213 protein-coding genes and 5 pseudogenes (2 of these 218 cut by a window edge) are annotated in these 225,962 nt (G+C 66.4%); 135 read left to right on the forward strand and 83 right to left on the reverse strand.

Annotation, left to right across the window (positions count from 1 at the left end):
* On the reverse strand, positions 1-2,364 hold the 5' portion of the coding sequence (locus ASC78_RS00215; RefSeq protein WP_055794984.1) for an autotransporter outer membrane beta-barrel domain-containing protein. Its footprint begins 858 nt before the window's first position; 2,364 of the gene's 3,222 nt are visible here — the first part of the coding sequence; its start codon is at positions 2,362-2,364; the stop codon falls past the left edge of the window.
* A 28-nt stretch (positions 2,365-2,392) separates the two neighbouring features.
* Positions 2,393-2,539 carry a hypothetical protein gene (locus ASC78_RS27665; RefSeq protein ID WP_200934231.1) on the reverse strand — a complete coding sequence of 49 codons (147 nt, stop codon included), beginning with the start codon at positions 2,537-2,539 and terminating at the stop codon, positions 2,393-2,395.
* Between the two features lie 218 nt (positions 2,540-2,757).
* Between ASC78_RS27665 and ASC78_RS00220 the strand changes: the two genes are divergently transcribed.
* Entirely contained in the window at positions 2,758-3,102 is a 345-nt protein-coding gene (locus tag ASC78_RS00220) for a hypothetical protein (protein ID WP_055794986.1), read from the forward strand.
* On the opposite strand, the gene ASC78_RS00225 is transcribed toward ASC78_RS00220, so the two are convergent.
* Positions 3,092-3,883: an IclR family transcriptional regulator gene (locus tag ASC78_RS00225; RefSeq protein ID WP_055794988.1), complete on the reverse strand. Its 792-nt coding sequence runs from the start codon at positions 3,881-3,883 to the stop codon at positions 3,092-3,094. The genes ASC78_RS00220 and ASC78_RS00225 overlap by 11 nt on opposite strands.
* Before the next feature lie 117 nt (positions 3,884-4,000).
* Between ASC78_RS00225 and ASC78_RS00230 the strand changes: the two genes are divergently transcribed.
* Together ASC78_RS00230 and ASC78_RS00235 are read left to right on the forward strand one after the other, a co-directional pair.
* A complete protein-coding gene (locus ASC78_RS00230) occupies positions 4,001-5,008 on the forward strand; it encodes a TRAP transporter substrate-binding protein (protein WP_055794992.1) in 1,008 nt (335 codons plus the stop codon).
* 23 nt (positions 5,009-5,031) lie between these two features.
* Positions 5,032-5,478 (forward strand): type II 3-dehydroquinate dehydratase, encoded by a 447-nt coding sequence (locus ASC78_RS00235; RefSeq protein WP_055794994.1) that lies wholly within the window; start codon positions 5,032-5,034, stop codon positions 5,476-5,478.
* 27 nt (positions 5,479-5,505) lie between these two features.
* Here the strand turns inward: ASC78_RS00235 and ASC78_RS00240 are convergent, their stop codons facing one another.
* Together ASC78_RS00240 and mhpA are read right to left on the reverse strand one after the other, a co-directional pair.
* Entirely contained in the window at positions 5,506-5,922 is a 417-nt protein-coding gene (locus ASC78_RS00240) for a nuclear transport factor 2 family protein (RefSeq protein WP_055794997.1), read from the reverse strand.
* A complete protein-coding gene (gene mhpA / locus ASC78_RS00245) occupies positions 5,919-7,535 on the reverse strand; it encodes a bifunctional 3-(3-hydroxy-phenyl)propionate/3-hydroxycinnamic acid hydroxylase MhpA (RefSeq protein WP_162246069.1) in 1,617 nt (538 codons plus the stop codon). Before mhpA ends, ASC78_RS00240 begins: the two co-directional genes overlap by 4 nt.
* Positions 7,536-7,693: 158 nt before the next feature.
* Here mhpA and ASC78_RS00250 point away from each other — a divergent pair, with 158 nt between their 5' ends.
* The 11 genes from ASC78_RS00250 to ASC78_RS00300 all read left to right on the forward strand — a co-directional run bounded on the left by ASC78_RS00250 (position 7,694) and on the right by ASC78_RS00300 (position 18,332).
* Positions 7,694-8,803: an alcohol dehydrogenase catalytic domain-containing protein gene (locus ASC78_RS00250; protein WP_055795003.1), complete on the forward strand. Its 1,110-nt coding sequence runs from the start codon at positions 7,694-7,696 to the stop codon at positions 8,801-8,803.
* 8 nt (positions 8,804-8,811) lie between these two features.
* Complete coding sequence (locus tag ASC78_RS00255; RefSeq protein WP_055795005.1) at positions 8,812-9,363, forward strand: cupin domain-containing protein; 552 nt, start codon at positions 8,812-8,814, stop codon at positions 9,361-9,363.
* A 25-nt stretch (positions 9,364-9,388) separates the two neighbouring features.
* Positions 9,389-10,090 (forward strand): FCD domain-containing protein, encoded by a 702-nt coding sequence (locus ASC78_RS00260; protein ID WP_443082700.1) that lies wholly within the window; start codon positions 9,389-9,391, stop codon positions 10,088-10,090.
* A 35-nt stretch (positions 10,091-10,125) separates the two neighbouring features.
* Positions 10,126-10,692 (forward strand): VOC family protein, encoded by a 567-nt coding sequence (locus ASC78_RS00265; RefSeq protein ID WP_055795011.1) that lies wholly within the window; start codon positions 10,126-10,128, stop codon positions 10,690-10,692.
* A 46-nt stretch (positions 10,693-10,738) separates the two neighbouring features.
* Positions 10,739-11,602 carry a fumarylacetoacetate hydrolase family protein gene (locus ASC78_RS00270; protein ID WP_055795015.1) on the forward strand — a complete coding sequence of 288 codons (864 nt, stop codon included), beginning with the start codon at positions 10,739-10,741 and terminating at the stop codon, positions 11,600-11,602.
* 69 nt (positions 11,603-11,671) lie between these two features.
* A complete protein-coding gene (locus ASC78_RS00275; RefSeq protein ID WP_055795018.1) occupies positions 11,672-12,643 on the forward strand; it encodes a tripartite tricarboxylate transporter substrate binding protein in 972 nt (323 codons plus the stop codon).
* A gap of 10 nt (positions 12,644-12,653) precedes the next feature.
* Entirely contained in the window at positions 12,654-13,232 is a 579-nt protein-coding gene (locus ASC78_RS00280) for an amino acid synthesis family protein (RefSeq protein ID WP_055795021.1), read from the forward strand.
* Positions 13,232-14,254, forward strand: coding sequence for a zinc-dependent alcohol dehydrogenase family protein (locus ASC78_RS00285; protein WP_055795023.1), 1,023 nt, complete (start codon positions 13,232-13,234; stop codon positions 14,252-14,254). The genes ASC78_RS00280 and ASC78_RS00285 overlap by 1 nt, the downstream gene beginning before the upstream one ends.
* Positions 14,255-14,387: 133 nt before the next feature.
* Entirely contained in the window at positions 14,388-15,623 is a 1,236-nt protein-coding gene (locus tag ASC78_RS00290) for an acyl-CoA dehydrogenase family protein (RefSeq protein ID WP_055795026.1), read from the forward strand.
* Positions 15,624-15,831: 208 nt separating this feature from the next.
* The gene (locus ASC78_RS00295) at positions 15,832-16,872 is read left to right on the forward strand and encodes a MerR family transcriptional regulator (RefSeq protein ID WP_055795029.1); all 1,041 of its coding nucleotides are present in this window, start codon (positions 15,832-15,834) and stop codon (positions 16,870-16,872) included.
* Between the two features lie 20 nt (positions 16,873-16,892).
* Complete coding sequence (locus ASC78_RS00300) at positions 16,893-18,332, forward strand: carotenoid oxygenase family protein (RefSeq protein ID WP_055795031.1); 1,440 nt, start codon at positions 16,893-16,895, stop codon at positions 18,330-18,332.
* Positions 18,333-18,339: 7 nt separating this feature from the next.
* On the opposite strand, the gene ASC78_RS00305 is transcribed toward ASC78_RS00300, so the two are convergent.
* Together ASC78_RS00305 and ASC78_RS00310 are read right to left on the reverse strand one after the other, a co-directional pair.
* Positions 18,340-20,781 carry a PepSY domain-containing protein gene (locus tag ASC78_RS00305; RefSeq protein WP_055795033.1) on the reverse strand — a complete coding sequence of 814 codons (2,442 nt, stop codon included), beginning with the start codon at positions 20,779-20,781 and terminating at the stop codon, positions 18,340-18,342.
* Between the two features lie 13 nt (positions 20,782-20,794).
* On the reverse strand, positions 20,795-22,909 hold the full coding sequence (locus tag ASC78_RS00310) for a TonB-dependent siderophore receptor (RefSeq protein ID WP_055795036.1): 2,115 nt from the start codon (positions 22,907-22,909) through the stop codon (positions 20,795-20,797).
* A 535-nt stretch (positions 22,910-23,444) separates the two neighbouring features.
* Between ASC78_RS00310 and ASC78_RS00315 the strand changes: the two genes are divergently transcribed.
* Positions 23,445-24,005 carry a dihydrofolate reductase family protein gene (locus ASC78_RS00315; RefSeq protein ID WP_055795039.1) on the forward strand — a complete coding sequence of 187 codons (561 nt, stop codon included), beginning with the start codon at positions 23,445-23,447 and terminating at the stop codon, positions 24,003-24,005.
* A gap of 184 nt (positions 24,006-24,189) precedes the next feature.
* Here ASC78_RS00315 and ASC78_RS00320 read toward each other — a convergent pair whose 3' ends face one another.
* The 9 genes and pseudogenes from ASC78_RS00320 to ASC78_RS26725 all read right to left on the reverse strand — a co-directional run.
* On the reverse strand, positions 24,190-24,453 hold the full coding sequence (locus tag ASC78_RS00320) for a PAAR domain-containing protein (RefSeq protein WP_055795042.1): 264 nt from the start codon (positions 24,451-24,453) through the stop codon (positions 24,190-24,192).
* Positions 24,450-24,776 (reverse strand): hypothetical protein, encoded by a 327-nt coding sequence (locus ASC78_RS00325; protein WP_055795045.1) that lies wholly within the window; start codon positions 24,774-24,776, stop codon positions 24,450-24,452. Before ASC78_RS00325 ends, ASC78_RS00320 begins: the two co-directional genes overlap by 4 nt.
* A 32-nt stretch (positions 24,777-24,808) precedes the next feature.
* The gene (locus ASC78_RS00330) at positions 24,809-25,525 is read right to left on the reverse strand and encodes a hypothetical protein (protein WP_055795048.1); all 717 of its coding nucleotides are present in this window, start codon (positions 25,523-25,525) and stop codon (positions 24,809-24,811) included.
* Between the two features lies 1 nt (position 25,526).
* Positions 25,527-26,168, reverse strand: a complete 642-nt coding sequence (locus ASC78_RS00335; protein ID WP_157634332.1) for a hypothetical protein — start codon at positions 26,166-26,168, stop codon at positions 25,527-25,529.
* Positions 26,169-26,224: 56 nt separating this feature from the next.
* Positions 26,225-26,746 carry a hypothetical protein gene (locus ASC78_RS00340; protein ID WP_055795052.1) on the reverse strand — a complete coding sequence of 174 codons (522 nt, stop codon included), beginning with the start codon at positions 26,744-26,746 and terminating at the stop codon, positions 26,225-26,227.
* 6 nt (positions 26,747-26,752) lie between these two features.
* Entirely contained in the window at positions 26,753-27,298 is a 546-nt protein-coding gene (locus ASC78_RS00345) for a DUF4123 domain-containing protein (protein WP_157634333.1), read from the reverse strand.
* A complete protein-coding gene (locus ASC78_RS00350) occupies positions 27,256-29,379 on the reverse strand; it encodes a type VI secretion system Vgr family protein (protein WP_235504929.1) in 2,124 nt (707 codons plus the stop codon). The genes ASC78_RS00345 and ASC78_RS00350 overlap by 43 nt, the downstream gene beginning before the upstream one ends.
* Positions 29,380-29,477: 98 nt before the next feature.
* On the reverse strand, positions 29,478-29,934 hold a 457-nt coding region (locus tag ASC78_RS00355; protein WP_157634358.1), incomplete at its 5' end, for an Hcp family type VI secretion system effector.
* Position 29,935: 1 nt separating this feature from the next.
* Positions 29,936-30,060: pseudogene (locus tag ASC78_RS26725) on the reverse strand (type VI secretion system tube protein Hcp); the annotation flags it as partial.
* Between the two features lie 824 nt (positions 30,061-30,884).
* Here ASC78_RS26725 and ASC78_RS00360 point away from each other — a divergent pair.
* Complete coding sequence (locus tag ASC78_RS00360; protein WP_235504930.1) at positions 30,885-32,318, forward strand: GGDEF domain-containing protein; 1,434 nt, start codon at positions 30,885-30,887, stop codon at positions 32,316-32,318.
* Between the two features lie 316 nt (positions 32,319-32,634).
* On the opposite strand, the gene ASC78_RS00365 is transcribed toward ASC78_RS00360, so the two are convergent.
* Positions 32,635-33,810, reverse strand: a complete 1,176-nt coding sequence (locus ASC78_RS00365) for a helix-turn-helix transcriptional regulator (protein WP_055795061.1) — start codon at positions 33,808-33,810, stop codon at positions 32,635-32,637.
* Between the two features lie 275 nt (positions 33,811-34,085).
* On the opposite strand from ASC78_RS00365, the gene ASC78_RS00370 reads away from it, so the two are divergent.
* Positions 34,086-34,334 (forward strand): hypothetical protein, encoded by a 249-nt coding sequence (locus ASC78_RS00370; protein ID WP_235504931.1) that lies wholly within the window; start codon positions 34,086-34,088, stop codon positions 34,332-34,334.
* Between the two features lie 47 nt (positions 34,335-34,381).
* Here ASC78_RS00370 and ASC78_RS00375 read toward each other — a convergent pair whose 3' ends face one another.
* The 4 genes and pseudogenes from ASC78_RS00375 to ASC78_RS00390 form a co-directional block, all read right to left on the reverse strand.
* A complete protein-coding gene (locus ASC78_RS00375) occupies positions 34,382-35,839 on the reverse strand; it encodes a sensor domain-containing diguanylate cyclase (RefSeq protein WP_082517348.1) in 1,458 nt (485 codons plus the stop codon).
* A gap of 129 nt (positions 35,840-35,968) precedes the next feature.
* Positions 35,969-36,223 (reverse strand): annotated as a pseudogene (locus tag ASC78_RS27670) (methyltransferase, TIGR04325 family); the annotation flags it as partial.
* A 1-nt stretch (position 36,224) separates the two neighbouring features.
* Positions 36,225-36,611: pseudogene (locus ASC78_RS28305) on the reverse strand (methyltransferase, TIGR04325 family); the annotation flags it as partial.
* Positions 36,612-37,165: 554 nt separating this feature from the next.
* Positions 37,166-37,861 (reverse strand): GntR family transcriptional regulator, encoded by a 696-nt coding sequence (locus ASC78_RS00390; RefSeq protein ID WP_055795069.1) that lies wholly within the window; start codon positions 37,859-37,861, stop codon positions 37,166-37,168.
* An 83-nt stretch (positions 37,862-37,944) separates the two neighbouring features.
* On the opposite strand from ASC78_RS00390, the gene araD reads away from it, so the two are divergent.
* Genes araD through ASC78_RS00405 form a run of 3 tightly spaced genes read left to right on the forward strand, consistent with a single transcriptional unit; the run spans position 37,945 to position 41,441 of the window.
* Positions 37,945-39,672 carry an L-arabinonate dehydratase gene (gene araD / locus ASC78_RS00395; RefSeq protein ID WP_055795071.1) on the forward strand — a complete coding sequence of 576 codons (1,728 nt, stop codon included), beginning with the start codon at positions 37,945-37,947 and terminating at the stop codon, positions 39,670-39,672.
* Positions 39,673-39,692: 20 nt separating this feature from the next.
* Positions 39,693-40,403: a ribonuclease activity regulator RraA gene (locus ASC78_RS00400; RefSeq protein WP_055795073.1), complete on the forward strand. Its 711-nt coding sequence runs from the start codon at positions 39,693-39,695 to the stop codon at positions 40,401-40,403.
* A gap of 42 nt (positions 40,404-40,445) precedes the next feature.
* Entirely contained in the window at positions 40,446-41,441 is a 996-nt protein-coding gene (locus tag ASC78_RS00405; RefSeq protein ID WP_055795075.1) for a Bug family tripartite tricarboxylate transporter substrate binding protein, read from the forward strand.
* 18 nt (positions 41,442-41,459) lie between these two features.
* Here the strand turns inward: ASC78_RS00405 and ASC78_RS00410 are convergent, their stop codons facing one another.
* Positions 41,460-42,341 (reverse strand): LysR family transcriptional regulator, encoded by an 882-nt coding sequence (locus ASC78_RS00410; RefSeq protein ID WP_055795077.1) that lies wholly within the window; start codon positions 42,339-42,341, stop codon positions 41,460-41,462.
* A 102-nt stretch (positions 42,342-42,443) separates the two neighbouring features.
* Here ASC78_RS00410 and ASC78_RS00415 point away from each other — a divergent pair, with 102 nt between their 5' ends.
* Positions 42,444-43,379, forward strand: a complete 936-nt coding sequence (locus tag ASC78_RS00415; RefSeq protein ID WP_157634334.1) for an NADP-dependent oxidoreductase — start codon at positions 42,444-42,446, stop codon at positions 43,377-43,379.
* Positions 43,380-43,429: 50 nt separating this feature from the next.
* Entirely contained in the window at positions 43,430-44,299 is an 870-nt protein-coding gene (locus ASC78_RS00420) for an SDR family oxidoreductase (RefSeq protein ID WP_055795081.1), read from the forward strand.
* Positions 44,300-44,339: 40 nt separating this feature from the next.
* Here the strand turns inward: ASC78_RS00420 and lspA are convergent, their stop codons facing one another.
* Positions 44,340-44,570 carry a signal peptidase II gene (gene lspA / locus ASC78_RS00425; protein ID WP_235504932.1) on the reverse strand — a complete coding sequence of 77 codons (231 nt, stop codon included), beginning with the start codon at positions 44,568-44,570 and terminating at the stop codon, positions 44,340-44,342.
* A 176-nt stretch (positions 44,571-44,746) separates the two neighbouring features.
* On the opposite strand from lspA, the gene ASC78_RS00430 reads away from it, so the two are divergent.
* From ASC78_RS00430 to ASC78_RS00445, 4 genes are all read left to right on the forward strand, one after another.
* Entirely contained in the window at positions 44,747-45,673 is a 927-nt protein-coding gene (locus tag ASC78_RS00430; protein ID WP_055795867.1) for a LysR substrate-binding domain-containing protein, read from the forward strand.
* Between the two features lie 77 nt (positions 45,674-45,750).
* Positions 45,751-47,175 carry an FAD-dependent tricarballylate dehydrogenase TcuA gene (gene tcuA / locus ASC78_RS00435; RefSeq protein ID WP_055795083.1) on the forward strand — a complete coding sequence of 475 codons (1,425 nt, stop codon included), beginning with the start codon at positions 45,751-45,753 and terminating at the stop codon, positions 47,173-47,175.
* Positions 47,162-48,346, forward strand: a complete 1,185-nt coding sequence (gene tcuB / locus ASC78_RS00440) for a tricarballylate utilization 4Fe-4S protein TcuB (RefSeq protein WP_055795084.1) — start codon at positions 47,162-47,164, stop codon at positions 48,344-48,346. The genes tcuA and tcuB overlap by 14 nt, the downstream gene beginning before the upstream one ends.
* A gap of 44 nt (positions 48,347-48,390) precedes the next feature.
* Positions 48,391-49,365 (forward strand): Bug family tripartite tricarboxylate transporter substrate binding protein, encoded by a 975-nt coding sequence (locus ASC78_RS00445; protein WP_055795085.1) that lies wholly within the window; start codon positions 48,391-48,393, stop codon positions 49,363-49,365.
* Positions 49,366-49,395: 30 nt separating this feature from the next.
* Here the strand turns inward: ASC78_RS00445 and ASC78_RS28210 are convergent, their stop codons facing one another.
* Together ASC78_RS28210 and ASC78_RS00450 are read right to left on the reverse strand one after the other, a co-directional pair.
* A complete protein-coding gene (locus ASC78_RS28210) occupies positions 49,396-49,530 on the reverse strand; it encodes a hypothetical protein (protein WP_268810377.1) in 135 nt (44 codons plus the stop codon).
* 180 nt (positions 49,531-49,710) lie between these two features.
* On the reverse strand, positions 49,711-50,259 hold the full coding sequence (locus ASC78_RS00450; RefSeq protein ID WP_055795087.1) for a MarR family winged helix-turn-helix transcriptional regulator: 549 nt from the start codon (positions 50,257-50,259) through the stop codon (positions 49,711-49,713).
* A gap of 110 nt (positions 50,260-50,369) precedes the next feature.
* Between ASC78_RS00450 and ASC78_RS00455 the strand changes: the two genes are divergently transcribed.
* Together ASC78_RS00455 and ASC78_RS00460 are read left to right on the forward strand one after the other, a co-directional pair.
* Positions 50,370-51,170: an SDR family NAD(P)-dependent oxidoreductase gene (locus tag ASC78_RS00455; protein ID WP_055795089.1), complete on the forward strand. Its 801-nt coding sequence runs from the start codon at positions 50,370-50,372 to the stop codon at positions 51,168-51,170.
* Between the two features lie 65 nt (positions 51,171-51,235).
* Complete coding sequence (locus tag ASC78_RS00460; protein ID WP_055795091.1) at positions 51,236-52,312, forward strand: alkene reductase; 1,077 nt, start codon at positions 51,236-51,238, stop codon at positions 52,310-52,312.
* Positions 52,313-52,336: 24 nt separating this feature from the next.
* On the opposite strand, the gene ASC78_RS00465 is transcribed toward ASC78_RS00460, so the two are convergent.
* The 8 genes from ASC78_RS00465 to ASC78_RS00500 all read right to left on the reverse strand — a co-directional run bounded on the left by ASC78_RS00465 (position 52,337) and on the right by ASC78_RS00500 (position 62,293).
* Complete coding sequence (locus ASC78_RS00465) at positions 52,337-53,815, reverse strand: NAD-dependent succinate-semialdehyde dehydrogenase (RefSeq protein WP_055795093.1); 1,479 nt, start codon at positions 53,813-53,815, stop codon at positions 52,337-52,339.
* 139 nt (positions 53,816-53,954) lie between these two features.
* Positions 53,955-55,040, reverse strand: a complete 1,086-nt coding sequence (locus ASC78_RS00470) for a tartrate dehydrogenase (RefSeq protein ID WP_055795095.1) — start codon at positions 55,038-55,040, stop codon at positions 53,955-53,957.
* Positions 55,037-56,686 (reverse strand): ABC transporter ATP-binding protein, encoded by a 1,650-nt coding sequence (locus ASC78_RS00475; protein WP_055795098.1) that lies wholly within the window; start codon positions 56,684-56,686, stop codon positions 55,037-55,039. Before ASC78_RS00475 ends, ASC78_RS00470 begins: the two co-directional genes overlap by 4 nt.
* On the reverse strand, positions 56,686-57,591 hold the full coding sequence (locus tag ASC78_RS00480) for an ABC transporter permease (RefSeq protein WP_055795100.1): 906 nt from the start codon (positions 57,589-57,591) through the stop codon (positions 56,686-56,688). Before ASC78_RS00480 ends, ASC78_RS00475 begins: the two co-directional genes overlap by 1 nt.
* A 10-nt stretch (positions 57,592-57,601) precedes the next feature.
* Entirely contained in the window at positions 57,602-58,558 is a 957-nt protein-coding gene (locus tag ASC78_RS00485; protein ID WP_055795868.1) for an ABC transporter permease, read from the reverse strand.
* Between the two features lie 40 nt (positions 58,559-58,598).
* Entirely contained in the window at positions 58,599-60,221 is a 1,623-nt protein-coding gene (locus tag ASC78_RS00490; protein ID WP_055795102.1) for an ABC transporter substrate-binding protein, read from the reverse strand.
* Between the two features lie 82 nt (positions 60,222-60,303).
* Complete coding sequence (locus ASC78_RS00495; RefSeq protein WP_055795104.1) at positions 60,304-61,596, reverse strand: NAD(P)/FAD-dependent oxidoreductase; 1,293 nt, start codon at positions 61,594-61,596, stop codon at positions 60,304-60,306.
* A 31-nt stretch (positions 61,597-61,627) separates the two neighbouring features.
* Positions 61,628-62,293, reverse strand: coding sequence for a haloacid dehalogenase type II (locus ASC78_RS00500; protein WP_055795106.1), 666 nt, complete (start codon positions 62,291-62,293; stop codon positions 61,628-61,630).
* Between the two features lie 503 nt (positions 62,294-62,796).
* Between ASC78_RS00500 and ASC78_RS00505 the strand changes: the two genes are divergently transcribed.
* The 11 genes and pseudogenes from ASC78_RS00505 to ASC78_RS00555 all read left to right on the forward strand — a co-directional run bounded on the left by ASC78_RS00505 (position 62,797) and on the right by ASC78_RS00555 (position 73,985).
* Entirely contained in the window at positions 62,797-63,675 is an 879-nt protein-coding gene (locus ASC78_RS00505) for a GNAT family N-acetyltransferase (protein ID WP_055795108.1), read from the forward strand.
* Positions 63,676-63,685: 10 nt separating this feature from the next.
* Positions 63,686-64,624, forward strand: coding sequence for a 2-hydroxyacid dehydrogenase (locus ASC78_RS00510; protein ID WP_055795110.1), 939 nt, complete (start codon positions 63,686-63,688; stop codon positions 64,622-64,624).
* 150 nt (positions 64,625-64,774) lie between these two features.
* A complete protein-coding gene (locus ASC78_RS00515) occupies positions 64,775-66,178 on the forward strand; it encodes an aspartate aminotransferase family protein (protein WP_055795111.1) in 1,404 nt (467 codons plus the stop codon).
* A gap of 70 nt (positions 66,179-66,248) precedes the next feature.
* Positions 66,249-66,743, forward strand: a complete 495-nt coding sequence (locus tag ASC78_RS00520) for an Lrp/AsnC family transcriptional regulator (RefSeq protein WP_055795113.1) — start codon at positions 66,249-66,251, stop codon at positions 66,741-66,743.
* Between the two features lie 187 nt (positions 66,744-66,930).
* Entirely contained in the window at positions 66,931-67,314 is a 384-nt protein-coding gene (locus ASC78_RS00525; RefSeq protein ID WP_055795115.1) for a VOC family protein, read from the forward strand.
* Between the two features lie 225 nt (positions 67,315-67,539).
* Positions 67,540-67,986 (forward strand): SRPBCC family protein, encoded by a 447-nt coding sequence (locus ASC78_RS00530; RefSeq protein WP_055795871.1) that lies wholly within the window; start codon positions 67,540-67,542, stop codon positions 67,984-67,986.
* A 179-nt stretch (positions 67,987-68,165) separates the two neighbouring features.
* Positions 68,166-69,098, forward strand: coding sequence for an ABC transporter substrate-binding protein (locus tag ASC78_RS00535; RefSeq protein ID WP_082517349.1), 933 nt, complete (start codon positions 68,166-68,168; stop codon positions 69,096-69,098).
* 80 nt (positions 69,099-69,178) lie between these two features.
* A complete protein-coding gene (locus ASC78_RS00540; RefSeq protein WP_055795118.1) occupies positions 69,179-70,825 on the forward strand; it encodes an amino acid ABC transporter permease/ATP-binding protein in 1,647 nt (548 codons plus the stop codon).
* Positions 70,803-72,089: pseudogene (locus tag ASC78_RS00545) on the forward strand (acetamidase/formamidase family protein); the annotation flags it as partial. The gene ASC78_RS00540 and the pseudogene ASC78_RS00545, both read left to right, overlap by 23 nt.
* Before the next feature lie 289 nt (positions 72,090-72,378).
* Positions 72,379-72,657: a DUF3303 domain-containing protein gene (locus tag ASC78_RS00550; RefSeq protein WP_055795874.1), complete on the forward strand. Its 279-nt coding sequence runs from the start codon at positions 72,379-72,381 to the stop codon at positions 72,655-72,657.
* A gap of 281 nt (positions 72,658-72,938) precedes the next feature.
* Positions 72,939-73,985: a hypothetical protein gene (locus ASC78_RS00555; protein WP_157634335.1), complete on the forward strand. Its 1,047-nt coding sequence runs from the start codon at positions 72,939-72,941 to the stop codon at positions 73,983-73,985.
* Positions 73,986-74,163: 178 nt separating this feature from the next.
* Here ASC78_RS00555 and ASC78_RS00560 read toward each other — a convergent pair whose 3' ends face one another.
* Positions 74,164-75,231, reverse strand: a complete 1,068-nt coding sequence (locus tag ASC78_RS00560; RefSeq protein WP_235504933.1) for an AraC family transcriptional regulator — start codon at positions 75,229-75,231, stop codon at positions 74,164-74,166.
* Between ASC78_RS00560 and ASC78_RS00565 the strand changes: the two genes are divergently transcribed.
* The 3 genes from ASC78_RS00565 (at position 75,230) to ASC78_RS00570 (ending at position 77,321) form a co-directional block, all read left to right on the forward strand.
* On the forward strand, positions 75,230-75,622 hold the full coding sequence (locus ASC78_RS00565) for an ester cyclase (RefSeq protein ID WP_235504934.1): 393 nt from the start codon (positions 75,230-75,232) through the stop codon (positions 75,620-75,622). The genes ASC78_RS00560 and ASC78_RS00565 overlap by 2 nt on opposite strands.
* A 10-nt stretch (positions 75,623-75,632) precedes the next feature.
* The gene (locus ASC78_RS27295; RefSeq protein ID WP_157634336.1) at positions 75,633-75,956 is read left to right on the forward strand and encodes a hypothetical protein; all 324 of its coding nucleotides are present in this window, start codon (positions 75,633-75,635) and stop codon (positions 75,954-75,956) included.
* 72 nt (positions 75,957-76,028) lie between these two features.
* Entirely contained in the window at positions 76,029-77,321 is a 1,293-nt protein-coding gene (locus tag ASC78_RS00570) for a hypothetical protein (protein WP_055795130.1), read from the forward strand.
* Between the two features lie 97 nt (positions 77,322-77,418).
* Here the strand turns inward: ASC78_RS00570 and ASC78_RS00575 are convergent, their stop codons facing one another.
* Positions 77,419-79,833, reverse strand: coding sequence for an acetamidase/formamidase family protein (locus tag ASC78_RS00575; protein ID WP_055795132.1), 2,415 nt, complete (start codon positions 79,831-79,833; stop codon positions 77,419-77,421).
* Positions 79,834-79,997: 164 nt separating this feature from the next.
* Between ASC78_RS00575 and ASC78_RS00580 the strand changes: the two genes are divergently transcribed.
* Positions 79,998-80,420, forward strand: a complete 423-nt coding sequence (locus ASC78_RS00580) for a RidA family protein (protein WP_235504935.1) — start codon at positions 79,998-80,000, stop codon at positions 80,418-80,420.
* An 82-nt stretch (positions 80,421-80,502) separates the two neighbouring features.
* Here the strand turns inward: ASC78_RS00580 and ASC78_RS00585 are convergent, their stop codons facing one another.
* Positions 80,503-81,414 carry a LysR family transcriptional regulator gene (locus ASC78_RS00585; RefSeq protein ID WP_055795136.1) on the reverse strand — a complete coding sequence of 304 codons (912 nt, stop codon included), beginning with the start codon at positions 81,412-81,414 and terminating at the stop codon, positions 80,503-80,505.
* A gap of 75 nt (positions 81,415-81,489) precedes the next feature.
* On the opposite strand from ASC78_RS00585, the gene ASC78_RS00590 reads away from it, so the two are divergent.
* Genes ASC78_RS00590 through ASC78_RS00600 form a run of 3 tightly spaced genes read left to right on the forward strand, consistent with a single transcriptional unit; the run spans position 81,490 to position 84,613 of the window.
* A complete protein-coding gene (locus tag ASC78_RS00590) occupies positions 81,490-82,557 on the forward strand; it encodes a four-carbon acid sugar kinase family protein (protein ID WP_055795138.1) in 1,068 nt (355 codons plus the stop codon).
* A 29-nt stretch (positions 82,558-82,586) separates the two neighbouring features.
* Positions 82,587-83,549: a 4-hydroxythreonine-4-phosphate dehydrogenase PdxA gene (gene pdxA, locus ASC78_RS00595; RefSeq protein ID WP_055795876.1), complete on the forward strand. Its 963-nt coding sequence runs from the start codon at positions 82,587-82,589 to the stop codon at positions 83,547-83,549.
* Positions 83,550-83,569: 20 nt separating this feature from the next.
* Entirely contained in the window at positions 83,570-84,613 is a 1,044-nt protein-coding gene (locus ASC78_RS00600; protein ID WP_055795140.1) for a cupin domain-containing protein, read from the forward strand.
* Between the two features lie 195 nt (positions 84,614-84,808).
* Here ASC78_RS00600 and ASC78_RS00605 read toward each other — a convergent pair whose 3' ends face one another.
* Genes ASC78_RS00605 through ASC78_RS00615 form a run of 3 tightly spaced genes read right to left on the reverse strand, consistent with a single transcriptional unit; the run spans position 84,809 to position 87,656 of the window.
* Complete coding sequence (locus tag ASC78_RS00605; RefSeq protein ID WP_055795142.1) at positions 84,809-85,978, reverse strand: NAD(P)/FAD-dependent oxidoreductase; 1,170 nt, start codon at positions 85,976-85,978, stop codon at positions 84,809-84,811.
* Positions 85,975-87,357: an FAD/NAD(P)-dependent oxidoreductase gene (locus tag ASC78_RS00610; protein WP_055795144.1), complete on the reverse strand. Its 1,383-nt coding sequence runs from the start codon at positions 87,355-87,357 to the stop codon at positions 85,975-85,977. The genes ASC78_RS00605 and ASC78_RS00610 overlap by 4 nt, the downstream gene beginning before the upstream one ends.
* Positions 87,339-87,656, reverse strand: a complete 318-nt coding sequence (locus tag ASC78_RS00615) for a (2Fe-2S)-binding protein (RefSeq protein ID WP_055795146.1) — start codon at positions 87,654-87,656, stop codon at positions 87,339-87,341. Before ASC78_RS00615 ends, ASC78_RS00610 begins: the two co-directional genes overlap by 19 nt.
* A gap of 98 nt (positions 87,657-87,754) precedes the next feature.
* On the opposite strand from ASC78_RS00615, the gene ASC78_RS00620 reads away from it, so the two are divergent.
* Positions 87,755-88,672, forward strand: coding sequence for a LysR substrate-binding domain-containing protein (locus ASC78_RS00620; protein WP_055795148.1), 918 nt, complete (start codon positions 87,755-87,757; stop codon positions 88,670-88,672).
* Here ASC78_RS00620 and ASC78_RS00625 read toward each other — a convergent pair.
* Together ASC78_RS00625 and ASC78_RS00630 are read right to left on the reverse strand one after the other, a co-directional pair.
* Positions 88,653-89,540 carry a GNAT family N-acetyltransferase gene (locus tag ASC78_RS00625; protein ID WP_055795150.1) on the reverse strand — a complete coding sequence of 296 codons (888 nt, stop codon included), beginning with the start codon at positions 89,538-89,540 and terminating at the stop codon, positions 88,653-88,655. The two genes, ASC78_RS00620 and ASC78_RS00625, sit on opposite strands and share 20 nt — an antisense overlap.
* Positions 89,541-89,573: 33 nt before the next feature.
* The gene (locus ASC78_RS00630) at positions 89,574-89,879 is read right to left on the reverse strand and encodes a RidA family protein (RefSeq protein ID WP_200934233.1); all 306 of its coding nucleotides are present in this window, start codon (positions 89,877-89,879) and stop codon (positions 89,574-89,576) included.
* Positions 89,880-90,016: 137 nt separating this feature from the next.
* Here ASC78_RS00630 and ASC78_RS00635 point away from each other — a divergent pair, with 137 nt between their 5' ends.
* The 18 genes from ASC78_RS00635 (at position 90,017) to ASC78_RS00720 (ending at position 110,959) form a co-directional block, all read left to right on the forward strand.
* Positions 90,017-91,531 (forward strand): aldehyde dehydrogenase family protein, encoded by a 1,515-nt coding sequence (locus ASC78_RS00635; protein ID WP_055795154.1) that lies wholly within the window; start codon positions 90,017-90,019, stop codon positions 91,529-91,531.
* Positions 91,528-92,247 (forward strand): cupin domain-containing protein, encoded by a 720-nt coding sequence (locus tag ASC78_RS00640; protein ID WP_055795156.1) that lies wholly within the window; start codon positions 91,528-91,530, stop codon positions 92,245-92,247. Before ASC78_RS00635 ends, ASC78_RS00640 begins: the two co-directional genes overlap by 4 nt.
* 19 nt (positions 92,248-92,266) lie before the next feature.
* The gene (locus tag ASC78_RS00645) at positions 92,267-93,592 is read left to right on the forward strand and encodes an NAD(P)/FAD-dependent oxidoreductase (protein WP_055795158.1); all 1,326 of its coding nucleotides are present in this window, start codon (positions 92,267-92,269) and stop codon (positions 93,590-93,592) included.
* Between the two features lie 50 nt (positions 93,593-93,642).
* A complete protein-coding gene (locus ASC78_RS00650) occupies positions 93,643-95,352 on the forward strand; it encodes a peptide ABC transporter substrate-binding protein (protein ID WP_055795160.1) in 1,710 nt (569 codons plus the stop codon).
* A gap of 16 nt (positions 95,353-95,368) precedes the next feature.
* Positions 95,369-97,042, forward strand: coding sequence for a peptide ABC transporter substrate-binding protein (locus tag ASC78_RS00655; RefSeq protein WP_055795162.1), 1,674 nt, complete (start codon positions 95,369-95,371; stop codon positions 97,040-97,042).
* A gap of 1 nt (position 97,043) precedes the next feature.
* The gene (locus ASC78_RS00660; protein WP_055795163.1) at positions 97,044-98,000 is read left to right on the forward strand and encodes an ABC transporter permease; all 957 of its coding nucleotides are present in this window, start codon (positions 97,044-97,046) and stop codon (positions 97,998-98,000) included.
* On the forward strand, positions 97,997-98,884 hold the full coding sequence (locus tag ASC78_RS00665; RefSeq protein ID WP_055795165.1) for an ABC transporter permease: 888 nt from the start codon (positions 97,997-97,999) through the stop codon (positions 98,882-98,884). Before ASC78_RS00660 ends, ASC78_RS00665 begins: the two co-directional genes overlap by 4 nt.
* 11 nt (positions 98,885-98,895) lie before the next feature.
* Positions 98,896-99,957, forward strand: a complete 1,062-nt coding sequence (locus ASC78_RS00670) for an ABC transporter ATP-binding protein (protein ID WP_055795166.1) — start codon at positions 98,896-98,898, stop codon at positions 99,955-99,957.
* Positions 99,957-100,946, forward strand: coding sequence for an ABC transporter ATP-binding protein (locus ASC78_RS00675; protein ID WP_055795878.1), 990 nt, complete (start codon positions 99,957-99,959; stop codon positions 100,944-100,946). Before ASC78_RS00670 ends, ASC78_RS00675 begins: the two co-directional genes overlap by 1 nt.
* A 9-nt stretch (positions 100,947-100,955) precedes the next feature.
* Positions 100,956-102,284, forward strand: coding sequence for an NAD(P)/FAD-dependent oxidoreductase (locus ASC78_RS00680; RefSeq protein ID WP_055795167.1), 1,329 nt, complete (start codon positions 100,956-100,958; stop codon positions 102,282-102,284).
* A 30-nt stretch (positions 102,285-102,314) separates the two neighbouring features.
* The gene (locus tag ASC78_RS00685; protein ID WP_055795169.1) at positions 102,315-102,668 is read left to right on the forward strand and encodes a cupin domain-containing protein; all 354 of its coding nucleotides are present in this window, start codon (positions 102,315-102,317) and stop codon (positions 102,666-102,668) included.
* Between the two features lie 5 nt (positions 102,669-102,673).
* The gene (locus tag ASC78_RS00690; RefSeq protein ID WP_055795171.1) at positions 102,674-103,600 is read left to right on the forward strand and encodes a 2-hydroxyacid dehydrogenase; all 927 of its coding nucleotides are present in this window, start codon (positions 102,674-102,676) and stop codon (positions 103,598-103,600) included.
* Positions 103,601-103,629: 29 nt separating this feature from the next.
* A complete protein-coding gene (gene thrC / locus ASC78_RS00695; RefSeq protein ID WP_055795879.1) occupies positions 103,630-105,045 on the forward strand; it encodes a threonine synthase in 1,416 nt (471 codons plus the stop codon).
* 7 nt (positions 105,046-105,052) lie between these two features.
* A complete protein-coding gene (locus tag ASC78_RS00700) occupies positions 105,053-106,012 on the forward strand; it encodes a homoserine kinase (RefSeq protein ID WP_055795173.1) in 960 nt (319 codons plus the stop codon).
* A 38-nt stretch (positions 106,013-106,050) separates the two neighbouring features.
* Positions 106,051-107,253 carry a glycine C-acetyltransferase gene (gene kbl, locus ASC78_RS00705; RefSeq protein WP_055795175.1) on the forward strand — a complete coding sequence of 401 codons (1,203 nt, stop codon included), beginning with the start codon at positions 106,051-106,053 and terminating at the stop codon, positions 107,251-107,253.
* Positions 107,250-108,248, forward strand: a complete 999-nt coding sequence (locus tag ASC78_RS00710; RefSeq protein WP_055795177.1) for an NAD-dependent epimerase/dehydratase family protein — start codon at positions 107,250-107,252, stop codon at positions 108,246-108,248. The genes kbl and ASC78_RS00710 overlap by 4 nt, the downstream gene beginning before the upstream one ends.
* Positions 108,249-108,270: 22 nt before the next feature.
* Positions 108,271-109,740: an NAD-dependent succinate-semialdehyde dehydrogenase gene (locus ASC78_RS00715; protein WP_055795179.1), complete on the forward strand. Its 1,470-nt coding sequence runs from the start codon at positions 108,271-108,273 to the stop codon at positions 109,738-109,740.
* Positions 109,741-110,023: 283 nt separating this feature from the next.
* The gene (locus ASC78_RS00720; RefSeq protein ID WP_200934234.1) at positions 110,024-110,959 is read left to right on the forward strand and encodes a methyltransferase domain-containing protein; all 936 of its coding nucleotides are present in this window, start codon (positions 110,024-110,026) and stop codon (positions 110,957-110,959) included.
* On the opposite strand, the gene ASC78_RS00725 is transcribed toward ASC78_RS00720, so the two are convergent.
* Complete coding sequence (locus ASC78_RS00725; RefSeq protein WP_055795180.1) at positions 110,944-112,569, reverse strand: class I SAM-dependent methyltransferase; 1,626 nt, start codon at positions 112,567-112,569, stop codon at positions 110,944-110,946. The genes ASC78_RS00720 and ASC78_RS00725 overlap by 16 nt on opposite strands.
* A 98-nt stretch (positions 112,570-112,667) precedes the next feature.
* Between ASC78_RS00725 and ASC78_RS00730 the strand changes: the two genes are divergently transcribed.
* Positions 112,668-114,002 carry a rhamnan synthesis F family protein gene (locus tag ASC78_RS00730; protein ID WP_235504936.1) on the forward strand — a complete coding sequence of 445 codons (1,335 nt, stop codon included), beginning with the start codon at positions 112,668-112,670 and terminating at the stop codon, positions 114,000-114,002.
* 53 nt (positions 114,003-114,055) lie between these two features.
* Here ASC78_RS00730 and ASC78_RS00735 read toward each other — a convergent pair whose 3' ends face one another.
* Both ASC78_RS00735 and ASC78_RS00740 read right to left on the reverse strand, forming a co-directional pair.
* Positions 114,056-114,412 (reverse strand): cupin domain-containing protein, encoded by a 357-nt coding sequence (locus ASC78_RS00735; protein WP_055795184.1) that lies wholly within the window; start codon positions 114,410-114,412, stop codon positions 114,056-114,058.
* A gap of 2 nt (positions 114,413-114,414) precedes the next feature.
* Positions 114,415-115,113, reverse strand: coding sequence for an HAD-IA family hydrolase (locus ASC78_RS00740; RefSeq protein WP_055795186.1), 699 nt, complete (start codon positions 115,111-115,113; stop codon positions 114,415-114,417).
* Positions 115,114-115,524: 411 nt separating this feature from the next.
* On the opposite strand from ASC78_RS00740, the gene adh reads away from it, so the two are divergent.
* Positions 115,525-117,045: an aldehyde dehydrogenase gene (gene adh, locus ASC78_RS00745; RefSeq protein ID WP_055795188.1), complete on the forward strand. Its 1,521-nt coding sequence runs from the start codon at positions 115,525-115,527 to the stop codon at positions 117,043-117,045.
* Between the two features lie 58 nt (positions 117,046-117,103).
* On the opposite strand, the gene ASC78_RS00750 is transcribed toward adh, so the two are convergent.
* Positions 117,104-117,592: a DUF2231 domain-containing protein gene (locus ASC78_RS00750; protein ID WP_055795190.1), complete on the reverse strand. Its 489-nt coding sequence runs from the start codon at positions 117,590-117,592 to the stop codon at positions 117,104-117,106.
* A 209-nt stretch (positions 117,593-117,801) separates the two neighbouring features.
* On the opposite strand from ASC78_RS00750, the gene ASC78_RS00755 reads away from it, so the two are divergent.
* The 7 genes from ASC78_RS00755 to ASC78_RS00785 all read left to right on the forward strand — a co-directional run bounded on the left by ASC78_RS00755 (position 117,802) and on the right by ASC78_RS00785 (position 122,963).
* Complete coding sequence (locus tag ASC78_RS00755; RefSeq protein ID WP_235504937.1) at positions 117,802-118,185, forward strand: hypothetical protein; 384 nt, start codon at positions 117,802-117,804, stop codon at positions 118,183-118,185.
* Positions 118,186-118,303: 118 nt separating this feature from the next.
* Entirely contained in the window at positions 118,304-118,627 is a 324-nt protein-coding gene (locus ASC78_RS00760; protein ID WP_055795194.1) for a hypothetical protein, read from the forward strand.
* Positions 118,624-120,048 (forward strand): TolC family protein, encoded by a 1,425-nt coding sequence (locus ASC78_RS00765; protein WP_055795196.1) that lies wholly within the window; start codon positions 118,624-118,626, stop codon positions 120,046-120,048. The genes ASC78_RS00760 and ASC78_RS00765 overlap by 4 nt, the downstream gene beginning before the upstream one ends.
* Positions 120,049-120,086: 38 nt before the next feature.
* Entirely contained in the window at positions 120,087-121,502 is a 1,416-nt protein-coding gene (locus ASC78_RS00770; RefSeq protein WP_055795198.1) for a multicopper oxidase family protein, read from the forward strand.
* A 46-nt stretch (positions 121,503-121,548) separates the two neighbouring features.
* Positions 121,549-122,028, forward strand: a complete 480-nt coding sequence (locus tag ASC78_RS00775; RefSeq protein WP_055795200.1) for a cupredoxin domain-containing protein — start codon at positions 121,549-121,551, stop codon at positions 122,026-122,028.
* 30 nt (positions 122,029-122,058) lie between these two features.
* Entirely contained in the window at positions 122,059-122,397 is a 339-nt protein-coding gene (locus ASC78_RS00780) for a copper-binding protein (protein ID WP_055795202.1), read from the forward strand.
* 140 nt (positions 122,398-122,537) lie between these two features.
* Positions 122,538-122,963, forward strand: a complete 426-nt coding sequence (locus ASC78_RS00785) for a hypothetical protein (RefSeq protein WP_055795205.1) — start codon at positions 122,538-122,540, stop codon at positions 122,961-122,963.
* Here the strand turns inward: ASC78_RS00785 and ASC78_RS00790 are convergent.
* From ASC78_RS00790 to ASC78_RS00805, 4 genes are all read right to left on the reverse strand, one after another.
* On the reverse strand, positions 122,932-124,098 hold the full coding sequence (locus tag ASC78_RS00790) for a mandelate racemase/muconate lactonizing enzyme family protein (protein ID WP_055795206.1): 1,167 nt from the start codon (positions 124,096-124,098) through the stop codon (positions 122,932-122,934). The two genes, ASC78_RS00785 and ASC78_RS00790, sit on opposite strands and share 32 nt — an antisense overlap.
* Before the next feature lie 32 nt (positions 124,099-124,130).
* Positions 124,131-124,832: an SDR family NAD(P)-dependent oxidoreductase gene (locus ASC78_RS00795; protein ID WP_055795209.1), complete on the reverse strand. Its 702-nt coding sequence runs from the start codon at positions 124,830-124,832 to the stop codon at positions 124,131-124,133.
* Positions 124,822-125,793, reverse strand: a complete 972-nt coding sequence (locus ASC78_RS00800) for a Bug family tripartite tricarboxylate transporter substrate binding protein (RefSeq protein WP_055795211.1) — start codon at positions 125,791-125,793, stop codon at positions 124,822-124,824. The genes ASC78_RS00795 and ASC78_RS00800 overlap by 11 nt, the downstream gene beginning before the upstream one ends.
* A 65-nt stretch (positions 125,794-125,858) precedes the next feature.
* Complete coding sequence (locus tag ASC78_RS00805; RefSeq protein WP_055795212.1) at positions 125,859-126,797, reverse strand: dihydrodipicolinate synthase family protein; 939 nt, start codon at positions 126,795-126,797, stop codon at positions 125,859-125,861.
* Positions 126,798-126,909: 112 nt separating this feature from the next.
* Between ASC78_RS00805 and ASC78_RS00810 the strand changes: the two genes are divergently transcribed.
* Complete coding sequence (locus ASC78_RS00810; RefSeq protein WP_055795213.1) at positions 126,910-127,872, forward strand: LysR family transcriptional regulator; 963 nt, start codon at positions 126,910-126,912, stop codon at positions 127,870-127,872.
* Positions 127,873-127,914: 42 nt separating this feature from the next.
* Here the strand turns inward: ASC78_RS00810 and ASC78_RS00815 are convergent, their stop codons facing one another.
* The 3 genes from ASC78_RS00815 to ASC78_RS00825 form a co-directional block, all read right to left on the reverse strand.
* Positions 127,915-128,388: an Lrp/AsnC family transcriptional regulator gene (locus ASC78_RS00815; protein ID WP_055795214.1), complete on the reverse strand. Its 474-nt coding sequence runs from the start codon at positions 128,386-128,388 to the stop codon at positions 127,915-127,917.
* Positions 128,389-128,517: 129 nt separating this feature from the next.
* Complete coding sequence (locus ASC78_RS00820) at positions 128,518-129,651, reverse strand: saccharopine dehydrogenase family protein (protein ID WP_055795216.1); 1,134 nt, start codon at positions 129,649-129,651, stop codon at positions 128,518-128,520.
* Positions 129,652-129,816: 165 nt separating this feature from the next.
* The gene (locus ASC78_RS00825; RefSeq protein WP_055795218.1) at positions 129,817-130,599 is read right to left on the reverse strand and encodes a DUF899 domain-containing protein; all 783 of its coding nucleotides are present in this window, start codon (positions 130,597-130,599) and stop codon (positions 129,817-129,819) included.
* 453 nt (positions 130,600-131,052) lie between these two features.
* Between ASC78_RS00825 and ASC78_RS00830 the strand changes: the two genes are divergently transcribed.
* The 3 genes from ASC78_RS00830 (at position 131,053) to ASC78_RS00840 (ending at position 133,437) form a co-directional block, all read left to right on the forward strand.
* The gene (locus ASC78_RS00830; RefSeq protein ID WP_055795220.1) at positions 131,053-132,315 is read left to right on the forward strand and encodes an MFS transporter; all 1,263 of its coding nucleotides are present in this window, start codon (positions 131,053-131,055) and stop codon (positions 132,313-132,315) included.
* Between the two features lie 128 nt (positions 132,316-132,443).
* Positions 132,444-132,740 carry a YciI family protein gene (locus ASC78_RS00835; RefSeq protein ID WP_055795222.1) on the forward strand — a complete coding sequence of 99 codons (297 nt, stop codon included), beginning with the start codon at positions 132,444-132,446 and terminating at the stop codon, positions 132,738-132,740.
* Between the two features lie 139 nt (positions 132,741-132,879).
* Entirely contained in the window at positions 132,880-133,437 is a 558-nt protein-coding gene (locus ASC78_RS00840; RefSeq protein WP_055795225.1) for a hemerythrin domain-containing protein, read from the forward strand.
* A gap of 47 nt (positions 133,438-133,484) precedes the next feature.
* Here the strand turns inward: ASC78_RS00840 and ASC78_RS00845 are convergent, their stop codons facing one another.
* On the reverse strand, positions 133,485-133,742 hold the full coding sequence (locus ASC78_RS00845; RefSeq protein ID WP_055795227.1) for a hypothetical protein: 258 nt from the start codon (positions 133,740-133,742) through the stop codon (positions 133,485-133,487).
* 173 nt (positions 133,743-133,915) lie between these two features.
* Between ASC78_RS00845 and ASC78_RS00850 the strand changes: the two genes are divergently transcribed.
* The 3 genes from ASC78_RS00850 (at position 133,916) to ASC78_RS00860 (ending at position 135,278) form a co-directional block, all read left to right on the forward strand.
* Positions 133,916-134,272 (forward strand): TA system antitoxin ParD family protein, encoded by a 357-nt coding sequence (locus ASC78_RS00850; protein ID WP_055795229.1) that lies wholly within the window; start codon positions 133,916-133,918, stop codon positions 134,270-134,272.
* A gap of 7 nt (positions 134,273-134,279) precedes the next feature.
* A complete protein-coding gene (locus ASC78_RS00855; RefSeq protein ID WP_268810378.1) occupies positions 134,280-134,873 on the forward strand; it encodes a zeta toxin family protein in 594 nt (197 codons plus the stop codon).
* 120 nt (positions 134,874-134,993) lie between these two features.
* Positions 134,994-135,278 carry a hypothetical protein gene (locus ASC78_RS00860; protein WP_055795233.1) on the forward strand — a complete coding sequence of 95 codons (285 nt, stop codon included), beginning with the start codon at positions 134,994-134,996 and terminating at the stop codon, positions 135,276-135,278.
* Positions 135,279-135,332: 54 nt separating this feature from the next.
* Here the strand turns inward: ASC78_RS00860 and ASC78_RS00865 are convergent, their stop codons facing one another.
* Entirely contained in the window at positions 135,333-135,707 is a 375-nt protein-coding gene (locus ASC78_RS00865) for a hypothetical protein (RefSeq protein ID WP_055795234.1), read from the reverse strand.
* A 161-nt stretch (positions 135,708-135,868) separates the two neighbouring features.
* Here ASC78_RS00865 and ASC78_RS00870 point away from each other — a divergent pair, with 161 nt between their 5' ends.
* Positions 135,869-136,246, forward strand: a complete 378-nt coding sequence (locus ASC78_RS00870; protein ID WP_055795236.1) for an iron chaperone — start codon at positions 135,869-135,871, stop codon at positions 136,244-136,246.
* A 24-nt stretch (positions 136,247-136,270) separates the two neighbouring features.
* Here the strand turns inward: ASC78_RS00870 and ASC78_RS00875 are convergent, their stop codons facing one another.
* Complete coding sequence (locus ASC78_RS00875; RefSeq protein WP_055795239.1) at positions 136,271-136,696, reverse strand: DUF1801 domain-containing protein; 426 nt, start codon at positions 136,694-136,696, stop codon at positions 136,271-136,273.
* 85 nt (positions 136,697-136,781) lie between these two features.
* Here ASC78_RS00875 and ASC78_RS00880 point away from each other — a divergent pair, with 85 nt between their 5' ends.
* The 5 genes from ASC78_RS00880 to ku (ASC78_RS00900) all read left to right on the forward strand — a co-directional run bounded on the left by ASC78_RS00880 (position 136,782) and on the right by ku (ASC78_RS00900) (position 143,520).
* Positions 136,782-137,930, forward strand: a complete 1,149-nt coding sequence (locus ASC78_RS00880; RefSeq protein WP_055795241.1) for a metallophosphoesterase family protein — start codon at positions 136,782-136,784, stop codon at positions 137,928-137,930.
* A complete protein-coding gene (locus ASC78_RS00885; protein ID WP_055795246.1) occupies positions 137,927-140,587 on the forward strand; it encodes an AAA family ATPase in 2,661 nt (886 codons plus the stop codon). Before ASC78_RS00880 ends, ASC78_RS00885 begins: the two co-directional genes overlap by 4 nt.
* Positions 140,588-140,709: 122 nt before the next feature.
* The gene (ku, locus tag ASC78_RS00890) at positions 140,710-141,651 is read left to right on the forward strand and encodes a non-homologous end joining protein Ku (protein ID WP_055795248.1); all 942 of its coding nucleotides are present in this window, start codon (positions 140,710-140,712) and stop codon (positions 141,649-141,651) included.
* Complete coding sequence (locus tag ASC78_RS00895) at positions 141,648-142,490, forward strand: tetratricopeptide repeat protein (protein WP_055795250.1); 843 nt, start codon at positions 141,648-141,650, stop codon at positions 142,488-142,490. Before ku (ASC78_RS00890) ends, ASC78_RS00895 begins: the two co-directional genes overlap by 4 nt.
* A 91-nt stretch (positions 142,491-142,581) precedes the next feature.
* Positions 142,582-143,520 carry a non-homologous end joining protein Ku gene (gene ku, locus ASC78_RS00900; RefSeq protein ID WP_055795251.1) on the forward strand — a complete coding sequence of 313 codons (939 nt, stop codon included), beginning with the start codon at positions 142,582-142,584 and terminating at the stop codon, positions 143,518-143,520.
* A gap of 15 nt (positions 143,521-143,535) precedes the next feature.
* Here the strand turns inward: ku (ASC78_RS00900) and ASC78_RS00905 are convergent, their stop codons facing one another.
* Positions 143,536-144,708: a pyridoxal phosphate-dependent aminotransferase gene (locus tag ASC78_RS00905; RefSeq protein WP_235504938.1), complete on the reverse strand. Its 1,173-nt coding sequence runs from the start codon at positions 144,706-144,708 to the stop codon at positions 143,536-143,538.
* Between the two features lie 97 nt (positions 144,709-144,805).
* On the opposite strand from ASC78_RS00905, the gene ASC78_RS00910 reads away from it, so the two are divergent.
* Positions 144,806-146,251: an aminotransferase-like domain-containing protein gene (locus ASC78_RS00910; RefSeq protein ID WP_055795253.1), complete on the forward strand. Its 1,446-nt coding sequence runs from the start codon at positions 144,806-144,808 to the stop codon at positions 146,249-146,251.
* Complete coding sequence (locus ASC78_RS00915) at positions 146,248-146,724, forward strand: NUDIX hydrolase (RefSeq protein ID WP_055795255.1); 477 nt, start codon at positions 146,248-146,250, stop codon at positions 146,722-146,724. Before ASC78_RS00910 ends, ASC78_RS00915 begins: the two co-directional genes overlap by 4 nt.
* A 10-nt stretch (positions 146,725-146,734) precedes the next feature.
* Here the strand turns inward: ASC78_RS00915 and ASC78_RS00920 are convergent, their stop codons facing one another.
* Genes ASC78_RS00920 through ASC78_RS00945 form a run of 6 tightly spaced genes read right to left on the reverse strand, consistent with a single transcriptional unit; the run spans position 146,735 to position 151,694 of the window.
* Positions 146,735-147,523 (reverse strand): SDR family oxidoreductase, encoded by a 789-nt coding sequence (locus ASC78_RS00920; RefSeq protein WP_055795257.1) that lies wholly within the window; start codon positions 147,521-147,523, stop codon positions 146,735-146,737.
* Between the two features lie 51 nt (positions 147,524-147,574).
* Positions 147,575-148,543: a Bug family tripartite tricarboxylate transporter substrate binding protein gene (locus ASC78_RS00925; RefSeq protein ID WP_055795259.1), complete on the reverse strand. Its 969-nt coding sequence runs from the start codon at positions 148,541-148,543 to the stop codon at positions 147,575-147,577.
* A 44-nt stretch (positions 148,544-148,587) separates the two neighbouring features.
* Positions 148,588-149,568 carry a D-2-hydroxyacid dehydrogenase family protein gene (locus ASC78_RS00930; RefSeq protein ID WP_055795261.1) on the reverse strand — a complete coding sequence of 327 codons (981 nt, stop codon included), beginning with the start codon at positions 149,566-149,568 and terminating at the stop codon, positions 148,588-148,590.
* A gap of 12 nt (positions 149,569-149,580) precedes the next feature.
* Positions 149,581-150,306 carry an RraA family protein gene (locus tag ASC78_RS00935; protein WP_055795263.1) on the reverse strand — a complete coding sequence of 242 codons (726 nt, stop codon included), beginning with the start codon at positions 150,304-150,306 and terminating at the stop codon, positions 149,581-149,583.
* An 8-nt stretch (positions 150,307-150,314) separates the two neighbouring features.
* Positions 150,315-150,890, reverse strand: coding sequence for a GlcG/HbpS family heme-binding protein (locus ASC78_RS00940; protein WP_235504939.1), 576 nt, complete (start codon positions 150,888-150,890; stop codon positions 150,315-150,317).
* 42 nt (positions 150,891-150,932) lie between these two features.
* Positions 150,933-151,694, reverse strand: coding sequence for a transporter substrate-binding domain-containing protein (locus ASC78_RS00945; protein ID WP_055795265.1), 762 nt, complete (start codon positions 151,692-151,694; stop codon positions 150,933-150,935).
* 143 nt (positions 151,695-151,837) lie between these two features.
* On the opposite strand from ASC78_RS00945, the gene ASC78_RS00950 reads away from it, so the two are divergent.
* Both ASC78_RS00950 and ASC78_RS00955 read left to right on the forward strand, forming a co-directional pair.
* On the forward strand, positions 151,838-152,752 hold the full coding sequence (locus ASC78_RS00950) for a LysR family transcriptional regulator (RefSeq protein WP_082517356.1): 915 nt from the start codon (positions 151,838-151,840) through the stop codon (positions 152,750-152,752).
* Positions 152,753-152,881: 129 nt separating this feature from the next.
* On the forward strand, positions 152,882-153,946 hold the full coding sequence (locus ASC78_RS00955) for a lysophospholipase (RefSeq protein ID WP_055795268.1): 1,065 nt from the start codon (positions 152,882-152,884) through the stop codon (positions 153,944-153,946).
* An 82-nt stretch (positions 153,947-154,028) separates the two neighbouring features.
* On the opposite strand, the gene ASC78_RS00960 is transcribed toward ASC78_RS00955, so the two are convergent.
* Positions 154,029-154,823, reverse strand: coding sequence for a fumarylacetoacetate hydrolase family protein (locus ASC78_RS00960; RefSeq protein WP_055795270.1), 795 nt, complete (start codon positions 154,821-154,823; stop codon positions 154,029-154,031).
* A gap of 219 nt (positions 154,824-155,042) precedes the next feature.
* Between ASC78_RS00960 and ASC78_RS00965 the strand changes: the two genes are divergently transcribed.
* The 11 genes from ASC78_RS00965 (at position 155,043) to ASC78_RS01015 (ending at position 165,920) form a co-directional block, all read left to right on the forward strand.
* Positions 155,043-155,891 carry a branched-chain amino acid ABC transporter permease gene (locus tag ASC78_RS00965; RefSeq protein ID WP_157634339.1) on the forward strand — a complete coding sequence of 283 codons (849 nt, stop codon included), beginning with the start codon at positions 155,043-155,045 and terminating at the stop codon, positions 155,889-155,891.
* Entirely contained in the window at positions 155,882-157,669 is a 1,788-nt protein-coding gene (locus tag ASC78_RS00970) for a branched-chain amino acid ABC transporter ATP-binding protein/permease (protein ID WP_055795893.1), read from the forward strand. The genes ASC78_RS00965 and ASC78_RS00970 overlap by 10 nt, the downstream gene beginning before the upstream one ends.
* The gene (locus ASC78_RS00975; RefSeq protein WP_055795274.1) at positions 157,659-158,366 is read left to right on the forward strand and encodes an ABC transporter ATP-binding protein; all 708 of its coding nucleotides are present in this window, start codon (positions 157,659-157,661) and stop codon (positions 158,364-158,366) included. Before ASC78_RS00970 ends, ASC78_RS00975 begins: the two co-directional genes overlap by 11 nt.
* The gene (locus ASC78_RS00980) at positions 158,356-158,967 is read left to right on the forward strand and encodes a cupin domain-containing protein (RefSeq protein WP_055795276.1); all 612 of its coding nucleotides are present in this window, start codon (positions 158,356-158,358) and stop codon (positions 158,965-158,967) included. Before ASC78_RS00975 ends, ASC78_RS00980 begins: the two co-directional genes overlap by 11 nt.
* Complete coding sequence (gene eno, locus ASC78_RS00985) at positions 158,960-160,252, forward strand: phosphopyruvate hydratase (RefSeq protein WP_055795278.1); 1,293 nt, start codon at positions 158,960-158,962, stop codon at positions 160,250-160,252. Before ASC78_RS00980 ends, eno begins: the two co-directional genes overlap by 8 nt.
* Positions 160,253-160,292: 40 nt before the next feature.
* The gene (locus tag ASC78_RS00990) at positions 160,293-160,880 is read left to right on the forward strand and encodes an NADPH-dependent FMN reductase (protein ID WP_055795280.1); all 588 of its coding nucleotides are present in this window, start codon (positions 160,293-160,295) and stop codon (positions 160,878-160,880) included.
* Between the two features lie 46 nt (positions 160,881-160,926).
* Complete coding sequence (locus ASC78_RS00995; RefSeq protein ID WP_055795281.1) at positions 160,927-161,934, forward strand: VOC family protein; 1,008 nt, start codon at positions 160,927-160,929, stop codon at positions 161,932-161,934.
* A 20-nt stretch (positions 161,935-161,954) separates the two neighbouring features.
* Positions 161,955-162,485 (forward strand): carboxymuconolactone decarboxylase family protein, encoded by a 531-nt coding sequence (locus ASC78_RS01000; protein ID WP_055795283.1) that lies wholly within the window; start codon positions 161,955-161,957, stop codon positions 162,483-162,485.
* 61 nt (positions 162,486-162,546) lie between these two features.
* The gene (locus tag ASC78_RS01005; RefSeq protein ID WP_200934235.1) at positions 162,547-163,770 is read left to right on the forward strand and encodes an amino acid ABC transporter substrate-binding protein; all 1,224 of its coding nucleotides are present in this window, start codon (positions 162,547-162,549) and stop codon (positions 163,768-163,770) included.
* A gap of 21 nt (positions 163,771-163,791) precedes the next feature.
* Entirely contained in the window at positions 163,792-164,919 is a 1,128-nt protein-coding gene (locus tag ASC78_RS01010) for an alcohol dehydrogenase catalytic domain-containing protein (protein ID WP_055795285.1), read from the forward strand.
* Positions 164,916-165,920: a phosphotransferase family protein gene (locus tag ASC78_RS01015; RefSeq protein WP_235504941.1), complete on the forward strand. Its 1,005-nt coding sequence runs from the start codon at positions 164,916-164,918 to the stop codon at positions 165,918-165,920. Before ASC78_RS01010 ends, ASC78_RS01015 begins: the two co-directional genes overlap by 4 nt.
* Positions 165,921-165,945: 25 nt before the next feature.
* On the opposite strand, the gene ASC78_RS01020 is transcribed toward ASC78_RS01015, so the two are convergent.
* Together ASC78_RS01020 and ASC78_RS01025 are read right to left on the reverse strand one after the other, a co-directional pair.
* A complete protein-coding gene (locus tag ASC78_RS01020) occupies positions 165,946-166,911 on the reverse strand; it encodes a C-terminal binding protein (protein WP_055795287.1) in 966 nt (321 codons plus the stop codon).
* 21 nt (positions 166,912-166,932) lie between these two features.
* A complete protein-coding gene (locus ASC78_RS01025) occupies positions 166,933-167,979 on the reverse strand; it encodes a LacI family DNA-binding transcriptional regulator (RefSeq protein ID WP_055795289.1) in 1,047 nt (348 codons plus the stop codon).
* Positions 167,980-168,231: 252 nt separating this feature from the next.
* Between ASC78_RS01025 and ASC78_RS01030 the strand changes: the two genes are divergently transcribed.
* A complete protein-coding gene (locus tag ASC78_RS01030; RefSeq protein ID WP_055795902.1) occupies positions 168,232-169,485 on the forward strand; it encodes a porin in 1,254 nt (417 codons plus the stop codon).
* Here the strand turns inward: ASC78_RS01030 and ASC78_RS01035 are convergent.
* Positions 169,482-170,414 (reverse strand): LysR family transcriptional regulator, encoded by a 933-nt coding sequence (locus ASC78_RS01035; protein WP_055795291.1) that lies wholly within the window; start codon positions 170,412-170,414, stop codon positions 169,482-169,484. The genes ASC78_RS01030 and ASC78_RS01035 overlap by 4 nt on opposite strands.
* Before the next feature lie 89 nt (positions 170,415-170,503).
* Between ASC78_RS01035 and ASC78_RS01040 the strand changes: the two genes are divergently transcribed.
* The 7 genes from ASC78_RS01040 (at position 170,504) to dmpG (ending at position 175,993) form a co-directional block, all read left to right on the forward strand.
* Positions 170,504-171,481 carry a tripartite tricarboxylate transporter substrate binding protein gene (locus ASC78_RS01040; RefSeq protein WP_055795293.1) on the forward strand — a complete coding sequence of 326 codons (978 nt, stop codon included), beginning with the start codon at positions 170,504-170,506 and terminating at the stop codon, positions 171,479-171,481.
* Between the two features lie 29 nt (positions 171,482-171,510).
* A complete protein-coding gene (locus ASC78_RS01045; RefSeq protein WP_055795295.1) occupies positions 171,511-172,035 on the forward strand; it encodes a GlcG/HbpS family heme-binding protein in 525 nt (174 codons plus the stop codon).
* A gap of 89 nt (positions 172,036-172,124) precedes the next feature.
* A complete protein-coding gene (mhpD, locus tag ASC78_RS01050) occupies positions 172,125-172,940 on the forward strand; it encodes a 2-keto-4-pentenoate hydratase (RefSeq protein ID WP_055795296.1) in 816 nt (271 codons plus the stop codon).
* The gene (locus ASC78_RS01055; RefSeq protein WP_055795299.1) at positions 172,937-173,704 is read left to right on the forward strand and encodes a 2-keto-4-pentenoate hydratase; all 768 of its coding nucleotides are present in this window, start codon (positions 172,937-172,939) and stop codon (positions 173,702-173,704) included. The genes mhpD and ASC78_RS01055 overlap by 4 nt, the downstream gene beginning before the upstream one ends.
* Positions 173,705-173,707: 3 nt before the next feature.
* Positions 173,708-173,962 (forward strand): 2-hydroxymuconate tautomerase family protein, encoded by a 255-nt coding sequence (locus ASC78_RS01060; protein ID WP_055795301.1) that lies wholly within the window; start codon positions 173,708-173,710, stop codon positions 173,960-173,962.
* Positions 173,934-174,935, forward strand: coding sequence for an acetaldehyde dehydrogenase (acetylating) (locus tag ASC78_RS01065; protein WP_200934236.1), 1,002 nt, complete (start codon positions 173,934-173,936; stop codon positions 174,933-174,935). The genes ASC78_RS01060 and ASC78_RS01065 overlap by 29 nt, the downstream gene beginning before the upstream one ends.
* The gene (dmpG, locus tag ASC78_RS01070) at positions 174,932-175,993 is read left to right on the forward strand and encodes a 4-hydroxy-2-oxovalerate aldolase (RefSeq protein ID WP_055795305.1); all 1,062 of its coding nucleotides are present in this window, start codon (positions 174,932-174,934) and stop codon (positions 175,991-175,993) included. The genes ASC78_RS01065 and dmpG overlap by 4 nt, the downstream gene beginning before the upstream one ends.
* Positions 175,994-175,995: 2 nt before the next feature.
* Here dmpG and ASC78_RS01075 read toward each other — a convergent pair whose 3' ends face one another.
* The 3 genes from ASC78_RS01075 to ASC78_RS01085 are packed head-to-tail and all read right to left on the reverse strand — an operon-like array spanning position 175,996 to position 179,001.
* Positions 175,996-176,973: a Bug family tripartite tricarboxylate transporter substrate binding protein gene (locus tag ASC78_RS01075; RefSeq protein ID WP_055795307.1), complete on the reverse strand. Its 978-nt coding sequence runs from the start codon at positions 176,971-176,973 to the stop codon at positions 175,996-175,998.
* A gap of 49 nt (positions 176,974-177,022) precedes the next feature.
* A complete protein-coding gene (locus ASC78_RS01080; RefSeq protein WP_055795309.1) occupies positions 177,023-177,994 on the reverse strand; it encodes a Bug family tripartite tricarboxylate transporter substrate binding protein in 972 nt (323 codons plus the stop codon).
* A gap of 53 nt (positions 177,995-178,047) precedes the next feature.
* Complete coding sequence (locus ASC78_RS01085; RefSeq protein ID WP_055795903.1) at positions 178,048-179,001, reverse strand: 2-hydroxyacid dehydrogenase; 954 nt, start codon at positions 178,999-179,001, stop codon at positions 178,048-178,050.
* Between the two features lie 132 nt (positions 179,002-179,133).
* On the opposite strand from ASC78_RS01085, the gene ASC78_RS01090 reads away from it, so the two are divergent.
* A complete protein-coding gene (locus ASC78_RS01090) occupies positions 179,134-180,294 on the forward strand; it encodes a citrate/2-methylcitrate synthase (RefSeq protein WP_055795312.1) in 1,161 nt (386 codons plus the stop codon).
* A gap of 25 nt (positions 180,295-180,319) precedes the next feature.
* Here the strand turns inward: ASC78_RS01090 and ASC78_RS01095 are convergent, their stop codons facing one another.
* Positions 180,320-180,700 (reverse strand): cupin domain-containing protein, encoded by a 381-nt coding sequence (locus tag ASC78_RS01095; RefSeq protein ID WP_055795313.1) that lies wholly within the window; start codon positions 180,698-180,700, stop codon positions 180,320-180,322.
* 349 nt (positions 180,701-181,049) lie between these two features.
* On the opposite strand from ASC78_RS01095, the gene ASC78_RS01100 reads away from it, so the two are divergent.
* On the forward strand, positions 181,050-181,949 hold the full coding sequence (locus tag ASC78_RS01100) for a DUF72 domain-containing protein (protein WP_055795315.1): 900 nt from the start codon (positions 181,050-181,052) through the stop codon (positions 181,947-181,949).
* 116 nt (positions 181,950-182,065) lie between these two features.
* Here the strand turns inward: ASC78_RS01100 and ASC78_RS01105 are convergent, their stop codons facing one another.
* The 5 genes from ASC78_RS01105 to ASC78_RS01125 form a co-directional block, all read right to left on the reverse strand.
* Positions 182,066-182,266: a hypothetical protein gene (locus ASC78_RS01105; protein WP_055795318.1), complete on the reverse strand. Its 201-nt coding sequence runs from the start codon at positions 182,264-182,266 to the stop codon at positions 182,066-182,068.
* Between the two features lie 13 nt (positions 182,267-182,279).
* Positions 182,280-182,462, reverse strand: a complete 183-nt coding sequence (locus tag ASC78_RS01110; protein WP_055795319.1) for a DUF3606 domain-containing protein — start codon at positions 182,460-182,462, stop codon at positions 182,280-182,282.
* A 171-nt stretch (positions 182,463-182,633) separates the two neighbouring features.
* Entirely contained in the window at positions 182,634-183,614 is a 981-nt protein-coding gene (locus tag ASC78_RS01115) for an alpha/beta hydrolase (protein WP_055795322.1), read from the reverse strand.
* Between the two features lie 7 nt (positions 183,615-183,621).
* Complete coding sequence (locus ASC78_RS01120; RefSeq protein WP_055795323.1) at positions 183,622-184,389, reverse strand: coniferyl-alcohol dehydrogenase; 768 nt, start codon at positions 184,387-184,389, stop codon at positions 183,622-183,624.
* A gap of 37 nt (positions 184,390-184,426) precedes the next feature.
* Positions 184,427-185,902, reverse strand: coding sequence for a benzaldehyde dehydrogenase (locus ASC78_RS01125; protein WP_055795325.1), 1,476 nt, complete (start codon positions 185,900-185,902; stop codon positions 184,427-184,429).
* Positions 185,903-186,147: 245 nt separating this feature from the next.
* Here ASC78_RS01125 and ASC78_RS01130 point away from each other — a divergent pair, with 245 nt between their 5' ends.
* From ASC78_RS01130 to ASC78_RS01200, 15 genes and pseudogenes are all read left to right on the forward strand, one after another.
* A complete protein-coding gene (locus ASC78_RS01130; RefSeq protein ID WP_055795326.1) occupies positions 186,148-187,998 on the forward strand; it encodes a sigma-54-dependent Fis family transcriptional regulator in 1,851 nt (616 codons plus the stop codon).
* A 272-nt stretch (positions 187,999-188,270) separates the two neighbouring features.
* Positions 188,271-190,943: a pyruvate dehydrogenase (acetyl-transferring), homodimeric type gene (gene aceE, locus ASC78_RS01135; RefSeq protein WP_055795328.1), complete on the forward strand. Its 2,673-nt coding sequence runs from the start codon at positions 188,271-188,273 to the stop codon at positions 190,941-190,943.
* A 14-nt stretch (positions 190,944-190,957) separates the two neighbouring features.
* Positions 190,958-192,553, forward strand: a complete 1,596-nt coding sequence (aceF, locus tag ASC78_RS01140; RefSeq protein ID WP_055795330.1) for a dihydrolipoyllysine-residue acetyltransferase — start codon at positions 190,958-190,960, stop codon at positions 192,551-192,553.
* A 12-nt stretch (positions 192,554-192,565) separates the two neighbouring features.
* Positions 192,566-194,350: a dihydrolipoyl dehydrogenase gene (gene lpdA, locus ASC78_RS01145; RefSeq protein WP_055795331.1), complete on the forward strand. Its 1,785-nt coding sequence runs from the start codon at positions 192,566-192,568 to the stop codon at positions 194,348-194,350.
* Between the two features lie 9 nt (positions 194,351-194,359).
* Positions 194,360-195,154 (forward strand): alpha/beta fold hydrolase, encoded by a 795-nt coding sequence (locus ASC78_RS01150; RefSeq protein WP_055795333.1) that lies wholly within the window; start codon positions 194,360-194,362, stop codon positions 195,152-195,154.
* 18 nt (positions 195,155-195,172) lie between these two features.
* Complete coding sequence (locus ASC78_RS01155) at positions 195,173-197,458, forward strand: NADP-dependent malic enzyme (RefSeq protein ID WP_055795335.1); 2,286 nt, start codon at positions 195,173-195,175, stop codon at positions 197,456-197,458.
* Between the two features lie 76 nt (positions 197,459-197,534).
* Positions 197,535-198,923, forward strand: a complete 1,389-nt coding sequence (locus ASC78_RS01160; RefSeq protein WP_055795337.1) for a dicarboxylate/amino acid:cation symporter — start codon at positions 197,535-197,537, stop codon at positions 198,921-198,923.
* A gap of 31 nt (positions 198,924-198,954) precedes the next feature.
* Complete coding sequence (locus ASC78_RS01165; RefSeq protein ID WP_055795339.1) at positions 198,955-200,289, forward strand: NAD(P)/FAD-dependent oxidoreductase; 1,335 nt, start codon at positions 198,955-198,957, stop codon at positions 200,287-200,289.
* A gap of 65 nt (positions 200,290-200,354) precedes the next feature.
* Positions 200,355-201,496, forward strand: a pseudogene (locus ASC78_RS01170) (acetyl-CoA C-acetyltransferase).
* A gap of 54 nt (positions 201,497-201,550) precedes the next feature.
* Complete coding sequence (phbB, locus tag ASC78_RS01175) at positions 201,551-202,303, forward strand: acetoacetyl-CoA reductase (protein WP_055795341.1); 753 nt, start codon at positions 201,551-201,553, stop codon at positions 202,301-202,303.
* A gap of 10 nt (positions 202,304-202,313) precedes the next feature.
* Positions 202,314-202,967: a DUF6781 family protein gene (locus ASC78_RS01180; RefSeq protein ID WP_055795906.1), complete on the forward strand. Its 654-nt coding sequence runs from the start codon at positions 202,314-202,316 to the stop codon at positions 202,965-202,967.
* Between the two features lie 43 nt (positions 202,968-203,010).
* Positions 203,011-204,420 (forward strand): cytochrome ubiquinol oxidase subunit I, encoded by a 1,410-nt coding sequence (locus ASC78_RS01185; RefSeq protein WP_055795342.1) that lies wholly within the window; start codon positions 203,011-203,013, stop codon positions 204,418-204,420.
* Positions 204,421-204,478: 58 nt separating this feature from the next.
* Positions 204,479-205,486: a cytochrome d ubiquinol oxidase subunit II gene (locus ASC78_RS01190; RefSeq protein ID WP_235504942.1), complete on the forward strand. Its 1,008-nt coding sequence runs from the start codon at positions 204,479-204,481 to the stop codon at positions 205,484-205,486.
* Positions 205,487-205,577: 91 nt separating this feature from the next.
* A complete protein-coding gene (locus tag ASC78_RS01195; protein WP_055795912.1) occupies positions 205,578-207,419 on the forward strand; it encodes a sensor histidine kinase in 1,842 nt (613 codons plus the stop codon).
* A complete protein-coding gene (locus tag ASC78_RS01200; RefSeq protein ID WP_055795344.1) occupies positions 207,416-208,780 on the forward strand; it encodes a sigma-54-dependent transcriptional regulator in 1,365 nt (454 codons plus the stop codon). Before ASC78_RS01195 ends, ASC78_RS01200 begins: the two co-directional genes overlap by 4 nt.
* A 30-nt stretch (positions 208,781-208,810) precedes the next feature.
* Here the strand turns inward: ASC78_RS01200 and ASC78_RS01205 are convergent, their stop codons facing one another.
* Together ASC78_RS01205 and ASC78_RS01210 are read right to left on the reverse strand one after the other, a co-directional pair.
* Complete coding sequence (locus ASC78_RS01205; protein ID WP_055795346.1) at positions 208,811-209,095, reverse strand: type II toxin-antitoxin system RelE/ParE family toxin; 285 nt, start codon at positions 209,093-209,095, stop codon at positions 208,811-208,813.
* Positions 209,085-209,315 (reverse strand): CopG family ribbon-helix-helix protein, encoded by a 231-nt coding sequence (locus ASC78_RS01210; protein WP_235504944.1) that lies wholly within the window; start codon positions 209,313-209,315, stop codon positions 209,085-209,087. The genes ASC78_RS01205 and ASC78_RS01210 overlap by 11 nt, the downstream gene beginning before the upstream one ends.
* A 227-nt stretch (positions 209,316-209,542) precedes the next feature.
* Here ASC78_RS01210 and fusA point away from each other — a divergent pair, with 227 nt between their 5' ends.
* Positions 209,543-211,603 (forward strand): elongation factor G, encoded by a 2,061-nt coding sequence (gene fusA, locus ASC78_RS01215; RefSeq protein ID WP_055795350.1) that lies wholly within the window; start codon positions 209,543-209,545, stop codon positions 211,601-211,603.
* 1 nt (position 211,604) lies between these two features.
* Here the strand turns inward: fusA and ASC78_RS01220 are convergent, their stop codons facing one another.
* Complete coding sequence (locus tag ASC78_RS01220; RefSeq protein ID WP_055795352.1) at positions 211,605-212,801, reverse strand: aromatic ring-hydroxylating oxygenase subunit alpha; 1,197 nt, start codon at positions 212,799-212,801, stop codon at positions 211,605-211,607.
* Between the two features lie 233 nt (positions 212,802-213,034).
* On the opposite strand from ASC78_RS01220, the gene ASC78_RS01225 reads away from it, so the two are divergent.
* The 5 genes from ASC78_RS01225 (at position 213,035) to ASC78_RS01245 (ending at position 219,050) form a co-directional block, all read left to right on the forward strand.
* Complete coding sequence (locus tag ASC78_RS01225; RefSeq protein WP_055795354.1) at positions 213,035-213,688, forward strand: TetR/AcrR family transcriptional regulator; 654 nt, start codon at positions 213,035-213,037, stop codon at positions 213,686-213,688.
* Between the two features lie 115 nt (positions 213,689-213,803).
* Complete coding sequence (locus ASC78_RS01230; protein WP_055795356.1) at positions 213,804-215,606, forward strand: FAD-dependent oxidoreductase; 1,803 nt, start codon at positions 213,804-213,806, stop codon at positions 215,604-215,606.
* Positions 215,607-215,668: 62 nt separating this feature from the next.
* Positions 215,669-217,510, forward strand: a complete 1,842-nt coding sequence (locus ASC78_RS01235; protein WP_055795916.1) for a 2-oxoacid:acceptor oxidoreductase subunit alpha — start codon at positions 215,669-215,671, stop codon at positions 217,508-217,510.
* Positions 217,507-218,565 (forward strand): 2-oxoacid:ferredoxin oxidoreductase subunit beta, encoded by a 1,059-nt coding sequence (locus tag ASC78_RS01240; RefSeq protein ID WP_055795358.1) that lies wholly within the window; start codon positions 217,507-217,509, stop codon positions 218,563-218,565. Before ASC78_RS01235 ends, ASC78_RS01240 begins: the two co-directional genes overlap by 4 nt.
* A 47-nt stretch (positions 218,566-218,612) precedes the next feature.
* The gene (locus ASC78_RS01245) at positions 218,613-219,050 is read left to right on the forward strand and encodes a CBS domain-containing protein (protein WP_055795360.1); all 438 of its coding nucleotides are present in this window, start codon (positions 218,613-218,615) and stop codon (positions 219,048-219,050) included.
* Between the two features lie 12 nt (positions 219,051-219,062).
* On the opposite strand, the gene ASC78_RS01250 is transcribed toward ASC78_RS01245, so the two are convergent.
* Both ASC78_RS01250 and ASC78_RS01255 read right to left on the reverse strand, forming a co-directional pair.
* Positions 219,063-219,386 (reverse strand): antibiotic biosynthesis monooxygenase family protein, encoded by a 324-nt coding sequence (locus tag ASC78_RS01250; RefSeq protein ID WP_055795364.1) that lies wholly within the window; start codon positions 219,384-219,386, stop codon positions 219,063-219,065.
* A 17-nt stretch (positions 219,387-219,403) separates the two neighbouring features.
* Entirely contained in the window at positions 219,404-220,036 is a 633-nt protein-coding gene (locus tag ASC78_RS01255) for an FMN-binding negative transcriptional regulator (protein WP_055795366.1), read from the reverse strand.
* Between the two features lie 84 nt (positions 220,037-220,120).
* On the opposite strand from ASC78_RS01255, the gene pdxR reads away from it, so the two are divergent.
* Both pdxR and ASC78_RS01265 read left to right on the forward strand, forming a co-directional pair.
* Positions 220,121-221,644, forward strand: coding sequence for a MocR-like pyridoxine biosynthesis transcription factor PdxR (gene pdxR / locus ASC78_RS01260; RefSeq protein ID WP_055795368.1), 1,524 nt, complete (start codon positions 220,121-220,123; stop codon positions 221,642-221,644).
* Between the two features lie 44 nt (positions 221,645-221,688).
* Positions 221,689-222,192: a nuclear transport factor 2 family protein gene (locus ASC78_RS01265; RefSeq protein WP_055795370.1), complete on the forward strand. Its 504-nt coding sequence runs from the start codon at positions 221,689-221,691 to the stop codon at positions 222,190-222,192.
* Between the two features lie 54 nt (positions 222,193-222,246).
* Here the strand turns inward: ASC78_RS01265 and acs are convergent, their stop codons facing one another.
* From acs to mdcB, 3 genes are all read right to left on the reverse strand, one after another.
* Positions 222,247-224,196 (reverse strand): acetate--CoA ligase, encoded by a 1,950-nt coding sequence (gene acs / locus ASC78_RS01270; protein WP_157634362.1) that lies wholly within the window; start codon positions 224,194-224,196, stop codon positions 222,247-222,249.
* Positions 224,197-224,264: 68 nt separating this feature from the next.
* Positions 224,265-225,173: an ACP S-malonyltransferase gene (locus ASC78_RS01275; RefSeq protein WP_055795374.1), complete on the reverse strand. Its 909-nt coding sequence runs from the start codon at positions 225,171-225,173 to the stop codon at positions 224,265-224,267.
* Positions 225,170-225,962, reverse strand: partial view of a triphosphoribosyl-dephospho-CoA synthase MdcB gene (gene mdcB, locus ASC78_RS01280; protein WP_055795376.1) — the 3' portion only. It continues 71 nt past the right edge of the window; 793 of the gene's 864 nt are visible here — the last part of the coding sequence; its start codon lies beyond the right edge, outside the window — the gene reads right to left on this strand; the stop codon is at positions 225,170-225,172. Before mdcB ends, ASC78_RS01275 begins: the two co-directional genes overlap by 4 nt.

Genomic DNA, 225,962 nt, shown 5'->3' on the forward strand with positions numbered 1-225,962 from the left:
GGCCGTATCGTCGCCGACGCGCTGATGCAGGTTGCCCACCATGGCCAGGTTGGCCTGGCGGAACTGCTCAGGCAGTGCGGCATACAGCGGCACTTCGACGCGATAGGTGGGCACCGTCAAGCCGCCTGGGGACGACGGCGTACCGCCGTCTTCGCTCAGCGGGTTGCCCTCGTTCGGCGGGGGCGCGGGAGGCGCGGGCGGTGCCGGCGGTGCTGGGGGCGCTGGCGGTGCAGGTGGCGCCGGTGGCGCCGGTGGCGCCGGTGGTGCTGGGGGCGCCGGCGGTGCAGGTGGCGGCGGTGGCGGTGGTGGCGGTGGGGGGGGCGGTGGCGGTGGCGCGACGATGATGCCGGAGCGCAGGTACCAGTTCTCGCCCGCGCCGGCCGCGTCGGCCGCATGCAGGCGGTACTCGTAGGCGCCGGCGTCGACGTGGCCGCCCGCGAGGACGAAGGCGCTGCGGGTGGTCTGTGCGGTCGTGGTGGCCCCGTCCATCGCGGTCACCACCTCGATGCCGCTGCCGGTGGTCAGCGCGCCCAGGCCGCCCAGGTTGGTGATCTGTATGAATGTGGTGCCGCTCGCGACGGCCGAGCACCCGCACAGGATCAACCGGTCGCTCAGGCTGCTGCTCGTGCCGAGGGCCGTGCCCAGGCGCAGCGTGCCGCCGTTGCCTACCCAGGGGCCCTGCACCGTGAGCGTGGCGCCCGGCACGCTGCTCAGCAGCGAGACGGTGCCGCCGATGGCCATCGATGCGATGGTCTGGCTGTGGCCGGCCAGGTCGAGCGTGGCGCCCGGCGCCACCGTGAAGTTGCTGGCGTGGCTGAAGGTATTGGCCGCGCCCGCGCGCAGGGTGCCCGCGGCGACGTTGGTGGCGCCCGTGTACGTGCTGGCTGCGCCGAGCGTCAGCGTGCCCGCGCCATCCTTCACGAGCCCGCCGACGCCCGAGATGGGGCCCGACCACGTCATGCCGTAGCCGTGAGTGTCGATGGTGCCCGTGCCGTCGATCCGCAAGGCATTGGCCATGTTCAGGCCATCGGCGCCGGGGCTCACGCTGGCGGCAGCCCCGCTATCGATGCCGATGGCGCCCACCAGCGATGAGCCCGCGTTCACGGTCAGGCTGTTGACGCCGCCCGTGAACCGGACAGCCGATGCACGCGTGACGCCGTCGCCACCGAGCCCGCCGGCAATGGTGCCGTTGTTGGTGATGAAGAGGTTGGCGCCCACCACGCCTTCGCCGCCGGCGCCGTTGGCACCGCTTGCGCCACCGTTGCTGTTGGCCCCGCCGATGCCGCCCGTTCCACCGGCAATGGTGCCGCTGTTGATGAGCGTCGCGCCGGTGCCGGTGGACCACAGCCCGATGCCGCCGTCGCCGCCACCACCGGGCGCACCGGTGCCGCCCGCGCCGCCGCCGCCGGCTCCGCCAGTGCCACCGGCGCCGCCGGTGATCTGCCCGGAGTTGTTGACCGTCACGGTGCTGCCTGCCAGCGTGACGCCGTGCCCGCCGGCGCCCCCGCCGCCGCCCGCGGCGTTGACGCGGGCCGGCAGCAGTTCGGAGCCGCCGGCTCCGCCCACACCGCCCGTGATGTTGGCGCTGGTGCCGAAGTTGAATCCTGGAGACGCCGCGCGAAAGAAGAATCCGCCGCCGCCGCTGCCGCCGCCACCGCCTTGCGAATAGGCATCGCCACCTTTGCCGCCTGCGCCGCCCGTGGAGTTGCCGGAGGCGAAGTAGTCGCCGAGCGGGCCGATCAGCGTGGACCCATAGCCTCCCGCGCCGCCGCCGCCGGCCGCCCAGAAGCCGTTGCCGCCTGCACCTCCGCGGCCTCCGGTGAAGTTTCCGAAGGACGCGAGGGCGCTGGAACTCAGCACCAGGCCGTAGTAGCCGCCGCCTCCTCCGCCGCCATAGCCGTTGCCGGCGCCGAACCCGCCGGTATGCGATTCGCCCGCGGCGCCGTCGGCGCCGGGCGAGGCTCCCGCCGCACCGCCCGCGCCAGCGGTTGCGCCGGCGAAAGAGCCGACGTCGGCGGCGGAACCTGCCGTCACGCCGGCTTCGGTCGACGATCCGCCGTTACCCCCGTGCGCGCCCAGAGTGACATCGTTGAGGCCGCCGGCGCCGCCGCTGCCATTGCTGCCGCCCGCGCCGCCATGCAGTGCGGTGCTGATGGGCTGGCCGCCCGCGCCGCCGGCTGCCAGCGCGGTGGAGGCACTCAGGTACAGCACCGCGATGGCAATGGCATGCAGACTGAGCAACGCGGCCGCGCGCGGGGCGCCGCTGCCCGTGCTGGCCGAGCGCGCGTGGCCGCGCGAGATCTCGGGTGCGGCCACCCAGGTGCCGCGGGCGGGATTCCAGAGCGTTCGAAATATTCTGTTCATGATTTACCTTTGCAGATGTGTTGCGCCTTCAGGCGGCGCGCCGCGCTGCAAGCAGCAGGAGCAGGCACACGACCACTACCAGTGAAGCAAGCAGGGCGAATTCCATGAACGACATGCCCGCGTCCTCATGCAGCAGGTTGGTCAGGTTTCTTGGCTGCAGGTTGAGCGGTTCCATGCGTGTCCCCTGGTGATGTGGCCGACCGGCGCTGCCTGGTCCCGGCATTGGGAGCAGGCACTTCGCCGTGGAATCACTTTAGGAATTGCGCCGCCCGCGCACATGAGCGGTGCGCCCCTTCCAGAACGAGACAAGCGCCCCGGCGCCATTGCAACGAGGCGTGACAAATCGCCTGTGTCCTACTGGCTCCGGCGCGCGCAGGCCCTAGGATTGGGGGGATGAGCAAACTGATCCTTGCCTGCCTCGGCGCGGCCGCGTGGTGGGCCGCCGCCGCTGCCATGGCAGAACCCGTGAAAGTGCCCCTCGACAGCGACGACAAGGGCACCCTGTACGTGGCGCCCAACGTCAATTCCACCGAGACCTCGGCCTACACCAAGGGCGCCACCTTCGGCGTGCAGCGGCCCGACGGCAGCGGTACCTACATCGGCACCGACACCTCCACGCCCCGGCCCACCTATTCGCTGGGCGCGAGCACGGGCGGCAACGTCTCGCTCACGGGTGGCGTGCTGTCGGACGGCAAGACCAACAACGGCGTGAAGGCCGGGATCACCATCAAATATTGAGGGCCTTGCGCCTGAACAGCGCCGATGCGCCGCTGGCGTGCGCAACTTCTTGCGCCGTCGCGAGCAGGGCCGGTCCGAGTTCGCGCATGCGTTCTTCCGTCAGACGCACCAGCGGCCCCGCGATGGTGATGACGCCGATCGCCGCCCCGTTGCCGGTGCGCACGGGCGCGGCCATGGCGCTCATGCCCGGCGCAAACACCTCGTTGATCATCGCGAAGCCCTGCTTGCGCGCCGTACGCAGGTAGGCGAGCAGTGCCTTGACGCTGGTAGGTGCCTTCGGGCCGTAGTCTTCCGGCTTGCCGAACCCCTGCTTCGCGACGAGCTGCAGCGCCTGCTCGTCGGTCATGGTCGAGAGCCACGCATGGCCTGCGGAGCTGCACGACAGATTTACCGACAGGCCCATGTCCGGGTCGTAGCGCAGGCCGCGCATGGCGCCCTGCGCCTTGGCAACGAAGGTGAGCGCATCGCCGTCGACCACGGCGAGCCGCACCAGCTCGCCCGCTTCGGACGCGAGTCGGTCGAGCAGCGGCTGCGCCACGTCCACGATGCCGCTGTTGCTCAGGAAGCTCAAGCCCAGGGACACGAGCTTGATCGTCAGCATGTAGTCGCCGTGGCTCTGGTCCTGGCGCACGTAGCCGCAGCGGATCAGCTCGCTCAGCAGGCGATGGGTGGCGCTCAGCGGCATGTCGAGCTCGGCCGAGAGCGCGGAGAGGGCCCGGCCCTCGGGGTGGCCGGCGAGGTGTTCAAGCACCTTGAAGCTGCGTTCGAGTATGGCGGTCATGTGGTTCGAAGGATGGGCAGGCGCCACTCTAGCGCTTTTGCCAAGTGTTTTCACTAGTGGAAAAGGTTTCCAGTTTTCTCGTAAGATCGCGCCGCATCACTTCTGCTGGAGATCACCGTGAGAAAGCTTCATCGCTCGCTGGCCGCCGCCGGCCTGGCCTTTGCACTGGCCGTTCCCGCATTTGCCCAAGACGTGCAGGAGCGCGTCATCCGCTTCGGCCACCTCAACAATGCCGACCATCCGGTGAGCTTCGGCGTGAAGCGCTTCGCCGAACTGCTCGCGGCCAAGAGCGGCGGCAAGATGAAGGTGCAGGAGTACCCGGCCTCGCAGCTGGGCAACGAGATGCAGCAGCAGTCCGCATTGCAGGGCGGCGTGCAGCAGATGTCGGCGCCCGCCACCACCTCGCTCGCAGGCATCGTGAAGGAGTTCGGCCTGGTTGACTTTCCGTTCGCGGTCGGCAACTTTGCACAGGCCGATGCGCTGCTAGACGGCCCGCTCGGCCAGGCGCTGATCGCCAAGCTGCCGGAGAAAGGCCTGGTCGCGCTCGGCTACTGGGACCTGGGTTTTCGCAACGTGACGAACAGCAAGCGCCCGATCACGAAGCCCGAGGACCTCGAAGGATTGAAGATCCGCGTGATTCCAAACCCGGTGTTCCTGGAGACCTTCAAGGCCTTCAAGGCGAACCCGGTGCCGATGCCGTTTGCCGAGCTGTACGGCGCGCTCGAGTCGAAGGCGGTGGATGGGCAGGAGAACCCCTACTCGGTGATCCTTTCGAACAAGTTCTTCGAAGTGCAGAAGTTCGTGAGCGCCACCAACCACGTGTATGCGGCCAACATCGTGCTGGTCAGCAAGAAATTCTGGGACTCGCTGAGCCCCACCGAGCAGAAGATGATGCGCGAGGCCGCGGACGAATCGCGCGGCTACCAGCGCCAGGTGAGCCGAGCCGCCGCGCAACGGGCCGTGGGCGAGCTGCAGGCCAAGGGCGCGCAGTTCAACGAGCTCGCGCCGGCCGAGCAGGCGCGCATGCGGCAGATCGCAAAACCGGTAGTCGAGCGCTTTGCCGCCAGCTACGACCCCGCCATGGTCAAGCTCTACGGCGACGAGATCGCGCGCATCCGCAAATGAGCAGCAGCCACGCGAGCCCTCCCATGAAGATCCTCGTCCTGCACGGTCCGAACCTCAACCTGTTCGGCCGCCGCGAACCCCACATCTACGGCACGACCACGCTGGCCGAGATCGATGCGCGGCTGCAAAAGCTCGCGGCCGAACTCGGCGTGACGCTCGACACGATCCAGTCGAACCACGAAGGCGAGCTGATCGACTTCCTGCATGCGCACATCGACGACGCGCAGGGCGCGCTCGTCAACCCGGCCGGCCTCACGCAGCACGGCGTTCCGCTGCACGACGCGATCAAGGCGATGCCGTTTCCGGTCATCGAGGTCCACATGTCGAACATCGCGGCGCGCGAGGCCTGGCGGGCGCACTCGATCATCTCGCCGGCCGTCAGGGGCACGGTCCAGGGGCTGGGTCCGCAGTCTTATCTGGCCGCATTGCGCGCGCTGGTCGAGATGCAGCGGCAGCCGACAGGCACCTGAAGAAGACGGGCGCTTCTTCCGAGACGTTCAGGTCACGCTCATCGCAAGCGGCGTGGTCTGGAACGCCAGCTGTCGCCAACGGCCCTCGTGCTCGGTCCAGACCTGCATCACGCGCGAGTCGATGCGCACGGTGCCGCTGCCGTCCTTGCGCACGGCCACCAGCAGCTGCCGGCCAGTCATGAGCGCGGTGTTGCCGAGCACCTGCACCTTCAGTTCGGAGCGGTCGATCTGCCGGTAGTCGACATGCGTGCCGCCCGAGCGGAAGTAGCTCTCGTAGTCGTCGATCTGGCCCTTGGCGTGGACATGCGTGAGCGACGGATGAAGGATCTCGCGCAGCCGCGCGAAGTCGGCTCGCTTCATGGCATCGCATCGCTCTGCCTCCAGGTCGAGCAGCAGCGCCTCGGTGCCGGAAAGGGAAGGGGAGGTGAAAGCAGTCGCGGTCATGCCGGTTCCTGGAGAGTGGTGGTGGGGCGGTTCAGCGTGGCGCCGAGAGTCCTGCAGGCGCGCTGCATCAGAGCCTCGACTTCCCCAGCGCCGCGCGCCACGCCGTAGACCAGGTGGTCCGGCCGCACGAGCGCGGCTGCGCACTGGTGGCGCTCGAACCACGCGGCAAGGATGCCGTCCGCTTCGGCCAGTGTCGCGATGCCGGACGCTGCCGCGGCGGCGTCGATGCACAGCAGCTGCGCCCCGAGGGCGGCAGCCGGCTCGCGCAAGACACGCAGCGCCGCCGCATCGGGCGCATGGCGCAGCACGAGCAGGAAGCCGTGCGGCAGCAGGTCGTCCATCATCTGCGGCGCCGCGCCGGCTTCGATCGATCCGATGGCCTGTGGAAACGGCGTGCCCGCGGGAAGCTCGTCGCGGTCGATCAGTCCATGGTGCACGCCGGGCAGCAGGCTTTGGCGCAGCTGCATGCGCACCTGTCCGCCTTGCTCGTCGCGCAGGCGGCGGTCGCGCTCGGCGGCGCGCACCGGATCGCGCTCGCAGATGATCTGGCCCAGGCGCTTGACGGTTGCCGTCACCTCCTCGACCTGCGGCCCGCGCTCGTCGCCGTAGCTGTCCAGCAGGCTTTCGGGCGCGCGTTGCTCGAGCACCCACTGAAGCTTCCACGCCAGGTTGACGGCATCGCGCAGGCCCTGGCACATGCCCTGGGCCAGGAAGGGGGGCATCTGGTGCGCGCTGTCGCCCGCGAGCAGCACTCGCCCGTTGCGCCACTGCTCGAGCACCACCGCGTGGAAACGGTAGGTCGCCGCGCGCCAGATGCGCGCATCCGCGGGCGTGAGCCAGGGAGCGAGCAGCTTCCAGATCGACTCGTGCGGCATCTCGCGCTGCTCGGCCTCATGGGGCAGCAGCAGGAACTCCCATCGCCGGTGATTGCCGGGCCCCACCACGTAGGTGCAGGGCCGCGACGGATGGCAGTACTGGACGTTGGTGGCGGGCAGGCGGTCGAGCTTGTCTTCATCGACGTGCATGTCGACCACGATCCAGGGCTCGTCGAAGTCCAGGCTCTTGAGCTTCAGGCCCATCTGCTTGCGCGTGGGGCTTGTGCCGCCGTCGCAGCCGACGACGTAGCGCGCGCGCAGCTGCGCCTCGGTGCCGTCGGGCCCGCGGACGGCAAGCAGTGCGTGGTCCGGTGACTGGCTCAGCTGCAGCACTTCGTGGCCGAGATGGATCGACACGCTCGGGAGCTTGCCGACCGCTTCACGCAGCGAGGCTTCGAGCGCCGGCTGGTTGAAGGTGTACGACGGCGCCCACGCGAGCGGGTAGGGCGAGGGCCCCATGTCGAAATGCTGGATGGGTTCGCGGTCGCTGCCCTGGTAGATCGTCGGGCGGTAGGGCGTCATGTGCGGCGCCAGCGTGCCGGCGATGCCGATTTCCTGGAACACGCGCAGCGCCTCGTGGTCGAGCGCAAAGGCGCGCGGCAGCGGATAGATCTGATCCGATTTGTCGAAGACCGCGACGCGCAGGCCGCGCCCGCCGAGCAATGCGGCGAGCGTGGCGCCGACGGGGCCGAAGCCGATGACGGCCACGTCGACGGTTTCGGGATCTTGTTGGGGCATGGTATCTTTCAAATGCATGAACATAGAATTGTGCATAAAACATACTTCCGTGCACCAAGGGTTGTCCCCGATGGCATCGTGCCACTTGGTCGAAAAGAATGCATAAAACGCAATTTGTGCATCAAGTGTTCGGACAACCCAGCAAGGAGACACACACCATGACGACGATGAAAGCCGCCCGACTGCACAAGGTCGGCGCCCCGATGGAAGTCGAGCAGCTGCCGATTCCGCAGCCTGCCGCCAACGACGTGCAGGTGCGGGTGCGTGCCTGCGGCATCGTGCCCAACCTGGGCAACATCCTGGCCAACTGGACGACCTGGTTTCCCGAGCTGCCGCTGCCGCCGCTGCCCGCGGTCTTTGGGCTGGACCCGGCCGGCGAGGTGACGGCGGTCGGCTCGCACGTGCACACCTGGAAGCCGGGCGACCGCGTCTACGTGAACCCCAGCCTCTACTGCGGCGGCTGCCGCGCCTGCCGCAACGGCGATCTCATCAACTGCACGCACTACGCGTTCAGCGGCTACTTCGGCTTCTCGCAGAACTCGCTCAAGCTGTACAAGAACTATCCGTTCGGCGGCCTGTGCGAATACATGATCGCGCCGCAGTACGCGCTGGTGAAGCTGCCGGACAACGTGAGCTTCAACCAGGCAGCGCGCTTCGGCTACCTGGGCACCATGTACTCCGCAATGCGCAAGGCGAAGGTCGGCCCCGGCCGCAGCGTGCTGATCAACGGTATCAGCGGCACGCTGGGCATCGGCGGCGCGCTCTTCGGGCTGGCCATGGGCGCCACGCGCATCCTCGGCACCGGGCGCAACCGCGAGCTGCTGGAGCGCGTCAAGGCGCTGGCACCCGATCGCATCGAGATCTTTTCCAATGCCGACGGCGAGGCGATCGACGCATGGGCCAAGGCCCGCACGGACGGCCTGGGCGTGGACACCTTCATCGACGCGCTGGGCCCCGGCGCGCCGCATGAAACCTTCCAGCAGGGCGTGCGCGCACTCAAGCGCGGCGGCCGCGCCTTCAACATCGGCGCCATCGCCGGCATGGTGGGCATGGACCTGCACACCATGATGGACGAGCAACAGAGCATCGAAGGCTCGGCCTGGTTCACCGCCGGCGAAGGCCAGGACATGGCCGACATGGCCGAGGCCGGCACGCTCGACCTCTCGGTGTTCGAGCACGTGTGCTATCCGCTCGACCGCATCAACGAAGCGATCTCGGGCATCGCGAGCCGCAACGGCGGCTTCAGCAACTTCGTCATCAACCCCTGAGGCATGCCATGAAAATCAGACGCGTGGTGGCAGGTACGGGCGCCGACGGCAAGGCCCGGGTGCTCTCGGATGGCGTTGCGCCGCGCAGCGTCGAGTTCACGACCTTGCCCGGCCATGGCGCAGCGCTGCTGTGGGCGACGGAGGCCGCCGACACCGTGGGCGCGGGCACTGCAAGCGACCGCACGGGCGAGGCAGGGTTCGCGCCGGCTGCGGGCGGCACCCGCGTCATGATGGTCACCTTCCCGCCCGACGCGGTCATGATGCGCGCCGACTTCGATGCCGCCGCGTTCAGCGCCGAGGCCGGCCGCCTCGTGCCGGGCCTGGCCGAGACCTTCGAGCCCGATCACCCCGGCATGCACACCACCGACAGCATCGACTACGACATCGTGCTCGAAGGCGAGATCACGCTCGAACTCGACGACGGCGCGCAGGTGCTGCTGCGCCGGCATGACGTGGCCGTGCAGCACGGCAACCGGCACGCATGGCGCAACCTCGGCGACAAGCCCGCGACCATGCTGTTCGTGCTCGTGGGCGCCAGGCGAACGGGCGGCGGCGCATGAAGAGGCGGTGCATAAAATGATTTCCATGCATAAACAAGAAATCTCCCCCGCCTACGAACCGCCGCTGGTCGAGCAGGCCTTCACCCGCTTGCGGCAGGACGTGCTGGCCGGCACCTTCGAGGCCGGCGCCAAGCTCAAGCTCGACGAGCTCCAGACCGCCTACGGCTACTCGAGCAGCCCGCTGCGCGAGGCGCTCAGCCGGCTGGCGCAGGAAGGCCTCGTGCGCGCCGACGAACGCCGCGGCTTTCGCGTGGCGCCCATTTCGGAAGACGACCTCGCCGACATCACGCGCATGCGCGTGATGCTCGACGTCCCCGCGCTGCGCGAAGCCATTGCCAACGGCGACGACGCCTGGGAGGCCGCGATCCTGGCCGCCTTCCACCGGCTCGAGAAGGTGGAGTCGCGCCTGAGCGATGGCCCCGTCATTCTGGACAACGACTGGTCGCAGCTGCACCGCGCCTTTCACCTGTCGCTCTTGGCCGCCTGTCCTTCGCTGCGCCAGCGCGTGTGGGGCGCGAGCCTGTTCGACCAGGCCGAACGCTACCGGCGGTTCTCGGCGCGCCACAGGAAGACCGCACGCCGCAAGTCGAACGAGCACCGCAAGATCATGGACGCCACTTTGCGACGCGACACGGACACCGCCTGCGCGCTGCTCGAGGAACACATCCTCAGCACGCAGCGCAACGTGCTGGCCGCGCTCAGGGCCGCCGAAGCCGCACAAACCTAGAAGCGCGCAGCCCCACCCCTCACCCTGGAGACAGCATGCTCAAGGTCGCCCGACCCACGCCTTCGCATTTCGGAATCTTCGTCACCGACCTGGAACGGATGGTGGCCTTCTACACCGAGACCTTCGACCTCACGATCACCGATCGCGGCGAAGGCCGCACCTTCAAGAACCAGCTGGTGTTCACCAGCGCGAGCCCGGACCAGCACCACCAGCTGGTGCTGGCCTCGGGCCGGCCGCCGGAGGCGAAGTTCAGCACCGTGATGCAGATCTCCTTCGTGGTGCCGAGCATCCAGCACCTGCGCGACATCTCCGCGCGGGCCGAGGCCCGCGGCGCCACCAATATCCGCGGCCTGAACCACGGCAATGCGCTGTCGGTCTACATGCTCGACCCGGAAGGCAACACGGTCGAGATCTACATCGACACGCCGTTCTACATCGCGCAGCCGCACGGCGATCCGCTCGATCTTTCGAAGGACGACGAGACGCTGATGCGAGAGACCGAGGAGGCCTGCCGCAAGGACCCGACCTTCATGCCGCTCGCGCAGTGGCAGGCGCAGTTCGAATCGCACGCGCCGGTGACACCAGTGACACCTGCCGCCTGACCCGGCCACCATTTCTTCCACCCCTCACATCCCAACCGGAGTTCCCATGAAGCTTTTGTCATATGTCCATCAAGGCCGCGAAACCTGGGGCGCTGTCGTCGGCGACGGCGTGGTCGATCTCGGCAAGGCGCGTCCGCAGCACGCGGGCCTGGTCGACTACATCGCCTCGGGCGAGTACCTGCAGGCGGCGCAGCATGTGGAGGGACTGCCCATCGCGGCCAAGCTGGCCGACATCACTTTTCTCCCGCCGATCCCGAAGTCCGAGAAGATCGTGTGCGCGGTGCGCAACTACATGGACCACCACCAGGAGGTGCTGGCCGCCGGCATGCACCGCGAACTGTCGGAGCAGCCGCCGATCTTCCTGCGCGTGTGGCGCTCGCAGTGCGCGCACAACGCGCCGATCGTGCGGCCGCACGTGTCGGAATCGCTCGACTGGGAAGGGGAGCTCGCCGTGATCATCGGCAAGGGCGGCCGCAACATCGCCGAAGCGGATGCCTTCGACCACGTGGCGGGCTACTCTTGCTACAACGACGGCAGCGTGCGCGAATGGCAGTTCCATGCCAAGCAGATCGCCTCGGGCAAGAACTTCGAATCGACCGGCGGCTTCGGTCCCTGGATGGTCACGGCCGACGAGATCGCGCCCGGCCGCGAACTCAAGCTCGAGACCCGCCTCAACGGCGAAGTGGTGCAGAGCAGCCACACGGGCCACATGATCTTCAGCATCCCGAAGCTCATCAGCTACTCGTCGACCATCTTCACGCTCGCCCCGGGCGACGTCATCGCCACCGGCACGCCCGCCGGCGTGGGCTGGAGCAAGAAGCCGCCGCGCTTCATGAAGCCGGGCGACGTGTGCGAGGTCGAGATCGAAGGCATCGGCGTGCTGCGCAACCCGATCGTCCAGCAGGACTGAAGAAGCGCGGAACCGGACCGCGGCGGCACAAGCCGCGGCCTTCATCCACAACCATCGGAGACAAAAACCATGTGGCACAGACGATTGCTCGTCGCCGCAGGCCTGACCCTGGCCTGCGCGGCACCCTTACAAGGCTTGGCCCAGGGCTTCCCGGACAAGCCGATCAAGATCTATCAGGGCTTTGCGGCCGGCGGCAACGCCGACACCATTGCGCGCGTGGTCAGCACCGAAATGGCCAAGGGACTTGGACAGCCCTTCGTGGTCGAGGCGCAGACGGGCGCCGGCGGCACCATCGCCTCCGGCACGGTGGCGCGCGCCAAACCCGATGGCTACACGCTGCTGCTGGCCACGGGCGGCCATGCGGTGGCCGGCGCGCTCTACAACAAGCTCAGCTACCAGACGGTGACGGATTTCCAGATGGTCTCGACGATCACCTACTTTCCGTTCCTGCTGGTGGTGCGCGCCGATTCGCCCTATCGCAGTCTGGCCGAAATGCTCGCCGCGGCGCGCGCCGATGCGCGCGGCGTGTCGTACGGATCGGCCGGCATCGGCTCCACGCACCACCTGGCCGGCGAGCTTCTGGTGAAGAGCGCCAACGTCGAACTGCTGCACGTTCCCTACCGCGGCGATGCGGCCTCGGTGGCGGCGCTGCTCGGCGGCGAGGTACCGATGATCATCGCGCCACCGACGGCCGTGCTGGCCAATATCAAGGCCGGCAAGCTCCGCGCGCTGGCCACCACCGGCGCGCAGCGCTGGAGCCAGATGCCCGAGCTCCCGACTGTTGCCGAGCAGGGCGTGCCTGGCTACGACGTGCGCTCTTGGGCCGGCTTCATGGCGCCCGCGGGCACGCCGCGCCCCATCGTCGACCGCTTGCATGCCGAGACGCTCAAGGCCCTGCAGGTGCCGGCCGTGCGCGCGCGGCTCGAAGAAATGGGCGGCGAAGCGCGTGGCAGCACACCCGAAGAAATGACCACCATGGTGGCCACCGAGCTCAAGCGGTGGACCACCGTGGTGAACGATGCACGCATACCCAAACAGTGAGGACCCCTCCATGCCGCTGATCGAGATCCGCAAGCGCAGCCTTTCCATCGAGACCGTCTACCACGAGGGCGGGCCGCCGGCCGCCACGCCGCTCAGGCTGGCGGCCGCCTGCGCGGTCATCCACAACCCGTATGCCGGGCGCTACGAACCCGACCTGTTGCCCTTCATGGCCGAGCTGCGCTCGCTTGGCACGCTGCTGGCGACAGAGCTGGTCGAGGTGCTCGGGCGCGACAAGGTCGAGGTCTACAGCAAGGCCGCGATCGTCGGTGTGAATGGAGAGCTGGAACACGGCGCGGTCTGGCACGAAGCCGGAGGCTGGGCCATGCGCGAGGTGCTCGGCGAGCCGAAGGCGATCGTGCCATCGGCCAAGGCGGTGGCCGCCACGGGCTACCGGCTCATGGTGCCGCTGCACTACATCCATGCGGCGTACGTGCGCAGCCACTACAACTCGATGGAGATCGGCATCCAGGATGCGCCGCGGCCGGACGAGATTTTGTTCGCGCTGGTCATGGGCACCGGAGGGCGGGTGCATGCGCGCCTGGGTGGGCTCACCAAGGACAAGGTGTCCGTGCACGACGGGCAGCGCTGATGACGCACACCACGATGAAGGCGATCCAGCTCCAGGCGCCCGGCGGCCCCGAGGTTCTGCAATTGGTGGAACTCCCGCTGCCACAGCCGCAGGCGGGCGAGGTGCGGGTCAAGGCAATGGCCATCGGTGCCGGCGGCCCGGACGTGCTGATCCGCAATGGCACCTACAAGTGGATGCCGCCGATGCCGGCGATTCCCGGCAACGAGATGGCCGGCATCGTCGATGCGGTCGGTGCCGGCGTCACGGCCCTGCAGGTCGGCCAGCGCGTGCTGGTGAGCGCGCGCGAGCTGAAGCAGCGCGGAGGCTGCTATGCCGAAGCCATCTGCGTACCCGAGGCCGCGCCCTTCGTGCTGCCCGATGCGATCCGCTTCGAGGATGCGGTCAGCCTCGGCAACTTTCAGCTCGCGCTCGCCATGCTCTCGAGCAACGGCAACCTGCCTGCGCAATCGATCCTGGTGCCCGGTGCGGCAGGCGGCGTGGCCACGGCGCTCGCGCAGGTGGCGCAGGGCCGCGGCCTGCGCGTATTCGGCATCGCCTCCACGCCGCAGAAGCGCGACTTCGCGCTGGCCAACGGCGCGCACGAGATCATCGAGAGCGACGTGTCCGGCTTGGCCGAGAAGGTCATGCAGCTGACCAACGGGCGCGGCGTCGACCTGGCCTTCGACCATCTCGGCGGCGAACTCTTCATTGCCTGCCTGCGCGCGCTGGCGCCGTTCGGCATGGTGGTCTCCTACAACATCGTGAACGGACCGCCGGCCGGCGACGTGTTCGCGGAGCTGCGCAAGCTCCTGAGCCGAAGCCTGGCCGTGCGCACCTTCTCGATCCATTCGGTGGACGACGACGTGCCGCAGCGGCGCGGGCTCATGCAGGCCGCCATCGCGCTCATGGCCGAAGGCCGCGTGCATGCGCCGCCGGCCACCTGCTTTGCGCTCGCGGATGCGCGGCGGGTGCACGAACTGCTCGACAGCGGGAGCACGCTGGGAAAAATCGTGCTGCTGCCGCCGGAAGCGCCTAGGCGTTGAAAAAAAGCGTACCGCGTCGCATGCACGAGGCATGCAGCGGTGCCCACGCCGCGCTCTTTCTCGCGTCACGTTCGAGACGGCTCGCAACAGTCCGCGGTGTTTGAATTGCCCAAACCCCGCAAAAGGACGTCCCATGTTTGCCGAACCCTCCGCCAAGACCCGCGACCTGCTCGAACGACTGAACAAGTTCTTCGAGCAGCACATCTATCCGAACGAAGCGCGCTACCACCACGAGATGGATGCGTTCCGCCGCCAGGGCAACGCCTGGCAGGTGCCGGCGCTGATCGAGGAACTGAAGCCCATTGCGCGCGCGGCGGGCTTGTGGAACATGTTCCTTCCGCACCCGCACCGCGACGTGCCGGCCATCTCCAACCTCGACTACGCGCCACTGTGCGAAGTGATGGGCCGTGTCTCGTGGTCGGGCGAGGTGTTCAATTGCTCGGCGCCCGACACCGGCAACATGGAAACCATCGAGCGCTACGGCACCGAGGCGCAGAAAGACGAATGGCTGGCGCCGCTGCTCGCAGGCGAAATCCGCTCGGGCTTCCTGATGACCGAGCCTGCCGTCGCGTCGTCGGACGCCACCAACATCCAGTGCACCATCCGCCGCGAAGGCGACGAGTACGTGATCAACGGCCGCAAGTGGTTCTCTTCCGGCGCGGGCAGCCCGCGCTGCAAGATCTTCATCGTGATGGGCAAGACCGACCTTGATGCGCCGCGCCATGCGCAGCAGTCGATGGTGCTGGTGCCTCGCGATACGAAGGGCGTCACGGTGCTGCGCCATCTCTCGGTGTTCGGCTACGACGACGCACCGCACGGCCACATGGAAGTGCTGCTGGAAGACGTGCGCGTGCCCGTGTCCAACATCCTGCTGGGCGAGGGGCGCGGTTTCGAGATTGCGCAAGGCCGTCTCGGCCCGGGTCGCATCCATCACTGCATGCGCTCCATCGGCGCCGCCGAGCGTGCGCTCGAACTCATGTGCGAGCGGCTGCGCAACCGCGTGGCCTTCGGCCGTCCGCTGGCAGAGCAATCGGTCTGGCACGAGCGCATCGCGGAGTCGCGCTGCCTGATCGACCAGGCCCGACTGCTCACGCTCAACGCGGCCTACAAGATGGACACCGTGGGCAACAAGGAAGCGCGTGCAGAGATCGCGATGATCAAGGTGGTGGCGCCCAACATGTCGTGCAAGGTGGTCGACTGGGCGATCCAGGCGCACGGCGCCGCCGGTGTCAGCCAGGACTTCTGGCTGGCCGAGGCGTATGCGCACCAGCGCACCGTGCGCATCGTCGACGGGCCCGACGAAGTGCACCGCAACGCCATTGCCAAGCTCGAACTGGCCAAGCGCGCGCCGGTCTCTGCAGCGCGCTGAGCCGCGAACGCCAGAGGCGCACCGCCACGGCTCCCGCTTCGACGCGCGCGGCCGTGTGATCAACGGGCCCGTGATTTCCAATCTGAATGCGATGGAGTTACCCAGCGAGAGCCTCAGCCACATGGAGTGACAGGGGGGCGGTTCTGCAAAACCGCTTGACCCTCTCGTAACGGCAGCGTCTAGGATGCCTTCACTTGAGAGGGAAGGCATGTTTTTGAAGATTGGTGAACTCGCCCGGCGCGCCGGCCTGACTGTGCGCGCATTGCGTCACTATGACGACATCGCACTGCTGGTGCCGTCCGAAAGATCGGGCGGCGGCTACCGGCTGTACGGCCGAAAAGACGTGGCGCGGCTTTACCGCATCCAGGCGCTGCGGCGGCTCGATCTGCCGCTCGCGGACATCCAGCGCCTTCTCGACAACACCGCCGGCGGCATCTCGGAAGTCGTGGCCCGCCAGATCGAGCAACTCGACCGCGAGATCATGCAGGCGTCGGCGCTGCGGACCCACCTCATCGCAGTGAAGGACCAGTTGCAGGCCCGCGAAGAGCCCGACACCGATGCCTGGCTCCTGGCGCTCGAGAGCATGGTCGCGGGCGAAAAGTACTTCAGCGACGACGAACAGCGCGCGCTCAACACCAGACCCGCTGGGTCCGGCGACCCAATGGCGCCCGAGCGCACCGAATTGTCGAAGTCGTTGCACAGCCTGCTGGCGGCCGGCGCATCGCCGGAGAGCCCGCAGGCACAGGTCCTCGCGCGGCGCTGGATTGCACTGCTGCTCGAAGAAGCCGGTGGCGACGAAAGCCTTTTGATGAAGCTCTACACCATGCACTGGAACGAGCCGTCGCTCCACGCGTTGACGGGTGTGGACCGCACCGGCATCCGGTACATCTCGCACGCGATGGCGTTCGCACGTCTCCAGCTCTACGCACCCTATTGCAGCGCCGCCGACATGGCGACGCTGCGCCAACACTACGTCGCCCAGACCGACGCGTGGCCGCCACTCATCGCCGAGGTTCGCCAGCAGATGCTGGCGAGGGCACCCGCCAGCGGTGCGGCAATGCGCGCACTGGCACTGCGTTGGCAGGCGCTGTCGCTGGCCAAGGCCGGCGGCGACGCCGCGCTGAATGTGAAGCTGCAGCGAGCATTCCACCGGGACGCGGCGCTGCGGGCCGGCTCGGGCATCGACGAGGCGCTGGCCGCCTATGTGGAGCAGGCCATCGCGCACCTGGATGGCCCGCCGTCCACCTGAATGAACCACCAAGGACAACCGTGAACGCAGCAACACAGGCGAACCCTCATTTCTTCACCGGCAACTACGCGCCGCTCGCCGAGGAGCACGACATCGCGGCACTCGACATCGAAGGCGCGCTGCCGCCAGGGCTGTCGGGTAGCCTGTACCGTGTGGGGCCCAGTCCGCAATACGCACCGCGCGACGACAGCTACCACTGGTTCTCCGGCGACGGCATGGTGCATGCCTTCCACATCGGCATGGGCACGGTGTCCTACAGCAACCGCTGGGCGCGCACGCCGAAATGGCAGCTCGAGCATGAAGCCGGCCGCGCGCTCTTCGGCACCTTCGGCAACCCTGCCACCAGCGACCCACTCGCACATGGCCGAAACGGTGGCACGGCCAACACCAGCATGCTGTGGCATGGCGGCCGACTCTTCGCGCTTGAAGAATCGCATCAGCCCTTCGAACTCGACGCCCTTACGCTGGCTTCCAAGGGGCATCAGAGCTTCGAGGACCGCGTGAGTTCGCGCTGCACTGCGCACCCCAAGCGCGATCCGGAGACCGGAGAGCTGCACTTCTTCGCGTACTCGCCCGACGGCCCGGGTTCGCCGACCATGCTCTACGGTGTGATGGACAAGCACTGCGAAGTCACGCAGCTCCAGTCGTTCACGGCGCCGCATGCCTGCATGGCGCACGACTTCATGGTGACGCGCGGACACGTTCTTTTTCCCGTCACGCCGCTCACGCTCAGCGTGGAGCGTGCCATGCGCGGCAAGCCGCTCGTGGCATGGGATGCCGCCAAGCGCACGCATGTCGGCGTGATGCGCCGAGGCAGTCCGGCCAAAGCGATGCGCTGGTTCGACACCGATGCCTGCCATGTGTTTCACGTGATGAATGCCTGGGAAGACGGCGACGCCATCGTGGCCTATGTGATGCAGTCGGAGACGGCGCCCGGCCTACCCGACGCCGAAGGCCGCCCCGGCGATCCCCACGCCATGGCTGCGCGCCTGTGCCGTTGGACCTTCGACACTGCCGGCACGGGCAGCGGCTTCCGGCGTGAGTACCTCGACGATCTGGCATCCGAGTTTCCACGCATCGATGAGCGCTACACCGGACGGCGCAATCGGTATGGGTTCTACACCTGCCATGCGACGCCGCGCGCGCGGGATGATTCTGAAAGCGTGCTCTACGACAGCCTGGCCCGCTTCGACTTCGATACCGGGGAGCGCAGCCTGCACACGCTGCCGCACGGTGACGTCGTCTCCGAACCGGTTTTCGTGCCGCGCGAAACGGATGCGGCCGAGGGCGAGGGCTGGTTGCTCGCCGTGGCGTGGCGCGAACACGAAAAGCGCAGCGACCTGCTGGTGTTCGACGCTATGGACCTGCCCGCGGGGCCTGTTGCAATCGCCCGCTTGCCCCACCGCGTGCCCTTCGGCTTTCACGGGACCTGGCGCCCCGGCTTGCAGGCCCGAAAGTGACGTCTGTTCAGTACACGTCGCGGCGGTAGCGTCCTTGCGCGATCAGCGCATCGAGCCCGGCCGCGCCGAGCACTTCGCTCAACGCCGCGTCCACGCCGGGCGCCAAGCCTTCGCGGCTGCCACAGACATAGACGAATGCGCCATCGGCGATCCAGCGGCGGAGTTCGTCGGCTGATTCACGCAGGCAGTGCTGCACGTACCTGCGCTCGCGCTGGTCGCGCGAGTAGACGAGGTCGGCGCGCGCCAGCATGCCGAGCGCTTGCCACTGCGCGGCGTCCGCGGCGCAAAAGGCATCGTGCCCGGCCTGGCGCTCGCCGAACAGCAGCCAGTTGCGCGCATGGCCTCGCCGCACCCGCTCTCTCAGGTGCGAGCGCAGTCCCGCGTAACCAGAGCCGTTGCCGATGAAGATGCAGGGCGCGTCGTCGTCCACGAGCGCGAAGGCCGGATTCGGGACGAGCCGCATCTGGACCGCGTCGCCGATCTGCGCGCCCGCGGTCAGCCATCCGGAGGCAAGGCCCAGCCCGCCTTCGTGCTGCACCTGGCGCACCAGCAGCTGTATGCAGCCGCCGGCCTGGATCGAGGCCACCGAATAGCTGCGCGGCGCCGGCTTCGCACCGGCATCGGCTTGCGTCTCTGGCGGCAGCAGTACCTCGACCAGCGCACCCGGCTGCCACGCCGGCGCACCGTCGCGCTGCAGCTCGATCTCGAACAGCGGATGGCCCAGGCTGCCCGGATTGAGCAGCTCACGGCGCGCCAGTTGCCAGGCTTCGAAGGGGCGCCGCTCGGCTGCAGAAGAAGCATGCGAAGAGGGCCACGCGGCGCGCACACCGAAGGCCTCGGCGATCGAGCGCTGCCAGCGTCCGATGGCTTCGGGATTGCCGTTGTCGACCTCCACCATCGGGAACAGCGCGCGTGCGCCCTGGTTGCGCAGGTCCCGATCGAGCGTGCGGCCGAAGCCGCAGAAGGTGGCGTAGTGCCAGTCGCCCAGTGCGAGCACGCCGTAGTGCACGTGCTGCAGCCGCGAGCCCGCCTGCTGCGCGAACTTGCGCGCGAAGGCGCGTGCGCTGTCGGGCGGATCACCATCGCCGGACGTGCTGACGACCCACAGCACCTTGCGGAAACTCAACAGCGCGTCGACGCTGAGTTCGGCCATGGTCTTGACCACGATGCCGAGGCCCGCCGATTGCAATGCGGCCGCGGTCTGCAGCGCGACGCGTTCGGCATGGCCGGTCTGCGTGGCGAAGGCGATCAGCACTTGCTCCGGGCCTGGTGCGGTGCCGCCGCGGGCGAGCGCCAGCTGCGCGCGCTCGCCCCGCAGTGCCTTGCGGGTTCGGCGGCGGCCGAGGTACAGCATCCAGCCCGTGACGGTGAACAGCGCCAGGCCCAGGCTGGCGAGCATCATCACGATGCGTCCCGGCAGGCCCCAGTAAGTGCCCATGTGCAGCGGATAGATGCTGTTCACCAGCCGGCCGGCCATCGGTTTGTCGGCATAGCGCTCGTGCTGCGCCGCCTCGCCGGTGGCAGCGTTCAGATAGAGACGGTTGCGCGCGCGCTCGTGCTCGGGCTCGGCGCGCAGGTAGGTGGCTTCGACTTGCGCGGCATTGCGCGTGGGCAGGCGCAGCGTGACCTGGCTCCAGTCGCCGGAGGTTGTCTGCTCGAAGGAGCGCCACACGCGCTGCAGGTCGAGCCTGGCCGGCGCGCCACCTTCGGCCTTGTCGGCCGGCCCTGGTGCGCCCTGCATGCGCTGCATGCGAACGGCGGGGCCTTCACCGGCCGCGTCGTCGATCACGGTGCGCACCGCATCGAAGCCCCAGTAGAGCCCCGTGAAGCCGGAGACCAGATAGGCAAGCAGCGCGATGGTCCCCGCCACTGCGTGCAGGTTCCACAGGAAGGCGCGGCCGCTGAGCGCAAAATCCAGCCGCAGCCAGCTGCGCCACGCGAGCGGCCGCCGTGGCCAGCGCAGGTACAGGCCCGAGAGCGCGAGCACCAGAAGTCCTGCGGCCAGCGTGCCGGTCACCGGCTTGCCGGCGTCGCGCGGCAGCAGCAGCCAGCGGTGCAGGCTTTCGACGAACTCGAAGAAGGCTTCGACGCGCGGCTCCGGCAGCAGGACGCCGGTGTACGGGTCGAGCAAGCGCGTCTCGCCGCGCCGCTCGCCGGGCGGCGGCGTGAAGTTCACGCGCGCCGGCCGGCCTGGCTCCGCGAACAGCGTCAGTGTTGCCACGCGGCGCCCTGGTTGCGCGGCCTGCAGCCGGTCTAGCACCTCGGCCGGTGTCAGCGGCCGTGCGTCGGCTGCATGTGGCAGGCGGTGCAGGGCCGGATCGATCAGGTCGGTGATCTCGGCGCGAAAGGACAGCACCGCGCCGCTCAGCCCGATGACCAGCAGCACCGATCCGGCCGTGATGCCGATGAACCAGTGGATCTGGAACCAGGCGCGTCGCAAGAAAGCCATGGCTCGCCCGTCTTCAGAGATCGATCTTGACCGTGGCCTTGACGGTGCGCGGAACGCCCACCGCCAGCCGCGTGCCCGCCGCCGACCAGTAGCGCTTGTCGCCGAGGTTGTCGACGTTGAGCTGCCACAGCGTTCGCTTGCCGAAGAGCTGCGTCACATAGCGCGCACCGGCCGCGAAGATCGTGTAGCCGCCGATGAAGCCCTGGTTCAGGTCGTCGATCGGCCGCTTGCCGGTGTAGTAGGCGCCGCCGTTAATGGACAGGCCCGGCACCGCTGCGATGTCGTAGGAGAAGAAGGCGCTGGCCGTGTATTTGGCGGTGTTCTCCGGCGTCTTGCCGTTGTACTGGGCGTTGATGCCGCGGAACTCGGCGTCCAGCGTCTGCGCCGAGAGCTGCCAGGCGAGCTGGCGCGTCAGCTTGCCTTGCGCCGAGAGTTCCAGGCCGCGGTAGCGCTGCCGGCCATCGGCCACGAAGGTGTTGGCGCTGTTGGTGTAGGCGCCGGGCCGTTCGATGTCGAACAGCGCGCCCGACACCAGCGTGCCCGAGCCGGTGAGCCAGCGCAGCCCGGCTTCCTTCTGCTTGCTCACGCCGGGCGGCATGCGGTTGTTCTGGTTCGCGGTGCCGGCGGGCGCCACTTCGCCTTCTTCCACGCCTTCGGCATAGGAGACATAGGCCATGAGGTCGGGCGTGAACTTGTAGCTCAATGCGGCCAGCGGCGTGGTCTTCTTCACGTCGTAGCCGATCCTCGGCAGTGTCGCGCTGGCGAACTGCGTGCTTTCGAAGTGCGTATGCCGCAGGCCCGCCACAAGCTGCCATTCCGGCGAGAAGCTGATGCGGTCGAGCGCGTACAGGCCCAGCTCCCGGCTGTCCTGCGCGCCGGTGGTGGGTTGCGTGGGCAGCGCGGTGAGCGGCAAAGCGCCAATGGCGCGCGGAAAGTACAGGTTCTGCGCCGTGGTGGCGCCGCCGTAGTTGCGCTGGAAGATCGGGTCCTGGCTCTTGTCACTCTGCGCAGCGCCCAGCGTGAGCTCGTGCTGCACGCTGCCGGTCGCAAAGGTGCCGAACAGTTCGGTGCGCAGCAGGTCGGAGTTCTGCTCCAGGTGCTGCACGTTGCCGGTGATGCGGCCCGCGCCGGTGCGCACGTTGTAGTTGCTGAAGGTCGCCAGGCGACGGTCGCGCTGGGCCTCCGAATGGCCGGCTTCCACCATCAGTGCCCAGTTGTCGCTGAGGGAGTAGTCGGCCCGCAACTGCGCGGTCTTGACCTCGGCCTCGAACACGGCCGACGGCGGGCCGATGAGCTTGCGCGGATCGGGCAGGGCCGGCAGCGCGATCAGTCCGTTGACGGCCGCCAGGCGCGCAATGCCGGCCTGCTCGGTGATGCTCTTGCGGTAGTACTCCAGGTCGGCCTTGAGCGTGAGCCTGCTGGTGACGCGCCAGTCGAAGGCGGCGGACAGGAACTTGCGATTGCCGTCCACACCGTCGATGGTCGAGCCGAGCTGCCCGCCCGCGGCGTTGATGCGCAGGCCATATTGGCTCTGCTCGCCAAACTGGCGCCCGAAGTCGACGAAGCCCTGCATCGTGCCCTGGTCGTCGAAGCTGGTGCCGATCGACGTCACAGGCGTGCTGCCCGCGCGCTTGGTCACGAGGTTGATCACGCCGGCGGGCGAGGTAAAGCCGTAGTAGAGCGCCGAGGCGCCCTTGAGCACCTCGACGCGCTCCTTGTTCTCCATCGGAATCTCGGACACGTTGGGAATCGCAAGCGAACCGTTGAGCCGGTAGTTGGTGCGGTTCTCCACGGCAATCCCGCGGATCACGAGCTGGTCGAAGGTATCGCCGCCGTTCTGCTGGCGCGTGACGCCGGCCGTGTTGCGCAGCACGTCGTAGATGCCGGTCGCGCCCTGCAGCTCGAGGACCTCGCGCGTCACCGTGTTGACGGTGGCCGGCACGTCCATGATGCTGGCGCCGCGGAAGGTACCGGCCTCGACCGTGTTGGCAACGAAGCCGTTGTTGCGGTCGGAGCGGACGGTGACCGCGTCGAGCTCGCCGGTCGCGGCGATGGTGGAGGGGGCGGCCTGCGCGCAGGCCAGCTGGGCCGCCAACGCGAGCGGCAAAAAGACAAAGAGATTGCGCATGGAATCGCCGGGCCGACGGGCCTGGATCCCGGCGACGACATGAAAAGAGAGCTGGAGAGCGACCGATTGTAAGTCAAACGAATGAGAATTATTCGCACGACCCGACGTCGGCCTGTCTTCGGTCGCAAGCGCGATGCAACATGTGCCGCCCGCATCGGTGATGCCTCTGTCATGACTAGACTCCTGGACACCATGAACCTCCCCCGGAACACGATCTCGACCAAAGCGCACGCTGTGCCCATGCCCAGCAACAGCGTGCTAGCACCGCTTTACGCGAACGCGGACCTGTTGGACGCCTTTGCAATTCAACTGCCGGTCGAGGCGAGCGATGATCTGGAGGTGCTGGCACGCACGGCGTTCGAGAGCCAGGCGGGCTGGATTCGGGGGCGTCGGTGTGGCAGCCTCGGTCGGCCGCACTCGGGCCACGAACGGTCATTCACGGTGCCGCCCCGCGCTCCGAAAGCAGTCGTAGACCGAGCAGGTATTCGTCGACAAGCGACAGTCCAGCGGACCGCCCAACTCGGAGGAGACTCGCATGGGACTTCTAACCTTCAGCCTCAACGTCACCCTGGACGGCTGCGTCGACCACCAGGAGGGAATCGCCGACGACGAGACGCACGCCTTCTTCACCCGCCTCATGGACGAGGGTGGGGCGATGCTGTGGGGCCGCACCACCTACGAGATGATGGAGAGCTACTGGCCGGCGGTCGCCCGCGGCGATGTGGAGGCACCGCCGACGGTGCGCGAATGGGCGGTCAAGCTGGAGATCAAGCCGAAGTACGTCGTGTCGTCGACGCGAACGGACTACCCGTGGACCAACAGCCACCACATCGCCGGCGACTTGCGCTCGGGGGTGCAAAAGCTCAAGGACGCGACCCCGGCCGGCGTGCTCCTCGGTAGCGGCAAGCTCGCGACCGAGCTGGACCGGCTGGGTCTGATCGACGAGTACAAGTTCCTCGTTCACCCCAGGATCGCCGGCCACGGCCCGACCCTGTACCAGAGCGGGCTGCCCAACACGCGACGGCTTGAGCTGGTCTCGGCGAAGCCGCTCCGCAACGGCGCGGTCGCAATGCATTACCGGCGCGCGCGCGGCTAACAATCGGTTGCAGCGAACGGTCAGCTGCGCGGCCCGCCGCTGAACAGGAGCGCGTTGAACGGGGAGCGCCCAGCGCCCGCTGGCTACCGATGTCTGGTTCAAAGTAAACAGTTCACTGATAGAGCCAAACGCCATCGTGGAACTGGAGAGATCAGTTTGCAAGCTCAAGGGCGGCAGGGTTGCCCTAGGCAACACCAGCCAATTTCTGGGATGCGATCAGCGCTGCGCCACAACTGGTCACCATGCCGTCCACCGCGACTTCGATACCGTTGACCTTGGCGCGGACGCCTCGGCTGGAGATCGGGAACACGCCTTTACACCTAGGACAGGCGACCATGTGGCCCACGCCGGCAGGAATCCTTCCATCGATCGAAAACCCGGAAAACCCCTCCAGCACGGTGCCGCCGTGCGTTGTCCGGTCACCCACGCAGACGATCAGATCGTTCATTGCAAGTTCTGAATGAACGAGAGGATCGCGGTGCTCTTCCCCTCGGGGGACGAATTGCTCGCGATGATCGACATGAGATATGAGATGTCGTCGGCGGCGAATCGCGAAGGATGCGGCGAGTAGAGGGCCTGAACCACCTTTTCAAGCCAATCGATATCGTCGAGTCCAAATTCCTCGCACGCCTTGACGAGCGTTCGCACCTCCGTGAGAAGCAGGTAGAACGGATAATCACGGTCCCGCAAATACTCACCATAGACCAATTCGGACAGGCGAAAGATATGCCGTTCGAAGAAGTTGCGGGTTGCAATATCTTCTGGACTCATGGCTGATTCGAGAGCGGGGATGACGGAAGGGATCAGGGGCGAATATGGCTGCGCTCGACGATAGCCCGGATGTCGCACACCTCGGCACGCGGTGGCATCCATATCCCATCCTCTTCGATCAGCTTCTGCCCCGCCGCACGCAACGCATCGAACGGAAAGTCGGGCGTCGAGAAAACGCCCGACGTACTGACGAACCGAAGCAGGTGGATGCCCGCTCGAACAGCCTTGATCGTCAGAAAGGGGTCGTTGCCAGCAAAGTCGTCGAAATAATTGAAGTTGTATGTCTCGAAGATCTTTCTGTCCAAGGAGGACATGATCGGCGCCTGCTTGATTTGAGAGACGTCCCTTGCATATCCATCCTCCTGAATCCGCTTGTACTGCTCGAGCATGTCCAACACCAGTGCCTTCCCCGCTGGATCCGCACCCTCGACCTCGATCCCCCGGAAAAGCAGGGCATGGAGTATCTTCAACCAGCAGGAGATGTCGATGTCCTCGGCATGAATGCCGAAGTAGAGCTTCCGACTCCAAGCGTCCAGCGTCTCCCGGTCCTTTGTCGGCAGAGGCAGTTGATCGAACGATTCATTGATCTTTTCGTAGTCCCGTGAATACTCTGCACCGAGCAACGCATCTCGGAAGACCTGGTTGATCGAGTCGGCATCACCATCCAGGTCCACGTACTTGTAGATCTCCTTCATGTCCGTGATGGACAGGATGGCGATCAATTCGCCCAAACGTGCTTGTCTGCTCATGTCAGTGCGTCTCGATTATTTGATTGAAGATTGACCAGAGCTTGCTGCGCGTGTCCGGCTTCAGCTTGGCGACGAACTTCTTCACAGCCTCGTTTTTCAGTTGGCAGACTCCGAGCTGGATGACCGTCCCCAGCGGATCGACCATGCCCAATGCGCCTTGGTGCTTCTCCAGCAATTCACGGTCCCAGGTAGACAAGCTTCCCGATTCGATGGCACGATCGACTTCCAGGGCCCGCCGGCTCAGCATCATCGCCCGACTCTCGTCGAACGACTTGTTGGCCAAGTTCACGTCGAAGTCCTCGCCGAATTCTGCCTTCAGGCGATCCCTCAGCGATTGCTTGAAATTCAGGCAGTCGAAGAGTAGCGGATTGAAAAAGTACTCATTGCGAACATAGCCTCGAAAGCCCGAAAACTTCTCTTCCACGAATGCTAAATAGGAAAGGGCGCCGCGTTGGATAGAGGCCGTGTATTTTGGGGCGATCTCTGATATTCCTGACCGGGGCGTCCGAGCCGCCGGGCGTGATTTTTTGAAGCCTTGCCGGCTCTCAAGTATGGCCTTCCTGTTGGCCTGCATGATCTCTTGGTAGTCCAGACCAGCGTCTAGAAATTCCCAGATGCCCGAGGACAAATCGAGGCTGAGCAAGACGGCCGCTTCCCCCCAGACGCGGTCTGCGTGAAGGCCGGGTACCGTCGGCATAGTCATGGGACCGCAAGACTCGCGCCGCCTGCGAAGGGTGTCGCGACAATCGAAACGGCAATGGCCCGGATCACCTTGTAGGCTATGTATCCACCAACTACCCAATATGCGGGGGTGGGGTCGATGCCTTGCATGGGGACATTGTTCGCGTCCCAGTCGGCCTGGGTTGGCAATGGACGGGATGCCAGCTGTCGAACACCCGCCGGCAACTGCCCATTCGGGCATCCCGACTGATCGTACTCGTCGATGTGGTCCTGCAGATTCTTCTGCTGGCGCGTTATCTCGTCCTGGTGAGTGGCCCAGGCGGTCGTGCCTGGGCCTTGCGCGCCCTTCTGAACCTGCTCCGCAAACCTTGTCGCCAATCCCTTCGGGCTGCCCGGTCCCTTGGTGGAGTTGGCTATTTCGTCGATCTTTTCCTTCAGGCAGGTGCAGACGTCGCTGTCGCACTCCCTGAGTGTCTTGCGAAGAGAAGTGCTGTTCGGGTGGGTCTTGGGAATGGCGTTGGTGAAAGTTCCGGTGGCCATGACTCGTTACCCCGCCTCATAGACAATGAAATCATGCCGTTCCCGAAAGTTTCGACAATAGACTTTCGATGCGTGGTCGAGCAGTTCGGAAAAGCGTTCCTCAGACTCAATGAAAAAACTGAAGCTGATCGCCGTGTAGTACTTGTTGAGTTGGGCGTAGTTTCCCTTGGGATGCAGGAACACCTTCAGCCGGCGCTTGAGATGATCGGGTGGCATGCTGGAGACAATGACCAAGCCATGTCCGGCGGCTAGATAGGCAACAATTGCCTTCTGGTTGGACGGCCTGATCGCATCCCAATCCAGCAGGTATGGCGCAGAGAGGCCCGCGGCTTCTTTTTCGTCGCCATCGAAAAGGCAGCGACTGTGGGGGCTGCCCACCTCCTTGATGACTTCGTACCCGGTCGCGTCCGACGGATCCAGGAGGATGTATTTGAGTTCCCGGTGCGCGCCGATGATCGCCGCGAATTGCTCGTGATCCTCGATATGGATCAGGCTGGTTTTCGGGCGGGTCAATTTGCGCCCTTGATCTTCGGCTTCTTGCTCGATAGGCATTCCTTGTTCGACTGCCTGCCGGTGAAATCGATCTGGTCCGATTTCAGCCAGATGTGCTTCGCATTGATGACGATTCCCTTGTCATCGATCTGGATGAACCCGCCGGGGCCGCTCAGCAGGATCTTCTCTGTCCCATAGGTGCTGTTGTTCTTCGAGTAATGGAGGATGTCGGAGCCCGCGCTGATGTTGTATTCGTCTCCGACCTTTAGATCGTACTGTTTGCCGACGACGTCGATCCGTTCAATGCCGACCAGGGAGTTTTGGGCAACGCCGACCACGGTGTTCTTAATCAAACCGACTTTTTCGCTAGAACTCAGCAGGACGTTGCGGATCATGTTCTGCTTGACCGTGAGAGTCTTGTTCTCGCCGATCTCTTCGTCGTGATTGGCGCCGACTACGATGGATTTGTTGCTCCCGACACGCTCGGACTGGTCGTGTTCCACAACCTTCGCGCGGTCGTGGCCTACCCAGTGCGTCTCATCGTTCTCCACCTCGATGTCCTGGTTGCGCTCGGCATGCAGCCACACCTGTTCCTCTCCCTTCTTGTCCTCGAAGCGCAGCGCGTTGGCGTTGCTGTCGCTGCCGCCTTCGGAACTGCGCGTGAGCAGCCCGCTCTGCGTGGCGTTGTCGGGCAGGCTCCATGGCGGCATGTTGTCGGCGTTGTAGACGCGCCCGGTCACGATGGGACGGTCGGGATCGCCGTTCTCGAAATCGACGATCACCTCCTGGCCGATGCGCGGGATCTGGATGCCGCCGAAGTTGGTGCCGGCCCAGGGCGAGGACACGCGCACCCAGCACGAGCTGTTCTCGTCCCTGGTGCAGTAGCGGTTCCAGTGAAAGCTGAGCTTCACGCGGCCGTATTCATCGGTCCATATTTCACGGCCCGCGGGTCCCGTGACGATCGCCGTCTGCGGGCCCGTGGTGCGCGGCCTTGGCACCCGGGGCGCCGGCGCCCGGAACACCTTGCTTGTCGGAATGACCTCGAAATCGACGCGGCACTCGAACTCCTGCTGCGCACTGGCATCGCCCACGTCCTGCAGCCGCAGGTGGGCCTCCGTCACCAGGTACTGCCGGTTCGATTCGTTGTGGGGATGGCGCTCCAGCGTGAGGAGGCAGCCCGGCACCACCGCCCGCAGGTTGCCCGAGCCGCTGGCGCGTTCGCCGCGGCTGCCGGTTTCTTCCATGCGCGTGCGTACCAGCTGTTCGCCTTCGGACTCCACCACGTAGTCGCCCGGCCAGCCATAGCGCTCCCAGGTGTTCTGCGCCGTCTTGCGCGGCATGGCACTGACCTGCTGCAACTCGGCCTTCGGGCGCTTGAAGTCGAAGTCGCTGGTCACCCAGCGGCCGCTTTGCAGTTCCTCGCAGGCATTGAAGCCGTCGCAGTGCTCCTCGCGCACGGTGGCCTCCGCCGCATGGAAAGGAATGTTCTGGTAGCCCGCATGAGCGAAGGGCTGGTGCGACGCCATGTCGTCGACGATGACCAGCTTGTGGCTCTTCTCTTCGTGCTCGAAGTAGAAATACAGGCCCCACTCGTGCAGCAGCCGCGCGACGAAGTCGTAGTCGCTCTCGCCGTACTGCACCTGGAACTCGCGCGGCGGATAGCTGCGCGTGGCCCGCACGTCGAAGGGCAGCCCGTATTTGCCCAGCACCTCTCGGACAATGTCCAGCACGTTCTGGTTCTGGAAGATGCGGTAGTCGCTGGTGCGCGTGCCCAGCGTGAGCCAGGGCTCGATCACCGCCTCGTACAGCGCGCGCCGGTTCTCCAGGCGCAAAAAGCGCACGCGCGTCACGAGGCCCGAGAGATGGCGGTGCTGCGGGCCCGATCCCGGGCGTCCGTCGAGCACGATGTGCGCCGTGAGCGCTTCGCCCACCAGCTGCTTGATGGCCACGTTGGCGGCTTGGCGTTCGTTGTAGCCGGGCTGCTCGGGGGTGGCCAGGGTCAGGGTGTAGCGGAACAGGCTGCTCAGCCCTTCATCGCCTTCGATGGCGATGGGCTCCAATGCCGGCTCGCCGCCCAGCGCGGGCATGGCAGACGAAGAGACACTGAGAACACGCGCAAGCTGCGCGGCGCCTGGTGGCATGAGATCCCCCCTGAATTGGCCCTAAGGAAAGAGGCGTGGCCGGAATGCCCCTGACCTCATGCGCGATGAGGCCCTGGAGGCATCGGACGACAAGAGGCTCAGACCTCCTTGTTTTCCTTGATGTTCCAGGCCAGCACGGTTTCAGCGCCCTTGCCGCCCTTGTCCGTCTGCTCCCAGTACTGCTGCTTCACCTTGGCGGCCTGGAACGCGAACTGCACCAGAACCGCATCGCCACTCTGCTCAGCCGTGTACTGCACCGAGGTCACCAGCACTTCTTCCAGCGTGACGCGCGTGTATTCGATCTGCGAGCCACCGGCCTTGCACAACGACACCTCGACCTTGCTCAGGTGCTTGCCGCTGGCGCAGTTCTTCATGACGGACGGAGCCGCCTTGTCGATGCGCGCAATGACCTGCAGGTCATTGAAGCTCGCCTTGCCCACACCGCCGCCACCGCCGCTGACCATGTTTCCAGGCTGCGTCGCTCCCCATGCAAACGACTTGATATCCGTCCAGTCCTTGTGGTTCGAGTCCTTGGATTCGCCGTTTGCGCCCTCANCTGACCATGTTTCCAGGCTGCGTCGCTCCCCATGCAAACGACTTGATATCCGTCCAGTCCTTGTGGTTCGAGTCCTTGGATTCGCCGTTTGCGCCCTCAACGCGCATGAACATGTCTACTGCCATGATTAACCCCCAAAGTTATATATGCCCGATTGCGGGACATCGTTGATATCAGCTGCCCCTGCTGGACAACCCCTGCCTCTTATCAATACCGAAATTAGCGAATTCCAAACCGATCTGCCAGTGTCCAAAGTCACCTGCCAAGAAGCCCAAGATGGCTCAAATTACGAATTAAATACTCATCCAACTGCCGCCTACGCGCTTTGCAAGTGAATCTCCACTGGCCTCGGCCGTTACTCTAGTAAAAGATCGTTGCTGGTGTCCGAATAATTTTGAGGTCTACTCTTTTTTCTTCATGCCTGTGATTTATTTCCATAAGAAATTGGTGTTGATTTCAACTTTATTAATCTTTCCGGCTTAATTGACGTGGAGATATTCAATGTTGTCAGCGCCGGGTCCGTGAGGATTTCCATTCGCGCAAGGCGTGCAGGGCTGTCTCAGAACATCGAACCGCGATCAGCTCACAGAACTCACGGCGAATCGGATCTAGATGGAGCCGGCGACCCACGCGACTTTCGGCTGGTCGGATTGCTGTCGGTGGTGCAAAACGAAGCACGCCGAGGCTGATGCCCAAGCGCTGGTTCGATGATCAGATTCGCACGTGGATTTTGGGTCGAGCCTGACGCTCGATGTTCTTTGTGGAGTCAGTCCCTTCGATGACAAAAGCTTCCTCGTCCCTCTCGCCCGAGACCGCTCCAGATTCGTCCATTGCCACGTTGTCAGCGATCGACTCGAGCTCCCTCGTCCGAAAAACAGATGCGCAAAGAAGTCGCGTCATTTACGGTACGACTTTGTTTGTAGTCTTTGTGTGCGTGGCATTGCTGGTCATGAACGCATGGCTGGTCATTCGCGCGCGCACGGCAGAGAACGAGCAGATCGCGCGGGCGAATACCAACCTGGCACGCGCGGTCGGCCAGCAGATCGACAGTACCGTCGCCCTGGCCGAGCACATCATCTCGGGCCTCGTCTTCGAACTCGAGCGCGCGGACATCACGCCTGACACGCTGCAGCGTCTGCAGCCGGTCCTCGTGAACCATACCTCCCAAGTCCAAGCCATCAAGGGGCTCTTCATCTACGACGAGCAAGGCCGCTGGCTTGTCCATTCCGAGGCCTCCGCGGCCGGGTCACGAAACAATTCGGACCGCGAGTATTTCATTCACCACCGAACCAACCCGAGCGCACGCACGCTGATCAGCGGCCCCATCGTGAGCCGCTCCTCGGGCGAGTGGGTGATCCCGGTCTCGCGAAGGATCAATGACCCGGACGGCAACTTTGCCGGTGTGGTGCTGGTCACGCTCAGCGTCAAGCACCTGCTGAGCGTCCTGGACCGCTTTCAGATCGGCGAGCAGGGAGCGATTGCGCTGTTCGGGACGGACCAGCTCCTGGTTCGCCGCCCCTTCAGGGAAGCCGACATGAACAGGCGCAATACGGACTCGCCGTTCCAGAAGCGATTCCAGGCCTCGCGTTCGGGCACCGTCGAAGGAAGATCGGCGATTGACGGCGTGACGCGGATCATCAGCTTCGAACACCTGCTGGACTATCCGCTCTTCGTGACCGTTGCAGTCGGCAAGGACGAGGCGCTGCAGGAGTGGAAATCCGCATCGATCTATCAAACGACCTGGGTGGTCCTTCTGAGCATGATCATCGGCATGTCAGGCCGCTACCTGATCCGGTCGATGCGCAGGCGCCTGGTGGCGGAACTGCATTTGCAAAGTGCGCGGGACGCACTGACGGAGGCCAATGAACGCCTGGAACATCTTGCGCAGGAAGACGGGCTGACAGGCCTGGCCAATCGTCGCTACTTCGACGCCCGACTGGTCCTCGCATTTCTACAGGCGCAGGAGGGCCAAATGCCGTTGGCGGTCGTCATGGTCGATGTCGACGAGTTCAAGAAATACAACGACCTGTACGGCCATCTCGAAGGCGATGAGTGCTTGCGGCGGATCGCCCATGCTCTTCGCTCCGCAGTGTGGCGCTCAGGCGATCTTGTCGCGCGCTATGGCGGCGAGGAAATGGTTCTGCTGTTGCCCGCGACGGACGCCCAAGGCGCGCTCGAGGTCGCGCAAAGGGCACGGCTGGCGGTGGCCGATCTGCAAATTCCACATGCAGCGACGGACCGAGGCATTGTCTCCGTCAGCCTTGGCGCGTCGGCCTGGGTTCCACAGCCCGGCAGCACGCCTTTTGAACTGTTGAAAGCCGCGGACGAGGCGCTCTATCTTGCCAAAGAAGCGGGGCGGAATACAGTCAGGGCGCACGGTTGATGAGTGGCTTGGGGTCGGACTCTGGCCAAAACCACTCCCATTTGGCCCATTTCGACTTGGTGGTGCTGACTAGGTCCGCAAGTGGCAGCAAGTACGCAGCATTGCCTGCGCGCTCTCTTGCGCCATTGTTTCGAGGTAGGGGCGCGAGGCTCAATGGGGAGCTGATAGAAACCACCGCTGTAAACCTCGGCCATGAGACGTGAGACAGCGTAGTAAGTCTTCCCGGAAGTTCTTGTGGCAAGCAGCTGCAGTAGTTCCAAGCTCGGTGAAAAAATTCCATTCCCAGTGAAACACGACACTTCGGCCTGACTTCGGCCTAGTGCACGCCCAGCGGCGGCGCCGAATTGCTCAACACGCGCAGCAGGTCGCTCTGCCTGGACGTGCCAGTCTTGGAGTACATGTGCTGCAGGTGGGTGCGAACGGTGGCTTCGCTGATGCCGAGCATGTCGGCAACCTCCATGCCGCCCAGCCCTTGCGCAAGCGACAGCAGCACGCGCAGTTCGCCGCCCGTGAGCTTGTGCAGGCGCGCGAAGGCTTCGCCCGGCATGGGTGGTGCCTGGATCGGGTCCTGCATGAACACGGCCACGGAGGCGGCGAACGGCGCCAGGACGCCGCGGCGCTGGCCGCTCTCGATCGGCAGAAGCGTGGCGATGTAACCCCCGCCGACGCCGTCCGGTACCGCGACGGAATGTTCGCTCGCACGCACGTCGGCGTCGTCATCGCGCGTCGATTGGTCGATCGCCTTCGACAGTGCGGCGCGGGCAGCGGAATCCGTCGGGGCCAGCCGGTTGTTTGCAAGCCGCACCGACTTTCCGGACTTGACCTGCTGCTCGGCGGCGCGATTCATGTAGACGACGCGGCCGTCGCGCGCCGTGAGAAAAACACCGGCGGCCAGGCCGTCCAATGTCTTCTCGAGCACCTCCGAATGCAGCGCGCGAATGTCGAGCGCATCGGAGATGGCGAGCGCGCGGCACACATGGGGCGCGAGCAGGCTGAACAGGCCCACGTCGTGCGCTTGATAGCGCGGCGACGCATCGCTGCGCGAAGCGTGCAGCGATGCCATGCGCCCTCCGGTGCGCAGCGCGGGAAACCACATCATGTCCTGCAGCCCGAAAGGCTCCAGCACTTCCCTGAAGAAGCGGCCTTCGCGCAAATGGAACTGCGCCATCGAGAGGGCGCTGACGTCGCCGATGTTCGCGACCACGTCCGAAACCGCCATGGGGCTTTCCGCGTACTGCGATCCCAGCTTCTCGAGGAACTCCGGCTGGTAGCCGAAGACAAACAGCTGGTCGTTCTGCACTTGCCGCAGGTCATGGACGCAGATGCCGCCGCCGGTGCTTTCGCAAAGATCGGAAATCCTTCGGCAGGCGCCCGGCCAAAGCAGCGGATCGAGCGCGCAGTCGTAGACGGCCCCGATCACCTCGGACAGCTCGCGAGGCGAGATTCCAATCGATTCGAAATGCGCCGGGGCGGCGGAAGCAAGCACGCTCATATGCGCCTTTCGACTTCAAGCTTGAAGTGAATGCGAAGACGATATAGAGAAAAGTTCTCGCACGCCATACGTCAAATGGCGTTCGACGATGCGGAACCGGCGGCGGCATCCACTCATTCCTTCCGATGACGCGCTGACCGGAGCGCCCGCCTAATCTTGCGCAGACGGCCCCCTTTTCGGTTCGGCCGTCACCCCGCAGGAGATGAACAATGCATTCGAATCAAAGATGCGGCCGCCGTCTTGCCCTGACGTTGCCGCTGGCGCTCTGCACATCGATGGCCTTCGCGCAGGCAGCGAACGACAGGCTGGCTTCGGTATCCGTCGACGAACTCAAGCGCGTCTACCTGGCATGCGACCGGGTGGCATCGCAGCAGTTGCTGGACTCCAGCACCGCGGCGCATTGCTCCTTTGCAGGCGAAGCGCTTCAGAAGCGAGCCTTCGCAGGCAGCTTCGACCAGTTGCTCGCATGGTGGCGCGCCGAAAAGGAAAAGGACGCTGCGTCCGCGAAGCTCAGCCAGAAGTAGTAGCCGCGGATGAAAGCTGCCCCAGCCGGTGGCGGCTCGGCGCCGCGTCAGCGCCGCCGCTCGATCGCGCTCTCGCGGTAGTGGCGGGCCTTCTCTTCGTACATTGCGCGGTCCGCGCGCTGCAGCGCCGCGTCGAGCTGGTCGCCGGCTTCGCAGGTCGCCACGCCGATCGCGAGGTTCAGCACCCGTCCGCTCTGGCCTGCATAGAACTGGTTGTTCAGCTCGAGCATGGAAACGATGCGGTCGCGTATGGCTTCGGCGCCGCGTTCGTCGGTCTTGGGCAGCACGACGGCAAACTCGTCGCCGCCGATGCGCGCGGGCCAGCCCGGCTCGTCGACGGCCTTGCTCAGCACCTCGCCCACGCGCCGCAGCAGCGCGTCGCCGGCGGCGTGGCCTTCCTCGTCGTTGACGGGCTTCAGGCCGTTCATGTCAATGACCAGCACCGACACCGGCCACGGGCCCTTGCGCGACAGCCGGTTCAGTTCGTCCGAGAAGAAGGCGCGGTTGCGCAGTTGCGTCAGCACGTCGTGCTTGCCCAGGTACTCCAGATAGGCCTCGGCCTTCTTTCGGGCCGTGATGTCGATCAGCGACACCAGCACGAGGTCCCAGGTGGCGAGCCGGTCTTCGAGCACGGCAAACTGCATGTGGATGTTCAGCGGGTCGCCCGTCAGCGCGTAGTTGATGACCTCGCGCTGCTGCAGCATCTTGCCGCTCCAGAGGTCCTGCAGCTGTTCGGCGAAGGAGTCGTGCATCTCGTCGCGGAAGACACCGGAGAGGTTGTCCAGCAGCTGCCTCTTGTCGGCGGCGCCGAACATGCGCAGCGTCTCGTGGTTGACGTCGATCACCCGGATCTCGCGCATGCAGCGCGTGATGAACTCGGGGTGCACCTTCATGAAGGTCGCGAAATCGCAGATGCCCCGCTTGCGTATGTCGTCGAGCAGCGTCTTGACCCCGCTGAAGTCTTCCACCCACAGCGAGACCGGCGAGCGCTCGAACAGCTCGCGCGCGTAGCGCTCGCTTTCCAGGCGCAGCCGCTCGGCCCGCACGCGCTCGGTGATGTCGTCCAGCGACACCAGCACGCGGCCCCACGAGGCCTCGTGGCCGGGCAGCACCTGCACGCGCACGTGCACGTCGAGCCTGCGGCCGTCGAGCGCATAGTTGACCGTCTGGTTGTCGAAGCAGAGCTTGCCGCGCCAGAGCTGGTCCAGTTCATAGATCACGGGCGCGGTCATGTCATCCCGAAAGACACTGTCCAGCCGCGACAGCAGCTCGTCCTGGCTCTGCGCACCGAAGAGGGTCAGCGTGCTCTGGTTGACGCTCAGCACCCGCAGCTGCGCCATGCATTCGCGCACATGCCGGGGCTCGGCATTCAGGTGGGCCACCAGATCCACCACACCGGCGCTGCGCCACGACTCGAACAACTGGTGCAGCCCGCTGTAGTCCTCGAGCCAGAGCGACATCGGCGCGAACTCGAACATCGATTCGTAGTCGGTGGTGGACGGCATGGATTTTTTCCTTTGCGCGAGGGAGTCGTGTCCGCAATGATGCACCCTCGGCGGGCTGCGGCAATGCGCTGCCCATGCTTGTCGGCGCCTTGCGGCGCGGTGCCATGGCGGTGGTGTACCGCCGCGGACTCAGCGCGTGAAGTACTGGCCGCTGTACGTCGGTACGCAATGATCGGGAAACCCGGGCAGGTCGACCGAACGCTCGGGCACCTGCCATTGCTCGCGCAGGGTGTAGCCCAGCGCCTCGACCTCCTTCACGAAGCGGCGGCGGTTGTAGACGTGCATCGGCGCGAAGCAGCCGGCGCCGATGTTCTGCGTCGTGACGTAGTCCTCGCCGCCATACAGCGGAACCTTGTTCAGGAGAATGTGCCGCGGACGCTCCTCNCGGCGCGAAGCAGCCGGCGCCGATGTTCTGCGTCGTGACGTAGTCCTCGCCGCCATACAGCGGAACCTTGTTCAGGAGAATGTGCCGCGGACGCTCCTCGCATTGCTGAAGCAGCTGGGCGGGGCGCGCGTTGTCGAGATAGTGCAGGGCGCCGGCAGAAATCCAGATGTCGTTGCCGGACAAGGCCTGCTTCAGTTCGTCGGCGAAGCTCAGCGCGCGCGCATCGGCATCGGGCTGTCTCGCCATCTCGCGACCGATGGCTGCGATGGCGGGCACTTCCACCACCCGCCACGACAGATCCTTCGGCATGTCGAAGTAGCGACGGTAGGCATAGAAGTGCACGCCCACCGAACCGCCGATGTCGAGCACCCTGGTGGCGCCGTCGCGNCCCGCCACGACAGATCCTTCGGCATGTCGAAGTAGCGACGGTAGGCATAGAAGTGCACGCCCACCGAACCGCCGATGTCGAGCACCCTGGTGGCGCCGTCGCGAAATGCGCGCTCGAGCCACCACATCACCGGATAGTCGTAGGCAAAGATCTTCTTCGTTCGAACGTCCACGTACTCCGCCGCCAGGGCGGCGTGGTCGAACTCCGGGCTGGGAGGCAGCGAGCTGCGCGCCTCGGCAAAGGTCTTGAAAAGGCCGAAGCAACCGGCGAAACCGGCTTCGGAAAAGAACCGTTGGCGCCGCCAGCGCTGCAGCGCCGGCCGGGTGACCGGCCCTTCCAGGATCCGTCGGACGATTTGCTGAGCACCGGAGTAAGCCATGTCTGCGTCCATCCTCTTGACGATCGTTGCCTGCCGCGGTGCTGTCCGCGGTGGGCTGATTCGAAAAATGGCCGGCAACACTCTTCCCGAATGCCAGCCCGGAATGCCACCAGCATACGATGAAAGTAGTAATAAAAAATAGGTTTTATGGCCTAGCTCGCTGGGCCATGCCGCTCAGTTTCTGGGCGCGATGAAGTCGGGATGCCGCGCGCAGATTTCCGGCAGCGAGCTCAGCGTGCCGGAGAGGTGTTCGCGCAGTGCCTTCTGAGCCGCGGCCCTGTCGCCCTTGGCGATGGCGCGCACGATCGCGCGGTGGTCGCGCAGGATCGCCTCGGTCTTGCCCGCCGTGGGCAAATGCAGGCGCCGCAGGCGGTCCACGTGGCCCGAAACCCGGCTCACCAGGTCCCACAGGCTCGGCACGTCGGCGGCTTCGTACATCAGGTGGTGAAACTTGCGATCGGCGCCGACGAATTCGCCGTACTGCCGCGCCGCCGCCAGCGTGGCCTGCAGCGCGACCTGTGCTTCGAGTTGGGCCACCAGGCCGGGCGGGGCTTCGCCGGCCAGCTGGTGGACGATCTCCAGCTCGATCGAGCGGCGCAAAAAGTGCGCCTGCCTGGCCGCGTCGATGTCGATGCGGCTCACCAGGGTGGCGTGCTGCGGAAACACGTCCACCAGGCCTTCTTCGCTCAGCCGCAGCAAGGCTTCCCGCACCGGCGTCTGGCTCACACCGAAGCGGTCCGCCAGCTCTTGGCGTACCAGCACCGTACCGGGGACGAGGTCGAGGGAGAGGATGGCATCGCGCAGTTTTTCGAGCACTTGCGGTGCGGCCAGGCGGGTGCGGTCGAGTCGGATCCGGGGGAGGGCAGTCATTCGCTGGAATTCTCGTTTGGCGAAGTGATATATTAGTGTTTTAATGTAGTTGATCCCACGCAAGAAACCCGGTTCAGCCCTCGATGCCACGCTCCTACGACACCCTGCGCAGCGCCCGCTGGTTCGCGCCCGACGACTTCCGCTCCTTTGGCCACCGCTCGCGGGTGATGCAGATGGGCTACGCGCCCACCGACTGGGTAGGCAAGCCCATCATCGCCATCGTCAACACGTGGAGCGATGCCAACCAGTGCCATTCGCACTTCAAGCAGCGCGTCGACGACGTCAAGCGCGGCATCTTCCAGGCGGGCGGCTTTCCGCTCGAGCTGCCGGCCATCTCGCTGTCCGAGAGCATGGTCAAGCCGACGACCATGCTCTACCGCAACTTCCTGGCCATGGAAACCGAGGAGCTGCTGCGCAGCCACCCGATCGACGGCGCGGTGCTGATGGGCGGCTGCGACAAGACCACGCCGGGCCTCACGATGGGCGCGCTGAGCATGGGCCTGCCGTTCATCTACCTGCCCGCGGGCCCGATGCTGCGCGGCAACTGGCGGGGACAGGTGCTGGGCTCGGGCTCCGACGCCTTCAAGTACTGGGACCAGCGCCGCGCGGGCCAGCTCAGCGACCAGGCCTGGCAGGAGATGGAGGCCGGCATTGCGCGCAGCCATGGCACCTGCATGACCATGGGCACGGCGGCCACCATGATGGGCATTGCCGAGGCCGTGGGCTTCACGCTGCCGGGCGCCTCGAGCATTCCCGCAGCCGATGCCAACCACGTGCGCATGAGCGCCGAATGCGGCCGCCGCATCGTCGAGATGGTGTGGGACGACCTGACCCCGGCCAAGATGCTCACGCGCGACAACTTCGAGAACGGCATTGCCTGCGCGATGGCCATGGGATGCAGCACCAACGCCATCGTTCACCTGATCGCCATGTCGCGCCGCGCCGGCCATCCGGTCACGCTGGACGACTTCGATGCCGCGAGCCGCCGCGTGCCGGTCGTCGCCAATATCCGGCCGAGCGGCGATACCTACCTGATGGAAGACTTCTTCTATGCAGGCGGCCTGCCCGCGATGCTGGAGCGCATCCGCGGCCACCTGAAGACCGAAGCGCGCACGGTCAACGGCCGCACCATCGGGCAGAACATCGAGGGCGCCGAAGTCTTCAACGACGACGTCATCCGCCCGCTTGCCAACCCCATCTATGCCGAAGGCGCGCTGGCCGTGCTGCGCGGCAACCTCGCGCCCGATGGCGTGGTGATCAAGCCCAGCGCGTGCGCACCGCACCTCTTGCAGCACACCGGGCGCGCGCTCGTGTTCGACGACTACCCGGCGCTCAAGAAGGCAGTGGACGATCCCGAACTCGATGTCACCGGCGACGACATCCTGGTGCTGCGCAATGCCGGCCCGCGCGGCGCCGGCATGCCCGAGTGGGGCATGCTGCCGATCCCGACCAAGCTCTTGAAGCAGGGCGTGAAGGACATGCTGCGCCTGTCGGACGCGCGCATGAGCGGCACCAGCTACGGCGGCTGCCTGCTGCACTGCTCGCCCGAGTCGGCCGTGGGCGGCCCGCTGGCACTGGTCCAAACCGGCGACCGCATCCGCGTCGACGTGCCAGAGCGGCTCATCCACCTGGAGGTGAGCGACGAGGAGCTGGTGCGCCGCAAGGCCGCCTGGACGCCGCCCGCGCCGCGCTACGAGCGCGGCTACGGCTGGATGTTCGGCCGCCACATCCTGCAGGCCAACGAGGGCTGCGACTTCGATTTTCTCGAAACCGAATTCGGCCGCCCGGTGCCCGAGCCGGACATCTTTTGAAAACCTTGACGGAGACCCACTTGAATCCCCAGACCCGCGAGAAGCTGATGAAGGTCAGCACCGCCACGTTGTGCACTGCGTTGTTCAAGCGCGGCCTGCGCAACCAGTTCATCCAGAACGTGCATCCACTCAACCCGGCGCTGCCCAACATGGTTGGCGAAGCCTTCACGCTGCGCTACATGCCCGCGCGCGAAGACCTGAACCCGATCACCGTGTTCAACGACCGCAGCCATCCGCAGCGCCAGGCCGTGGAGCAATGCCCCGTGGGCGCGGTGCTGCTGATGGACAGCCGCAAAGACGCGCGCGCCGCATCGGCCGGCGGCATTCTGGTGAGCCGGCTCATGAAGCGCGGCGTGGCCGGCGTGGTCACGGACGGCGGCTTTCGCGACAGCCCCGACATCGCCAAGCTCGGCTTCCCCGCGTACCACCAGCGCCCGAGCGCGCCGACCAACCTGACCTTGCACCAGGCCATCGACATCAACGTGCCCATCGGCTGCGGTGACGTGGCCGTGTGGCCCGGCGACGCGGTGGTGGGCGATGGCGAAGGCGTCATCGTCATTCCGGCCGACATTGCCGACGAGGTTGCGGCCGAGGCCACCGAGATGACCGTGTTCGAAGACTTCGTGCAAGAGAAGGTGCTCGAAGGCCGCTCCATCCTCGGCCTCTATCCGCCGACCGAAGAGCAGAGCCGCACCGAGTTCGCCGCCTGGCGACAGACGCACGGTCGTTGACGGCCCGTCTTTTCAACACACATCGACAAAGAGAGACAAACCATGCCCTTCATCCAGCGCGCCGCGCGACTGCTGTTCGCCGCATCCGCTTCCGTTTTCGCACTTGCGCCGGCCGCGGCGCTGGCGCAGGCCGAATGGCCCGCCGCCAAAACCATCACCTACGTCGTGCCCTTCACGGCCGGCGGCTCGACCGACATCGTCGGCCGCATCCTCGCCAACAAGCTGCAGGAGAGCCTGCACCAGTCGGTGGTGGTGGACAACAAGCCCGGACAGGCCGGCGGCATCGGCGCCGCCTACGTGGCCAAGGCGGCGCCCGACGGCTACACACTGTTCGGCGGCACCATCAGCACGCACGCCATCAACGCCAGCCTCTACAAGAAGCTGCCCTACGACCCGATGAAGGACTTCGAGCCCGTGTCGCTGGTCGGGCGGCTGCCCAACGTGCTGATCGTCAACAGCCAGCTCGGTGTGAACTCGGTGGCCGAGCTGATCGCGCTGCTCAAGAAGGACGAATCCAAGCGCACCTTCGCTTCTTCTGGCGCCGGCACCTCGACGCACCTGGCGGGCGAGATGTTCGCCGACATGATCGGCGTGAAGCTCACGCACGTGCCGTACAAGGGCACGCCGCCCGCCATGACCGACGTGGCGTCGGGGCTGGTGCCCTTCATGTTCGACCAGGTGACCGCCGCGCTGCCGCTGGTCAAGAGCGGCAAGCTGAAGCTGCTGGCCGTGACCACCGGCAAGCGCATTGCGCTGGTGCCCGAGCTGCCGACCATGATCGAGTCCGGCGTGCCCGGCTTCGAGATGTCGTCGTGGCAGGCCGTCTATGCGCCCAAGGGCACACCCAAGCCCATCATCCAGCGCCTGAATGCCGAAATCGTGAAGGCGCTCAAGCAGCCCGACGTGCAGGCCAAGCTGTCCGGCCAGCTGGCGATGGACATCGCCGCCAGCACGCCGGAGGAACTGCGCGAGCACATGGCGCGCGAGATTCCGCGCTGGGCCGAGCTGGTGAAGAAGTCGGGCGCAACCGCGGATTGACGAGGCGTTGCCGGTCTTCTAACCGTTCAGTACGAGAGAGCCCTGCGGATACTGCGCGCACATGAATTCCACGAACGCCCGGACCTTCGGCGCGGGAAGCCGCCGCGAGGTATGCAGCACCCAAAGCGCGGGCTCCACGCCCGACACCACACCCCACTGAACCAGCTCTCCGCGCGTCAGCTGGTTCCACGCGATGGACTGCGGTATCAGCGCAGCGCCGGCGCCAGCGACCGCAGCGTCGCGAATCATCAGGAACGAGGAAAGCCTGAGCCGAGGCATCGGCTCCACGACAAGGCGTCCGTCGTCGAGTGTCCAATTCCCGGCTTGGAAGTTTGTTGAGACGATGCCGGGAACCGGGCTGACCTTGCCCTTGCCTGGCTTTGGCACAGGCACGGAGGGCGCCGCCACGACCACCAGCCGGTCCTTGGCGAAGCACCGGCCCACCAGGCTGCTGTCCGGAGCTGGATTGATCCGGATCGCGGCATCGAACTGCTCCTCGACCAGGTCGACCATGCGATCGTCCGCCACCACCTCGCACGTGACCTCCGGGTAAGCCGCGCAAAACCCGGCGCAGATGCGCCCCATCGCCAGCTGGGAGAACAGCACCGGCGAGGCGATGCGCAAGCGCCCGCGCGGCACCGACAAGCCTTCACGCGCGGAAGTCATCGCATCAGCCACCTCGTGCATCGGCCCTTCGGTGCGATCCATCAGCATCTGGCCGGCTTCCGTGAGCTTGAGCCCGCGGGCGCTGCGCTCGATGAGCCGCACGCCGAGCTGCTCTTCCAGGTCCGCGATGCGCCGAGAGAGGGTCGCCTTCGATCTCCCGCTCGCGCGGCTTGCCTTTCCGAGGCCTCCATTCGCTGCGACCAGTGCGAAGTCGTTCAAAGCGTTCAGGTCCATGTGTTCCGAATTTGAGACGAGGTGTCTTCATTTTTGCATCTTCGTTTTACTGATGCAACGACCTATCTTCTCCTCATCGCAACTTAGATGAGAGGAAATGACATGACCACCACGCAACGTGCCGTGCTGATCCGCGCCTATGGCGGTGTGGCCGCCGCCGAGTTCGCCGAGATCGCGAGGCCCGCAGCCGGACCGGGCCAGGTCCTGGTCCGCGTTCGAGCCGCCGGTGTGAACGGCATCGACTGGAAAGTTCGTGAAGGCTTCGTCCGGGAGGCTTTCCCGCTTCAACTGCCCGCCGTGCTGGGTATCGAGCTTGCGGGTGTCGTCGAGGCGGCTGGCCCCGGCGCCTCGCGCTTTCGCGTGGGCGATCGCGTCATGGGTCCGCTGGGCGGCCTGGGCGCCTATGCCGATTTCGTGACTGTCGACGAAGCGAATCTGGTGCGCACGCCGCACGGCCTGGACGACGTCCAGGCGGCCGGCATCCCCGTGGCGGCCGTGGCAGGATGGCACAGCCTGCACCACGCGGGCCCGATCGCCGCAGGCCAGCGAATCCTGATCCACGGCGCAGCGGGAGGGCTGGGCGGCTATGGGCTGCAGTACGCCAAGCGGGCCGGCGCCGAAGTCTTCGCCACCGCGTCGACCGCGCACGTCGAGTACGTTCGCAGCCTGGGCGCGGACCACGTCATCGACTACCAGACCCAACGCTTCGAATCGGTCGCGCGGGACATCGACCTGGTGCTCGACTACGTGGGCGGCGAAGTGCTCGATCGCTCGTGGCAGGTGCTGACGAAGGACGGTGCGATCGTCGGCACGTCCTCGCCCGACATCCTGGCCCGCACGCCCCCCGGCCGCCGCGGACTGTGGTTCATGAACAAGCCGGACGCAGCCCTCTTGGAACGGCTGGCGGCGGAGATCGCGCAAGGCACGCTGATCTCGAAGCTCGGCGAAGTCGTGGGCTTCGGCGACATCCCCGCGGCCATCGAACGTAATCGCACCGACCCTCGCATCGGCAAGGTCGTCGCGGACTTCTCGCGCTGATCGACCCCTTACCCCCTTTTTTTGCCCACCTCTAACCCTGGAGATTTTCCATGAGCATTCTCGTCACAGGTGCCACCGGCACCATCGGTTCCCTCGTCGTCCAAGGCCTGGCCACTGCCGGCGCCGAAGTCAGCGCCTTCGTTCGCACAGCTGGCAAGCAAAGCTTCCCGGCGGGCGTCAAGGAGGTCGTCGGCGACCTGACCGACGTGCCCTCATTGCGCGCGGCACTGTCGTCGGTGCGCACGCTGTTCCTGCTCAACGCCGTCACGCCCGACGAAGTGACCCAGGCCCTTGTCGCGCTGAACCTGGCGCGCGAGGCTGGCATCGAGCGCATCGTCTACCTGTCGGTCATCCATGCGGACAAGTTCACCGACGTGCCGCACTTCACCGGCAAGCACACGGTCGAGCGAATGATCGAGAGTCTCGACATTTCGGCGACCATCCTTCGGCCGGCCTACTTCATGCAGAACGAGCGCATGGTCCAGCAGGTGATCCAGGGCTACGGCGTCTACCCGATGCCGATCGGTTCGGCCGGCGTCGCAATGATCGATGCGCGAGACATCGCGGACACCGCCGTCGCCGAACTGCTGCGCCGCGACCGCGCGCCCGCGCCGTCACCGCGCGTGACGCTGGAACTGGTGGGGCCCGAGCTGTTGACCGGAGAGTCGGTGGCCAGGATCTGGAGTGCCGCACTCGGTCGCGACGTGCCATACGGCGGAGATGATGTGGCGGCCTTCGAAACGCAGATGGCCGCGCAGGGGCCATCCTGGCTGGCCTACGACATGCGCCTGATGATGGCCGGCATCCAGAAGTTCGGCATGCACGGAGCGGAGGGCGCGGCGGAGCGCTTGCAGGACGTGCTCGGGCGTCCTCTGCGTACATACGGCGACTTCGTCAAGGAGGCCGTTGCCGCGTCGTAGGACGCGCGGTTCAATGCGGGTTCGTGCAGGCAACAGGTATTCAAGCGGCGGCTCGCGACCGCTTGATTTCAGCCACGACCAGAAGCGCCGCGCCCGCGGTGATGGCGCAATCGGCCACGTTGAAGATGGCAAAGTGGTAGGCCTCGCGCCAGTGAAGATGGATGAAGTCGACCACATGCCCCTGCCACGAACGGTCGATCGCATTACCCAGCGCCCCGCCGAGCACAAGTGCCAAGGCCGCTCTGAACAGCAGCGTTCCGCTGGGCTGCACCAGCAGTTTTTGTGAAGCTAGGCCTTACCGGCGTCGTGAAGTGCTGCGCCTAAGGCGGTCAAAGGCCTTCTCGAAGTTGTTTTTGGAACCGTCCTTGTTGGGACCGGCCGAGTCCTTCCCCCTTACGATGTAGCCACCTACCTGCGATGGCCGACAGCCGGCTGTGCGCGCAATTTATGGAACTCCGCCAACTCCGGTATTTCGTGAAAGTCTGCGAACTTCGCAGCATGGGTCGCGCCGCCATCGAGCTTGGCGTGGTGACATCCGCGCTGAGCCAGCAGATCAGTCGGCTGGAGAGCGAGCTCAGTACCCGGCTGCTCCAGCGCAGCAGCACCGGCGTCAGCCCCACCGACGCGGGCGTGGCTTTCCTGCAGCAGGCCCAACTCACGCTGCGGCATGCCGACGAGGCCATGCGCGCGGCGCAGCAAGCACGCCTGTCTGGCCATGTGAGCGTGGGCCTGCCACCGACCACGGCCTCAGTGCTCGGCCTGCCGCTGATGCAGGCCATGCGCGCGCGTTACCCGGACGTGCGGCTGCACTTGGTGGAGTCCCTGTCGGGCAACCTTGCCAGCATGCTGCAGGGCCGCCAGCTCGACTTGGCCGTGCTGTTCGAGACCGCCACGGCTCGCCGCTGGAGCATAGAGCCCCTGCTCGACGAGAAACTTTTCGTGCTCGCCGCTGCCTCGCTAGCACAAAGGCCCGCGGGCACGAAGGTGCGGCTGGCTCAGCTCGCCGATGTGCCGTTGATCATGCCGAGCGCTGGACACGGCCTGCGCGCCACGCTCACCGCCGCCTTCGCCCGTGCGCGCATAGTGCCGCGGATCGTGGCCGAGATCGATGGCCTGGCCCTGCTGATGGATGCCGTGCGCGCCGGCCTGGGCGCGACGATCCAGCCCGGGGCTGCCATCGCGCGGCAAGGTCCCCACGGGGTACACAGCAGCCAGATCATCGACGCCCATGTGGGTCGGCGCAGCCTGCTGGTCAGCCTGTCGGACGACGAATTGTCACCGGCTGCGCTGGCCACGCGGGTGGTGATGGCGGACACCGCACGCACGCTGGTGCGCGAGGGCCGCTGGATCGGCGCCAGTCTTCACGAAAACTGAACACCTGTTGCTCGGCATCGCCTTTCGCTGGGAGGGCCGGGTGCCTAAAGTCTCCTGACCCACAAGGAGACAAAGCAATGAGCGATGTGCAGGTTGAGGTTCTGGTCATAGGAGGCGGCAATGCCGCACTCTGCGCCGCGCTGATGGCGCGTGAAGCCGGTGCCAGCGTGCTGCTGCTGGAGGCCGCGCCGAAGGCCTGGCGCGGCGGAAATTCGCAGCACACACGTAACCTGCGCTGCATGCACGACGCGCCGCAGGACGTGCTGGTCGAAGCCTATCCGGAAGAAGAGTACTGGCAGGACCTGCTGAAGGTGACCGGTGGCCTGACTGATGAACACCTGGCCCGCTTGGTAATCCGTGCCTCGTCGACCTGCCGCAACTGGATGCGCCGCCACGGCGTGCACTTCCAGCCGCCGCTCTCGGGTGCGCTGCACGTGGCGCGGACCAATGCCTTCTTCATGGGCGGCGGCAAGGCACTGGTAAACGCGTACTACCGCAGCGCCGAAGCGCTCGGCGTGCAGATCCGCTACGACACGCCCGTCGCCTCCGTCGAGCTCGACGGCGACCGCTTCCTGGCTGTGCGCACCGAGGCCGGCGAGCGCATCGAAGCGAAGAGCTGCGTGCTCGCCTCCGGCGGTTTTGAATCGAACCGCGAATGGCTGCGGCAAGCCTGGGGCCAGAACGAGCGCGGCGAGTGGCCCGCCGACAACTTCCTGATCCGCGGCACGCGCTTCAACCAGGGTGTGCTGCTCAAGCAGATGATCGACGCCGGTGCAGAAGCCATCGGCGATCCGTCGCAGGGCCACATGGTGGCCATCGACGCGCGTGCGCCGCTCTACGACGGCGGCATCTGCACCCGCATCGACTGCGTGTCCCTGGGCGTCGTGGTCAACCGGGAGGCGCGACGCTTCTACGACGAGGGCGAGGACTTCTGGCCGAAGCGCTACGCCATCTGGGGACGCCTGGTGGCGCAGCAGCCGGCACAGGTGGCCTATTCCATCATCGACCAGAAGGCGATCGGCCGCTTCATGCCGCCGGTCTTCCCGGGCACCGTCGCCGAGACGCTGCCCGAATTGTCACGCCGGCTCGGTCTGGACGAGGCGACCTTTCTCCGCACCATCGCCGACTACAACGCGGCCTGCCGCGTCGGCCGCTTCGACCACACCGCGCTGGACGACTGCCACACGGAAGGGGTGGCACCCGCCAAATCCCATTGGGCGCGGCCCATCGACACCGCGCCTTTCCACGCCTACCCGCTGCGCCCGGGCATCACCTTCACCTACCTAGGCTTGAAGGTGGACGACAGCGCCGCCGTCCGCTTTGGCGACCGGCCCAGTCCCAATCTCTTCGTCGCCGGCGAAATGATGGCCGGCAACGTGCTCGGCAAGGGCTACACCGCAGGCGTTGGCATGAGCATCGGCACAGCCTTCGGCCGCATCGCCGGCACACGGGCCGCAGCCGCGGCCCTGCAGCAGAAAGAGTCCCACCATGCAATCGCTTGAAGCCCTGGCACGCGAGGCGGTGTCGCTCGCTGACGGGTCGCGCCGCGTGATCCCAATCCTGTCGACTGTGGAGACCGAGGTCGGCCGGCAGATGCAGATCTGCAATGCCTGCCGCTATTGCGAAGGCTTCTGTGCGGTGTTCCCCGCCATGACGCGCAGGCTCGAATTCGGTAAGGCCGACATCCACTTCCTGGCCAACCTCTGCCACAACTGCGGCGCCTGCCTGCATGCCTGCCAGTACGCGCCGCCGCACGAGTTCGCGGTCAACGTGCCGAGGGCCATGGCCGCGGTGCGGGGCAAGACCTACGTGGACTACGCGTGGCCGCCCGTGCTTGGCGTGCTGTACCAGCGCAACGGGCTGACACTGTCTCTCGCGTTGGCGGCGGCGCTCGCGCTGTTCCTGGTGCTCGCTGCGACGTTGAAGGGCAGCCTGTGGGGTGCGGCATCCGGAGACAACTTCTACAGCGTGTTCCCGCACAACCTGCTGGTGAGCATGTTCGCGCCCGTGTTCCTGTTCGCCATGCTGGCGCTTGGCATGGGCGTGCGGCGCTTCTGGCGCGACATAACGCCCGCGACCAGCGGCGCGCCGTTGAATCGGCCCGCGGCGGCCGAAGCCGCCGACGCTGTGCTGCGCCTCAAGTACCTCGATGGTGGCCATGGCGACGGCTGCCACAACGAAGACGACGCCTACACGATGGCACGCCGGCGCTTCCACCATCTCACCTTCTACGGCTTCATGCTGTGCTTTGCCGCCACCAGCGTGGCCACGCTGTATCACTATGTCTTCGGTTGGGCCGCCCCCTACGCCCTGCCCAGCCTGCCGAAACTGCTCGGCGTGGGGGGTGGCATCGCACTGATGGTGGGCACGGCCGGCCTGTGGCGCCTGAACCGCAAGCGCCATCCCTTGCATGGCGATCAGACGCAGAAGCCCATGGACCTCGGTTTCATCGCATTGCTATTCCTCACCAGCGCCAGCGGTTTGGCGCTGTGGCTCGGCCGCGGTACGCCCGCTCTGGCCTTGCTGCTGTGCCTGCACCTGGGGGCGGTGATGGCGCTGTTCGCCACCATGCCCTACGGCAAGTTCGGGCACGGCATCTTCCGCAGCGCCGCGCTGCTGCGCCATGCCGTCGAGAAGCGACTGCCCAACCCCGTCGGCCTCGGCGCGGACTGACGCACCAACAACACCGGCAACAACACAACCCCAAGGAAACTCCGATGAACAAACGACAACTTCTGCATGCCACGGCCGCGGCCGCGGTGCTCTGCATGGCAGCGGCTACGCATGCCCAGGATTTCCCGCCGAAGAAGCCCGTCACCCTGGTGGTGGGCTTTGCCCCGGGCGGCGCGGCAGACGCGGCCGCACGCCTGATCGCCAAGAAGCTTGGCGAGGACGTCGGCCAGACGGTGATCGTCGACAACAAGGCCGGTGCTGGTGGCAACATCGCACATCAGTACGTCGCCCACGGCCCGACCGACGGCTCGATGCTGCTGTTCGGTTCCATTGGCCCGCTGACCATTGCGCCCCATGTGATGAAGGTCGGCTACGACCCGTTCAAGGACCTCGCCGCGGTGTCGGGCGGGGTGAACTTCCCCAACGTGCTAGTGGTCCACAAGGGCCTGGGCGTGAAGGATCTGGCCGAATTCGTGGCTCTTTCGAAGAAGAAGCCGGGCAGCGTCGACTTCGCATCAACCGGTGCCGGCTCGGCGTCCCACTTGGCCGGGGAACTGTTCAACCAGCGCGCCAACATCGACATGGTGCATGTGCCCTACAAAGGCGGCGCTCCGGCACTGCAGGACCTGCTGGGCCAGCGCATCGCCTCGTACTTCTCGGCGCCGCCGACGGCATTGCCCCATGTTGAAGCCGGCAACGTGATCCCGCTGGCCACCACTGGCCTGACGCGGCCGGCCTACATGCCCAACATCCCGACCGTGGCCGAGTCGGGCTATCTGGGCTTCGAGGCACTGAATTGGTACGCCTTCGTTGCTCCCGGCAAGACGTCCGTGGCCATCCTGGAGCGCTGGAACCAGGCCATCGTGAAGGTGCTGGCCGACCCCGGCGTGAAGGAGGCGCTGAACAAGCACGGCTTGACTCCGCAGCCGACCACCCGCGCCCAGCTCACTGATTTCATGAAGAGGGAGGACGCTAAGTGGAGCGCTATCGTGCGCGAACGGAAGATCACCGCAAACTAGATCTTGGGTGGTGAGGCGCGAAGCGCGGCCTCAGGGAGCCCCTGCGATCGCGAGCCACGCGCTGGCGACCAGCGTCTCACCCGCCGCAGCCAGCAGCCCACCGACCAGCCACTTCAGGGTGCGCGGATTCAGCTTATTCGGCAGCCGGTGGTGTACGCGTGTCACGCCCCAGACCACCGGCATCGCACAGGCGGCGAGCAACGCCGAACGCCACGAGAAGTGTCCCGTCGGCACCACGATGACCAGTCACACCAGCGAGTTCAACGCGAACATCAGGAGCAGCGCGCGGCGTACCAGCTCGCGCTCCGGGCTGGCATCGGAGAGCATCGCTTGCACCGGTGCGGGTCAGTCAGTACACGGGGCGCGGTCTTCTTGCCTGTATGCGGCCAGGAACGCATCGGAAGACACCTGATCGGCCAGAGCTCTCAATTTCGCAGCCGAGTCGGGACCTAGCACGGCCTCCACCCGGTCATTGGCTGCGGCCCAGTGCGCGACGGCCTTTGACATCTTGGCTTTGCCCCGCGGGGTGAGAACTCCGTGCTTGGTCCGCCGGTCCTTGGCGTCGAGGCGCAGCTCGACCATGCCATCGCGCACCAATGGGCGAAGCGCATGGGTGAGGGCAGAGAGCTGGATCGCGAGCCGGCCTGCCAGGTCCTGCAGCGTGGGTCCTTGCTGATCAGGACCCATGAGCTTGTGTATTTCTGCCATGAGCCCGAGCTGCGTGGCCTTGAGGTCCAGCGGCGCCAGCGCTTCGTCGTACAGCTGCCCGAGCCGGCGTGCGGCGAGGCGCAGGGCCGTGTTCGTGCAGACCCGTCCGCCCAGGATGTCCTGCTCATGTTCCCCGGGCTTGTTCCGGGTGCGTTTGGCGTCGACAGGCGTGGTGGTGATTCCCATGATCAGAAAATGGTTGAGTGCCGAACCATCGGCAGGCGGCTGCGGTTCAAACCTACATTTGAGCCCTCAACTTGTTTAGTTGAGCACTCAATTTTATTCGAAAGCCTTCAATGACAACTCCCAACTCCAAGAAAGTCGCCCTTGTCACGGGGGCTTCCTCCGGCATCGGCGCCGTGTATGCGGATCGCCTGGCGGCGCGCGGATACGACCTGATTCTGGTCGCTCGGCGAGCCGACCGCCTCGAAGCCCTGTGCGCGCAGGTTTCGAAGGCGCACGGTATCAAAGCCGAAGCGATCGTGGCGGATTTGACCCAGGACGAAGACTTGGCACGGATCGAGGCGATCCTGTCCACCAACGCCGACCTGCGCGTGCTGGTGAACAACGCCGGCATTGCGCGGCTCGGACCGGTGGCCCAGCGATCCGCGGGCGATGCGCTGTCCCAGATCGCCCTCAACATCACAGCGTTGACGCGCCTGAGCCAAGCGGTCGTGCCGGCCTTCATCGCGCGAAAAGAGGGGGTGATCATCAACATCGCGTCCGTGCTGGCTATCCATTCGCTGCCCATCAGCGCCGTCTACAGCGGCACCAAGGCCTTCGTGCTGCAGTACAGCCGGGGTCTGCAGGAAGAGCTGGCCGGCACCGGCGTGAAGGTCCAACTGGTCCTGCCGGCATCGACTGCCACCGAGATCTGGGATCTGTCGGGCGTGCCATTGGCGGCCCTCAACAAGGACGCCTTGATGACGACCGAGCACATGGTCGATGCGGCGCTTGCGGGATGGGACCAGGGCGAAACGATCACGTGGCCATCTGTCGCCGATGCAGCGCTGTGGGGAAAGTACGAGGCAGCCCGCTCCGAACTGTTCGCTGCCACCCAGGTCGGAACGCCGGCCCCGCGCTACCTCATGGGCTGAGCCTGCCAGTCCACGGCGCTCTGTTTTTTTCTCTTTCCTCTTTCCAATTCCTTCAGGACGAATCCATGCTTTTCGACGCCTTCTCCCTGCGCGCCATTCCGCTCAAGAACCGTGCCGTGATGTCGCCGCTCACCCGCAGCCGTGCGGTGGACAACAACACGCCCAACAGCCTGATGGCCACCTACTACGCGCAGCGCGCGAGCGCCGGTCTCATCATCACGGAAGGCACCTCGCCGTCGCCCAACGGCCTGGGCTACGCCCGCATCCCCGGGCTGTTCAATGACGCGCAGGTGCAAGGCTGGAAGCTGGTGACCGACGCAGTGCATGCCAAGGGCGGCAAGATCGTGGTTCAACTCATGCACACCGGCCGCGTGAGTCACCAGGCCAACCTGCCGGCCGGCGCCGAGGTGCTCAGCGCTTCAGCGGAAACTTCCCCGGGCCAGATGTGGACGGACACCCAAGGCAGCCAGCCGCATACGCCGCCGCGCGCCATGACCGAGGCCGACATCCAGACCGCGGTCGGCGAGTACGCGACGGCCGCGCGTCTTGCCATCGAAGCCGGCTTCGACGGCATCGAGCTGCACGCGGCCAACGGCTACCTGCTCGAGCAATTCCTGAACGCCAACATCAACCGCCGCACCGATGGCTACGGCGGCACGGGGGAAGGGCGCAACCGGCTGGTGCTCGAGGTCGCCCGTGCGGCGGCGAAGGAGATCGGCGCCGACCGCGTGGGCATCCGCCTGTCGCCGCACGGCGTGTTCAACGGCGCCGGCGCCTTTGAAGGTGTGGACGAACAGTACCTCACGCTGGTGAAGGAGCTCTCCGCGCTCGGCCTCATGTACGTTCACGTACTGGACCATTCAGCAATCGGGGCCCCACCGGTCCCGGCGAAGCTGAAGGTCGACCTGAAGGCGGCGTTCGACGGCCCCTTCATCCTCGCCGGCGGCCTCGACAAGGCCAGCGCACAACTGGCGCTGCGCGAAGGCCGCGCGGACCTGGCGGCCATGGGCAGGGCTTTCCTCGCCAACCCCGACCTGGTGGACCGCATGCGTCAGGACGCGCCGTTGAACGCGCCTGCTCCGGACACGTTCTACACGCCCGGTGCCAAGGGCTACACGGACTATCCGGCGCTTGCCGGCTAAGCGACGAAGCGCCCCCGAGGAGGCTCAGAGCCCGCCCTGGCAGAGGTACTTGGTGTGCATGTAGTCGTCCAGCCCATGCACCGAGCCTTCGCGGCCGTAGCCTGATTCCTTCACACCGCCGAAGGGAGCGGCCTCGGCGGCCAGCGCGCCTTCATTGATGCCGACGATGCCCGATTCGAGCGCCTCTGCCACGCGCCAGATGCGTCGCACGTCGGTCGAATAGAAGTAGGCGGCCAGGCCGAAGGGCGTGTCGTTGGCAGCCGCGATCACCTCGGCCTCGGTGTCGAAGCGCGTGACCGGCACCACGGGTCCGAAAGTTTCTTCGCAGCTGCACTCCATGGTCGGGTCTGCATTCACCAGCACGGTGGGTGCGTAGTAGTTGGGGCCGTCGCAGCGCGCGGAGCGCAGCCGCTCGCCGCCGACCACGACGCGTGCGCCGCGGGCCACCGCGTCGCGCACGTGGCGTTCGATCTTCTCGACCGCGCGCGCATTGATCATCGGGCCGATCTGCGAATCCGGTTCGGTGGCAGGGCCGACCTTGAGCGCGCCGACCCGGGCCGCGAGCTTGTCGACGAAGGCGTCGTGCACCTTGGCCTGCACGAACACGCGATTCGGGCACACGCAGGTCTGGCCGCCGTTGCGGAACTTGGCGGCCATGAGGCCTTCGACCGCGGCATCGACGTCGGCATCTTCGAACACGATGAAGGGCGCATTGCCGCCCAGCTCGAGCGACAGTTTCTTGAGCGTGTCGGCCGAGGCGCGCGCCAGGTGCTTGCCCACCGGCGTGGAGCCGGTGAAGCTGATCTTGCGCACCCGCGCATCGGCCAGCCACACGTCGACCACCTCGGGCGTGCGCTCGCGCGAAGCGGTCACGATGTTGAGCACGCCCGGCGGCACGCCGGCTTCCTCGGCCAGCTTCACGAGGGCGAGCGAAGTCAGCGGCGTGTCCTCGGCCGGCTTGCACACCACGGTGCAGCCCGCGGCGAGCGCGGGCGCGATCTTGCGCGCGATCATCGCGGCGGGAAAGTTCCATGGCGTGATCGCGGCAACCACGCCGACCGGCTCCTTCAGCGCGAGCATGCGGCGGCCCGTGACCGGCGCGGGAATCACGTCGCCATTGGCGCGTGTGGCTTCTTCGCCGAACCACTCGACGTAGCTGGCCGCATAGGCCACTTCGCCGCGGCCCTCGGCCAGCGGTTTGCCTTGTTCGCGCGAGATGAGGCGGCCCAGGTCTTCCTGATGCGCCAGCATGAGGTCGTTCCAGCGCTTGAGAATCTGCGCGCGCTGCTTGGCCGGCACGGCGCGCCAGGCGGGAAAGGCGGCATGAGCGGCAGCGACCGCGGCGCGCGCGTCGGCGGCCGTGCCGTCTGGCACGGTTGCGAAGACGGTATCGGTGGCGGGGTCGGTCACGTCGAGGCGGCGGCCATCGCTGGCATCGCGCCATTCGGCGCCGATGAGTTGGCGGCCGGGCAGCAGGTCCTGGCGTTCAAGTGTCAGAGTCATGGTTGATTCAGGGTTCGTTGAGTTTGGCAAGGAGGTCCCTTCCAGGAACACCGCGGAACCGGCTTTGCCGGGCCGCTGGTGTTGCCCCCGGAGAGGGGGGTGGCGTAGCGACACGAAGTGCGCGAAGCCTGGGGGTGAGTCAATTCGCGACGCGTTCGGCAATCGCCATGCCTAGTTCTGTGGTCGAGGCCGTGCCGCCCAGGTCGCGCGTGTGCGGCCCGTCACGCAGCACCGCCTCGATCGCGGCCAAGATGGCGTCGTGCGCCGCGCGGCCCGCGCCCTGTCCCTGCGTAAGAAAGTCCAGCATCAGCGCGCCCGACCAGATCATCGCGATCGGGTTGGCAATGTTCTGGCCGTAGATGTCCGGCGCCGAGCCGTGCACCGGCTCGAAGAGCGACGGAAACTTGCGGTCGGGGTTCAGGTTGGCCGAAGGCGCCAAGCCGATGGTGCCGGTGGTGGCCGGCCCCAGGTCGGAGAGGATGTCGCCGAACAGATTGCTCGCCACCACCACGTCGAAGCGCGTGGGCTGCAGCACGAAGCGCGCCGAGAGGATGTCGATGTGCTGCTTGTCGACCTTCACTTCGGGGTAGTCGCGGCCGATGGCATCGGCGCGGCCGTCCCACCACGGCATGCTGATTGCAATGCCGTTGCTCTTGGTGGCCACCGTGAGGTGCTTGCGCGCGCGGCTGTTCGCCAGCTCGTAGGCGTAGCGCAGCACGCGGTCGGTGCCGTGGCGCGAGAAGACCGACTCCTGGATCACGATCTCGCGCTCGGTGCCTTCGTACATCACGCCGCCGAGCGAGGTGTATTCGCCCTCGGTGTTCTCGCGCACCACGAAGTAGTCGATGTCGCCCGGCTTGCGATTGGCCAACGGGCAGGGCACGCCTTCGAACAGGCGCACCGGACGCAGGTTGATGTACTGGTCGAACTCGCGGCGGAACTTGAGCAGCGATCCCCAGAGCGAGACATGGTCGGGCACCGTCTCGGGCCAGCCGACTGCGCCGAAGTAGAGCGCGTCAACGCCGCGCAGCTGCTCCTTCCAGTCGTCCGGCATCATCCGGCCGTGCTCGGCGTAGTAGTCGCAGCTGGCCCAGTCGATGGTGCGGCAGTCGAGTTCGAAGCCGAAGCGCTCGGCCGCGGCCAGAACCACGCGCAGTCCCTCGGGCATCACTTCCTTGCCGATGCCGTCGCCGGCGATCAGCGCAATGCGGAATGTGGGGATCATGCGTGTATCTCCCTGGTTGTGTGGGCTGCTGTCGCGGCCGCGTGGTCCATGTCGTCGAGCCAGCCGCGGCGCAGCTCGGGCACCGAACGCGCGAGCAGCTGGTAGTAGGGGTGGTGCGGCCCGCGGTCGTAGTCGGCGCGTGCCACCTGCGAGAGCTTGCGCCCATGCTGCATCACCACGATCTCGTCGCACACCGAGCGCACGGTGTGCAGGTCATGGCTGATGAACAGGTACGACACGCCGAGCTCGCGGCGCAGCTCGGCCATGAGGTCGAGCACCGCCGCGGCCACGACGGTGTCGAGCGCCGAGGTCACCTCGTCGCAGAGGATCAGGTCGGGCTCGGCCGCCAGCGCGCGCGCCAGGTTCACGCGCTGCTTCTGCCCGCCCGAGAGCCCGCCCGGCAGGCGGTCGGCTACCGTGCGCGGCAGCTTCACCAGATCGAGCAGCTCGAAGATGCGCTGCTTGAGCGGCTCGCCGCGCAAGCCCTTGTAGAACTGCAGCGGCCGCGCGAGGATGCGCCAGATGGTTTGCGACGGGTTCAGCGCCGTGTCGGCCATCTGGAACACGATCTGAATGCGGCGCAGCTCTTCGGGGCTGCGCTGCTGCAGCGTAGGCTTGAGCGCGTGCCCGTCGAACATGACGCTGCCGTGGCAAGGCTGGAGCAAGCCCGCGACGGCGCGTGCCAGCGTGGTCTTGCCCGAGCCCGATTCGCCGATCACGCCGATGGCCTGGCCGCGGTAGAGCTTCAGGTTGATGTCTTGGAGGATCAGCTTGGCCGGCTGGCCCTTGGAGTCCACCGCGCCGTAGCCGCATGAAAGTTCTTTCACCTCGAGCAGCAACGCGGAATCGCCGGAGGCCTGGCCCGAGGCGCGCACCGCGGGCCGCGCCGCCGCCAGCAGGCATTTCGTGTAGTCGTGCACCGGGGCAGAGAGGATCTGCTCGGTGGCGTTGAGCTCGCTCATCTTGCCGTTGCGCAGCACCAGGATGTGGTCGGCCATCTGCGCCACCACGGCCAGGTCGTGGCTCACGTACACGGCGGTGGCACGGCGCTCGCGCACCACGCGGCGGAAGGCCCGCAGCACCTCGATCTGCGTGGTCACGTCCAGCGCGGTCGTCGGCTCGTCGAGGATCACGAGGTCCGGGTCGCCGATCAGCGCCATGGCCGCCATGAGCCGCTGCAGCTGGCCGCCGGAGACCTGGTGCGGATAGCGCGAGCCGATGGTTTCCGGATCGGGCAGCGCCAGTTCGCGGAACAGCTGCACCGCCTTCGCCTCGGCCTCGGCCCGCTTGCACAGGCCGTGGATGACGGTCGGCTCGACCACCTGGTCCATGATCGTGCGCGAGGGATTGAAGGAGGCGGCCGCGCTCTGAGCAATGTAGGAGACCGTGCGGCCGCGCAGACTGCGCTGCCGCGCCGCATCGAGTGCCAGCACGTCGGTGTCGCCGATCTGGACCCGGCCGGCCGCGATGCGGCAGCCGTGGCGTGCATAGCCCATCAGCGCCAGCGCGGTGGTGGTCTTGCCGGAACCCGATTCGCCGATCAGCGCCAGCACCTCGCCGGGCTGCACGGAAAAGCTCAAGTCATCGACCAGCGTGCTGTCGCCCGCCACGATGCGAAGACCCTGGACAGTGAGTGGTGCGCCCATCAGCGTGCTCCTCGTTCGCGGGCGGTGCGGCCCGGCAGGTTGTCGATCACAAGGTTGACCGCAATGGTCAGGCTCGCAATGGCGAGCGCCGGCACGATCACCGAGGCGCCGCCCATGGCCAGCGCGCCGATGTTCTCCCGAACCAGCGAGCCCCAGTCGGCCGCCGGCGGCTGGATGCCCAGGCCGAGGAAGCTCAAGCTCGCCAGCAGCAGCACGACGTAGACGAAACGCAAGCCGAGGTCGGCGAGCATCGGGCCCAGGATGTTGGGCAGGATCTCGCGCAGCATGATGTAGAGCGTGCCCTCGCCGCGCGTGCGCGCCACGGTCACGTAGTCGAGCGCGTTGATGTTGACGGCCAGCGAGCGCGCCATGCGGTAGGCGCCGGGTACGTAGATGATGCCCGCCGTGACCACCAGCATCGGCACCGAGGAGCCGAAGCCTGCCACCATGATGAGCGCGAACATCTTGCTCGGGATTGCCGTGAGCGTGTCGAGGCCGCGGCTGAGCACCGCGTCGATCCAGCGGCCGCTGGCGGCGGCCAGCAGCGCCAGCGTGATGCCGGTTCCGCTGGCCAGCAGCGTGGCAAACAACGCTACGCCGATCGTGTAGCGCGCCCCCTCGATGATGAGCGCCAGCATGTCGCGGCCGAGGTAGTCGGTGCCGAGCCAATGCGTCGCGCTGATCGGTGCGAAGACGTTCGATGTGCCCGTGGCGGCCGTGCCGTGCGAGAGCAGCCAGGGGCCGAGCAGCGCGGCGAGCAGCCAGAACAGCAGCACCGCAAGGCCGAGCAGGCCCGATGGACCGAAGCCGGCGAGCCAGCGCAGCGGACCGCCGCGGCGCTCTTGCGGCATTGGCGCGATGGAAGCCGTGGCGCTCACGACCGTGGGGGATGTGGACGTTTCCATGGAGCTTCCTTCAGCGGTGCCGCAGCCGCGGGTTGGCGAGAATGCCGCAGATGTCGGCCGTCGTCACCAGGATCAGGTAGGCGCAGCAAAAGATCATGGCGCAGGTCTGCACCAGCGGCATGTCGCGCTGCGAGACGCCGTCGACCATCAGCTTGGCGATGCCCGGGTAGTTGAAGATGGTCTCGACGATGATCACGCCGCCGAGCAGGTACGACAGGCTCAGCGCCACTGCGTTGGCAATCGGGCCCACCGCATTGGGCAGCGCGTGCGCCAGCACCATGCGCATCGGCGAGGCGCCCTTGAGCCGCACCATCTCGATGTAGGGCGCTTCGAGCTGATCGATCACCGCGGCGCGCGTCATGCGCATCATCTGCGCGATGATCACGCAGCACAGTACCAGCACCGGCATCGCGAAGGCGCGCAGCAGCTGGCCCAGCGACTCGATGTCGTTGACGAACGAGAGCGCCGGCAGCCAGCGCAGCTGGACCGCGAACACCAGCACCGCCAGCGTCGCGACCAGGAACTCCGGCACCGACACCACGCCCACGGCCGTTGTCGAGGCGGCGCGGTCGAACCACGAGCCGCGCCAGACCGCCGAGGCGATGCCGAGCGCCAGCGCGATCGGCACCGAGAACAGCGCCGTGACGGCGGCCAGCAGCAGCGAGTTGGGCAGGCGGCTGGCGATCAGCTCGGCCACCGGCAGCTGCGTCGTCGCGGAGAGGCCGGGGTCGCCCTTCACCATGCCGAACAGCCACTTGGCGTAGCGCTCGGGCGCCGGCACGTCCAGGCCCATCTGCGCGCGCAGCGCGGCCACCGCCTCGGGCGTGGCGTCCTGGCCGAGCTGTTCCTGCGCGGCATCGCCCGGCAGCACCGCGGTGATCGCGAAGACGATCACCGAGACCGTCAGCAGCGACAGAAGCGCCAGCGCGATGCGCTGGACAAGAAGCTTCAGGATGACATGGTTCATTTCGGTGCTCCCAGAGTCGAGACGAGCGGCGGCGGGCGGGTCATGCATCCAGCCATACGTTCTCGGCGAAGTTGTAGCCCATGAGGCCGCCCAGCGGGATGGGCGACAGGCCCTTGAGCTTGGAGGTGTGGCCGTCGATGCTCGAGAGGAACAGCGGGATCCCGATGCCGGCGTCCTGGTGGATCATGGTCTGCATGTCGGCGTACATCTGCTTGCGCTTGGCCAGATCGGTTTCGGCGCGCGAGGCCACAAGCAACTGGTCGAACTTCTCGTTCTTCCAGCGCGACTCGTTCCAGGCCGCACCCGACTGGAAGAACTGCGTCAGGAGCACGTCGGCGCTCGGGCGCGGGTTCACGTTGCCGAATCCGACGTGGCTGTTGAGCCAGTGGTTCGACCAATAGCCGTCGGCGGGCATGCGCTTGATGTCGATCTCCAGCCCCGCGCGCTGCGCCGTCTGCTGCAGCAACAGGGCCATCTCCACCGAGTACAGCGCCGCGGGCGAGGCGACCATCGGCACCTTGCCGGTGATGCCGGACTTCTGCAGGTGGAACTTCGCCTTGTCCAGGTCGAAGGGGCGCTGCGGCAGGCCCTTGAAGTAGAAGCGGTTGGTCGGGTCGATCGGCTGGTCGTTGGCGACCACCGCATAGTCGAGCGCAATGGTCTTCTTCATCTGCTCGCGGTCGAACAGGTGCTTCATGCCGAGCACGAAGTCCGGGTTGGCACCGGGGCCCACGTCCTTGCGCATGATGAGGTCGGAATACTGGCCGGACTGGGTGACGAAGATGCCGAAGCCGGGCGTTCCCTTCACACGCTCCACCGAGCGCGGGTTGACCGAGCCGACCAGGTCCACGCCGCCCGACAGCAGCGCGTTGACGCGCGCGCTCTCGTCGCCGATGCCCACGAACTCGATCTCGTCGAGGTAGGGCTTGCCGGGCTTCCAGTAGGCGTCGTTGCGCACCATCAGCGAGCGCACGCCGGGCTTGAACTCCTTGAGCTTGTAGGGGCCGGTGCCGATGCCAGCGGTGAAGTCGGTCGTGCCTTCCTTGACGATCTGGAAGTGGAAGGTGCCCAGGATCACCGGCAGGTCGGCGTTCGGCGCGCTGAGCACAAAGGTCACTTCGTTGGCCCCGGTGGCCTTGACGCTCTCGATCTGGTCGGCGAGCACCTTGGCCTTGGAGGCGGTGGCCGGGTCTTTGTGGCGCATGACCGAGAACACCACGTCTGCCGGCGTGAGCGCCTTGCCGTCGTGGAAGCTCACGCCCTTGCGCAGGGTGAAGACCCAGGTCTTCGCGTCCTTGGTGGTGAACGATTCGGCCAGCGCGGGCTGTGGCGTCAGGCTGGCGTCCAGCGACGTGAGGCCGTTGTAGATCATGTTGCAGCGCGAGTAGTCGGTCTGGTTCGACTGCTTGGCCGGATCGAGCGTGTCGGTGGCCGCGGCGGTGGCGCCCGCCACCCGGATGCGTCCGCCCTTCTTGGGCGTCTGCGCATGGGCGGACACCGCCATGCCGGCGAGGCTGCCCGCCAGGGTGGCCTGCATGCCGCCGGCCATCAGCATTGCGAGGATGTCACGCCGCGAGGCGCCGCGTTTCAGCGAATCCATTACGCGAAGGCTTTCGCCGGGACCGACGAGGTTTTCGAACCTCTTGTTGCTGCTGTCGCTCATGGTGGGGTACTCCTGTGGGGCCGATGACTGAGGGTTGAAGAACAAACAAACACGGATCGAAAACGGTGGACTCGCGCGGCGCTCAGGCCAGCTTGTCCTTGAGCGAGTAGTAAAGCCCGACCGCCGGAAGGAACCAGGGTGGGCCGAAGTGGCCGGGAATCGCGGGCCATTCGCGGCCTTGCCAGGGGTTGGCGCGGGCGTCGCCGTTCATCACGGCGGCCATGCGCTCGCCCATGTGGACCGACATCTGCGTGCCGTGGCCGCTGTAGCCCATGGCGTAGTAGAGGCCGTTGCGCTCGCCGGCATGGGGGAGGCGGTCTTGCGTCATGTCGACCAGTCCGCCCCAGCAATAGTCCAGCCGCACGTTGCCGAGCTGCGGAAAGGTTTCGGCCAGCCCTGCGCGCAGGATCTCGCCGCTTGCGGCGTCGGCCTGCAGGCTGGACACCGAAAAGCGCGCACGGCCGCCGAACACCAGCCGATGGTCGGGGGTGAGCCGGAAGTAGTGATGGATGTTCGCCACCGTCGTGTAGGTGCGCCGGGCCGCGAGCAGCGCTTGCGCGCGTTCCGCGCCGAGCGGCTCGGTCACGATGATGAAGCTGCCGATGGGCACGATGCGCCGGCGCAGCCATCCGAAGCTGCCGTAGCCGCCATGGCGCGTGGCCCCGGTGGCCAGCAGCACCTGCTCCGCGGCGACGGTGCCGCTGGCGGTGTGCAGCCGGTGCGCATGGCTCTGGCCCACGCGTTCGATGCGGTTGACCATGGTGCCGGTGTGAATCTGCGCGCCGTGGCGCTGCGCGGCTTCGGCCAGCCCCTGGGCGAAGCGGCCCATGTGCATCTGGCCGCTGCGCTTGTAGAGCAGGCCGCCATGAAAACGCTCGCTCTGAACCTCGCTGCGCACCTGCGCCGCATCGAGGATTTCGACGTCGGTGTCCACGCCGTCGCCGGTCAGGCGCCGCGCGCTGTTTTCGAGCGCGGCCATCTGGTTGGGGCGTGTCGCGAGCTTGAGCTTGCCGTGGCGCATGAAGTCGCAGTCGATGGCTTCGTCGCGCACCAGCCGCGCCACGGTGTCCACCGCATCGTCGTAGGCGCGGTACCAGGCCCGGGCCTTCTCGATGCCCACCTTGGCCGCCACCTCTGCGTAATCCACGGCCAGCCCGTTGTTCACGTGGCCGCCATTGCGCCCCGACGCCTCGGCCGCCACGCGCGAGCCGGCCTCCAGCACCGCGACGGTGGCGCCGCGCTTGGCGAGCGCCAGCGCTGCGGAGAGCCCGGTGAAGCCGCCACCCACGATCGCGATGTCGACCTGCGCCGGCAGTGCATGCACTGCCGGCCTGAAGGCTGGCGTGGAATCGGTCCAGTAGGAGTCGAGCTTCATGGCGTGGGGCGTTCGAACGTGCAGAAAAAGATCAGAGTCCGACGACGCCAGGCAGGCCGCCGATGTCCTTGATTTCGGTGTAGCGGTAAGCCGGGTTGCCCGGACCGTGGCCGCGATTGACGAACACCTTGTTGACGATGCCGATGTCGTCCGCCGACATCAGGTCGTAGCGCAGGCTGGACGACACGTGCAGCACGTCTTCCGGGTTGCAGCCCAGCGAGTCGAGCATGTACTCGAAGGCCTGCAGGCGCGGCTTGTAGGCTTGTGCCTGCTGCGCGGTGTAGACGCGGTGGAACGGTGCGCCGAGCATGGCCACGTTCTTCTGGATCTGGTCGTCCGAGGCGTTCGACAGGATGACCAGCGGGATTTCCTTGGCCACCTTGGCCAGGCCTGCCGCCACGTCGTCATGCGGGCTCCAGGTGGGCACTGCGTCGTAGATCTTCTGCGCGTCCAGGTCGAAGTACTGGATCTTCCATTTTTTGCAGAGGCGCCGCACTGCATTCTTCAGCACCACCTCGTAGGGCTTCCAGTCGCCCAGAACCTCGTCGAAGCGATAGGCGGTGAAGTCGGCATGGAACTCGGCCATGCGCTCGGCTGGAACGCGGTCGGCGAAAAGGTCGGCGGCCATCTCCTTCATGCGGAACCGGGTGAGGGTGCCGTAGCAGTCGAAGGTGACGTATTTGGGACGGAAGGTCATGGTCTCAGTTCCTTGGTTGAAGGGTGGTAAATGCGACAAACTCATTACGAAGCGATTGCAGCACGGTGTCGATCGAGGCATGTAGGGAAAAACGGTGCCTGACGAAGTGAAGCTGCGGTTTGCGGGGCCGGCGACGGCATGCCGTGCGGTGTGCCCTGAGTGCGTGCGACCATGCACCTCGATGCGTCGCGGCACGCTCGAAGAGCACGCTTTTGAAGCGCGGATTGGCTTTGAACGCACAGCGCCCCCGGCTCTGGCCGAAGGGTGTTGAACGGATCGAAGACATGCATGGCGGAAGGTCATGGAAAGTGGCCGTCGATCCTAGGCAGGATGCCTCAGCATTTGTGTGCGTATGCGGGCGCGCCGCGGCAGCGAATTGCGAAACCGGGTCGTCCTGCAACCGAAGCTTGCAAGTTGCGAAACAGACCGAATTCACTATGGTGCGACGCCGCGAAGTCGTCCAAGATGGATGCGCCAATCCTTCGCAACAGAGAGTTTTCCCTATGCCCGAACCTATTTCGAACGCACCCGCCGCGGATGGCGTGGTGTTCAGACCGATGACGGCCGCCGATCTTCAGCATGCGCATGCGCTGTCCGCCGAACAGCGTTGGCCGCATCGCCCCGCGGACTGGGAGCAGATGTTCTCGCATGCCGAAGGCATCGCGGCCGAACGCGATGGCGAACTCATCGCGACTGGCCTGCGCTGGCTTTGGGGCAAGAGCCACGCCACCATCGGCCTGGTGATCGTCTCGCCCGCCTGCCAGGGCCGACGCATCGGGCACCGCCTCATGAGCGCGTTGCTCGAGGGGCTGGAAAAGCGCACGGTGCTATTGCACGCCACCGCGGAGGGGCGCGGGCTTTATGAACGGCTGGGTTTCGTGCGCATCGGCGAGATGCGCCAGCACCAGGGCATTGCGCTGCCGGCACCGCTGGTCGCGCTGCAGCCTGGCTGGCGGCTGCGGCCCGCGGGGCTCAACGAACTGCCTGCGTTGCAGGCACTGGATGCGGCGGCACGCGGCATGCCGCGCGACGCGCTCATTGCGGAGCTGCTGCAAAACGCCGATGCCTGCGTGGTGCTCGACCATGACAATGCGCCGAAGGGCTTTGCGATGTTGCGGCGCTTCGGCCGCGGCCATGCCATCGGCCCGGTGGTCGCGCCCGATGCCGAAGGTGCAAAGGCACTGATCGCGCATCTCGCTGGCGCGAACGCCGGCAACTTCACGCGCATCGACATCGACTTCGACAGCGGCCTGGCCGAATGGCTCGAGAGCATCGGCCTGCTGCGCGTGGACGCGCCCACGACGATGGTGCGCGGCGAGCCGCTTGCGGCCCCGGCAGAAGGGCCGTCGCTCTTCGCCATCGTGACGCAGGCCGTGGGCTGAAGGCGGCGCGATGACGAAGACCACCACCTTCCTCTACAAGTCCGATCCCGTTCGCGGCCGCCAATGGGCCGAAGTGTTCGGACGCCATCGGCCCGACATCGACTTTCGCATCTGGCCCGACATCGGCGATGCGGCACAGGTGCGCTTTCTCGCGGCCTGGGAGCCGCCGAAGGACCTGGCCGAGCGCTTTCCGAATCTCGAGGTGCTGTTCTCCTCTGGCGCGGGGGTCGACCAGTTCGACTTTGCAGCGCTGCCCCAAGCATTGCCCGTGGTCCGCATGGTCGAGCCCGGCATCGTGCGCGGCATGGTCGAGTACGTCACGCACGCGGTGCTCGGCCTGCATCGCGACATGCCGCAGTACCGGCGCCAGCAGCAGGAAGGGCAGTGGAAGGCGCTTCCCGTGCGGCCCGCCAGCGAGCGGCGCGTGGGCGTGCTGGGGCTCGGCTCTCTCGGGCAGGCCGTGCTGGCACAACTGGTCTCATTGGGTTTCGACTGTGCGGGCTGGAGCCGCTCGCGGCACGAGGTCGAGGGCGTGCAGTGCCATGCGGGCGCCGACGAGCTGCAAGCCTTTCTTGCGCGCACCGACATCCTCGTGTGCCTGCTGCCGCTCACCGATTCGACGCGCGGCTTTCTCGATGCGAAGCTGTTCGCCATGCTGCCCCAGGGCGCAGGGCTGGTGCACGTCGGCCGCGGGCCGCATCTTGTCGAGCGCGACTTCCTCGATGCATTGGCCAGCGGGCAGATCGGCGATGCCGTGCTCGACGTGACCGATCCCGAACCGCTGCCGCCCACGCATGCTTTCTGGCGTCATCCGCGCATCGAGATCACGCCGCACATCGCGAGCATGACGCAGCCACTGAGCGCCGCAGAAGCCTTGCTCGACAACCTGCGCCGCTTCGAAGCCGGCGAGCCGATGGTCGGGCTTGTGGATCGCACGCGGGGCTACTGAAAAGGCCCGCCGCATGATCTGCTGTGGCGCGGCGCATTACCGCAGCGTGCTTTGTGCAGCACCCCCAAAGCAGCACCACGGCATGCGCCGCGCCGCCTAAGCTGGAGGCATCGAAGGCTTCCTCCGCTCTCGCTTCAAACCCACACCGCCATGACGCATCCCACCGCATTGCCGCACCACGCCGCGCTCGACGCGATCGACCGCGCCCACCTGATCCACCCCGTGTCGCCCTGGCGCACCCACGAGCAGCGCGGCCCCACCGTGCTGTCCTCGGCCCGCGGTTCGTGGCTGACCGACGCGAGCGGCCATGAGCTGCTCGACGCCTTCGCCGGCCTCTGGTGCGTGAACGTAGGCTACGGCCAGGAGAGCGTCGTGCAGGCCGCGGCCGAGCAGATGCGTCGCCTGCCGTACGCCACGGGCTACTTTCATTTCAGCAGCGAGCCGGCCATCCGCCTGGCGGAAAAGCTGGTGCAGATCACGCCCGCATCGCTGACCCGCGTCTACATGACGCTTGGCGGCTCAGAGGCGATCGATGCCGCCGTGCGCTTCATCGTGCAGTACTACAACGCGATCGGCAAGCCGTCGAAGAAACAGTTCATCGCGCTGGAGCGCGGCTACCACGGGTCCTCGTCGACCGGTGCGGGCCTCACGGCGCTGCCCGTGTTCCATCGCGGCTTCGACCTGCCGCTGCCCACGCAGCACTACATTCCGTCGCCCAACCCGTACCGCCACGCGGACGGCGCCGATCCGCAGGCGCTCATCGCCGCATCGGTGGCCTCGCTGCGCGCCAAGGTGGCCGAACTCGGCGCCGACAACGTGGCCGCCTTCTTCTGCGAGCCGATCCAGGGCTCGGGCGGCGTCATCGTGCCACCCAAGGGCTGGCTCAAGGCCATGCGCGATGCCGCACGTGAGCTCGACATCCTCTTCGTCGTCGACGAAGTCATCACCGGCTTCGGCCGGACCGGACCCATGTTCGCCTGCGAGGCCGAAGGCGTGGAGCCCGACCTGATGACCATGGCCAAGGGCCTGACCTCGGGCTACGTGCCCATGGGTGCGACGATGATCTCGGAGAAGGTCTATGCCGGCATCGCCGACGGCGCGCCAGCGGGCGCTCCGGTGGGCCATGGCGCGACCTACTCGGCGCACCCGGTGAGCGCCGCGGTCGCGCTCGAGGTGCTGCGCCTGTACGAAGAGGGCGGCGTGCTCGCCAATGGCCAGCGCGTCGCGGCCCACTTCGGGGCCGGGCTCGATGCGCTGCGCGCGCATCCGCTGGTGGGCGATTCGCGCCACCGCGGCCTGCTGGGCGCACTGGAACTGGTGAGCGACAAGCAGAGCAAGCGTGGCTTCGATCCGGCGCTGGGCCTGTCGGACCGCATCTTTGCCGCGGGCTACCGCAATGGGCTGGTGTTCCGCGCCTTCGGCGACAACATCCTGGGCTTTGCGCCGGCGCTCACTTTCACCGAAGACGAGTTCGCGCAGATGTTCGTGCGCCTGAAGAAAACGCTCGACGAAGTGCTGGACGCCGCCGACGTGCGGGCGGCACTGGCGGCCTGAGCGGGAAAGCACTGTTCCGGAGTTCCGCCGGCAAAGCAGAATCGGACCTTCTCCGTTACTCAGGACCGCCATGTCTGAAGCTTTCAAGATCGACCGACTCGACCTGCGTATCCTGGCGCAGCTGCAGCAGAACGGGCGCATGACCAACGTCGACCTCGCGGATGCGGTCGGCCTCTCTCCCAGCCCCTGCCTCATCCGCGTGAAGCGGCTCGAGCAGGCCGGCTACATCGCCGGCTATGGCGCGCACCTGCGGCTCGAGAAGCTTGGCGACACGCTCACCGTGTTCACCGAGGTCACGCTGCAGGACCATCACCGCGAAGACTTCGTGCGTTTCGAGACCGCGATCCGAGACGTGGACGAGGTGCTCGAATGCCACCTGGTGAGCGGCGGCTACGACTACCTGCTGCGCTTTTTGACGCGGGGCGTGAACCACTACCAGGAAGTGATCGAGGAACTGCTCGAACGCAACATCGGCATCGCGAAGTACTTCAGCTACATCGTCATCAAGTCGCCGTTCATCAAGACGCATTGCCCGATCGAACGGCTGTTTCCCCACCCGCGCTGATCTGGCCCTGGCCGGGTAAATAACTCGGCGCTCGTCAGCGCGAGCAGGGGGGCGACCTGATCCTGGAGCGGTGCGCAGCCAGCTTGCAGGCGAGTGCACAAAGGCAAAATGAGGCCCAGAGCAGCAGACGGACGCAGGTGGATGCCGGGACCCGCCCTAAGCGCTCGTTTTCAGCATAGGAGTTCCGATGCCTGCAACCAGTGACCTGCGCCCTTTTGCATACGTGCTCGCGGTGCCCGACCTCGAGCGGAACACGGCGTACTTCCGTGACGCACTCGGCTTTACCGTGCAGTGGGAAGGCCGGTCGGACTGGCAACTGGTTTGCAGGGGAAGTGTCAGCGTCATGCTCGGTCATTGTCCGGGCGCGCTTCTACCCTCGGCGACAGGTGACCACAGCTACTTTGCCTACCTGCATGTCGACGATGCACAGGCGCTGCACGACGAGTGGGTTGGCCGAGGGGCTATCGTGATGCAACCTCCTATCGACCGAGATTGGGGTATGCGCGAGTTCGCCGTCTCCACGCCTGACGGACATCGACTGATGGTCGGGCAAGTGTTGCCGGCGGACTGAGCCAGCCACTTGCTGCGACGCGACGGCAAGGGCGTCGCAAGTGAACCCTCCGTCCGTACGCCGTCAGAACGTAGGCAAGTAATGGCCGCCACCGGCCTTCACTGCGATGGCTCACCACCGTTCAAATCTCGAGGAGCAGGCATGCAGATTCACAGCGCAACCGCTTCCGATGCCGAAGCGATTCATCGCCTCCTTTCATCCTCTGCACTTCAGGAGAACACCACCATGGCTACCAACACCGTCCGTCTGCACCGCGTGCTGCGCGCCCCGCCGGAGCGGGTCTACCGTGCCTTCGTCGAACCCGGCGCCTTCGAGCGCTGGCTGCCGCCCTTCGGATTCATCGGCAAAGTGCACAGCATGGAGCCGGTGGTCGGAGGTGCCTGGCGCATGTCCTTCACCGCCTTTGGCAGCGGCCACACCCATTCGTTCGGCGGCGAGTACCTGGAACTCGTCCCCGGCCAGCGCATTGCATACGACGCACGCTTCGACGACCCCAACCTGCCGGGCACCATGAAGACCACCGTGACGCTGAGCGCGGTGTCCTGCGGCACCGACATGTCCGTCGTGCAGGAAGGCATTCCCGACGTGATTCCCGCGGAGATGTGCTACCTGGGCTGGCAGGAGTCGCTCGTGGCATTGGCCCAGTTGGTCGAGCCGAATATTCCAGGCTGAGTTAGCCGCAGGGGTCGCTCCCTGCCGCTGGACGACCGGCGGCAATCGACCGGCGGCCGCACAAGCAGTCGTGCGCCCACGCACAAGTGCGGCGGCGGTGCAGCTCCTACGCTCACATGGTGCGGTGCAGCAGGCTGGCGTGGTGCCAGCCGGCTCGCGCTGTTTCCACAGGAGCCTCGATGCAAAACCTTCCCCTCCCGGCCGGACGCTGCGTCCGGCTTCGCGCCTTCGTATGGGCCCGCATGCGCGGCGCGGCCATTGCGGCGATTGGCCTTTCGGCCTTCGCACTGGCCGCCGCGCCGGCCCACGCCGAGGCCGTGAAGGCCCCCGCCGAGTGCTCGGCGCTGCAAGCCAAATACCCGCAATTCAAGGGCAAGACGCTGGTCAACGCGATCAACCCGCACACGCCCGGCTACGAAACCATCGATCCCAAGGACCCGAGCAAGTACATCGGTTTCGACATCGACCTGGGCGAGACCATCGGCGGCTGCCTGGGCTTCACGCTGACCTACAAGCCGGTGACTTTTGCGGCGCTGCTGACCACGCTGCAAGCCGGGCAGGCGGACATCGTCATCTCCGACATCTACGCCACCGAAGAGCGTGCCAAGGCCGCCGACTTCATCACCTATTCGAAGGTGTTCGACGGCGTGCTGGTGGCCAAGGGCAACCCGAAGAAGATCACCGGCATCAACGCCTCGCTGTGCGGCACCATCGCGGCCGAGAACACGGGCTATGTCGAAGTGCCGCTGATCCAGGCGCTGGGCCCGCAGTGCAAGGCCGTGGGCAAGGCCGAACCCGAGATCCAGCTCTACGACAATAACCAGAATTGCATCCAGGCCATCCTCGCCGGCCGCGCCGACACCTACATCAACGACGTCAACACCGTCGACAGTGCCGTCAAGGCCTACCCGGACAAGCTGGAGAAGGCGGCCGCGGTGACGATCCCCTATTCGGTCGGCATTGCGGTGCCCAAAGGCAAGACCGACTTCCGCGATGCGGTGATGGCCGCGCTGGTGATCTTGCAGAAGGCCGGCATCCATACCGCGCTGCTCAAGAAAAACGGCCTGCCGGTCGAGAACCTCGAGGCGCCGCGCCTGCTCGTGGCGAAGTGACATGAGGCCCCCACGCTCACTTCGTTTGCTGCCCCCCAAGGAGGCTGCCGGTACCTTCGGAACGGCCGCGCGGTACTGACATGGAGCTCTTCCTCCATTACCTCTCCATGCCCTACCTGATCCAGGGCATCGTCTTCACGCTTGCAGCCACCGGCATCGGATTGGCGGGCGGGGTGGTGGTGGGGCTGTTGCTGGCGGCAATGCAGCTCAGCCGCTTCAAACCGCTGGCCACGTTCGCCCGCGGCTATGCGGTGATCTTCCGCGGCACGCCCTTGGCACTGCAGATGATCTTCGTCTACAACGCGCTGCCGCATGTCGGCATCGTGCTGCCCGGCCTGCTGGCCGCGGGCGTGGCGCTGGCATTCAACGAGGCCACGTTCATTGCAGAGATGTTCCGCTCGGGTGTCGTCGGCGTCGAACGCGGCCAGGTGGTGGCTGGCCAAGCCCTGGGCATGACACCGCGCGTGCTGATGCGCCGCATCGTCGCGCCGCAGGCCTTGCGCTCGATGATTCCCGCGATGGGCAACGAGGCGGTGAGCACGCTCAAGAACTCCTCGCTCGCCTCGGTGATCGCGGTGCAGGAACTCACGCTGCGCAGTTCGCAGCTGGCCTCGTCGACCTTCGATTTCTTCTCGGTCTTCTTTGCTTCCGGCCTGATCTACCTGCTGCTGACCGGCGCAATCAGCCTGGTGCAGCTGGCGCTCGAAGCGCGCTTCGACCTGGACCGCCCGCAGGCGGTGCGCGGACTGGCGCGGTGGCTGCCGTGGCATCGTGCCGCGGCACCGGCCGCTGGCCCTTCGCCCTCGGAAGAATTAGCAGCGGAAGAGGTGCCGACCGCCGATTGCGAGGACGGGGCGCCGGCGGTGCTGCCAGTCCCCATGACGCCCGCCATCGAACGTGCGGCGCGCGCTTCACGGCTGGCCGACGCGCCGGTGGCCTTGCGCATCAGCGGCGTGTCCAAGGCCTATGGGGCGCAGTCCGTGCTCAGGGATCTGAGCCTCACGGTGCACGCCGGCGAAGTGGTCGCGCTGCTGGGCCCTAGCGGCTCGGGCAAGAGCACGCTCCTGCGCTGCATCAACCACCTCGAAAGCTGGGATGCAGGGCAGGTGCATGTCGGCGGGCAGCGCCTGGGCTACCGCCCCGACGGCCAGCTCATGACCCCGAGCGACCTGGCCCGCGAGCGCGCGCGCCTGGGTGTGGGCATGCTGTTCCAGCAGTTCAACCTGTTCGCCCACCTGACGGCGCGCGAGAACGTGGCCGGTCCGCTGCGCTGGGTGCACGGCTGGACGGCCGAGGACGCCGACCGGCGCGCACGTGAACTGCTGGCGCGGGTGGGCCTGGCTCACCGCGTCGAAGCGCTGCCGCGCCACCTGTCCGGCGGCCAGCAGCAGCGCGTGGCCATCGCCCGCGCGCTGGCGCCGGGGCCGAGCGTGCTGCTGCTGGACGAGCCCACTTCGGCGCTCGATCCTGCACTCGTCAACGAGGTGCTGGAGGTGATCCGCCGCCTCGCCGTCGAAGAAGGATTGACGATGGTCATCTCCACCCACCAGCTGCGGTTTGCCGCCGAGGTGGCCGACCGCGTGGTGTTTCTTTCCGGTGGTCGCATCGTCGAGAGCGGCCCCGCGCTGGAGGTGCTGCAGCGCCCGCGGCAACGCGAAACCGCCCGATTCCTCAGCGTGATGTCGGCCGACGTGCTGCCGACCGCTTCAATGCCCACGCCCGCCTGAGCCCCGCTCCCTGAAGGACCTCATGAAACATCACATCCTGCCCGTCTCTCCCCAGACCATCCACTGGGGCTATTTCAGCAAGGCGGTCGCGCCGTCGCTCGTCGTGAAGTCCGGCGATCGCGTGACGATCGAGACCCTGACCCACCATGCCAACGACGACCACGAGCGCATGATCGCCGGCGACCCGGGCGCCGAGTCGGTGTTCGCGTGGACGCGCGAGCACAAGGCCGTGCCGCGCCGCGGAGCCGGTCCTGTGGAGGGGCCTTTCAAGCTCGGCGAGGGCGAGGGCGTCGGCGTGCATCTGCTGACCGGCCCGGTCGTCATCGAAGGCGCCGAGCCGGGCGATGTGCTGGAGGTCCGCATCCTCGACGTGCGCCCCCGGCCCAGCTGCAACCATTGCTATGCGGGCCGCTGCTTCGGCTCGAACGTAGCCGCATCCTGGGGCTTCCATTTTCGCGACCTGATCGAGGAGCCCAAGCCGCGCGAAGTGGTGACGATCTTCGAACTCGACACCTCGGGCGAGCCCTTCGCACGTGCCGTCTACAACTACGTGTGGACGCCGCAGACCGACCCCGACGGCGTGGTGCACACCATGATCGACTATCCCGGCGTGCGCGTCGACCACACGCTGGTGCACAAGCGCGAAGACATCCTGCGCAACGTCAAGGTGCCGGCCCGCCTGCACTTCGGCACCATGGGCCTCGCGCCGTCGGAGTCCGACTTCGTGAGCTCCATTCCGCCCAGCTACACCGGCGGCAACATCGACGACTGGCGCGTCGGCAAGGGCGCGCGCATGTACTACCCGGTGGCCGTGCCCGGCGCGTTCTTCTCGGTGGGCGACCCGCATGCCGCGCAGGGCGACAGCGAGCTTGGCGGCACCGCGATCGAGACCTCGCTGACGGGCGACTTCGAATTCATCCTGCACAAGCAGTCCGAACTTGGTGGCACCCTGCTCGAAGGCCTCGACCACCCGCTGCTGGAGACCGAAGAGCTGTGGTCGGTCTACGGCTTCACCTACCCCAACTACCTGGCCGCCCTCGGGCCAGACGCGCAGACGGCGATTGCCGGAAAGTCGTCGCTCGACCCGGCCATGCGCGACGCCTTCCGCAAGCTGCGCCGATTCCTGATGACGGTGCACCGCCTCAGCGAAGACGAGGCAATCGCGTTGCTGTCGGTGGCTGCCGACTTTGGCGTGACGCAGGTGGTGGATGCCAACTGGGGCATCCATGGTTCGATCCGCAAGAACGTTTTCACGAACCGGTGACTGCGGGGCTCGGTGTCGTCTTTCACTGGGAATGGAATTTTTCACCGAGCTTGGAACTGCAGCTGCTGCTGGCGCCGCCACCAAGCCGGCGTCGACAGAGAGCGCCCTGCACGCCTTCTGCGGTGGCGAGTACCGGTGCCAGAGCGCATTGCGTACTACTTTTACATCAATTTAACGATCGCGGCGCTTGGCATCGTTCAACATGACCCAGGGCATCCCCAATGCCCGGCGTTGCTCGCGCGGCACCAGCCCGCATCGCACTTTCACGGTGCCGACAAAGGGGAACTCCATGCTTTTCTCAAGCCATTGGCGCATTCATGCCGGCAATCGCGACGCCGTCATCGAGCGATTCGCGAAGACGGGTGGGCAACCCCCACAAGGCGTCACCATGCTCGGGCGCTGGCACGACGTGGCGAGCGGCACGGGCTTTGCCGTCAGCGAGGCGAACGATGCTTCCGCGATGGCGCGTTGGGCTCTCGAATGGACCGACCTGATGGAAATGGACGTTCGCCCGGCGCTGAACGACGAGCAGCTGGGCGCTGTGCTAGCCGGACTGCAACCCAAGTAGCCAGTTCCTCAAAGTGTAGGCGAGTGGCCAACGCTCGCAGCCCCCGCCCTGCGCCTGCGCGCCGGCAGTCGTCGGCGGCGCCAGCCCACCCGCAACTCTCAACGGGCTACGCCCGGCGCCTGCCGCTCATGTCAAACGTAATGTCTGAACGCACCAAGTGGCGGCGGCCGTCAGTTCCGGGAGCATGCGTTGTCCTGGCATGCCTCTTTCTGACGTCGTGCAGCTATGCACCCAGGGTTCCCGCTGCAGGCGACCTGTTCGGACAACACGTTAGAACGACCGTGGATTCAGAAGTGGCGCGTTACTACCTGGAAAACTACCTGCAGGGCGAAGACGAGAACCACGCTCTGAGTGGCAGGATAGATGCTCTGCATCGCGAGTATGTTCGATCCCCGCCGTCGAGAGAGGATCTCAGCGCACTTTCGCGGGTGTTCTCGGTTGATTTCGCAGCATTGTTCCTCGCGCACCGGCTCCTGACCGACGAATGCAACAGGGCGCTGAACCAGTCCTTTGCGAGCTACCTCCAGTTTGAGGCCGGCGTCAACCCCGGAATCGTTTCCTCCTACGTGGTGCTCTTCGTTCCGGGCTGGGATTACGCACGGAACGGACACGTGACCGGCGCCGATTTTGCCAAGCCACGCGAGCTTGTTAGCCGATTTGGCTTGGAGAACCACTTGGTCGAACTACCTCCGACCGGGTCTGTGGAGCGGAATGCAACTGTTCTGGCTTCAGAGATTGCCAGGCGAAGCCGCTCGGGAAAAAAGATCATTCTGGCCAGCGCGAGTTCCGCCGGACCTGCCGTTCAACTTGTCCTAGGCGAGATGCTGAGCGAAAGGGACCAGGACTCTGTCAAGGCCTGGCTCAATCTCGGCGGCATCCTTCAGGGCAGCCCGCTTGTCGACCATCTTGAGGCGAGGCCGTGGCTGTTCAGCCCGATCGTCTGGCTTAAGGGGTGGGAGAAGGAGGCGATTCGCAGCATGTCTACGAGCCGGAGCAGAAGCCGATTTGCGCGCCTGGACATGGGTTCCGGCATTCTGGTTGTCAACTACCTGGGTATTCCCCTGTCGGGACAGCTCAGTAGATTCTCGCGAGACAACTACCCGATCCTCAGCTCGGATGGGCCTAACGACGGGATGACGATGCTTGCAGATGCGATCGCCCCCAACAGCCTGACAATTGTGGCGCTTGGAAGCGATCACTTTTTTGCCGAAGATCCGCAGATCGACGAGAAGACAGTCGCCCTGATGAAGCTGATGCTGGCCTACGTGGAGAGCGACATAACAAGCGGTTCCAGCCGATGTCCTCGCCTACGGATCGGCCACGGCTGAATCACGGCGATAGGCCCGCGGGGCGGCTCAGCTCGAAAGCTCTGGGCCCCGTTGCTGCCACTCGCCACGCCAGAAAGCAGACATCAAGATAGCGCAGCTCGTGCTCGAACGCCACGAGTCCACTCGCCCGTGCGCGAGATCGAATGCAACGTCCGATCCGCGTCGACGGGTATCGCGGCTACAACGAGACATCGAACCGACGGCGGAAATCGCCTGGCGTGCATCCTTCAATGCTGCGAAAGAACTTGGTGAAGTTGGTCGCCTCATCGAAGCCAAGCCGCTGCGCGATGGCGGAAATCGGCATCTCCGTGTGCACGAGCAAGCGCTTGGCTTCCAGCGCAAGGCGCGAGGCGATAAAGGCCTTCGCACCGACGCCAGCCACCGCACTGCAGATGCGTGTGAGAGTCTTCTCGGAACATCCCATGGCATGTGCGTAGCGCGAAACGTGATGCCACTGATGCACCTTCGCGTCCAAAAGCCGTTTGAAAAGACGAAAGCGCTCCGGCGCGTCGGCCGACGCTCCGGCGGGCGGCTGTTGCTCGGTGTGGAAGATGTGCAGCCGCATCACGAGCGTTGCCAGTTCACTCTGGAGCAGCCAGTTAAGCAGCGGTTGCCGGGCTTCGAGCGTGCACTCCTCTTCGAGCCGCGCGAGCGTTTCGGCCAAGAACCGACCCGTCGAACGGTCGAGGCGCAGATGGCCAGGAAGCGCATCGATCAGTTCAGGCATCTGAAGGCGTTCCTCGCCTTGCGAAGCCTGCAGCAGTTCGGGTCGGAACAGCAGGAGGGTTGCGTCCCAACGGCTTCCCGGGCCGAAGCGGTGAACCTGTCCGGGCCGGATAGTCAGCAGCGATCCGGCGCCACACTCGATGTGACTGAAGTCCACCATGGCGCGGCATTCTCCGCGTTTGACGTGCACGAACATGTGAAAGTCGTAGCGGTGGTGACGCTGCAGGTGGGCTCGGGGCACCCTTCGTCTTAAGTCCGACATCGAGAAGACCTCGAGATCCAGTGCGCTCTCGGCCGAGGGCCGATACTGGACCTGCTCGATATCGATGGGTCTCGTTCCGCGCGGCATCGACCCATTGTGTCCGATATTCACCATTTGGCAACCGACTTTGATCGTGTCGAATACGCCGGCAATTCGGACAATATGGGAGCGCGGGCACCGGGCGGCCACCATGCCCTCGGGTCCCATCCTGATAGACAGTTCGAAGCGACAGATGCAAACCACAAACCGACAGTTCATGGCTCGCTTCGTGGAGTTCATCAACACCGCGGACCCGCGGCTCGCCACAGAGTTGGTTTCTCCGGACGCGGTGTTTCACGTTCCGGGGCGCGCCGAACCCGTGCACGGGCCACAAGGCTACTTGGAGATCATCGGGATGATGCGTGGCGGATTCCCCGACATTCAATGGACTCTTGAGGAAACCGTCATCGAAGGTGATGTCATCGCGGCGCGATTCACGATGCGCGGGACGCACCGCGGAGCTTTCTTCGGCGTGCCTCCCGCCGGCAAGACGATTGCCGTGCAAGCGCTGAACATCTATCGGCTCTCGACCGGGAAGATCGTCTCCGAAGTGGGGCAACCGGACCTGCTCGGACTGATGCAGCAGATCGGCGGGTTGCCGCGTTCCTGAGGCCCTGTACGTGCCGTTTGCATCGGGCTCCGGCCCAGGCAGCAGTGCGCCGTCGTCGCTCTACAAGTTCGATGGCACGAACTGGACGCGACACGGGGCTGTTCGTCCACACGTCGATCACAACCTCGCCGACCCGTCGCACCGGCATGGCATGGCATGGAATGGAACAATCCGTCCTTCGGCGTCGGACATGGGCGCGAACTGGGTCCGCATCGACGGCGACGCGCATCGTTACGGCGGTGTATCGCGCATCGGCGCCGACACCAGCAGCGCCGACACCAGCATCTACGGCCGGGTGTTCATGCCGGGCCGAGGGCTTGACTACAACTACTGAGTCTTGCCGCGACAACATTGCCAAAAGAAAATTTTATCTAAGAAGAAACGAATGCCGCCAGTACCGAACACCATGTCCCATGCCCGTCGCGTCGCGATCGCCTTCCTGAGTGCCGGCGTCGCCGCCTGCGGCGGCGGCGGCGGAGGCGGCTCGTCGCCGACGATCGCCGCCGGGACATCCGCACCTGCACCTGCACCTGCACCTGCACCTGCACCTGCATCCGCACCCGCACCCGCACCCGCACCCGCACCCGCACCCGCACCTGCACCTGCACCTGCGCCCGCGCCCGCTCCCGCACCTTCGATCACTACAGCCCTCGGCAAGCCCGGCCGGCTCCTCGTGGGCCTCGGCGCGGCCAATACTTTTGCGGACATGAAGGCCCAGCAGATCGCTCCGGACATCATCGATACCTATCTCGTGGCGGTCACGGGTTTCAACTCTGGCGGCGGTAACGCATGGCCTCAATGGCAATACAACTATCCGGACGGTGGCGTCGTGACGAAATTCTCCGCCGACGTCGCAGCCATGGGCGCCGTGCCGATGTTCACCCTGTTCCAGATGCCTTCCCTGCGGGGTGGCGACGTCACCGTCATCAACGACGCGCCGTTTATGGCCGCCTACTGGGCGCAAGTCAAGTTGATGTACCAGAAGATCGGCGAGACCGGCCTCCCCACTCTGGTCAACCTCGAGCCTGATTTCTGGGGCTTCGCAGAGGGCAGTGCACCCGGCGGCGACCCGGCGAAGTTGCCGGCGCGCGTGAGCACGGTGCCGGAATGCGCCAGCCAACCGAATACGGCCGTTGGCGTCGCCGGTTGCCTGTTGACGCTCGGACGGACGTACGCGCCCAAGGCGAGGATGGGCTTCCCCCCGTCGTTGTGGGCGGGGGATGCAAACGCCACCGGCAGCTTCATGGCAAAACTCGGTGCAGACAAGGCCGACTTCATCGTGGCGCAGACCAGTGATCGCGATGCAGGTTGCTTTGAAGACCCGATGCCCGTGAATGAGTGTGCGAATCGCGGCCCCGGCCCGTTCTACATGGACGAGAACAACATCACCACACCGAATTTCAACCAGAGCCTGGACCAGTGGAGCACGGTGCGACGCCACCTGGGCGGCCTGCCGATCCTGTTCTGGCAGACCCCCATGGGCGTGCCCTCGACGACCCCCGGCGGAACTCCGAAGCACTATCGGGACAACCACGTCCAGTACATGCTGACGCATCCAACGCAGTACACGGGCAACGGCGTATTCGCGCTCGTCTTCAGTCCCGGGGACGCCACGTCGGCGGACATCACGACCGATGGCGGGCAGTTCGCGCGCCTGTCCCGCGCCTACCTGGCGAACCCGGCTCCGTTTCCCCCCTGAGCTCAACGGCAGAACAAGGAACCGCGATTCTGAGCCGGTCGTCACGCCACCCGCTTCGTGATGGCGCGTACGGGGATCGGCTCGAACTGTGGTTCGCTCAAGCTTGCCGAGCCGCCTTCCGACAGTCAACACCCGGCGGCCGTTGCCGGCCGGCAAACAGCGATTTGCGGATGACCGCGTGCACGCCCCAGTTGCCGTCGACGACTTGCGTCACGCCAAAGTCGACGGCGACTGACATCAAGGAAATCGCCTCGTCCTCGGTCAGTCCCATGGCGGTCATCAGGAAGCGCCGCGTCTTGCGGAAGGCGTCGCGCATGGCCGGGTCGAGCGAAGACTTTTCGTAGATCGCGCTGCGTGCCTTGTCGCCGAATTCCTTCAGGTAGTCCGCGTGACTGAAGCCGTGGATCACCCACTCGTCGGCGGTTTCGACCAAGGGGTAGTCGATGTCGGCATAAGGTTCGCCCTGCAGCTGGTCTGCCTTGTGCAGGACGATCTGGAAAACGCCCGTCAGCGAGCATTCAATGGCCGTGCCGCACAGTTCGCTGTCGCCCTGCGAGGCGTGCGGATCGCCCACCGACAGCAGTCCGCCATCGACTCCGACACGCAGGTAGAGGGTGGCGCCCTTGGCAATGCGCCAGTTGTCCAGGTTGCCGCCGAAGCATGAGGGCGGCACCGAGTCGACGAGGCCCGTCTCGGCGGGCGCCACCGCGATCACGCCGAAGTGCGGTCGCACCGGGATGGTCACGCCCTGGAGCACGCCATGGTTCTCGACGATCGAAGCCCGGTCGACCGGAATGCCGGGATAGTCGATGGTCGGATGCAGCACGCCATTCGGATCGAGCTGCGGGGTCCAGCGAAAGTTGTAGACGGCATGGGCGCAGGCAGCGCCCTGGCTGCAGTCGACCTCGTAGATCGTCACCACCTCGCGCTGCCTGGGCTCCTCGATCAGGTCGTCGTAGTGAAAGCCCCACCACGCGGCGGCGTTGCTGCCGAAGGCCCGGCCTTCGTATTTGGCATCTGCCGCCAGGCGCGGCGCGAGGTCGAGGATGTGCACCTCCAGCACGTCGCCGGGCTGCGCTTCCTTCACGTAGATGGGCCCGGTGCAGATGTGCACCCCAAAGCCTTCGCCGCTGCCACGGCCGTAGATCGACGCATCGGTGGGGCCTGCGCCGCGGCGGTCCACGGCCTTGTGCTCGCGCGTCCACTGGAAAACGCTCTCGGCGCCGGAGTCGCCCTTGATCATGCGCTCGTAGTCGTCGTAGGCGTGCTGCGTCAGCGTCTCGATCGTCACGATGTCGCCAGAGGCAATGGTGAGCACGGGCGGGATCGAGCGGCCGAAGTAGCCCCAGTGGATGGTCTGCGCGGTGGCAGGCAGGTGGTGATGGCGGCCGGCGAGGGCGTTGCTGCCATGTGGCGTGGCCGATGCAACCTGCGCGGCGGCCGAAGCGCCGTCATCGGCCACGGTGCGAGCGGCGATGCGGGCGGTGGAAGCTACCGGGTCCTCGGCCGGCGTCTCGAAGTAGCCCGACGGCCAGCCGCGCCGAATGCGCTTGCGCAGCGACTGCTGACTGGCCTCGTTGGCCTGCTGACGGTATTGCCGCGGCGACATGCTGTAGCGGTCGCGAAAACAATGGCTGAAATGCGCCGGGTCGTTGAAGCCCCAGCGAAAGCAGATGTCCGAGATGGACAGGTGCCCGTACTGGCGGTTGGCGAGGTCGGCGCGGCAGCGTTCGAGGCGGCACTGGCGCACGTAGGCGGTGAAGGTCTGGCCGAGGCCCTCGAAGAGCTTCTGCACCAGCCGCTCCGACAAGCGCTCATGTGCCGCCACGGCGGCCAGGGAGAGCGATGCATCGCTCAGGTTGGCATCGACGTATTGGCACAGCCGATGCACTGTGGCAGCCCGGGTGCTGCTGATGGCGGGCGAGGCCGGGTCCTGGTGAGCGGCCAGGCTTGTTGCAATGAACTCCGACAGGGCGGACTCGACTGGAGCGACGTCGTCATCGCTCAGGGTGTCGAAGGCTTCGGCCAACGCGGTCAGCGTGCCTGCGAACATGCGCCCCAGACCCGCCCGGCCCGACAGGTGGCCGAGCGCGAATCCCGACCCGCCGGGCAGCCGGGCCTTCAGGCTGGCGCGCGGCATGGACACCATGAACTGCCGGAAGTTAGAGCGGAAATCCAGGCCCGCGCGCGCCTGGGCCGGTCCGAAGACGATGTCGCCGGGCGCCAGTTCGATGGTGCGCTGTCCATCGTGCAGCGCCGCATCACCGCTCAGGTGCAGCGCGAGCCAGACCGCATCGGCCGGGTCGCCCAGCCGCTGGAGGGTCTGCGGCGACGAGGTGATGCGCGCCATGCCGACCCCGCGCGCGGTGCGTCCCGCGGTCAGCGTGCCATAAAGGGGTGCGGCCGCTGGCGCCATCTCGGGCCTGAGACGGTGCAGGTGCAGGGCGTCGCGCCAGGCGTGGGGCCGCTGGTGCACCGGATAGGAGTCGGTGGAGAACTGGTCGAACTGCACGGTGGCGCTTTCTGGTTACTTGCGCAGGGCGCGCAAGACACGTGCCACTCGCCATGCCCCGGAGTTGGCACGCAACTGGCTTGCCGTAGGTGCTTGTCGAACTCCGGTGCGGGGGCGGCAGCCGCGCCCGATGCCGGCTGCCGCGGCCGCCTCAACCTGCCGCGATGTCTCCCATCTTTCACATGATCACCGGTGCACCAGAACCGGTCGCACCGTTCAGCCACGCGGTCGAAGCCGACGGCTGGGTTTTAGTCACGGGGCAGATGCCGTTTGTCGGCACCTCGCTGGACACGCCCTATCCCGAAGGCATCGAGGCGCAGACGCGCCAGGTGTTGAAGAACCTCCAGACGGTGCTGGCCGGTTGCGGCCTGGGCCTGGAGCATGCGCTGTCGGTGCGCGTGTACCTCACGCACTTCGATGAAGACTACGCGGCGATGAACGCGGTCTACGCCCAACATTTCGCGAGCGGGCGGCACCCGGCGCGGACCTGCATTGGCGTCACCGGCCTGGCGAAAGGGGCACTCATCGAGATCGATCTGGTGGCATGGCGCGGCAACGCGCCGGCCGCGGCGAAGCTGCCCGGCTGAAGCTAAGCCTCAGCCTTTGTTCGGCAACCGGCTGATGATGAGTTTGGCCATCGGCGACGTGTGCGGCCCCCGCAGTGTGACGTCAGTCCATTGGCCGGGTCAGTTTTTGGTGCCAATCAGCACTTAGGCGGCTGAACTGCGTCAGCAGCCACTCTGCGAGTTCAAACTCCACACCTTGCAGTTCACTCGACCCCAGCCATATCAAGCCATATTGGCTGCCGTCTGGGTCAAAGCCAGCAGGTGCCGCAAGGCTTCCTCGTTCCACATCGTCAACGGCGAGTACGAGCGGACTCAGCGCGACACCCAGGCCTGCGGACGCAGCCTCGACAATCAGTGAGTGATGGTCGTAGTACCGAATCTCTGTGGGTCGACGCGCCGAAGGATGGGTCTTCAGCCACTGCGCCCACGCGTCAGGTCGAGTCTTCGACCCGAGAGCGAGATAGTCTCCGCGTTCGAACCTCGGCACCAGTTCCGGCCTCATGACGGGTCCAACCTTTTCGGGGAATAGGGGCCGGACGTTCCACGTCTCTGGCACAGCGAAGTCCAGCCGCCGAATTGCGAGATCGACGTGGTTCTTGCGAAAGTCCACTAGGCCTCCACCCACGGAGAGGTGGAGGGCAATGTCCGGGTGCGCCGCTTGAAACCCGCCCAGCCGCGGGATCAGCCAGCGCATGGCAACTGAAGGCTCGCAGGAGAGCACCAGGGCAGTCTTGCCAGCATTGGTGGCACGCAGGCTCTGCACTGTGGCGGCCAACTCACCAAAGAACCTGCTGAGGGTGAGATTGAGTGTCTCGCCGGCCGGTGTGAGCTTGAGGCCTCTCCCATTCTTTTCAAACAAGCCGACCCCGATGTCATTGGCAAGTTTGGTGATCCGGCGGCTGACGGCGCCGTGAGTGAGCGCAAGCGAGTCTGCTGCGAGGCGAACCGACCCCAGCCTCGCCGTGGCTTCGAACGCCCGCAGGTCGTCGAGCGAAGGTATGTCTGACCGATTCATTGGTGACAATATATCACCGGTCATCCTCAGAAAGTATCGCTTTTCATAGTCTGGTTGGGTTCTGATAATTGATGCATGCGCACCGATCATCAACCCAACATAGCGGTCCTCGCCGATGACCTGACGAGCGCGGCAGATGGCGCGGCACCTTTCGTCGCTCGCGGCCTGACTGCGTCGATCGGAAGGGGCCAGCTTCCGCGCCAAGCGGGGGCGGTCGTCGCGGTCGACAGCGGTTCGCGGTCTGCGACCGCGTCGCAGGCATTCGAGCGAGTCGCTCGATTGACCGACCGGCTTGCCGGCTGTTCCGTGCTCTACAAAACGGTGGACTCCACGCTGAGAGGCCACATAGCGCAAGAGCTCGAGGCATGCTTTGCCGCGAGCGGCCGCACATCACTGGTGTTTGCGCCGGCGTTCCCCCAGGCCGGGCGCACGACGGTGGGGGGCATTCAGCTCGTTGACGGCATTCCGGTTTCGGAGAGCGCGTATGCCCATGACCCCGTGCATCCCGCGCGGCATTCAGCGCTGGTCGACCTGGTCCCGAGCAGCATCAAGAATGTCACCTTCCTCGATGCGGTAACGCAGGAAGAACTCGACTCGCGGATTGCTTCAATAGAGGGTCCAGAGTCGATCCTGTGGGTCGGCTCTCCCGGGATGGCTGCAGCCCTGTCGCGGCGTTTTGTGCCGGAGAAGACGCCACCGTTATCGGTCGATGGCATCAGCAGCGATGTGCTGGTCGCCGTTGGAAGCGCGAATCTGCGCAGTCACATACAGGCCGATCAACTCCAGGAGGCCAGCGGCGTCATGCTGCTGCGCGGACCAAGGGCGCGCGAACAGGATTCGGCGGCGGTGCTGCGCCGCATCGCAGAGGAGGCAGCGCGAGAGCTTCGCGACCCACGCTTCGGCGCATTGATCGCCACCGGCGGCGACACGATGGAAGCCATCCTGGATCTTCTCAACATCCGTGAGTTCGAGATTCTGCAAGAGCTCGATCCCGGATTCCCGCTGGGTCGCGCCAGGCTTGGCGATGGACGCTTGCTCGTGCTCGCCATGAAGGCCGGCGGCTTTGGCAGTGACGACGCTCTGGAGCGCGCTGTCGCGCGCATACGCAGAACAACTCAAACCTTGCGAACGGATTCACAGTGAAGAACATTTCTCCCCCGCTTGCCCTGACCATGGGTGATGCATCCGGTATCGGGCCGGAGATCGTGGCGAAGGTACTTGCGAAGGGCGGCGAACACGTTGTCGTGTTCGGCAGCCATGGCGTCATGCAGGACATCGTGCGCCGGCTCGGATTGAACATCGAGGTGCGACGTATCAATGCACCCGATGCGGCTCAGTTCAAGCCGCGGACCATTGAGGTCATCGAGGCCACCCGGATTGCCGAGCTTCCACCCATCGGGCAGATCAGCGCCATCTCCGGGCAGGCGGCCTTCGATGCCATCGTTGCAGCGATCGCAGCGGCGAAGTCCGGAGAAGTGAGCGGCATCGTCACCGCGCCGATCAACAAAGAGGCGATGGCCAGTGCGGGAATCCGCTACCCCGGCCATACGGAAATCCTGGCCGACTTCGGCGGCGCCAAGCGCGTGGCGATGATGCTTGCGAACGACGACATCCGCACGGTGCTCGTCACGATCCACACGTCGCTGCGCAAGGCGATCGAGCAAGGTGATTTCGACGCGCAGATGTCTGCCATCCGGCTTGCCCACGAGGGTGGGAGGGCCCTGGGCGTCGCGGCCCCCCGTGTTGCCGTAGCGGGTCTCAACCCGCACGCAGGCGAAGGCGGCCTCTTCGGCGATGAGGAAATCAGGATCATTCGACCCGCCATCGAAGCGGCCCAAGCCGAAGGCATCGATGCCAGCGGACCTTATCCGGGCGATACGGTTTTCATGCAAGCACGCATGGGCCGGTTCGATGTTGTCGTGGCCCAGTACCACGACCAAGGGCTGATCCCCGTGAAGTATCTCGGGCTGGAAAAGGGCGTGAACATCACGCTGGGCCTGCCGTTCGTCCGCACCAGCCCGGATCACGGCACGGCGTTCGACATTGCGGGCCGGGGGATTGCAGACCACGCAAGCCTGGAAACGGCGCTTGCCTATGCAAAGCGCCTTGTCGCTGCGCAAACCACGACGAACTAACTACGAAAGGAACCACCATCATGGGTCTACGTTTCATCTTCATGCTTACGCGCAACGATCGCACGGTTCCGGACGCGTCGCAGCAACTCCAGACTGCACTCGGCCTTGGCGTGCGGCACATCGGGTTCAAGGACATCGGCTTGCCGCTCGAGCAGCTGAAGGGTCTCAATGCGGCGATCAAGGCCGGCGGTGCAACCTCCTATCTGGAAGTGGTATCGCTCGACCGTGAAAGCGAAATTGTTTCGGCAAAGGCAGCCGCCGAAATCGGTGTTGACGTTCTTCTGGGTGGCACGCGGGTCGATGACGTGCTGCCCATCATCAAGGACACCGGCATTCAATACTTCCCGTTTGCTGGGCGGATCACCGGTCACCCGAGCGTGCTGGAAGGCACCATTGAGGAAATTGTCGAAAGCGCTAGGACGATCGCGGCGAAAGACGGCGTGCATGGCCTGGACCTCTTGGCATATCGTTCGGTGGAGAACGTGCCCGAGTTGATGAAGGCCGTCTGCGCCGCAGTCTCCAAGCCCGTCTTCATGGCAGGCTCGATCGACACACGTGAACGAATTGCAATCGTCCAAAGTGCCGGAGCAGCAGGTTTTACGATCGGCACTGCGGCTTTGGACGGCAAATACCCGGCCAATGGGAAGGACGTGCCCAGCCAACTCACCGCAATCATTCGTGACGTCGCGGCCCTTAACAAGCATCTTTCGCCGATTCGCAAGAAGAACCTGTCAACTGCGTTTACCGGCAAGGTCGAGGGGCAGGTCAACAACATGCAATTGAAGGTGGCCAAGTTCGAGGGAGCCTCTCGCTGGTCATTTCAACAGCACGACGATGAGCTGTTCTTCGTTCACCGGGGACGCCTGCTCATGAAGTTTCGGGACCGTGAAGAGATTGTCGAGGCAGGAGAGTTCATCGTCGTGCCGCATGGCGTCGAGCACTGCGCGGTGGCTTTGGCCGGGGAGGCATGTGAAGTGTTGCTGGCAACTACAACCGAGCCGCCCTTGTGCTCAGCCGCGAGAATTGATCCCGCTCAATCTGAGCAATCCCGATTGGTTGCTTAGGGCCCTCTTCTCTTATCAGGCGCCGAAAGGCGTAGCTTCGCACTTGACTCCCCGAACCATGACCCCACAATCGCCCACGCCCGGCCACGCCATGCTGAAGAATTTCCTGGACTGAGCCATGCCCAACGCAACCGTCGACCTCACCAGCGACACCGTCACCCAGCCGACCCCAGCCATGCTCTCTAGAAGAGCCAATCAGGCAGTGGCGAGTCCCGCCTGAGGCGCGGCACTGCTCGCTGCGAAGCGCCGGATGCTGTAGTGTTCCAGGTCGATGGTGGTCGCACCCCGGTCGATGAGTTCCGCCATCACGTCGCCGACGCCGGGGCCCGTCTGGAAGCCGTGACCGGAGAAGCCGAAGGCGTAGTAAAGGCCTCTCACCCGCTGGCTGGGGCCAATGATCGGCAGCTCGTCGGGCAGGTAGCCTTCGACCCCGCTCCAAGTCCGCAGGACGTGGACATTCGACAGGGCAGGCGCGATGCGACGCAGGTGCGGCAACTGCTGCAGTGTGAAGTCGGGCCTGGGCTGCGCACGGCGCTCGTCCAGATACGCCTTGCCGCGCATGCTGCCGCCGAACACGATGTTGCCGCGCTTGACCTGGCGGAAGTACATGATCTCGGCGGGATTGGAGCTCGTGACGCCGACTACCGGCACGATGCCATAGGGCACCGGTTCGGTCACGCCCATGATGGGACCGTGCGTTTCCATCGGCACCGGCTCGCCGAATGCCGCGCTGAGCTTGCCCGCCCAGGCGCCTGTGCAGACCAGCGCGACCGGGGCCGTCACTGTCGTGCCGTCCTTCGCCGTCACTCGGAAGTCGAGCGTGTCCTTGTGGATGTCCACAACCTCGCAGTTCTCCAGTAGCGTGGCGCCGGCCTTGCGGGCCGCACGGCCGAATGCCGGAGCGGCCAGGCGCGGATTGGCATGGCCGTCGTTCGGTGAGAACGAACCGGCAATCACGTCGGGGCCCAGGAACGGAAAGCGCTTGCGAACTTCGGGTCGGCTCAGGATCTGCAGGTCGAGTCCCCAGGGGCGCGCGTCTACCGCGTATTTCTCCATGGTGGCAACGCTCTTTTCGTCGTACGCCACCCGGATGTGGCCGGTCACGATGAACTCCGCATCGTGCCCGATCAACTCCGGCAGCCGCCCCCAGATGTCGCGCGAGCGGTGTGCCAGTGGCAGCTGCGGCAGGAATCGGCCCTGCCGTCGCACGTTGGCGAAGCTCACGCCGCTCGCCTGCTGGCCCACCAGGCCGCGTTCCAGCAGCACGACCGAGAGGCCGCGTTTGCGCAGAAAGAACGCGCTGGCCGCGCCCACGATGCCGCCCCCAACGATCACGACGTCGGCGGCCAATTGCTTGTTGCTCATTGCGCACCTCCGGCCGGTATCGCGGACATGGAGAGGGGCTTGACCGGGCCTTGGCTGCGGATGCGACCGACCTGCTCCACCGGGATTCCGGCGGCATGGGCCACGATTTCGGCCGCCGCGTGTCCGCAGTAGCGGCCCTGGCAACGGCCCATGCCGATCCGGCAAAGGGCCTTGGCGCGGTTGATCTCGCACGCGCCGAGCTCGCGCACGGTCGTGCGCAGCTCACCCGCGGTGATGACTTCGCAGCGGCAAACAACGGTGCTGTCCGGCAGCTCGGCCGCTGCTTCGTGCGGCCACGGAAACGCCTGCAACAGGCCTTGGCGGAAGCGCTCCATGGCCCGCAGCTTGGCCCGCAGTTCGGCAACTTGCGGTTCGCTGCGAGGCATGCCCAGGTCCGCCAGGCACGCCAGTGCGGCCAGGCGCCCCGTGGCTTCCGCGCCGTCTGCCCCGGCCAGGCGTACGCCGTCGCCCGCCAGGTAGATCCCACGGACGCTGCTGCGACCGTCTTCATCGATGCGCGGCAGCCATTGGCGCGATGCAGCGTCGAAGTGGAATTCGCACTTGGCGATGTCGGCGAGCTGAGCTTCGGACCGAAGGTGATAGCCCAGCGCCACGGCATCGCATTCAAAAGCGTGTTCCCGTCCGCGCCCGTCGGACACGCGCACGCCGGTCACGCCGTCCCGGGGCGAGCCGGTGATCAGGGTGGGTTTGACCCCGGTCATCACGCGCACTCCCGCCAACCTCAGCGACGCAACGAGCTTCAAGCCGTTCAGCAGGACCGCGGGCCGGGCGGCGAGCCGGGGGAGTGCGCGCACGCGCAGCGACGAGGCAGAGGTGTCGAGAACCGCCGCCACCTGCGCGCCGGCGGCCACGTACTGGGAAGCGACGAGGTAGAGCAGGGGGCCGGTTCCCATGAACACGACGCGCTGGCCGATCGAGCACGCCTGCGACTTAAGCGATATTTGCGCGGCGCCCAGGCTGTAGCAACCGGCCAGGTCCCAGCCTGGCACCGGCATCAGCCGGTCGGTGGCACCGCTGCAGACGATCAGCGCGTCGAAAGGCAGTACCTGGGCCTGGCCGGCCTGGACGACGTGCAGCCGATTGGGCTCGATGTGCCACGCCAGCGTCTCGGCGCGCCAGTCGATCCGGTCCCGCAGGAGCTCGAAGCTGCGGTGCAGGGCTTCGGCTTTGTCCGCTTCGCTGCCGTACAGCTTCGCGTAGGGACGCTTGAATCCCTCCGGCTGGCGGCGGTAGATCTGGCCCCCGTCGCGGCGGCTCTCGTCCACCACGACGGGCCGTATGCCCACCTCGACCAGTGCTTGCGCGGCACGAACGCCGGCCGGGCCTGCGCCGACGATGACTATGCGAGGTTGGCCCATTCGGCCTCCTGTGCGGACGTGAGGATGCGCATGCCGTCGTGGGCTGGCGTGCTGCAGGCGCGCAGCCGCTGCCCTTGCTCGTCGCGCACCCAGCAGTCCTGGCACGCGCCCATCAGGCAGAAGCCGGACCGCACACCCTCCGAGAACTCGGAGTGGCGCAAGTGGCCCGTGTTCGACAGCAGAGCGACGAGCAGCGTGTCGCCCTCGAGTGCTTGGGTGGCGCGGCCGTCGATCCAGACTCGGATTTCGCGGCGCTCGATTTCGCCGAGCCGCACGAAACGGCGCACAGGCGCGTTCATGGTGTTGATTGCTTTCGTAGGGTACTGGAAAACGCAGTATCGGAACGCGCCTTTATGCAGTCAAATACATGTTTCGCCGCTATTAATACCATGTTGATATGAACTACCGCGAGATCGAGTGCTTTCGCGCTGTGATGCACACAGGCTCGATGACGGTTGCCGCGACGCAGCTGCATACGTCGCAGCCGAACGTGAGCCGCGCTATCGCGCTTTTGCAGCGTGAGACCCAGCTGAAGCTATTCGAACGGGTCGGGCAGCGCATTGTCCCCACGCCTGAAGCGCATGCGCTGCTGAAGGAGGTGGATCGCGTCTATGTGGGCCTGCAGTCCATCGGCGCCGCCGCGAACCGTATTCGCACGCTGGGCGTCGAAGGCTTGCGAATCGCCGTGTCTCCCGGCATCAGCGTCAGCGTAGTGCCGCGCATCCTGCAGATTTTTCGCGGACTGCGCCCGCGCGTGCCAGTCGTGGTGCACACGGCCGACTCGGCGACCATCTGCAAGTGGGTGTCCTCCGGGTATTACGAGCTCGGCCTGGCCGGCTACGTCGCGCTGCCGCAGGAGGTTGACACCGAGCTCGTGCATTCGGAGCGTGCCGTGTGCATCGTGCCGCGGGGGCACCGGCTGGCGCGCAAGCGCAAGGTCGGTCCTTCGGACCTGGCCGGTGAGTCGTTCATATCGTTTGCGTCTCCGGACGTCATGCGCGCGGCCATCGACCGCGCCTTCGTGCCCGAGGTGCGCAGGCTGGAGATCGAGACTTCGCTGGCCACGGCGGCCTGCGCCATGGTGGCGCGGGGCCTGGGCGTCAGCATTGTGAATCCGGCGATGCTCACTGAGCTTGCGCTCACAGGCGTGCATGCGCTGGCGTTCGAGCCGACGATCCACTTCGAATGCCACGTGGTGCGCGCCCGCCAGCAGCCGGCGCAGGCGCTCGTCGCAGACTTCCTCGAGGCCGTGCGCATCGTGGCGGGCGGCCCCGAAAACACCGCGCCCAAGAAGGTCAGCCGATCGCCTGGGTGACCAGGGCCCAGTTGCCGTGAGCGGGCCCGCGCTCCGGGACGCGGCCGCGGACCATGATGTTGACGCCGCCGGTGCGCGGCAGGCCCAGGCTCTCCAACCATTGTGGCAAGCCACTCGCGGCCTCCACGTCGATGCGCAGGAGCCCCTCGGTGTGACGGCAGCAACCCGCGATCAGCAGGCGTGCCGCATCGACATCGGGCGCGGCCACCGGCCCGACGGCATCGCCGTGGCCGTACCGACGAATCACGGCGAAGCCGGCGGCTTCGCCGCCGCGCTCGAGCACGACAGTCTTGCCCTGAGAGAACAGCCGGCGAAGCAGCTCGCCGCGGGGCATGCCCGCACCGCGGGCGTCTATCGCGATCAGGGACTCGACGTCAGCACCTGCTAGCGGCCGGAGACGGTCACCCTCGCGCCCCGCCAGCGCCGGCAAAGCCGTCAACTCGCCCAGATGCTGCTCGATCTCCCCTGTGGTGACGAATCCCAGGCGCTCATACAGGCCGCGCCCCGCCACAGTCGAGTGCAGCAACACATTTCGCCCAGCCAAGCGATCCAGCAAGGCCGACATCATGCGGTTGCCGATGCGCTGTCCCTGCAGCTCGGTCGCGACGATCACGAGCCCGATCGTCGCGTAGTCCGCGCCCCAGTTCCAGGACAGTGCCGTGCCCAGTACCTTTCCGTCGCGTTCGGCGACCACGCCTTGACTGAGCGACAGCGCGAACTGCCAGTCTTCGATTCGGTGAGGCCACTTCAAGGCGCTGGACATTGCGTGCGCCGCCGGCAGGTCGCCTGGCTCGAACGGGCGCAGGCGGACGGTATCGGTTGCGGTGGCTGCGGGATCGTCTGTTGTTGTGGTCGAGGCGAGGTTCATGAGGTTTCTTTCTTGCGTCGCACGGCGACGGCGTCAATTTCGATGAGATAGCCGTAGTGCAGCGCCGGCACCGGCACCACGGCGCGCGCCGGCCGGGGCCTGTCTCATGACTTCGGCGTAGATCTTGTTCAGGGCCGGCCAGTTGCCTACGTCCACGATATAGGCCGTCACCTTCAGCACGTCCTGCGGACCCGAGCCAGCGGCTTCGAGCACGGCGAGCACGTTCTGCCGCGCCTGCACTTCGATACGAGTATCGGAAAACGGACCCATGCAGTCCAATAAAAGATCATGGGTCATCCATTCAGGATCGATATGAAGCCCGATGGTCCGCAGGCGCACGGCAGGCGCCGCCCACCTCTTTCAGTCTGCCGTGGTAGTCCATATCAACATTGTATGAATTCAAATAAAAATTGCATTTGACCGCATGGATAGGCCTTCCCATACTTCGGCCATCGAGTCATTCCAAGCTTCGCCCCATGACCTCACTTGCGCAATTGCCCACACCCTCCGCCCTGGTGGATGGCGCGTTGATTGTTGAACGCCTCAGGAGCGCTGGCCGCCTAGACCGCGTGTTCATCGACGGCGAGTGGGTGGTGCCTCACGGGCAAGCCCGAAGCTCTGTCATCGACCCCTCGACCGAGGAGCCTGTCGCTGAGATCGCGCTAGGCGATGCCAATGAAGTCGCTGTGGCAGTGGCTGCGGCGCGGCGCGCCTTCGCCACCTGGTCCGTCAGCTCCGCCCCAAGCCGGGCCGCGCTGCTCGACCGTATCCACGCCCTGATCCTGGAGCGAGCTGAATTGTTCGCCCAGGCGATCTCGCTGGAGATGGGCGCCGCGATCGGCTTTGCGCGCAGCACACAGGTGCCGGTCGCGGCGGAGCACATCCGCGTGGCTCGGGACAATCTGGCCAGCTATCCCTTCCTCACCCATCGTGGGGACGTGGCCATCATGCGTGAGGCCATCGGCGTGTGCGGCCTGATCACCCCCTGGAACTGGCCGCTCTACCAGATCACGGCGAAAGTCGGCCCCGCGATGGCGGCGGGCTGTACCGTTGTCCTGAAACCCAGCGAGCTTTCGCCCTTGAGCGCCTTGCTTTTTGCTGAGGTGATGCACGACGCCGGTATTCCGCCGGGGGTGTTCAACCTGGTGAACGGCAATGGGCCGGAGGTCGGCGCCGCGCTGTCGTCGCATCCGGATGTGGACATGATTTCTATCACCGGCTCGACCCGGGCCGGCGTGCTGGTGGCCCAAGCGGCCGCGCCCACGGTGAAGCGCGTGGCCCAGGAACTCGGCGGGAAATCACCGAACGTGATCCTGCCGGATGCGGACCTGGCGCGTGCCATACCGCCAGGCGTGGCAGCGGGCTTTCGCAACGTCGGCCAATCCTGCAGTGCGCCAACTCGCATGCTCGTGCCTCGCGAGCGGCTCCAGGAAGTGGAACGGATCGCGCTCGAAGCCGCATCCAGCTTCATCGTCGGCGATCCACGCTCGAAGAACACCACGCATGGTCCGGTGGCCAACCGCGCCCAGTTCAATCGGGTGCAGGAAATGATCGGCGTCGGAATCGCCGAAGGCGCGCGGCTCATCTGTGGCGGCCCAGGAAGGCCGGAGGGCTTGAGCCGCGGCTTCTACTGCCGTCCCACCATCTTCTCCGCGGTGCATCCCGAAATGCAGATCGCGCAGGAAGAGATCTTCGGCCCGGTACTCGCGCTGATCCCCTATGACAGCGTGGACGAGGTTGTGGCGATCGCCAACTGCACGGTGTACGGACTGGGAGCACACGTGCAAGGGACGGACCTTGGTGCGGCGCGCGCCGTCGCCGCGCGCATCCGCTCCGGCCAGGTGCACATCAACTATCCGGCATGGAGCCCCCATGCCCCTTTCGGCGGATACAAGCGGTCGGGAAATGGCCGCGAATACGGAATCGAAGGTCTCGAGGAATATCTGGAAACCAAAGCCATTCTTGGCTTCAATGCTCAGGAGAAAAAATGACCGTGGCCATCGTGCTGCACCGTGCCAACGGCGCGCCTTTTTCAACAACCTTCCGCAAGGCGGCGTTCGGCAAGAACGACCCCTTTGCGCGGCATCGAGAGATCGCCTGGGAAGGACCCCAAGCCATGATCGCGGGCCGTACCAGCTTCATTGGCGAGCTGGATGTCGCGAGCTTCCCTCACATCGAAACCATCGTCGTGTCCGAAGGCGAGCTGACTCTGACAGCGGCCGGCTCCGCTCCGCTGGTGCTCGGTCCGCAAACAGGTGTTGTGATCGGATGCGGGACGTCGCTTCGAATCGTGGCTGCATCCCGCGTGCAATTTTCTTTTTGCGCGGCCGCTTGCGACAAGCCGACGAAGCGCGGCCTTGTGCCGCTTCGCGCCGACGCCGACTTCAAGCCGTCCCGTTCGCTGCCGCCGGAGGTGCTCCTGGGCCCGGCGCCGGAGTGCCGCAGCGACAACGTCTTCACCGAGGACGGCGCCGGGTACAGCGCGGGCACCTGGGATTCGACACCCTATCACCGCATTGTTCGCCCGCATCGCCAGAACGAGTTCATGCATCTCGTGGCAGGCAGCGTGCGCTTCGCAGCCCCCGATGGCAGCGTCCTGTCGATGGACACGGGCGATGCGCTTTTCGTGCCCCAGGGCGCTTCGGTCGGATGGGAAAGCAGCGATCGCGTGGCGAAGTTCTTCGTGGTCCAGGCCGTCCCGGCTTGAACAGGCGAACAGATTCATCATGTCCCCTCCGCTGACCCAAATTCAAACTTCCCCCACGCCGCCGGCCTCGGCTGACGTCGTCGTGATCGGGGGCGGCATCGTCGGTGTCTTCGCCGCTTACTACCTGGCCCAGCGCGGCGTTTCGGTCGCCCTGGTCGAAAAGGGCAGGGTCGGGGCCGAGCAGTCGAGCCGCAACTGGGGCTGGTGCCGGCGGCAGAACCGCGACGCTCGCGAACTGGACATGGCGAGCAAGAGTCTGGATCTCTGGGAACAATTTGCCGTTGAGAGCGGTGAAGACACAGGTTTCCGCCGCTGCGGGCTGTTGTTCCTCAGTAACGATGAGGCTGAATTGTCCGGCTGGGCCAGCTGGCGTGATTTTGCGAAGACCGCCGGCGTCACGAGCCACATGCTGAGCAGTCGCGAGGCCGCCGAGCGGGGGCACGCGACCGGTCGCGCCTGGAAGGGCGGCGTTTACTCGCCCACCGATGGGACAGCAGATCCTGGCAAGGCAGCCCCGGCCGTGGCAGCTGCACTCATGAAGCTCGGTGGCAGGGTCCATCAGAATTGCGCCGCGCGCGGCATCGAGCTGGAAGGTGGGCGTGTCAGCGGCGTCATCACGGAAGCCGGCGTCATCAAGACACGGACGGCCGTGCTCGCCGGCGGCGCCTGGGCATCCGCGTTCTGCCGCCAGTTGGACATCCGTTTTCCCCAGGCCTCGATCCGCCAATCCATCCTGAGCGTGGCCCCTATGGAGCACCGCCTGCCGGATGCCATGGTCATGCAGGGCGTATCCGCCACGCGCCGCAGCGACGGACGCTACGCACTGGCCATCAGCGGCCGCGCGCGTGTGGACGTGACGCCGCAGTTCATGCGATTCGCTCCGCAATTCGTGCCCATGTTCGCCAAGCGCTGGCGCAGCCTTCTGCCGGGAGGCCTGCAAGGCATTCAGGGTGGCCACGAAACGCTGAAGCGGTGGCGGCTCGATGCGCCGACGCCCATGGAACGGGTGCGCATCCTCGATCCGAAGCCGTGTTTGAGCACCATCAAAGAGACTCATCGCCGCGCCGTCGAACTGCTGCCCCAACTTCGCGACTCAAAGATCACGCATGCGTGGGCCGGTTTCGTCGACAGCACGCCGGACGGCGTTCCCGGCATTGGCGAGGTGCCGGGCGTGCCGGGCTTCATTCTTGCCGCAGGATTTTCCGGCCACGGCTTTGGCATTGGCCCCGGCGCCGGCCACCTGATCGCGGACCTGGCGACTGGCGCCGAACCGATCGTGGATCCCACACCGTTTCGGCCGGGCCGATTCAACAACTCCGCATGGGGCAAGGTCGCCGATTTCTAGGCCGCACCCCCAATCCATCCAACCCCGCGACCCTCACTCAGGAGACAACCATGAATGATCACAGCAGCGAACTGAAAGGCCTACACATGAAGCGGACGAACAACACTGGCGGTGCCTCTATCGGCAGCCTGACACGGCGCGACGCCGTCTTTGCCGGGGCAGCCTCCTTTGCCTTGGGTTCCTTGGGGCTGGTGGCGAGTGCCGACGCAACCGCGCAAGCCGCGAAGCCGACGGGCCAGGCCATCCTCGGTTTCTCGCAGGAAGTCACGGTCCTGCATCCGCTGATGACCGCCAACGAGGTGGACCAGGGCGTCTGGTGGAACCTCTTCAGTACGCTGTGGATGCTCGACGTGGAGGGGAAGTTTGTGCCGATGCTGGCCAAAGCGGTTCCCACCGTGGAGAACGGCGGCATTTCGGCCGACGGCCTGACCTGGCGTGTCGAGTTGCGGCGCGACGTGAAGTGGCATGACGGGAAGCCGATGACGTCAGAGGACATCAAGTATTCGATCGGCCTGATGAAGAACCCGGCCTTCCGCGCCCGTAACCGTACGGCCTTCGAAAACATTGCGTCGGTGGGCGTCGAGGGCGACCATGTGATCACATGGAAGCTGAAGGAGCCGTACGCACCTCTTGCATCTGCGCTGAGCTGGACCTTCATCGTCCCCGCGCACATTCTTTCGCAGAACCCGGACCCGAACTCGCCGCAATTCGCCGCCGCGCCCGTCGGTACGGGGCCGTTCAAGTTCGTCAGCCGCAAGACCGGCGACCACCTGATCCTCGAAGCCAACACGAACTACTTCGGTAAGGCTCCGTCCCTGAACCGGCTCATCTTCAAGTACGTGCCGGACCTGAACGCGATGTACACGCAGTTCAAGACGGGGGAAATCGACTTCATCGGCCTGCAGGGCATCCCGGCCAACTTCTACAAGGAAGCGACTGCGCTGCGCGGCCGCCGCGTCCACTCCGCGCCCAAGCCCTCGGTGGAGAACCTGACGCTCAACCTCGCGCACCCGGCTCTCGGGGACAAGGCGGTGCGCAAGGCGCTGAACATCGCGATCGACCGGCAGTCGATCTGCGACCTCGTCTACTACGGCCTGCCCAAGCCGGCGAACAACTACCTCGTCCCGTCGCACTGGGCCTTCAACCCCAATTTGCCGAAGCCCGAGTACGACCCGAAAAAGGCCGCCGCGATGCTGGACCAGGCCGGCTGGGTGCGCGGTCCGGACGGCATCCGCGTCAAGAACGGCGTGCGGCTGTCCTTCACGAACTCGACGGTCACGGGCAACCAGCTGCGCGCGCAGACGCAACAGCTCATTGCCGACGACTTCAAGAAGATCGGCGTCGAGATGCTGATCAAGAACCTGGTGGCGGCGGTGCTGTGGGCCGACTTCTGGAGGAACTCCGAGTTCGACAGCCTGCTGACCGCGCCGACCTACACGATCGCCTCGGACCCGGACGTCACGCACCGCTTCGGCTCCGGCGCCATCCCGAAGGAGACCAAGTCGGGTTCGAACGTGAGCCAGTACAAGAACGTCGGGGTGGATACGCTGCTCGCCCGGGGCCGCCAGGAATACAACATTGCCAAGCGCAAGGAGATCTACGCCAAGGTCCAGGAGCTGATCATGGATGACCTGCCATTCCTGCCGCTGTTCAACTCGGTGGAGATCGAGGGCACGAAGGACGGCCTGGACGGCTACGCGTCCAACCTGAACGTGCTGGCGAACAGCTGGAACGCCGCCAACTGGCGCTGGAAGGCCTGAAGCCATGGGACGCTATATGAAACTGACGAACAACCTTGCCAAGGTTTGCATGGGCAATATGACGCGGCGCGACGCCGTATTTGCCGGCGCAGCCTCCTTCGCCCTGGGTTCCCTGGGCCTGGTGACGAGTGTCGACGCGTCCGCGCAGGCTACCAAGCCGACGGGCCAGGCCATCATCGGCTTCTCGCAGGAAGTGACGGTGCTCCATCCACTAATGGCCGCCAACGAAGTGGACCAGGGCGTATGGTGGAACCTGTTCAGCTCGCTGTGGGCGCTCGACCACGAGGGCAAGTTTGTGCCCGTGCTGGCTAAGGCGATCCCCACTGTCGAGAACGGCGGAATCTCGCCGGATGGCCTCACGTGGCGCATCGAGTTGCGTCGCGACGTGAAGTGGCACGATGGCAAGCCCCTCACGGCCGCTGACGTCAAATACTCCATTGAGCTGATGAAGAACCCGGCGTTCCGGGCGCGCAACCGGACCGGGTTCGACCTGATCACGAGCGTCGCGACCGAGGGCGACCACATCGTCACCTGGAAGTTGAAGGAGGCGTTCGCTCCGTTCACTTCGACGCTCAGCTGGTTCTTCATCGTGCCCGCGCACATTCTTTCGGGCTTCGCCGACCCGAATGCGCCGCAGTTCGCGGCGGCACCGGTCGGCACGGGCCCGTTCAAGTTCGTCAGCCGCAAGACCGGCGATCACGTGCTCCTGGAGGCCAACCCGAATTATTTCGGCAAGGGTCCGTCCCTGAACCGGCTCATCTTCAAGTACGTGCCGGACCTGAACGCGTTGTACACGCAGTTCAAGACCGGCGAGATCGACTATGTCGGCATTCAGGGGATTCCCGCCAACTTCCACAAGGAAGCCACGGCCCTGCCGGGACGTCGCATCTACGACGCGCCGCTCGGCGGGGTGGAGAACCTCTCGCTGAACCTGGCACACCCGGCGCTGGCCGACAAGGCCGTGCGCAAGGCGCTCAACATCGCGATCGACCGGCAGTCGATCTGCAACATCGTTTACTACGGCGTGCCGAAGCCCGCCAAGAACTTCCTTCCGCCGGCGCACTGGGCATACAACATGGATCTGCCCACGCCCACCTATGACCTGAACAAGGCCGCTGCGATGCTGGACCAAGCCGGCTGGGTGCGAGGGCCCGACGGCATCCGGGTCAAGAACGGTGTGCGCCTCTCCTTCACCAACTCCACCACCACCGGCAATCAGCTGCGAGCGCAGACCCAGCAACTCATTGCCAGCGATTTCAAGAAGATCGGCGTCGAGATGCTGATCAAGAACATGGTCGCGGCGGTGCTGTGGGCCGACTTCTGGAAAAACTCCGAGTTCGACAGCCTCATGGCGGGGACCACGTACACGATCGCATCGGACCCGGACGTGACCCACCGGTTCGGCTCCGGCAGCATTCCCAAACTCACCGGGTCAGGGTCGAACGTGAGCCAGTACAAGAACCCCGAAGTGGATGCGCTGCTGGCGAGGGGACGCAAGGAGCACAACGTGGCCAAGCGCAAGGAGATCTATGCGAAGGTCCAGGCGCTGATCAACGACGACCTGCCGCACCTGCCGCTGTTCCATATGGTCATCATCGAGGGGACAAAGGCCGGCCTCGACGGCTTCTCGGCCAACGTGAACGTGCTGGCGAACAGCTGGAACGCGGCCAACTGGCGCTGGACGGCCTGACATGGCACGCTACCTCATCCGCCGCTTGTTGCAGTCGCTGCTGCTGCTCGCGCTTGTCTCGATGATCGCCTTCGCGATCCTGCATCTCGCACCCGGGGGGCCGCTGTCGCAGTTCCTGGCCACTGGCGACCTCGGCCAGGAAGACGTCGATCGGCTGATGGAGCAATACGGCTTGAATCGGCCCTTGCCGATCCAGTATCTGGACTGGGCTGGAAACCTCATCACAGGCGACTGGGGCAACTCGTACCGCGACCAGCTGCCGGTGTTGAAAAAGATTGGCTTGCACATCGGTCCGACGCTCGAACTCATGATCGCCTCGACGCTGCTCGCGATGTTCATCGGCGGCATGATCGGCATCCTGGGCGCGGTGCGGCGCTATTCGATCTTTGACCACTTGGCCACGGTGGGCGCCATGGTTGCCCTGTCCATTCCCACCTTCTGGTTCGGGCTGGCGGTCATCTATGTGTTCTCGGTGAACCTCGGTTGGCTGCCGGCGGGCAACCGCGAAAACATTGGAGACGGTTCCTTCATTGACCGGCTGAGGCACCTGGTGCTGCCTTGCATCGTGCTGGCGCTGGTCTCCACTGCAGTCTGGAGCCGCTACATGCGCTCGTCGATGCTCGACGTCATCAACCAGGACTACATCCGCACGGCCAAGTCCAAAGGCGTGCCCGCCATGCAGATCCTGCTGCGCCACGCGCTTCGCAACGCGCTGCTGCCGATGATCACGATCACCGGCCTGCACGTGTCCACGCTGCTGAGCGGCGCGTTGGTGACGGAGACCGTGTTCACCTGGCCGGGCATGGGCCGGCTGTTCCTCGACAGCGTGAGCAATCGCGACTACCCCGTGGTGATGGGGATGCTGATGTTCACGGCTTGCATGGTTCTGCTGGGCAGCCTGCTCGCCGACCTTCTCTACTCCGTCGCGGACCCGCGCATCAAAGGAGCATCGAAATGAGTGCCGTCCAGACCGCATCGCTGGCTCCGCCGCGCCGGACGTTCGCCGAGCGCTATCCGGCCCTGAGGCGCTTCATGCGCCACCGGGTGGCGCTCCTGGGCGTAGGCGTCGTGCTGTTCATGACGCTCTTCAGCTTCGTGGGCCCTTGGCTGATCCCGTTCAATGACACCGACACCGACATCCGCGCACGGCTGACGGCGCCGTTCGCGGGCCCGCACCTGCTCGGAACCGATCCGCTGGGCCGGGACATCCTGGCGCGCCTGATGTATGCCGGCCGCATCTCCCTGTCCATCGGCTTCGCGGCCACCGCACTGTCGGTGGTGGTGGGCGTCCTGGTCGGTCTCGTGGCGGGCTTCTACCGCGGTGCGATCGGGGCTGCGCTGATGCGGTTCGTGGACGCCATGCTTTGCTTCCCGACCATCTTTCTGCTGCTGGCCATCGCGGCTTTGATCGAGCCGTCCGTCACGTCCATTGTGGTCTTGATCGCCGTGGCAAGCTGGATGGAAGTGGCGCGCGTGGTGGAAGGGCAGATACGCTCACTGCGCGAACGCGATTTCGCGCTGGCTGCGGAATCGCTCGGCGCCAGCGACATCCGCATCATGTTCCGCGAACTCTTGCCCAACGCCGTCGCGCCCATCGTGGTGGCTGCGACGCTGAACATCGCGCACGCCATCCTGGCCGAGTCGTACATCAGCTTCCTGGGCTTCGGCATCCAGCCGCCGACGCCGAGCTGGGGAAACATGCTGGAAAACGCGCAGAGCTACCTGACCAACGCGCCTTGGCTCGCCATCGTGCCGGGGGTGGCCATCACGCTCACGGTCACGAGCTTCAATTTCATTGGTGACGGCCTGCGCGACGCGCTGGACGCGAAACTGGATCGTTGAGGGTGATTGACATGAATCTTTACGAACCGATCCGCATCCGCGATGCTCAATCCGCCGCTGAAGCGGGGAACATCCTGGACGTACGCGATCTGAACGTCTCCTTCCGTACAGCGGGCGGAACCGTGCATGCCGTGCGTGACGTCAGCTTCTCGGTGCGCCGCGGCGAAACACTCGCGCTGGTGGGGGAAACCAGTTCCGGCAAGAGCGTGACCTGCCTGGGCCTGCTCGGCCTCACGCCGCCCGCGCCGTACTGCACGATCACGGGTTCCGCGCGGCTGGCGGCGCGCGATGGCAAGACGTTCGAGCTGGTCGGCACGCCCGAGCGCGTGATGCGCCAGGTGCGCGGCGGCGTCGCTTCGGTGATCTTCCAGGAACCGATGACGTCGCTCAATCCCGTGCACACCGTCGGCGCGCAGATCTGCGAGAGCTTGCGAATCCACCTCGGGATGAGCGCGCGTGCCGCCACGGACCGAGCTGCCGACCTCTTGAACCAGGTCGGCATCTCGGATCCGAAGCGGCGCCTCACGAACTACCCGCACGAGCTGTCCGGCGGCATGCGGCAGCGCGTGATGATCGCCATGGCGATTGCGTGCGAGCCTTCGCTGCTGATCGCGGATGAGCCCACCACCGCGCTCGACGTCACCATCCAGGCGCAGATCCTCGAGTTGTTGGAAAAGCTGCAATCGCAGACCCGGATGGCCATGATCTACATCACGCACAACCTCGGCACGGTCGCCGAGATCGCAGATCGCGTCATGGTGAAGTATGCGGGCCGGATCGTCGAGCAGGCCGATGTCGTTCCGTTGTTCACGGAGCCGCGGCATCCCTACAGCCGTGGCCTGATCCACTCGGTTCCGCGGCTTCATTCGAATCGGGCCCGCAAAACTGCGCTGTTCGCGATTCCGGGCAATGTTCCGGATCCGGCCGCGCACCCGCCGGGTTGCACCTTCGGGCCGCGCTGCGGCCACTTCGAGCCGGGCCGCTGCGATGCCGCGGTGCCGGACCTGGAGAACGTCACGCCGGGCCATCAGGTGCGATGCGTCCGTTGGCCGGAACTTGAAGGAGCCGCATGATGCAGCAACAACACCTTACGCCCCCCTTGTTGCAAGTCGAGGGTTTGCACAAGTGGTTTCCGCTGGGTGGCGGCTGGCTGGGAAAGCCGGCGCAGAACGTCAAGGCAGTCAACGGCGTCAGCTTCGAGATTCGCCGAGGCGAGGTGCTGAGTCTCGTGGGCGAAAGCGGCTCGGGCAAAAGCACAATTGGCCGCGCCATCCTGAACCTGGAACCGCCGACGGCCGGGCAGGTGCACTTCGATGGAGAACCCCTGGTGGGCCTCACGCGGCGCCAGATGCGACCGCTGCGGCGCGCGATGCAGATGGTGTTCCAGGACCCGTACTCGTCCCTGAACCCGAAACACACGGTTGAGGAACTGCTCTCGGCGCCGCTGGAAATCCATATGCCGGAGCTCACGATGCAGGAGCGGCGGGACCGCATCGACGCCGTGCTGAAAACCGTCGGACTGAATCCGGCGCACCGTTCGCGCTATCCGCACGAGTTCTCCGGCGGGCAGCGCCAGCGGATCGGAATCGCCCGTGCGCTGATGACCGAACCACAACTGCTGGTGGCCGACGAGCCCGTGTCTTCCCTCGACGTGTCAGTGCAGGCCCAGGTGATCAATCTGCTGCTGGAGCTGAAGCAAAGGCTCGGCCTCACGATGCTGTTCATCAGCCACGACCTCGCCGTGGTGGGCCATATTTCGGACCGCATAGCAGTGATGTATCTGGGACGCCTCGTGGAGATCGGCGACGCGGAGTCGTTGCTGAACAACCCGCGGCATCCGTATACGCGTGCCCTGATGGCCGCGGTGCCGAACATCGATCCGCGGCAGCGGCGTCCACGCGAACTGCTCAAGGGCGACATCCCCAGCCCGCTGTCGCCCCCGTCGGGCTGCGCGTTCCGCACGCGCTGCCCCCATGCCCAGTCGGCGTGCGCGAGCGGCGTGCCCGAACTCAGGATCGTCGATCGGAACCACGCCACTGCGTGCATCCGCGACGACATCTAACGCAAGCTCATGTCTCCACCCATTCTTCGCATCCGCAGCGACGACAAGCTGCCCGAACGAGCCGACGTCGTGGTCATTGGCGGCGGCATCGTCGGCGTTTGCACGGCCTATTTCCTGGCCAAGCGCGGCCTGTCGGTCGCGCTTCTCGAGAAAGGCTACATCGGCGGCGAACAGTCCAGCCGCAACTGGGGCTGGTGCCGCCAGCAGAACCGCGACGTGCGCGACCTGCCGCTCGCGACGCGGGCGCTGAGCCTCTGGGAGGAGATGACGCGCGACATCGGGCGGGACCTGGGGTTTCGTCGCTGCGGCCTGTACTACGCCACCGACAAGCCGCAGCAACTGGCCACGTGGGAGAGCTGGGGCCAAAACATAGGACGGCCTGGCGGCGTCCGCACCCGCATGCTCACAGCGGGGGAGGCCGCGAGCGTGATGAAGGGCAGCGGTTCGCGAAAGTGGTTGGGCGGTGTGCACTCGATGGACGACGGCACGGCAGAGCCTGCCCTTGCTGCCCCAGGCATCGCCGAAGGAGCACGGGCGCTTGGCGCCACGGTCCACCAGGATTGCGCGGCCCGCGGCCTCGACATCAGCAATGGCGCGGTCACCGGCGTGATCACGGAACGCGGCCTGATCAAGACCAGCGCCGTCGTGTGTTCCGGCGGAGCCTGGGCATCCGCGTTCTGCCGCCGCCACGGCATTTCCTTCCCGCAGGCGAGCGTGCGCGCGTCCGTCCTGCGCACCCGTCCCATCGACGGCCTGCCGGCGGCGCTCTCTGCGCCGGAGTGCTCGCTGACGCGCCGCCTGGAAGGCGGCTACAACCTGGCGATCAGCGGGAAGGCGAAGCTCGAATTGACGCCGCAGGGGCTGCGCTACGCACGCGAATTCATGCCGATGTTCATGAAGCGCATCAAGGCCGTGGAATTCGGCATTGGCCGATCCTTCTTCCGGGGCCCTGAAGCGCTCGGCAGCTGGCGATTCGACGAGGCGTCGCCGTTCGAGCAGATCCGCGTCCTCGATCCCGCGCCGGATCCGCGGGCGATCCGCCACCTGCTCGGCTGCTTCCAGAACCTGTACCCCGCGCTCAAGGACGTGACGGTGGACCAGGCCTGGGCTTCCTACATTGACAGCACGCCGGACGGCGTGCCGGTCATTTCGCCGGTCGATGCCATCAAGGGGTTCGTACTCGCAGCTGGGTTCAGCGGACATGGCTTCGGCACCGGCCCTGCCACGGGGCAACTTGTTGCGAGCCTGGTCACCGGCGAGGAGCCACCCGTCGATCCCACGCCCTACCGTTTCTCGCGCTTTGCCGACGGCTCGAAGGTCACGGTCGGCGCCTTCTGATTTCTTATCTTCCAAAAAGGACCCTCTCTCATGAGCAATCTCACCTTCTTCAAGTATGACGACCTGGGCACCGCGCGCGAAGGCGGCCCGCTGCCAGAGCGCGTCATCGAAGGCAACGCGGAATTCAAGAACTGGGACGTCGAACGTTCTGACGATGAAAAAGTGCGCGCCGGGGTCTGGGAGACGACGCCGGGTACCTTCCGGTCCATCAAGGGTGGCACCATGGAGTTCTGCTACATCCTCTCGGGCATTTCCGAGGTGACCGAAGACGGAAAGCCGCCGGTGCGGGTACAGGCGGGCGACGCGTTCGTGATGAAGCCCGACTTCACCGGCGTTTGGCGCTGCATCGAGACCACTCGCAAGATCTGGGTCGTCTACAAGTAAGCGCCATGGCTTTCGTGTACAAGGCAGACCCCGTGCGCGGGGCGGAGTGGGCGCGTCTGTTCGCCGCCAAGGCGCCCGACATTCCGTTTCATATCTGGCCCGACATCGGAGAGCCGGACCGGGTGCGCTATCTTGCCGCGTGGGTGCCACCGCAGGACATAGAACGGCAGTTCCCCAACCTGGAGCTCTTCTTCTCCACGGGCGCGGGGATCGACCAGTTCGACCTGACTGTGCTTCCGCCGGAACTGCCGGTGGTGCGCATGGCGGAGCCCGGCGTCGTCGCAGGCATGGTGGAGTACGCCACGATGGCTGTGCTCGCGCTTCACCGGGACCTGCCAACGTACATCCGGCAGCAGCGAGAGGCCCGTTGGGCTGCGCACCGCGTCTATCCCGCATCGAAGCGGCGCGTGAGCGTCCTCGGCCTGGGTGTGCTCGGATGCGCTGTGCTGGACCAGCTGCGCACACTCGGCTTCCAGCTTGCCGGATGGAGCCGAACGCGCCGCCAGATTGACGGCGTGGCGTGCTACGCGGGTCGGGAAGAACTGGCGGCGATGCTGGCCGGCACCGACATCCTCGTGTGCCTGCTTCCCCTTACCCAGGAGACGCGCGGCATTCTCGACTCCAAACTGTTTCAGCATCTGCCGCGCGGTGCATCGCTTGTGCATGTCGGCCGAGGGGCGCACCTTGACCACCAGGCGCTGCTCGATGCGCTGGAGAGCGGCGGGCTGTCGAGCGCGGTCGTTGATGTCACCGATCCAGAGCCGCTGCCGGCGGGCCACCCCTTCTGGGCGCACCCGAAGATCCTGCTCACGCCGCACATCGCGAGCATGACGCAGCCGGAGACGGCCGTGGAACAGGTGCTTGACAACATCCGCTGCCACCAGGCGGGCGCTCCGCTGATGGGGCTCGTCGATCGTTCGCGGGGATATTGAGACCCCCTCGTCAAGAAATGAAACCCACGATGCTGTACCTGTCCACCCGCGGCCATCCCGACCGCAAGCACTTCTGCGAAATTCTGCTGGAGGGCCTGGCGCCCGACGGCGGCTTGTATCTGCCAGAGCAATACCCGCAGGTCACAACCGAGCAGTTGTCCAAGTGGCGCGATCTGCCGTATGCGGAGCTCGCCTTTGAAGTCCTCTCGCTCTATATCGACGACATCCCCGCCGAGGACCTGCGCGCAATTTGCCGCAAGACCTATTCCGAAGAGGTGTTCGGCACGAAGGAGATCGTGCCGCTCAAGCCGCTGGAAGACGGCGTGTGGCTCGAAGCCCTGTCCAACGGCCCGACGCTGGCCTTCAAGGACATGGCCATGCAGCTGCTGGGTAACCTGTTCGAGTACGAGTTGGCCCGCCGCGGCGAGGAGCTCAACATTCTGGGTGCCACCTCGGGTGACACGGGCAGCGCTGCCGAATACGCGATGAAGGGCAAGAAGGGTGTGCGCGTGTTCATGACGTCGCCGCACGGCCGCATGAGTCCGTTCCAGCAGGCGCAAATGTTCAGCCTGCAGGACGCGAACATCCACAACATCGCGATCGAGGGCGTGTTCGACGACTGCCAGGACATCGTCAAGGCCGTGTCCAACGATCTCGAGTTCAAGCACAAGTACAAGATCGGCACGGTCAACTCCATCAACTGGGCGCGGCTCGCGGCCCAGGCTGTGTACTACTTTGCCGGCTACTTCCAAGCTACGAAGTCCAACACCGAACAGGTGAGCTTCACCGTGCCGTCGGGCAACTTCGGGAACATCTGCGCCGGCCATGTGGCGCGCATGATGGGCCTGCCCATCGACAAGCTCGTGCTCGCCACGAACGAGAACGACGTGCTGGACGAGTTCTTCCGCACCGGCATCTACCGGGTCCGCGGCAGCGCCGACACCTACGAGACTTCCAGTCCGTCGATGGACATCTCCAAGGCCAGCAACTTCGAGCGTTTCGTGTTCGACCTGCTGGGCCGCGACGCGGGCACAGTCAAGCGTCTGTTCGGCGAGGAGCTCGTGACCAAGGGCCTCTTCGACCTCAGCGCCGACCCCGTATTCACGCTGGCTCATGCGCGCTACGGGTTCCTGAGCGGCAAGAGCACACACGCCGACCGCCTGACGACGATCCGCGACACGCACCAGCGCTTTGGCGTGACGATAGACACCCACACGGCCGACGGGCTGAAGGTGGCGCGCCACTTCGTGCAGCCCGATGTACCGATGATCGTGCTGGAGACGGCGCTGCCGATCAAGTTCGCCGCGACCATCGTCGAAGCCTTGGGCCACGAGCCCGACCGGCCCGCGCGGTTCCAGGGCATCGAAGATCTGCCCAAGCGCGTGACGGTGCTCCCGGCGGATGCGGTGCAGGTCAAGGCATTCGTCTCCGCACACCTGTCCTGATCGCAGCATGGCTGTCTTCACCGAAGTTCCCTACGACGAGGCTGCAGCTTTCCTCCGGCGGCTGGGCCTTGGCAACCTGCAGGCCATGGCCGCTTGCAATGGCGGCATCGAGAACACCAACTACTTCGTGGACACGGATAGCGGCGAGTACGTGCTGACGCTGTTCGAGCGCCTGGCATGGGAGCAATTGCCGTTCTACCTGCACTTGATGCAGCATCTGGCCGATCGCGGCGTTCCGGTGCCGAGGCCGGCGCCAGATGCCGACGGTCGCATCCTGCACCGTCTCAAGGACAAGCCGGCCGCAGTGGTGGGAAGGTTGCGCGGAAAGAGCGAACTGGCGCCCGATGCGCAGCAATGCAGCGCTGTGGGCGAAATGCTGGCGCGAATGCACTTGGCCGGCAGGGACTATGCCCGCCATCAGCCCAACCTGCGCGGCCTGCCGTGGTGGAAGGAAACCGTGCCGGTTCTGCTGCCCTACGTCGACAACGACCAGCGCACGCTGCTGCTGGACGAACTGGCCTTCCAGACACGCATGGCCGCATCGCCCGACTACGCAGCCCTCCCGCGCGGGCCAATTCATGCCGACCTGTTTCGCGACAACGTGATGTTCGAGGGCGGCTGCTTGAGCGGCTTCCTCGATTTCTACTTCGCGGGTTGCGACACCCTCCTGTTCGACATCGGGGTCTGTCTCAACGACTGGGGCGTGTGTCTGGACAGCGGACGCGCCGACGCCGTCCGGCGGGCAGCACTTCTGGCAGCTTACGAGTCGGTGCGCCCGCTCGCGCCTGAGGAACGTCGTCTATTGCCGGCCCTTGAGCGTGCCGCGGCCTTGCGCTTCTGGGTATCGCGGCTGCGGGACTGCTACATGCCCCGCGAAGCCGCCGCTCTGAAAGCTCATGACCCCAGCCACTTCGAACGCGTTCTGCGCCAGCGCGTGAGCGATGGCGCGGGCGCCGCCATTTTCTAGAAAGGACTTTGGGCCGCCCTGGGCCCTGACGATCAATCATGAGAACCACTGCAGATTTCTACGCCTCGCTCCGAACCGAACTCGAGCAAATACGGGCCGCTGGCCTGTTCAAGCTCGAGCGCACGATCCAATCGCCACAAGGAAGCCAGATCGCCACCGCCGATGGGCGGGAAGTGATCAATCTCTGCGCGAACAACTATCTGGGCCTGTCGTCCCATCCTGGCGTCATCGAGGCCGCCCATGACGCACTGGCTGCGCGCGGGTTCGGTCTGAGTTCCGTCCGATTCATCTGCGGAACGCAGGATGTCCACAAAACGCTCGAAGCCCGGCTCTCGCAATTTCTCGGCACGGAAGACACCATCCTGTACGGGTCGGCATTCGATGCCAATGGCGGGCTGTTCGAGACGCTGCTGGGCGAGGGCGATGCCGTAATCAGCGACGAGCTCAATCACGCGTCCATCATCGATGGGATCCGGTTGTGCAAGGCCAAGCGATACCGCTACCGACACAACGACGTGATGGACCTGCGCGAGCAACTGAAAGCGGCGGATGAAGCGGGAGCCCGGTACAAGCTGGTGTTCACCGACGGAGTGTTCTCGATGGACGGGACCATCGCCCGCCTGGACGAAATCCGTGATGTCTGCGATGAGTTCGGGGCCTTGCTAGGCGTTGACGATTCACACGCCACCGGTTTTCTCGGCAAGCGAGGGCGCGGCACCCATGAATACCGCGGTGTCTTCGGCAAGGTGGACATCATCACCGGCACGCTGGGCAAGGCTCTGGGCGGTGCATCCGGAGGGTTCACGAGCGCCAGGGCGGACGTCGTTCAGTTGCTGCGCCAGCGCTCGCGGCCCTATCTGTTCTCGAACAGCCTGGCACCGGTGATCGTCGGCGCGACCTTGAAGGTGCTCGACCTGCTGGAGGCCGACACGAACCTGCGCGACAGCCTGGAGGACAACACGCGCTACTTCCGCGCCGGGCTCGCGGCACGCGGTTTCAAACTGAAGCCAGGCGAACACCCGATCATCCCGGTGATGCTCCATGACGCGGAGCTCTCTCAGATGTTGGCTCGTCGGTTGCTCGAACTCGGGGTCTACGTGACTGGATTCTTCTACCCCGTCGTGCCCAAGGGCCAGGCGCGCATCCGCGTTCAGATCAGCGCGCAGCACACCCGTGCCCAGCTTGACGCTGCGTTGAGCGCCTTCGCGCAAGCCGGCAAAGAACTGGGGGTGGTCGCATGACCGGATTCCCTCGCATTCTGGTCATCGGCGCCAACGGCCAGTTGGGCACGGAGCTTTCCCTTGCGCTGGCGGACCGCTACGGCGCGGACAACGTGGTGGGCAGTGACCGTCTGGAGGTGGGCCGGCATGCCAATCTCCGCTATGAGATGCTGGACGCCACGGACTTCGGCCAACTCACGAAGGTGGTCGAGAAGCATCGAATCACCCAGATCTACCATCTCGCGGCGGCCTTGTCGGCAACCGGCGAGACTGCACCCGACTGGGCATGGAAACTCAACATGGGCAGCCTGTTGAACGTCCTGGAGGTCGCGCGGCAGCGCAAGCTGGACAAAGTGTTCTGGCCCAGCTCCATCGCCGCCTTTGGTCCGACGACACCCGCCGATGCCACACCTCAACGAACGGTCATGGAGCCCAGCACCGTCTACGGCATCTCGAAGCTGGCCGGGGAGGGCTGGTGCCGCTGGTACTTCGAGAACCATGGCGTCGATGTTCGCGGCCTGCGCTATCCGGGACTGATTTCCTACAAGGCAAGCCCCGGCGGTGGAACGACCGACTACGCGATCGACATCTTCCACGCGGCCCTTAAAAGAGAACGCTACACCTGCTTTCTTGCCGAGGATGAACCGCTGCCCATGCTCTACATGGACGACGCGGTGCGCGGGACCCTGGAGTTGATGGAAGCCCCCAGTTCGGCCATCTTCGAACGCGGCAGCTACAACCTCGCCGGCGTGAGCTTCACGCCCCGCGAGATCGCGCAGGAGATACGCAAGCACCTGCCCGACTTCGAGATCGTGTATCAGCCCGATTTTCGACAGGCGATTGCCAGCGGGTGGCCCGATTCGATCGATGACAGCTGTGCACGTCGCGACTGGGGCTGGGCTCCGAAGTACGACCTTGCGGCCACTGTCCGCGACATGCTGAAGAACCTGTCTCCCATGTTGATGCCAAGCGCGGAGCTCGGTGTGGCAAATGGCGAGCAAGTGGCCGCAAATTGACAACCCCTGAATGACAAACACCATGACACTGACTCTCGAACGCACGGACCTGATGCCCGGACGCCAGTTGATCGGCGCCGAATGGCGCGAGGCGAGCGACAAACGCCGCCTCGACGTCACCGACCCTGCCACCAACGACATCTTTGCCAGCGTGCCCGACGGCAGCGCCGCTGATGCGCGCGCGGCCGTCGATGCCGCCCATGCCGCCTTCCCGGCCTGGCGGGCCGTGCCCGCCAAGCAGCGCGCCCAGACCATCAAGCGCTGGAATGACCTGGTGATGGCGCACCAGGAGGATCTCGGCCGGCTGATCTCGCGCGAGCAGGGCAAACCGCTGGCCGAGGGTCGGGGCGAGGTGGCCTATGCCGCCAGCTACATCGAATGGTTTGCCGAGGAAGCCACCCGCGCCAACGGCGATGTCATTCCCGCGCCGGTGCCTGGCCGGCGCATGTTCGCGCTGAAGGAGCCGGTCGGCGTGGTCGCCACCATCACGCCGTGGAATTTCCCGGCCGCCATGATCGCCCGCAAGATCGCGCCCGCGTTGGCTGCGGGCTGCACCGTGGTTTGCAAGCCGGCCGAGGACACGCCGCTGACCTCCCTCGCCTTGGTCAAGCTGGCCCAGGAGGCTGGGGTGCCGGCGGGCGTGATCAACATCGTTACCGCCTCGCGCGAACGCACGCCCGAGGTGGTGGACGTGTGGCTGGACGACGCACGCGTGCGCAAGATCAGCTTCACCGGCTCCACGCCGGTGGGCCAGCACCTGGCGCGCCGTTCGGCCGACACGCTGAAAAAGTTGTCGCTCGAGCTGGGCGGCAACGCGCCCTTCATCGTGTTCGAAGACGCTGACGTCGATGCCGCGGTCGAAGGCCTGATGGCTGCCAAGTTCCGCAACGGCGGCCAGACCTGCGTCTCCCCGAATCGCGTGTTCGTGCAGGCCAAGGTGCATGACGCCTTCGTCGACAAGTTGGCGGCGCGCGTGGGTGCGCTCAAGGTTGGACCCGCCACCGATGCTGGTTCGCAAATCGGTCCGATGATCAATGCGCGCGCGGTCGAGAAGATCGAACGCCATGTGCAGGACGCGGTCGCCAGGGGCGCCAAAGTGCTGACCGGTGGAAAGCGTCTTGTCGATCTGGGCCCGAACTACTACACGCCCACGGTGCTGGTGAGCGCCAATGCCACCATGGCCTGCAGCTGCGAGGAAACCTTCGGGCCGGTGGTTCCGATCACGCGCTTCGACACCGAAGCCGAGGTGATCGAGGCAGCCAACGACACGCCCTTCGGCCTCGCGGCGTACTTCTACTCGCAGGACGTGCGCCGGATCTGGCGCGTGGCCGAGGCGCTGGAGACAGGCATCGTCGGCATCAACGAAGGCGCGCTCGCCGCGGAGGCTGCGCCCTTCGGCGGCGTCAAGGCTTCAGGCTACGGACGCGAGGGCTCGGTGCACGGACTCGACGACTACCTGCACACCAAGTACGTGTGCCAGGGGCAGCTGTAGCAGCTTACGGTCCCAACCTGGAATGCGGGTGTGCGCGTCCAACGAAGTGGCCGTGCCCTGCGAACTGAACGGTCTTCGCGGTCCGGCCGCGCTAAAGCGCCCTCGCGCCTGTCTGGCCGCGCTGCATCTTATTCAGTGTATGAGGCTCTGCAGCTCTCGCACGTCGTCTTGCGTTTCGATGGTCATGCGAGTTTCTTGTGAAGAGAAGATCGCGCTGTAGAGCGCAAAAGGCACGAGTGATCGGGGTGGCCCCGGCGCGCGGTCCGTGCGAACATCCGCGCCCATGAGCGACATTCATTTCGGTATCGACCGCTTTTCGCACTTTCAGGGCGTGCTGCGCCTTGCAGGCCATGCCTTCTCGCGCAGCGCCGAGGTGCAGGCCATCGAATTGCTGCTGGGCGACGGGCAGGTGGCGGTCCTCGCGCGCATCCGGCTGCCGAGCGTGGACCTGGCAGGGCGCCACGGCCGGGTCGCGGTGGCCTGCCGCTTCGACGAGACGCTGGTGGTGGGCGAGGATATCGCGCCGCTGCTGTCCGCGCGCTTGCGCATCCGTCTGAGCGACGGGCGCGAGCACCTGGTCGACGCCCCCGGCTCGCTCGGCCGTGAGAACCGGGTCGAGGCCCTGTTCGATCGCTTCAAGTCGATGGTGTGCACGCGGCCGCCCGGACACCTGTTGGAGGTGGGCTCGCGTGCGCGAATGGGCGTGACGCGGCGCGATTGGCTGCCGGAGGGCTGGCACTACACGGGAATGGACGTGGTACCGGGACCGAACGTGGACGTGGTGGGCGACATCCACCTGGCCAGCAGCTTCCTGCCGGCCGAAGGCTTCGACGCGGTGATGTCGCACGTGGTGTTCGAGCACCTGATGATGCCCTGGAAGGCGGCGGTCGAGATCAACCGCGTGATGCGCACGGGTGGCGTCGGCGCCATCCTTGCGCCGCAGACCTGGAGCCTGCACGAGGAGCCGTGCGACTACTTCCGGTTTTCGCGCCATGCGTGGCAGGCGCTCTTCAATGCCGCCACGGGCTTCGAGATCATCGAAGCGCGGCACGACATGCCGGCCTACATCGTCGCGCAGCACCTGATGGCGGAGACGGCCTTTCGCGAACTGCCCGGCATGCTGAGCTCGGGCGTGCTCTTTCGCAAGACCGGGCCCAGCACGGTCGACTGGCCGGTGGATCCGCGCCAGATCAGCGACGACCGCTACCCGGTGGTCTGAGCCGCGACACTGCGCCGCGCGAGGATCGACAGCGCGGGCCCGGCCGGGTGGTCGGGCTCATCATTTGCTATGCGCACGTCGTCGAAGCCGAGCGTGGCCAGCACCTGCAGCAGGGCGTCGCGTTCCATCCAGGCCGGTGCGTGCACGAGCCCGCCGCAGAAGATCGGGGCCTGCTGCTGGCCCTGGCCGTAGGGCGCGCGCCGGTGGTAGCGCACGGTGCGGCCGCGCCAGGCGATGTTCTCCACGCTGGCGACCAGGTCGCGGCGGGCGTCGCCCTGCGGCATTGCGGTGTCGTCGATCACGTGTGTCCAGAGAAACAAGGTGTCCGTGCGCTCGGCCAGCGCCTCCAGCAGCTGGAGCGGATTGGCCATGTGGTAGAGCACGCCGCTCGCGACGATGAGAGGCCAGCGGCGCGCATCGGCCGCGAAGAAGCCCATGAAGTCGCCCAGCACGAACGAGGCGTCCCGCAAGCCGCACAGTTCCTTGACGATCAGGCACTTGAGAAAGGCCTGCCTGTTGGCCTCGATCGCAAGCACCGAGCGCGCGCCAGCCTGCAGCAGCGCTGCGGTGTGCGCGGCCTCCAGCGGACCCAGCTCCAGCACGTCGCGACCCTGCAGCCCGCCGAGCGTTTCGGCCAGCCAGCGCATGCGCACGTCGTCCCAGAGGTCGCTGCGCGTGCCGGCGCTCAGGCCGAGCGCGGGTGGCAGGCTGCCGACCCAGCTGCCTCGCATCAGGTCCAGTGCGTTCTGCGGATGAGGCGAGCGCAGTTCGTAGGCGGCCTGTTCGGGCGCGCCGCCGTCATGCTCGATGTTTTCGCGCATCGCCTGTTGTGCCAGGGCCAGCCGGTCCAGGCCGCTGCCGCGCGCCCCGCGCTGCAGCACCATCAGGAACTCGCAACCCAGGCAGTCATGGAAGAAGGTCTCGCCCAGCGAGATCAGCCCGAGCTCGCGCAGCTCCTGCATGATCAACCGGAAGCTGGAAGCCGTGAACACCCAGGCATGGCAATCGCGGTAGGTGGCAGGGTCGGCGCCCAGCGCGTTGTCGTAGCCTGCGTGCGCCACGCCGGGCATGCCGAAGGGGCCCGGAGAGCCTGGTCCCCACACGGCCGCGCCGCCGCGCGTGGCGCTGTAGGCCGCCTGGTCGTAGAGCGCGCCCACGTTGTGCCGGCGGCGCCCGTCGACGAAGGCCTGCAGCACCTGGCCGGTGGTCGAGACCGGGCGGAAGTAGTCGAAGGTGTAGCGGCGATCGGGGATCAGCAGGTACAGGCGGCCAGTGTCCGACAGCGCACGCTCGCAGCGTTGCAGGAAATGGATCGGGTCGGTCAGGTGCTCGAACACGTGGCTGGCAACGATGTGCGCGAAGCGCTCGCCGGACGGCAGCAGCACATCGAGCTCGGCGCCGTCGTCGATGGCATCCACCTCCTCGATCATCGCGACGTCCACGTTCGGATCGTCCGCGTACTTGCGCCGCAGCTCGTCCGCGTTTGCGTGGTCGACCACCGACACGTTGAATCCAGCGGACTTGCGCAGGATGGGCGAGTAGGAGGCCCCGAACTCGAGGGCCCGTTCACCGGGCGCGATGTGGGAACGGATGTGGTCGCGGAAGTTCATGGGTGAAGCACGGCTGTGCGCGGGGCGTTTCAAGATGTATAAGACCCACAGTGTGGCCCAGAAGGGCCGGCTTTGACCAACCGGTGTGCGGAGACCTCATGCGATTGATCCATTCCCTCTTGTCCTTCGCGCGTCGCCGCAGCGTCCAGATGGTTCTCGGCTGTTACACCGCGGGTTCGAAGCTGCTGCAGCAGCCGGCCGTGCGCCGCGAGCGCCGGCCGCGCTTCGAATCCGACAAGGTCGTGGCGCCGCCGCACGGCGAGGTGTATGCGATCGTGGTCAAGTACGCCGGACATGGTGAATCGGCCAACTTGCATGTGCTGCTGGACGCATTGCGGCGCGCCAAGGTGAACACGGTGCTCGTGTGCAACGGCGAGGTGCCCGCGGAGGAGCTGGGCGCGCTCTCGCAGCGGGTCCACCGGGTGATGGTCCGGCGCAACGTCGGGCGCGACTTCGGCGCCTACCGCGCCGCCACGCTGAGCCTGCTGTCGCAAGGCGTGAAGCCGGAACGTATGCTGTACTTCAACGACAGCCTGCTCTACATCGAGGGCACCGAGTTGGACCGCCTGGTGGCCGAGTTCATCTTCAGCGAGTTCGACGTGGTCGGCCTGGGCGAGAACCAGTACCAGCATCACATCGGCTCCTTTGCGCTGTCCGTGAGTGGCGCCGCATTCGTACATCCAGAATTCCGCCGGTTCTGGCAGGACTACACGCCCTACGACCTGCGCAAGCACACGATCCACGCCGGCGAATTGGGCCTGACGGCCATGCTCAAGAGGCTGGCCTGCTCGATCGACGTGATCTACGACGCGACGCGGCTCGCCCGCAAGCTGCGCGACATGCCTCTGCACGAAGTGGTGGACGCCACACGATGGCTGCCGTACGGCTTTCGCCGGCATGTGCTGATGACCGTGCTGGGCCAGTCCTTCAGTGCGCGCGAACTGATCCTCAACGCCGACGTGCCGAGCGGCGGCGTTGCCGCAAGCGACGCGGCGATGGCCGATCCGGGGCCCGCCGGCACGCCGACGCTCGGCGCATTGCGCAGCCTGCGCGAAGCGGACGGACGCGTCGCCTTGCTGAGCAGGGATGCGCCCGCGCACGCGGCGCCGAAGACGAGCGAAGCGCACGCCATGGCACAAAGCGCGCAGCGGCTGTCGCGCCAGCTGCTGATCGATCACATCCTGGAGCACGTGACCAACGGCAGCCAGCTGCATTTCGGCTTCGGCCTGTTCTATCGCCTGCTGGGCTGCCCGGTGGTCAAGCGCGACCTGTTCTCGCGCGGGCTGTATCGCGAGCACGACTGCGCGGACATCCTGGACAACGTGCCCGCACCGACCCGCCAGCGACTGCTGCGAGACCTCATCAACCGGGGCCGCCTCGACATGCAGTTGGGCTTCTGGCGCGGGCTGCTCTTTCGCAACGGCATGCTCTGAGTCGGAGCCCGCGCAGCGGTCCTCAAAGCCGCAACCGGTCTGCGCAAGAAAACCTACATCGCCATCACGACAAACACCTTGCGCAACCTCTCTTGCACATGCCACTCCCCAGTGGTATTCGCGGGGAAGAACAGCGTGTCGCCCGCGCGAATTTTCAATGGCTCCTCGCCCGTCGGCGTGAAGGTGCCGACGCCCGCGAGGATGTGCATGACCTCGGCATTGGGCAGCTGGCGCTCGAAGCGGCCGGGCTCGCATTCCCAGATGCCGCTGTCGTTGCCGCCCGCTCCCGCGAGTTCGACGTCGATGCCGCGCAGGCGGCAGGGCGGCTGGGTGAGCGGGCGCGCGGGCGTGCCCTGGTCTTGCAGACCGCCGATGGTGGCGGACTGATGCAGAACGGTGATGCCGGTCATGGTCAGCGCCCCGCCTCGACGGCGTCAGCCAGCTCGGCCAGCGTGTGGAAGTGGTAGTCGGGTTCGGTGCGCTTCGACTCGATGGTGCCGCCCGACCCTTTTTGCGCGTGTCGGCGCTCGATCCAGCAGGTGGCGATGCCCAGCTGTTTGGAGATGCCGATGTCGTGGTACTGGCTCTGCGCCACATGCAGGTTGTCGGTCTGCTTGTAGCCCCATGCGCCTTCGAAGCGGCCGCGCGCATAGGCGAAGTAGCGCGCGTCGGGCTTCTCGCACAGCGCGTCGTCGCAGCTCAGCAGCATGTCGAAGGGTGAGCCGAGCGTCTTGTTGAAGTGCGCCAGCGCCCAGTGCTGCGCGTTGGTCATCGTGACCAGCTTGAAGCGCTTCTTCAGCCGCTTCAATGCTTCGACCGAATCCGGAAACGCCGGCCACTGCGCGACGGAATCGCGCAGGCCTTGTGCGAGCGCATCGTTGTCGGGCAGGCCGAGGGCGGGTGCGATGACGTGCCAGCAGCGCTCCAGGTCGTCGGGGTACCAGCCTGCGTTGCCGTCGGCGCGGGCGACGCGGTAGGCGGCCAGAAAGTCGTCGTCGCTCACGGCGGCATCGGGCACCGCAGAGCGCAGGTAGGCGAGCATGCCGCCTTCGAAGTCGATCAGCGTGCCGACCACGTCGAAGGTGAGAACCTTGAAATCTTGCAGGGACATACGAGGGGAACTCCAGTGAGAAGGGGAGGATGGCGCCGCAGCGGCCACAGGTGAGGAGGTGTCGTGCACTACAAGCATAGAAGCCACCCCAAGCCCGTTCACACCGAATTGGCCCCGCGATGCAGCACAGGATTTCGCAGTCGCGCCGATGTCAGCATCTTCTTTGGCGCGAGGTCTCAGGTTTGAGCATGAGCGCAGTGTTGCACTGTCCCTTTTCGTGACAGGTGCTCGCCGCAGCACACGCTTGTGTCGCAGTCTGGCGCAAGAAATTGCTCCGGTCCTCGGCCCAGACACGGCGAATCCCAACCAAGCCCACGTGGCACGGCAAGTGCAATGCAGCACACCAGGGGCTGCGCTGCATCTGGTTTGCGCGGTCCCCTTCCACCCCTACCCAACGGAGACGAAAAGACCATGCGATACGCCAGCCCCAACACCCCCGGTGCGAAGATCGACTTCAAGCCCGCCTACGACAACTTCATCAACGGCAAGTTCGTGCCGCCACTGAAGGGACAGTACTTCGACGTGATCACGCCGATTACCGGCAAGCCCTTCACGCGTGCGGCCCGCTCGGGCGCCGAAGACATCGAGCTTGCACTCGACGCCGCCCACGCGGCCGCGGGCAAGTGGGGCCGCACCTCGCCGTCGGAGCGCGCGAACGTGCTGCTGAAAATCGCCGACCGCCTGGAGCAGAACCTCGAACTGCTGGCCTATGCCGAGACGGTGGACAACGGCAAGCCGATCCGCGAGACGCTCAATGCCGACATTCCGCTGACCATCGACCACTTCCGCTACTTTGCAGGCTGCCTGCGTGCGCAGGAAGGCGCCCTGAGCGAGATTGACGAGAACACCATCGCCTATCACTTCCATGAACCGCTTGGCGTGGTGGGTCTGATCATCCCGTGGAACTTTCCGATCCTGATGGCCGCATGGAAGCTCGCGCCCGCCATTGCCGCGGGCAACTGCGTGGTGCTCAAGCCGGCCGAGTCGACGCCCGTGAGCATCATGGTGATGGCCGAGCTGCTGGCCGACCTGCTGCCGCCCGGCGTGCTCAACATCGTCAACGGCTACGGCCGCGAAGCCGGCATGGCGCTGGCGGGCAGCAAGCGAATTGCGAAGATCGCCTTCACGGGCTCCACGGCCACGGGCCGCGTCATCGCGCAGGCCGCGGCCGGCAACCTGATCCCCGCCACGCTGGAGCTCGGCGGCAAGAGCCCCAACATCTTCTTCGAAGACATCGCGGACGCAGACGACGACTTCTTCGACAAGGCGGTGGAAGGCCTGGTGCTGTTCGCGTTCAATCAGGGCGAGGTCTGCACCTGCCCATCGCGCGCGCTGATCCAGGAATCGATCTACGACAAGTTCATGGCGCGCGCCTTGGAGCGCATCAAGGCCATCAAGCAGGGCGACCCGCTCGACACCGACACCATGATGGGCGCCCAGGCATCGGCCATGCAGATGGACAAGATCATGAGCTACCTCGCGCTTGGCAAGGAAGAGGGCGCGCAGTGCCTCACCGGCGGCGGCCGCGCGCAGCTTGGCGGCGAGCTGGCGGGCGGCTACTACATCCAGCCCACGCTGTTCAAGGGCCACAACAAGATGCGCATCTTCCAGGAAGAGATCTTCGGCCCGGTGCTTGCCATTGCCACCTTCAAGACCGAAGCCGAGGCGCTCGAGATTGCCAACGACACGCCCTACGGTTTGGGCGCCGGCGTGTGGACGCGCGACGGCAGCACCGCCTACCGCATGGGCCGCGCGATCCAGGCCGGGCGCGTGTGGACCAACTGCTACCACGCCTATCCGGCGCATGCCACCTTCGGGGGATACAAGGAGTCGGGCATCGGCCGCGAAACGCACAAGATGATGCTCGACCACTACCAGCAGACCAAGAACCTGCTGGTGAGCTATTCGCCGAAGAAGCTCGGGTTCTTCTGAGCGCGCAGAGGCCGCGCGCGCACGTTTGCCGCGCGGCCTGCTGCAGGAAGAGGCGCCGCTACTTGCCCGGTGCCGTGTGCGGCTTGCGCAACGAACTGGGCGCGTTCAAGTCGGCATCCTCGTCGACGCCGACCGCGAGCCGGTCCACCAGTTCACCACCGAGCCAGGCCGTGACCAGCGCGAGGGCGGCGCCTGCAAAGGCCCAGACCATCTGGCTTGGCACCGGCGCATAGTCCTGGTCGCGCAGCAGGAAGCTCAAGGCGAAGAGAAGCAGCACCACTGCGTTGCCGGCGCCGTGCATGGCGCCGATGCGCTTGGCGCGCGTGCCAGCCGGAATGCTCAGCCAATCGATGGTGCCGAACGGCGCGGCCAAAACACCGCCCACCAGGCCGGCCGCGATCATCCAATACGACACGGCCGCCATGACCTGGCTCCGCCCGGCGAGATATATCAAGTCAAAGACCACTGCCGTGGCCAGCAGCCCGAGCGGAAAAACCACGAGCATCTGGTGCACGGAATGGCCGAGGAAACGAGCTTTTGCATGCATAGGATTACCTCCGTTGCCTGACTGAGCCTTCATCTGAGCCACAACCACCGACATCCCGCGCGGGCCGGGGCCGCCAGTCGGGGTCGGTACTTTCCTACTAACGATGGCGCCGGCCGCCGACTGGATAGACCCACAGGCTAGACGGATGCACCGCTCTATCTACAATCGGGCCGATGCACCGGGTTCGCCTTTTCGTCCTTTGGATCATGATGTTTGCCGTGCCTTTCCAGGCTTACGCGGCGGCAGCCATGGTCTTTTGCGGACCGGGTCATGAGAGTGCGGTGGCCGCGGCGCCGGCCACAGCGGCGGTGCACGGCGATGGGCACGCAGACCATGGTCACCACCATGAGGCTGCCGCGCAAGATGCCAGGCAGCCCGCGCACGACAGTGCCGACACCACCGCCCATGCAGCGCCCGATGCCATGCACAAGTGCAGCACCTGCGGCACATGCGGCGCCTGCCACGCCACCGCTCTGACCAGCACGCTGGAACTCGCGGTGTTCCAGGGCCTGCCCCGCGCCGACCTGGCCGAGCCCGCCACCGCCGTGACCACGGCCGTGCCGCGCCTTCTCGACAAACCTCCTCGCGCCTGAAGCGTTCGTGCGCCTGCGTGCGGCCCGGCCACGGGCTGCCGCGAGCGCGCATGCATCGCCTGCGTCATGCCCCGTTGGGCAGCTTCGACGCACTCGTTCATGAACACGCGAGGACGCCATGTTCCATTCATCGCCGGCCGGTTGGCTGGCTCTACTTTCCGCTTTCGCGGCATTGTCTGCAGCGGCGCAGCCCGCGCCGACGGTCCTGAATTACAAGTCCGCGCTCGAGGGCTACCGGCCCTTCGCCGACGAAAAACCAATTCCGTGGAAGGAGGCCAACGAAACGGTCTACCGCCGCGGCGGCTGGCAGGCCTACGCCAAGGAGGCTGCTGAGGGCACGCCGCCGGCGGCCGCCGAATCGTCCAAGGGCGCAGCAGCGGATGCACCCGCCGCACACCAGGGCCATGCGATGCCGATGCCGGCGAAGAAGGAGCAGCCATGAAGCGCGCGTTGCGCCTTTCGGCTGTCGCCGTCGCGGCCGCCTTTCTTGCCGGCTGCGCTTCGGTGGGCATCGACGACGCCCTGCAGGACACGAATACGCAGGCACAGCGGTTCACCGGCGGCAAGCTCGAACTCAGCCGCACGCAAGAGCAGCGGGACCGCCGCGCAGCGCTGGCGCAGGAGCTGCTGTCCAAGCCGCTGTCGCAAGGCGACGCGGTGCAGCTCGCGCTGGCCAACAGCCCGGCGGTGCAGGCCCTGGTCGCGCAGAGCTGGGGTGAGATGGCCGCGGCCAACCAGACGGGCCGGATGCCCAACCCGATGTTCACCTTCGAGCGCATGCGCCTTGGCAGCGAACTCGAGATCGGGCGGCTGCTGTCCTTCGGCCTCGTCGATCTCATCCTGCTGCCGCAGCGCCTGTCCATCTCGCGCAGCCAGTCCGCGCAGGCCAAGGTGCAGCTCACCGGCGCCGTGGTGGATCAGGTCACGCAAGTGCGGCAGGCGTGGGTGCGCGCCGTTGCCACGCAGCAGATGCTGCAATACGCGGAGCAGGTCAACCGCTCGGCCCAAGCCAGCGCGGAACTTGCGCGCCGCATGCAGCAGATCGGCAACTTCAGCAAGCTCCAGCGCGCGCGCCAGCAGGTGTTCTATGCCGACGCGACCACGCAGCTGGCGTCCGCGCAGCATGCCGCCACCGCCGCGCGCGAGGAGCTGGTGCGTGCGTTGGGCCTGGACGATGCGCAGGCCGCACAACTGGCCTTGCCCGATCGGCTGCCCGATCTGCCCAAGGCGCCGCGCGAGCCCAAGGAAGTGGCCGCCACCGCGACCGAGCAGCGCCTGGACGTGCAGCTGGCGCGTGCGCAGCTGGACGTGGCGGGCAAGTCGCAAGGCATCAACCTGCTGTCGACCTTCATCGACGTGGAGGTGGGCGGCCGGCGCGACACGGTGTTCGACAACGCCGAAGGCACGAAGAGCACGCGGCGCGGCTTCGAGCTCGACATCCGGCTGCCGCTGTTCGACTGGGGCTCGGCGCAGCGCGATGCGCTGAACGCGCAGTCGCTGGCCGCGGCCAACCGCTACGACGCGGCGGTGCGCGGCGCCTCGTCGCAATTGCGCGAAGGCTACTCGGCGTACCGCACGGCCTACGACATTGCGCGGCACTACCGCGACGAGATCGTGCCGCTGCGCCAGTCCATGGCCGACGAGAACGTGCTTCGTTACAACGGCATGCTGATCGGCGTGTTCGAACTCTTGGCCGAAGCGCGCGACCAGATCGCCAGCGTGAGCAACGCCATCAACGCGCAGCAGCAGTTCTGGCTGGCCGACGCCGCATTGGCTGCGTCGGAGATCGGCAAGCCGACGGCCGTGGGGGCCTCGACGGCCAGTGCGGCTGGTGAAGCCGCCTCTGCCGGTGCGGCCCACTGAGCGCTGCGTCCGGTCCACAAAAAGACATTCGAAACGACATGACAAACAGACGCAATTTCCTGAGCGGTGCGGGTGCCATCACGGGCGCCATCGCTGCCGCGAGCGTGAGCAAGGTGGCCATGGCCGCGTTGCCCGAGCCCGTCACCCAGACGACGCCCAACACCATGCCCCCGTTCGTGCCTTCGAGCGGACGGTCCTACAACCCCGTGGTCACGCTCAACGGATGGACGCTGCCCTGGCGCATGAACAACGGTGTGAAGGAGTTCCATCTGGTGGCCGAACCCGTGGTGCGCGAAATGGCCCCCGGCTTCAAGGCCAACCTGTGGGGCTACAACGGCCAGTCGCCCGGCCCGACCATCGAAGTGGTGGAAGGCGACAGGGTGCGGATCTTCGTGACCAACAAGCTGCCCGAGCACACCAGCGTGCATTGGCACGGCCAGCGCCTGCCCAACGGCATGGACGGCGTCTCCGGCCTCACGCAGCCGCCGATCAAGCCCGGCAAGACTTTCGTCTACGAGTTCGTCGCGCGCCGGCCCGGCACCTTCATGTACCACCCGCATGCCGACGAGATGACGCAGATGGCGATGGGCATGATGGGTTTCTGGGTGACGCATCCGAAGGCCGAGCATCCGCTGATCGACAAGGTGGACCGCGACTTCGTGTTTCTGCTCAACGCCTACGACGTGGAGCCCGGGAGCGCCACGCCCAAGATCATGACGATGCTGGACTTCAACCTCTGGTCCTGGAACAGCCGGATCTTTCCAGGCATCGATTCGCTCAACGTCAGGTTGAACGACAAGGTGCGCATCCGCATCGGCAACCTGACGATGACGAACCACCCGATGCATCTGCACGGGCATGAATTTCTCGTCACCGGCACTGACGGCGGGCCCACGCCCAAGAGCACGCGCCACTACGAGGTGACCACCGACGTGGCGGTTGGCCAGATGCGCCAGCTCGAATTCGTGGCCGACGAGGAGGGCGACTGGGCCTTTCATTGCCACAAGAGCCATCACACCATGAACGCGATGGGCCACGACGTGCCCACGCTGATCGGCCTCGACCACAAGGACATGGTCAAGCAGATCACGAACCTGGTGCCCGACTACATGGTGATGGGCGAACGCGGCATGGCCGACATGGGCGAGATGGAGATGCCGATTCCCGACAACACCGCGCGAATGATGACCGGCGAAGGGCCGTTCGGATCGGTCGAGATGGGCGGCATGTTCAGCGTGGTGAAGGTGCGAAAGAACCAGAAGGCCGGGGACTATTCGAACCCCGGCTGGTTCAAGCATCCCAAAGGCACCGTCGCCTACGAATTCGATGGTTCGCTGCCCGAAACCTCGCGCCGGCGCGATGCCGGCCCAGCCGCAATGCCGGCCCAGAACATGCCCGCCAAGAACATCGAAGTGAAGGTTCGCAAGCCCGGCAGCGGCCACGCGGGGCACTGAGTTCACCGACCTCTTTTTCACAACCTCCAACCCTCAGAAGGAAATCATGAAACACACGTTCCGCAACACCGCCTTCGTCGCGCTTCTGGCCCTTGCGGCCGTTGGCGCCTCCGCTGCCGGCAATCACGCCGGTGGCCATGGCGACGCCGATGAAGCCATCGGCAAACCCGGCGCGGCCGCCAAGGCCACGCGAACCATCAACGTCGACATGACCGACGGCATGCGCTTCACGCCCGCAGACGTCCGCGTGAAGCAGGGCGAGACCGTTCGCTTCGTCGTCAAGAACTCGGGGCAGCTGAAGCACGAGCTCGTGCTCGGCACCCAGAAAGAGCTCAAGGAGCACTACGAAGCCATGAAGAAGAACCCCGAGATGGAACATGCCGACCCGAACATGGTGACCCTGGCTGCCGGCAAGAGCGGCGAGATCGTGTGGCAGTTCACCAAGGCCGGCAAGGTCGATTTCGCATGCCTGCAGCCCGGCCACTACGACGCCGGCATGAAGGGCGCCGTGACGGTGGCCAAGTAAACCCGACAAGCTTTCAGGAGATACACACCTATGTCGAAGATTCGCATTTCATTCATGGCCGCCGTGGCCGCTTTGGCCTTTGCAGGCGCTGCCGTGGCGCAATCGGCCAACGCAGACGTGCCCGCCGCCAGGCAATCAGCGGCCTCTGATCTCACCGATGGCGAGATCCGCAAGGTCGACAAGGACAACAAGAAGCTCACCATCAAGCACGGCCCGCTGAAGAGCCTGGACATGCCCAGCATGACCATGGTCTTTGCAGTGAGCGACGAGAGCGTGCTCGACAAGTTCCAGGCCGGCGACAAGGTGCGATTCGATGCTGGAAAGATGGACGGCAAGATCGTCGTCACGCGCATCGAACCCGCGCGCTGAGCTTCAGTAGGTAGTCGCGCCCGCCGATGAGTCAAGGGTAGGGCGATTTGTGGGCCGTCCCTTGATCCTGCGCAAGCCCGCGCGCACCGGGCGCCGCCAAGATGGGCCATCGGCACAACAGATCCTGGAGGCACTCGATCATGGGCAACGACTTCACCTTCCCGTTGGCACTTTGCAAGGCGCAGTGGAGCATCGGGCTGCACGCGCTGGCAGCGCTCGAGACCTGTGGTGCGCAGAGCCTGGCGCTCGGCGCGCAATTGCTGGAGGACGCCAGCGCGAGCCGCCGCGCCGATGCCGATGCCGCATCGCGCGCCGCGGATTGGCGGGCATTGGGAATGCTGCCGACGAGCATGTTCTGGCGCGCCGTGGCGGACTGGGCGCCGCCTCTCGCGCAGGCGCCGGATCGTCGCGGTGACGCCGTCGTTCAAGCTTTTCGCACGGCTGGCACCGACCCGCCGCGACAGGTCGTGGTGCGCGATGCCTTGCGCACGCTGGACGAAGTGCTGAATGCCCCCGGGCACCCGAGGAGGTCCGCTATCCCGCCAACGCACGCATCTCCGCAATGAGATCGGCCTTGCCCTCGAAGCCGATGCCCGGCAGCGGCGGCAGCGTGACGTAGCCGTTCTGTACCTTCACGCCGTCGGGGAAGCCGCCGTAGGGCTGAAACAGGTCGGGGTAGCTCTCGTTGCCGCCGAGGCCCAGGCCTGCGGCAATGGCCAGCGACATCTGGTGGCCGCCGTGCGGGATGCAGCGCGAGGGCGACCAGCCGTTCGCTTTCAGCATGTCGAGCGTGCGCAGGTATTCGACGAGGCCGTAGCTCAGCGCGCAGTCGAACTGCAGCCAGTCGCGGTCGGGTCGCATGCCGCCGTGGCGGATGAGGTTGCGCGCGTCCTGCATCGAGAACAGGTTCTCTCCAGTGGCCATGGGGCCGGCGTACACCTCGCCGAGCTTGGCCTGCAGTTCGTAGTCGAGCGGGTCGCCGGCTTCCTCGTACCAGAAGAGCGGGTACTGCGATAGCGCGCGGCCGTAGTCGATGGCGGTGGGCAGATCGAAGCGGCCATTGGCGTCCACGGCGAGCTGCTGGCCCGGGCCGAGGATCTTGAGCACTGACTCGATGCGTTCGCAGTCTTCGGCGAGCGTGGCGCCGCCGATCTTCATCTTCACGACCGAGTACCCGCGCTCGAGGTAGCTGGTCATTTCGCGCTGCAGGCCTTCGACGCCCTTGCCGGGGTAGTAGTAGCCGCCCGCGGCATAGACGAATACGCGCGGGTCGGGCGTGCCGCTGCCGTAGCGCTCGGCCAGCAGCTGGTACAGCGGCTTGCCGGCGATCTTGGCGACCGCGTCCCACACGGCCATGTCGATGGTTCCCACGGCCACCGAGCGCTCGCCGTGGCCGCCGGGCTTCTCGTTGATCATCATGCGGGCCCAGATCTTGTGCGGATCGAGGTTGTCGCCAGTTTCGTCGAGGAGCGACGCGGGCTCGGCCTCGAGAATGCGCGGCAGGAAGCGTTCACGGATCAGGCCGCCCTGGCCGTAGCGTCCGTTGGAGTTGAAGCCGTAGCCCACCACCGGCCGGCCATCGCGGATCACGTCGGTGACCACCGCAACCAGGCTCAGGGTCATCTTCGAGAAGTCGATGTAGGCGTTGCGGATGTCCGACTTGATGGGACGCGTGGACTCGAGGACGTTGACGATTTTCATGGTCGTTTGCAAAAAGAAGATGAGGGAAACAGTCAGAGGTGCAGCGACGATCCGCCGCAGATGGCGATGTCCTGGCCCGTGATGGCCGCGGCCGGCGCAGAAAGAAGGAAGGCGACCAGCGCGGCGATCTCCGCGGGCTCGATGAGCCGGCCGATGGGCGGCAGGCGCGGTGCGCTGCCTGCGCGCGCCGGGTCCTGCAGCATCGCGGTCTGTGTTGCGCCGGGCGACACCACGTTGACGGTGACGCCGCTTGCCGCCACCTCGGCCGCCCAACTGCGCGCGAGCGCGATCAGCGCTGCCTTGGTGGCGGCGTACTGGCCGCGGCCCGGAAGGCCTTGCGCCACACGGCTGCCGATGAACACCACGCGGCCTCGGCCGCGCGCAGCCATCGCGGGCACGATGGCATTGGCCAGCCGCGTGGCGGCGTCCACATGCAGGCGCCACATCAGTTCGCCCCCCGCATGGTCGAGCTGCCCGAGCGGTCCCACGCGCAGCACGCCGGCTGCGTGCACGAGCGCGTCGGCGTCTTGCAGTTCGGCTGCGGCACGCGCGATGGCGTCGGCCTCAGACAGGTCGACCGCCACGTGCGCGAAGCGATCGTGCGAGAGCGTCGGCGCCGCAAGGTCAAGTCCGCTCACGCGCCAGCCGCCTTCGAGCAAGTGCGATGCGATGGCGCGGCCGATGCCGCCGCTGCTGCCCGTCACGACGGCGAGCGGGGCTGTTTCATTCGACACGGATGTTGCCCTCGACAATGATCTTCTTCGAGCGCTCCATGTCGGCCTGCTGGAACTTCACGAAGTCGTCGACGCTGCCCGGCGTGAGCAGCAGCCCCTGTGCGTTCAGCGTCTCGCGCATGTCGGTGGCCAGCGCCTTGTTCACTTCGGCATTGAGCCGTTGCGTGATCGCGGCCGGCAACTTGGCCGGGCCCCACAGGCCATACCAGCTATAGAACTCGTAGCCTGGAATGCTCTCGCCTACCGTGGGCACGTTCGGCAGGCTGGTGGCGCGCGCGGCCGAGGTGACGGCCACCACGCGCAGCATGCCGCTCTTGTGGTACTGCAGCGAGCCGAGGATCGGGTCGATGAAGCCGTCGATCTGCCCGCCGATCAAGTCCTGGAAGGCCGGTGCCGTGCCCTTGTACGGCACGATCAGGTAGTCGAGCTGGCCCGCGCGCTTGAGCAGTTCCGTCGACAGGTGGCCCGCCGAGCCGATCGAACCAACTGCGAAGGTCATCTTGCCCGGGTTCGCCTTCGCGTACGCGATGAGCGACTTGACGTCGGTGATCGGCAGGTTCTTGTTGATGGCGACCGACAGCGGCGCCTTGGCGACCAATGCCACCGGCGTGAAGTCCCTCACGATCTCGTAGGGTACCGACTTCATGGTCATGGGCGCCGTCGTGAAGGTCGAGGCGTTGAACAGCAGCGTGTAGCCGTCCGCCGGTGCCTTCGACACCACGTCGGCGCCGATCACGCCGTTGCCGCCGGGCTTGTTCTCCACGATGAAGGGTTGGCCCGTCTGGTCGCCGAGCTTCTGCGCGAGCAGGCGGCCGACGGTGTCGAGCGTGCCGCCGGGCGGAAACGGGATCACCACGCGCACCGGCCGGCTCGGCCAGGGCTGCGCCTGTGCAAAGCCTGGGGCTGCCGCGGCAAGCGCGAGGGCGGCGAACGTCGCGCGCAGGAAATGGTTGCGTTGCATGTCTCTTGTCTCCTTCTGGTTGTTCGGGCGAGGCACAGGCCACGCTGGGCCGTGCGCTTTTTCTCTCAGCGCTTCGACAGGCCGGCCTGCGCGACCGCGGCGCGCAGCGCGTCCATCTCTTGCGCATTCGGCGCTTCGGTCGGCGGGCGCACCGTGGCGTTGGCGAGCACGCCGGCCAGGTACATGCCGCCCTTCATGCGCGCATGCGCCTCGCCCGTGGGTTCGCCGCCGCCGTACACGGCGTCCTTCAGCGGCGTGATGAGGGCCTGCACCGCCATGGCCTTCTTCAGGTCGCCGGCCTTGACCGCGTTCCACAGGTCGATGATCAGTTGCGGAATGAAGGTCGCAAAACCGACCAGCGCGCCATCCACACCCTGCACCATCGAAGCCAGCAGGTACTCGTCGTGGCAGGTGAGGATGGCCTTGGACGCGTCGGCCTCGCGGATCGCCTGAATGTCGCGGGCGTACTTGTTCATGTCGCGCTGGCCGACCTTGAAGGCCTGCAGGTAGGGCAGGCGAGCCAGCTCGGCCAGCAGCTGCGACGAATATGAAGCGCGGGTCCAGGCCGGGTACACGTGGCAGACCAGGTCCAGTTCCGGCGCGGCGCGGTGAATGGCCTCGAAGTACTGCAGCGCATGGCCCGGCGTGAAGCCGAAGCGCAGCCAATGGTGCGGCGGCATCACGTCGAGCGCCACGGCGCCGGCGGCTGCAGCGGCACGCGCATGCTCGGCGGCTTCGGCCAGGCCCTCGCACACGATCGACGAGATCACCGGCGTGCGGCCGCGCAGCTCGTCGGCCACGATGCGGGTCACCTCGGCGCGCTCGGCCGGGGTGAGCGAGAACACCTCGCCGGTGTGGCCGTTGGTCATGATCGCCACCACGCCGTCATGGCCGGCGAGCCAGGAAGCGAGCTTGCGCAGCGCCGGCTCGTCGATGCGGTGATCGGTGGTGAACGGGCAGGAAATGGCGGGGATGATCCCGCGATAATTCGCGATGGAAGGCATGCAGTGTCTCCGTTGTGGTTCAAGGTGCAGGAATGGGTGCATCTTTTGCCGACGGGGCAGGCGCCGTCCAATACTCGAATCGCATACAACTATTCAACCGATCGCGCAGCGCATGGGCCCCGGCAACCGACCTCTCGATCTCGAATGGCTGGAAGATTTCATCGCCCTGGCCGAGAGCGGCAATTTCTCGCGCGCGGCGCTGGCGCGCTCCATCGCCCAGCCCGCGTTCAGCCGGCACATCCGCGCGCTCGAGGAATGGGTGGGTGTCGACCTGTTCGACCGCAGCGCGCACCCGGCGGCGCTCACCGCGGCGGGCAGGCGCCTCCAGCCGCTGCTGCAGGAGGTGCTGGCCGCCCTGGAGGCCGCCCGCATCAAGGCGCGCGCCGCACACGACATGGCTGCCGCGAGCCTGAGCTTTGCCGCCACGCACGTGCTCTCTCTGACCTTCTTTCCGCGCTGGCTGGGCAGCGTTGAGGCGCGGCTGAGCCTGGGGCCGATTCAGACCATTTCCGACAGCTCGCAGGCCTGCGAAGACCTGATGCTGCAGCGACGCGTGCAGTTCGTGCTGTGCCACGGCCATGCCGGCGTGCCGGGCCGGCTCGACGAGGCGCAATACCCCATGCAGCGCCTGAGCGAGGACGTGCTGCTACCTGTGGCAGCGCCGGATGCGAGCGGTGCGCCCTTGCATGCGCTGGGCGCGGATCAGGCGCCTTCGGTGCTGGCGTACAGCGAGGCGTCCGGCCTCGGCCGGATCATGCGGGCGATCCAGGACAGCGAGTTCGGCAAGGACTTCGCGCCTTCGCTGCCGGTGGTCTTTACGGCTCACCATGCCGTGCTGCTGCGCACCATGGCACTCGAAGGGCGTGGCCTGGCGTGGCTGCCCATGAGCCTGGTCGCGGACGACCTGCGCAGCGGCGCGCTGGTGGACGCGGGAGCGGGCGGCTGGCGCGTGCCGGTGGACATCCGGCTGTACCGGCAGGCCGCGCACATGGCACCCGTGGCCGAGGCGCTGTGGCAACTGGTGGCCGATGGCACCGAAGCCGGCCCGACGGAGGTCAGCGCCCGAGCGCCCTGAACACGCCGCCGGTGTCACCGAAGGCATCCGGTGCGGCCGCAGTCATGGCACGGGCTCCGGCACCGTGGAGATGGCGCTTCGGCGGTCGATCTTCTGGCTCAGCACGATGGAGGTCTGCGTCTGGTGGATGCCGTCGAGCTGGCCGAGCTGGTCCAGCAGCACGTCCAGTTTCTCGGGCGTCTCGCAGCGCAGGAAGACCATGTAGTCGAACTGTCCGCTCACGGCCGAGAGCTCTTCCACCTCCGGCAAGCGCTCGAGCGCCCGGATCACGGCCGGGGCGCTCTTCGCATTGACGCTGATGCCGCAGATCGCCCGCACCGCGGCTTGCTCGAGCCTTTGCCCGAGGCGCACGCCGTAGCCCGCGACCACGCCTTCGCGCTCGAGCCGGGCAATGCGCGCGACCACCGTGGTGCGCGCGATCTTGAGCTTTCGCGCCAGGTTGGCCGCGGGCTCGCGGGCGTTGGCCTGCAGCAGGCTCAGCAGGTGTCGGTCGAGATCATCCAGTCTTCCATCCATCGCACGGTCTCCTCGAATTCGAGTGATTTGACCGGGATGCTAAGGCAGTGCACGAAGGGACGCCCACGCGGTCGAGCCGCGGCGGTGCCGGGGATGTGCGTGCCCCGGCGGCGGGCGCGTGCGAAGTGCTCAGGCTTCGGCCGCCTCTTTGTGTGCGGGGCTCGAAGCGCTTGCGCCTAGGCCCTGGTAGTAGTGGCCCACGCGCGTCGAGAGAAACTCTTCGAGCCGTGCCTGCTCCTGCCCGACGAAACCGGCGCTCGGCAGCTTTCCCTGCAGAAGAAGCTCCAGCACGCCGACCACGCCGGCGGCCGTGGTGAGCTCGATGGCGGTGCGCTCCTTGCCGCGAAGCGTGGCGCCGAAGACGCGGCCCACGCGGGTTTCCTGTTCGAAGCGGCCCTCGCGCAGGCCCGAGGCCGAAGCGAACACGATGACGACGTCCTCGCGGCTGTGCGGCACGGCGTGCTCCAGCACTTGGCGCAGCAGGTCGCGCCGCTCGATCAAGCGCAGGTCATGGAGCAGGAAGTTCATCGCATCGCGATGTCCCGGATAGCGGATGGTCTTGTAGTCGAGATTGCGCACCTTGCCGCGCAAGGTCTCGCACAGCGTGCCCAGACCGCCCGAAGTGTTGAAGGCCTCGAAGGCCTCGGCATCCAGCGTGAAGGTCTCATGGCCTTCGAGCGGCTGCACCGAAACGAGCTGGCCGTTGACGATCGCGTCGCAAGCATTGCAGTACTCGTTGATGACGCCGTCGATGCTCCAGGTGAAGTTGTAGCGAAGGCTGTTGGTGGCGTTGCGCGTCAGCGCACCGACGCGAAGGCGCAGGTCGTACAGCTCGTCGAAGTCTCCCGCCAGATGGCCGCCGAGCATCCCGATCACGCCGGGCGCCAGGCCGCTTTGCGGCATCAGCACCGAGGTGGCATCGCTGGACAGCTGGCGGATGGCGTGGGTCGCGGCCACATCCTCGGTGAGGTCGAAGTAGTGCACGCCCAGCCTGGCCGCCTGCGTGGCGACGCGCGCGGCGAGGAAGAAAGGCAATGCATTGATGACCACGGTGTGCGCGGCCAACTCGCCGGCGAGCGCGGTGTCGTCTTCCACGTTCAACGTGATCCGCCGGACCAGCGGATCGCTGGACGGTTTGCCCGCAAGTTGGTCGGCCAGCGTCACGGGCACACGGTGGTATTCGGCCACCATGTCGGCCACCGTACTGCCCACCTTTCCTGCGCCAAGAACCAGAACGTTCCTGAGTTGTAGCTGCTTCGACATTTTGTTCTCCAAGGAGCAATGGCTCCGTGAAGAAAAATGTAGAAGCAATGGCTGGCAGCCGCCAGAGAGCAGAACGTCGAAAGCGCCAGCCGTTTCGTCGCTTCGACCAACTCAGGTGACGATTCGAAGCGCTGCCGTTGTGGATCTAGGAACTTGGCCGTGCCGTCATTCGCGTTGGGCCCGGAACGCGGCTTCTCCGGCATCCGACACCTCGACCCATTTCTTGTCGGGCACGGCTTCCACCGTGTAGTTGTCGTGCCAGTTCCACCACTTGTAGGTCGGCGTTTGCGGATAGCCCTCGGGCGAATCTTCCCAGACCTCCTGCCGGCCCAGCGGCGTGATGTCGAGGTAGTTCCAGGTGTTGCCCATCTGCTCGTCGCCGCGGTTGTTGAGAAAGTAGGTGCGGAACACGCGGCCGCCATCGCGGAAGAACACGTTGGTGCCGTGCCACTCGTCGACGCCGAAGTCGGCATCGAAACTGTCGGTGAGGGTGAACCACGGGATCTCCCATCCCATGCGCGCCTTGAGCCGCGCGATGTCTGTCTGCGGCGCACGCGAAACGAAGATAAGCGTGGTGTCGCGCGCATTGAGGTGGGCGACGTGGGCAACCTGGTCGGCCACCATGGAGCAGCCCCGGCAGGCGTGGTCGGGCCAGCCGAACACGCCGGGCTCGAAGAAGGCGCGGTAGACGATCAACTGGCGCCGGCCGTCGAACAGGTCGAGCAGGCTGGCCTTGCCTGCGGGTCCCTCGAATGCATACGCTTTATCCACTGCCATCCAAGGCATTCGCCGGCGTTCGGCGGCCAGCGCATCGCGTGCGCGGGTCTGGGCCTTTTCCTTCACGAGCAGTTGTTCGCGCGCAGCCTCCCACGCCTGGGGCGATACGACGGGCGGCGTCTGCATGGCGGGCTGGCCGCCTCCGGGGCCGTTCTCGGTTGAGGTACTCATCCTGGAATCTCCTGGTTGGGCGAATGTCCGTACCTCAAGTGAAGCGCGATGCCATCCGCGGCTTGCTCGTCGCTCGTGGTCGAGCCCGGAGAGACAGTTTGGCGCGGCCGCTCGAAAATTGGGAGTAACAAGTGTGGCGGGATTGCAGGTGCGACGCCGATCGCAACAGGGGTGCGAACGAGTGTCGCCGCGGACAGCAGCGCAAGCGACTCGGCACAGCCCGCTCTGCTACGATCTGCCCACGGGAAAACAGCCTCCCGTTCTGCAAAGTCAGACGGTGTTCCGTCCAAGTGCTGGTGACCCAACGGAGCTTTTCGTGGACACCGCCTTGCCTGACACACCTCCTGCGCTTTCTGCGCGCCTGCACACCGTTTTCTTCACCGGAGCTCCGCGCTTCTGGCCCAAACGAGGGTTCGCGAGCCTTCACGGAATTGCCTCCATGAAGGAGGCGCGATGAGTGCGACTCGCTTCTCCTTTCCCGGGATCTTGCTGGCGCGCCTGCTGCCTCCCGGCGTCGATCCCGGTGCCTTGCCCTTGCTTGCCGCACGCGGGCTGCGCGCCTTCGGAGACGGCTACATGGCGGTGCTGCTGCCAGCCTATCTGCTGTCGATCGGGCTCGGCACGCTCGAGGTGGGTATCGTCAGCACGGCGACGATGCTGGGCTCCGCGCTCGCCACGCTCGGGGTCGGCGCCTGGGGGTATCGATTCGCGGGCGGGCGACTGCTTCGCTGGGCGGCGTTGCTGATGGCGGCCACGGGCCTCGGCTTTGCGGGGCTGACGTCGTTCTGGCCGCTGCTGGTCGTCGCGCTGGTCGGCACACTCAATCCCAGTTCAGGCGATGTCAGCGTGTTTCTCCCGCTCGAGCATGCCCGCCTGGCCGCAGCGGCACAAGGCCACGCGCGCACGGCGCTGTTCGCGCGCTACAGCCTCACGGGTGCGTTGTGTGCAGCCCTGGGTGCGCTGGCGGCCGCCGTGCCGGACTGGCTCGTTCGGCACAGCGAGTTCGCGCGGCTCGATGCACTGCGCGGCATGTTCGTCTTCTACGGCGCGATCGGGCTCGCTGTCTTCTGGCTCTACCGAAATCTGCCGGCACATGCTGGCGCCGGCAACGCGGACAGCATGTCTGTCGCACCGGCTCCGCTCGGGCCGTCGCGCCGGGTTGTGATGCGGTTGGCGGCGCTCTTCAGCGTCGATTCGTTTGCCGGTGGACTGGCGATCAACGCCCTGATGTCACTGTGGCTGCTGGAGCGATTCGGCTTTTCGTTGACACAGGCCGGCGTGTTCTTCTTCTGGACCGGCCTGCTCGGTGCGGCGTCGCAGCTCGCGGCACCGGTGGTCGCCCAGCGCATCGGCTTGCTCAACACCATGGTCTTCACGCACCTGCCGGCCAACGTCTGCCTCGTGCTGGCCGCGTTGGCGCCCAGCCTGCCGGTCGCGCTCGGACTGCTGATGGTTCGCAGCGCACTGTCGTCGATGGACGTGCCCACGCGAACGGCCTACGTGATGGCGGTCGTCACGCCCGCGGAGCGCAGCGCCGCCGCGAGCTTCACTGCCGTGCCGCGCAGCCTCGCCGCGGCCATCAGCCCGACGATCAGCGGGGCGCTGTTTGCAGCCGGATGGATCTCGTTGCCGCTGATCGCCTGCGGGCTGCTCAAGATCTCCTACGACCTCGCGCTCTGGCGTGCCATGCGGCGGGACCGGGTCGACGGGGAGTGACCTGCCGCGTCCGATCTGCGGTCCCGATCCGACATGGCGGTGGTCACGGCCGCGACTGATGCAACGCCGAAGCTGCGTTACACCCCGGCAGAAGGGCGCACATTCGCGCATCTTTCAAGGAACCTCGAATGAAATACTACCTGTGCAAGTTCTTGCCTCCGCGCGCCGATTTTCTTGCGACGATGACGCCCGAGGAGGTCGACCTGATGAAGCGTCATGGCGCCTTCTTGAATGATTTGCTCGACAAGGGCATCGTGGTCGCGCACGGACCTGTGGATGATCCGGCGGGCGGGTGGGGCTTGTCGCTCTACCAGGTCGGCGACGACGTGGACGTCAAGGCCTTGGCCGCGCAAGACCCGATGGTGGCAGTTGGCGGTGCACGCTACGACGTTCTTCCGATGCGCCACTTGCGTTCACGCGGCTGATTCTCCTGGTCTGCATTTCGCGCTTCGATGGACTTGCAGTGCCTCCCGCAACGGCGTAGAACCATGGTGTTATTGGTTCGACCTCGCAGCAATTTGAGCATCTGAAATAGGCAAGTCGCTGGTTCAAAGGAGATGAAGCATGTTGGCAGCCGAATGCGCGTGGGCCATCCTGCGCGCCGAGCACGCTCGCACCCGGGAGTTGTTGGCGCGACTTCATACCGTGATGAAAGCAGAGGAGGACGAGGCGTGCGGAAGGCGGCGGGCGGCGTCCGCCATCAGGATCATCGAACGTCTCGAAGCCTTCGAAGAAGCGACGCATCGCCCCAAGGGCGTCGTCATGCTGAACATGCTGCGTGGCAGGTCTGGCGAAGCCGACGAGCTTCTGGGTGAGCTCGACGCGGAAAGCGAGCGCTGCAGCAGCCTTCTCTCGCAGGCCAAGGCTGCCTTGAAGCTTGCCGAAGCCGGCGACATGGGCGCGGCTGCAAAAGCCGAGGCTTTGTTGCAGCAGCACCGCAAGCTCATGTCCGTGCACCTGGACAAGGAGGACACGCTCCTGCATTCGCACACGGCGCTGCTCCTCACCGCAGAAGAATGGGCTGCCGTGGTGTCGTCCATTTCGAAGGAGGTGCGGGCCGCAAGGGAGCGTGAACGTCGGCGTCCACAAATGCACAGGCAGGTTTCTAGATTTGCGTCGTGAGAAAACAAGACCAAGACGCAAGCCCGGCCGAGGCGCGAAGGCGTCGCCTACGCTGATCCGATCTGGACGAATTCGCTGACCGACTCGAAGTGGTCGGCCGCCCAGGCACGCATCGATTCGAGCACCTCGGCTTCCGAGGGCCCGAAGGTCTGGTGGTGCTCCAGCGGCGTGGAGTTGACCTCGTCCGGGGCTTTCGGCGATCGGCGCTGGGGCATCCAGTACAGCGTCGCGGTGTAGCAGACGAGGTCCTGGGCAACCTGGACCAAGCCCGTTTGGTGGCCAATCTTCAGTTCGTAGTAGGGCACAGCGGAACCTGGGTTGATTGATGAAATGCGAACTTTAGTACTGTAATCGAGGAATGCGGTCGGCGAGCGTTCATAGGTGAAACCGGGCATTCGGGAGTTTCCCGGGTCTCGGTTGCGTCCACGGTTGCAGTTTGCCCCTTGCGGTTGCAAAATGGAACCCTGATGGAGTTTCTATGAGCCAGGCAGTCAAGATTTCAGACATGGAAATGAAGGCGCTGCGTGATGCGGCGCGGGTTAATAGCCGGTCGATTTCCGGCCAGGCCGAGCACTGGCTACGCATTGGGCGCGCCATGGAACGCGATCCGCAAGTCGGCTATTCCCGGGTCGAGATGGCTTTGCGCGGCCTGGAGCCGCTGACGCTCGATTCCCTCGCCGAAGCCGGGCAGGACGACTTCATCCAGGCCATGGCCGATGCACCCGCCACCGCCGTGGAAGAAGACTTCTGGCGCAACCGTCGGCGCCGGGGTGTGGGTGTGGGGCTCGATGACAAGGATCGATTGGTGTTTGGCACTCCCGCGGTGAAGCGTTGAGCGCCGTGTGAGCCGTCCGACGATGATCATGTTGGCCGGCCCGAATGGCGCCGGCAAGACGACCTTCCATGAACTCGTCATACGTCCGCGGATCAAGGCGCTGTTCATCAATGCCGACCTGATCCAGCGCGAGGAACTCGGCGATTCTTCGATGGGCGCAGCCTACCGGGCGGCCGCCATTGCCGAAAGCCGCCGCAGGCAGGCCCTGGAGAAGGGCATCAGCTTCGTCTCCGAATCCACGTTCTCCCATCCATCCAAGCTGGAACTGATCCGCGATGCGCAAGCCGCGGGGTTCCGGGTCGTGGTCTATCACATCAACGTGCGCCGGCCGGAGCTCTCGGTCAGCCGCGTGGCGCAGCGGGTGGACGAGGGCGGACACGACGTGCCCGAAGACAAGATCAGGGAGCGGTTCGAGCGCAACCAGCCGCTGATCCGCGAAGCCGTGCTGCTGGCCGACCATGCCTTCGTGTACGACAACTCCGGGCTCAACATGCCGGCGCGGCGCGTCATCGCCTTCACGAAGGGCCGGGTGACCGCTGCCTCTGAGGACCTCCCGGACTGGGCCAGGGCGCTCTACGGCCGGGAGCTCGGGCTGGTTTGAGGCGGCCCTCGCGTGCGCGTGCGCCCTCGGCCTACGCGGATCTTCGTTGCCGGCTGTGCGGGTTTGGCAAGAATGTGGCCGAAGCTTGCAAAACTCCAACCGCCCGATGAAAGGTCTTCCATGAGCGCCAACGAGCCATCTCTCTCCGGACCCATTGCCGATGAACTGACGCCGCTGGAAATTTCCAAGGCGATGCTCGAGAGCGAAGAAGATCCGAACGTCGCGCGGCCACTCACGCCGCTGGGGCAGGCCGCTTCGGGCCTGGCGCCAAGACGCGCCCGCTCGTCATGGGCGCTCGCCTTGCGCAGCCCTGCGACGGCGTGGTGCGCCATCGCGGGGGTCGGTCTGATCGCGGCGCTGGTCTATGTGGCGCGGGAGCCTCGCCGGTCCCGGCGGGCGGGTTGACCGGCCTGAGGTAGCTCTCGTGGGCCCATTCAGCGCAGCAGGCCCTCCGGCCGCTCAGTACCGGTCGTCGCCGTAGCGGCGGTAATGCTCGCGTCGCTCCCACTCGCGGCGGCGCCATTCGCGGCGCTCGGCGCGGCGTTCCTCCCAGCTCGGACCCGGCTCGTAGTAGACCGGCGCTGGCGCCACGTAAGCGGGCGCCGGCTGGTAGCGCACTGGCGGGGCTGGCTGGTAGTAGACAGGGGGCGGCGGCGAATAAGCGGGCGCGGGTTCGTAGTAGACCGGCGCCGGCTCGCTGCTCACCACCACGCCTGGCACGGACACGCCCACGGACCAGCTCGTGCCCGCGGTGGCCGAGGCCACCCCGAAAAGAGCGCCGGCGGCCAACGCGCCAGAGAGGGCCAGCTTGAGGCCAGTTCGGGTCAAATTCATCTCGTCTCCTGAAGATCCGGGAACAGTCCCGATGTACATCCAACGTTTGGCCTCCCCAAGCTGCGCACATCAGGGCGGTGAAGAACGTTCCAAGATGTCACGAGACGGGACACCCGGACCCCAGGTGATCGATCATGCGTCCTCCCAGGAGGCAGGAACAGATGGCAGGCCAGCAACATCCGGCAACGATCGACGACTACATCCGCGCTGCGCCGCGCGAGGCCCAGCCACATTTGCGGCGGCTCTACGCGCTGCTCAAGAGCATTGCGCCGGAAGCCGAAGAAGCGATCAAGTGGGGAACCCCGTTCTTCGTCGAGCCGCGGTTCCTGTTCGCCTTTTCCGCGCACAAGGCGCATCTCAACTTCACGCCGACAGCGGCGGGGCTGGAGCCGTTCAGCAAGGAACTGGAAGCGCACAAGACGACCAAGGGCATGCTGCAGGTTCCCTACGGCAAGCCGCTGCCCGAAGAGCTCATCCGCAAGATTGCCGAGCAGCGTGTGCGCGCGGTGCGTGAACGCGAAGACGATGCCTTCTGGTGATGCCGCTGCATCCACGGCTTCTGCTCAGGCCTTCGTCTTCCTTGCAGTTTTTTTCGACGCTTTGCCCGCCGTGTTGTGGGCGATTGCCTCGCCCACGAGCACCTTGAAGGCCGGCCCGTCGACCTTCTCGCCTTCATGGATGTCGATGGCGCGGCGCATGTTGCCGTCGAGGCTCGCGTTGAAGAGGCCGGCCGGATCCTCCAGGAACGCGCCCTTGGCAAAGGTAAGCTTCACCTTGTCCTTGTAGGATTCGCCGGTGCAGAGGATGCCGTCGTGCGACCACACCGGCGTGCCCATCCACTTCCATTCCTCGACCACTTGCGGGTCTGCTTCCTTGATGAGCTTGCGCATTCTGCCGAGGGTTTCGCCGCGCCAGTCCGCGAGGTCGGCAATTCTTTGGGAGATGAGTTCCGATGCCGGCAGGCCGGGGCTCGCATCCGATTTTTTCATGTTCTGATCCTGGAAGTTCCGCGGCTCGACTTTGACGTCGAGGATCCGCTGGCCGTCTGAATCTGCGGAATTTAACCGACCCTTGATGACACGTTTTCTTCACTCCGCCGACTGGCAGATCGGCCGCCAGTTCGCAACCTTCGATCCCGAGCACGCGCCGATCCTGGCCGAGGCGCGCATCAGCGTGGTCGAGCGGCTCGCGGCACTGGCCACCGAGCACCGGGTGGACGCGGTGCTCGTCGCCGGCGACGTGTTCGACGTGCAGACTGTTTCCGAGCGCACGCTGCGCCGGCTGTTCAATGCGCTGGCGGGCTACGCGGGTCCCTGGCTCATGATTCCCGGCAACCACGACGCCGCCTTGGCAGAAAGCGTGTGGACGCGCGCAGAGCGGCTGGGCGTGGTGCCGCCGAACGTCCATGCGCTGCTGGTACCCGAGGTGCGCGCGTTCGAGTTGCAGGGCTTTGCCGTGCTGCCCGCGCCGCTCACGCAGCGCCACACCTACAACGACCTCACGGCCTGGTTCGACACGGCCGAGACGCCCGCGGGCATGCTGCGCATCGGCCTGGCGCACGGCAGCGTGCAGGGCCTGCTCGCGGAAGACATCGATTCGGCCAACCCCATTGCGCCTGAGCGTGCATCGAGCGCTCGGCTCGACTACCTTGCGCTCGGCGACTGGCACGGCTGCAAGCGCATCGACGCGCGCACCTGGTATGCCGGCACACCCGAGCCGGATCGCTTCAAGGACAACGGAGCGGGTCAGGCGCTGCTGGTGGACATTGCCGCGCCGGGCGCCGAGCCGCAGGTCACTCCGCTTGCGGTCGCCAGTTTTCGCTGGCAATCGATCGCCGCGGTGCTGCAGGTTCCGAGCGACACAGAGGCCTTGATGGCGCAACTGGAGCACTTGAATTCGCAGGACGTGGCCGACCTGCACGTACGGGGTCAGATCGACATTGCGGGGCTGCAGCGCCTGCAGGCAGCCATCGGCCGCGCCGAGGCCCGGGCGCGTCATCTGCAGGTCGACCTGTCGGCGCTGCGGCTCGTACCCACCGACGAAGACATTGCCGGCATGCAGGCCGACGGCTACCTGGGCGAGGTGGTGCAGGAACTGCGCGATGCGCAGGTCCGCGCCGATTCACCCGAGGCACGCGTGGCGCAGGATGCGCTGGCGCTGCTGGCGGCCGAGCTCGCGCAGCGCGCACCGGCTGCGGACTTCGCACAGGCGCGCAAGCCATGAAGCTGCAGATCACCCGACTGCGGGTCGAGCAGCTGCGGCGCTTTCGCTCACCGCTCGAGCTCGGCGGCTTCGAGCCCGGCCTCAACATCCTGGCCGCGCCCAACGAGGCGGGCAAGAGCACGCTGGTGCGCGCCATCCGCGCGGCCTTCTTCGAGCGCCACCGCTCCACGGCCGTCGAAGACCTGCGGCCGTGGGGCGAGGGCAGCGGCGCGGCACCGCTGGTCGAGCTCGATTTTCTGCTCGACGGGCAGGACCACCGGCTCGTGAAGAGCTTTCTCGGCAAGAAGCGCTGCACCTTGGCCGCCGGCGCGCGCTCGTTCGACGGCACCGACGCAGAAGACCACCTGGCCCATCTGTTCGGCTTCTCCTTTGCCAGCAAGGGCGCGAGCAAACCGGAGAACTGGGGCATCCCAGGCCTGCTCTGGGTGGAGCAGGGGCGCGGGCAGGAGCTGGACGTGAGCCACGCGCGCGACCATCTGCACGACGCGCTTCGCGACCCCGACGGCGACTCGGCCGCGGCATTGGCCGCGAGCGGCGGCGACGCGATCCTCGACAGCCTGCGCGCCCAGCGCGACGAGCTTCTGACCTCGACCGGCAAGCCACGCGCCGCCCATGCCGAGGCCATTGCGCAGGTGGCGGCGCTGGAGGCGGAGCTCGGCGCCATCGACGCGCAGGTCGCCACCTACCGACAGCAGGTCGACCAGCTCGCGCAGATGCGACAGCAGCACCAGGCTGACGAAATGGCCAAACCCTGGGAAACGCTGCGCGAGGAGCTGCTCGCCGCGCAACGCCGCAACGGCGCACTGCAGGCCGGCCAAGAGCAATTGCGCAACGACCGCGCAAGATGGCGACAGCTGCAGGAGACCCGCGAGCTGCTCGCGAAAGAACTCGCCGGGCTCGCGCATCAGCAGGCCGAAGCGCAAACGCGCGAGCGTGCGTGCGAAGAGGCGGCCACGCAGCTGCAGGACAGCGACGCCGCCGTGGCTCACGCGCGCCAGAACGCGGCAGACGCCCAGCGCCGCGTCGACGGTGCCCGCGACGCCTGGCGCAGCGCCAGCCAGGAGGCGCAGCGCCGCAATCTCGGGCAGCTGCTGCAACAGGCACAGGCCGATGCGGCGCGAAGCGCCGAGAGCCTCGCGCGTGCGGAGGAGGCGCACGCGCGGCTGGCAACGTTGCTAGCCGCCGCCGCAGTGGCGCCAAAAATCCGCGCCGGCGATGTCGAGCAATTGCAGAAGCTCGAGCGTGCCGCGCACGATGCCGATCTGCGCCGACAGGCCGTGGCCACGCGGCTGCAGTTCGTGCTGCCCGAGGGCCAGACGCTCGAATTGCAGGCACGCGACCAGATCCACGGCCTGCGCGGCGAGGGCGAACGGCTCATCGACGCACCCGCCACGCTGCATCTGCCGGGCGGCGGTCAGCTGGTCATCACGCCGGGCGGCGACGACCTCGTGGCGCTTGCGCGGTCGCACGCCGATGCGCGCGATGCGTTGCACGCGGCGCTGCTGTCTTTGGGCGTGGACGGCATCGCGCAGGCACGATCGCGGCTCGGCGCCTCGGCCGACCTCGATGCGCAGATCAAACTCGCGCAACAGGCTCTCGGCATCGTCGCGCCGCGCGGGCTGGAGGCGCTGCGCGGCGAGCTCGCACAGGCGCAATCGCGCATCGCCACCGCGCAAGCGGCCTGCGAGCGCCTGCCTGCGGCGGCGGCCGAATCCGCTTTGTCGATCGAAGAGGCCGAGTCCGCGCAGCAAGCTGCGGTGGCAGCCGAGCAGGCGGCGCAGAAATCCCTCGCCGAAGCGCTGCGCCGGCAATCGGCGGCGCAGGAGGCGAGCGCATCGGCGCTGCGCGAACTCGCGGCGGCACGGGCTGCGCTCGCGGACCCCGGCCGGCAGCAGCGCCACGCCCAGGCGACGCAGCAATGGCTGGCCGTGGGCGCCGAGGCCGAGGCGCTGACCGCGCGCATCGACCAGACGAATGCCGACGTGCAGGCCGCGCGGCCGGACATCGTGTTGCAGGACATCGATCGCCTGCAACGCAGCATCGAGCAGCTCACGCGCAGCCATCAGCTGCGCCGCGAGCAATTGCTGTTGCTGGAAAACACGCTGCAGCAGGCCGGCGCGCAGGGCCTCGAGGAACAGAGGGAGGCCTTGGCCGGCCAGCTCATGCAGGCACGGCGCCGGCACGCCGAGCTGCAGCGCCGCGCCGATGCGCTCGCGCTGCTGTGCCAAAAGCTGGAGCAAAAGCGCCAAGCCACGTTGGCCCGGCTGCAGGCGCCCCTGCAATCGCGCATGCAGCACTACCTGCCTTTGCTGATGCCCGGCGCCACCGTGCAGATGGATGCGGAGCTTGCGCCCGCCACGCTCACGCGCATCAACGGCGGCGGCGCCGCCGAGAGCGGCCAGTTGCAGGAACTGAGCTTCGGTGCGCGCGAGCAGCTGCGGCTCATCAGCCGCTTCGCGTATGCCGACCTGCTGCAGGAGGCGGGTCGGCCGACGCTGCTGATCCTCGACGATGCGCTGGTCCACAGCGATGCGCCCCGCCTCGCGCAGATGAAGCGCGCGCTGTTCGACGCGGCGCAGCGGCACCAGGTGCTGCTGTTCACCTGCCATCCGGAGCACTGGCGCGACATGGGCGTTGCGCTGCGGCCACTGGCCTGAAGGGGCTTGGCAGGCCGTCCCTTGGCGACTTGCACGGCCGCCGACACGCATCCGGCGAAACGCGCCTCTTTTCTCGAGCCGCGAAAAGTGGCATCTTGTGTGCTCGTTCCGAGGAGCATCAGATGGCCACTGCCCGTTCTATCGCTTCACTGTCGCTCGGCTTCGGCCTGGTTTCGATTCCGGTCCGGCTCTACTCGGCCACGGAAGGGTCGGCGACGGTTCATTTCAACCTGCTGTCCAAGGAGGGCGAGCGCGTCAAGCAGCAGTATGTTTCCGCGAGCGACCCCCAGAAGGTGGTTCCGCGCGCCGAGATGGTCAAGGGCTACGAATTCGAGAAAGACCGCTTCGTGATCTTCAAGCCCGAGGAGCTCAAGGCGCTGGAGGAGGGCGGTAGCCACCTGATCGACATCGTCGCCTTCATCCCGGCGGATGCGGTGGACCCGATCTACTACGACAAGCCCTACTACCTTGCGCCCGACAAGCGCGGCGGCAAGCCCTACAACCTGCTGAAAAAGGCCATGCTCGAGAGTGGCCGCTGCGCGCTCGCCAAGTGGGCCTGGAAGTCGAAGCAGTACGTGGTGCAGGTGCGCGCAAAGGAAGAGGGGCTGATCCTCCAGCAGCTGCTCTATGCGGACGAGGTGCGGTCGCTGGAGGACCTGGAGATCGAGCAGCTGGAGCCGAGCGCCTCGGAGCTCAAGCTCGCGCTGCAGCTGATCGACCAGATCTCGCAGGAAAGCTACGAGCCGGCGATGTTCGAGGACGAGGAAAAGAAGCGCATCCTCGCCGCCATCGACGCGAAGATTGCGGGTGAAGAGATTGTGGCCGCGGAGCATCCGGAGGATGCGGCGAGCGGGCAGGTGATCGACCTTGCCGAGATGCTCAAGGCCAGCCTGGTGCGCAACGCGACCTCGGGCCCGCAGGTGCGCCCGGCTGCGGCAAAGCGCAGTGCCAGTCCGCCGGCGGTGGCGCCCTTGCGCAGTGTCTCGAGCAAGGCCAAGCGCGCCCCCAAGGTTGCTGAAAAGGCTGTTGCTCCGGCCCCGTCACGCGCGCGCATGAAGAAGTGAAAGCCTCGAACGGGTTCTCGTCGCCCTACACCCTGCGCGGCGTGGTCCAGCTGCTGGGCCTGTCCCGGCATGCCGTGAGCAAGCTCATCGAGCTCGGCTTCGTCGCGCCGGTCAAGACGCCGGCGGGAGCGTGGCAGTTCTCGTTCCAGGATGTGGTCCTCTTGCGCTCCGCCCACGAGCTGCGTGCGGCGCGCATCCCGACGCGGCAGATTCTGCGGTCCCTGCGGCAGCTGAGGTCCACGCTGCCCGCGGAGATGCCGCTGGCCGGCATCCGCATCAAGGCCGAGGGCGACCGCGTGACCGTGCGCTCGCCCCATGCGCACTGGGAGCCGGACACCGGCCAGCTGCTGCTCGACCTGAGCGTGCAGCCCGGCACGGGTTCGGTCAGTTTGCTGTTCTCCCAGCAAGCCCGGGCTTCCACCGCCGCCGACCTCGACGCGCTCTTCGAACAAGCCGAGGCGCTGGAGGCCACCACCCCCCAGGCTGCCGAAGCCATCTACCGGCAGATCCTGAAGGAGGAGCCCCGCTACGCCCATGCCTATCTCAACCTCGGCTTCATGCTCTGCGAATCCGGACGCTGCGACGAAGCCGCAGACCTGTACGACCTGGGCGTGCGGCACTGCGGCGACGATCCACTGATGCACTACAACCACGCGGTGGCGCTGGAGGGTGCCGGGCGCATCCACGACGCGCTGACCAGCTACGAAAAGGCCCTGCAGCTGCAGCCCGACCTGGCCGATGCCCACCAGAATGCCGCCCTGCTGTACGCCGAACTGGGACAAAAGCAGCTCGCAATCCGGCATTTCAGCGCCTTCAGGCGTCTTCAGGGGAAGACGTAGGGCGCAGGTGGCTTCCTCCTACGCCGAACGCGGCCGCTTCGCGCTAGGGTCGGCCAATGGACCCGTTGAGAGGTCGCAAGGAGAGAGCATCTTGGCAACTGCAAGCAGAACCCTCTGGAAAGGCGCAATCACGTTCGGGCTGGTGCACATTCCGGTGGGCCTGCACACCGCGAGCATCGAGCAGGGCATCGATTTCGACTGGCTCGACAAGCGCAGCATGGACCCGATAGGCTACAGGCGCATCAACAAGCGCACCGGCAAGGAGATCGACAAAGACGACATCGTGAAGGGCTTCGAGTACGAGGACGGCAAGTACGTCGTCATCTCGCCCGACGAGATCGAGGCCATCTATCCGCGCACGACGCAGACCATCGAGATCCAGCGCTTCATCGACGCCAACGAGATTCCGTTCGTTTACCTGGAGCGGCCCTACTACGTTGCACCGATCAACAAAGGGCAAAAAGTCTATGCGCTCTTGCGCGAAGTCCTGGTCAAGACCGGCAAGGTGGGCCTGGCCAAGGTCGTGATCGCCACCAAGCAGCACCTGGCTGCGCTGGTGCCGGCGGGCGAGGTGCTCGTGCTTAATCTGCTTCGCTGGGGCGACGAGGTGAAGTCGCTCGCGGGGCTGGACCTGCCAGCAGCCGGAGTCAAGGGAGCCAAGGTGACGGCCTCGGAAATGAAGATGGCCGAGCAGCTCGTGAAGGACATGAGCGGCAAGTGGAACCCCGACGAGTTCAAGGACGAGTTCAAGCACGCCGTGATGAAGGTCGTCGAGAAGAAGGTCAAGGCCGGGGACACCGAAACGGTGATCGAGCCGGAAGAGGAGGCGCCGACCGAAGGCGCCAAGATCATCGACCTGACGGAGCTCCTGACGCGCAGCCTCAAGGGCGGCAAGGCCGCCAAGCCGGCCGGAACGACGGCGAAGAAGGCGGCGGCTACCAAGAAAGGCGCGAGCGCGAAGAAGGCCGGCGGCGCTGCGAAGAAGGCCCCGCGAAAGAAGGCGTCGAGCGCTCGCCGCAAGGCGGCGTAGGCCGCCTTGCGGGGGCTATCTGCCGCCGACCTGCGTGGCCTCGGTCAGCGCGACCGACACGCACTCCAGCGCGATGGCCAGTTGGGTGAGCGTGGGCAATCCGAAGCCCAGCCGGAACACCAGCGGGTCGTCACCGAACCACGGACCGGGTGCCACGCGCGTGCTGTACTTGGCCAGCGCCGCGTAGAAGCGTTCGACGGCCGCGGCATCGAAGACCGCAGGCTTGAGCCGCATGCAGCACAGCGCCCCGGCATCGGGGCGCACCCACTCGATGTGGGTGCCATGGCGCGAAACCCAGTCCTCTGTGAACTGCAGGTGATGTGCGAGCAGCTTGCGCCTCTCGCCGATGATCCTGTCGCGCTGCCTGAAGACGGCGAGCGCAAGCGCCTCGTCGACCGGCGAGCACGAGATCACCGTGCTGAACTTGGCCGTCACCAGAGCCTGGCGCAGTGCCGCGTCGCGCGTGATGGCCCAGCCGATGCGCAGGCCCGCCGAGCCGTGGCACTTGGACAGTGAGGACACCGAGATGACCCTCGGTCCGAGGCATGCGGCGCTAGGTGCAGCCGCGTCGTCGCCATAGGCCGCCTCGCGGTAGGTCTCGTCGATCACCAGCCAGGCCTCGGGCGCATGCTCGGCCAGCATCGCCACGATCTCGCGCAAGGTGTGCTCGGGAATTGCGACACCCGAGGGATTCTGCGGCGAGGCCAGGCTCACCACCTTGGTCTTCGGCGACAGCAGCTCGCGGAGTGCATCCAGGTCGACCCGGTACCCCGTGTCGAAGCGCAGCGGCAGCGCGCGCGTGGTTGCGCCGACGGCGGCGAGCGCATTGCGCGCCAGCGGAAACACCGGTTCGGCCACGACCGCTTCGTCGCCTGAAGAACAGAGCGTGAAAGCGATGAGGAAGAGGGCGTGCATGCCGCCCACCGTGACCACGACGTCATCGGCATCGACGCCGTTGTCGTTCGCGATTTCCTGGCGCAGCGCCGGGTTGCCCGCCGCCGTACCGTAGTCCAGCGAGAAGTCGGCACCGTCGCCGAAAGCCATGTCGACCAGTTCCGCGAGCCGCACGCTCGGACCCACGCTTTCCGCGAGGTCGAAGCGGGGCGCCTTGCTGACCAGGGAGATGATCTCGTTGTCCGGAAACCGTGCCATGTCCTGCTGCTCGATCCATTTAGTGATGGCATCCATGTTGCCGTTTTATGGCCAGCGATAACAGCCACAATTTGCCGAAATCTGATGCAGTACAGTTGCATGCCGTGCCGTCCATGCAAAGAGGAGTCCATCCGTGTCGCAGCCTTCCCGGTTTCGCTATGAAGAAGTCGCCGATTTCGTCGCCGGCCTGGCAGGCCGCGGCACGCTGCAGCCCGGAACGCGCGCGCCGTCGCTGCGCGAGATCAGCACGCAGCAACGCACCAGCCTCAGCACCGCGGTGCAAGCCTACCGCCTGCTCGAAGACCGCGGCATTCTCGAAGTGCGGCCGCAGTCGGGCTACTACGTTGCCAAGGCGCCGCCTGCGTTGCCCGTGCCCACGACCACACGCCATTCGGTTCGGCCCGCCAAGGTGGAACTGTCGGGCCTCATGCTCGACCTGCTGGAGCACGCCTCCAACGACGCCCTGGTGCCGCTCGGCTGCGCGATTCCCAACCAGCGGCTGCTGTCATCTTCGAAGCTCGACCTCGTTCTTGCCCGCACGGCGCGCGTGAAGGGCGCGCAGTGCAACACCTACTCGCCGCCGCGCGGCGAGATGTCGCTTCGCCTGGAGATCGCGCGGCGCGCACTGCGCTTCGGGCAGGCGCTGTCGCCGGACGACATCGCCATCACCTGCGGCTGTACCGAGGCGCTGGCGCTCGCGCTCGAGGCCGTCACGGAGCCGGGCGACACGGTCGCGATCGAATCCCCCACCTACTTCGGGCTGCTGCAGGTCCTGCGCGCAAAGAAGCTGAAGGTGGTCGAGTTGCCGACCCACGCGGTCACCGGCGTGGACGTTCAAGCGCTTGGCGATGTCGTGGCCTCTGGCAAGGTGCGCGCCTGCGTGCTGGCATCGAGCTTCAGCAATCCGCTCGGCTGCACCATGCCCGAAGACAACAAGCGCGCCGTGCTTCGCCTGCTCGCCCAACATCGCGTGCCGCTGATCGAGGACGACGTCTACGGCGACGTTCATTTTGGCGAAGAGCGGCCCCTGCCTTTCAGCGCGCTCGACAAGCACGACAACGTCATCTATTGCGGCTCATTCTCCAAGACGCTCGCGCCCGGCTACCGCATCGGCTGGATCGCGACCGGCCGCCACATGGCGCGCGTGCTCGAAACCAAGTTCGCCACGAGCCTTGCCACGCCGGTGCTGACGCAAGTGGCGCTCGCCACCTTCCTGTCGAACGGCGACTATGACCGCCACCTGCGCCGCATCCGGCGCGAATTTGCCGACACGCTGGGCCGCATGACGCGGGTGATCGAGCAGGCGTTTCCGCCGGGCACGAAGGTGTCGCGGCCCGAAGGAAACTTCGTGCTGTGGGTCGAGCTGCCCGAGCCCGCGGACACGCGGCTGCTGTTTGCAGAGGCGCTGGCGCATGGCATCTGCTTTGCGCCCGGCGTCGTGTTCTCGGCGAGCGGAAAGTACGCCCACTGCCTGCGGCTGAGCGGCGGCCATGGCTGGGATGCGCGGATCGAGAAGGGCCTGCGCAAGCTCGGCGCCATGGCCTCGAAGGCGTTTGCCGCTCACAATCGCCGACCATGATTTCAGTCCATCTTCAAGGCCAGCGCTTCCAGGTGCGCGCCGCGGCCATCGTCCTTCACGAGGGCCAGTTGCTGGTGCACCGGGCCCCGGGCGACGCCTACTGGGCCTTGCCCGGCGGGCGCGTCGAAGTGGGCGAAGCGGCATCGGCCACCATCGTGCGCGAGATGAAGGAGGAGCTCGGAGAAGACGTGGCCTGCGGTCCGCTGCTGCACATTGCCGAGAATTTTTTCGACCTGGCGGGGCAGCGGAATCACGAGATCGGGTTCTACTTTCTCGTCTCGCTGGCCGAGGACTCGGCCCATCTCGACAAGGGGCGGATCTACCGCGGGATCGAGAGCCACCTGGAACTGGAGTTCCGCTGGTTCCCGATCGCGGAGCTTGCGTCGGTCAACCTGCGGCCCACCTTCCTGCATGCTTCCCTGGCGGCCGATCCGCCGGCCTTCTCGCATGCGGTGCAGCGCGAGTACGAATAGGGATCTTCGGCTAGACCACCATCGGCGTCAGGGCACCGTCCATCGTGATCATTGCGCCCGTGACGTAGCTGGCGCAGTCCGATGCGAGAAAGACAGCCGTGTTGGCAATCTCTGCGGGATGCGCGTAGCGACCCAGCGGGATCCGCGCTTCGTTGGCCTTCAGCAGTTCTTCCTCGGGCTTGCCAGTCAGGCGCGATTCCGTTTCGAGCGAGTTCTTCACGCGGTCGGTATACGTCGCGCCTGGATTGATGGCATTCACGCGAATCCCGTGGCTGCCCCATGCATTGGCCAGGCCCGCCGATACCAGCATCAAGGCTGCATTGGCGGCTCCGCCCGGCAGATGCATGGCGCTCGCGACCTTGCCGCCCGTTCCGATGATGTTGACGATCGATCCTGCGCGCCGTGCGACCATCGATTGCAGCGCCGCGTCCATCGCGTGCACGTAGCTGAAGTACTTCGCGTCCATGGCGGTTCGCCACGCCTGTGCGTTCAAATCTGCCGGCACCACGCGCTTTGCGCCGCCGGCCGAGTTGACGAGCACGTCGATTGGGCCGAGCGTCTCTTCCACCCGCGCGACGGCCGCGAAGGCGCTGCGCGGGTCGATGAAGTCCGCCACGGCGATGAGGACGTCGAAGCCGTCCCTGGCCAGTTCGGCTGCGGCGGCACGCAGATTTTCCTCGCTGCGCGATGCAATCGCCACGCGGGCGCCCTCGGCTGCGAAAGCCTTGGCGCAGGCCAGGCCGATGCCCTTGCTGCCGCCCGTCACCAGGACCACCTTGCCTTGCAAATTCAGATTCATCTCGATTCTCCTTTTTAGAACGCGTCGCATCGGCGCCGCACTGCGGCGACCTCACTCGGCCTTGATGTTTGCCTCTTTGACCACGCGGGACCAGCTCTTCAGGTCGGATTCAATGACGGCCGCCATCGCTTCCGGCGTGCTCGAGCGAACCTCGATACCCTGCTTGGCGAAAATTGCCTGGACGTCCGGCATGGCAAGGACGCGCACGACGTCGGCATTCGCCTTGCGGATCACGTCGGCGGGCGTCTTCGCCGGCGCCACGAAGCCCGACCAGATGTCGACGGAAAAGCCGGGCAGGGACTCGCCGACCGTCGGCACCTGCGGCAGCGACGCATAGCGCTGTGCGCCCGTACCGGCCAGGAGCCGCAGGCGCCCCGATTCGATATGCGGCAGCAATGCGTTCGCCTGGCCGAGGAACATGTCCACGCGCCCCGCGAGCAGATCGGGAAGCGCTGCCTGTGCGCCCTTGTAGGGAACATGCTGGATCGATGTGCCGCTCATGCTCTTGAGCAGTTCGATCGAGAAGTTCTGCGGCGAGCCCGGTCCGCCGGACGCGTAGGTGAGTTGCCCCGGCCGCGCCTTCGCGAGCGCCAGCAGTTCCTTGACGTCCTTGGCCGGGAGTGCGGGCCGGACCACGAGCAGGTTCTGCACCGAGATCGCGAGTCCGATGGGGGCGAAGTCTTTGACCGGATCGTAGGAGACAGTGCTGAGCAAGGGCGCGAAGACCAGCACGCTGTTCGGGGCCACCAGCCAGGTGTAGCCGTCCGCCGGCGCGTGCGCCACCGCCTTGGCCGCAATCGCACCGCCGGCGCCCGGCTGGTTCTCCACGATCACCGGTTGCCCCCAGATCTCCTGGAGCTTTTGCGCCACGGTACGGGCGAGCACGTCGGGGCTGCCGCCAGGTGTGAATGGCACAACGATCCGGACGGGCTTGTTCGGATAGGCCTGCGCAACGGCAAGCCCCGGAATGAGGCTCGACAGAGCCAACGCCACGAAGGCGCAGAAACGCCATGCGTACATGTGTTTGTCTCCCAGGTGAACGCGGCGAGGCGACCGGCCCGCCATCAAGCCCGCAAGGTGCGCAGCACCTCGGGGTTGTGAACGGCGATCGGCTCACCGGCCTCGAAGGCCAGGATCTGCCGGAACGCATTGCCGTACGCGATTTCGTGGTTGTCGATTTCCACGTAGCCGATGTGCGGGGTGCACACCGCGTTCGGCAGCGACAGCAGCGGATGGGCAGCGCCGAACACGGGTTCGTGTTCCAGCACGTCGACCGCTGCCATGCCGGGCCTGCCTGCCTTCAACGCCGCCGCCAGCGCGCCAGGCGCGATCAGCTCGGCGCGGCTGGTGTTGACCAGCAGCGACGTGGGCTTCATGAGCGCCAGGTCGCTGGCCGTGACGCCGCCGCGTGTGTCGTCGTTGAGTCGCAAGTGCAGCGAGATCACGTCGCAGCGCCGGAAGAAGTCGGCCCGGTCGCTTGCCATCGCGAGCCCATCGGCCTCGGCCGCGATGCGGCTGCCTTCGCGGCCCCACACGAGCACCGGCATCTCGAAGGCCCTGGCGTAACCGGCGATCACCTTTCCGATGCGGCCGTAGCCGAGGATGCCGAGCGTGCGGCCGCGCAGCCCGCGTCCTATCGTGCTCTGCCAGCGCCCCTGCTTCAGCGCTTCGACTTCAAAGGGAATGTGGCGCAGGGCCGCAATCATCAAGCCCCATGTCAGTTCCGCCGCCGCGTAGGAAGGGCGCGACGTCAAGGTCGCGCTGACAAGCACGCCATGGCGCGTGCATGCCGCAAGATCGATGTGCGGAACGTGGCCGTTCTGGCTGATCAGCTTGAGCTTGGGCAGGCGCTGCAGCAGCGCCTCGCCGATCGGCGTTCTCTCGCGCAGGAGCACGATCGCTTCCACGTCCCGGAGCCGATGGGCGAGCACGTCGAGGTCGCTCACGCAGTCGGTGTAGGTGGTGACGGATTTGCCCGCCATGAGGCTGAAGCAGTCCAGCTTGCGGACAACGTCCGCGTAGTCGTCGAGGATGGCGATGTTCATGGATGTTCAACTTCAGGCGTTCGTCGGCAGGTCCGCGACGGCCAGGCCTTCGTCGATGAGCCGGCATTTGCGCTCCTCGGCTGCGGCCTTCTTCAGGGCGAGTTCCAGCACTTCGCGCGCCCGGGTGCGAGGAATAAAGCACACGCCGGTGTCGTCGGCAAATGCGATGTCGCCCGGAGAAACACGAACGCCGCCGATGTTCACGTCGCCGTTGATCTCGACGGTCTCGATGCGCCACTTGCCGGTCATTGGCGTCACTTCGGTGGCCCACACCGGGTAGCCGACGTTTTGCGAGTGCGGCACGTCACGGATGCCGCCGCTGACGATGGCGCCTGCCTCGCCCTGGCGCTTGCCGGTTTGCGCCGAGATGCCTCCCATGTTCGAGACACCCGCCACGCCGTCGATCACGATGACGTCGCCCGGCTCGGCCAGGTTGTGCGCTTCGAACTCCGCCATCTTGTTGACCTTGGCGCGGGCCGCTTCGTACGGGTGCTGGCGCAACGCGATGTTGCGCACCGTCAATGCAGGGCCAACGATGCAGGCGCCTGGCATGGTCGGCCTGAACTGGCTGGCGGCCAGCACGCCCGTGATGCCGAGCTCGTCCATGATGTCCGACAGGATGCCGCTCGCATCGCCGAGCGAGCGGAAGCCGGCGATCAGATCCGGCTCGGGCCGGGGGAGTGTCGTCATGAGGATGCGCTCGGGCGCGATCTTTCCGGTGAGTTTCCGTTCTGCCATTGCGAGTCCTATCGGGTGAGGGTGCTTGCGTCTTGCTGGAGCGATTCGCTGCCGGCCTTGGCAACCTGTCCGTCCTGGACCGACGTGCCGCCGCCGACACCGATCGAACCCACGATCTTTCCGTCCACGAGGAGCGGCAGGCCGCCCTGGACTGGCATGGCGTCCCGGAATGCCAGGTAGCGCAAGCCGATCCCGCCTCGCGCCAGAACCTCCTCGAGGTCCTTGGTGGGGCGCTTGAAATGAAGCGCGCTGCGTGCCTTGTCTTCGGCGCCTGCCAATGCGCTGTATTGGGTGTTGTCCAGCTTCTCTTGCATGACGACGTGGTCGGCGCTGTCCATCACGACGATCACCATGCTCCAGCCGTTCTTGACCGCTTCGGCCTCGGCGGCAGCCATCACCTTCTTGGCCTGGGCAAGGCCGATGGGTGCGCCATAGGCCGTGTTGGGCGGCGGCGGTGGAGGAGGCGGGGGGGTCTGCGCGGACGCCACGACGGCCGCCATGGCGAGGGCGAGGGCAAGCGGTGCGGCAAGAGCCTGTCGTTTCGGCCGCACGATGGATCGCAGAGAGCGGGGCTGCTGGAGCATGGAATCGCCTTTCATGTCATTTGGAACAGAGAGTGCGGCGGGTCAGCGGCCGCGCGGTTCGGCCGGTGCGACGTCGAGTCCATCCACGCCGCTGCGCATCACCGCATCCGCCAGGAAGCCACTGGCGCGCAGGTCGTCCAGCGCCGCGTTGATCCACTTCAATCGATCACCGTGGCCCAGAGGAACTGCGATGGCTTGCGGTACGCCATAGAAGTTGTCGGGCAGCAGCCGAAGACCCGTTGCGTCTCGCGTATTGGCTGCCAGCCGCTGCCGGTTTCCGGCAAAGGCAACCACCGTTCCGTCCGTGAGCCATTGAACGGCCTCTCGCAAGGTGTAGTCCGGCGTTGCACGAATGCGCGCAGCGCCCAGCCGCTCGTGCAGCCAGACGCCCACGCTGTCGTCCGTGTTCACTCCGACTGCTTGCGTGGCATGGTCCAGGTCCCGGACCGACTGCACCTTCGAGTCGGTGCGCACCAGCGCGCTTTGCTGCACCAGCATGTAGGTCTGGGAGTAGAGCACCGTGCCTTTTCGCTGCGGATTCGGGGCGACGAATCCGATGTCGGCCGATCCGCTTCGCACGGCCTCTAGCACGTCCGCCGCCGTCGCCAGGGGTGCAATGGACGTCGGCACGCCCGCCCTGCGACCCAGCTCACGGGTGAGATCGGCCACCACGCCCGAGACGACGCCGGTAGCTGGATCTCGTCGCGCCTGTGCCAGGTTGGCGACGATGTATGCAGCGCGCAGCTGGCCCGTGGGCGCCAAGGCCGGTTCAGCAGCCACGACGGTTCCAGCGAGCAGCGACATCAACAATGGTGAGTAAGTAACCAGCCTGGTCATGCGACATCGCGATCTCAGCGTCTCCGTATTTCTTGCATGCATCTTCACTCGCGTGATTGCACGCGTCCAATTTAGAATTCGCCGGTACCGTCATCATTTCAGTGAATAACGTGCGGCTGGATCTCAATCTGGTTTCCATCCTGGAAGCCGTCATGCTCGAACGCAACGTGACGCGCGCGGCGGCCAGTCTTGCGATGACGCAGCCCGCCGTCAGCAATGCGCTTCGGCGCGCGCGGCAACTGACCAACGACGACCTGTTCATCAAGGTGGCCAATGGCGTTCGGCCGACCGCGCGGATGATGGCGATGTGGCCCGAGATCCATCGCTCGCTTGCCGTCTTGCGCGCCTCCATCGCCCCGCAGCACTTCGATCCGCGTGCGGACGCCACCACCTTTCGCATCGCAGTGACCGACAGCCTTGCGTCCCAGGCGGTCTCCGGCATCACGCTCAAGCTGGGCGAAGCCTCTCCTTTCGGACGCGTCGCGTTCTCCCACCACACGAACGCCAGTTCGCTCGAAGCGATCGAACGCGGCACGCTGGACTGTGCGGTCGGCATGTTCCCAACGCTGCCCCACAGCGTGCACGTGCACAGCCTTCGCACGGACCACTACGTGTGCGTGATGAGGCGGGGGCATGAACTCGGCCGCGCGATGTCGCTGGATGCGTTTGCCGAGGCGCGGCATGTGCTGGTCTCGCCCTCGGGCCAGGACATGGGCATCGTCGACAGCTGGCTCAGCCTGCATGGGCGCAGCCGCAGCGTGGTCGCGGTCGTCAACCGCTTTGCCGACGCGCTGCGGATCGTGGCCGACAGCGACCTGCTGGTCTGCGTTCCCGGCGACCTTCTGCATGGGCCTTCGCACAAGCTCATGGCCAAGAACAAGCTGGTGGCACGCGAGCTGCCGTTCGAGGTGGAGAAGCTGTTGTACAAGTTGATCTGGCACGAGCGGCTGAATGCCCACCCCGCCCATCAGTGGTTCCGCTCGCTCGTCGCGGAGGTCTGTGGCGCAACGCTGCGCGACAGTTGATCCGATTCTGGGCGCCGTGCGCGCGTCACCAATGAGCGCATCCAATGAATTCATTGGCTTTCCTCGTTGGACGCGGCTCATTCGAAGACCTCTAATTCGTGGACACCACGAATACAACGGAGACTCTTCATGCTTCACATCTTTGGAAAGATCGCGGCCGCGGCCTGCGCCCTCTTGGTCGGATGCGGCAGCATCGGGCCGGCCGCAACTGCAACCGCGGCTTCGATCGGCGGGCCGCTGAGCCTGGCCGACGAGGGCATGTTCTTCGTCAACGCAAAGCCATCCGCTTCCAAGTACCCGGGCGTTTCGCCGGCCGGCCCGGCGCGGCCGGGAACGGTGGCGGTCAACCAGATGTACGTGCACTACCGTATTCCCGCCCAGCGGACCGGCGCCGTTCCCATCGTCCTGGTGCACGGCGGCGGATTGAGCGGCATGAGCTACGAGACCACGCCCGACGGCCGCGAGGGCTGGGCGACCTACTTCGTGCGCAAGGGGCATGCCGTCTACGTCGTCGACACGCCCGGGCGTGGGCGCTCCGGCTTCAATGCCACGGCCATCAACGAAGCCAAGGCCGAGGGGAACGTTTCCGCGCTGCCGCCCAGCGTGCTGATGGTGACGGCCGAGCTGGCTTGGCCGCTCTTTCGCTTCGGGCCGTCGCACGGAACGGCATACCCCGACACCCAGTTCCCGGTCGAGGCCTTCGCCAGTTTCGCTTCGCAGGGCGTGCCTTTTGCGGAGGCTCTGCTCGAGGGCGGTGGCATGGCCACGGGCCCGCAGGCACTCGCGGCGCTGCTCGACAAAATCGGGCCCGCGATCGTCGTGGTGCACTCGCTCGCGGGACCCTTTGCCGATGCCTTGGTCGGACTGCGTCCGGCCTTGGTCAAGGCGGTCGTGAACATCGAGGGCGCGCAGTCGGTCGTTCCCACCGATGCACAGATCGCGGCCTACCGGGGCGTTCCCGTGCTCGAACTGTTCGGCGACCATCTGGACGCGCCTGTGTTCACGGGCCGGCCGCGCTATGAGGCGCGCAAGGCCGTGGTCGAGCGGATCAACCGCGTCGAAGGCGGCAGGGCGACCCTGGTGCGGCTTCCCGACGTGGGCCTGAAGGGCAACTCGCACATGATGATGCAGGACAGGAACAACCTGCAGGTGGCCGACTTCATCCTGGGCTGGATCACGGACAAGGCGCGCTGAGTCGTCCTCCAGTGGCACGGTGGTGGGCATGGCGATGGCGAAGCCGCACACGCTCATGGCCGGCCTCGACGCCGGCCATTCGCTACAGGCGCGACGCGTTGCCGCGATCCTCGGCCACGACATCGTTGCGCAGGATGCCGATGCCCTCGATCTCGACTTCAATGGTGTCGCCCACCTGGATCGGGCCCACGCCCGCGGGGGTGCCGGTCATGATCATGTCGCCCGGCAGCAGGGTCATGTATCGGCTCAGGTACGCAATGATTTCCGGTACCGAAAAGAGCAGGTCCGCGGTCGTGCCGTTCTGGCGCACGGCGCCGTTGACCCGCGTGATGATGCCGAGCTTCGACGGGTCCAGTCCGGTGGCGACCACCGGCCCCATCGGCGCGAAGGTGTCGTAGCCCTTGCCCGCCAGCAGGCAGCCGAACTCGCTTTCGCGGCGCTGCAGCACCCGGTCGCTCACGTCGTTGCCGCAGGTGTAGCCGAGCACATGGTTCAGCGCATTGGCCGCGGACACGTGGCGCGCCTTCTTGCCGATCACGACAGTGAGCTCGCCTTCGAAGTGGATGTTCTGCCCGTCGTCGGGATAGACGATCGATTCGTCCGGACCGATCACGCTCGTGCTTGGCTTCATGAACAGCACGGGCAACTGCGGCACCGCCTTGCCGACCTCGTTGGAATGCGCGACGTAGTTGTAGCCGAGCCCGAACACGCGCGGGCGCTCGATGGGCGCGAGCAGGCGCACGGCGGAGGGCGCATCGATCGCGCCGCCGCGCTTCAGGCCCTCGAGCGGCGAGCTCTGCAGCCGAGCGATCGAGCCGTCGTTTTCGATGATTCCGTAGTGGACGCATTCGTCCAACGCGTATCTGGCGATGTGCATGGTGGTTCCGATTTCTTCCGTTGTAGCCGATGTCTGATGCTAACGTTAGCTCTCAAACAACCGGTTGTCAACGAAGGCGCTACAAGTGGTTTCTTCTGAAAGCCGTTGACAAGCAGGATGAGCGTTTGCCAGAATATGCGCAAACGTTAGCACAAACAAGGAGACATACTTCATGAACAAAGCTGGACCGCATCGGCGGCTCGGGACCAGGAGCTGGCCATGAGCGCGACCCTGCTCGCCCAATCGGCCATCGGCGGCTTGCTGCTAGGTGGCATCTACGGATTGCTCGCACTCGGCCTCAGCGTGAGCTGGGGTTTGCTGCGCCTGGTGAACCTGAGCCACTTCGCCCTGGCCTTCCTTGGCGCCTATCTCACCTACCAGCTCGGAACGCAGTTCGGCATTGCGCCGTGGCTGTCGGCGCTGGTCGTGGTGCCGGCCTTCTTCGTCGCCGGCATTGCCTTGCACGCGCTGTTCGTGCGCTTCCAGGTCAGCGAGTTCGCGTCGATGCTGGTCACCTTCGGCATCACCATCCTGATCGAGTCGCTGATCCAGTGGCTCTGGTCCGCGGACTACCGCAGGTTCGAGTCCGGCTATGCGCAGGCGTCGCTGCGGATCGGACCGCTGTTCGTGCCGGTGCTGGAACTCGCCGCCTTCGCTTGCGCGGCGCTTCTCGCGGTCGCCGCATGGGCCGGACTGAACCGGACCCTGCTCGGCAAGGCGCTGCGCGCAGCCGCGCATGATGGCCCGATTGCAGCGGCCTTCGGCATCAACGCCAAGCGCCTTTCGTACCTGCTGGCCGGCCTGTGCGCGGCCTCGGCCGGCATTGCCGGTGTGTTCATCGCGCTGACCTCGACGCTCGCGCCTTCGCAGATCGAAGCGTGGATCGGGGTGGTGTTTGCGGTGGTGATCATCGGCGGGCTTGCGCGTCCGCTCGGTGCGCTGGCGGCCGGCTGCCTGATTGGCGTTTCGGAGTCGGTGACCATGGCGGCGGTCAACCCCGCATGGGCACCGCTGGTGGCTTTCTCGATCCTGATCGTCCTGCTGCTGTGGAGGCCCAGATGGCTCTGACCTCACGACATGCACGCGCTGCGGCGGTGGCGGCCGTGGCCGGCCTGATCGCGCTGCCCTTTGCAGGCGTTGCCGACTTCTACCTCTCGTACCTCTATGTCATCTTCTTCTGGATCGCGCTGGCTACCAGCTGGGGCATCCTGAGCGGCTACTCGGGCTACTGGAGTTTCGGCCACGCGGCGTTCTTCGGTACCGGCGCCTACACGACGGCCACGCTGGCCGGCAAATGGGGCGTGCCCTTTCTGCTGACCATTCCGGCGGCGGCCGGAATCGCGGCGGCGCTCGCACTCGGCATCGGGTGGGTGGTGTTCCGCATCAACACGCTGCGCGCCGAGTTCTTCGCGCTGCTCACGCTCTCCGTGACCTACGTGCTCGCGGCCGTCATTTCCAATACGCCGATCGACGGTGGTGGCGGGGTCTACCTGAGCAACGTCTCCATCCCCCAGCTCGGCACCACGGTGCCGGGGGCCATCTATCTGCTGGGGCTCGTGCTGGCGTTCACCGCGCTCGCGGTCTCGCGCCGAATTCTTCGCTCGCGCCTGGGAGCCGGCTTGCTGGCCATCCATGACGACGAGGACGTGGCGGAGGTCAAGGGCGTGCCCACCCTGCATTACAAGCTCGTCGCCTTCGCCATCTCTTCGGCAATTGCCGGCGCGGCCGGCGCGATCCAGGCCGCCTACGTGGGCTACGTCACCGTCGGCGAGACCTTCTCGATCACGGTGCCGCTGTACGTCGTGCTCATGAGCATCCTCGGTGGCGCGCGCCACTGGGCGGGGCCGGCCATCGGCGCCACCTTGATCACCGTTGCGCTGAGCCTTTTCGTTGGCGGCGGGCATGCCGAGCTCGGCCGCGCCGGGGTCGCGCTCGCACTTGTGGTCGTGATCCTGGTCCTGCCCGAGGGCATCGCACCCAGCCTGTTCCGCCGCTTCGCTCGAGGAAAGAACGCGGCGCCCGTAACTGCACCGGCACCCGCACCTGCGACCGCGAGCGAGCCGGGCAACGTCGTCGCCATGAAGCCGCCGGCCGTCCATGTCGCCGCGACCGCAAGGCCCTTGCTGACATGCCGCGCGGTCGTGAAGTCCTTCGGCGGCATCCGGGCGCTGCAGGGCGTCGACCTGCAGGTCGAGGAAGGCGAGATCCTCGCGCTCGTCGGACCCAACGGCTCCGGCAAGTCGACCCTGATCAACATGATCAGCGGGCACTTTCCGCTCAGCTCCGGCAGCATCGAGCTGCAGGGCGCATCGATCGACGGCCTGGCGCCGCACGAGGTCGCGCGCCGCGGTATCGCGCGCACCTACCAGATCCCGCGCCTCTTCAATCACCTGACGGTGCTGGAGAACGTGCGGCTGTGCGCCTTCTTCGGCGGCGCGCAGGACGCGGCCGGCGAGAGCCCCGATGAGCTGGCACTACGCTGGCTCGCGTTCACCGGCCTCGAAGCCAAGGCAGACGTGTTGCCGCCCGCACTCAACCTGCACGAGCGCAAGTTCGTCGAACTCGCGCGCGCCCTGGCGGCGCGGCCGCGCCTCTTGTTGCTGGACGAGGTGCTTTGCGGATTGACCCCGACCGAAGTCGACCACGCCATCGCAATGATCCGCAAGATCAGGGCGGGCGGCACCACCATCGTCTTCGTTGAGCACCTGATGCGCGCCGTGGTCGCGCTTGCCGATCGCATCGCGGTGCTCGACCAGGGCACGCTGCTCGCCCTCGGGCTTCCGCGCGAAACGATGCAGGACCCCCGCGTCGTCGGCGCCTACCTGGGGACCGCCCATGCTGCTTGAAGTCAGAAACCTCCACGTCTCCCATGGCGACGCGCCCGCGCTCTGGGATGTATCGCTCGACGTGGCCGCGGGCCAGATCGTCGCCGTGGTCGGGCCCAACGGCGCGGGCAAGAGCACGCTGATCAACACCATCGCCGGCATCCTGCGTGCGCGACAGGGCGAGATCCGCATCGATGGCAAGGACATCGCGAAGATCCCGAGCCACCGCGTGTGCGATCACGGCATCGCCATTGTTCCGGAAGGGCGGCGCCTGTTCACGCACATGACTGTGCTCGACAACCTCGAACTCGGGGGCTGGCGAGCCGACGCGCGCGGCTCGGCAGAAGGCTCTCTCGAAAGGGTGTTCTCGCTCTTTCCGATCCTCAGCGAACGCCGCCACCAGATCGCCGGCTCGATGTCTGGCGGCCAGCAGCAGATGGTGGCCATCGGCCGCGCGCTGATGTCACGTCCCCGGCTGCTTTTGATGGACGAGCCCTCGCTCGGCCTTTCGCCGGCGGTGGTCGAGGACATGTTCCGGATCATCCGGACGATCAACGAGCGCGGCGTGGCCGTGCTGCTGGTCGAGCAGAACATCCACAAGGCGCTCGAGATGGCGCACCACGCCTATGTCATCGAGCAGGGCCGCATCGTGGCTTCGGGAAAAGCGGACACGCTGCTCAGCAACCCTCGCATCCGGGAGGCCTATCTTGGCGTCTGATCTTTCATCGGGCGAGGGCATGCCCCTGACCATCCGCCGCGTTGTCACGGGCCACGACACAACGGGCGCATCCGAGGTCGCGCTCGACACCGGCGTGCCGCGTTCCCACGCCTTCCAGCATGTTCCGGGCATGGTGTCGCGCCTGGTGTGGGTGAGTGCGCCGGTGCCAGGGCTGCCGTTCGACGGACTCGATCCGACACCCTCCGTTGCCAGCTTCGTTCCCGCAGCGGGTGCCACGCGCTTCCTGATCGTCACGTTTCCGCCGGACAGCGTGTTCGCGGCGCGGGAGTTCGATCCGGCTGCTGCGGCTGCGGAGAACTTTGCCGTGAGCCCCGGTCTGGCCGAGTGCTTCGAGCCTGATGGCATGCACGCGACGCCCACCATGGACTACGCCGTCGTGCTCGACGGCGAGATCTGGATCGAGCTCGACGAGGGGCGCTCCACCCATCTTCGGCGCCATGACGTGGTGGTGCAGCACGGCACCCGCCACGCATGGCGCAACAAGAGCGAGCGGCCGGCGACGCTCGCCTTCGTGCTGATCGGCGCTTCCGCCGCGACACGCAACGACACCCCATTCGACACAGGGAATATTCATGAATGACACAAGGATCACGCGGCTGCATGGGCGGCGCGTGTGGGATTCACGCGGACGGCCGACGGTGGAGGCCGAGGTCACGCTGGCCTGCGGCACCGTGGCGCGCGCCATCGCGCCCGCCGGTGCCTCCACCGGCAGCGGCGAGGCACTCGAGCTGCGCGACGGCGGCTCTCGCTTCGGCGGCCTGGATGTGGCGAAGGCGCTCGGCTCGATGCGCGAGATCGCGGCTTTGCTCGTCGGGCTCGATGCACGCGACCAGGTCGGAATCGACGCACGCATGGTGGCGCTCGACGGCACGCCGAACCGCAGCCGCCTGGGCGGCAATGCGATCGTGGCCGCATCGATGGCGGTGCTGCACGCCGCGGCGTCGGCGGCGCAGCAACCCCTGTGGCGTTATCTGGCTGGCGAGCAGCCGGTGCGCATGCCGCTGCCCGAAGTGCAGATCTTCGGCGGCGGCGCGCATGCCGCGCGGCGCGTCGATGTGCAGGACTTCATGGTGATGTGTCCGGCCGCCGGCAGCTTCAGCGAGGCGCTCGAATGGACCGCGGAGATCTATCTTGCCGCCGGTGCATTGATGAAGAAGCAAGGCAAGCTGCAAGGGGTTGCCGACGAGGGCGGCTACTGGCCGGCCTTCGATTCGAACGAACAGGCGCTCGACACGCTGATGCAGGCGATTGCCGATGCGGGCCTGCGCGCGGGCGAGCAGGTCGGCATCTCGCTCGACATCGCGGCCTCCGAATTCGGCCGTGACGGGCGCTACACGCTGGCGCTGGAAGACCGTAGCCTCGACACCGGCGAGATGATCGCGATGCTCGGCCGTTGGCTCGACGCCTACCCGATCCTGTCGATCGAAGACCCGCTTGCCGAAGACGACGCGGCCGGCTTCCGGCAGTTCACCGCAGCCTATGGCGGCCGCTGCCAGGTGATCGGCGACGATTTTCTGGTGACCAACGCGGCGCGCGTGGCGGCTTCCGCCGCCGATGGCTGCACGAACGCGGTGCTGATCAAACCCAACCAGGCGGGCACGGTCAGCGAGACGCATGCGGCGCTCAAGGCCGGCAAGCAGGCGGGTTTTGGAACCATCGTTTCGGCGCGCTCGGGCGAGACCGAGGACGTGACCATCGCGCATCTCTCCGTCGGCTGGGACGCGGGCCAGCTCAAGGTCGGTTCCTTCTCGCGCTCCGAGCGCATGGCGAAGTGGAACGAGGTCCTGCGCATCGAAGAGTCGCTGGGCCGCGACGCCGTGTTCAGCGGTTGGTCCGCCTTGCCGTTTCGACATCACGCGCAGTGAACGCCGCGCATCACTTCATCTCATCAGGAAAGACATCCCCATGAATACGATCAGGCTGGCAGGCATTTCAGGAAGCCTGCGAAAAGCATCCAGCAACACGGCCATTCTCCGTACGCTTCAGGCATCGCTGCCAGCGGGCGTGGAGATGGCGCTGCTGCCCCTCGACGGCATTCCTTCGTACAACCAGGATCTCGATGGGCCCGGGCTTCCGGATGCCGTGCGGGAGTTCAAGGCGACGCTCGACGCGAGCGACGGCGTCGTGCTGTGCTCTCCCGAATACAACTTCGGAATGCCCGGCGTCTTGAAGAACGCACTCGACTGGGCGTCGCGGCCGGCGTTCGCCTCTCCGCTGAAGGGTAAGCCGGTGCTGGTGATGACCAGTTCGCCTGCATTCACCGGCGGCGTGCGCGCGCAAGCCCAGTTGCGCGACACGCTCGGCGGCACCTTGTCGCGCGTGATCTCCAGGCCCCAGATCGTCATCGCGGGCGTCAATACAAAGATCGAAGACGGGCGGCTGGCAGACGCCACGAGCCTGGCCTTCGCGCTCGAAGCCATCAATGACCTGATCGCCGAGATCGGTTTGCTTCGCGCGGCGCGAGCCTTGTCAGCGCAGCCAGCCCTGGGCTGAGCGGCAAGTCCTTTCCCTCTCAATCCAACCCTCCGCGAGGTTCCTCATGCTGCCCGCAGTCAATCTTCGTCCGCCGTTCAACATCACGCGTGCCAGCCACGTCGTCCTCCATGTCGCCGATCTCGCAAGGAGCCGCGACTTCTACGTCAACATCGTCGGGCTCGTCATCTCGCAGGAGGGCGAAGGCGTCTGCTACCTGCGCGGGCTGGCCGAAGCCTGCCATCACAGCCTGGTGCTGGTGCAGTCGCAGGGCGGCGAGCAGACCTGCAAGCGAATCGGCTTTCGCGTCTTCTTCGAGGAAGACCTGGACAGCGCCTACGCGTTCTTCAAGGCCGAGGGGCTCGCTGCCGAATGGGTCGATGTTCCGCATCAGGGGCGCACGCTCCACGTGGAGGACCCGATCGGCACAAAGATCGAACTCTGCGCGCAGATGGAGACGCTGCCGCGCATGTACCTGAAGGTCGAGAGCTTCACCGGTGCCCATGCGCAGCGTCTCGACCACTACCAGCTGCTGGCGCCGGACACCTACGCGCTGTGCGAGTTCTACAGCCGGCTGGGCTTTCGCAACTCCGAGTACATCGCCCATGGCGACAAGCTGCTGGGTGCATTCATGTACCGCAAGGGCACCTGCCTGGACCTGGCCATCGTCCAGGGCCAGGGGCCCCGCCTGCACCACTTCGCCTACACCGTCTCGGAGTCGCACAACATCTTCACGGCGTGCGACCTGGCGGGCAACTACGGCTACGCCGCTTCGGTGGAACGCGGGCCCGGGCGCCATGGGCCGGGCGGGATGCTGTTCGTCTATCTGCGTGATCCGGACGGTCATCGCGTGGAACTCTTCAACAGCCACTACCAGACCATCGACATCGAGATCGAACCCGTCAGGTGGGAGGCAGCCTCGCTGAGCACCAATGTGCGCTGGGGGATTCCTGCCCCCGCCCGCTGGTACTTCGAGGCCACCGCCTTCGCTAGCGCCGCGCTCATCGAGCCGGCCGAGAAACCCAATCCCCAAACGCTGGAGAGCTATGCGCTGGCGCTCTCCATGCAGAAATAAAGACGAGAAAGGTCACTGCCATGGCACGAGTCAAATATCTCCAACGTTCGGACACCGACGCCGACCAAGCCCTGTTCGACAGGCTGGAACGCGAACGCAAGGTGCCCACCGCCAACATCTTCAGTGCGCTGGCGCACGCGCCGCAGGTGCTGGATGGGTTCATCTCCTATGCCAACACGCTGCGCGGCTCCAAGCTGAGCCCCAAGCTTCGCGAGCTGGCGATCCTCACCGTGGGCCACTGCACCGCGTCGGCGTACGAAATTGCGCATCACCAGTCGCATGGTCTCAAGGCGGGCATCAGCGCGGGACAGCTCAAGTCCGTGCCCGACTTCGAAAGCTCTGCGCTCTTCGACGACGAGGAGCGCGCTGTCATGGCGCTGGCGCGCGAGTCGACGCTGAAGGTCGACGTGAGCGAACCCACGTGGCGCAAGGCCGCGGCCTTCCTGTCGGAGCGCGAGCTGGTCGAACTGGTGCTCACGATCGGTTGGTACAACTCCGGCGTTCGCATCATGGGTGCGCTCGCCATCGAGCTCGAGGACGGATACCGCTGACAGCCGCCGCACGCCCGGCCGGCGCCGTCCGGCCGGTCTTCCGAAATTCCAGGAGACAACGATGAGCATCACCAGATTTCAACCACAGCGCCGAGTCCTTCTTGCCGCGGCCGGCACACTGATGCTGGCCTATGGCTTGCCTGCGCATGCACAAGGTGGAGGCGCCGCGGAGCCGATCCGTGTGGGCGGCACGCTGCCCCTCACGGGGCCGCTTGCACCGGTCGGTGGGATCCACAAGGTCGCGGCCGAAGTGTTCGTCGATGCGCTGAACAAGCGCGGCGGACTGCTGGGCCGCAAGGTGGAGCTCATGCTGCTGGACGACCAGTCGCAGCCAGGCAATGCGCGCACTTTGTACGAACGCCTCATCACGCGGGAAAAGGTCGACCTGCTGATGGGGCCGTATGGCACCAGCTCGATCATCGCGGCGATGGGCGTGGCGCAGCGCTTCAACAAGCTGTTCATCCAGAGCAGCCTCGGCGACCCGAGCCTGGCGCCTTACGAGATGCAGTTTCCGGCGCTCCCGCTGGGGCCTGAGCCGCGTCTGGCCGATACCGAGGTGCTGCTCGACGCCTATGCCAGCACGACCACGCCGCCGAAGACCATCGCCTTCGTTACCAGCAAGTTTCCCTCGGCGCTCGACCTGGCCAAGGGTGGGCAGGAGATCGCGGCCAAGCGGGGCCTGAAGACCGTGCTGTCGCTCGAGTACGAGTTCGGAACGCGCGACTTCGGCGGCATTGCCGCGCGCATCAAGGATGCCGCGCCCGATCTGCTGTGGTCGGGCGCGGTCGGCCTCGAAGCGGCGCAGCTGCTCGATGCCATGAAGCGCATCGACTACCAGCCCGCGCGTCAGTTCCACCTGTTCCCCGCGCCGGGGCCCACGGTGTCGAATCCGCAGGCGGGCGGGCTGACCACGCTCACGTGGTTCGAGGACCACGCACCCTTCACGCAGAACGCCGGTGCGGCCGAGTTCGTGGCCGCCTACAACGAGCGTGTGAAGGCCGCGGGCCTCGCGTGGCCGCACGTCGACTACCAGGCCGCGGCGGAGTTCGCGGCCTGGCAGATCCTCGAAGCCGCGGCCAAGGGCGTCGGCCGCCTCGACGACAAGGCCATGGCCGCATGGCTGCGCGCCAATCCGGTCGACACCGTGCTGGGGACGCGCCGCTTCGACGGCAAGTTCAACAGCGGTGCGGCCGACACCAAGATCAAGCAGGCCCAGAACGGCAAGTGGGTCACCGTGTGGCCCCCCAAGTTTCGTCCGTCGGGTGCGGCATTCGTCGCCCCTTAAGTTTTTCAAGAAGAGGTTTTCATGAGCAGAACAATGACCGCAGCCCGGCTGCACGCGCTCGGCACGCCGATGTCGCTCGACACGATCCCGGTCCCCAAGCCCCGGCCCAGCGACCTGCTGGTGAAGGTGATGGCGTGCGGCATCGTGCCCAACATGGCCAACGTCATCAACAACTGGCCGACCTGGTTTCCGCACCAGCCCCTGCCGCGCTTTCCGGCCATCTTCGGGCTGGACGCCGTGGGCGTGGTCGAGGAGGTCGGCGAGGCCGTGATCAATGCCAAGCCGGGTGACCGCGTGTACGTGAGCCCGCTGCGTTCCTGCGGCTCCTGCAGGGCCTGCCGCGCGGGCCAGCGCAGCCATTGCCGCTACTTCACGCTGAACGGCTACTTCAGCACGAGCCGTGATGGCCAGCGCATCTTCGACCTGTATCCGTACGGCGGCTTCAGCCAGTACATGACGGCGCCGGAGTACGCGATCGTCAACCTGCCGGACAACCTGAGCTTCGAGCAGGCGGGACGCTTCGGCTATCTGGGCACTTCCTATGGCGCCTTGAAGAACGCGGGTGCCGGCCCCGGCCAGGTCGCACTCATCGACGGCATCACGGGCACGCTGGGCGTCGCAGCCACAATGCTCGGTTTGGCCATGGGCCTGTCGCAGATCCTGGGCACCGGACGCGACGAACGGTTGCTCGCCAGGATCAAGGCGCTGGCGCCCGACCGCATCCAGGTGATGCGACTCGGCGAGGGCTCCACCGGCGAATGGGCCAAGTCCCTCACGGGGGGCGAGGGCGCCGACTTCGCCATCAGCGCACTGGGTGCGAAGGCGCCCGCGGCCACCATGCTCGACTCGATGCGGGGCGTGCGCCGCGGCGGCAAGGTGGTCAATGTGGGCGGCGTGGCGGAAGACCTGCCGATCGACGTGAAGTGGCTGATGGACGAGCAGATCCAGCTGATCGGATCGAACTGGTTCACGACCGCACAGGGCCAGGAGATGGCCGAGATGGTTCGCACCGGCACGCTGGACCTGTCGTACCTGGAGCATCGCGCCTTTCCGCTTTCGCGCGTGAACGAGGCGATCTCCGGGCTGAAGGACCGTGACGGCGGCTTCAGCAACTATGTCGTGCTGCCCCAGGCCGTGGACGCGGCGTGAACGGCACGGAATCCATGCTCGGCGCTTTCTTGGTGTCGCAGGGATTGGCCAGTGCCGGGGAGCCGGCGCATTGGCATCCGCTGGCGGGCGGGGTGTCGTCCGATATCTGGCGCGTCGAGCTCCCGGGCCGATCGCTGTGCATCAAGCGCGCGTTGGCCAAGCTCAAGGTGTCCGCAGATTGGCAAGCGCCGGTGTCGCGCAACGCCTATGAGTGGGCATGGCTGCAGTTCGCGGCACGCCATGCGCCCGACAATGCGCCGCGTCCGCTCGCCCATGATCCCGCGGCCGGGCTCTTCGCCATGTCCTTTCTGGCGCCCGAGGAGCATCCGGTGTGGAAGGAGCAGCTGATGGCCGGCGATGTCTGGGTGCACACGGCGCAAGCGGTCGGCCGCGTCCTCGGCGAGTTGCATGCGGCCAGTGCGGGCAGGGCCGAACTCGCGGCCGCCTTCGACACGACCGACAACTTCCGGGCGTTGCGCCTCGAACCCTACTTCGTCGCGACGGCTGAGCGCCATCCGGCGTTGAGCGCCGCCCTGCTGGATCTGGTGGAGCGCACGGCCGGGCTGCACATCGCCCTGGTGCACGGCGACGTCAGCCCGAAGAACATCCTGGTCGGTCCCCGCGGGCCCGTGCTGCTCGACGCGGAGTGCGCCTGGTACGGCGACCCGGCCTTCGACCTGGCTTTTTGCCTGAACCACCTCTTGCTGAAGTGCCTCGCACGTCCGGATCAATGCGAAGCCTTGCTCGCAGCGTTCGCGGCGCTGGCCGATGCCTACTTCGAGCAGGCGAACTGGGAGTCGCGTGCAGAGCTGGAGGAGCGCGCGGCGCGCTTGCTGCCCGCGCTGCTGCTGGCCCGCATCGACGGCAAGTCGCCGGTCGAGTACGTGAACGAAGAGGTTCAACGCGATGCAGTGCGCGCATTCGCCGCGCCGCTGGTGCTGCGTCCCGCAAGCCAGCTCTCGCACATCGCATGCGAGTGGGGCCGGGCAGCGGTTCGCTGAACCCGGCCTCCGCCGGGCCGCAAGCTTATCTTTGCGGTCCGGCGTTGCGCGGCTGCTGTGGTGCAACGCCCTGCAGCACTCTCACCACTTCCTCGGCCGCGCGCCTGCGCAGCTCGACCAGAGACGCATCCGACGAGAACGCGACATGAGGCGTGAGCATGGCGCCGGGATGGGTTCGCAGCTGGGCAGGAACCTCGGGTTCGGATTCGAGAACGTCGAGCGCGGCGCCGGACAACTGCCCGCTGCCGAGGGCTTCGATCACGGCGTCCGTATCGACGACGCCGCCGCGGCTCACGTTGATGAGAAGGCCGCCATGGGGCATCCGTGCGAGCCGCTCGCGGTTGACCAGATGCCGCGTTGTGTCCGTCAGCGGCGCGTGCACGATCACGATGTCGCTCTGCGAGAAGAGGGTGTCGAGTTCCACGCTCTGAGCGCCTTCAGCGTCGGCGGAAAGATAGGGATCGTGTGCCAGCACCCGGCAGCCGAACGCGCCGAGCTTGCGCGCGGTCGCGCGGCCGATGCGCCCGAAGCCGACGATGCCGCAGGTGAGCTCGGCGAGGCGGCGCAGCCTGGCCGTCGCGGGGTCCCAGCGGCCGGCGCGCACTTCGCGGTCGAAGCGGACCAGGCCGCGCGTCCATGCGAGCGCAAAGCCGACCGCATGGTCCGACACTTCCTCCACGCAATAGTCCGGCACGTTGGTGACCCAGATGCCACGCGCGCTGGCGGCATCGACCGCGATGTTGTCGAGCCCCACGCCAAGCCGGGCAACGATCTGGAGTTCCGGCGCGGCAGCGATGGCGTCAGCCGACACAGGCGCCCAGCAGGTCAGGATGGCCGATGGCTGGTGCTCGCGCGCGAGCGCTTCGATGCCGTCAGCCGGCAACGGCGTGGCCGGGCCGCTCACGAGGCGCATGCCGGCGGCTTCGACGATGTTTCGCTCGATGCTGTCGTCGGGCCAGGCGTAGTCGGTGAGCAGGACAGTGTGGTTCATTGTGAGATGGGGATGGAATGCCTAGTCGGCGAGCAGACGGGCCTGTCCGCGTTTGGCGCTGGTGGTTTCCAGCGCGCGGGTGCTGCCGCGCACCACGAGCGTGGGCGGCGAGACGGAGCTGTAGGGGGTTGCGCTTTCAGGCTTTTGCTTCAGCTGGTGGATGAACCAGAGCCCGCAGGCGGTGGCCAGTTCGGAGACCGGCAGGCTCACGGTCGTGAGGCCGGGGCCCCACCAGCGGAAGCCCAGTTCGTCGCCGAAGCCGACGACGGACAGCTGCTCGGGCACGCGCACGCCGCTGGCCAGCAGTTCCTCCAGCACGCCCTGCGTGTTCTGGACCGAACCCAGGACCACCGCCGTGGGCGGGGTGCGCAGCGCGAGCAGGCGGCGGATCGCGTCGCGGCCGAAGTCGGTCGACGCGGGTGCGCCGAGTTCCTCGCGCGCATGCGTGGCCGCCTTGCTGCCGGCGAGGGCGTTCTGAAAGCCTTGCAGCCGCGCGGCGCCCGTGGGCAGGTCGGTGGTGCCGCCGATGTAGGCGATGCGCTGATGGCCGAGTTCGACCAGGTGGCGCGTGGCCTGGAACAGCGCCTGTGCGTCGTCGATGCCGAACCAGTGCTCGCCCAGCGCCGCATGCCGGCGCAGCAGCTGGATGCGCGGTGTCATCTTGAGCAGTCGCACCGACTCCGGATGCGGCCGAGCGGTCGGCACGATGATGATGCCGGCCACGTTGACGCTGGTGAGCTCGCGGATGTGGCGCAGCTCGACCAGGCGGTCGTCGTCGGTCTCGGACAGCGTGAGTTGCAGGTCCGCGCTCTCCAGGCATTTGGACAGCGCATGCGCGATGGTCGAGTAGAAGCTGTTGCGAATGTCCGGAACGACCAGGCCCACTAGGTTGCTGGAGGCCCCGCGCATCATGCGCGCCGCGCGGTTGGCCACATAGCCCAACTCGTTCGCGACCTCGGCCACCTTCTGCTTCATCGCGGCGCTGATGCGCGGGTCGTCGGACAGAGCCCGGCCCACGGTGGAAGCGGAGACCTCGAGGCGCCGGGCAATGTCTTTGATCGTGACCATGTGCGAACTATATGCGCGAGCAGTGTGTGGGTTGCACTAACGATAGCACGACAGAAGACGAACTCCAAGAAAAAGCCGTTTGACTTCATCTAGAAAGTCTCTCTAGAATCAATGCTAACGATAGCATAAAAGAAGAGCGCCGCATCCCAAGGCCGGCCGGATTGATCCGCCGTCCGGCCACCTCGCCTGGATCGCAACGAAAACTGGAGACAAAACATGAAGCCCCACCCCTCCCTGCGTCATCGGGACAAACTGAAAAGTTCATTGCTCGGCATGGTCGTTCTCGGCTCGGCCGGTGCCGCATGCGCGCAGTCGTCTGTCACCATCTTCGGCGTCGTCGACGCGTCGGTCAGCCACTACGCCAGCAAGTCGGAGGACCGCAACTTCGCAACGCCGGCATCGCCGTTCTACGTCAACCAGGGCTCGCGCACCGTGAGCCGGACCGCGCTCGCAAACTCGGCCTACAACAACAGCCGCCTGGGCTTTCGGGGCACGGAGGATCTGGGCGGCGGGCTCGCAGCCGGCTTCTGGCTCGAAAGCCCCATCACCAACGACGACGGCGCAACCGGCCTGGCAAACTTCAGCCGGCGTTCCACCGTGAGCCTCATGGGTGGCTTCGGCGAAATTCGCCTGGGGCGCGACTTCACGCCCACCTTCTGGAACGACACGGTGTACGACCCGTTTGGCGCCGTCGGTGTCGGTGCCAACCTGATCTCCGCAGCCAGCCTTTTCAACACCACCGGCGGTGCCGGCGGTTTCGGCGGCAATGCCAACTACCTGCGTGCCAGCAACTCGATCGGCTACTTCCTGCCTCCCAATCTGGGTGGGTTCTATGGCCAGTTCATGTACGCGCTGCACGAGAACAACAGCTACGACCCCGGCACCGCCACGCCGCCGGGCGTGAACCCGCTCACCGGCCAGGTCAACGCCGGCGCGGTCGCAAGCAGCCGCGCCGGCCGATACGTGGGAGGCCGCGTCGGCTATCTCAACGGCCCCTTGGACATCGCGCTCGCCTATGGCAGCAGCACGGCGGGGGACGACTATTTCGCGGGCACCACCGACAACGTGAAGACGGTCAACCTGGGCGCCTCGTACGACTTCGGCGTCGTCAAGCTGTTTGGCGAACTGTCCCGCGTGAGCAAGACGCGCGACTACGCCGCCGCGCCGCTATTTCCGTTGCCCGACACGGACATCAAGGGCTACCTGATCGGCGCGACTGTTCCGGTGGGGCCGGGCCTCATCCGCGCCGCCTATTCACGGGTCAGCTACGACACGGATGCGGCGCCCACGGCCCTGGTGCCGGTGCCCGACCCCAAGGCCGGCAAGCTCAGCCTCAGCTACGTGCACAACCTGTCGAAGCGCACCGCGCTGTACGCCACCGTCGCGCGCATCAGCAACAAGAACGGCGCGGCATTGACGGTGGGCGGGCCGGCGTTCATCACCACCGGCGTGTTTGCGCCGCGAACCTCGAGCGGATACGACCTGGGCATTCGCCACGCGTTCTAGGTCAGCTTGCGTCGGCGCGGCCTGGCCGGCGCGGGTTGCTGCGCGCCGGGCGTCGCAACGATGAAGTCGACGAAGCCTTGCGCCGCGTGGGAGAGCGAAACGCCCGCGCGCCGCACGAGCGAGACCTCGCGGTCGATCGAGGGGTTCTCGATGCGGCGCCAGCCGATCCGCGCCGGGTCGGCCAGCTTCACCGCATAGCCGGGAAGAACCGCGACGCCGAGCCCGGCGTCCACCATGCCGATGAGCGAGCCCGCATAGTTGGCCTCCCGTGCGGGCTTCAGCATCATCCCGGCGGCGGCGAAGCCGGCTTCGGTGAGGTCGCGGAAAACGCTGCCGCGGCTCAATGCAAGCACCGGCTCCTGCGCAAGGTCCGTCCAGCTCAGTTTCTTCAGGCGGCTGAACGCATGCCCCGCCGGGAACGCGGCCGCCATGGCTTCGGAGAAGAGCAGGGTGCGCTGGATGTCTGCCTCATCCGACGCGAAAGTGCCGATGCCGATGTCGGCCGCACCGCCGCGCACCAGCGGCAGCACCTGGTTGGGCAGCGTGTCTTGCAGCACGACCTCGATGCCGGGGTATTGCGCGCCGAAGGCGGCCAGGATCGGCGGGAGGTAGGTGCTGGACAGCACCAGCGGGGCCGCCACCACGACGCGTCCGCGTTCCCGCGCCACCAGCTTGTCCACACCTGCGATCGCCGATTCGAGCTCGGCCAGGATGCGTTCCGCGCGCGGGAAGAAGTCGCTGCCCGCCGCCGTCAGCGCCACGGTACGTGTGGTGCGGTCGAACAGCCGGGTCTCGATGGCGCTTTCGAGTTCGCGCACCAGGAGGCTCAGGGCCGACTGCGTGAGGTGCATGGCCTGCGCGGCGCGGGTGAAGTTGCCGAGCCGCGCGACCAGCACGAAAGCCCGGAGCTGGCGGAGAGTCACATTCATGAGCGGAGCCAATCATTCGATTGGAAAGTCTCGATTGAATCATAGCCACGCGCGTCTTCTAATCACTCCAACACAGAAAGACCCGAGACATGAAACGCCGTGAACTTCTCCTTGCCTCCGTGCCGGCGCTTGCTGCCGCCGCTTTGCCTTCATGGAGCGTTGCGCAGCCTGCCTACCCGAGTGCACCCATCAAGGTGCTGGTGGGTTTTCCGCCCGGCACGGCAACGGACGTGGCGGTGCGCGCCGTCGCCGATCAGATGGGCAGGCGCATGGGCCAGCCCTTCATCGTGGACAACCGGCCTGGCGCCGGCAGCAACATCGCGGCCAAGGCCGTGGCCACGGCGCCGCCCGACGGCTATACGGTATTTGCGATCACGATCGCCAACGTCATCAACGCCGCGTTCCCGGTGGCCAATGCGGTCGACCCGCTGAAAGACTTCAAGCCCATCACGCTGATCGGGAACGTGCCCAATGTGCTGGTGGTCCATCCCTCGCTGAAGGTGTCGAGCGTGGCCGAGCTGATCGCGCTCGCCAAGGCCAAGCCGGGCTCGCTGTCCTTTGCCTCGTCGGGCGTCGGCACCTCTCCGCACCTGTCGGGCGAACTGTTCGCGCGGATGGCCGACATCAAGATGGTCCATGTGCCGTACAAGGGCAGCACGCCCGCGGTGACCGACCTTCTCGGCGGCCAGGTGCAGCTCATGTTTTCGCCGGCCTCCACGGTGCTGCCGCACGTGCGGGCCAACAAGCTGGTGGCGCTGGCCGTCACCAGCCCGCGCAGGACCTCGATCGCACCGGAGCTGCACACGCTCGACGAGCTGGGCTTGAAGGGTTTCGACACCTCCGTGTGGATGGGGCTGATGGCACCGGCACGCACGCCGGACAGCGTGATCGCCGCGCTGCGCACCGCGGCCCATGCGGCGCTCGATTCGAGCGAGATCCAGGCGATCTACAAGGCCCAGGCCATCGACGTCCTGAAGACCAGCGACGCGGAACTGTCCCGCTTTCTGCAGGGCGAGGGCACCCGGTGGTCGAAGTTCATTCAGCAGACGGGCATCAAGCCCGAGTGAGAGCAGATTTTTTTCAAAGGAATATCGACATGTCCAAACTGCGCGCCACCGAGTGCCGCGAATTCATCGCTGCGGTCACTGAAAAAGCCGCGGAAATGGGGGTGCCCATCTCCGTTGCCATCGTCGGGCCCGAGGGCCACCTGATCGCGCTCGAGCGCATGGACGACGCGGGCTTCATCACGCCGGACACGGCCCGCGCCAAGGCGTTCACCGTGGCCGCCTTCCGCTCGATGAGCCCGCGCTTCAGCGACGGCCTGGTGATCCAGCAGTGGTTCAAGGAGCGCAACCCGCAGATGCTGGTCAACGCATCGGTCTTCACCAACGGCCAGGTGGTCGCCTCCGGCGGCTGTGCACCCGTGTTCAAGGGCAACGAAATGGTCGGCGCCTACGGCATCAGCGGTGCGACGGGCGACCAGGACGAGGAGATCGGCCAACACGCCCGCGCGAAGGTGGGCTGGGCCCACATGCCGGTCGATGACACGACGCCCGAAAGCGTGAAGAAGCACGTGAACGAGATCTACAGCAAGGTCGGCCTGAAGGATCGCGCCCTCTGAGTGCCGCGCGCGGCGGCCGAGCCTGCCCCGCGTTGACCCCGTCCCCCCAATTTTCAAACTGCCCGCCGCGCGCGGGCAACGGAGAACCCATGCCTTCCCAACCCGCCGTGCTGGCTGAAGCGGCCGACGCCCTGTGGCGCGCCGCCCAGACCGGCCACTTCATTCCACCGTTGAGAGCCACCTATCCCGGCCTCGACGCAGCCGACGCCTACGCCATCCAACGGATGAACACCGAGCGCAAGCTGGCCGAAGGCCGCCGCGTGGTTGGCTGCAAGATCGGCCTCACAGCACGCGCGGTCCAGGCCCAGCTTGGCGTCGACCAGCCCGATTTCGGCGTGCTGTTCGATGACATGAGCTTCGGCGACGCAGAGCCGATTCCCATGCAGCGGCTTCATCAGCCGAAGGTCGAGGCGGAGATCGCCTTCGTGCTCGGTCGGGACCTCGGCATGGCCAACCCCGGGCACGCGGACGTGATCAACGCGGTGGACCATGTGCTCCCGGCCATCGAGATCGTGGGCAGCCGCATCGCGGGCTGGGACATCCGGTTCGTCGACACGGTGGCGGACAACGCGTCCTCCGGGGCCTTCGTCCTGGGCGGATCTCCGCGGCTTCTCAGGGAGATCGACCTCAGGCTGTGCGGCATGGTCATGAACCGTCGCGGCGAGCCGGTGTCGGTCGGCGCGGGTGCGGCATGCCTGGGCCACCCGATCAATGCGGTGGTCTGGCTGGCTCGCACCATGGCCGCGCTCGGCCAACCGCTGCGCGCCGGCGACCTGGTGCTGTCGGGCGCACTCGGCCCGATGGTGGCGGCCGCACCCGGCGACGTGTTCGAAACCCACATCAACGGACTCGGGAGCGTCAAGGCCGTGTTCGAAGCCGCTGCCACCGCAAAGGAATCCCAATGAGCCAGGCACACGAATTCGCACATCTGCTGGACGATGCCGCCCGCCATGCCAAGGCCGTGCCGCAGATCGACCCGAAGGGCGAGCTCTTGCTGGCCGATGCCTATGCGATCCAGTCCGCATCCATTCAGCGCCGCGTGGCGCGCGGTGAGCGCCGCGTCGGCGTGAAGATGGGCTTCACAAGCCGCGCCAAGATGGTCCAGATGGGCATCGACGACGTGATCTGGGGGCGCCTGTCCAGCGGCATGCAGGTGGAGGAGGGCACCGCGGTGAAGTTCGCGCGCTTCGTGCATCCGCGTGTCGAGCCCGAGCTGGCTTTCGTGCTGAAGAAGCCGCTGGCCGGCGACGTCACCGCGGCCGAGGCGCTCGCCGCGGTCGAGGCCGTGGCGCCGGCGCTCGAGATCATCGACTCGCGCTACCACGACTTCAGGTTCAGCCTGCCCGACGTGATTGCGGACAACGCCTCGTCGAGCGGCTTCGTGATCGGCGCCTGGAGCGACCCGCGCCAGGATTTCAGCAACCTGGGCCTCGTGATGAGCATCGACGGACGCGTGGTGCAGGTCGGTTCCACCGCCGCCATCCTTGGCCACCCCCTGCGCTCCCTGGTGGCTGCGGCGCGCCTCTCGGCGGCGGCCGGCGAGCCGCTGCAGGCCGGCTGGGTGGTGATGGCGGGCGGCGCCACGCCCGCCGAGTGGATCAAGCCGGGCCAGTACATCTCGATCGAGATGGAGCGCCTTGGAACCGCCGGCTTTCACGTCGAGGAGTGAACCATGCCCATTGCTCTGATCAAGATCATCGAGGGGCGCAGCCCCGACAAGAAGCGCCGCCTGATAGAGAGCGTGTCGCGCGCCATGGCCGAGAGCCTCGAGATGCCGGTGGACGCGGTGCGGGTGCTGCTGCACGAGTACCCGTCGGGCCATTGGGGTCGCGGTGGCCAGCTCGTGTCCGACATCCGAGCGGAAGCCACCAACGAAACCCCCAGCGAACAGCTCGCCGATGCAACGGCCAAGCTGCTCGCCAACTGAAGAAAGAAGCCACGTGACGAAGAAACTGAAGGTCGCCATCATCGGCCCGGGCAACATCGGCACCGACCTGATGATCAAGGTCATGCGCAGCAGCAAGCACCTGGAGATGGGTGCGATGGTCGGTGTCGACCCGAGCTCCGATGGCCTGGCCCGCGCCGAGCGCCTGGGCGTCGCCACCACGGCCGAAGGCATCGAAGGGTTGCTGCGGCTCGGCGTGTTCCCGGACATCGACATCGTGTTCGATGCCACCTCGGCCGGCGCCCATGCGCGCCATAACGAGGTGCTGCAGGCCCATGGCGTGCAGGTCATCGACCTGACGCCCGCGGCCATCGGCCCCTACGTGATCCCCGCAATCAACCTCGAGGCCGAGAACGCCAGCAACATGAACATGGTGACCTGCGGCGGGCAGGCGACCATCCCCATGGTGGCTGCCGTATCGCGCGTTGCCAAGGTGCACTACGCCGAGATCGTGGCATCGATATCGAGCAAGAGCGCCGGTCCCGGTACGCGCGCCAACATCGACGAGTTCACCGAAACCACCCGGGCCGCGATCGAGAAGCTCGGCGGCGCGGAGCGCGGCAAGGCGATCATCGTGCTGAACCCGGCGGAGCCGCCGCTGATCATGCGCGACACGGTGTTCGTCTTGTCCGAGGCGGCCGACCAGGCGGCGGTGGAAGCCAGCATCGCGCAGATGGTGGCGAGCGTGCAGGCCTACGTCCCGGGCTACCGCCTGAAGCAGCGCGTGCAGTTCGACGTGATTCCCGTCGACCGGCCGCTCAACGTGCCCCGGCTCGGCTTGCGCCATGGGCTCAAGACCTCGGTCTACCTGGAGGTGGAAGGCGCCGCGCATTACCTGCCGGCCTATGCAGGCAACCTCGACATCATGACCTCGGCCGCGCTCGCGTGCGCGGACCTGATGGCCGAACGGCGCATCGCCAGCGGCATCGCCCGCGGCCTGAAGGAGTTTGCATGACCGGCGGAAAGAAGCTCTACATCAGCGACGTCACGCTGCGCGACGGCAGCCATGCCATTCGTCACCAATACACCATTGCCAACGTCAAGGCGATTTCGGCGGCGCTGGACGCTGCCGGCGTCGACAGCATCGAGGTCGCGCACGGCGACGGGCTGGAAGGCTCCAGCTTCAACTACGGCTTCGGTGCGCATACCGATGTCGAATGGATCGCGGCCGTGGCCGAAACGGTGAAGACCGCGAAGGTCGCCACTTTGCTGCTGCCCGGCATCGGCACCACGCACGACCTGCGCAATGCCTACGACGCTGGCGCGCGCATCGTGCGCGTCGCAACCCACTGCACAGAGGCCGACGTGTCGCGCCAGCATCTGGAATACGCGCGCGAACTCGGCATGGACCCGGTGGGGTTCCTCATGATGAGCCACATGACCACGCCGAGGAAGCTGGCCGAACAGGCGCTCTTGATGGAGAGCTATGGGGCAAGCTGCGTCTACGTGGTCGACTCCGGCGGGGCGCTGGGCATGGACGATGTGCGCGACCGGTTTCGCGCATTCAAGGAAGTGCTGAAGGCCGAGACGCAGACCGGCATTCACGCGCACCACAACCTGAGCCTGGGCGTGGCGAACTCCATCGTTGCGGTGGAAGAGGGCTGCGACCGCATCGACGCCAGCCTGGCCGGCATGGGCGCCGGTGCCGGCAACGCGCCGCTCGAAGTGTTCATTGCGGCGGCCGAGCGCCAGGGCTGGCGCCACGGCACCGACCTCTACAAGCTGATGGACGCGGCCGATGAGCTGGTGCGCCCGCTGCAAGACCGCCCGGTGCGCGTAGATCGTGAGACGCTGGCGCTGGGCTATGCGGGCGTGTATTCAAGCTTCCTGCGCCATGCCGAAGCGGCCGCGAAAAAGTACGACCTCAAGACCGTGGACATCCTGGTCGAACTGGGCGCGCGCAAGATGGTGGGCGGCCAGGAGGACATGATCGTGGACGTGGCGCTCGACCTGCTTCGCCGGTCCGCGCAGGGCCGCGGCCATGCGGCTCTTGCCGGGGGACTGCCTGGCTGAGCTCACTCCGCCTGGATGCCCGCCTCCTTGACCACCTTGCCCCACTTGGCAAGGTCGGACTTGATCAGCGCGGCGTATTCCTGCGGCGTTCCGCCTTGTATCTCGATGCCGGCCGCCTCCAGCTTCGTGCGCACGTCGGGCAGCTTGAGCGCCGCGTTGATCTCGGCGTTCAGCTTGGCGACGATCGCCTTCGGCGTGCCGGCGGGCGCCAGGAACCCGCCGTTGGTGTTGGCGTCGTAGCCCTTGAATCCCTGTTCGTCCGCGGTTGGCACGTCGGGCAGCGACCGGGTGCGCTTGCGCGTAGACACGGCCACCGCCCGCGCGTTGCCGGCTTTCACCTGCGGCAGGATGGCGGTGATTGTGTCGATGAAGAGCGCGGTGCGTCCGGCCAGCAGATCCGGATGCGCGGCGGACGAGCCCTTGTACGGGACCAGCAGCATCGGCGCACCGCTTGCCATGCGGAACATCTCGGCCGCCATTTCCTGCGCACTGCCGCGGCCGGAGGTGGCAACCTTGGCTTCGTCCGGATGGGCCTTCATCCAGGCTACGAACTCGGGCAGCGTCTTCGCGGGAAGCTGCGGGTAGATGGCAAACACCAGCGGAACCTCGTGCGTGTAGACGATGGGCTCGAAGCTCGTCAACGGGTCCCAACCGAGATTCTTGAACAGGAACTTGTTGGTGTTGTGGCTGCCGCCCACGATGCCGATGGTGTAGCCGTCGGGCGCCGACTTGGCGAGAACGTCGGTGCCGAGATTGTTGGATGCACCGGGCCGGTTGTCGACGATCACCGGCTGGCCCATCGACGCTGCGAGCTTGTCGCCGACGACACGGGCGATGGTGTCGATCGCCCCGCCCGGCGGGGCGGGCACGATGATCTTGATGGCTCGGGCCGGGTAGGTGGCCTGGGCCAATGCCACGGCGGGCACGGCAGCCAGCGACGCCGAGACGGCAAGGATCTTGAACAGGGAAGCGAGTTGCATGAATGTCTCCTTATCAGGGGTCTCTTGTTGTGAAGGGCGGCGCGCGCGTTCACTCGATCGTGATCTTGCGGCTGCGGATGATCTGGGCGTAGCGGCTTCTGTCATCGCCGATGAGCCTGGCGAACTCCTGCGCCGTGGTGGCGCGCGGCACGCCGCCCAGGCCGACGAAACGTGCCTTGACCGATTCGTCGGCCAGCACGGTGCGCACGTCGGCCGCGATGCGGTCCACCACATCCTGCGGCGTGCCCGCCGGCGCCAAGAGGCCGATCCAGGAGATCGCGTTGAAGCCCGGCGCCACGGTTTCCGCAAGCGTGGGCACCTCGGGAAAGGCCGGTACGCGCTTGTCGCCGGTCACGGCCAGCGCGCGCAGCTTGCCCGCCTTGATGTGGCCGGAGGCCTCCAGCACCGTCATGAACGACAGCTGCACATGGCCCGCGAGCAGGTCGGCGATGGCCGGACCGCCGCCGCGGTAGGGCACATGCAGGATGAAGGAGCCCGTCTGGTCCTTGAACATCTCGGCGGCCAGGTGCGGCGCGCCGCCGGCGCCCGAACTGCTGTAGCTCATCTGGCCCGGCTTCGACTTGGCCAGCGCCACGAACTCGGCCGCCGTCTTCGCGGGGACCGACGGATGGACCATCATGGCCAGCGGCAGCTCGGCCACCAAAGACACCGGGGCAAAGGCCTTGTCGGCGTCGTAGGGCAGCTTGGGATACAGCAAGGGATTGATCGCCTGCGTGCCGATGTTGCCGAGGAGCAGCGTGTAGCCATCGGGCCTGGACTTGGCGACGTAGTCGGCGCCGATCTGCCCGGCGGCGCCGCCCTTGTTCTCCACGATGACGGGCTGGTTCCAGCGCCGGCTCAACTGCTCGGCGATCACGCGGCCGCCGGTGTCCGTGCCGCCGCCCGGCGGGAATGGAACCACGAGGGTCACGGGGCGGGAAGGGAAGGCCTGCGCGAAGCAAGGCGCGTGGAGGGCGCAGAAGGCAAGGGCGAGTGGGATCGCAAGGCGTCGAGTGAACAAGGGTGTCTCCTTCGTTTGTTATGGATGCGGTTGCTGCGCGGGAACGCAGGCGCTCAGGTGGTCAGGCTCATGGCGGGGCGCTCGCCTGCCAGGGCCTGTGCAATGCTCGCCAGCACCATCTCGCCCATCGCGGTGCGGGTCTCCCAGGTGGCGCTGGCGCGGTGGGCCTGCAAGGTCGCGCGGCCGGACTGGCGCAGCGCCAGCGGCACGTGCGGTTCATCGACGAACACGTCCAGGCCGGCGCCCGCGATGCGGCCGGCGGCCAGCGCCTGCGTCAGGGCGGCTTCATTGACGAGCCGGCCGCGCGCGACGTTGACCAGGAAGCCGCGCGGTCCCAGCGCATCGAGCACGGTTGCATCGACGATGCCTTCGGCCTGGTCCGCGGCTGCGCACAGCACCAGTGCGTCCGACGCGCGGGCCAGATCCAGCAGGCTCGGCATGAAGCGATGCGCGACGTCATCCATGGCGCGCAGATCGGTGTAGCCGATGGAGCAGCCGAAGGCGGCTGCCCGCACGGCCACGGCCCGGCCCACGCGGCCCATGCCGACGATGCCGATGCGCATGCCGCTGAACCGCCGGGCGAGCGGAATGGCGCTGGGCTGGGGGTGAAGCTCCCACTGGCCCTCCCGCACGAAGCGGTCGCCGGCGCACAAATTGCGGCACGCCGCGATCAGCAGGCCGATGGCCAGGTCGGCCACGTCTTCCGTCAGCGCGCCCAGCGTGGCGGTGACGGGCAAGGCACGCTCGCGGCAGTACGGCAGATCCACTGCGTCGGTGCCGACACCGTTGATGGCCACCACCTTGAGGCTGGGCAGCTGCTCCAGCATCGCCCGCGAAATGCCGGTGTGCCCACCGGTGATCACGGCATCGATCGATGCGCCATGTTGACGCAACCAGGCCGCGGGATCGCTCAATTCGAAGTGCTTGTGCACCGTGTAGAGCGATGCGAGCTTGTCGTTGATTGCGGGAATCAGTATCGGGTTCAGTTGAAGGACTTGGGGTTGCATGGCGAAGAAGTTCATTGGCGAAGGCCGAGCCGCCAGCGATCTGGCGGCATGGACGCATGCTAGTGATGCATTGACATATTGGTCAATATTGATCTATATAATCAATAGAAATTGACTCTACGCCGCACCGCCATGGCTTCCTGGATTTCGATGAACGAGGCGTGCAACCTCCTGGGCGTGCAGCCTCAGACGCTCTACGCGTACGTGAGCCGCGGCAAGCTCGAGGTCTCGCCGGACCCGGCCGACACGCGGCGCAGGCTCTACCGCGCCGAGGACGTGGCCGTGCTGGCCAAGCGCAAGCAGGCCGGCCGCAAGCACGAGACACTGGCCGCGAACACGCTGTTCGGCTCCGAACCCAGCATTCCGACGGCCCTGTGTGCGTTCTCCCGTGGGCGTCCGTACTACAGGGGGCGCGATGCGGTGGCCATGGCCCGCACGGCCACGCTCGAAGACGCGGCCCAGCTGTTATGGGGCGCCGAGCGCGCCGTCGATTTCTCCTGCATGACGCCGATGCGCGCAGGCAAGCCGGGCCGCGACGCGGCCTTCGCCGCGCTGGCCAGCCTGGCGGCCGCCGGCCACTCCACAGGAGGACGCCTGACCCGGGTGCTGCATGCCGAAGGCCAGGAACTGGTCGGGCAGGTGGCCAATGCATTCGGCGCCTCGCCAGGCCAAGAGCCGCTGCACCTGCGCTTTGCCAAAGGGTGGAAGCAACCGGCCAAGGTGGCCGATTTGCTGCGAACGGCCATGGTGCTGCTGGCCGATCACGAGTTGACCAGTTCCGCCTTCGTCGCGCGCATCACGGCGTCGACAGGCGCTTCGTTGCCCGCATGCCTGCTGGCCGGATTGACCACGCTCTCGGGCCCCTTGCATGGCGATGCCTCGGGCCGCGTGCGCGCGCTGTTCAGCGAGGTGGAGCGACTGGGCGAGGACCAGGTGCTGGCCCATTACCTCGCCAACGGCCTGTCGCCGGCGGGCTTCGGCCATCACCTCTATCCCGACGGCGATCCGCGTGCGGCCGCCCTGCTGGATCTGTTCGAACCGCCGAAGGTGATCGTGCGCTTCATCGCAAAGGTGACGAAGCTGACCGGCTTGCAGCCCAACATCGACGTTGCCTTGGCCGCCCTGGTGGCCCACCATCGGCTTCCCGCCGATGCGGCTTTCGGTCTGTTCGCAACGGCGCGCAGCGTGGGGCTCCTGGCGCACAGCCTGGAGCAGCTGAGCGTGGCGCAAGTCATCCGCCCGCGCGGGCGCTATGTGGGTCCGGTGCCCGAAGCGAGCGAGCAGGGCGGTTGAACGCGGGAGACTAGCGCCATCGCGATCAGCTGTTGGGCTTTGCGTATTGCTCCGCGCTCATCATCTCCAGGCCAACGAAGGGCTTGTCGCCCTCGACCCATGCATCGTGGCCCGGAGGAATGGTGTACGACATGCCTTCCTCGATGGCGGTCTTGGTGCCGTCATTCATCTGCACGGTGATGCGGCCGGAAACCGCGTACCCCACATGAGCCACCTGGCAACTGTCCGTGCCGACGACTGGCTTGATGCACTTCGACCAACGCCACCCGGGCTGGAAATTGAAGCGCCCGAGCGTGTAGCCCTCGAGGCGGACCACTTCGACCCGGGTCTTTTCCGGCTCCCGAACCTCGTCCGGTTCGTCATGGGATTTCGTCTGGAGCTTGCTGACATTCATGGGACTGGCCATCGCGTCTTCTCCTTGCACGAGTGAGCAGATAGTCGGCGGCAGCCTCGTGCCGAACCGCACGTCGAACGGTTGGATGTTAGTACCGAGGACACACTTCGGCGACGTATTTCGACAGTTTTTGAAAACCTTATTAGTACTGTTTAAAAATACAGTAGTATCTGGGGCATGGACTCCATTCCTGCTCCCCTCTGGATCGCCGCTTGCGCGCACCGGCTGCAGCAGCGGTGGCATACCGTCGATCCGCTCGAGCTGGAGGAAGTTGCGCGCGAGCTTTGGCGCGATCCTCGCCTACGCGCAATGTCGCCCACGGAGGCGGCGGTCGAGTGGCTGCAACCGGTAGCGTACGGCAATGGGCATCCTGGTCGGCACGGCTTCTTGGACTGACAAGACGCTGCTTGCGTGCGGTCGCTTCTACCCGAAGGAGGTGAAGACCGCCGAGGCACGCCTGCGCTACTACGCGTCGATCTTTCCGCTGGTGGAGGTCGACTCCAGCTTCTACGGCATTCCGGCGCCGGCCAACGCAAAGCTGTGGGCCGAGCGCACGCCCGAGGCCTTCACCTTCAACGTGAAGGCCTTCCGGCTCTTCACGGGCCACCAGACCGATGCCAAGGTGCTGCACAAGGACATCCAGCAAGCCTTGGCTGGGACCAGCACCAAGACCCTCTACTACCGCGGCATGCCGCCCGAGATCAGCGTGGAGCTGTGGCGGCGTTTTCGCGAGGCCATTGCGCCGCTCAGGCTGGCGGGCAAGCTCGGGCTGGTGCACTTCCAGTTTCCGCCCTGGCTCGTCTGCAACCGCGAGGGACATGCGCATGTGGCGCACTGCGTCGAGCAGATGGCGGGCCACACGATGAGCATCGAGTTCCGGCACCGCTCATGGTGGGACGACGCGCACCGCGCAGGCACCATCGAGTTCCTGCGTAAGCTTGGTGCCGTGCACACCATCGTCGACGGCCCGCAAGGCTTTGCCAACAGCGTGCCGCTGCTGGCGGAAATCACCAATGCCGACTGCGCGCTGGTGCGCCTGCACGGACGCAATGTCGACACTTACAACATCAAGGGCGCGGCCTCGGCGGCCGAGCGCTTCGACTACGACTATCCGGACCCCGAGCTGCGGGAGATCATGATGGAAGTGGTGCGCTTGGCCTACAAGGTGCGCAACACGCACGTCATCTTCAACAACTGCGACGAGGACAAGGGCCAGCGCAACGGCATCACGTTCATGAAGATGCTGCTGGCGCACGGATGAGGGTTGGCATCAACCGCTTCACCAAAGCGGCCATCTCCGAAGATGCCATCTCGCCTTCGCCCAGGTCCGCCATGCAAGGTATATGGCCATGACACCCCCCGTTTCCTTCACTGTTCCTATCTGGATGCGGGAGCGTTGCCGTTCCCCTGGCGCGGCACCGTGGTGCCACTGGCGGGAACATTGCCCGGCCCTTCCGATGGATCGTTGATGCCGTAGAAGAAAAGCACCCCCACGACGATGACCGCGATGGCGGCCAACAGGATCCACATCAAGCGGCGGCCGATGTCGCCCTGCTTGTGCTCTTGCCTGGTTTCCATGGCGCCCAGGCGGTTATCTGCGCATTTCGACCAGGTACGCCCGAACCGCATCGGCTGAATTGCCCACGACTCTCACCGCGTCTCGCAGCTGCGTCTCGGAACACTTCAGCGCCTCGGTCCATGATCGCACTTCGTGCGGCTCATCAATTGCGATCAGCTTGCGATCCAGTCCTGTCTTCTTGAGGTCGTCGGCCATTTTTTTTCTCCTGTGGTCACGGCGGCACAATGCCTCCGGCACCTCAGGTTGAGCGCGGGGGAGCCACGGCGCCATGCCGTTTTGACGCGTCTTGCTGACAGTGACTCTCCTACGCGGCGCCGGAACATGCTCATGGGCGGTCCGCGCACTTGCAACCCTAGGATTGCAACCCTAGGACGATCGGGGCGACAGTTGCGCGCGCAGCCACGCGGCCATGTCGCCCATCACCTGGTTGCCCAGCGGCGATACGGCGGTGAAGTGAATGCAGGCGTGAATGGCGCCGGGATAGTGGCGGTGCTCGGTCGGCACGCCGGCCTCTGCGATGCGCAGCGCGAGCGCATGGCCTTCGTCGCGCAGCGGGTCATGGCCCATGGTGGCCAGCCAGGTGGGTGGCAGCGTGTTCAGGGACTGCGACTGCAGCAGGGCGAAATCGGCATGCCGCGCCAACTGCTCGCGCCCGCCCAGGTAGCAATCGATGAACCACTGCATGACACCGGTGGTGAGGAACTTGCCCTCTCCGTTCTCCGCCATCGAAGGGCTCGGCTCGCTGTAGTGCTGGGCGACCGGGTAGATGAGGCCTAGCGCGCGCGGTGCCATGGTGCCGGCCGAACGCAGCACCGCCGCGGCGGCCAGCTGCGCGCCCGCGCTGTCGCCGGCCAGCGCGATGCGCGAGGGATCGGCGCCGAGCGCTTGCGCGTGCGCAGCCACCCAGCGCAGCGTGCAGGCCACGTCGTCCACCGCCGCCGGAAAGGGATGCTCGGGCGCCAGCCGGTAGTCCACCGCCACCACCACGGCGTCCACGTCATGGCACAGGGTGCGGCACACCTTGTCGTGGGTTTCGAGATCGCCGATCACGAAGCCGCCACCGTGAACGTAAAGCAGCAGGGGAAGCGGCCCCTTCGCGTCGGGCTGGTAGATGCGCAGTGTTAGCGGGCTTGCAGGACCGTCGATGACGCGGTCGTCCGCCGATGCGATGGGAGGTGCCGCCAAGCCCAGCGCGGCAGCCAGCTCGCGGTAGACCTGGCGCGCCACCGGCGGCGGCAGCGACTCCAGCGGCGGGCCGCCCTGCGCGGCGGCCTGTGCCAGAAAGCCGGCCAGCGCCGGATCGAGGGGTGCCGTGTCGAGCACGGCAGCAATGGAAGTGCGGGTCATCGGGCGTTCAGATGTAGGTCGATGCCAAGCCGCCATCGACCGGAATGTTCGCGCCGCTGATCCAGCGCGCCTCGTCGCTGCAGAGCCACGCAATCACCGGCGCGATCTCGTCCGCGAACCCGGGGCGCAGCATGCGGTGCGCATCGGCCTGCACGCGCTCCTGGCCGAGCATGCTCACGAAGTCGCCCAGGATCGGCGTGAACACCGGGCCCGGCGCCACGCAGTTCATGCGCACGCCGCGATCCAGAAACCATTGCTGCGACTGCGTGGCGCTCCAGACGATCAGCGCTTCCTTGAAGTACTGGTAGCAGGTCTCCTGCGGCACCATGTGGTCGCGCAGCCAGTGGGCGCCGGCCTCGAAGCCTTGCGCGGCGGCCAGGGCCTTGTGCGGCGCCAGTCGCTGCGGCCATTCGGCGCCGAGGATGGAGGCCACGTTGACGATGGAGCCGCCGCGCGGGATGCGCGGCAGCGCCTGCTCCGTCAGGTGGCGCAGCCCCAGGTAGTTGACGTCGGCCACCAGCTTGACCGGCGCGGTGCCGGGCACGCCGGCGATGTTGCACAGCGCATCGAAGCGCTCGGGCAACTGCGCCACGGCCGCATCGATGGCGGCGACGGAACTCAGGTCGGCCTTGACGAAGCCGTCGAGCGTGAGGCTCGGGTCGTTGCGGTCCACGCCGATGACGCGGGCGCCGGCAAAGCGCGCGATGCGAACCACCTCGGCGCCGATGCCCGACGACACGCCGGTGACGACGATGGTTTTTCCTTGAAGCTGCATGAAATGTCTCCTCGTGGGTTCAATAGCCAACTGGCACTCAGAACGGATAGGGATGCGGCGCCTGCTTGATGGTCAGCCACTGCCACTGGGTGTATTCCTCCCAGTCGGCGGGGCCGCCCACGCTGCTGCCGTTGCCGGCGATGCCGGGTCCGCCGAAGGGGTTGACGCACTCGTCGTTGACGGTCTGGTCGTTGATGTGGACCATGCCGGAGTTCAACTGCGCGGCCATGGCCATGGCGCGTCCGATCGAGGGCGAGATCACCGCCGATGCCAGGCTGCCCTGGTGGTTGTTGGCCAGGGCCACGGCCTCGTCGTCGGTGTTGAACGTGATGATGTTGGCGACGGGCCCGAACACTTCCTCGTCGTACACGCGCATGCCGGCCTTCACGTTGGTGAGCACCGTGGGTTTGTAGAAGAGGCCCTCGCTGGTGCCGCCGGCCAGCAACTGCGCGCCGGCCGCAATGCTGTCCTGCACGATGGCGTGCACGCGGTCGCGCTGCTTCGCGTCGATCAGCGGCCCCAGGGCCACCTGGCCGCTGGCACCGTCGCCCACCGGCAGGTGCTGGGCCTTCGCGACCAGCCGCTGCGTGAAGGCGGCGGCGATGCTTTCGTGCACGATGATGCGATTGGTCGCCATGCAGATCTGCCCCTGGTGCAGGTAGGCGCCCCAGGCGGCATTGCTGGCCGCGATGTCGAGGTCGGCGTCTTCCAGAACGATCAGCGAGTTGGCGCCGCCCAGCTCCAGCGTGACCTTCTTCAGATGGCGCCCCGCCAGCTCGCCGATGCGCCGGCCCACGGCGGGCGAGCCGGTGAAAGCGATCATCGGCACGTGCGCGTCGGTCACCAGCGCTTCACCGGCGGCGGCGTCGCCGGGCAGCACCTGCAGCAGGCCGGCGGGCAGGCCCGCCACTTCGAACACGCGGGCGATCATGAAGCCGCCGCTCACCGGCGTGCGCGAGTCGGGCTTGACCACCACGCCGTTGCCCGCCGCGAGGGCCGGTGCCACGGTGCGAAGCGTGAGGATGAGCGGAAAGTTGAAGGGCGAGATCACGCCCACCACGCCACGCGGCACGCGTCGCGCCAGGCTGGTGATGCCATGCGCACTCGGCAACACCTGGCCCTGCGACTGCAAGGGCATGGCCGCCGCCAGATGGCACAGGGTGATGGCCTCGCGCACCTCGTGCTGTCCCTTGGGCAGGATGGCGCCGGTCTCCCGGGCCACATACAGCGCCAGCTCGTCGAAGTGCTGCTCGAACAGTGCCGCGGCCCGCAGGAACACCGCGGCCTTCTCGCGCGGCGCCACCTGCGCCCAGTTTTTCTGCGCCTGCGCCGCGGCGGCCGTGGCCAGCGCGACGTCCTGCGCGTCGGCAATGCCGACGCTCGCCATCACCTGGCCCGTGGCCGGTTCGACGACGTTGCGCACACCGCCTGCGGACGCGACCCACGCGCCGTTGAACACCTTGCCGGCCCAGGCCGCCGGGTCCAGGAACGCCAGCTTCTGCGAAACACCCATGACTCACCCCTTGCGAAAAAAGTTGATCGACGGGCCGCGGTGGAAATGCCGCGGCACCGACTTCTTTTCGCAACGGGCATACCAACGGCGCCGTGGCGGGGTGGCCCGGCGCCGCTGCGCGAGGCTGTTTTCATTCGGGGGTTAGGGGAATTCCCGGAGTTGTAATAGTTATTGTGAATAACTGGTTTACCCTGATCCGGGCTTTCACCAAATGCTCAAAAATCGGCCGCCCGTTTCACCAAACGATGAACCCGAAATTGACCAAAGCCATTGCCTCACCGGTCCCCGGGCGGATCTCCCTGGCCGAGGTGGCGCGCGCCACCGGCGCCGCGCTGGGCCGTTTCGACGGCGCCGACGTGGCGCGTGCGATGAGCCGCTTCGACGCCTCGCACGTCGGGAACGAAGAGCACCCGACCATTGCCGACATCAGTGAGTGCCTGTTCTTTTCGCCGGGTGACGGCCGCATCTGGCTGCAGGACCAGCGCATGGTGCTGCTGCATACCGAAGCGCTGGGGTCCCTGCGGCGCGAGCTGATCGACAGCCTGGGCCAGGAGAAGGCCCGCGGCCTTTTCACCCGCGCGGGTTACGTCAGCGGCGCGCGCGACGCGCAACTGGTGCGCAAGCACTGGCCCGAGGCCGAGCCGGCCGCAGCCGCCATGGCCGGCACCCGCCTGCATGCGCTGGAAGGCCTGGTGAAGGTCGAGCTGGTGCACGCGCGCTACGACCCCGAGACTTCGGACTACGAGGGCGAATTCATCTGGCACCACTCGGTCGAAGACGACGAGCACATCGCGGCCTACGGCATCGGTGGCTCCCCGGCCTGCTGGATGCAGGTGGGCTATGCCACTGGCTACGTCAGCACGCTGTTCGGGCGGCTGGTGGTGTTTCGCGAGGTTGCCTGCCGCTCGATGGGCGAGAGCCATTGCCGCGTGATCGGAAAATCCGCCGAGCGCTGGGACGACGTGGAAGAAGACATGCGCTACCTGCGCGCACGCGAATTCGTGGGCGTTTCCGGTGGCGTGTCGCCTTACGGCGGCGCGGCGGCGCGGGCCGCCGAGTTGCCCACGTCCCCGCGCAAGAGCGACGCGATGGTGGGTGCGTCATCGGCCTTCAACGCGGCCTGCCACCTGCTGCATCGCGTGGCGCCGACCACGGCCACCGTGCTCTTTACCGGCGAGTCCGGCGTCGGCAAGGAAAAGTTCGCGAGCATGCTGCACAGCATCAGTCCGCGGCGCGACAAGCCCTTCGTCGCCGTGAATTGCGCGGCCATTCCGGAGACGCTGATCGAGTCGGAGCTGTTCGGCGTGGAGCGCGGCGCCTACACCGGCGCCGGTGCGGCGCGGCCGGGCCGCTTCGAGCGCGCCCACGGCGGCACGCTGTTCCTGGACGAGATCGGCACGCTGAGCTACGCGGCGCAGGGCAAGCTGCTGCGCACATTGCAGGAGGGCGAAGTCGAGCGCGTGGGCAGCACACGCAGTGTTCAGGTCGACACGCGCGTCATCGCGGCCACCAACGTCGATCTGCGCCAGGCCGTGCGCGACGGCAAGTTTCGCGACGACCTGTTCTTCCGGCTCAACGTCTTTCCCATTCACCTGCCGCCGCTGCGCGAGCGGCGCGACGACGTGCCGCTTTTGATGAGCCATTTCCTGCAGCACTACGGCCGCAAGCATGGCCGGCAGACCGCCGGCTTCACGCAAGCCGCCGTCAAGGCGCTGCTGAATTACGACTACCCCGGCAACATCCGCGAACTGCAGAACCTGATCGAGCGCGCAGTGATCGTCGCGCCCGAGGGCAGCCTGCTCGACGTGCACCACCTGTTCACAAGCGGCGAGACGCTGGACAAGAACGTGCTGTCGGTACGGCCGGATGGCCACCTGGCGGGCACCTCTCCACAGGCCACGGACGCAAGCCACGTCGTGCCAGACCGCACCGGCTCTGGTTCGTTGGGGCAGATGGAAGAGACGCTGATACGCCGCGCGCTGGAGCAATGCGGTGGAAACCTTTCGGCAGCGGCACGGGTGCTGGGCATCACGCGTCCCCAGCTGGCCTACCGGGTGCGCAAGCGCGGGCTCATGGTGCGGTCCGAGCTGGATTGACGGGACAAATACGACCCCTCGGGGCTAAGCCAATCTCGCAGATTTGACTCTCAGGGTTTGCCCTAGCCCCCGGTCCGGCGATTCGGACGGGCTCCTTGCCCCGCATCCGGATCGTCGGCAGCTCGCTCGCTTCATCTCCGCCTCATCTTTCGTGAAATCAACGACTTAGCGAGCGTTGCGCGCGGCGCGCCGCGTGGCACATCGATTGCTCTGTACCAAGGCCGGCCGCATCGCTCGATGCGGGTCCTGGCCATGACACAGGAGACAAACCGATGAGCAGCATGGGCGACCTTGACCCCACGGAAACTGGCGAGTGGATCGACGCGCTCGGCGCGGTGCAACAACACCGCGGCAGCGAACGTACGAACTTTCTGTTGAATCGCCTGGTCGACCAGGGCCGGCGCGACGGGGTGTACGTGCCCCGTTCGCTGAACACGGCGTACAAGAACACCATCCCGCCCGAGCAGGAAGAAAAGTCGCCCGGCAACCGAGAGATCGAGCACCGCCTGCGCTCGATCATCCGCTGGAACGCGATGGCGATCATCCTGCGCGCCAACAAGGACTCGTCGGAGCTCGGCGGCCACATTGCGAGCTTCCAGTCGGCGGCCACGCTTTACGACATCGGCTTCGGCCACTTCTGGCATGCGGCCACCGACACGCACGGCGGCGACCTGCTGTTCATCCAGGGCCACAGCTCACCCGGCATCTATGCACGCGCTTTTCTCGAAGGCCGCCTGAGCGAGCAGCAACTGCTCAACTATCGCCAGGAGTCCGACGGCAACGGCATCCCGTCGTACCCGCACCCCTGGCTCATGCCCGACTTCTGGCAGTTCCCCACGGTGTCGATGGGCCTCGGCCCGCTGATGGCGATCTACCAGGCGCGCTTTCTCAAGTACCTGCACGGTCGGGGTCTGGCCGACACGGCGCCGCGCAAGGTCTGGGCCTTCATGGGCGACGGCGAGATGGACGAGCCCGAATCGCTCGGCGCCATCTCGCTCGCGGGCCGCGAAAGCCTGGACAACCTCGTGTTCGTCATCAACTGCAACCTGCAGCGCCTGGACGGCCCGGTGCGCGGCAACGGCAAGATCGTGCAGGAACTGGAGTCCGTGTTCCGCGGCGCTGGCTGGAATGTGATCAAGGTGCTCTGGGGCAGCGGCTGGGACAAGCTGCTCGCCAAGGACAAGAGCGGCAAGCTCTTGCAGCGCATGGAAGAGTGCGTGGACGGCGAATACCAGGACTTCAAGAGCAAGAGCGGCGCCTACGTGCGCGAGCATTTCTTTGGCAAGTACGACGAGACGAAGGCGCTGGTCGCCGACATGAGCGACGACGAGATCTGGGGCCTCACGCGTGGCGGCCACGACCCCGAGAAGGTGTTTGCCGCGTATGCCGCCGCCGTCAAGCACAAGGGCCAGCCCACGCTGATCCTGCCCAAGACGGTCAAGGGCTACGGCATGGGTGAATCGGGCGAGGGCCAGATGATCGCGCATCAGGCCAAGAAGATGACGCAGGACGCGCTGCGCGGCTTTCGTGATCGCTTCCAGATCCCGGTGTCCGATGAAGAGCTGCCCAACGTGCCCTTCATCCAGTTGGCCGAAGACAGCCCCGAGATGAAGTACCTGCGCGAGCGCCGTGCCGCGCTCGGCGGCTACCTGCCGCAGCGCCGCCGCAAGTCGACCGCGCTGGAGATTCCGCCGCTTTCCACCTTCGAGCGCCTGCTCAAGGACACGGGCGAGCGCGAGATCTCCACCACCATGGCCTTCGTGCAGATGCTCGGCACGCTGGTGCGCGACAAGCAGATCGGCAAGCACGTGGTGCCCATCGTGCCCGACGAGTCGCGCACCTTCGGCATGGAAGGCATGTTCCGCCAGCTGGGCATCTGGTCGTCGCTCGGCCAGCTCTACAAGCCGCAGGACGCCGACCAGCTCATGTACTACCGCGAGTCGAAAGACGGGCAGGTGCTGCAGGAAGGCATCAACGAGGGCGGCGCGATGTCCAGCTGGATCGTCGCGGCCACCTCGTACAGCACGAACAACGTGCCGATGATTCCGTTCTACATCTACTACTCGATGTTCGGCCTGCAGCGCGTGGGCGACCTGGCCTGGCTGGCCGGCGACATGCGTGCGCGCGGCTTCCTCTTGGGCGGCACGGCGGGGCGCACCACGCTCAACGGCGAAGGCCTGCAGCACGAGGACGGCCACAGCCACATCCTGGCCGGCACCATTCCCAACTGCGTTTCGTACGACCCGACCTTTGCCTACGAGGTGGTCGCCATCGTGCGCGACGGCATGCGCCGCATGTACGCCGAGCAGGAGGACGTGTATTACTACATCACCCTCATGAACGAGAACTACCCGCATCCCGGCATGCCCGAGGGCAGCGAAGCGGGCATTCTCAAAGGGCTGTACCAGCTGAGCGATGGCGGCAAGACACCCAAGAAGGGCCACCGCGTGCAACTCATGGGCAGCGGCACCATCCTGCGCGAGGTGATGTTCGCGGCCGAGCTGCTGAAGGCAGACTTCGGCATTGCCGCCGACGTGTGGAGCGCCACCAGCTACAACGAGCTGCGCCGCGACGGCATGGCCGCCGAGCGCTGGAGCCGGCTGCACCCGACCGAGCCCGCGCGCAAGAGCCACGTCGAGCAATGCCTCGAAGGCCACGACGGCCCGGTCATCGCGGCCACCGACTACATGCGCAACTACGCCGACCAGGTGCGCGAGTACGTGCAGGCCGCGGGCCGGCGCTACACCGTGCTGGGCACCGACGGGTTCGGGCGCAGCGACTACCGCCGCAAGCTGCGCCGCTTCTTCGAGGTCGACCGCTGGCACGTGGCCGTGGCCGCGCTCAAGGCGCTGGCCGACGATGGCGTGATCAAGCACGCCGTGGTGGCCGAGGCCATCGCGAAGTACGGGCTCGATGCCGAGCGCGCAGCCCCCTGGACCGTCTGAGGCAAGGCAGCAACATGAGCAACGCAATCGACATCAAGGTTCCGGACATCGGCGACTTCAGCGATGTGCCCGTCATCGAGATCTTCGTCAAGCCCGGCGATACGGTGAAGGCCGAAGACCCGCTGGTCTCGCTCGAATCCGACAAGGCAACGATGGAGGTGCCCGCGCCGCGCGGCGGGGTGGTCGAGTCCATCTCTGTGAAGCTGGGCGACAAGGTCAGTGAAGGCAGCGTCATCATGACCTTCAAGGGCGAGGGCGGCGCTGCCGCTGCGCCCGCGCCCACCGAAGCCGCCAAGCCCAGCGTGAGCGCCGCGCCTGCGGCCACCAGCGCGCCGGCCGGCGTGGCCGAGGTGCGCGTGCCCGACATCGGCGACTTCAAGGACGTGCCGGTCATCGAGATCTTCGTGAAGGTCGGCGACACGGTGAAGGCCGAAGACCCGATCGTCTCGCTCGAATCGGACAAGGCGACGATGGACGTGCCGGCCCCGCTCTCGGGCGTGGTGACGGCCATCGGCATCAAGATCGGGGACAAGGTGAGCGAGGGGTCGGTGATTCTTTCGCTGGCGACGGGGGATGCGCCCGTGGCGACCGCTGCCGCACCGGCACCAGCTGCACCAGCCGCCGCACCGGCGCAAGCCGCGGCCTCCGCAAGCGGCGCCATCGACGAAGCCGCCTTCGCACTCGCCTACGCTGGCCCGGCCGTGCGCAAGCTCGCGCGCGAACTCGGCGTCGACCTCGGAAAGATCAAGGGCACCGGTGACCACGGCCGCATCGTGCGCGCCGACGTCGAGGCCTTCGCGAAGGGCGGTGGCGCAGCCGCCGCACCGGCCGCCGGCAAGGCTGCCGCAGCGCCCGCGGGCGGTGGCGTCGGTGGCATCGACCTGTTGCCCTGGCCCAAGGTCGACTTCGCCAAGTTCGGCCCGACCGAGCGAAAAGAACTGTCACGCATCAAGAAGATCAGCGCCGCCAACCTGCACCGCAACTGGGTCGTCATTCCGCACGTGACGACGCACGACGAGGCCGATATCACCGACCTCGAGCCATTCCGCGTGCAGATGAACAAGGAGCTGGAGAAGTCGGGCGTCAAGATCAGCATGCTGCCTTTCATGATGAAGGCGGCCGTCGCTGCGCTGAAGAAGTTCCCGGAGTTCAACGCCAGTCTCGACGGTGATGCCCTGGTGCTCAAGAACTACTGGCACATCGGCTTTGCAGCCGACACGCCCAACGGGCTCATGGTGCCGGTGATCCGCGACGTCGACAAAAAGAGCGTGCCCGACATCGCCAAGGAGATGGGCGAGCTCGCCAAGCTCGCGCGCGACGGCAAGCTCAAGCCCGACCAGATGTCGGGCGGCACCTTCACCATCAGCTCGCTGGGCGGCATCGGCGGCATCTACTTCACGCCGATCATCAATGCGCCCGAGGTCGCCATCATGGGCGTGTGCAAGAGCTACTGGAAGCAGCACTCCAGCGACGGCAAGACCTACACCTCGCGCCTCACGCTGCCGCTGTCCCTCTCATGGGACCACCGCGTGATCGACGGCGCCGCCGCCGCGCGCTTCAACGTCTATTTCGCCAACGTGCTCGCCGACCTGCGGCGCGTGCTGTTCTGAAGGAAGCTCCCAATGGCACACATGGTGGAAGTCAAGGTCCCCGACATCGGTGAATTCAAGGATGTCGCGGTCATCGAACTGCTGGTCAAGCCTGGCGAGGTCATCGCGGTCGATACCGGGTTGATCATGGTGGAGTCCGACAAGGCTTCGATGGAGATTCCGTCGAGCCATGCAGGGACTGTGAAGGAGCTGAAGATCGCGCTGGGGGATAAGGTGAGCGAAGGGTCGGTGATCCTGGTCATCGAGACGGCTGCTGCGGGAGCGGGGGCACCCTCACCCCAGCCCTCTCCCGCGAGCGGGAGAGGGAGCGAGGCAGCGCCAGCGCCAGCGCCAGCGCCGGCACCTGTACCCGCACCCGTGGCCGGCAGCTACACCGGCAAGGCCGACATCGAGTGCGAAGTGCTCGTGCTCGGCGCCGGCCCCGGCGGCTACTCGGCCGCGTTCCGCAGCGCGGACCTCGGCATGAAGACCGTGCTGGTGGAGCGCTACGCCACGCTCGGCGGCGTGTGTCTCAACGTGGGATGCATCCCCTCGAAGGCGTTGCTGCACACGGCCGGCGTGATGGACGAGGTGAAGCTGCTCGCCAAGCATGGCATCAAGTTCGCCGCACCTGAGGTCGACATCGACGCGCTGCGCGGCTTCAAGGACGGCGTCATCAAGAAGCTCACCGGCGGCCTGGCCGGCATGGCGAAGGCGCGCAAGGTCGAGGTGGTCACCGGTGTTGGCAGCTTCCTCGATGCGTACCACGTCGAGGTGGTGGGCGAGGGCGGCGCGAAGAAGGTGGTGAAGTTTGCCAAGGCCATCATCGCCGCGGGCTCGCAGGCCGTGAAGCTGCCCTTCATGCCGGAAGACGAGCGCGTCGTCGACTCCACCGGTGCGCTGCTGCTCAAGGGCATTCCCAAGCGCATGCTGGTGATCGGCGGCGGCATCATCGGCCTGGAGATGGCCACGGTGTATTCGACGCTGGGCACGCGCATCGACGTGGTTGAAATGCTCGACGGCCTGATGCAGGGCGCCGACCGCGACCTCGTCAAGGTATGGGAGAAGTTCAACGCGCCGCGCTTCGACAACGTGATGCTCAAGACGAAGACCGTCGGTGCCAAGGCCACCAAGGCGGGCATCGAGGTCAGCTTCGAAGGCGAGAAGGCGCCGAAGGGGCCGCAGGTCTACGACCTGGTGCTGGTGGCCGTGGGCCGCAGCCCGAACGGCAAGAAGATCGCGGCCGACAAGGCCGGCGTGGCCGTCACCGACCGCGGCTTCATCGACGTCGACAAGCAGATGCGCACCAACGTGCCGCACATCTTCGCCATCGGCGACATCGTCGGCCAGCCCATGCTGGCGCACAAGGCGGTGCATGAGGCGCACGTGGCGGCCGAGGCGGCGCACGGCGAGGCAGCTTTCTTCGATGCGCGGCAGATTCCCTCGGTGGCCTACACCGACCCCGAGGTGGCGTGGGCCGGCAAGACGGAAGAGCAGTGCAAGGCCGAGGGCCTGAAGGTTGGCAAGGCGGTGTTTCCGTGGGCCGCATCGGGCCGCGCCATCGCCAACGGGCGCGACGAGGGGTTCACCAAGCTGCTGTTCGACGAGGCCACCCACCGCATCGTCGGCGGCGGCATCGTCGGCACGCATGCGGGCGACCTGATCAGCGAGGTGTGCCTGGCCATCGAGATGGGCTGCGAGCCCTCCGACATCGGCAAGACCATCCACCCGCATCCGACGCTGGGCGAATCGATCGGCATGGCGGCCGAGGTCTTCGAGGGGCATTGCACCGATCTGCCCCCGGTGAAGAAGAAGTAGGCCGCCGCCATGCCGCTCGCACTGGCTTTCGAGGCTCTGGGATCGGGGTCTCCGGTGGTGATCCTGCACGGCCTGTTCGGCGCGGGGCGCAACTGGACGCAGGTGGCACAGGCGCTGGCGGCGGACCATCGCGTCTACCTGCCAGACGCCCGCAACCATGGCGCCTCGCCCTGGGCCGAATCGATGTCGTACGTGGAAATGGCGGGCGACGTGCTCGCACTGATCGAGCGCGAGCAATTGCAGCGGCCCTTCGTGATCGGCCACAGCATGGGCGGCAAGACCGCGATGGCGCTCGCGCTCTCGCACCCCGGGGCCATCGGCGGCATCGCCGTGATCGACATTGCCCCCGAGAGCTACGCCGACCAGTTCTCGTCGTACGTGTCGGCCATGCGCAGTCTCGAGGTGGCGAGTGCCGCCAGCCGCCGTGAAATCCAGCAGGTGCTGGCCAACAGCCTCGGCGCCGACGCGCCCGTCGACTTCCTGATGCAGAACCTGCGCCGGCAGAACGACCGATTCGACTGGCGGCTGAACCTGCTCGCCACAGGCCTGTGCATGCCCGAGCTTTGCGGCTTTCCCGGGGCGCTGCGCGACGCGCGCTACGACGGCCCCGCGCTCTTCATCCATGGCGCCGAGTCCGGCTACGTGCGGCCTTCGTCGCTTGCCGGCATTCGCGCGCTGTTCCCGCATGCGGGGACCGAGCGCATCGCCGAGGCCGGCCACTGGGTGCACGCCGACCAGCCCGCGGCGCTGCTGTGCGGGCTGCGCGACTGGCTGGCCGATGCCGGCGCGGCCACCCCTTACTGACAATTCCACGGAGACACCATGTCCGACGAAAAACTGCGCGAAGCCGCCCTCGACTACCACCGCTTCCCCACGCCGGGCAAGATCTCGGTGAACCCGACCAAGCCGATGGCCACGCAGCGCGACCTCGCGCTCGCGTACTCGCCCGGCGTGGCCGAGGCCTGCATGGAGATCGTGCGCGACCCGGCCGAGGCGATGAACCTCACCTCGCGTGCCAACCTGGTGGCCGTCATCACCAACGGCACCGCGGTGCTGGGCCTGGGCAACATCGGTGCGCTGGCCGGCAAGCCGGTCATGGAAGGCAAGGCCTGCCTGTTCAAGAAGTTCGCAGGCATCGACGTGTTCGACATCGAGCTCGACGAGAACGACCCCGACGCGCTGATCGACACCATCGCGCGCATGGAGCCCACCTTCGGCGGCATCAACCTCGAAGACATCAAGGCGCCCGAGTGCTTCTACATCGAGAAGAAGCTGCGCGAGCGCATGAAGATCCCGGTCTTTCACGACGACCAGCACGGCACCGCCATCGTCGCGGCCGCGGCCATCCTCAATGCGCTGCGGCATGTGAAGAAGGACATTCGGGAGGTGAAGCTGGTGGCCTCTGGCGCCGGCGCGGCGGCGCTGGCCTGCCTCGACCTGATCGTGAGCCTGGGCCTGCCGATGCAGAACATCTTCGTGTCCGACAGCGCGGGCGTGGTCTACGTCGGCCGCAAGGAGCAGATGGACCCGAACAAGGCCCGCTACGCGCAGGACACCTCGGCGCGCAAGCTGGCCGACGTGATCGCCGGCGCCGACATCTTCCTCGGCCTCTCGGCCGGCGGCGTGCTCAAGCCCGAGATGGTGAAGGAGATGGCGCGCGACCCGATCATCCTCGCCATGGCCAACCCGACGCCGGAAATCCTTCCGGAAGACGCGCTGGCCGTGCGCCCCGACGCCATCCTCGGCACCGGCCGGTCGGACTATCCGAACCAGGTCAACAACGTCCTGTGTTTTCCGTTCATCTTTCGTGGCGCGCTCGACGTGGGCGCGACCACCATCAACGAAGAGATGAAGCTTGCCGCGGTGCGCGCCATCGCCGAGCTCGCGCATGCCGAGATTCCCGAAGTGGTGGCGCAGGCCTACGGCGCGGTGGGTCTGCGCTTCGGCCGCGACTACCTGATTCCCAAGCCCTTCGACCCGCGCCTGATCGAGTTCGTCGCCCCCGCGGTGGCGCAGGCCGCGGCGGACAGCGGCGTGGCGACGCGGCCCATCGCCGACATGAAGGCCTATCGCCAGCGCCTGTCCCAGTTCGTCTACCAGTCGGGCAGCAGCATGCAGCCGCTCTTCGCCGCGGCCAAGCAGGCGCCCAAGCGCGTGGTCTACGCCGAGGGCGAGGACGAGCGCGTGCTGCGCGCCGCGCAGGTGGTGGTCGACGAAGGCCTGGCGCGCCCGCTGTTGCTGGGCCGCCCCGAGGTGATTGCCGAGCGCATTGCGCAATACGGCCTGCGCCTCACGCTGGGCACCGACTGCGAGGTCGTCGATCTGCTCGACCCCGCTGTGTATGGCGACGCAGCGGAGGCGTACTACCAGCTCAAGCGCCGCGACGGCGTCTCGCGCCTGGTGGCGCAGACCGAGATGCGCAGCCGCGGCACGCTGCTTGCGGCCATGCTGGTGCGCCAGGGCCGCGCCGACGCCATGCTGTGCGGCACGCTCGGCGGCTACGGCGACCACCTGGGCCATGTGCGCGACGTGATCGGCCTGCGCCCCGGCGCCAAGACCCTGGCTGCCATGCAGATGCTGATGCTGCCCGGGCGCCAGCTCTTCATTTGCGACACGCACGTCAACCGCGAGCCCGATGCCGCGCAGATCGCCGAGATCGCGCTGCTCGCGGCCGAAGAGGTGCGCCGCTTCGGCGTGACGCCGAGCGTGGCACTGCTCTCGCACTCGAACTTCGGCGGCTCCGACGCGGCCTCGGCCGTGAAGATGCGTGAGGCGCTCGCGCTCATCAAGGCGAGCGATCCGCAGCTCGCCGTTGAAGGCGAGATGCGCGGCGACGCGGCGCTGTCCAAGTCGATCCTCGACCACGAGTTTCCGGACTCGGCGCTGGAGACGGAGGCCAACGTGCTCATCATGCCCAACGTCGATGCGGCCAACATCTCATACAACCTGCTGCGCGTGGCGGCCGGCAGCGGCATCACGGTGGGCGGCATCCTGCTGGGCGCGGCGCGCTCGGTGCACATCCTCACGCCGTCGTCGACGGTGCGCCGCATCGTCAACATGACCGCACTGGCGGTGGTCGATGCCAACTCGAACCGCAACACGGCCTGACGGCGGCGCGGCCATGAACCGCCCAAGCCCCGGCAGTTGCATGCCGATCGCGTCTGAAATTTTCTAGGAGATCCCCGTGGACCAACCATCCGTCGCACCCAAGCCCTTTTACAAGTCCCTCTACTTCCAGGTCATCACGGCCATCGTGCTCGGGGTGCTGCTGGGGCATTTCTATCCGGACACCGGCGCCTCGATGAAACCGCTCGGCGACGGCTTCATCAAGCTGATCAAGATGATCATCGCGCCGATCATCTTCTGCACGGTGGTGGTCGGCATCGCGGGCATGGAGGACATGAAGAAGGTCGGCAAGACCGGTGGCCTGGCGCTCTTGTACTTCGAGATCGTGAGCAGCATCGCGCTGGTGGTGGGCCTCGTGATCATCAACATCGTGCGGCCTGGCGCCGGCATGAATGTCGACGTGAGCCAGCTCGACGCCAAGAGCGTCGCGGCCTACACCGGCCCCGGAAAGATGCAGAGCACGACCGACTTCCTGCTCAACGTGATCCCGAACACAGTGGTCGATGCCTTCGCCAGGGGCGAGATCCTGCAGGTGTTGCTCATCGCGGTGATGTTCGGCTTTGCGCTGCACAAGTTCGGCGGCCGCGGCACGCTGGTGTTCGACGTGATCGAGAAGGGCTCGCACGTGCTGTTCGTGATCGTGGGCTACATCATGAAGGTCGCGCCCATCGGCGCCTTTGGTGCCATGGCCTTCACCATCGGAAAGTACGGCGTGAGCTCGCTGATGCAGCTCGGCCAGCTGATGGCCACCTTCTACCTGACCTGCCTCTTGTTCATCTTCGTGGTGCTGGGGGGAATCGCGCGGTTCCACGGCTTCAGCATCTGGAAGTTCATCAAGTACATCAAGGAAGAGCTGTTGATCGTGCTGGGCACCTCGTCCTCCGAATCGGTGCTGCCGCGCATGATGGCCAAGCTGGAGAATCTGGGCGCCAAGAAGTCGGTGGTCGGCCTGGTGGTCCCTACGGGCTACTCGTTCAACCTCGACGGCACCTCGATCTACCTGACGATGGCGGCAGTGTTCATCGCGCAGGCGACCAACACCGACATGACGCTCACCCAGCAGCTCACGCTCCTGGCCGTGCTGCTGCTCACCTCGAAAGGCGCGGCGGGCGTCACGGGCAGCGGCTTCATCGTGCTGGCGGCCACGCTTTCAGCGGTGGGCCATGTCCCGGTGGCCGGCCTGGCGCTGATCCTCGGCATCGACCGCTTCATGTCCGAGGCCCGCGCGCTCACCAACCTGATCGGCAACGGCGTGGCCACGGTCGTGGTCGCCAAGTGGACCAACGACCTGGACACCGTCCGCATGAAGCGCATCCTGGACAACGAGACGACGGCCGAAGCCGAGGCGCCCGAGGCGGTGCTGGACAAGGTCGAGACCCACATGCCTGTGGCCCCGGCCTTGCCGGACAAGGTCGAGACCCACATGCCGGTGGCCCAGGCCCGCTGATGCATTGCATGCCTGCACGGAGCAGCCAACCATGAACAGCCCCGTGCAGAAGCACCGAGTCGTCATCGTGGGTGGCGGAGCCGGCGGCCTGGAACTGGCGACGCGCCTGGGCGACACGCTGGGCAAGCGCGGCCATGCGGACATCACGCTGATCGACAAGAACCGCACCCACGTCTGGAAGCCCAAGCTGCACGAGATCGCCGCGGGCAGCATGGACCTGAGCGCGCACGAAGTGGACTACCTCGCGCAGGCGCACTGGCACCGCTTCCGCTTCCGCCTCGGCGAGCTGACCGCCATCGACCGCGAGCGGCGCGAGGTGCAGGTGGCGCCCTACATGGACGACGAGGGTCGGCTGGTCACGCCCGCGCGCGCCTTCGGCTACGACACGCTGGTGGTTGCCATCGGCAGCCTCAGCAACGACTTCGGCACGCCCGGCGTGCGCGAGCATGCGCTGCGGCTCGAATCGAAGGCGGACGCGCAGCGCTTTCACCAGCGAATGGTCAATGCCTGCATCCGCGCGCATGCGCAGACCACACCGCTGCGCCCCGAGCAGCTGCACGTGGCCATCATCGGCGCGGGCGCCACCGGCGTGGAGCTGGCGGCCGAGCTGCACCGCACCACGCGCGAAGTAATCGCCTACGGGCTGGATCGCGTGGACGCCGAGAAGGACATCCAGGTCAGCGTGATCGAGGCCGCTGACCGCGTGCTGCCCGCACTGCCTGCGCGCATGTCCGCCGCCACCGAGGCGCTGCTGCGCAAGCTGGGCGTGGACGTGCACACCTCTGCCAAGGTGGCCGAGGTGCTGCCCGAGGGCGTTCGCTTGGCCGATGGCCGGGTGCTGCCGGCCGAGCTGGTGGTGTGGGCCGCGGGCGTGAAGGCAGCCGATTTCATGAAGGACATCGCGGGGCTGGAAACCAACCGCAGCAACCAGCTCGCGGTGTTGCCCACCTTGCAGACCACGCGCGATGCCGACGTATTTGCCATCGGTGACTGCGCGGCTTGCGACTGGCCCGGGGCGAACGACGGCAAGGGCGGGCTGGTGCCGCCGCGCGCGCAGGCGGCGCACCAGCAGGCTTCACACGTCGCGGCGCAGATTCGCCGGCGCTTGGGCGGAAAGGCGCTCAAGCCCTATCGCTACCGCGACTTCGGCTCGCTGGTGTCGCTCGGCGAATTCAGCACTGTCGGCAACATGATGGGCGGGCCCGCCGGCGGCAGCCTGATGATCGAAGGCCGCGTTGCCCGGCTCATGTACGTGTCGCTCTACAAGATGCACGAGCTGGCGCTGCACGGCGTCGTCAAGGTCTCGCTCGACACGCTGGCGCGCCTCATCACGCGGCGCACCGAACCCCACGTCAAGCTGCATTGAGCAGATGCGGCCATGACTCGACCTTCTTTCCAATCCCTTCGCATCAACCCCCAAAGGAGACTCTCATGTCAGACGATATCGTGATCGTGGCCGCGCAACGTACGGCGGTCGGCAAGTTCGGCGGCGCGCTCGCCGGCACGGCGGCGCCGGATCTGGGCGCGCACGTGGTGAAAGGACTGCTCGAGAAGGCCGGGGTGCCGGGCGATGCGGTGTCCGAGGTGATCATGGGCCAGGTGCTCGCCGCCGGCGCGGGGCAGAACCCGGCGCGCCAGACCGTCATCAAGGCGGGCCTGCCCATCGGCGTGCCGGGCCTCACCATCAACAAGGTGTGCGGCTCGGGCCTGAAGGCCGTGATGCTGGCGGCACAGGCCGTGAAGTGCGGCGACGCCGAGATCGTGGTGGCCGGCGGCCAGGAGAACATGAGCGCCGCGCCGCACGTGCTGCCCAACTCGCGCAACGGCCAGCGCATGGGCGACTGGAAGCTGGTCGACACCATGATCGTGGACGGCCTGTGGGACGTCTACAACCAGTACCACATGGGGAGATGCAGGACGCGCTGGCGCTGGCCTCGCAACAGAAGGCCGCGGCCGCGCAGGACGCCGGGCGCTTCAACGACGAAATTCTTCCGTTCAGCATCGCCCAGAAGAAGGGCGACCCGATCGTCTTTTCCGCCGACGAGTTCGTGAACCGCAAGACCAATGCCGACGCGCTCGCAGGATTGCGCCTGGCCTTCGACAAGGCCGGCTCGGTGACGGCCGGCAACGCCTCCGGCCTGAACGACGGCGCGGCCGCGGTGCTGGTGATGTCGGCCTCGCGCGCAGCGGCGCTCGGCCTGCAGCCGCTGGCCGTGATCCGTGCCTATGCAAGCGCGGGGCTGGACCCGTCGCTCATGGGCATGGGCCCGGTGCCCGCGTCGCAGCTGGCATTGAAGAAAGCCGGGTGGAAGGCGCAGGACCTCGACCTGATGGAAATCAACGAAGCCTTCGCGGCACAGGCCTGCGCCGTGAACCGCGAAATGGAATGGGACACCAGCCGCATCAACGTGAACGGCGGCGCCATTGCGATCGGCCATCCCATCGGCGCTTCGGGCTGCCGCGTGCTGGTGACGCTGCTGCACGAGATGCGCCGCCGCGGCGCCAACAAGGGCCTCGCCTCGCTGTGCATCGGCGGCGGCATGGGCGTGGCGCTGGCCGTTGAACGTGCTTGAACGCGCCTGAACGAATTTTTCACTGTCACACACGACGCACCAAGGAGCAATCAAATGAGCGAGAAGAAGCAACAAGTGGTCCTCGTCACCGGCGGCATGGGCGGCCTGGGCGAGACGATCTCCACCAAGATGGTCGATGCGGGCTACAAGCTCGCCGTGACCTATTCGCCGGGCAACAAGTCGCATGCCGAGTGGGTGGCGCAGATGGCCGAGCGCGGCTACCAGATCCTGGCCGTGCCCTGCGACGTGGCCGACTACGACTCGTGCGCGCAGGCGGTGAGCCAGGTGCAGGCGGCCCTCGGCCCGGTCGACGTGCTGGTCAACAACGCCGGCATCACGCGCGACATGACCTTCAAGAAGATGGACCAGATCAACTGGAACGCCGTGCTGCGCACCAACCTCGACAGCCTGTTCAACATGAGCAAGCAGGTGGCCGACGGCATGGTGGACCGGGGCTGGGGCCGCATCATCAACGTGTCGTCGGTGAACGGCTCCAAGGGCGCGTTTGGCCAGACGAACTACTCGGCCGCCAAGGCCGGCGTGCACGGCTTCACCAAGGCGCTGGCGCTCGAGGTCGCGAAGAAGGGCGTGACGGTCAACACCATCTCGCCCGGCTACATCGGCACGAAGATGGTCACGGCCATCCCGAAGGAAGTGCTCGACAGCAAGATCCTGCCGCACATCCCCGTCGGGCGCCTGGGCAAGCCCGAGGAAGTGGCCGGCCTGATCATCTACCTGGCCTCGGAAGAGGCGGCCTTCGTGACGGGCGCCAACATCGCCATCAACGGCGGCCAGCACATGCAATGAACGGATGGCCATGATCCTCAAAAACGGCATCGATCAGGTCGCACTGATCAACAAGTTCACCGACGCCTCGGCCAAGCAGGGCGAAGCCATCCGCAAGGCCGTGCACGAGGCCACGCTCAAGGCGCTGCAGGGCCGCGAGCTCACGCTTTCCAACATCCGGCAGGTATTGGGCACGGTGACCAAGGCGGCCTCGGCCGGTGCCGAAGGAAGCAAGCTGCCTGCGCCCGACGTGCAGGCGCTGCTGGCCAAGGCGTTCGCGGGCATGGACGGCGCGCTCGAACAGGCGGTGGTGGCCAACCAGCGTGCGCTGCAGCAGCTGGTCGACCAGGGCGTGAGCCTGCGCGAGACGCAGCTCAAGAAGGCGCTGGCCGACATCGAGAAGATGGAAGACACGCTGTTTGCCAGCGTGCGCAAGGCGGCGCCGGCCGACGGTCCCTGGAGCGCCGTGTTCCAGGCGGCGCAAGGCAAGGGTACAGGCACCGGCGCACGCGCGACCGCGGCGCTCGAACAGCTCATGGAAGACACGCACAAGAACCTGCGCGACGGCCGTGCGCTGAGCCTGCGCGCGTCGCAGGCGATGCTCGACAGCTACGCAACGCTGGTGAGCGGCGTGCTGATCGGCATGTCCGAAGCCCTCAAGCAGGGCGGGGCGGCGAAGCGATGACCCGGGCCGGCGGCGGCACCGCCGCCGGCCTGAAAGGAACCCGATGGACGCCCTGATCCTCGCCCGCATGCAGTTCGCGGCCAACATCACCTTTCACATCCTGTTTCCCACGATCAGCATTGCGCTGGGCTGGCTGCTGCTGTTCTTCCGCTGGCGGTGGCTGCGCACACGCGGCGGCACCGACACCGTGTTGGCGCAGGGCTGGCTCGACGCCTACCGTTTCTGGACCAAGGTGTTCGCGCTGACCTTCGCGCTGGGCGTGGTGAGCGGCATCACCATGAGCTTTCAGTTCGGCACCAACTGGCCGGGCTTCATGGAGCGCGTCGGCAACGTGGCGGGACCGTTGCTGGGCTACGAGGTGCTGACCGCGTTCTTCCTGGAGGCGGGCTTTCTGGGCGTGATGCTGTTCGGCCATGGCAAGGTCAGCGAGCGCGTGCATCTCATGTCGACCTTCATGGTGGCCTTCGGCACCACGCTGTCGGCCTTCTGGATTCTGGCGCTCAACTCCTGGATGCAGACGCCCGCGGGCCATGAGATCGTGGACGGCGAGTTCCACGTGGCGAGCTGGTTGGCGGTGATCTTCAATCCCTCGTTCCCCTATCGCTTTGCGCACATGCTGCTGGCCTCGGCGCTGACCTGCGCGTTCCTCCTCACTGGCCTGTCGGCCTGGCAGGTGCTGCGCGGCGCGGGGCAGCGCAGCGCGGCCCGCGTGATGCGCGTGGGGCTCACGCTGGCGGCGGTTCTGATTCCGGTGCAGATCGTGGTGGGCGACATGCACGGCCTCAACACGCTGGAGCACCAACCGGCCAAGATCGCGGCGATGGAAGGCGTGTGGGAGACCGAGCGCGGGGCGCCCCTCTTGCTGTTCGCCATTCCCGATGCCCAGACGCGCAGCAACCGCTTCGAGATCGCAGTGCCGAACGGTGCGAGCCTGATCCTCACGCACAAGGCTGACGGCGAGATCCGCGGGCTCAACGACTTTCCCGATGCGCACCCGCCGCCGCTGCCGATGTTCTTCGCGTTTCGAATCATGGTCGGCATGGGCATGCTGATGCTCGCGACCAGCTGGCTCGGCTGGTGGCTGTATCGCCGCGCTCGCTGGCAACCGGCAAAGCTGCCGCGCGCGCTGCTGTGGCTGTTTGCGGGCATGACCTTCTCGGGCTGGGTGGCCACCGTGGCAGGCTGGTACGTCACCGAGATCGGCCGCCAGCCCTACATCGTCTACGGGCTGGTGCGCACGGCCGACGTGGTGTCGAAGGTGCCGGCCGCGATGATCGGGCTCACGCTGGCGCTCTACGTGGCGCTGTACCTCGCGCTCATCGTGGCGTATGTGGCGGTGCTCAAGTACATGGCCGAAAAGCCCGACGAGGTGCTGGCGACCGAGGCGGCGGAGCAAGCCGCCACTCCGGCTGGCGCGATCACCTCGCCGATTCTCGATGGAGGCCGTGCATGAGACGCCGGGACGCTCCCAAGTCGAATAGCACCGCAGCGCGAAGCGTGGAGGTCACCCAATGAACGCGGCGATGAGCTTCGATGCCGCGTTGCCGGTGATCTTCATGGTGCTGATGGGCGTGTCGATGCTGGTCTATGTGGTCAGCGATGGCTACGACCTGGGCGTCGGCATGCTCATGCACCGCGCCACCGATGCCGAGAAGGACGTGATGGTCGCCTCCATCGGCCCGTTCTGGGATGCCAACGAGACCTGGCTGGTGCTGGGCGTGGGCATCCTGCTGGTCGCATTCCCGAAGGCGCACGGCCTGGTGCTGGGCGAGCTCTACCTGCCGGTGGCGCTGATGCTCGTCGGCCTCACGCTGCGCGGCGTGGCCTTCGACTTCCGCGTGAAGGCGCGCGACAGCCACAAGCGCACCTGGGACCGGCTCTTCTTCGCGGGTTCCACCCTGGCCTCGGTGGCGCAGGGCTGGATGCTGGGGCGCTACATCAGCGGCTTCGGCACCGGCTGGAACTACCCGGTGTTTGCCGCCGCCATCGCCGTGGCGCTGCCGATGGCCTACGTGCTGATGGGCGCGGCCTGGCTCATCATGAAGACCGAGGGTGCGCTGCAGGAACGGGCAGTGCAATGGGCGCGTACCGCCTGGGCGCCCATGGTCGGCGGCATGCTGCTGATCTCGATGGCCACACCCTGGATCAGCCCCGAGGTGCGCGAGCGCTGGTTCAAGCTGCCCGAAATCCTGGCGCTCGCGGCCATTCCGCTCATGACCGGCGCGGCGCTGCTGGCCGTGCGCGCCCTGCTGAACACGCGCATGGTGCGCGGGCCGGTGTGCTGGCTGCCCTTTGTGCTGCTGGTCATGGTGTTCGTGCTCGGCTTCCTGGGACTGGCCTACAGCATCTATCCCTACGTGGTGATCGGCCAGCTCACGATCTGGCAGGCGGCGAGCAGCGCGCCGGCGCTCAAGGTGATCCTGGTCGGCGTGTGCATCTCGGTGCCGGCCATCGTGGGCTACACCGTGTTCTCCTATCGGGTCTTCCGCGGCAAGACAGGGGAACTGCGCTATGCCTGAGCAGACGCTGGGCCTGGCTGAAACCAGCCGTGACACCCGGCACCGGGCAGCCACTGATGCGGCCTTCGCGGCCTTGTGCAATAACGGCTTCATGATTTCACGGGAGCCGGCCCTGCGCCTCGACTTGCCTTCTCACACCTCCAGACGACGGCGCGGCCTGCCGCGCTGGCTCGGCGCGCTGGCACTGGTGGCCCTGGCCGCCATCGCGGGCCATCACTTCGCCATGCAGAACGGCTTGGCGCGGCTGCGCGAGGCGGCCGACCACCGGCTCGACATGCTCGCAACCGGGCTCGATGCGGACCTGGCCCGCTTCGAATATTTGCCGGCGCTGCTGGAGATGACCCCCATCGTCCCCGCGCTGCTGCGCGCGCCATCGGATGCGAGTCTGCGCGACGCGGTCAACCGCTATCTCGACGGCGTCAATGCCGCTGCGGGGGCGGAGATGCTCTATGTGCTGGACGCCGCCGGCACCTCGCTGGCGGCCTCCGACTGGGACCGCCCGGGCACCACCGTCGGCCAGGACCTGTCGTTCCGGCCCTACGTGATCGATGCGTTGGGACAGGGCAAGGGCCGTTTCTACGGCATCGGCATAACCAGCCGCAAGCCCGGTTATTACCTCTCTTACGCCCTGCGCCGCGACCAGCCCGTGCGCGGCGTCGTCGCCGTCAAGGTCAACCTCGAGGAGGCCGAGCGCGCCTGGCGCATGCTGCCCGGCAACGTGGCGCTGATCGACCAGCGTGGCGTGGTGATCCTGGCCACGCGCGAAGACCTGAAATTCCGCCCGATGCTGCCGCTCGACGCCTCGCAGCGGGCCGAGGTGCTGCGCTCGCGTCCCTACGGCGAGGCTGGCCTGCAGCCGGTGCAATGGACACTGAAGGAAGCGCTGGCGCGCGACGTGCAGGTCATCGCGCTCGACGGCGTGGACCAGCTCGCCACGAAGCGCGCGCTGCGCGGTGCGCCCTGGCAGCTGATGGCGCTCGACGACCTGGGGCCGGTGCGCGTGGGCGCGCGCAATGCGGCCATCACCGCGAGCCTGGCGATGGGGGTGCTGCTGCTGCTCGCCGTCACGCTGTGGCAGCGTCGCCGCGCCGTGCGGCAGAAGCTGGCCAACCAGGCGGCGCTGCAGGCGGCGCACGACACCCTCGAATCGACCGTGGCCGCGCGTACCTCGCAGCTGCGAGCCGCGCAGGGCGAACTGGTGCATGCCGGCAAGATGGCGGCGCTGGGCCAGATGTCGGCCGGTGTGGTGCACGAGCTGAATCAGCCGCTCACGGCGATGCGCACACTCTCTGAAAGCGCCGCCATTCTGCTCGACAAGAGCCGCCTGGACGACGTGCGCGGCAACCTGCAGCGCATCCGCGGCATGGTCGACCGCCTGGCGCGCCTGACCTCGCAGCTCAAGACCTTCGCGCACAAGAGCGAGCTGCCGCTCGCGCCGGTGCCGATGGCGCAGGCCATTGCCGACGCGCAGGCCATCGTCGCCGAAGCCGCAAAGAAGAACGGCATCGCCATCGCGGTCGACGTGCAGCCCGCCACCCTGAGCGTCATGGCCGAGGAGGCCGCGCTGGGCAGCGTGCTCGTCAACCTGATGCGCAACGCCATCGACGCCATGCAGGCCTCGCCCGCCGCGCGGCGCACCCTGCGCCTGGAAGCCCGGCCCCAGGACGGCCGCGTGATCCTGCGCGCGAGCGACACCGGGCCCGGCATTCCGCCCGACATCTTGCCGCGCCTGTTCGAGCCCTTCGTCACCAGCAAGCCGGCGGGCACCGGACTCGGCCTGGGCCTCGTGATCTCGGCACAATTGGTGCGGGCCATGGATGGCACACTGCGCGCCGCCAACCTGCCGGAGGGCGGCGCCTGCTTCATTGCCGACCTGCCAGCCGCCGTCCAGGCCGTCTATATTCCCACCCCCACAGGAGTAATCAACAAGTGAGTGAAGCCCCTGCCATCCGGGTGCTGCTGGTCGAGGACGACGAAGACGTCCGCCTCAGCACGATCCAGGTGCTGAACCTGGCCGGTTTCGAAGTCGAAGCCTTCACTAGCGCCGAACGCGCGCGCGCACACATCAGCTTCGGCGTGCCGGCCATCGTGGTCTGCGACGTGCGCCTGCCGGGCATGAGCGGCACCGAATGGCTGAGCGAACTGCACAAGGCCGATGCAGAGCTGCCCGTGATCCTCGTCACCGGCCACGGCCACATCGCCATGGCGGTGCAGGCCATGCGCGAGGGCGCCTACGACTTCATCGAGAAGCCGTTCAGCTCCGAGCGGCTGGTGGCCATCGTGCGTCACGCCATCGAGCGCCGGCAGCTCACGCTGCAGGTGCGAGCCCTGCGTGACGCGCTGGAGAACTGGCACGGCATCCAGGCCGTGCTGATCGGCCGCTCGGCGCAGATGCAGCAGGTGCGCCGCACCGTGATGACCTTGGCCGGGACCTCGGCCGACGTGCTGATCTATGGCGAGACTGGCACCGGCAAGGAACTCGTCGCCCGCTGCCTGCACGAGCACAGCGAGCGCCGCCGCCAGCACTTCGTGCCGCTCAACTGCGGCGGCCTGCCCGAGGCGCTGGCCGAAAGCGAGTTGTTCGGCCACGAGGCCGGCGCCTTCACCAGCGCCAACCGCGTGCGCGTGGGCAAGTTCGAATACGCCAACGGCGGCACGCTTTTTCTCGACGAGATCGAGAGCATGCCGATGCCGGTGCAGATCAAGCTGCTGCGTGCGCTGCAGGAGCGCAGCATCGAGCGCATCGGCTCCAACAAGGCCATTCCTTTCGACTGCCGCGTGGTGGCTGCGAGCAAGGACGACCTGAAGGACATGAGCGACCAGCAGAAGTTCAGGGCCGACCTGTACTACCGGCTCGGCGTCGCCTTCATCGAGCTGCCGCCGCTGCGCGAACGGCGCGAGGACATTCCTCTTCTGTTCGAGCATTTCACGCTGCTGGCGGCCGCGCGCTACGAACGCGCCGCGCCGATCCCGAGCAGCGCGCAGGTCGCCGACCTGATGGCCTATGCCTGGCCCGGCAACGTGCGTGAGCTGCGCAACGTGGCCGACCGCTTCGTGCTCGGCCTCTTGGGCGAGCGCCTGACGCAGGTGCGCGGCAACGGCGAAGACATGCCCGCCTTGCCCCGCGGACTGCCGCAGCAGGTCGAGTCCTTCGAGCGGGCGGTGATCGTCGAGACGCTGCGCAAGCACCAGGGAGACCAACCGGCCACCGCCAGCGCACTGGCCATCGCGCGGCAGACGCTGCACGACAAGCTGCGCAAGCTCGGCATTGCGGCGGACGAGTTCAAGGCCTAGGGCGGGAAATCGTCCGATCGTTGCGTCGGCCTACCAGCGCTGCGGCAGGCGGCGAGATGTGTGGAACACGCGCAGGATCTCGACGACGTCGCCTCGTACGCGATAGGGGACGATGTAGCGGGTCCTTGGCACGATCAACTCGCGCGTTCCAGGCACGCGCCCAGGCCGACCAAGGCCAGGCTGAAGAGCAAGCTGGGCCACCGACCTGAAAATTCGATCGACGACAAGCCTGGCGGCAGCCGCGTCGTCGGTGGCGATGTAGGTGGCTTCCTCGTCCAGGTTGCGCAGCGCCGTGCGCAGCCACTTAATCCGCATTCACCTTCCATTTTCTTGCGACCGCTGCAACCTCCTTGTCGCTTGCGAAGTCTTCCGCGTCCGCTTCCTTCAGCGCAGCACGCACTTCGCCGATCTGCCACTCATTGGTTTCGACATAGGCGCGGATCGCTTCGGCTGCCAGGAACGACTTGCTGCGGTGAGTCGCATCGGCCAGATGGTCGAGCCGCTCCTTGACCTCGTCGTCGAGTCGAATGGTCATCGTGGTTGACATCAATAGATCCAAGGCTGTATTCGGATGTACACATCCTAGCACGACACCTTGCGCGTCGATCCACAGGGGCATGCTTCGCCGGTCCGAACGCAGGTCGGCGAACGCAGCCTTGCATCGGCACGGCCAATCCCGTACGCTGGCCCAACGTCCACGCGCAGCACCCGAGCCCACGCGGGCCGCCGGGCCGGCCTTGCGGACGCCAAGGAGACCATGCCATGCCAAGCCGATCGAACGGCCTCACGGCCGATATGGAAGCGGTGCGAACGCTGGCGCTCGTCGGCCCCGCAGCCGCGGGCAAGAGCTCCCTTGCCGAGGCCTTGCTGCACAAGGCGGGCGCCATCGGGGCGATGGGCAGCGTCGAGCGCGGCAGCACCGTCAGCGACTACGACCCGCTCGAGCGCCGAATGCAGCACTCGCTCAACGCGTCGGTGATGCACCTCAAGCATGCCGGCGCGCGCATCCACTTCATCGACACGCCCGGCGGCCCCGACTTCCTCGGCCAGAGCCTGCCGGCGCTGGAGGCGGTCGAAACAGCGGCGGTGGTCATCAATGCCGCCACCGGCATCGAGCCGATGGCGGTGCGCATGATGGAGTACGCGGCGTCGCGGCACCTCGCCCGCATCATCATCGTCAACAAGATCGACTCGCAAGGCGTTTCGCTGAAGGGCCTGCTGGCCGACATCCAGGCGACCTTCGGCCGCGAATGCCTGCCGCTGAACCTGCCCGATGGGGTCGGCAGGCAGGTGGTGGATTGCTTCTTCAACCGCTTCGGGCAGTCCGACTTCGGCCCCGTCGAAGCGGCGCACCGTGCGCTGGTGGAGCAGGTGGTCGAGGTCGATCCGGCCTTTGTCGACCGCTACCTCGAGGAGGGCGACGTGGATCCGGCCGAGCTGCACGCGCCGCTCGAGCAGGCGCTGCGTGAAGGCCACCTGATTCCGGTGTGCTTCGTCTCGTCGCGCAGCGGTGCCGGTGTGGCCGAACTGCTGGACGTCATCGTCAAGCTCCTGCCCGACCCGACCGAGGGCAATCCCCCGCAGTTCCTGCTCGGCGAGGGCTCGGATGCGAAGCCGATGCAAGCCAAGCCCGATCCGTCGCTGCACGTGCTGGCGCACGTGTTCAAGGTCACCGTCGACCCCTACGTCGGCAAGCTCGGTATCTTTCGTGTGCACCAGGGCACGGTCACCAGCGACAGCCTTCTTTATGTCGGCGACGGGCGCAAGCCCTTCAAGGTGGGGCACCTGTTCATGCTCCAGGGCAAAGACCATGTGGAGGTCTCGCGTGCGATACCGGGCGACATCGTGGCGGTGGCCAAGATCGACGAGATCCATTTCGACGCCGTGCTGCACGACGCGGCGGAAGACAACCACATCCATCTCGCGCCGCTCGCGTTCCCGGTGCCGGTGCATGGCCTGGCGGTGGAGCCCAAGCGCCATGGCGACGAGCAGCGCGCCTGGGAGATTCTCGGCAAGCTCGCGGCCGAGGATCCGTGCCTGCGCATCGAGCATGCCGCCGCGACCAATGAGACGGTCCTCTACGGGCTCGGCGAGCTGCACTTGCGCATCGTGCTCGAGCGCCTGCGCGAGGTGTACCGCTTCGAGGTCCTGACCCGGCCGCCGCGCATTGCCTACCGCGAAACCGTGAGCGCGCCGGCCGCGGGGCATCACCGCCACAAGAAACAAACCGGCGGTGCGGGCCAGTTCGCCGAAGTCTTTCTGCGCATCGAGCCGCTGGCGCGTGGTGCCGGCTTTCAATTTGCCGACGAAGTCAGGGGCGGGGCGATCCCGGGCCAGTTCATCCCCGCCGTCGAGAAGGGCGTGCGGGAGGTGCTGCAAAGCGGCGCGATCGCCGGCTACCCTGTCGTCGACGTGCGCGTGGTGGTGCACGACGGCAAGCACCACAGTGTCGACAGCAAGGACATCGCCTTCGCGACCGCCGGCCGCAAGGCCTTCATGGCTGCGATCCGCGAAGCGCGGCCGGTCGTGCTCGAGCCGATTGTGCAGATCGAGATTGCCGTGCCCGAACATTCGGTAGGCGACGTCACGAACGATTTGTCGTCGCGGCGCGGCCTGGTCACCGGTACGTCAGACCTTGGGGGCGGCACCGTGACCGTCGGCGGGCAGGTGCCCGAGGCCGAACTGGCCAACTACCAGTCGCGGCTCAATGCGATGACCAGCGGGCAGGGGCGCTACACGATGGCGTTGTCACACTACGAAGCCGTGCCGCCGTCCGTTCAGCAGACGCTGATGGGGCAGTATCGGGTGCGGGAGGAGGATTGAGTCAGGCGGGGCCCAGCCTCCCGCCGAGCGCATCGTCGATGTTCCGATGAAAGCGCAGCACCTCGTGCTCGAGCCGCCCGAGATGGAAATGCGTATTGGCACCGCTGGACAGGCCGCGGTGGATCGCCACCGCGGTGGCGATGTCCTCCTGTTGGAAGACGTTCTGCTCGATGAGCTGGAAGGTCTTCTCCCAATGGGGGGTCCAATCGTCGCCGGTGCGATCCGGCGGAATCAGCATCGTGTGCACCCAGCGGACCTGATCCGGCGCTGGCGAAAACATGCCGATCAGGCTCACGTAGTCGGGGTGCCAGATGAGAAAGGTGTTCGGGAACACGAGCTGCGTCGGCGTGGCGAGCTTGCACAGTGCTTCGCGGTCCTGCGGCGGCTCGAAAGCCTCGAAGGCGGTTCGGCGTGCCACCAGCGAGTCCTGGTGCGGCCCTGCATGCAAGTTGACGGTGTACGCATCGGCAAAGAAGGGATAGATCGTGTCGCGGTGCAGCACGCGGATGTGGTAGCCCTCGAGGAAGGCATCGACCGTCAGCTTCCAATTTGCGTCGTAAACCTTGTCGACCTTGCGGAACACGGTCATCCGGGCCAGGCCCATCCAGTCCAGATGCGCGCCCAGCCCTTGCAAAAAGGCCTCTGCTGAAAACGCCGCACCGGGACTGCGCTTGACGAGGACCAGCCCGCTGGCTTCGTCGCAGGGCAGCTCGACCAGGTTCAGCGTGGCCGGCTCGATGCCGTCAAAGGTCTCGGCATGCAGGCGGTGCCGCAGTCGGCCATCGAGCTCATAGGTCCAGGCATGGTAGGGACAGACCAGCGCTTTGCAGGGCTTGGCCTTGGCCGGCTCGGGGCCCGAGCCGGCAACCAGTGCCATGCCGCGGTGCCGGCACACGTTGAGGAAAGCGCGCACGCGGCCGTCGGCCGCCCGGGTCAGGACGATGGGGACGCCGAGCGAGTCGAAGGGCAGGGCCGATCCGATCGGAACTTCCGAGCTGTGGGCCGCAACGATGGGCCACTGGCCGAACAGCGCCGCCTGCTCCTGCTGCCAATGCTGATGGTCCGTGTAGTGGCCGACAGGCACGGTTCCGGACTCCTCGCCTTCCTCACGTGTTTGGGTCACCCGCGCCTGGTCGAGGCGGCGAACCATGTCGGCCAGCGTCGCGGGCATCGGTGCAGCAGTGTTCAGTTTGATCATCGGGATCGCTTCGCATCGAGGTGAGCCATGGAACAGCCCTCAGCTTATGTCGGATGCGTGGCGGACATGTTCAGCTTTCATGGGAGGTTGCCGGCAGGCGCGCAAACCTGGTCCTCTGGCACGTCGGCGCGAGGGGTGTTCAGCTTTTCCCGGCGCGCACGGGTCAGCTTGCACCCGCCGTGGCGAACCCCGAAGATGAGCCCTCTTCCCTTGGAGCCCTCCGCCGCCCCCGCATGAATACGATCGTCAGACCTCGCCGCAAGCCCGTGCAGTCGCGCGCATGGATGACCAGTTGCGCGATTCAGGATGCCTTCGTCATGTTGCTGGTCGAGCGGGGCTACGAGAAGATCTCGATGCGCGAGATCGCGGGCGTTGCGGGTGTGGGCCTGGGCACGCTGTATCTGTACTTTCCCGGCAAGGAGTCGATTGCCGCGGTCACGATCCGCCGCTGGATGCGCAAGCAGGCCGCGATTCTGGCGGTGGCGGCCAAGCCGTCGGGCCCACGCACGGTCGAGGCGGCCCTGCGAGCCATGGTGCAGGCGCACGTGCGAGGCCTGCTCGGCCAGGCCGACGAATGGCGCGCGCTGCTTTCTCTCGAGCGCCGAATTTCTTCGCCCGCGAGCTACCGCGAGATCTACCGCGAATTTGTCGGCCTGTTCCACGAGGCCTTCGTCGCGTCTTCCGACTGGCCGGAGGGGCTCGATCCGCTGCGTACCGCGTTCAATGCGTTCTCGATGGTCGATGCCATGGTTGGGCAGGCGCTGCTGGTGCAGGAGGTGTGCCCGGATGTGGAAGAACTGGTGGGCGACGTGGAGTGCGCGGTGGTCGGTTACATCCGGGCAGCGCGGGGTCAGGCGGGACGGCAGCGCTGCGTCGACTGCGGGTAGCGGGGCTGCTGCGGGATTTCACCAAGACCCCGCGGCTGCCGGGGCGGCGCATACTCTTGCTGCGCCGCTCGTCGGCCCCTCTCGGGGGTCCAGGGCGACTGTCAGGAGGCACGCCTTGCAGCGAACCGACATTGCGAATCCGGCCTATTTCCACAAGGTCGTCGATTGCCAGTACGCCTGTCCGGCGCACACCCCCGTTCCCGAATACATCCGCATGATCGCGCAGCGCCGCTACAGCGACGCCTACATGATCAACTGGGTCTCCAACGTCTTTCCCGGCATCCTGGGGCGCACCTGCGACCGGCCTTGCGAACCGGCCTGCCGGCGCGGGCGGGTCGAGGAAAGCAACGCGAAGGATCCCGAGCCGGTGGCAATCTGCCGGCTCAAGCGCGTGGCGGCCGACATGAAGGACGACGTGCGCGCGCGCATGCCCAAACTGGCGCCCAAGAACGGCAAGCGCGTCGCCTGTGTCGGCGCGGGACCGGCTTCGCTCACCGTCGCGCGCGACCTGGCGCCGCTGGGCTACGAAGTGACAGTGTTCGATAGCGACGCCAAGGCCGGCGGCTTCATCCGCACGCAGATCCCGCGCTTTCGCTTGCCGGAATCGGTGATCGACGAGGAGACGGGCTACATCCTGGACCTGGGCGTCGAATTCCGCGGCGGCGAGCGCATCGACTCGATGAAGGCGCTGATGGCCGAGGGATGGGATGCGATCTTCGTCGGCTGCGGCGCGCCGCGCGGGCGCGACCTGGACCTTCCCGGCCGCCAGGAAGCGGCGGCCAGCATCCACATCGGCATCGACTGGCTCAACTCCGTTTCGTTCGGCCACGTCACGAGCATCGGCCAGCGCGTCATCGTGCTGGGCGGCGGCAACACCGCGATGGACTGCTGCCGATCGGCCCGCCGACTCGGTGGCACCGACGTGAAGGTCATCGTGCGCAGCGGCTTCGAGGAGATGAAGGCTTCGCCCTGGGAGAAGGAAGACGCCCAGCACGAAGGCATTCCGATCATCAACTTCCACGTGCCCAAGGCCTTCGTCCATGACGACGAGGGCAAGCTGCTGGGGATGCGCTTCGAGATCGTGCAGGCCGCCTACGACGACCTGGGCCGCCGCACGCTCGTGCCCACCGGCGAGCCGGAGGCGTACTTCGAATGCGACGAGGTGCTGGTGGCGGTGGGCCAGGAGAATGCCTTTCCGTGGATCGAGCGCTCCTCAGGCATCGCCTTCGACAAATGGGGCCTGCCGACGCTCGACAAAGACACCTTCCAGTCGAGCGTGCCCAACGTGTTCTTCGGCGGCGACGCGGCTTTCGGTCCCAAGAACATCATCACGGCCGTGGCACACGGCCACGAGGCTGCGGTGTCGATCGACAAGCTGCTGCGCGCCGAGCCGGTGTACGTTCGCCCGCCGCCCATGACCAACCTGGTGTCGCAGAAGATGGGCATCCACGAGTGGAGCTATGACAACGACACCTCCAACGACCTGCGCTACAAGGTGCCGTGGGCCAAGGCCGAGGCGGCGCTGGCCAGCATCCGGGTGGAGGTGGAACTGGGCTTCGACGCCGCCACCGCCTTCAAGGAGGCCGAGCGCTGCCTCAACTGCGACGTGCAGACCGTGTTCAACGAAATCGCCTGCATCGAATGCGATGCCTGCGTGGACATCTGCCCGATGGACTGCATCAGCTTTACCGCCAACGGCGACGAGGCGGAGCTGAGAACACGACTCAAAGCGCCGGCGCTCAACCTGGCGCAAGACCTCTACGTGTCCGGCGGGCTCAAGACCGGCCGCGTGATGGTGAAGGACGAGGACGTCTGCCTGCACTGCGGTTTGTGCGCCGAGCGCTGTCCTACCGGAGCCTGGGACATGAAGAAGTTCCTGCTGAAGATGACGCCGGCAGGGCAGGGGGTGAGCCAATGAGTGCCGTACGGCCGCCCGATAGGGCAAAGGATGAGGCGAAGGAAGTGGAGAGCTTGGTCTCCATCCCGCAGATCGAAGCGGTCAACGATTTCGTCATCAAGTTTGCCAACGTCAACGGCTCGGGCTCGGCCTCGGCCAACGAGCTGTTCGCCAAAGCCATCCTGCGCATGGGCGTGCCGGTGAGTCCGCGCAACATCTTTCCCAGCAACATCCAGGGCCTTCCGACCTGGTACGAGGTGCGCGTGACCGAAGAGGGTCACCTCGGGCGGCGCGGCGGCACCGACATGATGGTGGCCATGAACCCGCAGACGTGGGACGCCGACGTGGCCGAGCTGGAGCCTGGCGGCTATCTCTTCTACGACAGTACGCGGCCGCTGCCGCCGTCGAAATTTCGCAGTGACATCCGCGTCATCGGCATGCCTTTGACGGAGATCTGCAACGCCGTCTACCAGGATCCGCGCCAGCGCCAGCTGTTCAAGAACATCGTCTACGTGGGCGCCCTGGCCATCCTGCTCGGCATCGAGCCTCACGTCATCGAAGACCTGTTCGGCGAGCAGTACAAGGGCAAGGAAAAACTGCTGGCCTCCAACGTGCAGGCGCTGCACCTGGGCTGCGACTTCGCGCGGGAGAACCTGCGCGAACCGCTGGGGCTGCGGGTGCGGCGCGCCGACCGGGTGGGCGACCGGATCTTTGTCGACGGCAACAGTGCCGCGGCGTTGGGCTGCGTGTATGGCGGCGCGACGGTGGCGGCCTGGTACCCGATCACGCCCTCGTCCTCGGTGGCCGAGGCGTTCCAGAAGTATTGCGCGAAGTTTCGCGTCGACCCGGCCACGGGCCAGCAACGCTTTGCCATCGTGCAGGCGGAAGACGAGCTCGCCTCCATCGGCGTCGTGGTTGGGGCCGGCTGGAACGGGGCGCGGGCCTTCACCGCGACCTCGGGGCCGGGTATTTCGCTGATGGCCGAGTTCATCGGCCTGGCCTATTTCGCCGAGATTCCCGTCACGCTCATCGACGTGCAGCGCGGCGGGCCATCCACCGGCATGCCGACGCGCACGCAGCAAGCCGACATCCTGTCTTGCGCCTACGCCTCGCACGGCGACACCAAGCACGTGCTCCTGTTTCCGGAGGACCCGCACGAGTGCTTCGAGCATGCGGCGGCGGCGCTGGACCTGGCCGATCGGCTGCAGACACCGGTGTTCGTGATGACGGACCTGGACATCGGCATGAACCAGCGCCTGTGCGCGCCCTTCGCATGGGACGACAGCAAGGCCTATGACCGTGGCAAGGTCATGAGCGCCGAAGAGCTCGAGGCGGGGCGCGACTTCGGCCGCTACAAGGACGTGGACGGCGACGGCATTCCGTGGCGCACGCTGCCTGGCACGCACCCGACCAAGGGCAGCTACTTCACCCGCGGCACGACGCGCGACGCCTACGCGCGCTATTCGGAACGCGGGCCGGACTACATCTACAACATGGAGCGGCTGCTGAAAAAGTTCGCGACCGCAGCCATGCTGGTGCCGCAGCCGGTGCTGCGCCCCGCCGGGCAGAAGACCGAACTGGGCGTGATCTATTTCGGTTCGACCAGCCCCGCCATGCACGAGGCGCTGCAAGCGCTGGAGGAACGCGGCGTCCACCTCGATGCGCTGCGGCTGCGCGCCTTTCCCTTTCCGGACAGCGTGGTCCGGTTCATGGCGCAGCACACGCACGTGTTCGTGGTCGAGCAGAACCGCGACGCCCAGATGCGCAGCCTGCTGGTCAACGAGCTGGACATCGATCCCGCACGGCTGATCCGGGTGCTGCACTTCGACGGCACGCCCATCACGGCGCGCTTCATCGTCCGGTCCATCGGTACGCACCTGCAGGCGCAAGCGTCCGGCGCCACCGATCCGAAGGAGCCTGCATGACCTACCTCGCCAAGCCCCGGCTGCACCACCCGACACTGGCCACCAACAAGGTCGGCTACACGCGGCGCGACTACGAGGGGAAAATTTCCACGCTGTGCGCCGGCTGCGGCCACGACTCGATCTCCGCCGCCATCATCGAGGCTTGCTGGGAACTGGACATCGAACCGCATCGCGTGGCCAAGCTCTCGGGCATCGGCTGCAGCTCGAAGACGCCGGATTATTTTCTGGGCGCTTCGCACGGCTTCAACACCGTGCACGGCCGCATGCCGAGCGTGCTGACAGGCGCTAACCTGGCCAACCGCGACCTGCTGTACCTGGGCGTTTCCGGCGACGGGGATTCGGCCTCCATCGGACTGGGCCAGTTCGCGCACGCCATGCGGCGCGGCGTGCGCATGGCCTACATCGTGGAGAACAACGGCGTCTACGGCCTGACCAAGGGGCAGTTTTCGGCCACCGCCGACCAGGGCTCCAAGAGCAAGAAGGGCGTGGTCAACACCGACAGCCCGGTGGACCTCGTGGCCATGGCGCTACAGCTGGGTGCCAGCTATGTGGGGCGGGGCTTTTCGGGTAACAAAGCGCAATTGGTGCCACTGATCAAAGGCGCGATCAGCCACGGCGGAGCCGCCTTCATCGACGTGATCAGCCCCTGCGTGGCCTTCAACAACCACCCCGGCAGCACCAAGAGCTACGACTACGTGCGCGAGCACAACGAGGCGGTGAGCCGCATCGACTTCATCAGTGGGCGAGAGGAGATCGCCATCGACATCGAGCCGGGCGAGGTGATGGACGTGCGCCAGCACGACGGCACACTGCTGCGCCTGCGCAGCCTGCATCCGGACTACTACGACCCTGGCGACAGGCATGCCGCCATGGCCTACATGCAGCGGCACCACGAGATGGGGGAGGTGGTGACCGGGCTGCTTTACGTGGATCCGCTGGCCACCGACCTGCACACCGCACTCAACACCTGCGACCGGCCGCTCAACGCGCTGGGGCCGGCCGAACTGTGCCCCGGCGCCCAGGCCCTGGAGCGGCTCAACGCCTCCTTGCGCTGAGCCGCGAGCGGCGGCACCATTCACATCCTTCTCATGGAGGGCGCACCATGTCCGAGCGCACCGTTTTTCAATCGATCTCGCGCAGCCACGTGATCAGCCTGGGCCCGCAGGCCAGCGCGCGCGACGCCGCGTGCGTGATGACGCGCGCGAGCTGCGGCAGCGTGTTGGTGATGGAACTGCCCGACATCCTGTTGGGCATCCTGACCGAGCGCGACCTGATGACCCGCGTGCTGGCCCGCGGCCTTGACCCCGACCGCACGGCCGTGCGCGAAGTCATGACGCCCAACCCGATCTGCGTGCCGCCCGAAACGCTGGTGTCCGACGCCGTGGTGCTCATGCTCGAACGGGGCTTCCGCCATCTGCCGTTAATGGCGGGAACGAAGATCCTCGGCGTGTTCTCGGTGCGCGACGCGTTGCCGCGGGAGTTGGGCACGGCGGTCAGCCTGACCGAATTTCGCGAACAGGTGAACGACGCGCTGGGTTGAGCGCACGAGTCGCTATGTTCCATCCGCAAGCGGGTGCGGAATGCCGCCATCGCCATAGCAGCGGACAACCTGTGCAATGACCACCTGGTAGCCCTTGAGCCAAAGCGCCTGGCGCTTCTTTGCAGCGATGTGTGCGGGGTGCCCGATAAGCTCCTGGAGCGCCTCCATCGTCTTCCAGTAGTACACGTTGGAAACAAGCCCTGATGCAGGGTTCTCCCAGCTCTCTTCGCCAAGGTAGCCGGGGATGGACTTGGCAAGCTGGGCAATGACGTTGTCCAGGGCATGGAACTCGTCGTCGAACTCGCCCTTAGCGAAAGTGAAGGTGGACGTGTACATGGGTCGTGCAGGCCTTGTCAGCTCGCTCCGCTGGCGTTGCGCATCAATTCCGACATTTCCTCGTGTCCGCGCGCCTTCAACATCTCTGCGGCATTGAGGCGGTCGCGCGCTTCCTTGTTCTGGCTGAGCTTGGACTTGCCGACCAGCGAAGTGACGGCGATCTCGATGCCCACGATGTTGCGCACCATGCTGTCGATGTACTCGGGTGCGGAGTCGCCCATTTTCCAGGGCCTGGGCTCAGCCGCCTCGTGGCGCCGCGTCAGGCGCGCGATGATGCCGCGTGCAAAGCGCTCGTCGTCGTGCACGGTGAGCACGCCGTGCGCGTGCACCACCTCGTAGTTCCAGGTCGGCACCTGGCGGTGCGCCTCGTGCTTGGACGGATACCAGCTGGGAGAGATGTAGGCCTGGGCGCCGCCGAAGATGACCATCACCGGAGTTCCGGTGGGGCAGCGCTGCCACAGCGGATTGGCGCGAGCGACGTGTGCCGACAGCAAGCCATGCGTTCCCACGTCGGGATCGAACTCGAAGGGGAGATGATCGGCATCCAGCCCCGAGGCCCCATGCGTGACCAGCGCACCCAGCGGATGCTCGCGGATGATGCGGTTCAGTTCCTCGGGTCTTGTTTCGGCGAAGTGCGTGGGGAGGTACATCGGGGCAGGGTGTGAATGATGTGGGTAGCTGGTACTGTCGCGCGGAACCGGCACAATGGGAAGGTCCAGTTCTATTCCTTTTGCATGGACCAGTTGCATACGCCGCCAAGCCCAAGTACCGGTGCCGACAGGGCCGGACGCCGCATCTACGACCTGCTGCGTTCCCAGATCGCCGAAGGCACGCTCGCTGCGGGCGCGCAGGTGCCGTCCACGCGTGCCCTGGCGGCCGACCTGGGGGTGTCGCGCACCACCGTCACCGCCGCCTACGAGCAACTCGCGGCCGAGGGCTTCCTTGTCACGTCGGTCGGGCGGGTTGCCCGCGTCGCGAGTCCGCTGGCTGCGGCTCCACGGTCCAACGCAAAGCCGCAACGGCGACCCGGGACCGCACCATCCCTCTCGGCGTTCGGCCGTCGCGTGGCGGCGATCGACATGCCTGGGCTTGCTTTTGCGGAACCTTGCCGCATCGACTTCCTCTACGGCGCGGTCGCTTCTCGCGATTTTCCGGCGCTGGCCTGGCGGCGTGCCTACCAGGCCGAACTGCTGCGCCATCAACGCAGGCTCTACTACGTGGCGCCCGAAGGCGACGCGTCGCTGCGCCGCTCCCTGCAGGGGTACCTCCGGCGTGCGCGAGGCCTGGCCTGCGATGCCGAGCAGATCCTGGTGGTGCACGGCTCGCAGCAGGCCATCGACTTGTGTGCGCGGCTGCTGTTGAATCCCGGCGACGCCTTCGTCTTCGAGGAGCCCGGCTACCTGATGGCGCGCCGGTGCTTCGAGTCCACGGGCGCCGAGGCTTTGGCGATCCCGGTGGACGCCCAAGGGCTGGACACGGCCAGGCTGCCAAAAGACGAGCGCGCACGCCTGGCCTATGTGACGCCATCCCACCAGTTTCCGCTGGGAGGTGTGCTGCCCATCGGTCGGCGCCTGGAACTGCTCCGTTGGGCGAGAACACACCGCGCCTGGGTCGTCGAGGACGACTACGACGGGGAGTTTCGCTACGGCCAGCGCCCGATCGACGCACTGCAGTCGATCGATACCGACGGCCGCGTGATCTACATCGGCACCTTCTCCAAGGCGCTGTCGCCGCAGCTTCGGCTGGGCTACCTGGTGCTGCCTTCTGAACTGGTGCCGGTGTTCCGACAGGCCAAGCGGCTGACCGACCGCCACGCACCCGTGCTGGAGCAGCGTGTGCTGGCGTCGCTGATCGACAGCGGCGCCTACGAGCGCCACGTGCGGCGCACGCGCCGTGCGCACGAACGCCGACGGGCGGCGCTGCTCGATGCCATTGCCCGCCACCTGCCTCCCAACGCCACGGTCATCGGCGCGGCGGCAGGTCTGCATGTGGTGCTCTGGCTGCCGTTCCTGCGGCCGCAGGACGAGCCCGCGCTGGCGGCTGCTGCCCGCATCAAAGGCGTGGGCGTCTACCCGGTGTCGCCGCTGTTCGCCAAGCCGCCGTCGCGCATGCAACCCCGGCCGGCCGGCCTCATCCTGGGATATGCCAGCCTGACGGTCGAGGAGATCGATCAGGGGATGCGTGTTCTGGCGACGGTGATCGCCGCCGGGAAGCCGTCTCAAGGAAAAGTGGTCCCCGGCCGCGCTGATCGTCTATAAACGGCTGCAGTTCGACGCTGCGCATCAACAACTGCACCTCGACCATGAACAATCTCTTTTTCGGACGCCTTCTCCTGGCGCTTGCCACCCTCTTGCCGTTCGCCGCGGTAGCGCAAGTACCGGTTCAGCCGGCCGCCGACCAGGAGGCGCTCCTCGCGAGCGCCGATCCGGCGCTGCGCGCCAACAAGCGCCTGGTCTACGACTTCTGGCGTGAGGTCTTCGAAGCGGGACACGTGGCGCAGGCGGACAAGTACGTTGCCGAGTCCTACATCCAGCACAACCCCAACGTGCCCACCGGCCGTGCAGCCATGGTGGGGTTCATCTCGCGAAGGACACCGACGCCCCTGCCGGTGGAGGCGCGCATCAAGGCGCCGCTGGTTTCGATCGTTGCCGAGCGCGACCTCGTGATCCTGAGCTTCGTGCGCGAGTACCCCGAGCCGAAGGATGCAACGCGAAAGTACACGACGACCTGGTTCGACATGTTCCGGCTCGACAACGGCAAGATCGTCGAGCACTGGGACGGGGCCGTGAAACCACAGAATCCCTGAAGGGAGTCGCGTCGCGGGGCCACTGGCGTACCTCAGGCCGCGTGCCGCTTCCCCTCAGTTTCGTTCCGACAACTGTTCCAGGATGGCGGGGTTCTCCAAGGTCGACGTGTCCTGCGTGACGGCCTCGCCCTTGGCAACGGAGCGCAGCAGCCTGCGCATGATCTTTCCGCTGCGCGTCTTGGGCAGGTTGTCGCCAAAGCGGATGTCCTTGGGCTTGGCGATCGGGCCGATTTCCTTGGCCACCCAGTTGCGTAGCTCGTTGGCGATCCTCTTCGCTTCATCCCCTGTGGGGCGAGCACGCTTCAGCACGACGAAGGCGCAGATCGCCTCGCCCGTGGTGTCGTCGGGGCGCCCGACCACCGCGGCTTCGGCCACGAGCGCGGTGCACGAGACCAGCGCGGACTCGATCTCCATCGTTCCCATGCGGTGGCCCGAAACGTTGAGCACGTCGTCGATGCGCCCGGTGATCGTGAAATAGCCGGTCTGTGCATCGCGGATGGCGCCGTCGCCCGCGAGGTAGAAGCCCCTGAGTTCCGGCGGGTAGTAGCTGGCCTTGAAGCGTTCCGGATCGCCCCAGATCGTGCGGATCATGCTCGGCCAAGGCTTCTTGACTACCAGGATGCCGCCTTGGCCGTTGGGCACGTCGGCGCCGGTCTCGTCGACGACGGCCGCCGCGATGCCGGGGAAGGGCAGGGTGCACGAGCCCGGCACCAGCGGCGTGGCGCCCGGCAGCGGCGTGATCATGTGGCCACCTGTCTCAGTCTGCCAAAAAGTGTCGACAATCGGACAACGGCCGCCGCCCACGTGCTGGTGGAACCACTCCCAGGCCGCGGGGTTGATCGGCTCGCCGACCGAGCCCAGGATGCGCAGGCTCGACAGGTCGTAGCGTTTGGGGTGTACGGTTTCGTTGCCTTCGGCCGCCTTGATCAGCGAACGGATGGCCGTCGGCGCGGTGTAGAAAACACTGACCTTGTGGTCCTGAATCATCTTCCAGAAGCGGCCGGCATCGGGGTATGTAGGCACGCCCTCGAACACGACTTCGGTGGCGCCCAGTGCCAGCGGGCCGTAGGCGATGTAGGTGTGGCCCGTGACCCAACCGATGTCCGCGGTGCACCAGAACACGTCGTCCGGCTTCAGGTCGAAGGTCCACTTCGTCGTCAGCACCGCATGCAGCAGGTAGCCGCCGCTGGAATGCTGCACGCCCTTGGGCTTGCCGGTCGATCCGGAGGTGTAGAGCACAAACAGCGGATGCTCGGCGCCCACCCATTCGGGCTCGCAGGTCTCCAGCTGGGCTTGCGTCTCGTCGTGCAGCCAGCGGTCGCGCGAAGGAACCCAGCCGATCGGCCCGCCGGTGCGACGGTAGACGATGACGTTCCTGACGCTCTCGCAGCCGCCTAGCGCGATGGCGTCGTCGACGATGGCCTTGAGCGGCAATTGCTTGCCGCCGCGCACCTGTTCGTCGGCGGTGACCACCATCACGGCGCCGGCATCCTGGATGCGGTCGCGCAGGCTTTGCGCTGAGAACCCGCCGAACACCACCGAGTGCGTGGCGCCGATGCGCGCGCAAGCCTGCATCGCGACCACGCCTTCGATGCTCATCGACATGTAGATGACGACGCGATCGCCTTTCTTCACGCCGCGCGCCTTCAGCGCATTGGCCATGCGGCAGGTGCGCGCGAGGAGATCGCGGTAGCTGATCCGCGTCACCTGCCCGTCGTCGGCTTCGAAGATGATCGCGGTCTTGTCGCCCAGGCCGCGCTCGACCTGGCGGTCCAGGCAGTTGTAGGACACGTTCAACGTGCCATCCTCGAACCACTTGAAGAAGGGGGCCTGGCTGTCGTCGAGCGCCTTGGTGAACGGGGTTTTCCAGTTCAGGAACTCGCGCGCAAGGCGCGACCAGTAGCCGCTGTAGTCGGCCTCTGCCTCGGCGACCAACTTGTCATACGCGGCCATGCCGGACACGTGGGCATCCTTCATGGCCGGAGCGGGAATAAGAGGGGTCATTGCTTCGTTGCTGCTCACGATGGATCTCCTGATTGTTCGATTCAAGGCGTCGAGGGGTCGGTCTGGTTTCACGGGTCCGCATGGCTGTTCAGCCAGGCGGCAATCGCGGCGGCACTGCGGAAGTCGTCGCAGGCGCGCGCCGGAACGGTAGGAAAGCGTTGGTTCCACATGCGCGACAGCGCCTGGCCCGGACCCACCTCCAGCACGCAGCGCACCTGCCGCGCATGGATGTTGTCCATGCATTCGTCCCAGCGAACCGTTCGGGCAATCTGGGCGGCCAACGCAATGCGGGCAGACCTCGCGTCCCGGATGCGGTCCCCCGCATTGCTGAACAGCACGACCCCGGGCGCGTCGAACGGGACCTGTGCAAGCGTCCGGGAGAAGCTCTCTGCGGCCTCGCGCATCCAGGGCGTGTGCGATGCGACGTTGACCCGCAAGCGCGTGCACTGCGCGCCCAGCGCCGCGGCCATGCGTTCGGCGTCATTCAACGCGGCGATCGGGCCGCCGAGGATCACGCTGGCATTGCCATTGCGGATGGCGAGTTCAAGGCCAGCTTCGACACGCAGCTGTTCGAGCTTCTGCTCGGAAACACCGCTGACGGCCAGCAGTCCGCCGGGCGCATGGGCGGCGCAACGATCCATGGCCTCGGCGCGCTGCGGCGCCAGCGCTGCCGCAGTGGTGGCATCGATCACGCCAGCCGCACTGAACGCGGCCAGTTCACCGACGCTGTAGCCCGCCACAGCGGCTGGCGGCGCGAGCAGGGGCGCCAGCTGCCCCCAGGCCGCCAGGGCAAGGCCCGTCAGCAGCGTCTGCGCGTTGTCGTTCCGCTCGGCCCACTCGGGTTTGGCGAGGGCATGGCGCCAGTCGTCGATGCCAAGCCGCGCGCACATGGCGCGCACGAGTGCGTCGTCGGCCAGCCAAGGAAGCATGGCAGGATGCTGGGTGCCCTGGCCGGAAAAAAGCAGTGCGAAGCTCATGAGGCTGGACACACGCGCTGGAACCAACATGCAGCGGCGAGCGTGTCTGCCGCGCCGCCGGGCGACAGGCGCTGCCGCACGAAATCGTCGGCCACGGCTTGTGCCGCCCGGAGCCCATCGGGCCGCGCGATGCCTCCTCGATCCAGAAAGTCTTTCGCGGCGCGCTGGGCGCATCGCAATCCGGCCAGGCCGCCGCGGTGCGCGAGGTTGCTGTCGTCCAGCACGGCAATGATGTGGAACAAGGTATCGAGTCGGGCCTGGCGGAGCGAGAGGCCCCGCGCCAATGCGCCCTTCAATGCGGGGAGCGCTGTCTCGAACAGCACAGGAAACGCCAGCGCCGCCTCTTCGGACGCGCCGCGCAGGCCGTGGCGTCTCGCAGCGATGCCGCCAGGCAGCACGGGCGGGCGCTGGCTTCGCTTGGCCAGCGCGCTGCCCCAGTGCTGGCGCAGTGCACCACGCAATTGATCCGGCTGCAATGCGCCGCCGTGTTCTCGCAGCGCGGCACCCGCTGCCGCGCACAACAGGCCGAGCATGAAGATCGCACCGCGATGCGTGTTGACGCCGCCGGTGGCAGCGAACATGCGTGCTTCCGCCGCGATGCCGTATCGTTCGAGCACGGCGAAATCCGCGCCGCCGAATCCGGCTTCGGCGATCTGGGCGAAGTAGCGGCGCAACGAGAACAGGCTGCGCATGAAGGTGTGCGCGTCCATGTCGTCGTGGCTGCCGGAGTCGATCAGCGTCACCAGACCAGGCTTGGGTGCCAGCGACAGTTCGTCATACAGCGCGAGC

The organism is Variovorax sp. Root318D1, from assembly GCF_001424835.1.
Classification (GTDB): domain Bacteria; phylum Pseudomonadota; class Gammaproteobacteria; order Burkholderiales; family Burkholderiaceae_C; genus Variovorax.

Bases quoted from the DNA above. Each gene is read 5' to 3' on its own strand.
- ASC78_RS00665 (WP_055795165.1), top strand. From the start codon at position 97,997: ATGAGTGCCGTCCAGACCGCATCGCTGGCTCCGCCGCGCCGGACGTTC.
- ASC78_RS00680 (WP_055795167.1), top strand. From the start codon at position 100,956: ATGTCTCCACCCATTCTTCGCATCCGCAGCGACGACAAGCTGCCCGAA.
- ASC78_RS00875 (WP_055795239.1), bottom strand. From the start codon at position 136,696: ATGAAAAAATCGGATGCGAGCCCCGGCCTGCCGGCATCGGAACTCATC.
- ASC78_RS00770 (WP_055795198.1), top strand. From the start codon at position 120,087: ATGACAAACAGACGCAATTTCCTGAGCGGTGCGGGTGCCATCACGGGC.
- ASC78_RS01130 (WP_055795326.1), top strand. From the start codon at position 186,148: ATGAACCCGAAATTGACCAAAGCCATTGCCTCACCGGTCCCCGGGCGG.
- ASC78_RS00340 (WP_055795052.1), bottom strand. From the start codon at position 26,746: ATGGCCACCGGAACTTTCACCAACGCCATTCCCAAGACCCACCCGAAC.
- ASC78_RS00920 (WP_055795257.1), bottom strand. From the start codon at position 147,523: ATGAATCTGAATTTGCAAGGCAAGGTGGTCCTGGTGACGGGCGGCAGC.
- ASC78_RS00510 (WP_055795110.1), top strand. From the start codon at position 63,686: ATGACGAAGACCACCACCTTCCTCTACAAGTCCGATCCCGTTCGCGGC.
- aceF (WP_055795330.1), top strand. From the start codon at position 190,958: ATGAGCAACGCAATCGACATCAAGGTTCCGGACATCGGCGACTTCAGC.
- ASC78_RS00990 (WP_055795280.1), top strand. From the start codon at position 160,293: ATGAATACGATCAGGCTGGCAGGCATTTCAGGAAGCCTGCGAAAAGCA.
- ASC78_RS00270 (WP_055795015.1), top strand. From the start codon at position 10,739: ATGAAGCTTTTGTCATATGTCCATCAAGGCCGCGAAACCTGGGGCGCT.
- ASC78_RS00715 (WP_055795179.1), top strand. From the start codon at position 108,271: ATGACACTGACTCTCGAACGCACGGACCTGATGCCCGGACGCCAGTTG.
- tcuB (WP_055795084.1), top strand. From the start codon at position 47,162: ATGCAATCGCTTGAAGCCCTGGCACGCGAGGCGGTGTCGCTCGCTGAC.
- ASC78_RS00540 (WP_055795118.1), top strand. From the start codon at position 69,179: ATGGAGCTCTTCCTCCATTACCTCTCCATGCCCTACCTGATCCAGGGC.
- tcuA (WP_055795083.1), top strand. From the start codon at position 45,751: ATGAGCGATGTGCAGGTTGAGGTTCTGGTCATAGGAGGCGGCAATGCC.
- ASC78_RS01195 (WP_055795912.1), top strand. From the start codon at position 205,578: ATGATTTCACGGGAGCCGGCCCTGCGCCTCGACTTGCCTTCTCACACC.
- ASC78_RS01095 (WP_055795313.1), bottom strand. From the start codon at position 180,700: ATGGCCAGTCCCATGAATGTCAGCAAGCTCCAGACGAAATCCCATGAC.
- ASC78_RS00570 (WP_055795130.1), top strand. From the start codon at position 76,029: ATGTCCCATGCCCGTCGCGTCGCGATCGCCTTCCTGAGTGCCGGCGTC.
- ASC78_RS00700 (WP_055795173.1), top strand. From the start codon at position 105,053: ATGGCTGTCTTCACCGAAGTTCCCTACGACGAGGCTGCAGCTTTCCTC.
- ASC78_RS01060 (WP_055795301.1), top strand. From the start codon at position 173,708: ATGCCCATTGCTCTGATCAAGATCATCGAGGGGCGCAGCCCCGACAAG.
- ASC78_RS00835 (WP_055795222.1), top strand. From the start codon at position 132,444: ATGAAATACTACCTGTGCAAGTTCTTGCCTCCGCGCGCCGATTTTCTT.
- ASC78_RS01035 (WP_055795291.1), bottom strand. From the start codon at position 170,414: ATGAATGTGACTCTCCGCCAGCTCCGGGCTTTCGTGCTGGTCGCGCGG.
- ASC78_RS00345 (WP_157634333.1), bottom strand. From the start codon at position 27,298: ATGCCTATCGAGCAAGAAGCCGAAGATCAAGGGCGCAAATTGACCCGC.
- ASC78_RS00445 (WP_055795085.1), top strand. From the start codon at position 48,391: ATGAACAAACGACAACTTCTGCATGCCACGGCCGCGGCCGCGGTGCTC.
- ASC78_RS00885 (WP_055795246.1), top strand. From the start codon at position 137,927: ATGAAGCTGCAGATCACCCGACTGCGGGTCGAGCAGCTGCGGCGCTTT.
- ASC78_RS00260 (WP_443082700.1), top strand. From the start codon at position 9,389: ATGCATAAACAAGAAATCTCCCCCGCCTACGAACCGCCGCTGGTCGAG.
- ASC78_RS00730 (WP_235504936.1), top strand. From the start codon at position 112,668: ATGCGATTGATCCATTCCCTCTTGTCCTTCGCGCGTCGCCGCAGCGTC.
- ASC78_RS01125 (WP_055795325.1), bottom strand. From the start codon at position 185,902: ATGGGTGTTTCGCAGAAGCTGGCGTTCCTGGACCCGGCGGCCTGGGCC.
- ku (WP_055795248.1), top strand. From the start codon at position 140,710: ATGGCCACTGCCCGTTCTATCGCTTCACTGTCGCTCGGCTTCGGCCTG.
- ASC78_RS00860 (WP_055795233.1), top strand. From the start codon at position 134,994: ATGAGCGCCAACGAGCCATCTCTCTCCGGACCCATTGCCGATGAACTG.
- ASC78_RS01055 (WP_055795299.1), top strand. From the start codon at position 172,937: ATGAGCCAGGCACACGAATTCGCACATCTGCTGGACGATGCCGCCCGC.
- ASC78_RS01045 (WP_055795295.1), top strand. From the start codon at position 171,511: ATGTCCAAACTGCGCGCCACCGAGTGCCGCGAATTCATCGCTGCGGTC.
- ASC78_RS00825 (WP_055795218.1), bottom strand. From the start codon at position 130,599: ATGAGTACCTCAACCGAGAACGGCCCCGGAGGCGGCCAGCCCGCCATG.
- ASC78_RS00790 (WP_055795206.1), bottom strand. From the start codon at position 124,098: ATGAAAATCGTCAACGTCCTCGAGTCCACGCGTCCCATCAAGTCGGAC.
- ASC78_RS00560 (WP_235504933.1), bottom strand. From the start codon at position 75,231: ATGAACTGTCGGTTTGTGGTTTGCATCTGTCGCTTCGAACTGTCTATC.
- ASC78_RS00285 (WP_055795023.1), top strand. From the start codon at position 13,232: ATGACGCACACCACGATGAAGGCGATCCAGCTCCAGGCGCCCGGCGGC.
- ASC78_RS00470 (WP_055795095.1), bottom strand. From the start codon at position 55,040: ATGATCCCCACATTCCGCATTGCGCTGATCGCCGGCGACGGCATCGGC.
- ASC78_RS00505 (WP_055795108.1), top strand. From the start codon at position 62,797: ATGCCCGAACCTATTTCGAACGCACCCGCCGCGGATGGCGTGGTGTTC.
- ASC78_RS00525 (WP_055795115.1), top strand. From the start codon at position 66,931: ATGCCTGCAACCAGTGACCTGCGCCCTTTTGCATACGTGCTCGCGGTG.
- ASC78_RS00635 (WP_055795154.1), top strand. From the start codon at position 90,017: ATGACCTCACTTGCGCAATTGCCCACACCCTCCGCCCTGGTGGATGGC.
- ASC78_RS00645 (WP_055795158.1), top strand. From the start codon at position 92,267: ATGTCCCCTCCGCTGACCCAAATTCAAACTTCCCCCACGCCGCCGGCC.
- ASC78_RS01010 (WP_055795285.1), top strand. From the start codon at position 163,792: ATGAGCAGAACAATGACCGCAGCCCGGCTGCACGCGCTCGGCACGCCG.
- ASC78_RS01090 (WP_055795312.1), top strand. From the start codon at position 179,134: ATGGCTTCCTGGATTTCGATGAACGAGGCGTGCAACCTCCTGGGCGTG.
- thrC (WP_055795879.1), top strand. From the start codon at position 103,630: ATGCTGTACCTGTCCACCCGCGGCCATCCCGACCGCAAGCACTTCTGC.
- ASC78_RS00740 (WP_055795186.1), bottom strand. From the start codon at position 115,113: ATGTCCCTGCAAGATTTCAAGGTTCTCACCTTCGACGTGGTCGGCACG.
- ASC78_RS00280 (WP_055795021.1), top strand. From the start codon at position 12,654: ATGCCGCTGATCGAGATCCGCAAGCGCAGCCTTTCCATCGAGACCGTC.
- ASC78_RS00810 (WP_055795213.1), top strand. From the start codon at position 126,910: ATGGGCCCCGGCAACCGACCTCTCGATCTCGAATGGCTGGAAGATTTC.
- ASC78_RS00520 (WP_055795113.1), top strand. From the start codon at position 66,249: ATGTCTGAAGCTTTCAAGATCGACCGACTCGACCTGCGTATCCTGGCG.
- ASC78_RS00490 (WP_055795102.1), bottom strand. From the start codon at position 60,221: ATGAGCGACAGCAGCAACAAGAGGTTCGAAAACCTCGTCGGTCCCGGC.
- ASC78_RS01085 (WP_055795903.1), bottom strand. From the start codon at position 179,001: ATGCAACCCCAAGTCCTTCAACTGAACCCGATACTGATTCCCGCAATC.
- ASC78_RS00880 (WP_055795241.1), top strand. From the start codon at position 136,782: ATGACACGTTTTCTTCACTCCGCCGACTGGCAGATCGGCCGCCAGTTC.
- ASC78_RS00975 (WP_055795274.1), top strand. From the start codon at position 157,659: ATGCTGCTTGAAGTCAGAAACCTCCACGTCTCCCATGGCGACGCGCCC.
- ASC78_RS00775 (WP_055795200.1), top strand. From the start codon at position 121,549: ATGAAACACACGTTCCGCAACACCGCCTTCGTCGCGCTTCTGGCCCTT.
- ASC78_RS00290 (WP_055795026.1), top strand. From the start codon at position 14,388: ATGTTTGCCGAACCCTCCGCCAAGACCCGCGACCTGCTCGAACGACTG.
- ASC78_RS00970 (WP_055795893.1), top strand. From the start codon at position 155,882: ATGGCTCTGACCTCACGACATGCACGCGCTGCGGCGGTGGCGGCCGTG.
- ASC78_RS00430 (WP_055795867.1), top strand. From the start codon at position 44,747: ATGGAACTCCGCCAACTCCGGTATTTCGTGAAAGTCTGCGAACTTCGC.
- ASC78_RS00295 (WP_055795029.1), top strand. From the start codon at position 15,832: ATGTTTTTGAAGATTGGTGAACTCGCCCGGCGCGCCGGCCTGACTGTG.
- ASC78_RS00330 (WP_055795048.1), bottom strand. From the start codon at position 25,525: ATGAGCAGACAAGCACGTTTGGGCGAATTGATCGCCATCCTGTCCATC.
- ASC78_RS00930 (WP_055795261.1), bottom strand. From the start codon at position 149,568: ATGAACATCGCCATCCTCGACGACTACGCGGACGTTGTCCGCAAGCTG.
- dmpG (WP_055795305.1), top strand. From the start codon at position 174,932: ATGACCGGCGGAAAGAAGCTCTACATCAGCGACGTCACGCTGCGCGAC.
- ASC78_RS00320 (WP_055795042.1), bottom strand. From the start codon at position 24,453: ATGAACGATCTGATCGTCTGCGTGGGTGACCGGACAACGCACGGCGGC.
- ASC78_RS00455 (WP_055795089.1), top strand. From the start codon at position 50,370: ATGACAACTCCCAACTCCAAGAAAGTCGCCCTTGTCACGGGGGCTTCC.
- ASC78_RS00390 (WP_055795069.1), bottom strand. From the start codon at position 37,861: ATGACTGCCCTCCCCCGGATCCGACTCGACCGCACCCGCCTGGCCGCA.
- ASC78_RS00350 (WP_235504929.1), bottom strand. From the start codon at position 29,379: ATGCCACCAGGCGCCGCGCAGCTTGCGCGTGTTCTCAGTGTCTCTTCG.
- ASC78_RS01190 (WP_235504942.1), top strand. From the start codon at position 204,479: ATGAACGCGGCGATGAGCTTCGATGCCGCGTTGCCGGTGATCTTCATG.
- ASC78_RS00460 (WP_055795091.1), top strand. From the start codon at position 51,236: ATGCTTTTCGACGCCTTCTCCCTGCGCGCCATTCCGCTCAAGAACCGT.
- ASC78_RS00865 (WP_055795234.1), bottom strand. From the start codon at position 135,707: ATGAATTTGACCCGAACTGGCCTCAAGCTGGCCCTCTCTGGCGCGTTG.
- ASC78_RS00690 (WP_055795171.1), top strand. From the start codon at position 102,674: ATGGCTTTCGTGTACAAGGCAGACCCCGTGCGCGGGGCGGAGTGGGCG.
- ASC78_RS01065 (WP_200934236.1), top strand. From the start codon at position 173,934: ATGCAACGGCCAAGCTGCTCGCCAACTGAAGAAAGAAGCCACGTGACG.
- ASC78_RS00870 (WP_055795236.1), top strand. From the start codon at position 135,869: ATGGCAGGCCAGCAACATCCGGCAACGATCGACGACTACATCCGCGCT.
- ASC78_RS00375 (WP_082517348.1), bottom strand. From the start codon at position 35,839: ATGCCGTCCACCACCGACTACGAATCGATGTTCGAGTTCGCGCCGATG.
- ASC78_RS00315 (WP_055795039.1), top strand. From the start codon at position 23,445: ATGGGACTTCTAACCTTCAGCCTCAACGTCACCCTGGACGGCTGCGTC.
- ASC78_RS01265 (WP_055795370.1), top strand. From the start codon at position 221,689: ATGAACAATCTCTTTTTCGGACGCCTTCTCCTGGCGCTTGCCACCCTC.
- ASC78_RS00955 (WP_055795268.1), top strand. From the start codon at position 152,882: ATGCTTCACATCTTTGGAAAGATCGCGGCCGCGGCCTGCGCCCTCTTG.
- ASC78_RS01110 (WP_055795319.1), bottom strand. From the start codon at position 182,462: ATGGCCGACGACCTCAAGAAGACAGGACTGGATCGCAAGCTGATCGCA.
- ASC78_RS00720 (WP_200934234.1), top strand. From the start codon at position 110,024: ATGAGCGACATTCATTTCGGTATCGACCGCTTTTCGCACTTTCAGGGC.
- ASC78_RS01165 (WP_055795339.1), top strand. From the start codon at position 198,955: ATGAACAGCCCCGTGCAGAAGCACCGAGTCGTCATCGTGGGTGGCGGA.
- ASC78_RS00765 (WP_055795196.1), top strand. From the start codon at position 118,624: ATGAAGCGCGCGTTGCGCCTTTCGGCTGTCGCCGTCGCGGCCGCCTTT.
- ASC78_RS00305 (WP_055795033.1), bottom strand. From the start codon at position 20,781: ATGGCTTTCTTGCGACGCGCCTGGTTCCAGATCCACTGGTTCATCGGC.
- ASC78_RS01000 (WP_055795283.1), top strand. From the start codon at position 161,955: ATGGCACGAGTCAAATATCTCCAACGTTCGGACACCGACGCCGACCAA.
- ASC78_RS01155 (WP_055795335.1), top strand. From the start codon at position 195,173: ATGTCCGACGAAAAACTGCGCGAAGCCGCCCTCGACTACCACCGCTTC.
- ASC78_RS00800 (WP_055795211.1), bottom strand. From the start codon at position 125,793: ATGCAACGCAACCATTTCCTGCGCGCGACGTTCGCCGCCCTCGCGCTT.
- ASC78_RS00475 (WP_055795098.1), bottom strand. From the start codon at position 56,686: ATGGGCGCACCACTCACTGTCCAGGGTCTTCGCATCGTGGCGGGCGAC.
- ASC78_RS00605 (WP_055795142.1), bottom strand. From the start codon at position 85,978: ATGAGCAACAAGCAATTGGCCGCCGACGTCGTGATCGTTGGGGGCGGC.
- ASC78_RS00590 (WP_055795138.1), top strand. From the start codon at position 81,490: ATGCGCACCGATCATCAACCCAACATAGCGGTCCTCGCCGATGACCTG.
- araD (WP_055795071.1), top strand. From the start codon at position 37,945: ATGCCACGCTCCTACGACACCCTGCGCAGCGCCCGCTGGTTCGCGCCC.
- ASC78_RS00370 (WP_235504931.1), top strand. From the start codon at position 34,086: ATGGCCTTCGCGCAGGCAGCGAACGACAGGCTGGCTTCGGTATCCGTC.
- ASC78_RS00655 (WP_055795162.1), top strand. From the start codon at position 95,369: ATGAAACTGACGAACAACCTTGCCAAGGTTTGCATGGGCAATATGACG.
- ASC78_RS00255 (WP_055795005.1), top strand. From the start codon at position 8,812: ATGAAAATCAGACGCGTGGTGGCAGGTACGGGCGCCGACGGCAAGGCC.
- ASC78_RS00995 (WP_055795281.1), top strand. From the start codon at position 160,927: ATGCTGCCCGCAGTCAATCTTCGTCCGCCGTTCAACATCACGCGTGCC.
- ASC78_RS00685 (WP_055795169.1), top strand. From the start codon at position 102,315: ATGAGCAATCTCACCTTCTTCAAGTATGACGACCTGGGCACCGCGCGC.
- ASC78_RS00750 (WP_055795190.1), bottom strand. From the start codon at position 117,592: ATGCATGCAAAAGCTCGTTTCCTCGGCCATTCCGTGCACCAGATGCTC.
- ASC78_RS00615 (WP_055795146.1), bottom strand. From the start codon at position 87,656: ATGAACGCGCCTGTGCGCCGTTTCGTGCGGCTCGGCGAAATCGAGCGC.
- ASC78_RS00785 (WP_055795205.1), top strand. From the start codon at position 122,538: ATGGGCAACGACTTCACCTTCCCGTTGGCACTTTGCAAGGCGCAGTGG.
- ASC78_RS01150 (WP_055795333.1), top strand. From the start codon at position 194,360: ATGCCGCTCGCACTGGCTTTCGAGGCTCTGGGATCGGGGTCTCCGGTG.
- ASC78_RS00755 (WP_235504937.1), top strand. From the start codon at position 117,802: ATGTTTGCCGTGCCTTTCCAGGCTTACGCGGCGGCAGCCATGGTCTTT.
- adh (WP_055795188.1), top strand. From the start codon at position 115,525: ATGCGATACGCCAGCCCCAACACCCCCGGTGCGAAGATCGACTTCAAG.
- ASC78_RS00360 (WP_235504930.1), top strand. From the start codon at position 30,885: ATGAACGCATGGCTGGTCATTCGCGCGCGCACGGCAGAGAACGAGCAG.
- ASC78_RS00815 (WP_055795214.1), bottom strand. From the start codon at position 128,388: ATGGATGGAAGACTGGATGATCTCGACCGACACCTGCTGAGCCTGCTG.
- ASC78_RS00945 (WP_055795265.1), bottom strand. From the start codon at position 151,694: ATGTCGCTGCTCGCTGGAACCGTCGTGGCTGCTGAACCGGCCTTGGCG.
- ASC78_RS00410 (WP_055795077.1), bottom strand. From the start codon at position 42,341: ATGGACCTGAACGCTTTGAACGACTTCGCACTGGTCGCAGCGAATGGA.
- ASC78_RS00405 (WP_055795075.1), top strand. From the start codon at position 40,446: ATGCCCTTCATCCAGCGCGCCGCGCGACTGCTGTTCGCCGCATCCGCT.
- ASC78_RS00485 (WP_055795868.1), bottom strand. From the start codon at position 58,558: ATGAACCATGTCATCCTGAAGCTTCTTGTCCAGCGCATCGCGCTGGCG.
- mhpA (WP_162246069.1), bottom strand. From the start codon at position 7,535: ATGCCCCAACAAGATCCCGAAACCGTCGACGTGGCCGTCATCGGCTTC.
- ASC78_RS00710 (WP_055795177.1), top strand. From the start codon at position 107,250: ATGACCGGATTCCCTCGCATTCTGGTCATCGGCGCCAACGGCCAGTTG.
- ASC78_RS00965 (WP_157634339.1), top strand. From the start codon at position 155,043: ATGAGCGCGACCCTGCTCGCCCAATCGGCCATCGGCGGCTTGCTGCTA.
- ASC78_RS01005 (WP_200934235.1), top strand. From the start codon at position 162,547: ATGAGCATCACCAGATTTCAACCACAGCGCCGAGTCCTTCTTGCCGCG.
- ASC78_RS00960 (WP_055795270.1), bottom strand. From the start codon at position 154,823: ATGCACATCGCCAGATACGCGTTGGACGAATGCGTCCACTACGGAATC.
- ASC78_RS00495 (WP_055795104.1), bottom strand. From the start codon at position 61,596: ATGAAGCTCGACTCCTACTGGACCGATTCCACGCCAGCCTTCAGGCCG.
- ASC78_RS00420 (WP_055795081.1), top strand. From the start codon at position 43,430: ATGAGCATTCTCGTCACAGGTGCCACCGGCACCATCGGTTCCCTCGTC.
- ASC78_RS00275 (WP_055795018.1), top strand. From the start codon at position 11,672: ATGTGGCACAGACGATTGCTCGTCGCCGCAGGCCTGACCCTGGCCTGC.
- ASC78_RS00725 (WP_055795180.1), bottom strand. From the start codon at position 112,569: ATGAACTTCCGCGACCACATCCGTTCCCACATCGCGCCCGGTGAACGG.
- ASC78_RS00620 (WP_055795148.1), top strand. From the start codon at position 87,755: ATGAACTACCGCGAGATCGAGTGCTTTCGCGCTGTGATGCACACAGGC.
- ASC78_RS01100 (WP_055795315.1), top strand. From the start codon at position 181,050: ATGGGCATCCTGGTCGGCACGGCTTCTTGGACTGACAAGACGCTGCTT.
- ASC78_RS01245 (WP_055795360.1), top strand. From the start codon at position 218,613: ATGTCCGAGCGCACCGTTTTTCAATCGATCTCGCGCAGCCACGTGATC.
- ASC78_RS00850 (WP_055795229.1), top strand. From the start codon at position 133,916: ATGAGCCAGGCAGTCAAGATTTCAGACATGGAAATGAAGGCGCTGCGT.
- ASC78_RS01115 (WP_055795322.1), bottom strand. From the start codon at position 183,614: ATGACCCGCACTTCCATTGCTGCCGTGCTCGACACGGCACCCCTCGAT.
- ASC78_RS01210 (WP_235504944.1), bottom strand. From the start codon at position 209,315: ATGACCATTCGACTCGACGACGAGGTCAAGGAGCGGCTCGACCATCTG.
- phbB (WP_055795341.1), top strand. From the start codon at position 201,551: ATGAGCGAGAAGAAGCAACAAGTGGTCCTCGTCACCGGCGGCATGGGC.
- ASC78_RS01025 (WP_055795289.1), bottom strand. From the start codon at position 167,979: ATGGTCACGATCAAAGACATTGCCCGGCGCCTCGAGGTCTCCGCTTCC.
- ASC78_RS00240 (WP_055794997.1), bottom strand. From the start codon at position 5,922: ATGACCGCGACTGCTTTCACCTCCCCTTCCCTTTCCGGCACCGAGGCG.
- ASC78_RS00530 (WP_055795871.1), top strand. From the start codon at position 67,540: ATGGCTACCAACACCGTCCGTCTGCACCGCGTGCTGCGCGCCCCGCCG.
- ASC78_RS00365 (WP_055795061.1), bottom strand. From the start codon at position 33,810: ATGAGCGTGCTTGCTTCCGCCGCCCCGGCGCATTTCGAATCGATTGGA.
- ASC78_RS00600 (WP_055795140.1), top strand. From the start codon at position 83,570: ATGGGTCTACGTTTCATCTTCATGCTTACGCGCAACGATCGCACGGTT.
- ASC78_RS01120 (WP_055795323.1), bottom strand. From the start codon at position 184,389: ATGCAGCTTCAAGGAAAAACCATCGTCGTCACCGGCGTGTCGTCGGGC.
- ASC78_RS00625 (WP_055795150.1), bottom strand. From the start codon at position 89,540: ATGAACCTCGCCTCGACCACAACAACAGACGATCCCGCAGCCACCGCA.
- mhpD (WP_055795296.1), top strand. From the start codon at position 172,125: ATGCCTTCCCAACCCGCCGTGCTGGCTGAAGCGGCCGACGCCCTGTGG.
- ASC78_RS01040 (WP_055795293.1), top strand. From the start codon at position 170,504: ATGAAACGCCGTGAACTTCTCCTTGCCTCCGTGCCGGCGCTTGCTGCC.
- ASC78_RS00905 (WP_235504938.1), bottom strand. From the start codon at position 144,708: ATGGATGCCATCACTAAATGGATCGAGCAGCAGGACATGGCACGGTTT.
- ASC78_RS00915 (WP_055795255.1), top strand. From the start codon at position 146,248: ATGATTTCAGTCCATCTTCAAGGCCAGCGCTTCCAGGTGCGCGCCGCG.
- ASC78_RS00550 (WP_055795874.1), top strand. From the start codon at position 72,379: ATGCTTTTCTCAAGCCATTGGCGCATTCATGCCGGCAATCGCGACGCC.
- kbl (WP_055795175.1), top strand. From the start codon at position 106,051: ATGAGAACCACTGCAGATTTCTACGCCTCGCTCCGAACCGAACTCGAG.
- ASC78_RS00780 (WP_055795202.1), top strand. From the start codon at position 122,059: ATGTCGAAGATTCGCATTTCATTCATGGCCGCCGTGGCCGCTTTGGCC.
- ASC78_RS00500 (WP_055795106.1), bottom strand. From the start codon at position 62,293: ATGACCTTCCGTCCCAAATACGTCACCTTCGACTGCTACGGCACCCTC.
- ASC78_RS01185 (WP_055795342.1), top strand. From the start codon at position 203,011: ATGGACGCCCTGATCCTCGCCCGCATGCAGTTCGCGGCCAACATCACC.
- ASC78_RS00660 (WP_055795163.1), top strand. From the start codon at position 97,044: ATGGCACGCTACCTCATCCGCCGCTTGTTGCAGTCGCTGCTGCTGCTC.
- ASC78_RS00515 (WP_055795111.1), top strand. From the start codon at position 64,775: ATGACGCATCCCACCGCATTGCCGCACCACGCCGCGCTCGACGCGATC.
- fusA (WP_055795350.1), top strand. From the start codon at position 209,543: ATGCCAAGCCGATCGAACGGCCTCACGGCCGATATGGAAGCGGTGCGA.
- ASC78_RS00480 (WP_055795100.1), bottom strand. From the start codon at position 57,591: ATGGAAACGTCCACATCCCCCACGGTCGTGAGCGCCACGGCTTCCATC.
- ASC78_RS00925 (WP_055795259.1), bottom strand. From the start codon at position 148,543: ATGTACGCATGGCGTTTCTGCGCCTTCGTGGCGTTGGCTCTGTCGAGC.
- pdxR (WP_055795368.1), top strand. From the start codon at position 220,121: ATGGACCAGTTGCATACGCCGCCAAGCCCAAGTACCGGTGCCGACAGG.
- ASC78_RS00535 (WP_082517349.1), top strand. From the start codon at position 68,166: ATGCAAAACCTTCCCCTCCCGGCCGGACGCTGCGTCCGGCTTCGCGCC.
- ASC78_RS00675 (WP_055795878.1), top strand. From the start codon at position 99,957: ATGCAGCAACAACACCTTACGCCCCCCTTGTTGCAAGTCGAGGGTTTG.
- ASC78_RS01075 (WP_055795307.1), bottom strand. From the start codon at position 176,973: ATGCAACTCGCTTCCCTGTTCAAGATCCTTGCCGTCTCGGCGTCGCTG.
- ASC78_RS00565 (WP_235504934.1), top strand. From the start codon at position 75,230: ATGGCTCGCTTCGTGGAGTTCATCAACACCGCGGACCCGCGGCTCGCC.
- ASC78_RS00585 (WP_055795136.1), bottom strand. From the start codon at position 81,414: ATGAATCGGTCAGACATACCTTCGCTCGACGACCTGCGGGCGTTCGAA.
- ASC78_RS00250 (WP_055795003.1), top strand. From the start codon at position 7,694: ATGACGACGATGAAAGCCGCCCGACTGCACAAGGTCGGCGCCCCGATG.
- ASC78_RS00840 (WP_055795225.1), top strand. From the start codon at position 132,880: ATGTTGGCAGCCGAATGCGCGTGGGCCATCCTGCGCGCCGAGCACGCT.
- ASC78_RS00580 (WP_235504935.1), top strand. From the start codon at position 79,998: ATGTCTCCCATCTTTCACATGATCACCGGTGCACCAGAACCGGTCGCA.
- ASC78_RS01225 (WP_055795354.1), top strand. From the start codon at position 213,035: ATGAATACGATCGTCAGACCTCGCCGCAAGCCCGTGCAGTCGCGCGCA.
- acs (WP_157634362.1), bottom strand. From the start codon at position 224,196: ATGACCCCTCTTATTCCCGCTCCGGCCATGAAGGATGCCCACGTGTCC.
- ASC78_RS00235 (WP_055794994.1), top strand. From the start codon at position 5,032: ATGAAGATCCTCGTCCTGCACGGTCCGAACCTCAACCTGTTCGGCCGC.
- ASC78_RS00610 (WP_055795144.1), bottom strand. From the start codon at position 87,357: ATGGGCCAACCTCGCATAGTCATCGTCGGCGCAGGCCCGGCCGGCGTT.
- ASC78_RS00670 (WP_055795166.1), top strand. From the start codon at position 98,896: ATGAATCTTTACGAACCGATCCGCATCCGCGATGCTCAATCCGCCGCT.
- ASC78_RS00640 (WP_055795156.1), top strand. From the start codon at position 91,528: ATGACCGTGGCCATCGTGCTGCACCGTGCCAACGGCGCGCCTTTTTCA.
- ASC78_RS01255 (WP_055795366.1), bottom strand. From the start codon at position 220,036: ATGTACCTCCCCACGCACTTCGCCGAAACAAGACCCGAGGAACTGAAC.
- ASC78_RS00935 (WP_055795263.1), bottom strand. From the start codon at position 150,306: ATGGCAGAACGGAAACTCACCGGAAAGATCGCGCCCGAGCGCATCCTC.
- ASC78_RS00325 (WP_055795045.1), bottom strand. From the start codon at position 24,776: ATGAGTCCAGAAGATATTGCAACCCGCAACTTCTTCGAACGGCATATC.
- ASC78_RS00450 (WP_055795087.1), bottom strand. From the start codon at position 50,259: ATGGGAATCACCACCACGCCTGTCGACGCCAAACGCACCCGGAACAAG.
- ASC78_RS00465 (WP_055795093.1), bottom strand. From the start codon at position 53,815: ATGACTCTGACACTTGAACGCCAGGACCTGCTGCCCGGCCGCCAACTC.
- pdxA (WP_055795876.1), top strand. From the start codon at position 82,587: ATGGGTGATGCATCCGGTATCGGGCCGGAGATCGTGGCGAAGGTACTT.
- ASC78_RS00265 (WP_055795011.1), top strand. From the start codon at position 10,126: ATGCTCAAGGTCGCCCGACCCACGCCTTCGCATTTCGGAATCTTCGTC.
- ASC78_RS01275 (WP_055795374.1), bottom strand. From the start codon at position 225,173: ATGAGCTTCGCACTGCTTTTTTCCGGCCAGGGCACCCAGCATCCTGCC.
- ASC78_RS01250 (WP_055795364.1), bottom strand. From the start codon at position 219,386: ATGTACACGTCCACCTTCACTTTCGCTAAGGGCGAGTTCGACGACGAG.
- ASC78_RS00830 (WP_055795220.1), top strand. From the start codon at position 131,053: ATGAGTGCGACTCGCTTCTCCTTTCCCGGGATCTTGCTGGCGCGCCTG.
- ASC78_RS00735 (WP_055795184.1), bottom strand. From the start codon at position 114,412: ATGACCGGCATCACCGTTCTGCATCAGTCCGCCACCATCGGCGGTCTG.
- ASC78_RS01180 (WP_055795906.1), top strand. From the start codon at position 202,314: ATGATCCTCAAAAACGGCATCGATCAGGTCGCACTGATCAACAAGTTC.
- ASC78_RS00940 (WP_235504939.1), bottom strand. From the start codon at position 150,890: ATGCTCCAGCAGCCCCGCTCTCTGCGATCCATCGTGCGGCCGAAACGA.
- aceE (WP_055795328.1), top strand. From the start codon at position 188,271: ATGAGCAGCATGGGCGACCTTGACCCCACGGAAACTGGCGAGTGGATC.
- ASC78_RS01205 (WP_055795346.1), bottom strand. From the start codon at position 209,095: ATGCGGATTAAGTGGCTGCGCACGGCGCTGCGCAACCTGGACGAGGAA.
- ASC78_RS00310 (WP_055795036.1), bottom strand. From the start codon at position 22,909: ATGCGCAATCTCTTTGTCTTTTTGCCGCTCGCGTTGGCGGCCCAGCTG.
- eno (WP_055795278.1), top strand. From the start codon at position 158,960: ATGAATGACACAAGGATCACGCGGCTGCATGGGCGGCGCGTGTGGGAT.
- ASC78_RS00820 (WP_055795216.1), bottom strand. From the start codon at position 129,651: ATGTCGAAGCAGCTACAACTCAGGAACGTTCTGGTTCTTGGCGCAGGA.
- ASC78_RS00805 (WP_055795212.1), bottom strand. From the start codon at position 126,797: ATGCCTTCCATCGCGAATTATCGCGGGATCATCCCCGCCATTTCCTGC.
- ASC78_RS01240 (WP_055795358.1), top strand. From the start codon at position 217,507: ATGACCTACCTCGCCAAGCCCCGGCTGCACCACCCGACACTGGCCACC.
- ASC78_RS00220 (WP_055794986.1), top strand. From the start codon at position 2,758: ATGAGCAAACTGATCCTTGCCTGCCTCGGCGCGGCCGCGTGGTGGGCC.
- ASC78_RS00650 (WP_055795160.1), top strand. From the start codon at position 93,643: ATGAATGATCACAGCAGCGAACTGAAAGGCCTACACATGAAGCGGACG.
- ASC78_RS01105 (WP_055795318.1), bottom strand. From the start codon at position 182,266: ATGGAAACCAGGCAAGAGCACAAGCAGGGCGACATCGGCCGCCGCTTG.
- ASC78_RS27665 (WP_200934231.1), bottom strand. From the start codon at position 2,539: ATGGAACCGCTCAACCTGCAGCCAAGAAACCTGACCAACCTGCTGCAT.
- lpdA (WP_055795331.1), top strand. From the start codon at position 192,566: ATGGCACACATGGTGGAAGTCAAGGTCCCCGACATCGGTGAATTCAAG.
- ASC78_RS01020 (WP_055795287.1), bottom strand. From the start codon at position 166,911: ATGAACCACACTGTCCTGCTCACCGACTACGCCTGGCCCGACGACAGC.
- ASC78_RS00760 (WP_055795194.1), top strand. From the start codon at position 118,304: ATGTTCCATTCATCGCCGGCCGGTTGGCTGGCTCTACTTTCCGCTTTC.
- ASC78_RS01220 (WP_055795352.1), bottom strand. From the start codon at position 212,801: ATGATCAAACTGAACACTGCTGCACCGATGCCCGCGACGCTGGCCGAC.
- ASC78_RS00415 (WP_157634334.1), top strand. From the start codon at position 42,444: ATGACCACCACGCAACGTGCCGTGCTGATCCGCGCCTATGGCGGTGTG.
- ASC78_RS00225 (WP_055794988.1), bottom strand. From the start codon at position 3,883: ATGACCGCCATACTCGAACGCAGCTTCAAGGTGCTTGAACACCTCGCC.